The organism is Enterobacter hormaechei subsp. hoffmannii, from assembly GCF_001729745.1.
Classification (GTDB): domain Bacteria; phylum Pseudomonadota; class Gammaproteobacteria; order Enterobacterales; family Enterobacteriaceae; genus Enterobacter; species Enterobacter intestinihominis.
Map to the genome: position 1 here is coordinate 1490177 of NZ_CP017186.1, position 230686 is coordinate 1720862.

At 55.2% G+C, this 230686-nt stretch carries 210 protein-coding genes, 4 tRNA genes, 1 other RNA gene, 1 pseudogene and 1 riboswitch (2 of these 217 cut by a window edge); of the genes and pseudogenes, 127 read left to right on the forward strand and 89 right to left on the reverse strand.

The window, feature by feature from the left end; translation table 11 throughout:
• From gspI to BFV65_RS07040, 9 genes are all read left to right on the forward strand, one after another.
• A protein-coding gene (gene gspI, locus BFV65_RS07000) for a type II secretion system minor pseudopilin GspI (RefSeq protein ID WP_048966125.1) crosses the window boundary here: on the forward strand, positions 1 to 346 show its 3' portion. Its footprint begins 35 nt before the window's first position; 346 of the gene's 381 nt are visible here — the last part of the coding sequence; its start codon lies off the left edge, out of view; the stop codon is at positions 344 to 346.
• The gene (gene gspJ, locus BFV65_RS07005) at positions 343 to 996 is read left to right on the forward strand and encodes a type II secretion system minor pseudopilin GspJ (protein WP_063163402.1); all 654 of its coding nucleotides are present in this window, start codon (positions 343 to 345) and stop codon (positions 994 to 996) included. Before gspI ends, gspJ begins: the two co-directional genes overlap by 4 nt.
• Complete coding sequence (gene gspK / locus BFV65_RS07010) at positions 993 to 2003, forward strand: type II secretion system minor pseudopilin GspK (RefSeq protein WP_022647593.1); 1011 nt, start codon at positions 993 to 995, stop codon at positions 2001 to 2003. Before gspJ ends, gspK begins: the two co-directional genes overlap by 4 nt.
• A gap of 15 nt (positions 2004 to 2018) precedes the next feature.
• Complete coding sequence (gene gspL / locus BFV65_RS07015; protein WP_023299701.1) at positions 2019 to 3152, forward strand: type II secretion system protein GspL; 1134 nt, start codon at positions 2019 to 2021, stop codon at positions 3150 to 3152.
• On the forward strand, positions 3149 to 3634 hold the full coding sequence (gene gspM / locus BFV65_RS07020) for a type II secretion system protein M (RefSeq protein WP_022647595.1): 486 nt from the start codon (positions 3149 to 3151) through the stop codon (positions 3632 to 3634). The genes gspL and gspM overlap by 4 nt, the downstream gene beginning before the upstream one ends.
• Positions 3631 to 4428, forward strand: coding sequence for a prepilin peptidase (locus tag BFV65_RS07025; RefSeq protein ID WP_069596399.1), 798 nt, complete (start codon positions 3631 to 3633; stop codon positions 4426 to 4428). Before gspM ends, BFV65_RS07025 begins: the two co-directional genes overlap by 4 nt.
• Before the next feature lie 253 nt (positions 4429 to 4681).
• Positions 4682 to 7384: a glycosyl hydrolase family 18 protein gene (locus BFV65_RS07030; RefSeq protein WP_069596400.1), complete on the forward strand. Its 2703-nt coding sequence runs from the start codon at positions 4682 to 4684 to the stop codon at positions 7382 to 7384.
• 102 nt (positions 7385 to 7486) lie between these two features.
• Positions 7487 to 7927 (forward strand): type III secretion system invasion protein IagB, encoded by a 441-nt coding sequence (iagB, locus tag BFV65_RS07035; RefSeq protein ID WP_023299704.1) that lies wholly within the window; start codon positions 7487 to 7489, stop codon positions 7925 to 7927.
• A gap of 134 nt (positions 7928 to 8061) precedes the next feature.
• Positions 8062 to 9888, forward strand: coding sequence for a chitinase (locus BFV65_RS07040; RefSeq protein ID WP_022647599.1), 1827 nt, complete (start codon positions 8062 to 8064; stop codon positions 9886 to 9888).
• Between the two features lie 144 nt (positions 9889 to 10032).
• On the opposite strand, the gene BFV65_RS07045 is transcribed toward BFV65_RS07040, so the two are convergent.
• The 8 genes from BFV65_RS07045 to aqpZ form a co-directional block, all read right to left on the reverse strand.
• Entirely contained in the window at positions 10033 to 11046 is a 1014-nt protein-coding gene (locus BFV65_RS07045; protein WP_022647600.1) for a 3-beta-hydroxysteroid dehydrogenase, read from the reverse strand.
• Between the two features lie 92 nt (positions 11047 to 11138).
• Entirely contained in the window at positions 11139 to 12575 is a 1437-nt protein-coding gene (locus tag BFV65_RS07050; protein ID WP_045623357.1) for an SDR family oxidoreductase, read from the reverse strand.
• Between the two features lie 10 nt (positions 12576 to 12585).
• Positions 12586 to 13587 carry a low-specificity L-threonine aldolase gene (ltaE, locus tag BFV65_RS07055; RefSeq protein WP_023305791.1) on the reverse strand — a complete coding sequence of 334 codons (1002 nt, stop codon included), beginning with the start codon at positions 13585 to 13587 and terminating at the stop codon, positions 12586 to 12588.
• A 38-nt stretch (positions 13588 to 13625) separates the two neighbouring features.
• A complete protein-coding gene (gene poxB / locus BFV65_RS07060) occupies positions 13626 to 15344 on the reverse strand; it encodes a ubiquinone-dependent pyruvate dehydrogenase (protein ID WP_023305792.1) in 1719 nt (572 codons plus the stop codon).
• 238 nt (positions 15345 to 15582) lie between these two features.
• A complete protein-coding gene (hcr, locus tag BFV65_RS07065) occupies positions 15583 to 16551 on the reverse strand; it encodes an NADH oxidoreductase (protein ID WP_023299707.1) in 969 nt (322 codons plus the stop codon).
• Between the two features lie 10 nt (positions 16552 to 16561).
• On the reverse strand, positions 16562 to 18214 hold the full coding sequence (hcp, locus tag BFV65_RS07070) for a hydroxylamine reductase (protein WP_023299708.1): 1653 nt from the start codon (positions 18212 to 18214) through the stop codon (positions 16562 to 16564).
• Between the two features lie 144 nt (positions 18215 to 18358).
• Positions 18359 to 19258, reverse strand: a complete 900-nt coding sequence (locus tag BFV65_RS07075) for a LysO family transporter (RefSeq protein WP_022647606.1) — start codon at positions 19256 to 19258, stop codon at positions 18359 to 18361.
• 176 nt (positions 19259 to 19434) lie between these two features.
• Positions 19435 to 20130 (reverse strand): aquaporin Z, encoded by a 696-nt coding sequence (gene aqpZ, locus BFV65_RS07080; protein ID WP_026080729.1) that lies wholly within the window; start codon positions 20128 to 20130, stop codon positions 19435 to 19437.
• A gap of 291 nt (positions 20131 to 20421) precedes the next feature.
• On the opposite strand from aqpZ, the gene BFV65_RS07085 reads away from it, so the two are divergent.
• On the forward strand, positions 20422 to 22080 hold the full coding sequence (locus tag BFV65_RS07085; RefSeq protein WP_023299709.1) for an ATP-dependent endonuclease: 1659 nt from the start codon (positions 20422 to 20424) through the stop codon (positions 22078 to 22080).
• On the opposite strand, the gene BFV65_RS07090 is transcribed toward BFV65_RS07085, so the two are convergent.
• Entirely contained in the window at positions 22077 to 23033 is a 957-nt protein-coding gene (locus BFV65_RS07090) for a VirK/YbjX family protein (protein ID WP_045309091.1), read from the reverse strand. The genes BFV65_RS07085 and BFV65_RS07090 overlap by 4 nt on opposite strands.
• Positions 23034 to 23192: 159 nt before the next feature.
• Between BFV65_RS07090 and macA the strand changes: the two genes are divergently transcribed.
• Positions 23193 to 24308, forward strand: coding sequence for a macrolide transporter subunit MacA (macA, locus tag BFV65_RS07095; protein WP_022647609.1), 1116 nt, complete (start codon positions 23193 to 23195; stop codon positions 24306 to 24308).
• A complete protein-coding gene (gene macB, locus BFV65_RS07100; RefSeq protein ID WP_023305795.1) occupies positions 24305 to 26245 on the forward strand; it encodes a macrolide ABC transporter ATP-binding protein/permease MacB in 1941 nt (646 codons plus the stop codon). Before macA ends, macB begins: the two co-directional genes overlap by 4 nt.
• 70 nt (positions 26246 to 26315) lie before the next feature.
• On the opposite strand, the gene cspD is transcribed toward macB, so the two are convergent.
• The gene (gene cspD / locus BFV65_RS07105) at positions 26316 to 26537 is read right to left on the reverse strand and encodes a cold shock-like protein CspD (protein ID WP_006174390.1); all 222 of its coding nucleotides are present in this window, start codon (positions 26535 to 26537) and stop codon (positions 26316 to 26318) included.
• 267 nt (positions 26538 to 26804) lie between these two features.
• Between cspD and clpS the strand changes: the two genes are divergently transcribed.
• From clpS to BFV65_RS07120, 3 genes are all read left to right on the forward strand, one after another.
• Entirely contained in the window at positions 26805 to 27125 is a 321-nt protein-coding gene (gene clpS / locus BFV65_RS07110) for an ATP-dependent Clp protease adapter ClpS (RefSeq protein WP_006174393.1), read from the forward strand.
• A 27-nt stretch (positions 27126 to 27152) separates the two neighbouring features.
• The gene (gene clpA, locus BFV65_RS07115) at positions 27153 to 29432 is read left to right on the forward strand and encodes an ATP-dependent Clp protease ATP-binding subunit ClpA (RefSeq protein ID WP_022647611.1); all 2280 of its coding nucleotides are present in this window, start codon (positions 27153 to 27155) and stop codon (positions 29430 to 29432) included.
• 253 nt (positions 29433 to 29685) lie between these two features.
• The gene (locus tag BFV65_RS07120) at positions 29686 to 30135 is read left to right on the forward strand and encodes a hypothetical protein (RefSeq protein ID WP_045309092.1); all 450 of its coding nucleotides are present in this window, start codon (positions 29686 to 29688) and stop codon (positions 30133 to 30135) included.
• Positions 30136 to 30206: 71 nt separating this feature from the next.
• Here BFV65_RS07120 and infA read toward each other — a convergent pair whose 3' ends face one another.
• The 5 genes from infA to trxB all read right to left on the reverse strand — a co-directional run bounded on the left by infA (position 30207) and on the right by trxB (position 36030).
• Positions 30207 to 30425, reverse strand: coding sequence for a translation initiation factor IF-1 (infA, locus tag BFV65_RS07125; RefSeq protein WP_002211347.1), 219 nt, complete (start codon positions 30423 to 30425; stop codon positions 30207 to 30209).
• Between the two features lie 284 nt (positions 30426 to 30709).
• Positions 30710 to 31414 carry a leucyl/phenylalanyl-tRNA--protein transferase gene (gene aat, locus BFV65_RS07130; RefSeq protein ID WP_069596401.1) on the reverse strand — a complete coding sequence of 235 codons (705 nt, stop codon included), beginning with the start codon at positions 31412 to 31414 and terminating at the stop codon, positions 30710 to 30712.
• A 45-nt stretch (positions 31415 to 31459) separates the two neighbouring features.
• On the reverse strand, positions 31460 to 33181 hold the full coding sequence (gene cydC / locus BFV65_RS07135; protein WP_069596402.1) for a heme ABC transporter ATP-binding protein/permease CydC: 1722 nt from the start codon (positions 33179 to 33181) through the stop codon (positions 31460 to 31462).
• On the reverse strand, positions 33181 to 34947 hold the full coding sequence (cydD, locus tag BFV65_RS07140; protein WP_032624541.1) for a heme ABC transporter permease/ATP-binding protein CydD: 1767 nt from the start codon (positions 34945 to 34947) through the stop codon (positions 33181 to 33183). Before cydD ends, cydC begins: the two co-directional genes overlap by 1 nt.
• Before the next feature lie 114 nt (positions 34948 to 35061).
• Positions 35062 to 36030 carry a thioredoxin-disulfide reductase gene (trxB, locus tag BFV65_RS07145; RefSeq protein WP_022647616.1) on the reverse strand — a complete coding sequence of 323 codons (969 nt, stop codon included), beginning with the start codon at positions 36028 to 36030 and terminating at the stop codon, positions 35062 to 35064.
• Between the two features lie 543 nt (positions 36031 to 36573).
• Between trxB and lrp the strand changes: the two genes are divergently transcribed.
• From lrp to BFV65_RS07195, 10 genes are all read left to right on the forward strand, one after another.
• Positions 36574 to 37068: a leucine-responsive transcriptional regulator Lrp gene (lrp, locus tag BFV65_RS07150; RefSeq protein ID WP_000228469.1), complete on the forward strand. Its 495-nt coding sequence runs from the start codon at positions 36574 to 36576 to the stop codon at positions 37066 to 37068.
• Between the two features lie 135 nt (positions 37069 to 37203).
• Positions 37204 to 40869 carry a DNA translocase FtsK 4TM domain-containing protein gene (locus BFV65_RS07155; RefSeq protein ID WP_069596403.1) on the forward strand — a complete coding sequence of 1222 codons (3666 nt, stop codon included), beginning with the start codon at positions 37204 to 37206 and terminating at the stop codon, positions 40867 to 40869.
• Positions 40870 to 40996: 127 nt separating this feature from the next.
• Positions 40997 to 41611 carry an outer membrane lipoprotein periplasmic chaperone LolA gene (lolA, locus tag BFV65_RS07160; RefSeq protein ID WP_022647618.1) on the forward strand — a complete coding sequence of 205 codons (615 nt, stop codon included), beginning with the start codon at positions 40997 to 40999 and terminating at the stop codon, positions 41609 to 41611.
• Between the two features lie 9 nt (positions 41612 to 41620).
• Positions 41621 to 42964: a replication-associated recombination protein RarA gene (gene rarA / locus BFV65_RS07165; RefSeq protein ID WP_069596404.1), complete on the forward strand. Its 1344-nt coding sequence runs from the start codon at positions 41621 to 41623 to the stop codon at positions 42962 to 42964.
• A gap of 92 nt (positions 42965 to 43056) precedes the next feature.
• Positions 43057 to 44349: a serine--tRNA ligase gene (serS, locus tag BFV65_RS07170; RefSeq protein WP_003858266.1), complete on the forward strand. Its 1293-nt coding sequence runs from the start codon at positions 43057 to 43059 to the stop codon at positions 44347 to 44349.
• 211 nt (positions 44350 to 44560) lie between these two features.
• A complete protein-coding gene (gene dmsA / locus BFV65_RS07175) occupies positions 44561 to 47005 on the forward strand; it encodes a dimethylsulfoxide reductase subunit A (RefSeq protein ID WP_069596405.1) in 2445 nt (814 codons plus the stop codon).
• Between the two features lie 10 nt (positions 47006 to 47015).
• Complete coding sequence (locus tag BFV65_RS07180; protein WP_017384545.1) at positions 47016 to 47633, forward strand: DMSO/selenate family reductase complex B subunit; 618 nt, start codon at positions 47016 to 47018, stop codon at positions 47631 to 47633.
• Between the two features lies 1 nt (position 47634).
• Positions 47635 to 48498, forward strand: coding sequence for a dimethyl sulfoxide reductase anchor subunit family protein (locus tag BFV65_RS07185; protein ID WP_023299719.1), 864 nt, complete (start codon positions 47635 to 47637; stop codon positions 48496 to 48498).
• A 274-nt stretch (positions 48499 to 48772) separates the two neighbouring features.
• On the forward strand, positions 48773 to 49921 hold the full coding sequence (locus tag BFV65_RS07190) for an MFS transporter (protein WP_023299720.1): 1149 nt from the start codon (positions 48773 to 48775) through the stop codon (positions 49919 to 49921).
• A gap of 123 nt (positions 49922 to 50044) precedes the next feature.
• The gene (locus BFV65_RS07195; protein WP_069596406.1) at positions 50045 to 50566 is read left to right on the forward strand and encodes an anti-virulence regulator CigR family protein; all 522 of its coding nucleotides are present in this window, start codon (positions 50045 to 50047) and stop codon (positions 50564 to 50566) included.
• Between the two features lie 36 nt (positions 50567 to 50602).
• Here the strand turns inward: BFV65_RS07195 and pflA are convergent, their stop codons facing one another.
• The 4 genes from pflA to ycaO all read right to left on the reverse strand — a co-directional run bounded on the left by pflA (position 50603) and on the right by ycaO (position 56904).
• On the reverse strand, positions 50603 to 51343 hold the full coding sequence (gene pflA, locus BFV65_RS07200; RefSeq protein WP_003858250.1) for a pyruvate formate lyase 1-activating protein: 741 nt from the start codon (positions 51341 to 51343) through the stop codon (positions 50603 to 50605).
• 203 nt (positions 51344 to 51546) lie between these two features.
• Positions 51547 to 53829: a formate C-acetyltransferase gene (gene pflB / locus BFV65_RS07205; RefSeq protein WP_022647624.1), complete on the reverse strand. Its 2283-nt coding sequence runs from the start codon at positions 53827 to 53829 to the stop codon at positions 51547 to 51549.
• A 51-nt stretch (positions 53830 to 53880) separates the two neighbouring features.
• Entirely contained in the window at positions 53881 to 54738 is an 858-nt protein-coding gene (gene focA, locus BFV65_RS07210) for a formate transporter FocA (RefSeq protein ID WP_017384832.1), read from the reverse strand.
• Between the two features lie 405 nt (positions 54739 to 55143).
• A complete protein-coding gene (ycaO, locus tag BFV65_RS07215; RefSeq protein ID WP_069597089.1) occupies positions 55144 to 56904 on the reverse strand; it encodes a 30S ribosomal protein S12 methylthiotransferase accessory factor YcaO in 1761 nt (586 codons plus the stop codon).
• A gap of 127 nt (positions 56905 to 57031) precedes the next feature.
• Between ycaO and BFV65_RS07220 the strand changes: the two genes are divergently transcribed.
• The 13 genes from BFV65_RS07220 to BFV65_RS07280 all read left to right on the forward strand — a co-directional run bounded on the left by BFV65_RS07220 (position 57032) and on the right by BFV65_RS07280 (position 71943).
• Positions 57032 to 57724: a DUF421 domain-containing protein gene (locus BFV65_RS07220; RefSeq protein ID WP_023299721.1), complete on the forward strand. Its 693-nt coding sequence runs from the start codon at positions 57032 to 57034 to the stop codon at positions 57722 to 57724.
• A gap of 162 nt (positions 57725 to 57886) precedes the next feature.
• A complete protein-coding gene (serC, locus tag BFV65_RS07225) occupies positions 57887 to 58975 on the forward strand; it encodes a 3-phosphoserine/phosphohydroxythreonine transaminase (protein WP_022647627.1) in 1089 nt (362 codons plus the stop codon).
• Between the two features lie 68 nt (positions 58976 to 59043).
• Entirely contained in the window at positions 59044 to 60327 is a 1284-nt protein-coding gene (aroA, locus tag BFV65_RS07230; RefSeq protein WP_069596407.1) for a 3-phosphoshikimate 1-carboxyvinyltransferase, read from the forward strand.
• A gap of 185 nt (positions 60328 to 60512) precedes the next feature.
• Entirely contained in the window at positions 60513 to 61196 is a 684-nt protein-coding gene (gene cmk / locus BFV65_RS07235; protein ID WP_015570968.1) for a (d)CMP kinase, read from the forward strand.
• Between the two features lie 111 nt (positions 61197 to 61307).
• Positions 61308 to 62981 (forward strand): 30S ribosomal protein S1, encoded by a 1674-nt coding sequence (rpsA, locus tag BFV65_RS07240; RefSeq protein WP_003858235.1) that lies wholly within the window; start codon positions 61308 to 61310, stop codon positions 62979 to 62981.
• Between the two features lie 170 nt (positions 62982 to 63151).
• The gene (gene ihfB / locus BFV65_RS07245) at positions 63152 to 63439 is read left to right on the forward strand and encodes an integration host factor subunit beta (RefSeq protein WP_003858233.1); all 288 of its coding nucleotides are present in this window, start codon (positions 63152 to 63154) and stop codon (positions 63437 to 63439) included.
• Positions 63440 to 63651: 212 nt separating this feature from the next.
• Positions 63652 to 65916, forward strand: coding sequence for a ComEC family protein (locus BFV65_RS07250; protein ID WP_069596408.1), 2265 nt, complete (start codon positions 63652 to 63654; stop codon positions 65914 to 65916).
• A gap of 36 nt (positions 65917 to 65952) precedes the next feature.
• Complete coding sequence (msbA, locus tag BFV65_RS07255) at positions 65953 to 67701, forward strand: lipid A ABC transporter ATP-binding protein/permease MsbA (protein WP_069596409.1); 1749 nt, start codon at positions 65953 to 65955, stop codon at positions 67699 to 67701.
• Entirely contained in the window at positions 67698 to 68675 is a 978-nt protein-coding gene (gene lpxK / locus BFV65_RS07260) for a tetraacyldisaccharide 4'-kinase (protein WP_069596410.1), read from the forward strand. Before msbA ends, lpxK begins: the two co-directional genes overlap by 4 nt.
• Positions 68676 to 68718: 43 nt before the next feature.
• Entirely contained in the window at positions 68719 to 69948 is a 1230-nt protein-coding gene (locus BFV65_RS07265) for a winged helix-turn-helix domain-containing protein (protein ID WP_069596411.1), read from the forward strand.
• Between the two features lie 45 nt (positions 69949 to 69993).
• Positions 69994 to 70176 carry a protein YcaR gene (gene ycaR, locus BFV65_RS07270; RefSeq protein WP_003858220.1) on the forward strand — a complete coding sequence of 61 codons (183 nt, stop codon included), beginning with the start codon at positions 69994 to 69996 and terminating at the stop codon, positions 70174 to 70176.
• On the forward strand, positions 70173 to 70919 hold the full coding sequence (gene kdsB / locus BFV65_RS07275; protein ID WP_023299728.1) for a 3-deoxy-manno-octulosonate cytidylyltransferase: 747 nt from the start codon (positions 70173 to 70175) through the stop codon (positions 70917 to 70919). Before ycaR ends, kdsB begins: the two co-directional genes overlap by 4 nt.
• Positions 70920 to 71049: 130 nt before the next feature.
• The gene (locus tag BFV65_RS07280; protein ID WP_003858216.1) at positions 71050 to 71943 is read left to right on the forward strand and encodes a YcbJ family phosphotransferase; all 894 of its coding nucleotides are present in this window, start codon (positions 71050 to 71052) and stop codon (positions 71941 to 71943) included.
• Here BFV65_RS07280 and elyC read toward each other — a convergent pair.
• Positions 71920 to 72699 (reverse strand): envelope biogenesis factor ElyC, encoded by a 780-nt coding sequence (gene elyC / locus BFV65_RS07285; RefSeq protein WP_069596412.1) that lies wholly within the window; start codon positions 72697 to 72699, stop codon positions 71920 to 71922. The two genes, BFV65_RS07280 and elyC, sit on opposite strands and share 24 nt — an antisense overlap.
• A gap of 120 nt (positions 72700 to 72819) precedes the next feature.
• Here elyC and cmoM point away from each other — a divergent pair, with 120 nt between their 5' ends.
• From cmoM to BFV65_RS07320, 7 genes are all read left to right on the forward strand, one after another.
• Positions 72820 to 73599 carry a tRNA uridine 5-oxyacetic acid(34) methyltransferase CmoM gene (cmoM, locus tag BFV65_RS07290; RefSeq protein WP_006809373.1) on the forward strand — a complete coding sequence of 260 codons (780 nt, stop codon included), beginning with the start codon at positions 72820 to 72822 and terminating at the stop codon, positions 73597 to 73599.
• 3 nt (positions 73600 to 73602) lie between these two features.
• Positions 73603 to 74925 (forward strand): chromosome partition protein MukF, encoded by a 1323-nt coding sequence (gene mukF / locus BFV65_RS07295; RefSeq protein WP_022647635.1) that lies wholly within the window; start codon positions 73603 to 73605, stop codon positions 74923 to 74925.
• Complete coding sequence (gene mukE, locus BFV65_RS07300) at positions 74906 to 75610, forward strand: chromosome partition protein MukE (protein ID WP_003858208.1); 705 nt, start codon at positions 74906 to 74908, stop codon at positions 75608 to 75610. Before mukF ends, mukE begins: the two co-directional genes overlap by 20 nt.
• Entirely contained in the window at positions 75610 to 80058 is a 4449-nt protein-coding gene (gene mukB / locus BFV65_RS07305) for a chromosome partition protein MukB (RefSeq protein ID WP_063137585.1), read from the forward strand. Before mukE ends, mukB begins: the two co-directional genes overlap by 1 nt.
• A 179-nt stretch (positions 80059 to 80237) precedes the next feature.
• Positions 80238 to 82061 (forward strand): L,D-transpeptidase, encoded by a 1824-nt coding sequence (gene ldtD / locus BFV65_RS07310; protein WP_032624528.1) that lies wholly within the window; start codon positions 80238 to 80240, stop codon positions 82059 to 82061.
• Positions 82062 to 82236: 175 nt separating this feature from the next.
• Complete coding sequence (gene mepK / locus BFV65_RS07315) at positions 82237 to 82788, forward strand: peptidoglycan L,D-endopeptidase MepK (RefSeq protein ID WP_003858202.1); 552 nt, start codon at positions 82237 to 82239, stop codon at positions 82786 to 82788.
• 20 nt (positions 82789 to 82808) lie between these two features.
• Entirely contained in the window at positions 82809 to 83456 is a 648-nt protein-coding gene (locus BFV65_RS07320; protein ID WP_022647638.1) for an MBL fold metallo-hydrolase, read from the forward strand.
• Positions 83457 to 83508: 52 nt separating this feature from the next.
• On the opposite strand, the gene BFV65_RS07325 is transcribed toward BFV65_RS07320, so the two are convergent.
• The 4 genes from BFV65_RS07325 to pncB form a co-directional block, all read right to left on the reverse strand.
• Entirely contained in the window at positions 83509 to 84699 is a 1191-nt protein-coding gene (locus tag BFV65_RS07325; RefSeq protein ID WP_023299734.1) for an amino acid aminotransferase, read from the reverse strand.
• A 184-nt stretch (positions 84700 to 84883) separates the two neighbouring features.
• On the reverse strand, positions 84884 to 85942 hold the full coding sequence (ompF, locus tag BFV65_RS07330) for a porin OmpF (protein ID WP_023299735.1): 1059 nt from the start codon (positions 85940 to 85942) through the stop codon (positions 84884 to 84886).
• A 606-nt stretch (positions 85943 to 86548) separates the two neighbouring features.
• The gene (gene asnS / locus BFV65_RS07335) at positions 86549 to 87949 is read right to left on the reverse strand and encodes an asparagine--tRNA ligase (RefSeq protein WP_003858191.1); all 1401 of its coding nucleotides are present in this window, start codon (positions 87947 to 87949) and stop codon (positions 86549 to 86551) included.
• A 168-nt stretch (positions 87950 to 88117) separates the two neighbouring features.
• Complete coding sequence (pncB, locus tag BFV65_RS07340) at positions 88118 to 89320, reverse strand: nicotinate phosphoribosyltransferase (RefSeq protein WP_023299736.1); 1203 nt, start codon at positions 89318 to 89320, stop codon at positions 88118 to 88120.
• Between the two features lie 253 nt (positions 89321 to 89573).
• Between pncB and pepN the strand changes: the two genes are divergently transcribed.
• The gene (gene pepN / locus BFV65_RS07345; RefSeq protein WP_038415786.1) at positions 89574 to 92186 is read left to right on the forward strand and encodes an aminopeptidase N; all 2613 of its coding nucleotides are present in this window, start codon (positions 89574 to 89576) and stop codon (positions 92184 to 92186) included.
• An 89-nt stretch (positions 92187 to 92275) separates the two neighbouring features.
• Here the strand turns inward: pepN and ssuB are convergent, their stop codons facing one another.
• The 5 genes from ssuB to ssuE are packed head-to-tail and all read right to left on the reverse strand — an operon-like array spanning position 92276 to position 96516.
• Positions 92276 to 93046: an aliphatic sulfonates ABC transporter ATP-binding protein gene (ssuB, locus tag BFV65_RS07350; protein WP_069596413.1), complete on the reverse strand. Its 771-nt coding sequence runs from the start codon at positions 93044 to 93046 to the stop codon at positions 92276 to 92278.
• A complete protein-coding gene (gene ssuC / locus BFV65_RS07355) occupies positions 93043 to 93834 on the reverse strand; it encodes an aliphatic sulfonate ABC transporter permease SsuC (RefSeq protein WP_023299738.1) in 792 nt (263 codons plus the stop codon). Before ssuC ends, ssuB begins: the two co-directional genes overlap by 4 nt.
• Positions 93835 to 93843: 9 nt before the next feature.
• Positions 93844 to 94989, reverse strand: a complete 1146-nt coding sequence (gene ssuD / locus BFV65_RS07360) for an FMNH2-dependent alkanesulfonate monooxygenase (protein WP_069596414.1) — start codon at positions 94987 to 94989, stop codon at positions 93844 to 93846.
• Positions 94986 to 95948 (reverse strand): sulfonate ABC transporter substrate-binding protein, encoded by a 963-nt coding sequence (locus BFV65_RS07365; protein ID WP_022647646.1) that lies wholly within the window; start codon positions 95946 to 95948, stop codon positions 94986 to 94988. Before BFV65_RS07365 ends, ssuD begins: the two co-directional genes overlap by 4 nt.
• Positions 95941 to 96516, reverse strand: a complete 576-nt coding sequence (gene ssuE, locus BFV65_RS07370; protein WP_022647647.1) for an NADPH-dependent FMN reductase — start codon at positions 96514 to 96516, stop codon at positions 95941 to 95943. Before ssuE ends, BFV65_RS07365 begins: the two co-directional genes overlap by 8 nt.
• A gap of 249 nt (positions 96517 to 96765) precedes the next feature.
• On the opposite strand from ssuE, the gene pyrD reads away from it, so the two are divergent.
• Complete coding sequence (gene pyrD, locus BFV65_RS07375; RefSeq protein WP_015570907.1) at positions 96766 to 97776, forward strand: quinone-dependent dihydroorotate dehydrogenase; 1011 nt, start codon at positions 96766 to 96768, stop codon at positions 97774 to 97776.
• Between the two features lie 166 nt (positions 97777 to 97942).
• The gene (zapC, locus tag BFV65_RS07380) at positions 97943 to 98485 is read left to right on the forward strand and encodes a cell division protein ZapC (RefSeq protein ID WP_023299740.1); all 543 of its coding nucleotides are present in this window, start codon (positions 97943 to 97945) and stop codon (positions 98483 to 98485) included.
• Here the strand turns inward: zapC and BFV65_RS07385 are convergent.
• Positions 98482 to 99591, reverse strand: a complete 1110-nt coding sequence (locus BFV65_RS07385) for a YcbX family protein (RefSeq protein WP_069596415.1) — start codon at positions 99589 to 99591, stop codon at positions 98482 to 98484. The two genes, zapC and BFV65_RS07385, sit on opposite strands and share 4 nt — an antisense overlap.
• A gap of 98 nt (positions 99592 to 99689) precedes the next feature.
• On the opposite strand from BFV65_RS07385, the gene rlmKL reads away from it, so the two are divergent.
• From rlmKL to rmf, 6 genes are all read left to right on the forward strand, one after another.
• Positions 99690 to 101798 carry a bifunctional 23S rRNA (guanine(2069)-N(7))-methyltransferase RlmK/23S rRNA (guanine(2445)-N(2))-methyltransferase RlmL gene (rlmKL, locus tag BFV65_RS07390; RefSeq protein WP_069597090.1) on the forward strand — a complete coding sequence of 703 codons (2109 nt, stop codon included), beginning with the start codon at positions 99690 to 99692 and terminating at the stop codon, positions 101796 to 101798.
• 13 nt (positions 101799 to 101811) lie between these two features.
• Positions 101812 to 103719: an ABC transporter ATP-binding protein gene (locus BFV65_RS07395; RefSeq protein ID WP_022647651.1), complete on the forward strand. Its 1908-nt coding sequence runs from the start codon at positions 101812 to 101814 to the stop codon at positions 103717 to 103719.
• A gap of 13 nt (positions 103720 to 103732) precedes the next feature.
• Positions 103733 to 104986, forward strand: coding sequence for a membrane integrity-associated transporter subunit PqiA (gene pqiA, locus BFV65_RS07400; RefSeq protein WP_022647652.1), 1254 nt, complete (start codon positions 103733 to 103735; stop codon positions 104984 to 104986).
• Positions 104987 to 104990: 4 nt separating this feature from the next.
• Positions 104991 to 106631 (forward strand): intermembrane transport protein PqiB, encoded by a 1641-nt coding sequence (gene pqiB / locus BFV65_RS07405; protein ID WP_022647653.1) that lies wholly within the window; start codon positions 104991 to 104993, stop codon positions 106629 to 106631.
• Positions 106628 to 107194 (forward strand): membrane integrity-associated transporter subunit PqiC, encoded by a 567-nt coding sequence (pqiC, locus tag BFV65_RS07410; protein ID WP_022647654.1) that lies wholly within the window; start codon positions 106628 to 106630, stop codon positions 107192 to 107194. The genes pqiB and pqiC overlap by 4 nt, the downstream gene beginning before the upstream one ends.
• 254 nt (positions 107195 to 107448) lie before the next feature.
• Positions 107449 to 107616 carry a ribosome modulation factor gene (gene rmf / locus BFV65_RS07415; RefSeq protein WP_003858162.1) on the forward strand — a complete coding sequence of 56 codons (168 nt, stop codon included), beginning with the start codon at positions 107449 to 107451 and terminating at the stop codon, positions 107614 to 107616.
• Positions 107617 to 107687: 71 nt separating this feature from the next.
• Here rmf and fabA read toward each other — a convergent pair whose 3' ends face one another.
• Both fabA and BFV65_RS07425 read right to left on the reverse strand, forming a co-directional pair.
• Entirely contained in the window at positions 107688 to 108206 is a 519-nt protein-coding gene (fabA, locus tag BFV65_RS07420) for a bifunctional 3-hydroxydecanoyl-ACP dehydratase/trans-2-decenoyl-ACP isomerase (protein WP_000227926.1), read from the reverse strand.
• A 68-nt stretch (positions 108207 to 108274) separates the two neighbouring features.
• Entirely contained in the window at positions 108275 to 110035 is a 1761-nt protein-coding gene (locus tag BFV65_RS07425; RefSeq protein ID WP_069596416.1) for an AAA family ATPase, read from the reverse strand.
• Between the two features lie 186 nt (positions 110036 to 110221).
• Here BFV65_RS07425 and matP point away from each other — a divergent pair, with 186 nt between their 5' ends.
• Entirely contained in the window at positions 110222 to 110674 is a 453-nt protein-coding gene (gene matP / locus BFV65_RS07430) for a macrodomain Ter protein MatP (RefSeq protein ID WP_006809347.1), read from the forward strand.
• A 65-nt stretch (positions 110675 to 110739) separates the two neighbouring features.
• Here matP and ompA read toward each other — a convergent pair whose 3' ends face one another.
• Positions 110740 to 111792 (reverse strand): porin OmpA, encoded by a 1053-nt coding sequence (gene ompA, locus BFV65_RS07435; RefSeq protein WP_017694761.1) that lies wholly within the window; start codon positions 111790 to 111792, stop codon positions 110740 to 110742.
• 356 nt (positions 111793 to 112148) lie between these two features.
• On the reverse strand, positions 112149 to 112658 hold the full coding sequence (gene sulA / locus BFV65_RS07440; protein WP_032610196.1) for an SOS-induced cell division inhibitor SulA: 510 nt from the start codon (positions 112656 to 112658) through the stop codon (positions 112149 to 112151).
• Between the two features lie 217 nt (positions 112659 to 112875).
• On the opposite strand from sulA, the gene BFV65_RS07445 reads away from it, so the two are divergent.
• Entirely contained in the window at positions 112876 to 113502 is a 627-nt protein-coding gene (locus tag BFV65_RS07445; protein WP_023299743.1) for a TfoX/Sxy family DNA transformation protein, read from the forward strand.
• On the opposite strand, the gene yccS is transcribed toward BFV65_RS07445, so the two are convergent.
• Together yccS and BFV65_RS07455 are read right to left on the reverse strand one after the other, a co-directional pair.
• A complete protein-coding gene (gene yccS, locus BFV65_RS07450; RefSeq protein WP_069596417.1) occupies positions 113459 to 115621 on the reverse strand; it encodes a YccS family putative transporter in 2163 nt (720 codons plus the stop codon). The genes BFV65_RS07445 and yccS overlap by 44 nt on opposite strands.
• A gap of 18 nt (positions 115622 to 115639) precedes the next feature.
• Positions 115640 to 116086, reverse strand: a complete 447-nt coding sequence (locus tag BFV65_RS07455) for a YccF domain-containing protein (protein WP_022647660.1) — start codon at positions 116084 to 116086, stop codon at positions 115640 to 115642.
• 122 nt (positions 116087 to 116208) lie between these two features.
• On the opposite strand from BFV65_RS07455, the gene helD reads away from it, so the two are divergent.
• The gene (helD, locus tag BFV65_RS07460; protein WP_069596418.1) at positions 116209 to 118263 is read left to right on the forward strand and encodes a DNA helicase IV; all 2055 of its coding nucleotides are present in this window, start codon (positions 116209 to 116211) and stop codon (positions 118261 to 118263) included.
• A gap of 53 nt (positions 118264 to 118316) precedes the next feature.
• Here the strand turns inward: helD and mgsA are convergent, their stop codons facing one another.
• Both mgsA and csgI read right to left on the reverse strand, forming a co-directional pair.
• Complete coding sequence (gene mgsA / locus BFV65_RS07465; protein WP_003858146.1) at positions 118317 to 118775, reverse strand: methylglyoxal synthase; 459 nt, start codon at positions 118773 to 118775, stop codon at positions 118317 to 118319.
• An 80-nt stretch (positions 118776 to 118855) separates the two neighbouring features.
• A complete protein-coding gene (csgI, locus tag BFV65_RS07470; RefSeq protein ID WP_023305822.1) occupies positions 118856 to 119518 on the reverse strand; it encodes a curli synthesis inhibitor in 663 nt (220 codons plus the stop codon).
• A 171-nt stretch (positions 119519 to 119689) separates the two neighbouring features.
• Between csgI and BFV65_RS07475 the strand changes: the two genes are divergently transcribed.
• Positions 119690 to 120103, forward strand: coding sequence for a CoA-binding protein (locus BFV65_RS07475; RefSeq protein ID WP_006809337.1), 414 nt, complete (start codon positions 119690 to 119692; stop codon positions 120101 to 120103).
• A gap of 32 nt (positions 120104 to 120135) precedes the next feature.
• On the opposite strand, the gene hspQ is transcribed toward BFV65_RS07475, so the two are convergent.
• Entirely contained in the window at positions 120136 to 120453 is a 318-nt protein-coding gene (gene hspQ, locus BFV65_RS07480) for a heat shock protein HspQ (RefSeq protein WP_003858136.1), read from the reverse strand.
• 60 nt (positions 120454 to 120513) lie between these two features.
• A complete protein-coding gene (rlmI, locus tag BFV65_RS07485; protein ID WP_069596419.1) occupies positions 120514 to 121704 on the reverse strand; it encodes a 23S rRNA (cytosine(1962)-C(5))-methyltransferase RlmI in 1191 nt (396 codons plus the stop codon).
• 93 nt (positions 121705 to 121797) lie between these two features.
• Here rlmI and yccX point away from each other — a divergent pair, with 93 nt between their 5' ends.
• On the forward strand, positions 121798 to 122079 hold the full coding sequence (gene yccX, locus BFV65_RS07490) for an acylphosphatase (RefSeq protein ID WP_003858131.1): 282 nt from the start codon (positions 121798 to 121800) through the stop codon (positions 122077 to 122079).
• Here the strand turns inward: yccX and tusE are convergent.
• Both tusE and yccA read right to left on the reverse strand, forming a co-directional pair.
• Positions 122076 to 122405, reverse strand: coding sequence for a sulfurtransferase TusE (gene tusE / locus BFV65_RS07495; protein WP_003858129.1), 330 nt, complete (start codon positions 122403 to 122405; stop codon positions 122076 to 122078). The two genes, yccX and tusE, sit on opposite strands and share 4 nt — an antisense overlap.
• An 88-nt stretch (positions 122406 to 122493) precedes the next feature.
• Positions 122494 to 123153, reverse strand: a complete 660-nt coding sequence (yccA, locus tag BFV65_RS07500) for an FtsH protease modulator YccA (protein ID WP_003858127.1) — start codon at positions 123151 to 123153, stop codon at positions 122494 to 122496.
• Between the two features lie 270 nt (positions 123154 to 123423).
• On the opposite strand from yccA, the gene BFV65_RS07505 reads away from it, so the two are divergent.
• Both BFV65_RS07505 and BFV65_RS07510 read left to right on the forward strand, forming a co-directional pair.
• Positions 123424 to 125052: an ABC transporter substrate-binding protein gene (locus BFV65_RS07505; RefSeq protein ID WP_069596420.1), complete on the forward strand. Its 1629-nt coding sequence runs from the start codon at positions 123424 to 123426 to the stop codon at positions 125050 to 125052.
• A 144-nt stretch (positions 125053 to 125196) separates the two neighbouring features.
• Positions 125197 to 125284: transfer RNA gene (locus BFV65_RS07510), tRNA-Ser, on the forward strand.
• On the opposite strand, the gene BFV65_RS07515 is transcribed toward BFV65_RS07510, so the two are convergent.
• From BFV65_RS07515 to BFV65_RS07525, 3 genes are read right to left on the reverse strand one after another with little or no spacing between them, the layout of a single operon-like run.
• Positions 125271 to 126107 (reverse strand): ABC transporter ATP-binding protein, encoded by an 837-nt coding sequence (locus BFV65_RS07515; RefSeq protein ID WP_236724045.1) that lies wholly within the window; start codon positions 126105 to 126107, stop codon positions 125271 to 125273. The two genes, BFV65_RS07510 and BFV65_RS07515, sit on opposite strands and share 14 nt — an antisense overlap.
• A complete protein-coding gene (locus tag BFV65_RS07520; RefSeq protein WP_038415793.1) occupies positions 126104 to 127135 on the reverse strand; it encodes a FecCD family ABC transporter permease in 1032 nt (343 codons plus the stop codon). The genes BFV65_RS07515 and BFV65_RS07520 overlap by 4 nt, the downstream gene beginning before the upstream one ends.
• On the reverse strand, positions 127132 to 128139 hold the full coding sequence (locus tag BFV65_RS07525) for an ABC transporter substrate-binding protein (protein WP_069596421.1): 1008 nt from the start codon (positions 128137 to 128139) through the stop codon (positions 127132 to 127134). The genes BFV65_RS07520 and BFV65_RS07525 overlap by 4 nt, the downstream gene beginning before the upstream one ends.
• Before the next feature lie 173 nt (positions 128140 to 128312).
• Here BFV65_RS07525 and BFV65_RS07530 point away from each other — a divergent pair, with 173 nt between their 5' ends.
• Entirely contained in the window at positions 128313 to 129926 is a 1614-nt protein-coding gene (locus tag BFV65_RS07530) for a mechanosensitive ion channel family protein (RefSeq protein ID WP_069596422.1), read from the forward strand.
• 31 nt (positions 129927 to 129957) lie between these two features.
• Here the strand turns inward: BFV65_RS07530 and BFV65_RS07535 are convergent, their stop codons facing one another.
• The gene (locus BFV65_RS07535; RefSeq protein WP_023305829.1) at positions 129958 to 130485 is read right to left on the reverse strand and encodes a helix-turn-helix domain-containing protein; all 528 of its coding nucleotides are present in this window, start codon (positions 130483 to 130485) and stop codon (positions 129958 to 129960) included.
• A gap of 17 nt (positions 130486 to 130502) precedes the next feature.
• Positions 130503 to 131354, reverse strand: a complete 852-nt coding sequence (locus tag BFV65_RS07540; RefSeq protein ID WP_081330539.1) for a hypothetical protein — start codon at positions 131352 to 131354, stop codon at positions 130503 to 130505.
• A 277-nt stretch (positions 131355 to 131631) separates the two neighbouring features.
• On the opposite strand from BFV65_RS07540, the gene BFV65_RS07545 reads away from it, so the two are divergent.
• Positions 131632 to 131719, forward strand: a tRNA-Ser gene (locus BFV65_RS07545).
• Positions 131720 to 131761: 42 nt separating this feature from the next.
• Here BFV65_RS07545 and BFV65_RS07550 read toward each other — a convergent pair.
• Entirely contained in the window at positions 131762 to 132763 is a 1002-nt protein-coding gene (locus BFV65_RS07550; RefSeq protein ID WP_069596423.1) for a magnesium transporter, read from the reverse strand.
• A gap of 60 nt (positions 132764 to 132823) precedes the next feature.
• A riboswitch (M-box (ykoK) riboswitch) is annotated at positions 132824 to 132993 on the reverse strand.
• A 158-nt stretch (positions 132994 to 133151) separates the two neighbouring features.
• On the opposite strand from BFV65_RS07550, the gene BFV65_RS07555 reads away from it, so the two are divergent.
• Both BFV65_RS07555 and agp read left to right on the forward strand, forming a co-directional pair.
• Entirely contained in the window at positions 133152 to 133652 is a 501-nt protein-coding gene (locus BFV65_RS07555; protein ID WP_069596424.1) for a DedA family protein, read from the forward strand.
• A 105-nt stretch (positions 133653 to 133757) separates the two neighbouring features.
• A complete protein-coding gene (agp, locus tag BFV65_RS07560) occupies positions 133758 to 134999 on the forward strand; it encodes a bifunctional glucose-1-phosphatase/inositol phosphatase (protein WP_069596425.1) in 1242 nt (413 codons plus the stop codon).
• Between the two features lie 32 nt (positions 135000 to 135031).
• Here agp and BFV65_RS07565 read toward each other — a convergent pair whose 3' ends face one another.
• A complete protein-coding gene (locus BFV65_RS07565) occupies positions 135032 to 135259 on the reverse strand; it encodes a YccJ family protein (RefSeq protein WP_022647674.1) in 228 nt (75 codons plus the stop codon).
• An 18-nt stretch (positions 135260 to 135277) separates the two neighbouring features.
• Complete coding sequence (wrbA, locus tag BFV65_RS07570; RefSeq protein WP_022647675.1) at positions 135278 to 135874, reverse strand: NAD(P)H:quinone oxidoreductase; 597 nt, start codon at positions 135872 to 135874, stop codon at positions 135278 to 135280.
• 391 nt (positions 135875 to 136265) lie between these two features.
• On the opposite strand from wrbA, the gene BFV65_RS07575 reads away from it, so the two are divergent.
• Together BFV65_RS07575 and BFV65_RS07580 are read left to right on the forward strand one after the other, a co-directional pair.
• The gene (locus BFV65_RS07575) at positions 136266 to 136436 is read left to right on the forward strand and encodes a con-10 family general stress protein (RefSeq protein WP_001273664.1); all 171 of its coding nucleotides are present in this window, start codon (positions 136266 to 136268) and stop codon (positions 136434 to 136436) included.
• 116 nt (positions 136437 to 136552) lie between these two features.
• Positions 136553 to 137473: a DMT family transporter gene (locus tag BFV65_RS07580; RefSeq protein WP_023305833.1), complete on the forward strand. Its 921-nt coding sequence runs from the start codon at positions 136553 to 136555 to the stop codon at positions 137471 to 137473.
• A 102-nt stretch (positions 137474 to 137575) separates the two neighbouring features.
• On the opposite strand, the pseudogene rutG reads toward BFV65_RS07580, so the two are convergent.
• The 7 genes and pseudogenes from rutG to rutA form a co-directional block, all read right to left on the reverse strand.
• A pseudogene (gene rutG / locus BFV65_RS07585) lies at positions 137576 to 138891 on the reverse strand (pyrimidine utilization transport protein G).
• A 21-nt stretch (positions 138892 to 138912) separates the two neighbouring features.
• Complete coding sequence (rutF, locus tag BFV65_RS07590; protein WP_069596426.1) at positions 138913 to 139407, reverse strand: NADH-dependent FMN reductase RutF; 495 nt, start codon at positions 139405 to 139407, stop codon at positions 138913 to 138915.
• 9 nt (positions 139408 to 139416) lie between these two features.
• Entirely contained in the window at positions 139417 to 140007 is a 591-nt protein-coding gene (locus tag BFV65_RS07595; protein ID WP_022647679.1) for a malonic semialdehyde reductase, read from the reverse strand.
• Positions 140008 to 140016: 9 nt separating this feature from the next.
• The gene (gene rutD / locus BFV65_RS07600; protein ID WP_069596427.1) at positions 140017 to 140817 is read right to left on the reverse strand and encodes a pyrimidine utilization protein D; all 801 of its coding nucleotides are present in this window, start codon (positions 140815 to 140817) and stop codon (positions 140017 to 140019) included.
• Positions 140818 to 140824: 7 nt separating this feature from the next.
• Positions 140825 to 141211 (reverse strand): pyrimidine utilization protein C, encoded by a 387-nt coding sequence (gene rutC / locus BFV65_RS07605; protein WP_015570870.1) that lies wholly within the window; start codon positions 141209 to 141211, stop codon positions 140825 to 140827.
• An 11-nt stretch (positions 141212 to 141222) separates the two neighbouring features.
• Positions 141223 to 141912 (reverse strand): pyrimidine utilization protein B, encoded by a 690-nt coding sequence (gene rutB, locus BFV65_RS07610; RefSeq protein WP_069596428.1) that lies wholly within the window; start codon positions 141910 to 141912, stop codon positions 141223 to 141225.
• Positions 141912 to 143003 (reverse strand): pyrimidine utilization protein A, encoded by a 1092-nt coding sequence (rutA, locus tag BFV65_RS07615; protein WP_023305836.1) that lies wholly within the window; start codon positions 143001 to 143003, stop codon positions 141912 to 141914. Before rutA ends, rutB begins: the two co-directional genes overlap by 1 nt.
• Before the next feature lie 245 nt (positions 143004 to 143248).
• On the opposite strand from rutA, the gene rutR reads away from it, so the two are divergent.
• Positions 143249 to 143887 (forward strand): HTH-type transcriptional regulator RutR, encoded by a 639-nt coding sequence (gene rutR, locus BFV65_RS07620; RefSeq protein ID WP_069596429.1) that lies wholly within the window; start codon positions 143249 to 143251, stop codon positions 143885 to 143887.
• 491 nt (positions 143888 to 144378) lie between these two features.
• Here rutR and BFV65_RS07625 read toward each other — a convergent pair whose 3' ends face one another.
• Both BFV65_RS07625 and putA read right to left on the reverse strand, forming a co-directional pair.
• Positions 144379 to 144771: a lysozyme inhibitor LprI family protein gene (locus BFV65_RS07625; protein WP_069596430.1), complete on the reverse strand. Its 393-nt coding sequence runs from the start codon at positions 144769 to 144771 to the stop codon at positions 144379 to 144381.
• Between the two features lie 101 nt (positions 144772 to 144872).
• The gene (gene putA / locus BFV65_RS07630) at positions 144873 to 148835 is read right to left on the reverse strand and encodes a trifunctional transcriptional regulator/proline dehydrogenase/L-glutamate gamma-semialdehyde dehydrogenase (protein ID WP_069596431.1); all 3963 of its coding nucleotides are present in this window, start codon (positions 148833 to 148835) and stop codon (positions 144873 to 144875) included.
• A 422-nt stretch (positions 148836 to 149257) separates the two neighbouring features.
• On the opposite strand from putA, the gene putP reads away from it, so the two are divergent.
• Positions 149258 to 150766 (forward strand): sodium/proline symporter PutP, encoded by a 1509-nt coding sequence (gene putP, locus BFV65_RS07635; protein WP_022647686.1) that lies wholly within the window; start codon positions 149258 to 149260, stop codon positions 150764 to 150766.
• Positions 150767 to 150835: 69 nt separating this feature from the next.
• On the forward strand, positions 150836 to 151255 hold the full coding sequence (locus tag BFV65_RS07640) for a DUF3574 domain-containing protein (protein WP_045307917.1): 420 nt from the start codon (positions 150836 to 150838) through the stop codon (positions 151253 to 151255).
• Positions 151256 to 151325: 70 nt separating this feature from the next.
• Here BFV65_RS07640 and BFV65_RS07645 read toward each other — a convergent pair whose 3' ends face one another.
• Positions 151326 to 152510 (reverse strand): NupC/NupG family nucleoside CNT transporter, encoded by a 1185-nt coding sequence (locus tag BFV65_RS07645; RefSeq protein WP_045622592.1) that lies wholly within the window; start codon positions 152508 to 152510, stop codon positions 151326 to 151328.
• 251 nt (positions 152511 to 152761) lie between these two features.
• Between BFV65_RS07645 and efeU the strand changes: the two genes are divergently transcribed.
• The 5 genes from efeU (at position 152762) to BFV65_RS07670 (ending at position 159267) form a co-directional block, all read left to right on the forward strand.
• Entirely contained in the window at positions 152762 to 153595 is an 834-nt protein-coding gene (gene efeU, locus BFV65_RS07650) for an iron uptake transporter permease EfeU (protein ID WP_069596432.1), read from the forward strand.
• A 41-nt stretch (positions 153596 to 153636) separates the two neighbouring features.
• On the forward strand, positions 153637 to 154764 hold the full coding sequence (efeO, locus tag BFV65_RS07655) for an iron uptake system protein EfeO (RefSeq protein WP_063849346.1): 1128 nt from the start codon (positions 153637 to 153639) through the stop codon (positions 154762 to 154764).
• A 3-nt stretch (positions 154765 to 154767) separates the two neighbouring features.
• Positions 154768 to 156051 carry an iron uptake transporter deferrochelatase/peroxidase subunit gene (efeB, locus tag BFV65_RS07660; RefSeq protein ID WP_046618382.1) on the forward strand — a complete coding sequence of 428 codons (1284 nt, stop codon included), beginning with the start codon at positions 154768 to 154770 and terminating at the stop codon, positions 156049 to 156051.
• A gap of 499 nt (positions 156052 to 156550) precedes the next feature.
• Entirely contained in the window at positions 156551 to 157342 is a 792-nt protein-coding gene (gene phoH, locus BFV65_RS07665) for a phosphate starvation-inducible protein PhoH (protein ID WP_017384762.1), read from the forward strand.
• A gap of 419 nt (positions 157343 to 157761) precedes the next feature.
• Complete coding sequence (locus tag BFV65_RS07670) at positions 157762 to 159267, forward strand: alanine/glycine:cation symporter family protein (protein ID WP_022647693.1); 1506 nt, start codon at positions 157762 to 157764, stop codon at positions 159265 to 159267.
• A gap of 214 nt (positions 159268 to 159481) precedes the next feature.
• Here the strand turns inward: BFV65_RS07670 and BFV65_RS07675 are convergent.
• The 3 genes from BFV65_RS07675 to BFV65_RS07685 all read right to left on the reverse strand — a co-directional run bounded on the left by BFV65_RS07675 (position 159482) and on the right by BFV65_RS07685 (position 161265).
• Positions 159482 to 159569 (reverse strand) — tRNA-Ser (locus tag BFV65_RS07675).
• A 137-nt stretch (positions 159570 to 159706) separates the two neighbouring features.
• The gene (locus BFV65_RS07680) at positions 159707 to 160384 is read right to left on the reverse strand and encodes an isochorismatase family protein (protein WP_003858068.1); all 678 of its coding nucleotides are present in this window, start codon (positions 160382 to 160384) and stop codon (positions 159707 to 159709) included.
• 20 nt (positions 160385 to 160404) lie between these two features.
• Complete coding sequence (locus tag BFV65_RS07685) at positions 160405 to 161265, reverse strand: pirin family protein (protein WP_069596433.1); 861 nt, start codon at positions 161263 to 161265, stop codon at positions 160405 to 160407.
• A 109-nt stretch (positions 161266 to 161374) separates the two neighbouring features.
• On the opposite strand from BFV65_RS07685, the gene BFV65_RS07690 reads away from it, so the two are divergent.
• Positions 161375 to 162280 (forward strand): LysR family transcriptional regulator, encoded by a 906-nt coding sequence (locus BFV65_RS07690; RefSeq protein ID WP_063216019.1) that lies wholly within the window; start codon positions 161375 to 161377, stop codon positions 162278 to 162280.
• A gap of 109 nt (positions 162281 to 162389) precedes the next feature.
• Here the strand turns inward: BFV65_RS07690 and BFV65_RS07695 are convergent.
• A non-coding RNA gene (locus BFV65_RS07695) (RtT sRNA) lies at positions 162390 to 162526 on the reverse strand.
• A gap of 44 nt (positions 162527 to 162570) precedes the next feature.
• A tRNA-Ser gene (locus BFV65_RS07700) sits at positions 162571 to 162658 on the reverse strand.
• A gap of 229 nt (positions 162659 to 162887) precedes the next feature.
• On the opposite strand from BFV65_RS07700, the gene ghrA reads away from it, so the two are divergent.
• The 4 genes from ghrA (at position 162888) to BFV65_RS07720 (ending at position 165801) form a co-directional block, all read left to right on the forward strand.
• On the forward strand, positions 162888 to 163826 hold the full coding sequence (ghrA, locus tag BFV65_RS07705) for a glyoxylate/hydroxypyruvate reductase GhrA (protein WP_048966099.1): 939 nt from the start codon (positions 162888 to 162890) through the stop codon (positions 163824 to 163826).
• A gap of 84 nt (positions 163827 to 163910) precedes the next feature.
• Entirely contained in the window at positions 163911 to 164648 is a 738-nt protein-coding gene (locus tag BFV65_RS07710) for a phosphatase (protein WP_023305847.1), read from the forward strand.
• Between the two features lie 19 nt (positions 164649 to 164667).
• Positions 164668 to 165222 carry a TorD/DmsD family molecular chaperone gene (locus BFV65_RS07715; protein WP_022647698.1) on the forward strand — a complete coding sequence of 185 codons (555 nt, stop codon included), beginning with the start codon at positions 164668 to 164670 and terminating at the stop codon, positions 165220 to 165222.
• 96 nt (positions 165223 to 165318) lie between these two features.
• Positions 165319 to 165801 carry a DUF1097 domain-containing protein gene (locus tag BFV65_RS07720; protein WP_072202167.1) on the forward strand — a complete coding sequence of 161 codons (483 nt, stop codon included), beginning with the start codon at positions 165319 to 165321 and terminating at the stop codon, positions 165799 to 165801.
• A gap of 43 nt (positions 165802 to 165844) precedes the next feature.
• On the opposite strand, the gene csgG is transcribed toward BFV65_RS07720, so the two are convergent.
• From csgG to csgD, 4 genes are read right to left on the reverse strand one after another with little or no spacing between them, the layout of a single operon-like run.
• Positions 165845 to 166678, reverse strand: a complete 834-nt coding sequence (csgG, locus tag BFV65_RS07725) for a curli production assembly/transport protein CsgG (RefSeq protein ID WP_023299773.1) — start codon at positions 166676 to 166678, stop codon at positions 165845 to 165847.
• A gap of 26 nt (positions 166679 to 166704) precedes the next feature.
• A complete protein-coding gene (csgF, locus tag BFV65_RS07730; protein ID WP_003858054.1) occupies positions 166705 to 167121 on the reverse strand; it encodes a curli production assembly/transport protein CsgF in 417 nt (138 codons plus the stop codon).
• 26 nt (positions 167122 to 167147) lie between these two features.
• Positions 167148 to 167537 (reverse strand): curli production assembly/transport protein CsgE, encoded by a 390-nt coding sequence (gene csgE / locus BFV65_RS07735; protein ID WP_003858052.1) that lies wholly within the window; start codon positions 167535 to 167537, stop codon positions 167148 to 167150.
• A 4-nt stretch (positions 167538 to 167541) separates the two neighbouring features.
• On the reverse strand, positions 167542 to 168192 hold the full coding sequence (gene csgD / locus BFV65_RS07740; protein WP_006809293.1) for a biofilm master transcriptional regulator CsgD: 651 nt from the start codon (positions 168190 to 168192) through the stop codon (positions 167542 to 167544).
• 742 nt (positions 168193 to 168934) lie between these two features.
• Between csgD and csgB the strand changes: the two genes are divergently transcribed.
• The 5 genes from csgB (at position 168935) to ymdB (ending at position 171365) form a co-directional block, all read left to right on the forward strand.
• The gene (csgB, locus tag BFV65_RS07745; protein WP_023299774.1) at positions 168935 to 169390 is read left to right on the forward strand and encodes a curli minor subunit CsgB; all 456 of its coding nucleotides are present in this window, start codon (positions 168935 to 168937) and stop codon (positions 169388 to 169390) included.
• Between the two features lie 39 nt (positions 169391 to 169429).
• Positions 169430 to 169885 (forward strand): curli major subunit CsgA, encoded by a 456-nt coding sequence (gene csgA / locus BFV65_RS07750; RefSeq protein ID WP_003858043.1) that lies wholly within the window; start codon positions 169430 to 169432, stop codon positions 169883 to 169885.
• Between the two features lie 56 nt (positions 169886 to 169941).
• Positions 169942 to 170274: a curli assembly chaperone CsgC gene (gene csgC, locus BFV65_RS07755; protein WP_069596434.1), complete on the forward strand. Its 333-nt coding sequence runs from the start codon at positions 169942 to 169944 to the stop codon at positions 170272 to 170274.
• 153 nt (positions 170275 to 170427) lie between these two features.
• A complete protein-coding gene (locus BFV65_RS07760) occupies positions 170428 to 170748 on the forward strand; it encodes a YmdA family protein (RefSeq protein WP_069596435.1) in 321 nt (106 codons plus the stop codon).
• Positions 170749 to 170828: 80 nt separating this feature from the next.
• Entirely contained in the window at positions 170829 to 171365 is a 537-nt protein-coding gene (gene ymdB / locus BFV65_RS07765; protein WP_015570849.1) for an O-acetyl-ADP-ribose deacetylase, read from the forward strand.
• A 41-nt stretch (positions 171366 to 171406) separates the two neighbouring features.
• On the opposite strand, the gene mdoC is transcribed toward ymdB, so the two are convergent.
• On the reverse strand, positions 171407 to 172546 hold the full coding sequence (mdoC, locus tag BFV65_RS07770; RefSeq protein WP_022647705.1) for a glucans biosynthesis protein MdoC: 1140 nt from the start codon (positions 172544 to 172546) through the stop codon (positions 171407 to 171409).
• Positions 172547 to 172801: 255 nt separating this feature from the next.
• Here mdoC and mdoG point away from each other — a divergent pair, with 255 nt between their 5' ends.
• The 3 genes from mdoG (at position 172802) to BFV65_RS07785 (ending at position 177188) form a co-directional block, all read left to right on the forward strand.
• A complete protein-coding gene (gene mdoG / locus BFV65_RS07775; RefSeq protein WP_032622136.1) occupies positions 172802 to 174355 on the forward strand; it encodes a glucans biosynthesis protein MdoG in 1554 nt (517 codons plus the stop codon).
• A complete protein-coding gene (mdoH, locus tag BFV65_RS07780) occupies positions 174348 to 176876 on the forward strand; it encodes a glucans biosynthesis glucosyltransferase MdoH (protein ID WP_069596436.1) in 2529 nt (842 codons plus the stop codon). The genes mdoG and mdoH overlap by 8 nt, the downstream gene beginning before the upstream one ends.
• A gap of 84 nt (positions 176877 to 176960) precedes the next feature.
• Positions 176961 to 177188, forward strand: coding sequence for a YceK/YidQ family lipoprotein (locus BFV65_RS07785; protein ID WP_003858030.1), 228 nt, complete (start codon positions 176961 to 176963; stop codon positions 177186 to 177188).
• Between the two features lie 7 nt (positions 177189 to 177195).
• Here BFV65_RS07785 and BFV65_RS07790 read toward each other — a convergent pair whose 3' ends face one another.
• The 3 genes from BFV65_RS07790 to BFV65_RS07800 all read right to left on the reverse strand — a co-directional run bounded on the left by BFV65_RS07790 (position 177196) and on the right by BFV65_RS07800 (position 179953).
• A complete protein-coding gene (locus tag BFV65_RS07790) occupies positions 177196 to 177570 on the reverse strand; it encodes a MysB family protein (RefSeq protein ID WP_003858026.1) in 375 nt (124 codons plus the stop codon).
• A 79-nt stretch (positions 177571 to 177649) separates the two neighbouring features.
• Positions 177650 to 178885, reverse strand: a complete 1236-nt coding sequence (gene mdtG, locus BFV65_RS07795) for a multidrug efflux MFS transporter MdtG (RefSeq protein ID WP_022647708.1) — start codon at positions 178883 to 178885, stop codon at positions 177650 to 177652.
• 141 nt (positions 178886 to 179026) lie between these two features.
• Complete coding sequence (locus tag BFV65_RS07800) at positions 179027 to 179953, reverse strand: Kdo(2)-lipid IV(A) acyltransferase (protein WP_069596437.1); 927 nt, start codon at positions 179951 to 179953, stop codon at positions 179027 to 179029.
• A 218-nt stretch (positions 179954 to 180171) separates the two neighbouring features.
• On the opposite strand from BFV65_RS07800, the gene trhO reads away from it, so the two are divergent.
• On the forward strand, positions 180172 to 181221 hold the full coding sequence (gene trhO / locus BFV65_RS07805) for an oxygen-dependent tRNA uridine(34) hydroxylase TrhO (RefSeq protein ID WP_069596438.1): 1050 nt from the start codon (positions 180172 to 180174) through the stop codon (positions 181219 to 181221).
• A gap of 38 nt (positions 181222 to 181259) precedes the next feature.
• On the opposite strand, the gene BFV65_RS07810 is transcribed toward trhO, so the two are convergent.
• The 9 genes from BFV65_RS07810 to mdtH form a co-directional block, all read right to left on the reverse strand.
• Positions 181260 to 181838: a YceI family protein gene (locus tag BFV65_RS07810; RefSeq protein ID WP_022647711.1), complete on the reverse strand. Its 579-nt coding sequence runs from the start codon at positions 181836 to 181838 to the stop codon at positions 181260 to 181262.
• A gap of 1 nt (position 181839) precedes the next feature.
• Positions 181840 to 182406, reverse strand: a complete 567-nt coding sequence (locus BFV65_RS07815) for a cytochrome b (protein ID WP_069596439.1) — start codon at positions 182404 to 182406, stop codon at positions 181840 to 181842.
• 226 nt (positions 182407 to 182632) lie between these two features.
• Entirely contained in the window at positions 182633 to 182746 is a 114-nt protein-coding gene (locus BFV65_RS07820; RefSeq protein WP_069596440.1) for a YceO family protein, read from the reverse strand.
• A gap of 50 nt (positions 182747 to 182796) precedes the next feature.
• Positions 182797 to 183915 (reverse strand): N-methyl-L-tryptophan oxidase, encoded by a 1119-nt coding sequence (gene solA, locus BFV65_RS07825; protein WP_069596441.1) that lies wholly within the window; start codon positions 183913 to 183915, stop codon positions 182797 to 182799.
• Positions 183916 to 184029: 114 nt separating this feature from the next.
• Entirely contained in the window at positions 184030 to 184284 is a 255-nt protein-coding gene (bssS, locus tag BFV65_RS07830; protein WP_023299782.1) for a biofilm formation regulator BssS, read from the reverse strand.
• A 274-nt stretch (positions 184285 to 184558) separates the two neighbouring features.
• Positions 184559 to 184804, reverse strand: a complete 246-nt coding sequence (gene dinI, locus BFV65_RS07835; RefSeq protein WP_022647715.1) for a DNA damage-inducible protein I — start codon at positions 184802 to 184804, stop codon at positions 184559 to 184561.
• A gap of 75 nt (positions 184805 to 184879) precedes the next feature.
• Positions 184880 to 185926 (reverse strand): dihydroorotase, encoded by a 1047-nt coding sequence (pyrC, locus tag BFV65_RS07840; protein ID WP_063853809.1) that lies wholly within the window; start codon positions 185924 to 185926, stop codon positions 184880 to 184882.
• A 128-nt stretch (positions 185927 to 186054) separates the two neighbouring features.
• Positions 186055 to 186615 carry a lipoprotein gene (locus BFV65_RS07845; protein WP_022647717.1) on the reverse strand — a complete coding sequence of 187 codons (561 nt, stop codon included), beginning with the start codon at positions 186613 to 186615 and terminating at the stop codon, positions 186055 to 186057.
• Positions 186616 to 186735: 120 nt separating this feature from the next.
• Entirely contained in the window at positions 186736 to 187944 is a 1209-nt protein-coding gene (gene mdtH / locus BFV65_RS07850; RefSeq protein WP_022647718.1) for a multidrug efflux MFS transporter MdtH, read from the reverse strand.
• Positions 187945 to 188180: 236 nt separating this feature from the next.
• Between mdtH and rimJ the strand changes: the two genes are divergently transcribed.
• The 4 genes from rimJ (at position 188181) to murJ (ending at position 192016) form a co-directional block, all read left to right on the forward strand.
• Positions 188181 to 188765 carry a ribosomal protein S5-alanine N-acetyltransferase gene (rimJ, locus tag BFV65_RS07855; RefSeq protein ID WP_003858007.1) on the forward strand — a complete coding sequence of 195 codons (585 nt, stop codon included), beginning with the start codon at positions 188181 to 188183 and terminating at the stop codon, positions 188763 to 188765.
• Positions 188766 to 188774: 9 nt separating this feature from the next.
• On the forward strand, positions 188775 to 189425 hold the full coding sequence (locus BFV65_RS07860; protein WP_045307934.1) for a YceH family protein: 651 nt from the start codon (positions 188775 to 188777) through the stop codon (positions 189423 to 189425).
• Positions 189426 to 189427: 2 nt separating this feature from the next.
• The gene (locus BFV65_RS07865) at positions 189428 to 190351 is read left to right on the forward strand and encodes a Gfo/Idh/MocA family protein (RefSeq protein WP_069596442.1); all 924 of its coding nucleotides are present in this window, start codon (positions 189428 to 189430) and stop codon (positions 190349 to 190351) included.
• A 129-nt stretch (positions 190352 to 190480) separates the two neighbouring features.
• The gene (murJ, locus tag BFV65_RS07870; protein ID WP_017384735.1) at positions 190481 to 192016 is read left to right on the forward strand and encodes a murein biosynthesis integral membrane protein MurJ; all 1536 of its coding nucleotides are present in this window, start codon (positions 190481 to 190483) and stop codon (positions 192014 to 192016) included.
• Between the two features lie 58 nt (positions 192017 to 192074).
• Here murJ and flgN read toward each other — a convergent pair whose 3' ends face one another.
• The 3 genes from flgN to flgA form a co-directional block, all read right to left on the reverse strand.
• Complete coding sequence (flgN, locus tag BFV65_RS07875) at positions 192075 to 192500, reverse strand: flagella biosynthesis chaperone FlgN (RefSeq protein WP_022647721.1); 426 nt, start codon at positions 192498 to 192500, stop codon at positions 192075 to 192077.
• Between the two features lie 4 nt (positions 192501 to 192504).
• A complete protein-coding gene (flgM, locus tag BFV65_RS07880; protein ID WP_003858002.1) occupies positions 192505 to 192798 on the reverse strand; it encodes a flagellar biosynthesis anti-sigma factor FlgM in 294 nt (97 codons plus the stop codon).
• A 93-nt stretch (positions 192799 to 192891) separates the two neighbouring features.
• Positions 192892 to 193551, reverse strand: coding sequence for a flagellar basal body P-ring formation chaperone FlgA (gene flgA, locus BFV65_RS07885; protein WP_022647723.1), 660 nt, complete (start codon positions 193549 to 193551; stop codon positions 192892 to 192894).
• A gap of 157 nt (positions 193552 to 193708) precedes the next feature.
• Between flgA and flgB the strand changes: the two genes are divergently transcribed.
• The 11 genes from flgB to flgL all read left to right on the forward strand — a co-directional run bounded on the left by flgB (position 193709) and on the right by flgL (position 203566).
• Complete coding sequence (gene flgB / locus BFV65_RS07890; RefSeq protein ID WP_045622629.1) at positions 193709 to 194125, forward strand: flagellar basal body rod protein FlgB; 417 nt, start codon at positions 193709 to 193711, stop codon at positions 194123 to 194125.
• Between the two features lie 3 nt (positions 194126 to 194128).
• On the forward strand, positions 194129 to 194533 hold the full coding sequence (gene flgC / locus BFV65_RS07895; RefSeq protein ID WP_003857997.1) for a flagellar basal body rod protein FlgC: 405 nt from the start codon (positions 194129 to 194131) through the stop codon (positions 194531 to 194533).
• A gap of 11 nt (positions 194534 to 194544) precedes the next feature.
• Positions 194545 to 195255, forward strand: coding sequence for a flagellar hook assembly protein FlgD (gene flgD, locus BFV65_RS07900; protein WP_003857994.1), 711 nt, complete (start codon positions 194545 to 194547; stop codon positions 195253 to 195255).
• A gap of 26 nt (positions 195256 to 195281) precedes the next feature.
• Positions 195282 to 196490, forward strand: coding sequence for a flagellar hook protein FlgE (flgE, locus tag BFV65_RS07905; protein ID WP_069596443.1), 1209 nt, complete (start codon positions 195282 to 195284; stop codon positions 196488 to 196490).
• 20 nt (positions 196491 to 196510) lie between these two features.
• A complete protein-coding gene (locus tag BFV65_RS07910; RefSeq protein WP_022647727.1) occupies positions 196511 to 197266 on the forward strand; it encodes a flagellar basal body rod protein FlgF in 756 nt (251 codons plus the stop codon).
• 11 nt (positions 197267 to 197277) lie between these two features.
• Positions 197278 to 198060, forward strand: a complete 783-nt coding sequence (flgG, locus tag BFV65_RS07915) for a flagellar basal-body rod protein FlgG (RefSeq protein ID WP_000625853.1) — start codon at positions 197278 to 197280, stop codon at positions 198058 to 198060.
• Between the two features lie 57 nt (positions 198061 to 198117).
• On the forward strand, positions 198118 to 198816 hold the full coding sequence (gene flgH / locus BFV65_RS07920) for a flagellar basal body L-ring protein FlgH (RefSeq protein WP_023299788.1): 699 nt from the start codon (positions 198118 to 198120) through the stop codon (positions 198814 to 198816).
• Between the two features lie 12 nt (positions 198817 to 198828).
• Complete coding sequence (locus BFV65_RS07925) at positions 198829 to 199926, forward strand: flagellar basal body P-ring protein FlgI (RefSeq protein WP_022647728.1); 1098 nt, start codon at positions 198829 to 198831, stop codon at positions 199924 to 199926.
• Positions 199927 to 200880 carry a flagellar assembly peptidoglycan hydrolase FlgJ gene (flgJ, locus tag BFV65_RS07930; protein ID WP_063147631.1) on the forward strand — a complete coding sequence of 318 codons (954 nt, stop codon included), beginning with the start codon at positions 199927 to 199929 and terminating at the stop codon, positions 200878 to 200880. It begins immediately after the preceding gene.
• 75 nt (positions 200881 to 200955) lie between these two features.
• Positions 200956 to 202596: a flagellar hook-associated protein FlgK gene (gene flgK / locus BFV65_RS07935; RefSeq protein ID WP_069596444.1), complete on the forward strand. Its 1641-nt coding sequence runs from the start codon at positions 200956 to 200958 to the stop codon at positions 202594 to 202596.
• 16 nt (positions 202597 to 202612) lie between these two features.
• Entirely contained in the window at positions 202613 to 203566 is a 954-nt protein-coding gene (gene flgL / locus BFV65_RS07940; protein WP_032624480.1) for a flagellar hook-associated protein FlgL, read from the forward strand.
• Between the two features lie 75 nt (positions 203567 to 203641).
• Here flgL and BFV65_RS07945 read toward each other — a convergent pair whose 3' ends face one another.
• Entirely contained in the window at positions 203642 to 204853 is a 1212-nt protein-coding gene (locus BFV65_RS07945) for an MFS transporter (RefSeq protein ID WP_023299792.1), read from the reverse strand.
• 109 nt (positions 204854 to 204962) lie between these two features.
• Here BFV65_RS07945 and BFV65_RS07950 point away from each other — a divergent pair, with 109 nt between their 5' ends.
• Positions 204963 to 205901, forward strand: coding sequence for a LysR family transcriptional regulator (locus tag BFV65_RS07950; RefSeq protein WP_022647733.1), 939 nt, complete (start codon positions 204963 to 204965; stop codon positions 205899 to 205901).
• Between the two features lie 40 nt (positions 205902 to 205941).
• Here BFV65_RS07950 and rne read toward each other — a convergent pair whose 3' ends face one another.
• The gene (gene rne, locus BFV65_RS07955; RefSeq protein WP_063147630.1) at positions 205942 to 209049 is read right to left on the reverse strand and encodes a ribonuclease E; all 3108 of its coding nucleotides are present in this window, start codon (positions 209047 to 209049) and stop codon (positions 205942 to 205944) included.
• 570 nt (positions 209050 to 209619) lie between these two features.
• Here rne and rluC point away from each other — a divergent pair.
• Positions 209620 to 210567 carry a 23S rRNA pseudouridine(955/2504/2580) synthase RluC gene (gene rluC / locus BFV65_RS07960; protein ID WP_041907418.1) on the forward strand — a complete coding sequence of 316 codons (948 nt, stop codon included), beginning with the start codon at positions 209620 to 209622 and terminating at the stop codon, positions 210565 to 210567.
• 79 nt (positions 210568 to 210646) lie between these two features.
• Here the strand turns inward: rluC and BFV65_RS07965 are convergent, their stop codons facing one another.
• The gene (locus BFV65_RS07965; protein WP_032624478.1) at positions 210647 to 211231 is read right to left on the reverse strand and encodes a Maf family protein; all 585 of its coding nucleotides are present in this window, start codon (positions 211229 to 211231) and stop codon (positions 210647 to 210649) included.
• A gap of 140 nt (positions 211232 to 211371) precedes the next feature.
• Between BFV65_RS07965 and yceD the strand changes: the two genes are divergently transcribed.
• The 14 genes from yceD (at position 211372) to ptsG (ending at position 223699) form a co-directional block, all read left to right on the forward strand.
• Complete coding sequence (gene yceD, locus BFV65_RS07970; RefSeq protein ID WP_003857966.1) at positions 211372 to 211893, forward strand: 23S rRNA accumulation protein YceD; 522 nt, start codon at positions 211372 to 211374, stop codon at positions 211891 to 211893.
• Positions 211894 to 211909: 16 nt separating this feature from the next.
• The gene (gene rpmF / locus BFV65_RS07975; protein WP_003857964.1) at positions 211910 to 212083 is read left to right on the forward strand and encodes a 50S ribosomal protein L32; all 174 of its coding nucleotides are present in this window, start codon (positions 211910 to 211912) and stop codon (positions 212081 to 212083) included.
• Between the two features lie 81 nt (positions 212084 to 212164).
• Entirely contained in the window at positions 212165 to 213199 is a 1035-nt protein-coding gene (gene plsX / locus BFV65_RS07980; protein WP_201788121.1) for a phosphate acyltransferase PlsX, read from the forward strand.
• A 6-nt stretch (positions 213200 to 213205) separates the two neighbouring features.
• Positions 213206 to 214159, forward strand: coding sequence for a beta-ketoacyl-ACP synthase III (locus tag BFV65_RS07985; RefSeq protein WP_003857960.1), 954 nt, complete (start codon positions 213206 to 213208; stop codon positions 214157 to 214159).
• A 15-nt stretch (positions 214160 to 214174) separates the two neighbouring features.
• Positions 214175 to 215104 (forward strand): ACP S-malonyltransferase, encoded by a 930-nt coding sequence (gene fabD, locus BFV65_RS07990; protein ID WP_022647738.1) that lies wholly within the window; start codon positions 214175 to 214177, stop codon positions 215102 to 215104.
• A gap of 12 nt (positions 215105 to 215116) precedes the next feature.
• Complete coding sequence (fabG, locus tag BFV65_RS07995) at positions 215117 to 215851, forward strand: 3-oxoacyl-ACP reductase FabG (protein WP_022647739.1); 735 nt, start codon at positions 215117 to 215119, stop codon at positions 215849 to 215851.
• A 154-nt stretch (positions 215852 to 216005) separates the two neighbouring features.
• Positions 216006 to 216242 carry an acyl carrier protein gene (acpP, locus tag BFV65_RS08000; protein ID WP_003857954.1) on the forward strand — a complete coding sequence of 79 codons (237 nt, stop codon included), beginning with the start codon at positions 216006 to 216008 and terminating at the stop codon, positions 216240 to 216242.
• Between the two features lie 91 nt (positions 216243 to 216333).
• A complete protein-coding gene (fabF, locus tag BFV65_RS08005; RefSeq protein WP_022647740.1) occupies positions 216334 to 217575 on the forward strand; it encodes a beta-ketoacyl-ACP synthase II in 1242 nt (413 codons plus the stop codon).
• 120 nt (positions 217576 to 217695) lie between these two features.
• Positions 217696 to 218505, forward strand: a complete 810-nt coding sequence (gene pabC, locus BFV65_RS08010) for an aminodeoxychorismate lyase (protein ID WP_023299796.1) — start codon at positions 217696 to 217698, stop codon at positions 218503 to 218505.
• 2 nt (positions 218506 to 218507) lie between these two features.
• Positions 218508 to 219530 carry a cell division protein YceG gene (gene yceG, locus BFV65_RS08015; protein WP_069596445.1) on the forward strand — a complete coding sequence of 341 codons (1023 nt, stop codon included), beginning with the start codon at positions 218508 to 218510 and terminating at the stop codon, positions 219528 to 219530.
• Entirely contained in the window at positions 219520 to 220161 is a 642-nt protein-coding gene (gene tmk, locus BFV65_RS08020; RefSeq protein ID WP_022647743.1) for a dTMP kinase, read from the forward strand. The genes yceG and tmk overlap by 11 nt, the downstream gene beginning before the upstream one ends.
• Positions 220158 to 221162: a DNA polymerase III subunit delta' gene (gene holB / locus BFV65_RS08025; RefSeq protein ID WP_023299799.1), complete on the forward strand. Its 1005-nt coding sequence runs from the start codon at positions 220158 to 220160 to the stop codon at positions 221160 to 221162. Before tmk ends, holB begins: the two co-directional genes overlap by 4 nt.
• Before the next feature lie 10 nt (positions 221163 to 221172).
• Positions 221173 to 221967: a metal-dependent hydrolase gene (locus BFV65_RS08030; RefSeq protein WP_023299800.1), complete on the forward strand. Its 795-nt coding sequence runs from the start codon at positions 221173 to 221175 to the stop codon at positions 221965 to 221967.
• 298 nt (positions 221968 to 222265) lie between these two features.
• Complete coding sequence (gene ptsG / locus BFV65_RS08035; RefSeq protein WP_006809245.1) at positions 222266 to 223699, forward strand: PTS glucose transporter subunit IIBC; 1434 nt, start codon at positions 222266 to 222268, stop codon at positions 223697 to 223699.
• A gap of 139 nt (positions 223700 to 223838) precedes the next feature.
• Here the strand turns inward: ptsG and fhuE are convergent, their stop codons facing one another.
• Positions 223839 to 226028 (reverse strand): ferric-rhodotorulic acid/ferric-coprogen receptor FhuE, encoded by a 2190-nt coding sequence (gene fhuE / locus BFV65_RS08040; protein WP_032622149.1) that lies wholly within the window; start codon positions 226026 to 226028, stop codon positions 223839 to 223841.
• Between the two features lie 353 nt (positions 226029 to 226381).
• Between fhuE and hinT the strand changes: the two genes are divergently transcribed.
• From hinT to BFV65_RS08075, 7 genes are all read left to right on the forward strand, one after another.
• Positions 226382 to 226741 carry a purine nucleoside phosphoramidase gene (gene hinT / locus BFV65_RS08045; protein WP_006809243.1) on the forward strand — a complete coding sequence of 120 codons (360 nt, stop codon included), beginning with the start codon at positions 226382 to 226384 and terminating at the stop codon, positions 226739 to 226741.
• Between the two features lies 1 nt (position 226742).
• A complete protein-coding gene (locus tag BFV65_RS08050; RefSeq protein WP_022647747.1) occupies positions 226743 to 227117 on the forward strand; it encodes a YcfL family putative periplasmic lipoprotein in 375 nt (124 codons plus the stop codon).
• Between the two features lie 13 nt (positions 227118 to 227130).
• A complete protein-coding gene (lpoB, locus tag BFV65_RS08055; protein WP_085929697.1) occupies positions 227131 to 227775 on the forward strand; it encodes a penicillin-binding protein activator LpoB in 645 nt (214 codons plus the stop codon).
• Positions 227756 to 228580, forward strand: a complete 825-nt coding sequence (gene thiK, locus BFV65_RS08060) for a thiamine kinase (RefSeq protein WP_069596446.1) — start codon at positions 227756 to 227758, stop codon at positions 228578 to 228580. Before lpoB ends, thiK begins: the two co-directional genes overlap by 20 nt.
• 11 nt (positions 228581 to 228591) lie before the next feature.
• Positions 228592 to 229617, forward strand: a complete 1026-nt coding sequence (gene nagZ / locus BFV65_RS08065; RefSeq protein ID WP_022647749.1) for a beta-N-acetylhexosaminidase — start codon at positions 228592 to 228594, stop codon at positions 229615 to 229617.
• A gap of 31 nt (positions 229618 to 229648) precedes the next feature.
• The gene (gene ycfP / locus BFV65_RS08070) at positions 229649 to 230191 is read left to right on the forward strand and encodes an alpha/beta hydrolase YcfP (RefSeq protein WP_022647750.1); all 543 of its coding nucleotides are present in this window, start codon (positions 229649 to 229651) and stop codon (positions 230189 to 230191) included.
• Between the two features lie 236 nt (positions 230192 to 230427).
• Positions 230428 to 230686, forward strand: the 5' portion of a protein-coding gene (locus tag BFV65_RS08075) for an NAD(P)/FAD-dependent oxidoreductase (RefSeq protein WP_017693633.1). 1046 nt of this gene lie beyond the right edge of the window; only the first 259 of its 1305 coding nucleotides appear in the window; the start codon lies at positions 230428 to 230430; its stop codon lies off the right edge, out of view.

Genomic DNA, 230686 nt, shown 5'->3' on the forward strand with positions numbered 1-230686 from the left:
GCTGCTGGAGGTGATGGTCGCGCTGGTGATTTTCTCCACCTCCGCGCTGGCGCTAATGAACTCGGTCTCCCTGAACGTGCGTTTTACCCATGGTCTGGCCGATACCTTGCAGGCCAGTTGGGTGGCGGAAAATCAGCTGGCGGAAGCGCAACTCACCAAAACCGACTTCCCGGATGCTGAGCAGCAGGGGACGGAAATCATGGGCGGGCGCAGCTGGAACTGGCGTAAGCAGCGGGTGAAAACCGCCGACAACGGCTGGGCGAACTCCATTCGCGTCTATGCGGAAGGCGATGAGAGCCAGCCGGTTGTTTCCCTGCACATCATTCCGCCGGGAGAGAGCAAGTGAAGAAAACGCGACGCCAGCGCGGATTTACCCTGCTGGAGATCATGATTGCGCTGACTATTTTCGCGGTAATCAGCACCCTGGCCTGGCAAATTCTGGACGGCGCGATGCGTACCAGCTCGGCCACCGATGCCAGTGCCGCTAAGCTCAACCAGCTTCAGCGCGGCTGGAGTCTGATGGAGCGCGACTTTTTCCAGCTACAGGCGCGAGCGCCGCGTAATGAGCCAGAGCGGTTCCGTCAGGAGGGCGATGCCCTTGAACTGACCACCCTGAATGGCGTGAGCGGAACGGTCCAGCTGGAGCGCGTGCGCTGGCGGCTGGAAGAGGGGCGTTTGTACCGCGACGTCTGGCCGGTCATTGACGGCCCGGTGGACGTTAAGCCTGACGAAGTGCCGATTGTCAGCGGTGTTAAAGCATTGCAGTGGCGGTTTTATCGTCAGGGCTGGCTGACATCCTGGCACGACGCCGCCCATCTGCCGGACGGCGTGGAGGTTACGTTGACGATGGAAAACGGGGATACCTGGCGCTGGGTGTTCACCACGCCGGGGGATATGCCGGAGGTGGCCGCTGCCGCGGCCCCAGAGAAAGCCGCCGACGCGCCTGCGACGACTCCGGACGCAGCCCCTGCGCCTTCGCCGGAGACCAGACCATGAACCGAATCCGTCAACAAAAGGGCGTCGCCCTGCTGGTGGTGCTGATTTTGCTGGTGATGATGTCGGCGCTGGCCGCCAAAATCAGCCAGCAGTTCTGCCGTAATTTGCAGAAAACGCATTATCAGATAAGCCAGCAGCAGCTGCGCTGGGCGATGCAGGCCCAGGAAAAAGTGGTGAAGGACAGGTTACAGACCGATGCCAGCGGCGAGAGCAAGCCGCTGGCGCTGGACGGCGACTGGCATCAGCCGCTGGAGACGCAGGGAGAAGACTACACGGTCGTGAGCCAGGTGGAAGACGCTCAGGACTGCTTTAACGTCAATAACCTGTTGACCGCCGACGTCGCGCCCCAGGGGCAAAGCGCTCCCGCGGTGGCGGAAAAACCGCGTAAAGAGCGGATTGTTGAACAACTCCTGACGGAAAGCGGGCTCAGTCCGGGCACGGCGGAGGCGGTCTATTTCCAGCTGGTGGATTATCTCGATGGTGACAGCACCACGGCGAAAGAGGGTGCCGAAAGCGATGCGTGGGCTGGCGTCGTGCCCGCCCGGCAACCGGCAAACCAGATGATGCGCAGCATCGCGGAGATCAAACTGCTGCCAGCGTTCCCGGTTACGGCATATCCGAAGGTGAGCAAGCTTTTATGCGCGCTGCCGGACGCCGCCAGCAAGGTGGACGTTAACACCCTGCAACCGGAACAGGCCGTGGTGCTGGCGGCCATGTTTCCGGGAAAATTCACGCAGGATGACGCGGTTCGTCTGCTGGATACACGTCCGGAATCGGGCTGGGAAAATATGGACGCGTTCAGCAAAGCGCTGGAGCAGACCTTCCCGCAGTTAAAAGACGATCTCCCGCAGGTGGCAGATCAATTTTCTATAAACAGCCGGTACTTCCGCGTGAATTACAGCGGCAATACCGATGAATTAACGCTTCGCGTGGTCAGCCAGCTTCAGATGAATAACGAAGCCGGTGAGATCGTGACGTGGCAGCGTCGTTACCGAATGATTGAATAAGAAAAGTAGAACGTTATGAAACAGGTACTTTTTGTTCGCCCCGACAGCCGCGAGGGCGGGAAAATAATGTGCTGTGAGTCCGGCAGCGAGCGCGTCGAGGTGCTCGACAGCCTGGAGATGCTGGCCGAACACCCGCTGGCTACACGCGTTTGTCTCCTGCTGCCCGCCAGCGACATGATTTTCCGCCATTTCACGCTGCCGAAAAAGGTGGCTTCTCAGGCGATGGCCTTCTCGTGGATGGCGGAAGAGACGCTGATTGGCGACGTGGACAACCTTCACTGGACAGTGCTCTACAAAAAAGGCGCTGACGTCGACGCCGTTGCCATTGACGCCGACCGCCTGCGTGCGGCATTGACCCGCTGTCACGAGGCCGGATTAAACGTGATTCAGGCCCTGCCTGATGCCTGGCTGCTGCCCGTGGCGGCAGGGGGCAGCACGCTGGTCGCACAGGATAAAGGCTACTGGCTGCGTTTATCTCCCCACGTGGCGGGTGAAATGGAGGGAACCCTGCTGCCGCTGTTGATGCAGAAAGCCGGAGACGGGGAAGTGTGTTGCTACGGCGACGCGCCCGCGGACGTTCACGTTGACGTACAGCATGCCTGGCAGCACCCGCTGGTGCTGATCCAGCCGCAGTGGAAAACCTGTCGTGTGAATCTGCTTCACGGTGAATTCAGCCTTAAGGCCGGTCATGGCCAGGCCGCAAAAAGCATGAAAGCAGCGATGATAGCGGCGGGCCTGCTGTCCGTTGGTCTGCTGCTGGGGCCGCGCATTGCGATGGCCTGGATGCTGGTGCAGCAGGAAAATCGGGTTCAGCAGGAGATCGTTCAGGTTTATCAGCACCATTTCCCCAGCATGCGCCAGCAGACCAATATCAAATATCACTTTGGCCAAAGCCTGAAAAAACAGAGCAAGGGGTTCTTTCTTCAGCTTGAGGAGCTGGAGAAAGCCCGGCAGTCAGTCCCTGCGATGGAGATCGATCTGCTGGAATACGATGCGCAGCAAAACACCCTGACGCTGAGCGTTAGCGCGCAAAGCCAGCCCGCGTTGCAGGCGTTTGTGAACCAGACCAGTGAGAATTTTGATTTTACCTTACAACCTGTTTCAACAACCGAACCGTATACCGCCATGATCGCAGGGAAACATAAATGAAAGAGCGAATCGCGCAGCTGAAATCACGCTATCAGAATTACAGCGCCCGGGAAAAAATCATTTTAAAAATATGTGCCGTTGCCATTGTGGGGGCTGCGGTGTATTACACAGGAGTAATTCCCCTGGATAATATGATTCAAAATAGTAAATCGACGCTTAAAAGACAAAAAGAGACGCTCAACTGGATGCGCAGTGAAATTGATAAAAATCATCTTCAGGTCCAGTTAGTTAAAACGAATAATCCGCGTACGGTGGTCGAGAACAGCGCTCATGAAATTAATCTTTCACTGACGGATGTGCGCCAGGAGGGGCAAACTTTATCGTTCGTGGTGAATCGGGTAAATGTATATGAATTAAAAAGCTGGCTGCGTGAAATTAATCAGACCTCCGGCGTGACATTGCAAAAAATAAACCTCACGCCGGTTGACCACCTCAGCGATGTGAAAGCACAGGTGCAGCTTACCTGGTCAAAAAGCGCATGAATACCTTCACGCTGATGCGGGAGGCCTGTCCGCTCGGTTTCCCGATGATGAGTGCTATCCTGGGCGGGATTATGGGCAGTTTTCTCGGCGTTGTTGCCGAGCGCGTACCGGGAATGGTGATGGATGAGGAGGGGAGCGGCAATCTGCTCTTTCCTGCCTCGCACTGCCCGGTGTGTCAGCACACGCTTGCTGCATGGGAAAATATCCCGCTGCTCAGTTGGCTGTTATTACGGGGGCGCTGCTACCAGTGCGGCAGCGCGATCCCACTGCGACTCTTTTTGGTGGAACTGTTCTCCGCGCTGTTTTTTGGCATCACGGCCTGGTGCATGCCGGACGTTCAGGCGCTGTTCTCTTTGTGGTTACTGGCGGCTTTTTTACTGCCGCTGGCCATGATCGACTGGCAGCATCAGTTGTTGCCGGACTGCCTGACCCAGCCGCTGCTGTGGGCGGGGTTAGTGCTCCATGCTATTGACCACACATTGCCGCTACGTGATGCGCTGTTTGGCGCGGTGGCGGGCTATCTGTCGCTCTGGCTGCTCTACTGGGCTTTTCGTCTGATCGCCGGACGAGAAGGGCTGGGTTACGGGGATTTTAAGCTACTGGCGGCGCTGGGCGCCTGGTGCGGCTGGCAGGCATTACCCTCCATTGAACTGGCGGCAGCGTTAAGCGGTATTGTCGGTTATTTCGCCGTCAATAATTTAAATAAAAATAACCTCACTATTTCTTTTGGTCCTTACCTCGCCTTTTCTGGAATCGTGGTGTTTATTAGTCAGCAGTTTGCTTTCACATTTTAAATATACTGGTCAAGGTTTTTTATAAATCTTTTTGATGCTGGGAGAGAAGGACGACTCTTTACGCTCGGTGTATCGTAGGAGATATAAGCTACACGGGATTTGGCTTGTATCTTTTTATGGAGGAATACAGCGCAGCAACAATTTTTTGTTTACGGCACTCACGTTGGTTAAATACGCATTACGCGAAACGCATCCATGATCTCACGGAAGGCATGGGTTATTACGTTATAAATAAATTTATCAGGAAATAAAAATGAAATTTATGAAACCAAAATATCTGGCGCTCTTTATTGCGGCGGCCACCAGCTCCGCATTTGCAGCTGCGCCGGGTACGCCTTCTATTACATCGGGCAATGATAAATTTGCGCTGGTAGAAGTGGATCAGGCGGCACAGGATTACAACAACCTCATCAAAGTGCATAAAGAGGGTGTTGATGTAAAAGTAGAATGGAACGTCTGGAGCGGTGACGCCCCAACGTCTGCAAAAGTGCTGCTGGACGGCAAGACCGTCTGGACCGGCGCGGGCAGCGCGGCGGGTTCTGCGACCTTCAAAGTCAAAAAAGGGGGCCGCTATCAGGAACAGGTCGAACTGTGTAACGACAGCGGCTGTACCAAAAGCGCAAGCAAACTGATTATCGTGGCGGATACCGACGGAAGCCATTTGCTGCCGCTAAATACGCCGCTGCTGGAAAATAACAAAGCTTTCGCTCAGCATACCGATAAAGTCGTCGGTGCCTATTTCCCTGAGTGGGGCGTTTACGATCGAAACTTCTCTGCGGATAAGATCCCGGTCGCGAACATTAACCACCTGCTGTACGGCTTTATTCCAATTTGCGGCGGCGACGGTATTAACGACAGCGCCAAATCTTCAGGTGCACTGGAATCCCTGAAACGCGCCTGTGCTGGCCGTCAGGACTACACCGTGGCCATTCACGATCCATGGGCTGCATTGCAGAAACCGCAGAAAGGCGTAAGCAACTGGGACGATCCCTACAAAGGTAACTATGGGCAGCTGATGGCGATGAAAAAAGCCCATCCTGACCTGAAAATTCTGCCATCCATTGGTGGCTGGACCCTGTCCGATCCGTTCTATCAGATGGATAACAAAGTACTGCGTGACCGTTTCGTGGCGTCGGTAAAAGACTTCCTGACCACCTGGAAAGTGTTTGACGGCGTGGATATTGACTGGGAATTCCCGGGCGGCGGCGGTGAAAACGCCAAACTCGGCAATCCTCAGACCGATAAAGCCACCTACACCGCGCTGATGCACGACCTGCGTCAGATGCTGAATGAACTGTCTGCGGAAACCGGTCGTACCTACGAGCTGACTACTGCAATCGGTGCCGGTAAAGATAAGATCGAAGACGTGGACTATAACACCACGCAGCAGTACCTCGACCATATCTTCCTGATGAGCTACGACTTCTACGGTGCCTGGAGCAATACCGATCTGGGCCACCAGACCGCCCTGTACGGTGCTTCCTGGAAACCAGACACTAACTACACCACCGATAACGCGGTGAAAGCGATGCTGGAGCAGGGCGTTAAGCCAGGCAAGATCGTGGTAGGCGCAGGTATGTATGGCCGCGGCTGGACCGGCGTTCATGGTTATACCGGCGATAATCCATTTACCGGCACCGCAACCGGACCAATTAAAGGGACATGGGAAAACGGTATCGTTGACTATCGTCAAATCGTCAACCAGATGCTGGGCAAACCGGGCTGGGAATACAAATATGACGAAGCGGCTGAAGCGCCGTACGTGTTCAACAAGTCCACCGGTGAGCTGGTGACGTACGATAACGCCCGTTCCGTTATGGCGAAAGGCAAATACGTACTGAACAAAAACCTGGGCGGACTGTTCGCATGGTCTATCGAGTCTGATAACGGCGATATCCTGAACGCCATGAACGAAAGCCTGCTGGGCGGAAGTTCCATCCCGGATCTGCCTGTTGAGACTAACCATGCGCCAGTGGCTTCAGCTGCCGATCAAAATGTCACCGGTCCTGCAACCGTGACCCTGGATGGCTCTGCTTCCAGCGACCAGGACGACGATGCGCTGACCTATAAATGGACGCAGGTTTCAGGCCCTTCTGTGACCATCGCCAATAGCACCAAAGCAAAAGCCAGCTTTAGCGTTCCGGCTGTGACAAGCGACCAGAACCTGGTCTTCCGTTTGACCGTAACCGACGCTAAAGGGCTGAGCAATGCTGTTGACGTCCAGGTTGTGAATAAAGCGCCTAAAGCCAACCAGGCGCCGATAATCAATGCCATGGAAGCCGTTACCGTTCAGTCCGGTGAAGCAATTTCTCTGCACGCACAGGCATCCGATCCTGATGGTGACGCGCTGACCTACAGCTGGAGCGTACCGGCTGATATGAACGCGACCGGCACTGATTCGGCCAACGTTCGCATCACTGCGCCAGAAGTGCACAATACCTCTTCCTACACCCTGAGCGTTATTGTGACGGACGGTAAAACCAGCGTGCAGTCTGACGTGCAGGTGACGGTGGAGCCTAAGCCAGCTGACGAGGTAACGCCTCCTGCCGATGACGTCACACCACCGGCTGACGACGTAACCCCTCCAGCTGACGACGTAACCCCGCCAGCTGACGATACCACCGGCAGCTGCGACGCACCTGTCGATGCCAACGCCAGCAAATACGCTGCGTGGGACGCGAGCAAAATCTATAACAACGGCGATACCGTAAGCTTCGACCACCTCGTGTGGAAAGCGAAATACTGGACTCAGGGCAATCAGCCTGGCTTCGGTATGGACGCGTGGGAGCTGGTAAGCAACGTGAAGATGAACTGGCGTTCTGACCTGGTCTACAACGGCGGCGACACCACCACCTATGAAGGTAACGTTTACCGTGCGAAATGGTGGACCCGTGGTGATAACCCAGCAAATAGCGACGTATGGGTAAAAGAAGGCGCATCAACAGATTGCAAATAATCTAACCCATTAATTACTCCCCCCTTCTGAGGGGGAGTAATTAAAAATTCATTTTACAGGATGTTTCTAAGGAGAAATAACCAATAAAGTCAGCAGGTAAAAATGAAAAAGCTCATTTTGTTGTTATTAATAATAAGCCAGGGTGCTCTGGCAAACTGTTGGGATAAAGCGGCGCGTTATTATCATGTCGACCCTTATTTACTGTACGCGATAGCGAATGTGGAATCCGGTATGAATCCGTACGCGGTTGGGAAAAACCGCGATGGCACGCGGGATGTCGGGCTGATGCAAATCAACAGCTCGCATTTTACCGCGCTGGAAAGCAGAGGCATCGATGAGTATCGCTTAATGACCGAGCCGTGTACCTCCATCATGGTGGGTGCCTCCATTCTCTCCGGAATGATAAGAGTATATGGCTATAACTGGGAAGCGGTAGGCGCTTATAACGCCGGGTTGAAGAAAGAGAATTATCCGCAGCGGATGAAATATGCCCATAAGGTCTGGGCTAAATATCAGCAATTAAAATTAGCAGCACGCGATTAACGTTTTTTATTTTTGAAGAATTCCTGAAGGTGTTCTTCGAAAAGTGAAAACAGCTGAATGTGGTTTATGTATTAACGGAATAATACCTAAGCCGGGATATTAACATTTAATTTGAAACGAACAGGAAAACTGAAATGAACAAAAGGACGTTACTGAGTGTACTTGTTGCTGGTGCTTGCGTTGCACCTTTTATGGCGCAGGCCGCCTCTTTGCAGGCGACCACCGGCGAGCCGTACACCATGAAAGCCAGCGATCTGGCGAAGAAAGAGCATGAGCTCACTAACTTCCCGCTGATGGCCTCCGTTAAAGAGACTATTCAGACCCTGGACAACGCGCAGGTCGAACTGATTGAGCCAGGCCGCGCGGCGAACCCGGACAACGTCAAACGCGTTGAAGGGATTGTGAAAGCCAGCGACTGGGAATATCTCTTCCCGCTGCGTGCACAGGCTTATACCTACAGCAACTTCCTGAAAGCCGTGGGTAAATTCCCGGCGCTGTGTAAGACCTACAACGACGGTCGTGACAGCGACGCTATCTGCCGCAAAGAGCTGGCGACCATGTTTGCCCACTTTGCCCAGGAAACCGGCGGCCACGAAAGCTGGCGTCCGGAAGCCGAATGGCGTCAGGCGCTGGTCCACGTGCGTGAAATGGGCTGGAGCGAAGGGCAAAAGGGCGGCTATAACGGCGAATGTAACCCGGACGTCTGGCAGGGACAGACCTGGCCTTGCGGTAAAGACAAAGACGGCGATTTCCTGAGCTATTTCGGACGCGGTGCGAAACAGTTGTCCTACAACTACAACTACGGTCCATTCTCTGAAGCGATGTACGGCGACGTGCGTACCCTGCTCGATAAACCTGAGCTGGTGGCGGACACCTGGCTGAACCTGGCCAGTGCTATCTTCTTCTTCGCCTATCCACAGCCGCCAAAACCAAGCATGTTGCAGGTGATCGACGGTACATGGCAGCCGAACGATCACGATAAAGCCAACGGCCTGGTCCCGGGCTTCGGTGTAACAACCCAGATCATCAACGGCGGCGTTGAGTGCGGCGGCCCGACTGAAATTGCGCAGTCTCAGAACCGTATCAAGTATTACAAAGAATTTGCGAACTACCTGAAAGTACCTGTTCCGGCGAACGAAGTGTTGGGTTGCGCCAACATGAAGCAGTTTGACGAAGGTGGCGCAGGCGCCCTGAAGATTTACTGGGAACAGGACTGGGGATGGAGCGCGGATACCCCGGACGGCAAGACTTACTCTTGCCAGCTGGTGGGCTATCAGACACCGTTCAGCGCGTTCAAAGAGGGCGACTACAGCAAGTGCGTGCAGAAGTTCTATAACGTGAATATCGTGAATGACGACGGTTCCTCGGTGACGCCGGACGAAACCCCGGTCACGCCAACGCCAACACCTTCTGAAGATGTTACGCCGGCCCCAACGCCAGCGCCAGTTCCGGATGAAACTCCGGTTGAACCTGTCGCGGTGAACCACGCGCCGGTTGCGCAGATTGCGGGCCCAATCGGTGCCGTTGAAGCGGGCGCGCAGGTTTCTCTGAGCGCGGAAGGCTCTACCGACGCAGACGGCAACAAGCTGACCTACACCTGGCGTTCTCAGGATGGCCAGACCGTGACCGGCGAAGATAAAGCGGTGGTGACCTTTAAGGCGCCTGAGTCTGCAACGGCGCAGCAGTATGAAGTGAGCCTGACCGTCAGCGATGGCGAGCTGAGCAGCACCACGTCTTACCTGCTGAACGTGAAAGCGAAAGCGGCAACGCCATCCGGAGAAGATACGTCTTACCCGGCATGGAGCGCGAACAGCAAGTACAACGCCGGTGATATCGTGAACAACCACGGTAAACTGTTCCAGTGCAAACCGTTCCCGTACAGCGGCTGGTGTAACAGTGCGCCGACGTACTATGAGCCGGGTGCAGGCCTGGCATGGGCTGAAGCCTGGACGGCTCTGTAAAAGCAAACGGCAACCCTCGGGTTGCCGTTTTAATGTTTGCACCCTCTACCTGTGGGAGAGGGCCGGGGTGAGGGCATCAGTCCGCACTCTCTGTTTTTTGCCGGGTGGCGCTGCGCTTACCCGGCCTACATGAGGCTGGAACGCTTACCGGTGCAACTTCCCGTGATCCCGTAACCACGCCGCCGTACGCACTATCCCTTCATCGAGCGAGATAATCGGTTTATACCCCAGCTCGTTCTCCGCCCGAGAAATATCCAGCGTAAAATCGAAGTTGAGCTTCGACACACCGTAATGCGTCAGCGCAGGCTCTTTCGCCGATTTACTGCCAAAGCGCTCCATGCTGCGGGCAATCATGTCCAGCATCGGGTAGGGAACGGAACGGATCCGGCAGTCGATTTTTAACTCATCAATCAGCCTTTGCACAATGCTGCGCAGGGTACAGGGTTCGCCGTTGGTGATGTTATAGGCGCGGCCCGACACCAGCTTATCGCACTCCGGCTGGCTCGCCAGCCACATGGCGTGAACGGCATTTTCGTAATAGGTCATGTCTACCAGCGCATCGCCGCCGCGCGGTAACAGCACGCTGCCGTAATGGTGCATCATCTGGGCCAGTCGCGGGATAAAGACTTTGTCGTGCGGCCCAAACAGGCTCTGTGGTCGCAGCACGGTAAAGCGGGTGTGCGGATTTGACTGGGCCAGCAGGTCGATCACCTCTTCGCCAGCCGCTTTACTGCGGGCAAATTCACAGGCAAAGCGCGCAGGGCGGAAATCTTCCTGAATATCACGATGATGGTGATAATCAAAATAGAGCGACGGGGAAGAGATATGAATAAAGTTACGCACGCCCCAGGCGACGGCCCATTCGCCCAGACGGCGCGTGGCGCGCACGTTGGCGAGATCGAAGGCTTCCTGGGTACCCCACGGGGAGGTAAAACTGGAGCAGTGCCACAGCGTATCGATACCGGCGAGCATCACCTTGGCCTGAGAGGAGACCAGCTCCGTCAGGTCGGCATGGACAAACTCAGCGCCCATTTTTTGCAAGAGCTTGCCCATCGCCTCGTTGCGACCGGTGGCCCTCACGCTGATGCCTTTGTTGCGCAGAAATTCGACCGCATTTCGGCCTAAGCCGCTGGTCGCCCCGGTAACCAGTACCTTCATAACAATCCACTGTGTTGAAAAGAATTTCGTGCGCATTCTTTCGTGAATTACGATGTGTTGCAATGGGAAAGGTGAAAGAAAAAGGGTTTTATTTAATTACTTTCCCGCTTTTCTTCTGCCAGTTGCGCAATCCTTTTCGCCATTCCGCGGAAGATAAACAGGTGTGCCGGGATCATCAGCAGCCAGTAGAACAGCCCGGGCATTCCGTGCGGGTGCCACCACGCCCGAACGTCCAGCTCGCGGTGATCGCCTTTGTCTTTAAGGGTGAAGCAGAGCCGCCCCAGCCCCGGTGCCTTCATGCCAAACAGCAGCGCCAGCTGTTTTTCCGGCTCAACGATGATCACCTTCCAGCTGTCGACCGTATCGCCCACGTTCAGATACGGGGCGGCAGGACGGCCTTTTGCCAGCCGGTGACCCACCAGCAGATCCAGCGCGCCGCGCGTTTGCCAGAGGATATTGCCGAAGAAATAGCGCTCTTTGCCGCCGATCTGGTTCACAACGTCCCACAGCGCTGAGAGGCTGGCAGTGGTTTTTACCGTACAGCCCGCCTGTTTTGGGTAATAGCCGTACTCGGGCCGCCAGCGGGCAAACGCCTGCGCATCGTAGCCCCAGTCGCTGGAGTTCACCAGCTTCTCTTCTTCTTTCAGCGTATTGCGTACGGCATCGTCGAAGGGGATCAATTCCTGAGGGATCAAGGCACGCAGTTCACGATCGTCCGCCAGCAGATCGTGTTTCAGTCCCTGTATAAGCGCTTTGGCAGTCGTCGGCGGCACGGAGGTGATCACATTCAAAAACCACACCGAAATCCAGCGGGTCGGGAAGGGGACGGGCACCAGCCAGCGGCGGCGGCCACTCACCCGCATAAAATGTTCGAACTGCGCCTGATAGCTCAACACTTCCGGGCCAGCCGCCTCCAGCACACGATGCGCCGCCGCCGGATGATCCAGCAATGCCACCAGATAGTGGAGTAAATTCTCCAGCGCAATGGGCGTGGTGCGCGAGCGTACCCAGCGCGGCGGTGTCAGCACAGGCAGGTTGTAGACCATATCGCGCATCACTTCGAACGCGGCGGAACCCGCGCCGACGATGATCCCTGCCCGCAGTTCGGTGACGGGGATACGGGCGCTTCGCAATGTCTCTGCCGTCAGTTGCCGGGCGCGCAGATGGTCTGACTGCTCGTTCTCAGGCGCCTGAAGCGAGCTTAGAAAGATCACCTGCTTTACCGGCGTTTGCAGCAGCGTATCACGTACGTTCATCGCCACCTGACGCTCGTGGGCGATAAAATCGCCGCCTTCGCCCATGCTGTGAACAAGGTAGTAAAGCGTATCGACCCCTTCCAGCAGCGCAGGAAGCGCTTTCGGCCAGTTAAGGTCAACGTTGTGACACGTCACGCCAGGCAAATGTAGCTTTTGCAGGCGTTCCGTGTTGCGTGCCACTGCCAGCACCTGGTGCCCCTGCTGGCTTAACGCAGTGGTCAGATGCTGACCGATATACCCGCTGGCACCGAGCACCAGAATACGTTGCGGCACGGTATGCTCCTTAACGCTGTAAAAACGCCTGCCAGTGTTTCACCACCTCGGTCAACTGCTCGCGGTTAACGTCAAGATGCATCACCAGTCGCACGACCGGGGAGGCGTTGATCAGCACGCCTCGGGCTTTCATAAATTCGCCCAGCGCGGCAGCATGCTCATTGCCGACGCGGACAAACAGCATGTTGGTGTCATGACGCATGACATCAGCGCCGATTTCATGCAGTTGCGCTGCCATCCACGCCGCATTGTCGTGATCGTCTTTCAGGCGTGACACGTTATTTTTCAGGGCGTACAGTCCGGCAGCCGCCAGAATACCCGCCTGACGCATCCCGCCGCCGGTCATTTTGCGCCAGCGGTTGGCGCGTCTGATGTAGTCCGCGCTGCCAACCAGCAGGGAACCTACCGGCGTGCCCAGCCCTTTAGAGAGGCAAATGGTGAACGAGTCGCAATATTGGGTGATCTCTTTCAGCTCGCAGCCGTACTCCACCACGGCGTTGAAGATACGTGCGCCGTCAACGTGCAGGCCGAGCTTGCGCTCGCGGGTAAAATCCCATGCCGCTTTCAGGTATTCGCGCGGCAGAACTTTACCGTTATGGGTGTTTTCGAGGCTCAGCAGTTTAGTGCGGGCGAAGTGAATATCATCGGCTTTAATTTTTGCCGCGACTTTGTCCAGCGGCAGCGTACCGTCCGGCGCGGCATCGATCGGCTGCGGCTGAATGCTGCCAAGCACCGCCGCGCCGCCAGCTTCGTACAGGTAGTTATGCGCCCCCTGGCCGACGATATACTCTTCGCCGCGCTCGCAGTGGCTCAGCAGCGCCACCAGGTTAGCCTGCGTGCCGGTGGGCAGGAACAGGGCAGCCTCTTTACCGCTCAGCTCGGCCGCATAGCGCTGGAGTTCGTTGACCGTCGGGTCATCGCCGTAGACGTCGTCCCCGACCGGGGCGGCCATCATCTCTTCGAGCATGGCGCGGCCCGGACGGGTAACGGTATCACTACGTAAATCAATCATTTCACATCCCTTTCATTTAAGAGGTCTTGTGAAATGTTTTACCTGAGCCAGTTGGTTTTTGCCAGTTCGATCACTTCGTCACCGCGCCCGCTGATGATGGCGCGCAGCATGTAGAGGCTAAAACCTTTAGCCTGTTCCAGCTTGATTTGAGGCGGGATTGCCAGCTCTTCTTTGGCGACCACCACATCCACCAGCACCGGGCCGTCGATGGCGAAGGCACGTTGCAGGGCTTCGTCCACCTCTGAGGCTTTCTCCACCCGAATACCGGTGATACCGCAGGCTTCGGCGATGCGGGCGAAGTTGGTGTCGTGCAGCTCGGTGCCATCCGTGAGGTAGCCTCCGGCCTTCATCTCCATCGCCACAAAGCCCAGCACGCTGTTGTTAAAGACCACGATTTTCAGCGGAAGCTTCATCTGCGCCACCGACAGGAAATCCCCCATCAGCATACTGAACCCGCCGTCGCCGCACATCGCCACCACCTGCCGTTCCGGTGCCGTCGCTTTTGCGCCCAGCGCCTGCGGCATGGCGTTGGCCATTGAGCCATGGTTGAACGACCCAAGCAGGCGTCGTTTGCCGTTCATTTTCAGATAGCGCGCGGCCCAGACGGTGGGCGTACCCACGTCGCAGGTGAAGATGGCATCGTCGTCGGCGAAGTGGCTGATCTGCTGCGCCAGATACTGCGGGTGGATCGCTTTTTCGCTCGGTTTGGCGAGATCGTCCAGCCCCTTACGCGCATCGCGATAGTCGCTCAGGGCTTTATCGAGGAATTTGCGGTCCGTTTTTTCTTCCAGCAGCGGCAGGAGGGCGGCGAGGGTGGATTTAATATCGCCGATAAGCGCCATATCCACCTTGCTGTGCGCGCCGATGCTACCGGGATTAATGTCGATCTGGATAATTTTCGCATCCGTCGGGTAGAACGCGCGGTACGGGAACTGGGTGCCGAGCAGGATCAGCGTATCGGCGTTCATCATGGTATGGAAGCCGCTGGAAAAACCGATCAGCCCGGTCATGCCCACATCGTACGGGTTATCGTATTCAACGTGCTCTTTGCCGCGCAGGGCGTGCACAACTGGCGCCTTCAGCTTAGCGGCAAATTCCACCAGCTCTTTATGCGCGCCAGCACAGCCGCTGCCGCACATCAGGGCGATATTGCTGGAGTATCGCAGCAGTTGCGCCAGCTTTTTAAGTTCTTCATCCGCAGGGGTAATGGTTGGCTGTGGCGCAGAGTACCAGTGGGTGGTGGCGGTTTCAGGTGCGGCCTTCAGCGCCACGTCCCCCGGCAGCACAACCACCGAAACCCCGCGATTCAGGATCGCCTTACGCATGGCTATCGCCAGCACCTGTGGGATCTGCTCCGGCGACGAGACCAGCTCGCAGTAGTGGCTGCATTCACGGAACAGCTCCTGAGGATGCGTCTCCTGAAAATAGCCGCTGCCGATTTCGGATGACGGAATATGTGCGGCAATCGCCAGCACCGGAACATGGTTGCGGTGACAGTCGAAAAGACCGTTGATAAGGTGCAGGTTTCCCGGTCCGCAGGAACCTGCACAGACGGCGAGTTCGCCCGTGAGCTGCGCTTCGGCACCCGCGGCAAAGGCGGCGACCTCTTCATGGCGGGTGGGCATCCATTCAATGGTCTTCATCTTGTTAAGGCTGTCGCTGAGTCCGTTCAGCGAATCGCCGGTGACGCCCCAGATACGCTTTACGCCAGCCTGCTCCAGGGTTTTCGCTATGTATGCAGCCACGGTTTGTTTCATGGTGGTCCTTCTCCTTTATGTGATATCGCTTACAAGCTTAGAAGAAAGTCACTGTATTGGCTGCCTGGTATTCCATACGCACAGGCAGTAGGCACAACGTAAGCCGGGTAAACGCAGTGCCACCCGGCAAAAAGCCCGGTGGCGCTAACGCTTACCGGGCCTACGAAGAGCCAACATGTACAAAGTAGGCCGGGTAAACGCAGTGCCACCCGGCAACAAATGGGGGCACTGCGCCAGATTATGCCAGCACCAGGTCTCCCTGCGGATGGCATGAACACGCCAACACGTAACCCTCTGCAATTTCCGCATCGGTCAGCGTCATGGTGCTGGTGACGGTGTATTCACCGGAAACCACCTTCGTCTTACAGCAGCCGCACACACCCGCGCGACAGGCTGCCGCTACCGGCACGTTATTGCTTTCGAGCGCTTCAAGCAGCGTGGTGCCCACGCGACCAAAGAAGGTCTGCGCCGGTTGCAGCTTCGTGAACTTCATCCCGCTGGTCGCCGCTGCCGCTACAGGCGTGAAGAACTGCTCTTTAAAGAAGCGGGTCACGCCGAGCGCTTTCACTTCTTTCTCCACGATCTCCATGTACGGCGCCGGGCCGCAGGTCATCACGGTACGATCCGCAATGTCCGGCACGCTTTGCAACATTTCGCGGCTCAGACGCCCCGCGACAAAACCGTGCGTCGCGTTGTGCTCAGCCACCAGGGTCACCGGATAATTTCGCCATTCCTCGGCAAAAATCACATCTTCCGGGGAACGCACGCTAAAGATCACCTGCACGTCGGCCTGAGGACGGTATTTCGCCAGCCAGCGGCGCATCGACATAATCGGCGTTACGCCACAGCCTGCCGCCAGAAGCAGGAATTTGTCTTCCTTCTTGTCGTCACAGGTGAACTCGCCCTGCGCGTCAGACAGCCAGATGTAATCCCCGCGCTTCACGTCACGGGTCAGCCACCGGGAGCCTGCGCCGTCATCAATACGACGGACGGTGAGCGTTATGTATTCGCTCACGCCCGGCGTGGAGGAGATCGTGTAGGCGCGCAGGGTATCCGCCGAATTACGCACACTCACCAGCGCATACTGACCTGCGCGGTACGGGTAGTAGTCATGGCACAGCAGCGACAGTGTCCACACATCCGGCGTCTCCTGTTGGATGTGATGAACCTGCATCCGCCACGGACATTGTGAGGTTGGCATGGTCATGAGTTACTCCTTACGCGCTCAGCAGTTGCTTCATATCATCTTCAACGTTGGTCACGGAACGCAGACCAAATTTCTCGTTCAGGATGGCCAGCAGGTCCGGCGTCAGGAAGCCTGGCGCGGTCGGCCCGGTGACGATGTTGGTCACGCCGAGAGAGAGCAGGGTCAACAGAATAACGATCGCTTTCTGCTCGAACCAGGAGAGCACCAGCGACAGCGGCAGATCGTTCACGCCGCAGCCCAGTTTCTCTGCCAGCGTGACCGCCAGAATGATGGCTGAATATGCATCGTTACACTGACCAGCATCCACCAGGCGTGGCAGACCTTCGATGTTGCCGAAGTCCAGCTTGTTGAAACGGTACTTACCGCAGGCCAGGGTCAGGATCAGACAGTCTTCCGGAACGCGGGTGGCGAAATCGGTGAAATAGTTACGTTCCCCGCGCGCGCCGTCACAGCCGCCGATCAGGAAGATGTGACGTAGTTTTTCACGGCTGACGAGGTCAATCAGGGAATCCGCCGCACCCAGCAGGGTTTCACGGCCAAAACCGACGGTGATGAGGTGCGGAATTTCGCTGTACGGGAAGCCTGCCATCTGCTGCGCCTGTGCGATAACCGGACCGAAATCATCGCCTTCAAGGTGGCTCACGCCCGGCCAGCCGACGATGCTGCGGGTCCAGATACGGTCGTCATACGCGCCCACGGTAGGGTCGATGATGCAGTTAGAGGTCATGACGATTGGGCCAGGGAAGCGGGCGAACTCCACCTGCTGGTTCTGCCAGCCGCTGCCGTAGTTACCGATCAGATGCTTAAATTTACGCAGTTCCGGGTAGCCGTGCGCGGGCAACATTTCGCCGTGGGTATAGACGTTAACGCCGGTGCCTTCGGTCTGCTTCAGCAGGTTGTAGAGATCTTTCAGGTCGTGGCCGGAGATCAGGATGCATTTACCTTCGGTCGCTTTGACGTTGACCTGCGTCGGCGTTGGGTGGCCGTAGGTGCTGGTTTCACCGGCATCCAGAATGCTCATCACTTTGAAGTTCATCTGGCCGATTTCCATCGAGCATTCCAGCAGGGCGTTCATGTCGGAAGGCCAGGTGCCCAGCCATGCCATGATTTTGTGGTACTGGGCATAAATGTCGTTGTCGTACTGGCCGAGTACGTGCGCGTGCTCCATATACGCCGCAGCACCTTTCAGACCGTACAGGCACAGCAGGCGCAGGCCGAGGATGTTCTCGCCAATCGCCGCTTTGTCTTTATTGGGAGTAAATTCGGCGGCCTGACGCTGTAGCTCGCCCAGGTCGTCGCTCACCAGCTGTAGTTCCGCCATCGGGTTGTCCACGCGGGCGCTGGCGTCGGCATTCAGGCATTGCGCTTTCAGGGCTTCACGCAGGGCAATCGCTTCGCGGGCATAGCCCACAATGCGTGGCGAATCGAAGTTAACGTTAGTCAGCGTGGAGAAAAATGCGCGCGGCGCAAAGCTGTCGACATAGTGATCGACAAGGCCATATTCACGGGCCTTGAAGGCCCAGGCGGATAAGCCTTGCAGCGCCGCAATCAGCAGGTCCTGGAGATCGGACGTTTCTGCGGTTTTGCCGCACATACCCTGCGCGTAAGAGCAGCCGTTGCCTGCCGGGGTACGGATGGTTTGTTCACATTGCACACAAAACATAATCACACCTGTTAAAGTTATATTTCAGATACATGTTTAAGGTTATGCCTGTGCCACAACGGAGAAAAGTGCTTTCTTATACTAAGTGGAGGGTTATTGATTTAGCGCAATTTTGGCGGCAGGTTCACTACCGCCAAAGCAGTATCAGGCTGAGAAGAACGCCATCAGGATGGGGACCAGCAGGCTCAGAATAAAGCCGTGTACAATAGCGGCAGGAACCATCTCCAGACCTCCCGAGCGCTGTAACACCGGCAGGGTAAAGTCCATTGAGGTGGCCCCGCACAGGCCCAGCGCGGTAGAGCGGCTGCGGCGTACCAGGCCGGGGATCAGCATGATGGCTATCAGTTCGCGCGCCAGATCGTTAAAGAAGGCGGCGCTGCCGATCACCGGACCAAACGATTCGGTCAGCAGAATACCGGACAGCGAATACCAGCCAAAACCGGATGCCATCGCCAGGCTGGTTTTCAGCGGAAGATCGAGAATAAAGGCGTTAATCACTCCCCCCGCCATTGAGCTGGCCACAACGATAACGGCAACCATCATGCCCCGGCGGTTAAGGACAATCTGTTTCAGCGTCATGCCATTATTTCGCAACTGAATACCGATCAGGAAGAGCAGGAAAATCAGCGTATATTCGCTGGCTTCCGTAGCGTGCTGTAAAAAAGCCCATCCGGTTAGCCCCAGTAAAAAACCGAGCACCACCACGCCGCACAGCTTTAATGATTCCAGCGCCATCGCAATTCGGGAGGGAAGCTTTTCCTGATGGTGGTGATTTTTCCAGGGAATAGTGCGTTCCAGCCAGAACAGCGCGGCAATATTGCACAGCAGAATAACCACTACCGTAACCGCAGAATAATGCAGGATGGAAAGCAAGTTCGTCGCCAGATTATCCAGGAAGGCCAGGCTGATCCCCATAAAGAACAGAATGACGTAAACAATCCAGCTGAGAAAACGATTAATAAGCTTTAAGGCCGATTCATGACGCAGCGGAATAAGGTAGCCCACAATCAGGGGCAGAAGAATGATGAGGAGTCCTGAGAACATGAACAGCCGGTCCTTTTGAGTATCATTTAAGCGCCAGAGACACTACCCAATAAAGGCTGTGAGGTAAAGCTACAAAAAAAGCCGGGTGGCGGCTGCGCCTTACCCGGCCTACAAAGTGCACACTCACGTAGGTCGGGTAAGCTTTAGCGCCACCCGACATTACAGGCCGCACTTAATTAATCGCGTTTTTCCAGTAGGGTGCGATACAGCACGCCGCCCAGAATACCGCCAATAATTGGCATCACCCAGAACAGCCACAGCTGTTCAAGCGCCCAGCCGCCCTGGAAAATAGCCACCGCGGTGCTACGTGCCGGATTAACGGAGGTATTGGTCACCGGGATGGAGATCAGGTGGATAAGCGTCAGCGCCAGACCAATAGCAATGGGGGCAAAGCCCGCAGGCGCGTATTTGTCCGTTGCGCCGTGGATCACCAACAGGAAACCTGCGGTGAGCACAATTTCAATCACGATAGCAGACAGCATTGAGTAGCCGCCTGGAGAGTGTTCGCCGAAGCCGTTTGACGCAAATCCGCTGGCCGCGGCGTCAAACCCGGCTTTCCCGCTGGCAATGACGTACAACACCGCCGCGGCAATAATACCGCCAATAACCTGGGCAATAATATAGCCAATAATATCTTTCGCCGGGAAACGTCCGCCCGCCCATAAACCTAACGTGACGGCCGGGTTGAAATGACCGCCGGAAATATGCCCCACGGCGAATGCCATGGTTAATACGGTTAAACCGAATGCCAGCGCGACGCCGACAAATCCAATACCTAATTCCGGAAATGCGGCTGCGAGTACTGCGCTACCGCAGCCACCAAACACCAGCCAGAATGTACCAAAGCATTCTGCCGCTAATTTTCTGAACATAACCACCTCAATAATAAACGTCCGCGCCCATTCCTGCGCGCGGGTTATATCGCCATAAAGGGATGACGACTCAAAGAGCCAGTATTTTGAAACCATCAACATCCCTTCGCCACTCAAATAAATTCACTAAATTTGATTTAAGGCAATGTGATGTCAATCCTTGTTCAGAACGGAGGTAATTAGAGCATAGCCCAATATTTAAGGGGGCGTATATTCTGCTGTCGTGACCTACAGCCTGCCGCTATACTGCTGATAACTTGAAGGAAAAAGTGGCCGAAATGCGGGGGATGTATGCTACTCGAACGTGTGGAGATTGTCGGGTTTCGCGGGATTAACCGCCTGTCGCTGCAACTGGAACAGAACAACGTCCTGATAGGCGAAAACGCCTGGGGTAAATCCAGCCTGCTGGATGCCCTGACGCTGCTGCTTTCGCCCGAAGAGAACTTGTACCACTTTGTCCATGATGACTTCTGGTTTCCGCCGGGGGATGTCAATGGGCGCGAGAAACACCTGCATATCATTCTGACCTTCCGCGAATCCGAGCCCGGTCGCCATCGCGTGCGTCGTTTTCGCCCTATGTCGCCCTGCTGGGTGCCCTGTGAAGATGGGTTCCAGCGTATTTTCTATCGCCTTGAGGGCGAAATGGCGCAAAACGACGGGGTATTAACCCTGCGTGAATTTCTTGATGAGAAGGGGAATCCGATCCCGCTCGATAATATTGACGAGCTTGCCCGCCATCTTATCCGCCTCTCCCCCGTGTTGCGCTTACGAGACGCGCGCTTTATGCGGCGGATCCGTAACGGCACCGTACCGAATATGCCCGAGGTGGAAGTAACCGCCCGCGAGCTGGATTTCCTCGCCCGTGAACTGGTCTCGCGGCCGCAGAACCTCACCGACGGCCAGATCCGTCAGGGGCTGTCTGCCATGGTGCAACTGCTGGAGCACTACTTCTCTGAGCAGGGAACGGGGCAGGCGCGCCACCGCCTGATGCGCCGCCGCTCGCACGACGAGCAACGAAGCTGGCGCTATCTCGATATTATCAACCGCATGATCGACCGCCCCAGCGGGCGCACGCATCGGGTGATCCTGCTGGGATTATTCTCCACGCTGTTACAGGCGAAAGGGACGGTGCGCCTGGATCGGGACGCGCGCCCGTTGCTGCTGGTAGAAGATCCGGAAACGCGGCTGCACCCGATTATGCTTTCCGTGGCGTGGCATCTTCTTAATCTACTGCCGTTGCAGCGTGTCACCACCACGAATTCCGGCGAGCTGCTCTCCCTGACGCCGGTGGAGTATGTCTGCCGCCTGGTGCGTGAATCCTCGCGGGTCACCGCCTACCGGCTCGGGCCCGGCGGGTTAAATGCCGAAGATGGCCGACGCATTGCGTTTCATATCCGTTTTAACCGTGCCTCTTCCCTGTTTGCCCGCTGCTGGTTGCTGGTGGAAGGGGAAACCGAAACCTGGGTGATAAACGAGCTGGCTCGCCAGTGCGGACACCACTTTGATGCCGAAGGGATCAAAGTGATCGAATTTGCTCAGTCTGGCTTAAAGCCGCTGATCAAATTTGCGCGCCGGATGGGGATAGAGTGGCACGTGCTGGTGGATGGCGATGAGGCGGGTAAAAAATATGCGGCGACCGTGCGCAGCCTGCTCAATAACGATCGTGAAGAGGAGCGGGAACATCTGACCACGCTGCCCGCGATGGACATGGAGCACTTTATGTACCGCCAGGGATTTGACGACGTCTTTCACCGCGTGGCGATGATCCCGGTGGATGTGCCCATGAATATGCGTCGGGTGATCGCCAAAGCTATCCATCGGTCGTCAAAACCGGATTTGGCCATTGAAGTCGCGACGGAAGCGGGCAGGCGGGGCGTGGAGTCGGTGCCCACGCTGCTGCGTAAAATGTTCTCCCGCGTCCTCTGGCTGGCACGCGGGAGAGCCGATTAACGGGCAGTCGCCTGCGATACCTGTTGATGCAGGCTATCAAGCAGGATATAGCGGCGGCGGTACTCGGACCGTTTTTTACTCGCAATCTCTTCCATCGGTTTGCGTGGCATGGTCAGTGGCAGGGCAAAGTTGCCGTTCTCCTGCTGCTGTCCGCCAAGGGAGCGCCAGAAGCTGTCATAGTCAGCCAGCAATTTTCCCTCTTTTTTCTTGCGATAGCGCCAGCTGCGGTAGATGTGGGTGGCGTTACTCACCGCGAGGATCTGCTCGACGGGGAAGGCGCCTGCCAGCGTCATGACCGCTTCAACCAGCAGACGTTTTGGGAACAGTCCGTGACAGGCTTTGGTCGCCAGCTGAATGTGCTCGTGCGGGACATGCGCTTTCGCCCCCTGCATTCCGCCGATGAAGAGCGTTGACTTGCCCTGGTATTTGCACAGCGTAAAGGTCAGCTCGGCCAGCACCGTGTTCTGGTGGTCACAAAAAGTGAGGGTCGCTTCCCCTTCTTTGTCCAGAAACGCATCCGCGCTCAGGCGAACGCTAAACTGCTGCTCCTCTTTGCCCGTTAACGTCACCAGCGTGATGCCCTGGCTGGAAAGGTAGCCGTTCAGCAGTGACGCCGGAAGATGGCGGCTCATCATCTGATAGTGATTGTCCAATGCGTCCAGCGTAGTCTGACGGCCCATATTGACGGTCAGCCAAGGTCGGTGCAGGCGGCACGGCAGGCCGGGCTGCACGCGCAGGATCTGCATCAGACGGGGCTGTTTTGCAAGGTTTCCGAGCAGGCGCGCAGTGGTGAACGGCGTTGCCAGCGAGCGCAACATAAACTTACGTCGATAGGCCGGATTTTGCCACGCCAGCCCCGGCGTGAGGGAACCCGATGCCAGGCTTTTAAACAGTTGCCAGCCCGATTTAGGCTGGGACAGCGTTGAATAAGGTGTATCGACGATGGAAGACATGTTAGATCCTGCTTCTGGTGGAATTTCGCTATTTCAGCAGGCGCTTTATCAACATCGGGTAAACAATTCCCGACGATTACGGGGATCGGGGGTTTCGTTGAGGAGTGGTTTAGATAAAATCAACGGTGATGATAGCCAGAACAATTATTTGGAATATTTATGAACCTGAAGGGAAAACGCAGAAAGCTGTTTCTGCTGCTGGCGGTAGTGGTGTTAGCAGGCGGATTCTGGTTATGGAAGGTACTGAACGCGCCGGTACCACAGTATCAAACGCTGATTGTTCGTCCGGGCGAGCTGCAACAAAACGTGCTGGCGACGGGGAAGCTGGATGCCCTGCGTAAGGTTGACGTGGGCGCGCAGGTCAGCGGTCAGCTTAAAACCCTGTCGGTTGAGATTGGCGATAAGGTTAAAAAAGGCCAGTTGCTGGGCGTGATCGATCCTGAGCAGGCGCAAAACCAGATCCGCGAAGTGGAAGCGACGCTGATGGAGTTGCGCGCGCAGCGCGCTCAGGCTCAGGCGGAGCGTAATCTCGCTCAGGTCACCCTGTCGCGCCAGCAGGCGCTGGCGAAAACGCAGGCCATCTCGAAACAGGATTTGGACACAGCCGCCACGGAGCTGGCGGTGAAGCAGGCGCAGATTGGCACCATCGATGCGCAAATCAAGCGGAATCAGGCCTCGCTGGATACGGCGAAAACCAACCTCGATTACACGCAAATCGTTGCGCCAATGGCCGGGGAAGTGACGCAGATAACCACCCTGCAAGGCCAGACGGTCATCGCCGCGCAGCAGGCGCCGAACATCCTGACCCTGGCGGATATGAGCACCATGCTGGTGAAAGCCCAGGTATCTGAAGCGGACGTCATTCACCTTAAGCCGGGGCAGAAAGCCTGGTTTACGGTGCTGGGCGATCCGCAAACCCGCTATGAAGGGGTGCTGAAAGATATCCTGCCGACGCCGGAGAAGGTCAACGACGCCATCTTCTACTATGCGCGTTTTGAGGTGCCTAACCCGCAGGGCGTGCTGCGTCTGGACATGACCGCTCAGGTGCATATCCAGCTGACCGGCGTGAAAAACGTGCTGACGGTTCCGCTCTCCGCGCTGGGCGAATCCGCCGGGGACAATCGCTACAAGGTGAAAGTGCTGCGCAACGGTGAAACCCGCGAGCGGGAAGTGGTGATTGGCGCACGTAACGACACCGACGTGGTGGTGGTAAAAGGGCTGGAAGAGGGTGAGGAAGTGGTCACCAGCGAAAGCCTGCCTGGAGCCGCGCAATGACGGCGCTGCTTGAGCTGAATGACATTCGTCGCAGCTATCCGTCCGGCGACGGGCCGGTGGAGGTGCTGAAAGGCATCTCCCTGCGCGTTGAAGCCGGTGAAATGGTGGCGATTGTCGGGGCATCGGGCTCGGGTAAATCAACGCTGATGAACATTCTCGGCTGTCTGGATAAGCCTACCAGCGGCACCTATCGCGTGGCCGGGACGGATGTTTCCACCCTGGACGGCGACGCGCTGGCGAAGCTGCGTCGCGAGCATTTTGGCTTTATCTTCCAGCGTTACCATCTGCTTTCACACCTGAGCGCGGCGCAGAATGTGGAAGTGCCAGCGGTGTATGCGGGCGTCGAGCGCAAAAAACGCCTCGAACGCGCGAAGGCGCTGTTAACGCGTCTTGGGCTGGCGGAGCGTGTTGATTATCAGCCTTCGCAGCTTTCCGGCGGTCAGCAGCAACGCGTGAGTATTGCCCGCGCGCTGATGAACGGTGGGCAGGTGATCCTCGCCGATGAGCCAACCGGTGCGCTCGACAGCCATTCCGGTGAAGAGGTGATGGCGATCCTGCATCAGCTTCGCGATCAGGGGCATACGGTGATTATCGTCACCCACGATCCGCAGGTGGCAGCGCAGGCGGAACGCATTATCGAGATCCACGACGGCGAGCTGGTCAGCAACCCGCCGCCACGTCAGTCCAGAGCGGCGGCGGCGAAAGAGGCGCTGCCGGCCGCAACCGGCTGGGGCCAGTTTTCCAGCGGTTTCCGCGAGGCGCTGACCATGGCCTGGCTGGCGATGGCGGCCAACAAAATGCGCACTCTGCTGACCATGCTTGGCATCATTATTGGTATTGCCTCAGTGGTGTCGATTGTGGTGGTGGGCGATGCGGCGAAACAGCTGGTGCTGGCAGATATTCGCGCCATCGGGACTAACACCATCGACGTTTATCCCGGCAAAGATTTTGGCGACGACGAGCCGCAGTATCAGCAGGCGCTGAAGTATGACGATCTGGCGGCTATTCAGAAGCAGCCGTGGGTGAACTCCGCCACGCCTGCCGTCTCGCAAAACCTGCGTCTGCGCTACGGCAACATCGACGTGGCGGCCAGCGCTAACGGCGTCAGCGGAGATTACTTCAACGTCTACGGCATGACCTTCAGCGAAGGGGCGACCTTCAACGCTGAACAGCTGGCGGGCAGGGCGCAGGTGGTGGTGTTAGACGCTAACTCCCGCAGGCAGCTGTTCCCGAATAAGACCAATGTGGTGGGGGAAGTGATCCTCGTAGGCAACATGCCAGCGACGGTGATCGGCGTGGCGGAAGAGAAGCAGTCGATGTTCGGCAGCAGCAAAATCCTGCGCGTCTGGCTGCCGTACACCACCATTTCCGGGCGCATCATGGGGCAGTCCTGGCTTAACTCTATTACCGTTCGAGTGAAGGAGGGCTACGACAGCGGGCTGGCGGAACAGCAGCTGGAGCGGCTGTTAACCCTGCGCCACGGGAAAAAGGATTTCTTCACCTGGAATATGGATGGCCTCTTGAAAACGGCGGAAAAGACCACACGTACTCTTCAGCTGTTCCTGACGCTGGTGGCGGTGATTTCGCTGGTCGTCGGCGGGATAGGGGTGATGAACATTATGCTGGTGTCGGTGACCGAACGTACGCGGGAGATCGGCATCCGCATGGCGGTCGGAGCCAGAGCCAGCGACGTGCTGCAGCAATTTTTGATTGAAGCGGTGCTGGTGTGTCTGGTGGGCGGTGCGATGGGGATTGCGCTCTCGATGATGATCGCCTTTGCGCTCCAGCTCTTCTTACCGGGCTGGGAGATTGGCTTCTCGCCGATGGCGATCCTGACGGCGTTTTTATGTTCCACCTTCACCGGTATTCTGTTCGGCTGGCTACCGGCGCGAAACGCGGCGCGGCTGGATCCGGTGGATGCGCTGGCGCGCGAATAACCCGAAAATAAAAATGCCAGCCGATCGGGCTGGCATTTTGCCTGCAGGGTGTACACAATGAATCAGAGAGCTATGCAACCGCTTCTGCTTCAACGGGGACGATCAGACTGGCATGATTGCCTTTTGGCCCCTGGTGTACATCGAACCGGACGGACTGCCCGGCTTTGAGCGTCCTGTAACCATCCATCTGAATGGTGGAATAGTGAGCGAAGATATCCTCGCCGCCGCCTTCGGGGCAAATGAAGCCAAACCCCTTGGCGTTGTTGAACCACTTAACAGTACCCATTTCCATGCTTCGACATCCTTCGTAAATCTTATAAATTAAGATGGAATGAACCGGTGGTGGAGTGGGGGCTGTTCAAAACCTCGCCAACTCACGCTTGTACAATTTAGAGAAACGGAAGAAGCCGTCAAGCGTTTGGCGCTGGAGTTGGGACAATAATCAACCAAAATTTGAGGCAGTTAACGCTATTGCAACAGTTTGTGACAGACATCGCGGATGACAGTAATAGATGATTGTTATCTAACATCTGAGGTAGATTCAAAGTGGTTATGCATAATGGGTAAGACCAACGATTGGCTGGATTTTGACCAGCTGGCGGAAGATAAAGTGCGCGACGCGCTAAAACCGCCATCTATGTATAAAGTTATGTTAATGAACGATGATTACACGCCGATGGAATTTGTTATTGACGTGCTACAAAAGTTCTTTTCTTATGATGTTGAACGTGCAACGCAACTGATGCTTACCGTTCATTATCGTGGCAAAGCGATCTGCGGCATCTTTACTGCCGAAGTAGCGGAAACCAAAGTAGCGATGGTGAACGACTATGCAAGGGAGAACGAGCATCCGTTGCTGTGTACGCTGGAAAAGGCCTGATAAGGCATAAAATTGGGGGAGGTGCCTATGCTCAATCAAGAACTGGAACTCAGTTTAAACATGGCTTTCGCCAGAGCGCGTGAGCACCGACATGAGTTTATGACCGTCGAGCATTTGCTGCTCGCACTGCTTAGCAACCCATCTGCCCGCGAAGCGCTGGAAGCCTGCTCCGTGGATCTGGTGGCGCTACGTCAGGAACTCGAAGCCTTCATCGAACAAACCACACCGGTGCTGCCAGCCAGTGAAGAAGAGCGCGACACACAGCCGACGCTCAGCTTCCAGCGCGTGCTGCAGCGCGCGGTTTTCCACGTCCAGTCTTCCGGACGTAGCGAAGTGACGGGCGCCAATGTGCTGGTCGCCATCTTCAGTGAGCAGGAGTCCCAGGCGGCCTACCTGCTGCGTAAACACGAAGTCAGCCGGCTCGACGTGGTCAACTTCATCTCTCACGGAACGCGAAAAGACGAGCCTAACCAGGCATCGGATCCCAGCGGACAGATCAACAGCAATGAAGAGCAAGCAGGCGGGGAGGATCGTATGGAAAACTTCACCACCAACCTTAACCAGCTTGCTCGCGTTGGCGGTATCGACCCGCTGATTGGCCGCGACAAAGAGCTGGAGCGTGCCATACAGGTGCTGTGCCGTCGCCGCAAGAATAACCCGCTGCTGGTGGGGGAATCTGGCGTGGGTAAAACCGCGATTGCCGAAGGTCTGGCCTGGCGCATTGTGCAGGGCGACGTGCCGGAAGTGATTGCCGACTGCACCATCTACTCACTGGATATCGGCTCGCTGCTGGCGGGCACCAAATACCGCGGTGATTTTGAAAAACGTTTCAAAGCGCTGTTAAAACAGCTGGAGCAGGACACCAACAGCATCCTGTTTATCGATGAGATCCACACCATCATCGGCGCAGGCGCGGCTTCCGGTGGTCAGGTAGATGCCGCCAACCTGATCAAACCGCTGCTCTCCAGCGGCAAGATCCGCGTGATGGGCTCTACGACGTACCAGGAGTTCAGCAACATCTTTGAGAAGGATCGTGCGCTGGCGCGTCGTTTCCAGAAAATCGACGTAACCGAGCCGTCGGTTGACGAAACGGTGCAGATCATCAACGGCCTGAAAACCAAGTACGAAGCGCACCATGACGTGCGTTACACCGCGAAAGCGGTGCGTGCGGCGGTGGAGCTGGCGGTGAAATACATCAACGATCGTCATCTGCCGGATAAAGCGATCGACGTGATTGATGAAGCGGGTGCGCGTGCGCGCCTGATGCCAGCGAGCAAGCGTAAGAAAACCGTGAACGTAGCGGATATCGAGTCCGTGGTGGCCCGTATCGCACGTATCCCTGAGAAGAGCGTCTCTCAGAGCGACCGTGATACGCTGCGCACCCTCGGCAATCGCCTGAAAATGCTGGTCTTTGGTCAGGATAAAGCTATTGAGGCCTTAACCGAAGCGATCAAGATGGCCCGTGCTGGCCTGGGGCATGACCACAAGCCTGTCGGTTCCTTCCTGTTCGCCGGCCCGACCGGTGTGGGTAAAACCGAGGTAACGGTGCAGCTCTCCAAAGCGCTGGGCATTGAGCTGTTGCGCTTTGATATGTCCGAGTATATGGAGCGTCACACCGTCAGCCGTTTGATTGGTGCGCCTCCGGGCTACGTGGGCTTTGACCAGGGCGGCCTGCTCACCGACGCGGTGATCAAGCATCCGCACGCGGTCCTGCTGCTCGATGAAATCGAGAAAGCGCACCCGGACGTGTTCAACATCCTGTTGCAGGTGATGGACAACGGGACGCTGACCGATAACAACGGGCGCAAGGCCGATTTCCGCAACGTGGTGCTGGTGATGACCACCAATGCCGGGGTGCGTGAAACCGAGCGCAAATCCATCGGCCTGATCCACCAGGATAACAGCACCGATGCGATGGAGGAGATCAAGAAGATCTTCACGCCGGAGTTCCGTAACCGTCTGGACAACATTATCTGGTTCGATCACCTGTCTACCGAGGTGATCCATCAGGTGGTGGATAAGTTCATCGTCGAGCTGCAGGTTCAGCTGGATCAGAAAGGCGTGTCGCTGGAAGTGAGCCAGGAGGCCCGCAACTGGCTGGCCGAGAAAGGCTACGACCGTGCGATGGGTGCCCGTCCGATGGCGCGCGTGATTCAGGACAACCTGAAGAAACCGCTGGCGAACGAGCTGCTGTTTGGCTCGCTGGTGGACGGCGGCCAGGTGACCGTGGCGCTGGATCAGGCGAAGAACGAACTGACGTACGATTTCCAGAGTGCGGCGAAGCACAAGCCGGAAGCGGCTCACTGAGTTGAAAGGTAAAAGCAAAACGGCAACTTCGGTTGCCGTTTTTTTTGTTTGCTCCCTCTCCCAGTGGGAGAGGGCTGGGGTGAGGGCATCAGGCCGCAGAGGAATTTTGCGAGGCGCTTTCCAGTTTCTTTCGAAGTCAGTTGCTGGATAAATCTACAGTAATAAAATGGCGTCGCACCTGCAAAATCGGGTGCTGGGATTGGCGTCCTGAAAGTGTGTGCACAGACAATCTTGCGTGCATAAAGGATTACATATGACTAATATTAATAGCTTCGCCCAGCTCTACACCGAACTCTCCCTCAACCCCGATCTCCCAACCCTGGCCGAGCGCTGCAAGCTGCTCACCGAAATCCTTCTCGACTGCAAATCTCTCCCGCAAACGCAGCCCGTTTGCCGCTGTCTCGGAGCTTATCTGGAAGAGGTAAAATCCGGCCTCACAGAATCCATGCGTGATTTTCAGGTGGTGGAATTTGAGGACGAAGCGGAACAGCCGCGACAAAAAGAGTGGTTGCTGGAAGATACAGAAACGAAATGTGACTACTGCCGGGCGTTAAACCACGTGCTGCTGGTTTCGCATTTTGACCGCGATATGTTGCCGCACCTGACGGGACTGTTGCATGACATTACCCACGCGATAGCTGAAGATTTAATCGTACCCATGAACCCGTGCATGACAATACATCTGCCGACACAGCCACACTAAGGCCATAAATAAAAAAGGCCGGGATTGTCCCGACCTTTTAAATATTCATCTGCCATTACAGGCGAAAACAATTAGCGACTACGGAAGACAATGCGGCCTTTGCTCAGGTCGTACGGGGTCAGTTCAACAGTCACTTTGTCGCCCGTCAAAATGCGGATATAGTTTTTGCGCATTTTACCGGAGATGTGCGCAGTTACCACGTGACCGTTTTCCAGTTCTACGCGAAACATGGTATTAGGCAACGTATCAAGTACGGTACCCTGCATTTCAATATTGTCTTCTTTGGCCATCTAATCCTCTGGGGTATCACTACCAAGTTTTGAACCGGCAAGATAATGCCGAAATTCATCAATTAAGTAAAGAATTGCGCGTTTAAAACGCAGCAAAACAATTTCAGCGTATTGCCCAAGCGTCACGGTACAACCGAACGGAAAGCGCATTCGTAAAGGGGATACGACAGGATAAACGTCAGGACGTTATCTGAAGCGAGGGTCCCAAACGGCGGCGGGGCAACAGGCAGAAGCTACTCTGCGGCGTAATTATAACACCCTCATAAAAAATATGCGGAAAACATTTAGGCATTGGGCATAAAGAGCATTCTGGGAACCCAAAAATCGCGCGGAAGAGTCTCCTGTCGGCACTGTTCAAGGTGTTCGATATAGCGTCGGCGGGAAATTTCAACCGCGCCGAGCGAGGCGGTGTGCTCATTCAGCACCTGACAATCCATCAGTTGTCCGCCGCGTTGGGCAAATTCCTGGCTAAAAACCAGCAGCGCGGTTTTCGACGCATTCGTGGCGCGGGAGAACATCGACTCGCCGCAGAACAGCGTGCCCTGCGCCACCCCGTACATCCCCCCAACGAGGTTATCCTCTTTCCATACTTCGATGGAGTGCGCGTAGCCCAGCTCATGAAGCTGGTGGTAGGCGATAATGATGTCGCGGGTTATCCAGGTGCCTTCATGACGATCTTCAGCGCAGCCTTCGATAACCTGCCCGAAGGCATGATTGAGCGTGACGCGATAGGGCGAATTTGCGTGAAAACGTTTCATGCTGCGGCTCAGGTGAAACTGCCCGGGCCACAGCACGGCTCGCGGGTCCGGAGACCACCATAAAATCGGGTCGCCGGGAGAAAACCACGGGAAGATGCCGCGCTGGTAAGCCATTAAGAGACGCGCCGGGCTGAGATCGCCGCCCAAAGCCAGCAATCCGTTAGGTTCACGCAGCGCCCCCTCCGGAGAAGGGAACGCAATATTATGGCGAGAAAGCTGCACCAGGCGCATGACAACAGAACTCCAGTACGCGAGAGAGGACGCTACAAATATAGTCTACAGGCGCTGTTTAAACTGGTAGTAGCGACCCTGTTTTGCCAGCAGCTCTGCGTGATTACCTTGCTCAATTATGTGTCCGTTGTCCATCACAATTATTCGATCGAAATTCACCAGCCCGCGCAGGCGGTGAGTGACCATCAGCACGGTTTTGCCTTTCATCACCTTTGTCAGTAAATCAAGAATTTGACTCTCGGTTGTCGCATCCAGACCTTCTGTCGGTTCATCCAGCAACATCAGCGGCGCATCGTGCAGTAAGGCGCGCGCGATGGCCAGACGACGCAGTTCGCCGCCGGAAAGCTGTCGGCCCCCTTCACCCAGCCAGCTGTTCAACCCGTCGTCCTCAAGCAGCTTGTGCAGCCCAACCTGTTCCAGCATCGCCCGCAGCGTATCGTCAGAGGCGTCCGGTGCCGCCAGAAGAAGATTATCGCGCAGCGTAGCGCTGAACAGGTGCACACGCTGGGGCACGACGCTGACCGTTTTACGCAAGGCCGCTTCGCTAAAATCAGACAGCGGAAGGTCGTTAAACCGAATCTCGCCCTGCTGCGGGTCCCAGGCGCGCGTGAGGAGTTGCAGAAGCGTCGATTTGCCACATCCCGTACGGCCAAGGATCGCAATGCGCTGCCCGGCATCAACAGAAAGGCTGATATCTTCCAGCGCGTTTTGCGCCTGCTTGTCGTAGGCGAAGGTGACGTTGCTGAGCGTCAGCGCGACCTGCTCCGGCACGATGGTTTGACCCGCGCTGAACTTCACTTCCGGCTCCTGCTCTGCAATATCCGTAATGCGCAGCGCAGAGGCAATCACCTGGCCGAGATGCTGAAAGGCGCCGGTGACCGGGGCTAAGGCTTCGAAGGCTGCCAGGGCACAGAAAACAAACAGCGCAATCAGCGGGCCAGGCTGCGGGTTACCGCCCACGCCACCGGAGGCCATCCAGAGCATGGCGATAACGGCAAACCCACCGATTAACATCATCAGCGCCTGAGAAAACGCGGTCAGTTCAGACTGGCGACGCTGGGCTTCATGCCAGTTCAGTTCCGTATTTTCCATACGGGTGCGGTAGCGCTTGCTGGCACCAAAAATGGTGAGCTCGGCCTGACCCTGCAACCAGGAGGTGAGCTGCTGGCGGTATTCCCCGCGCAGACGCGTCAGGTTTTCCCCGGTGGTTTTACCTGCACGATAAAACAGGGGCGGCAGAATAATCAGCGTCATCAGCATGATGCCGCCGAGCGTCAGTGCGATGGGAACATCCAGGAAACTCAACCCCAGCGTGACCACGACAATCACCACAAACGCGCCCACCATGGGCGAGATGACGCGCAGATAGAGGTGATCCAGCGTATCCACATCCGCAACTACGCGGTTGAGTAATTCGCCCTGCCGAAAACGTGCCAGCCCGGCAGGGGAGAGGGGCAGCAATTTGCTGAACGTATAAATACGCAGGTGTTGCAGCACGCGGAAGGTCGCGTCGTGGCTGACCAGGCGTTCGAAGTAGCGCCCGGCAGTTCGCGTAATCGCCGTGCCGCGCACCCCGGCGGCAGGCAGCATGTAGTTAAAGCTGTATAGCCCGGCAAAGCCTGCGGCCGCAGACGCGGAGAGGAACCAGCCAGAAAGCGTAAGCAGGCCGATGCTGGCGAGCAGAGTGATAATCGCCAGTACGATCCCGAGCGTCAGCATCCATTTGTGGCGTTTATACAAAGCAAGATAGGGAAGCAGGGCGCGCATCAGATATCCTCCTGACGGTTCGCCAGCAGGGTCGCAAAGGGCCCCTGCGCGGCAACAAGCGCGGCGTAATCGCCTTGCTCAACAATGTGTCCGTTTTCCATCACCCAGATCTGATCCCAGTCGGCAATACCTTCCAGCTGGTGGGTCACCATCAGGGTAGTTTGCTGGCGTGAGGCTGCGTTAAGCGCATCCATCACGCGCTGCTCGCTGTGAGCGTCCAGGCTGGCGGCGGGTTCGTCCAGCAGCATTAACGAACAGGGGTTCAGCAGCGCACGGGCAACCGCGACGCGCTGTGCCTGGCCCACTGACAGCCCGGCAGACTGATCGCCAATGACGGTATCGACACCCTGCGCAAGCAGCGGCAAAAACTCGCTGACCCAGGCGCGGTCGAGGACAGATTGCAGCTCATCGTCACGTGCATCCGGCCTTGCCAGCAGCACATTCTCGCGCAGCGTCGGGGCAGGCAGCTGAGGGTTTTGACCCACCCAGCTTAGCTGTTTACGCCAGGCATCAGGATCGAGCTCGCGTAGCTCCGTTTTGTTGATACGCAGCGATCCGGTGTACGCCATAAAACCTGACAGCGCATTCAACAATGAGCTTTTACCTGAGCCGCTGGTACCCACCAGCACCACACGTTGCCCGGCAGGCAGGGTGAAGTTCAGCGGGCCGGCCAGCACTTTGCCTTCAGGCGACAGAACAGAAAAATCCTGTGCTTCAATGGTCACCGGATCGTTCGTATTCAGCGTCACCTCACCACGCTCCGGATGCGCCAGCGGCGTTTCCATAAAGGTTTTCAGGCTGTCGGCAGCACCCACCGCCTGCGCTTTGGCATGGTAAAAGGTGCCGAGATCGCGAAGCGGCTGGAAAAATTCCGGGGCCAGGATCAGCGCCAGGAACCCGGCGGAAAGCGTGACCGCCGTACCGTAGTGGCCAAAGTCCAGCGCGCCGAGGTAGGAGAAGCCAAAGTAAACCGCCACAAGCGCAATCGACAGGGAGGTAAAGAACTCGAGCACGCCGGAAGAAAGGAAGGCCATGCGCAACACTTCCATGGTGCGCTGACGAAAATCCTGCGACGCCAGGCGAATGTTTTCGGTTTCCGCTTCACCACGACCAAAGATCCGCAGGGTTTCCATTCCGCGCAGACGGTCCAGGAAATGACCGCTCAACCGACCCAGCGCAAGGAAGTTGCGACGGTTAGCATCTGCCGCACCCATGCCGACCATCGCCATAAACAGCGGGATGAGCGGGGCGGTCCCCATCAGGATCAGAGCCGCTACCCAGTTAACAGGGAAGATGGCGATAACAATCATCAGAGGCACAAACACTGCCAGCGCCATCTGTGGAAGATAACGCGCATAGTAATCGTGCATATCGTCGATTTGCTCCAGGATCAGCGTCGCCCAGCTACCGGCCGGTTTGCCCTGGATCCACGCAGGCCCGGCTTCCGAAAGCCGGTCGAGCACTTTGCGGCGGATCTCATAGCGGATGTGCTGGCCGGCATGGAACCCAACCCGTTCGCGCAGCCAGACCACCCACGCACGCAGGACGAAAACCAGCACCAGAACGATAAACGGCAGCAGCAGCGCTTCGCGCGGGATGCTCTCCATGATCATATGATTGAGAATGCGGGCCAGCAGCCATGCCTGGGCAACAATCAACAGACCGCTGATAAATCCCAGAACGCGGGAAATCATAAGCCAGCGGCGGGACAGAACGCTTTGCTGTTTCAGCCAGCGCGTTAACTCTTGTTGACGGGTTTTTTCCATTGCGTACTTTGCAGGTGACGTTATAAGAAATTAGACATCTGCATGTTACACGTGAGCAAAAATAAAGGCGACCAGTGGCCGCCTTTATTTACGTTTGTTACTGACTTGTAAAGATTATTTACCTTGTTCTGCCAGTCCGTCCAGATAGCGTTCTGCGTCCAGGGCGGCCATACAGCCGGTGCCCGCAGAGGTGATCGCCTGACGATAAATATGGTCCATCACGTCGCCAGCCGCGAAGACGCCTGGGATGCTGGTCTGCGTCGCATTGCCGTGAATGCCAGACTGCACTTTGATGTAGCCGTTCTCCAGCTCAAGTTGGCCTTCGAAAATGGCCGTGTTCGGGCTGTGACCGATTGCCACAAACAGGCCTGCCACCTCCAGCGTTTCGACGGTGTCGGTGTTCTGCGTATCACGAATTCGCAGACCTGCCACACCCATCTGATCGCCGGTCACTTCTTCCAGCGTACGGTTGGTATGCAGCACAATGTTGCCGCTCGCCACTTTATCCATCAGGCGTTTGATCAGGATCTTCTCGGCGCGGAAGGTGTCGCGACGGTGGATCAGGTGTACTTCTGAGGCGATGTTCGCCAGATACAACGCTTCTTCAACAGCGGTGTTGCCGCCGCCAATCACCGCAACTTTCTGGTTGCGATAGAAGAAACCGTCGCAGGTCGCGCAGGCTGATACGCCTCGCCCTTTGAATGCTTCTTCAGACGGCAGACCGAGATAACGGGCAGAGGCACCGGTAGCGATGATCAGCGCATCGCAGGTGTATTCACCGCTGTCGCCGGTCAGACGGAACGGACGGTTCTGCAAATCCACTTTATTAATGTGGTCGAACAGGATTTCGGTTTCGAATTTAGCAGCATGCTCGTGCATGCGCTCCATCAGCAGCGGCCCGGTCAGGTCGTTCGGGTCGCCCGGCCAGTTTTCCACTTCCGTGGTGGTGGTCAGCTGACCGCCTTTTTCCATCCCGGTAATCAGTACCGGTTGCAGGTTAGCGCGTGCAGCATAGACCGCTGCGGTATATCCCGCAGGTCCAGAACCAAGGATTAGCAGCTTACTGTGTTTGGTCGTGCCCATGAGATCCCCATTGTTGTTGGCAGGCAATGGGCTGGATTGTAGGGAATTTGTTGCCGTAAAAAAAGAGCACGACAGTTTTGCTTCCGATATATGCAATAGTCACGCCCTATGGATCAGACACGGTCATATCACGTCTGCTACTGAAAATCGCGCGTTTATAAGGCAATAAAATGATGATTAATACCCCCCCGTAATGAATATCCGGCATCTTGTACTAAAAATCGATGTTTTGCTTTGACAATCCCCTGCGCTTTTGCGAAAACATTCAAGGAAGAAAAAAAGACGCATGAACTGCATGCCGAATAGACATGCACGTAAATGCCATTTTTACCGGGTCAGTGAAATCTACGCATGGTGTGGACAGACGCCATACGTGATGTCTGTGACTGCTTTCGGGCAACGGTCTTCTTACCGCAGACCCCGAATCCACATCGCGTCTAATACATAACCAGGCGATGTGATGAATAATGGGTGCAGGCTCTGAACAGTGATGTGCACAGGGTCCAGGCAGGAGTAGGGAAGGAATACAGAGAGACAATAATAATGGTAGATAGCAAGAAGCGCCCTGGCAAAGATCTCGACCGTATCGATCGTAACATTCTTAATGAATTGCAAAAGGATGGGCGTATTTCCAACGTCGAGCTTTCAAAACGTGTGGGACTTTCCCCGACGCCGTGCCTTGAGCGTGTGCGTCGACTGGAAAGACAGGGTTTTATTCAGGGCTATACGGCTCTGCTAAACCCGCATTATCTGGATGCCTCACTTCTGGTATTTGTTGAGATTACTCTGAATCGTGGTGCGCCGGATGTGTTTGAGCAATTTAACGCCGCTGTACAAAAACTTGAAGAAATTCAAGAGTGTCATCTGGTTTCCGGAGATTTTGACTACCTGTTAAAAACCCGTGTGCCCGATATGTCCGCCTACCGTAAGCTGCTGGGTGAAACCCTGCTGCGTCTGCCAGGCGTGAACGACACCCGTACTTATGTGGTGATGGAAGAGGTCAAACAGAGCAATCGTCTGGTTATTAAGACGCGCTAACACGGAACAGGTGCAAAATCAGTGTAGTTTGATTACACTCCTGTTAATCCATACAGCAACAGTGCCGGGGATACCCGGCGCTGTTGTCCGTTTTAGCACACAGGCAGGACATGCCTGATACCTGGAGAGCCTTTCTTGAGCCAGGAATACACTGAAGACAAAGAAGTCACATTATCTAAGCTAAGCAGCGGACGTCGTCTCCTCGAGGCGTTACTGATTGTTATTGCCCTTTTTGCCGTCTGGCTGATGGCCGCCTTACTCAGTTTCAACCCCTCAGATCCCAGCTGGTCGCAAACCGCATGGCATGAGCCTATTCATAACTTAGGTGGCGTTCCCGGTGCCTGGCTTGCGGACACGCTCTTTTTCATTTTCGGAGTGATGGCTTATACCCTTCCCGTCATCATTATTGGCGGATGCTGGTTTGCCTGGCGTCATCGACAGAACGACGACTACATCGATTATTTTGCCGTTTCGCTGCGCCTGATTGGCGCCCTGGCGCTGATCCTCACCTCCTGTGGGCTGGCGGCGATCAACGCCGATGATATCTGGTACTTCGCCTCCGGCGGGGTGATCGGCAGCCTGTTGAGCTCCGCGCTGCAACCGATGCTTCATAGCAGCGGCGGCACGCTGGCGCTGCTCTGTATCTGGGCGGCGGGCCTGACGCTGTTTACCGGCTGGTCCTGGGTGAGCATTGCTGAGAAGATCGGCAGCTTTATTCTGACGCTGCTGACGTTCGCCAGCAACCGTACCCGTCGTGACGATACGTGGGTCGATGAAGACGAGTATGAAGATGAGTACGAAGAGGAAGACGAGGCGCCTGTACAGCGGCGTGAATCTCGCCGCGCGCGTATTCTGCGCGGTGCTCTGGCGCGCCGCCAGCGCGTCGCTGAAAAATTTGCTAACCCGTTAGGCCGTAAAACGGATGCCGCGCTGTTCTCCGGCAAACGTATGGATGAAGACGAGCAGATTGAGTATCGCGGTGCGGCCGTCGACCCTGATGACGTACTGTTCTCTGGCCATCGAGCCACGCCGGGAGAGTATGACGAATACGATCCGCTGCTGAATGGCCACTCCGTGACTGAACCAGTAGCCGCTGCTGCTGCCGCAACGACGGCTGCGCAGGCCCATGTTGCGCCTGTTGAAGCCGTGATGCCGTCCTCGCCTGTTCCGGCACCGGAGTCCGCGATCCAGCAACCGCAGGTAGACTGGCAGACTGCGCCAGGCGTCCATACGCCTGAACCGACCATTGCACCTGAGCCTGAAAGTTATATTCCTGTGCAGCAGGAACAGTGGCAGCAAACGTCTCAGCCGCCTGAGCCTGCCAGCGTGCCGCAACAACCGTATCAGGCTTATACGCCCGAACCCGCTGTACCTGAACAGCCATACGTTGCACCGGTGTCTGAACCCGAAGTGGTGGAGGAAGCGAAGCCATCCCGTCCGCCATTATACTATTTTGAAGAAGTGGAAGAGCGCCGCGCCCGTGAGCGCGAGCAGCTTGCCGCCTGGTATCAGCCCGTGCCCGAGCCGGTACAGGAGCCCATTGCAAAAGCGCCTTCGGTCAGCGTTCCACCTGTAGAACCTACGCCAGCCGTTGCGTCGGGTGCAGAAGCCGTGAAGCAGGCAACGGCAGCCGCTGCCGCGTCCGCTCCGCTATTCAGCCCGGCAGCCGACAGCGCCCCGCGTCCTCAGGTGAAAGAGGGCATTGGTCCACAGCTGCCGCGCCCTAACCGCGTGCGCGTACCGACTCGCCGGGAGCTGGCCTCTTATGGCATTAAACTGCCTTCCCAGCGTATGGCGGAAGAAAAAGCCCGTGAGTCCGACTACGAAGATGATGCCGACGAACTGCATCAGGATGAGCTGGCGCGTCAGTTTGCTGCCCAGCAGAATCAGCGTTACGGCGAAGAGTATCAGCATCACGTGCCTTCACAGCAGGACGACGATGATGCGGCCGAAGCGGAGCTGGCGCGCCAGTTTGCAGCAACGCAGCAGCAGCGTTATTCCGGTGAGCAACCTTCGGGGGCAAACCCGTTCTCGCTGTCGGATTTCGAATTCTCACCAATGAAAGATCTGGTGGATGATGGCCCAAGCGAACCGCTGTTCACGCCGAGCGTAATGCCGGAAGCGGAGCCGGTGCGTCAGCCGCCTGCACCACAGGCTTACGTGCAGCCGCAACAGCCGGCGCCGCAGGCGTATGCGCAGCCGCAGACACCTTCTCAACCGCCTCAGCCACAGTTCCAGCAGCCAGCACCACAGCCGCAGGAGAGCCTGATTCACCCACTGCTGATGCGTAACGGAGACAGCCGACCGCTGCAACGACCAAGTACGCCGCTGCCGTCGCTGGATCTGTTAACGCCACCGCCAGCGGAAGTCGAGCCGGTGGATACCTTTGCCCTTGAGCAGATGGCCCGTCTGGTGGAAGCGCGTCTGGCTGACTTCCGCATTAAAGCGGACGTGGTGAACTACTCACCGGGCCCGGTGATCACCCGTTTCGAACTGAACCTGGCACCGGGCGTAAAAGCGGCGCGTATTTCTAACCTCTCCCGCGACCTGGCGCGTTCTCTGTCCACCGTGGCGGTACGCGTGGTGGAAGTGATCCCAGGCAAGCCTTACGTTGGCCTTGAGCTGCCAAACAAGAAACGCCAGACCGTTTATCTGCGTGAAGTTCTGGATAACACCAAATTCCGCGACAACCCGTCTCCGCTGACCGTGGTGTTGGGTAAAGATATCGCCGGCGATCCGGTGGTTGCCGATCTCGCAAAGATGCCGCACCTGCTGGTTGCGGGTACAACAGGCTCGGGTAAATCGGTCGGTGTGAACGCCATGATCCTCAGTATGCTCTACAAAGCGCAGCCTGAAGACGTGCGTTTCATCATGATCGACCCAAAAATGCTCGAACTGTCCGTCTACGAAGGCATTCCGCATCTGTTAACGGAAGTGGTTACCGACATGAAGGACGCCGCCAACGCATTACGCTGGAGCGTCAATGAAATGGAGCGTCGCTACAAGCTGATGTCGGCGCTGGGCGTGCGTAACCTGGCCGGTTATAACGAGAAAATCGCCGAGGCGGCGCGTATGGGCCGTCCGATTCCGGACCCATACTGGAAGCCGGGTGACAGCATGGATGCCCAGCATCCGGTGCTGGAAAAACTGCCTTACATCGTGGTGCTGGTGGATGAATTTGCCGACCTGATGATGACCGTTGGCAAGAAAGTGGAAGAGCTGATTGCGCGTCTGGCACAGAAAGCGCGTGCGGCGGGCATCCACCTGGTACTGGCAACGCAGCGTCCGTCCGTGGATGTAATCACCGGTCTTATTAAGGCAAACATCCCGACCCGTATCGCGTTTACCGTGTCGAGTAAAATTGACTCCCGTACTATCCTTGACCAGGGCGGAGCAGAGTCGCTGCTGGGGATGGGTGATATGCTCTATTCCGGGCCGAACTCCACCTCGCCGGTGCGTGTTCACGGTGCGTTTGTTCGCGACCAGGAAGTGCACGCGGTTGTGCAAGACTGGAAAGCGCGCGGGCGACCGCAATATGTTGACGGCATCACCTCTGACAGCGAAAACGAAGGTGGCGGCGGTGGTTTTGACGGCGGCGAAGAGCTGGATCCGTTATTCGACCAGGCGGTTAATTTCGTCACCGAAAAACGCAAAGCGTCCATCTCCGGCGTGCAGCGCCAGTTCCGTATCGGTTACAACCGCGCGGCGCGTATCATTGAGCAGATGGAAGCCCAGGGCATCGTGAGCGAACAGGGGCACAACGGTAACCGTGAGGTGCTGGCGCCACCGCCTTTTGAGTAATCTTCAGCGATTGCAAAGAAGGGTAAATCAGCAAAAATTAAGCATATTCTTCTGTCGCCTGCCTTCGGGCAGGTACAGAATAGAAACGGAACCCCCATATCGGGAAGACGTATTTTAAGGAATAACAATGAAAAAAATCGCCATCGCCTGTGCATTACTCTCCAGTTTTGTTGCCAGCAGCGTCTGGGCTGATGCAGCCAGCGACCTTAAAAGCCGACTGGATAAAGTGAGCAGTTTCCACGCCAGCTTCACGCAAAAAGTGACTGACGGCAGCGGCAACGCGGTGCAGGAAGGCCAGGGAGATTTGTGGGTGAAACGCCCAAATCTGTTCAACTGGCACATGACCCAGCCGGATGAAAGCGTTCTGGTGTCTGACGGTAAAACCCTGTGGTTCTACAATCCGTTTGTTGAGCAGGCGACCGCCACCTGGCTAAAAGACGCGACCAGCAATACGCCGTTTATGCTCATTGCCCGTAACCAGTCCAGCGACTGGCAGCAGTACAACATCAAACAAAACGGTGATGAGTTCGTCCTTACGCCAAAAGGCAGCAACGGTAATCTGAAGCAGTTCACCATTAACGTGAGCAGCAACGGTACCATCAATCAGTTCGGCGCGGTTGAGCAGGACGATCAGCGCAGCAGCTATCAGTTGAAGTCTCAGCAAAACGGCGCCATTGATGCATCGAAATTCACCTTTACCCCGCCGCAGGGCGTAACGGTGGACGACCAACGCAATAAGTAAGAGGCATGAGTGAGCAACCTGTCGCTCGATTTTTCAGATAATGCGTTTCAACCTCTGGCCGCCCGTATGCGGCCAGAAAATTTAGCGCAGTACATCGGTCAGCAACATCTGCTGGCTGCGGGGAAACCCTTGCCGCGCGCTATTGAGGCGGGGCATCTGCACTCCATGATCCTCTGGGGGCCACCCGGCACCGGAAAAACCACGCTCGCTGAAGTGATCGCCCGCTATGCCAACGCGGACGTTGAGCGCATCTCGGCGGTCACGTCGGGGGTGAAAGAGATCCGCGAGGCGATCGAGCGGGCGCGACAAAACCGCAATGCCGGACGTCGCACCATTCTGTTTGTCGACGAAGTTCACCGCTTCAACAAGAGCCAGCAGGACGCCTTTCTGCCGCACATTGAAGACGGTACGATTTTCTTTATCGGCGCCACCACGGAAAACCCGTCGTTTGAACTGAACTCTGCGCTGCTCTCCCGGGCGCGCGTGTATCTGCTTAAATCGCTGACCACGGAAGATATCGAAAAAGTTCTGACGCAGGCGATGGAGGACAACGCGCGTGGTTACGGCGGACAGGATATCGTTCTGCCGGACGAGACGCGTCTTGCTATCGCCGAACTGGTTAACGGTGATGCCCGTCGTGCGTTGAACACGCTCGAAATGATGGCCGATATGGCCGAAGTGGACGATGCGGGCAAGCGCGTATTAAAGCCTGAACTGCTCACCGAAATTGCCGGTGAGCGCAGCGCGCGCTTCGATAATAAAGGCGATCGTTTTTACGACCTCATCTCTGCATTACACAAGTCCGTGCGCGGCAGCGCTCCGGATGCGGCGCTCTACTGGTATGCGCGTATCATCACCGCCGGTGGCGATCCGTTATATGTCGCGCGTCGCTGCCTGGCGATTGCGTCAGAAGATGTCGGTAATGCCGATCCACGCGCCATGCAGGTCGCTGTTTCCGCCTGGGACTGCTTTACCCGCGTCGGGCCTGCGGAGGGCGAGCGTGCCATTGCGCAGGCAATTGTCTATCTGGCTTGCGCACCGAAAAGTAACGCGGTGTATACCGCCTTCAAAGCGGCGATGTCGGATGCACGTGAACGTCCGGACTACGATGTGCCGGTTCATCTGCGCAATGCGCCAACCAAATTGATGAAAGAGATGGGTTACGGGCAGGAGTATCGCTACGCCCATGACGAACCCAACGCCTACGCCGCCGGCGAGGAGTATTTCCCGCAGGAGATGGCACAAACCCGCTATTATCACCCCACAAACAGAGGTCTTGAGGGTAAGATTGGCGAAAAGCTCGCCTGGCTTGCCGGACAGGATCAAAATAGCCCTATAAAACGCTACCGTTAGTTCAATCGTTGCGGTAATGTTGGCAATATATCTCTGTGGCCGCAGGCTGTGGTCACTTTTTCCTCTTTTAATTCGATAAGCACAGGATAAGCATGCTCGATCCCAATCTGCTGCGTAATGAGCCAGACGCAGTCGCTGAAAAACTGGCACGCCGGGGCTTTAAGCTGGATGTAGATAAGCTGCGCGCTCTTGAAGAGCGTCGTAAAGTTTTGCAGGTACAAACAGAAAATCTGCAGGCAGAGCGTAATTCTCGATCGAAATCCATTGGCCAGGCGAAAGCGCGCGGGGAAGATATTGAGCCATTACGCCTGGAAGTGAACAAACTGGGTGAAGAGCTGGATCAGGCGAAAGCTGAACTGGACGTTCTTCAGGCTGAAATTCGTGATATCGCTCTGGCGATTCCGAACATTCCTGACGACAGCGTCCCTGTCGGCAAAGACGAAAACGACAACGTTGAAGTGAAACGCTGGGGTACGCCTCGCGAGTTTGACTTCGAGGTGCGCGATCACGTGACGCTGGGCGAAATGCACGCGGGCCTGGACTTTGCGGCTGCGGTTAAGCTGACCGGTTCTCGCTTCGTGGTAATGAAAGGTCAGATTGCTCACCTGCACCGCGCGCTGGCGCAATTTATGCTGGATCTGCACACCGAGCAGCATGGCTACAGCGAAACCTACGTTCCGTATCTGGTTAACCACGATACGCTGTACGGTACAGGCCAGCTGCCGAAATTTGCCGGCGATCTGTTCCATACCCGTCCGCTGGACGAAGAAGCTGACAGCAGCAACTACGCGCTGATCCCAACCGCGGAAGTGCCGCTGACCAACCTCGTGCGTGATGAGATCATCGACGAAGACGATCTGCCAATCAAACTGACTGCGCACTCTCCATGTTTCCGTTCTGAAGCCGGTTCTTACGGTCGTGATACGCGCGGTCTGATCCGTATGCACCAGTTCGATAAAGTTGAGATGGTGCAGATCGTTCGTCCGGAAGAGTCTATGGACGCGCTGGAAGAGATGACAGGTCACGCAGAGAAAGTGCTGGAGCTGCTGGGGCTGCCATACCGCCGTATGGCGCTGTGCACCGGTGACATGGGCTTCGGCGCCTGCAAAACCTTCGACCTCGAAGTCTGGGTGCCTGCGCAAAACACCTACCGTGAAATCTCCTCTTGCTCTAACGTCTGGGATTTCCAGGCGCGTCGTATGCAGGCGCGTTGCCGCAGCAAGTCCGACAAGAAGACCCGTCTGGTTCATACCCTGAACGGTTCTGGTCTGGCGGTTGGCCGTACGCTGGTTGCCGTGCTGGAGAACTACCAGCAGGCAGATGGTCGTATTGAGATCCCTGAGGTGCTGCGTCCTTACATGAAAGGCCAGCAGTTCATCGGCTAATATTTTGCTGCAAAACAAAAAAGCGCCTCAGGGCGCTTTTTTTATATCTTTGATTTGATACGACGCAATATTCCCTCCCTCTAAAGTAGTAATACTCCTCCGAACGAAAGTTAGCATAAAACACCTGTAACGAAGCAATTCGTTATATATAAAACTACATAGCGGTATGCGCCGCCTCTCTTTTCTTTGTGAGCAACCAAAGTGAGTCTTTATGAAAATCAAAGCGCCTGAAGCGTTAATGGCTGCCGAGGTCACTCGCCGTGGGTTGATGAAAACCACGGCAATAGGTGGTCTGGCGGTTGCCAGCAGCGCCTTTACGCTTCCTTTTACCCGTCTGGCGTCGGCGGCGGAGGCTCTGTCTCCCGCTTCAGCCCCGGAAAAAGTGGTGTGGAGTGCCTGTACCGTTAACTGTGGTAGCCGTTGTCCCCTGCGTATGCATGTTGTGGACGGTGAAATCAAATACGTTGAAACCGACAATACCGGCGATGATAACTACGAATGGTTACACCAGGTTCGTGCCTGTCTGCGTGGCCGCTCAATGCGCCGTCGCGTTTATAACCCGGATCGTCTGAAATATCCGATGAAGCGTGTCGGTAAGCGTGGGGAAGGGAAGTTCGAGCGCATTAGCTGGGACGAAGCCTACGATATTATCGCGACCAACATGCAGCGCCTGATTAAAGAGTACGGCAACGAATCCATCTACCTGAACTATGGCACCGGGACGCTGGGCGGCACCATGACCCGCTCCTGGCCGCCGGGTAAAACGCTGGTAGCGCGCCTGATGAACTGCTGCGGCGGCTATCTCAACCATTATGGCGACTACTCTTCCGCACAGATTGCCGCGGGCCTGAACTACACCTATGGCGGCTGGGCAGACGGTAACAGCCCGTCGGATATAGAAAACAGCAAGCTGGTGGTATTGTTCGGCAACAACCCGGGCGAAACGCGTATGAGCGGCGGTGGGGTAACCTATTATCTTGAGCAGGCGCGCGCCAAATCCAACGCACGTATGATCATCGTCGATCCGCGCTACACCGATACCGGCGCGGGGCGAGAAGACGAGTGGATCCCTATCCGCCCTGGTACCGATGCGGCGCTGGTCAATGCGCTGGCGTATGTGATGATCACTGAAAACCTCGTCGATCAGCCGTTCCTTGATAAATACTGCGTCGGCTATGACGAGAAGACGCTGCCAGCCAGCGCACCGGCTAACGGGCATTACAAAGCGTATATACTTGGTCAGGGCAGCGACGGGGTAGCGAAAACCCCTGAGTGGGCATCCACCATCACCGGCATTCCAGTCGAACGTATTGTTCAGCTGGCCCGTGAAATTGGTTCAGCAAAGCCAGCCTATATCAGCCAGGGCTGGGGACCGCAGCGTCACGCGAACGGCGAAATTGCCACCCGCGCTATTTCTATGCTCTCGATTCTGACTGGCAACGTCGGCATTCACGGCGGTAATAGCGGGGCGCGTGAAGGCTCGTATGAAGTACCGTTTGAACGTATGCCAACGCTGGATAACCCGGTTCAGACCAGCATCTCCATGTTTATGTGGACGGACGCGATCGAGCGCGGCCCGGAAATGACCGCGCTACGCGACGGTGTTCGGGGCAAAGATAAGCTGGATGTGCCGATCAAAATGATCTGGAACTATGCCGGTAACTGCCTGATCAACCAGCACTCAGAGATCAACCGCACCCACGAAATTTTGCAGGACGACAAGAAGTGCGAAATGATTGTGGTGATCGACTGCCACATGACCTCATCGGCGAAGTATGCCGATATTCTGCTCCCAGACTGCACCGCGTCTGAGCAGATGGATTTCGCGCTGGACGCCTCCTGCGGCAACATGTCCTATGTGATCTTCACAGACCAGGCCATCAAACCGCGCTTCGAGTGCAAAACTATCTATGAGATGACGTCCGAGCTGGCGAAACGTCTTGGCGTTGAGCAGCAGTTCACAGAGGGGCGTACTCAGGAAGGGTGGATGCGCCATCTGCACGAGCTCTCACGGAAAGCCATTCCAGACCTGCCGGACTTCGATACCTTCCGCAAGCAGGGCATGTACAAGCAGCGCGATCCGGAAGGGCATCACGTGGCGTATAAAGCCTTCCGCGACGATCCGCAGGCCAATCCGCTGACCACGCCGTCGGGCAAAATCGAGATCTACTCCGAAGAGCTGGCAAAAATTGCCGCAACGTGGGAATTGCCGGAAGGGGACGTTATCGATCCGCTGCCGATCTATACGCCTGGCTTCGAAAACTACAACGATCCGCTGACGGAGAAATTCCCACTTCAGTTAACCGGTTTCCACTACAAAGCGCGTGTTCACTCCACCTACGGCAACGTTGACGTTCTGAAAGCGGCCTGCCGACAGGAGATGTGGATCAACCCGATGGATGCGAAAGCGCGCGGCATCAGTAATGGCGATCGCGTACGTATCTTCAACGGACGTGGCGAAGTGCATATCGAAGCTAAAGTGACTCCGCGCATGATGCCTGGCGTTGTCGCGCTGGGGGAAGGGGCCTGGTATAACCCGGATGCGAACCGTATCGATCAGGCGGGCTGCATCAACGTTCTCACTACGCAGCGTCCATCGCCGCTGGCGAAGGGCAACCCATCCCACACAAACCTCGTTCAGGTTGAAAAGGCGTAAGGAGTAACCGATGACAACCCAGTATGGATTTTTTATTGATTCCAGCCGCTGCACCGGGTGTAAAACCTGCGAGCTGGCCTGCAAGGATTATAAAGACCTGACCCCGGACGTCAGCTTCCGTCGTATTTATGAATACGCGGGCGGCGACTGGCAGGAGGATAACGGCGTCTGGCATCAGAACGTCTTCGCCTATTACCTGTCGATTGCCTGCAACCACTGCGAAGATCCGGCCTGCACTAAGGTCTGCCCGAGCGGGGCAATGCACAAGCGCGACGACGGTTTTGTGGTGGTGGACGAGGATGTCTGCATTGGCTGTCGCTACTGCCACATGGCCTGCCCGTACGGTGCGCCGCAGTATAACGCGGCTAAAGGCCACATGACCAAGTGCGACGGCTGCCACAGCCGCGTGGCGGACGGCAAAAAGCCCATCTGCGTCGAGTCCTGCCCGCTGCGCGCGCTGGACTTTGGCCCGATTGAAGAGCTGCGTAAAAAACACGGTCAGCTTGCTGCGGTCGCGCCGCTGCCGTCTGCGCACTTCACGAAGCCGAGTATTGTGATTAAACCTAACGCCAACAGCCGTCCGACGGGTGATACCACCGGCTACCTGGCAAACCCGAAGGAGGTGTGAGATGGGAAGTGGATGGCATGAATGGCCGCTTATGATCTTCACGGTCTTTGGGCAGTGCGTGGCAGGCGGGTTTATCGTCCTTGCGCTGGCGCTGTTAAAAGGGAACCTCAATGCTGAACAGCAGCAGCGTTTAGTGTTGAGCATGTTTGGCCTGTGGGTGTTGATGGGGATTGGGTTTATCGCCTCTACGCTGCACTTGGGCTCACCGATGCGCGCGTTTAACTCCCTGAACCGCGTAGGTGCCTCTTCGCTGAGTAACGAGATTGCCAGCGGCGCAATCTTCTTTGCAGTTGGCGGGCTGGGGTGGTTACTGGCAGCGCTGAAAAAGCTGCCGTCAGGGTTACGTGCGTTGTGGCTCATCGTCACCATGGTACTGGGCGTTGTCTTCGTCTGGATGATGGTCCGGGTGTACAACACCATTGATACCGTTCCGACCTGGTACAGCGTCTGGACGCCGATGAGCTTCTTCCTGACCATGTTTATTGGCGGGCCGCTGCTGGGTTATCTGCTTCTGCGTGTAGCTGGCATTAATGGTTGGGCGATGCGCCTGCTGCCCGCGGTCTCGCTGCTGGCACTGGTCATCAGTACCGTTGTAGCGCTTATGCAGGGAGCGGAGCTGGCGACGATTCACAGCTCTATCCAACAGGCTTCGGCGCTGGTACCGGATTACGGTTCTCTGATGGCCTGGCGTGTGGTGCTGCTGACGGCGGCGCTGGTGTGCTGGATTGCCCCTCAGCTTAAAGGTTACGCGCCTGCGCTACCGTTGCTGTCACTGGCCTTTGTGCTGGTGCTGGCAGGGGAGTTAATTGGTCGCGGCGTATTTTACGGTCTGCATATGACGGTCGGTATGGCTGTCGCCAGCTAATTTTAGATTTTGTCATAAAAAGCCGGGACATAGTGCCCGGCTTTTCTTTTTTCATTCATGAAATTTTTCGACTGATGTTTCGCTGTTAAAATTCCCGGAAATAAATAAAAACAAATAGATAATTAATATTGGTAGCAGGCTTTGCATTAGCAGGATGAGTTTTTTAAATCGACAAGGCGCATATCGTGCGTGACGCCTGAATCGGTGGATTGACTTTGTTTTTGCCAGTGGCATGATGCGCACGAAATCTGAACTTCCTCACGGTTTTTAATCCATGACCACCTATACCCGCCCGGTGCTTTTGTTGCTCTGTGGCCTGCTTTTGCTGACCCTGGCGATCGCGGTGTTGAACACACTCGTCCCGCTATGGCTCGCCCATGAAAACTTACCAACCTGGCAGGTGGGTATGGTCAGCTCGTCCTTTTTTACGGGCAATCTGCTGGGCACCTTATTAACGGGCAGCCTTATTAAGCGCTTTGGTTTTAACCGCAGTTATTATCTGGCGTCACTGATCTTTGCCGTCGGATGCGCCGGTTTAGGACTGATGGTCGGCTTCTGGAGCTGGATGGTCTGGCGCTTTATTGCGGGCGTTGGCTGCGCCATGATCTGGGTGGTGGTTGAAAGTGCGCTGATGTGCAGCGGCACGTCCCGTAATCGCGGGCGTCTGCTGGCGGCTTATATGATGGTTTACTACGTCGGTACCGTTCTGGGACAACTGATGGTCAGCAAATTCCCAACCGACCTGATGAGCGTTCTGCCATGGGTAACAGGGATGGTGCTGGCCGCAATTCTGCCGCTGCTCTTTACCCGTATCGTGAACCAGAGCAGTGAGCATCAGGAGGCCACCCACGTCTGGCCGATGCTGAGACTGCGCCATGCGCGCCTGGGGATTAACGGCTGTATTATTTCCGGGATTGTGCTGGGCTCGCTCTATGGCCTGATGCCGCTCTATCTTAACCATCAGGGTGTCAGTGATTCCGGGATCGGTTTCTGGATGGCGGTGATGGTCAGCGCGGGGATTGTCGGCCAGTGGCCGATTGGCCGCCTGGCGGACCGCTTTGGTCGTCTGCTGGTGCTGCGCGTCCAGGTTTTCGTGGTCATCATGGGCTGTCTCGCTATGCTCAGCAACGCCGCGATGGCGCCTGCGCTGTTCATTCTGGGGGCTGCGGGTTTTACGCTCTATCCGGTCGCGATGGCCTGGGCCTGTGAGAAAGTTGAGCATCACCAGCTGGTGGCGATGAACCAGGCATTGTTGCTGAGTTACACCATCGGCAGTTTACTGGGGCCGACTTTTACCGCTATGCTCATGCAAAATTACTCTGATAATCTGCTGTTTATCATGATCGCCAGCGTATCGTTTATTTATCTGTTAATGCTGCTGCGCAAAGCGGGCGAGCACCCAACGCCAGTGGCACATGCCTGATTAAATAAAAGCCTGTCGATGACAGGCTTTTTTGTCCCTGTCACATATAAGACTTTTACTTATTGTGAGTTTTTACTGCCTGGCGATAATTCAAATGAGTTCTACCACTAAAAGGCAGCAATCATGTCTACTCGTCGTTTTTCCACTACCGCACTTGCCGTAGTGTTGGCTTTAACGTTTGCAACGGCTCCGGCCATGGCTAATCCTGGAAACGGGAATGGCGGTGGCCACGGAAACGGTGGCGGACAAGGTAATAGCGGCAATCATGGTAACGGGAACGCTGGTAACCATGGTAATAAGCACAATACCGGCCAGGATAATCCAGGGAAATCGGATAAGAGCTTTAAAAACAGCAACGATGTTGGTCATGATGTTGACGTCCGCGTGAGCTTCGATCATGCCCGCCATCTGGCACTGAATTACGGCTTAACGGGCTACGACTCTCTGCCTCCGGGTATTGCGAAAAACCTGGCGCGCGGTAAGCCACTGCCTCCGGGCATTTCGAAGAAAACCGTGCCAGCCGATATGCTGGGTCAGCTTCCTTCTTATCCGGGCTATGAATGGCGCGTGGTGGGTGACGACCTGGTCTTAATTGCGCTGAGTACCGCGATTGTGACTTCCGTGATTAACGGCGTCTTTAAATAGAATATAAAAAGGCCCGGTTTTCACCGGGCCTTTTCGTTAATACATGACCTTGTGGCCATACTGCTCAAGAATACCTTTGACGCGCTCCATCGTCTCTTTTTTCGGCGGCTTCACGCCATCGAGCTTGTACTCTTCACCCATTGCCACCCATTTGTGTTTACCCAGCTCGTGATAGGGCAGGAGTTCAATTTTCTCCACGTTACCCATATCCCGGGTAAATTCGCCCAGACGATGTGCAGAATCATCATCATCTGACCAGCCCGGTACTACCACGTAGCGGATCCAGGTCTTGACGCCTTTGTTGGCAATGTATTTGGCAAATTCCAGCGTACGGTGGTTTGAGACGCCAACCAGATTCTGGTGGATCTCATCGTTCATCTGCTTGAGATCGAGCATCACCAGATCGGTCACTTCAAGCAGTTCATCAATAACCGGATCGTAACGGCGCACAAAGCCGTTGGTGTCGAGGCAGGTATGAATACCTTCTTTATGGCAGGCGCGGAACCAGTCGCGCACAAATTCAGCCTGAAGAATAGCTTCACCGCCGGATGCCGTCACGCCACCACCGGACGCGTTCATGAAGTGGCGATAGGTCACCACCTCTTTCATCAGATCCTCAACGGTGACTTCTTTACCGCCATGGGTGTCCCAGGTGTCACGGTTATGGCAGTACAGGCAGCGCATCAGGCAGCCCTGGAAGAAAGTGATAAAGCGGATCCCCGGGCCATCGACGGTGCCACAGGATTCAAAGGAGTGAATGCGACCAATAATTGACATTGCGGTGATATCTCCGAATTTGGCCCATCCGGGGGCCTATGTAGATGCACAGCTCAAAGGCTATGTCGAGTCTGTTTTGGCTGTTATCCATTAAGTATAGATAGCGGACAAAAGAGACTGATGAAGCGAGGGTGTTAAAAAGGCCCCACTTGCGTGGAGCCTTTATTGTACGCTTTTTAACGCGTGATTTCAGTCAATTCCACTTACATGGACTGAGTGAAAGTACGGGTGATAACGTCCTGCTGCTGTTCTTTCGTCAGGGAGTTAAAACGTACTGCGTAGCCTGATACACGAATGGTCAGCTGAGGATATTTCTCAGGATGTTCCATCGCGTCGAGCAGCATTTCACGGTTCATCACGTTCACGTTCAGGTGCTGACCACCTTCAATGGACGCTTCGTGGTGGAAGTAACCATCCATCAGACCCGCGAGGTTAGTTTTACGCACTTCGTCATCTTTACCCAGCGCGTTTGGCACGATAGAGAAGGTGTAAGAGATACCATCTTTTGCGTATGCAAACGGCAGTTTAGCAACGGAGGTCAGAGAGGCAACCGCACCTTTCTGGTCACGACCGTGCATTGGGTTAGCACCTGGGCCGAATGGCGCGCCAGCACGACGACCGTCTGGGGTGTTACCGGTTTTCTTACCATACACAACGTTAGAGGTGATGGTCAGAACAGACTGAGTCGGGATAGCGTTACGATAGGTAGTGAGTTTCTGAATTTTCTTCATGAAACGTTCTACCAGGTCAACCGCCATGTCATCAACGCGAGCGTCGTTGTTACCAAACTGCGGATATTCGCCTTCGATTTCGAAGTCGATAGCCAGACCATCTTCGTCACGAATTGGTTTAACTTTCGCATATTTGATTGCAGACAGGGAGTCAGCCGCAACGGACAGACCTGCGATACCACACGCCATGGTGCGAACGACGTCACGGTCGTGCAGCGCCATCAGAGAGGCTTCGTAGCTGTACTTGTCGTGCATGTAGTGGATGACGTTCAGCGCAGTGACATACTGCTTAGCCAGCCAGTCCATGAAGTGATCCATGCGCTCCATCACTTCGTCGAAGTTCAGAAGGTCGCCTTTGATCGGTTCAGACTTAGGACCAACCTGCATTTTCAGTTTTTCGTCAACGCCGCCGTTGATTGCGTACAGCATGGTTTTCGCCAGGTTTGCACGCGCACCGAAGAACTGCATTTGCTTACCAACAACCATTGGGCTTACGCAGCACGCGATAGCGTAGTCGTCGTTGTTGAAGTCCGGACGCATCAGGTCATCGTTCTCGTATTGCAGAGAAGAGGTGTCGATGGACACTTTAGCGGCGAATTTCTTGAAGTTCAGCGGCAGTTTTTCAGACCACAGAACGGTGATGTTCGGCTCCGGAGAAGGACCCATGGTGTACAGGGTGTTCAGGAAGCGGAAGCTGTTTTTGGTTACCAGAGTACGGCCATCTACGCCCATACCGCCGATAGATTCGGTTGCCCAGATTGGGTCACCAGAGAACAGCTCATCATATTCTGGAGTACGCAGGAAACGAACCATACGCAGTTTCATGACCAGGTGGTCAATCATTTCCTGAGCGTCTTGCTCGGTGATTTTGCCTGCTTTGATATCGCGTTCGATATACGCATCCAGGAAGGTGGATACGCGGCCGAAGGACATTGCTGCACCGTTCTGAGACTTAACCGCGGCCAGGTAGCCGAAGTAGGTCCACTGAATAGCTTCCTGAGCGTTGGTTGCAGGACCAGAGATATCACAGCCGTATTTAGCCGCCATCTCTTTGATCTGACCCAGCGCACGGTGCTGTTCAGCAATCTCTTCACGCAGACGGATAGTCGCTTCCAGGTTTACGCCGTTTTCCAGGTCAGACTGGAGAGAGACGAACTGCGCGTATTTGTCTTTCATCAGGAAGTCGATACCGTACAGCGCAACGCGACGGTAGTCACCGATGATACGGCCACGGCCATAGGCATCTGGCAGACCGGTCAGAACGCCAGATTTACGGCAGTTCAGAATGTCTTTGGTGTAAACATCGAATACACCCTGGTTATGGGTTTTACGGTATTCGGTGAAGATTTTTTTCAGCATTGGGTCCAGCTCGCGGTTATACGCTTTGCAGGAACCTTCAACCATTTTAATGCCACCGAACGGGATGATTGCGCGTTTCAGTGGTGCTTCAGTCTGGAGACCAACGATTTTCTCAAGGGCTTTGTTGATGTAGCCAGCATCGTGAGAAGTGATGGTAGAAGCAACGGAGGTGTCAAAATCAACTGGCGCGTGAGTGCGGTTTTCCAGTTTAACGCCTTCCATTACGCTGTCCCACAGCTTGGTGGTTGCATCAGTCGCACCAGCCAGGAAGGATTCGTCACCTTCATACGGGGTATAGTTTTTCTGAATGAAGTCACGGACGTTGACTTCATTCTGCCAGTCACCTTTCGTAAAACCTTCCCAGGCTGTGGCTAACTTTTCATTAAGCTCGGACATGTAACACCTACCTTCTTAAGTGGATTTTTTATTTACTGCCTGAGACAACCATTAATGATGATCGCCGCCACGCAGGTAAATGACCCAGTATGTCAACCCAACTAACAGACCCCCACCGATAATGTTCCCGATAGTGACGGGGATCAGGTTATCAGTAATGAAATTCATAATAGTCAGGTGTGAAAAACTTTCCGGGGTTGAACCAACAGCAGTCCAGAACTCCGGGCTTGCAAAGTTGCGGATAACAATCCCCATCGGGATCATGAACATATTCGCAATACTGTGCTCAAAGCCGCTGGCAACAAACATCGCAACCGGCAGAACCATAATCATGGCTTTATCCATCAGGCTACGACCAGAGTAGCTCATCCAGACCGCCAGGCAGACCATCAGGTTTGCAAGGATGCCGAGAGCAACGGCTTCGATAAATGTATGGTGCATTTTGTGGTCGGCGGTTTGCAGGACGTTAAGCCCCCAGCCGCCGTTGGCGGTCATGTACTCGCCAGAAAGCCACATCAACAGAACAAAGAGCAGACAGCCAATCAGGTTGCCAACGTAGACGTTGAGCCAGTTGCGCCCCAGTTGACCCCAGGTAATTCTTCCGCTGGCTTTTGCCACAACAATCAGCACCGTTGAGGTGAAGAGGTCGGCGCCGCAGATGACGCAGAGGATCAGGCCCAGTGAGAAGCAAATACCACCAATCAGTTTCGCTATGCCGAAAGGCATCCCGGCAGTGCCGGTGGTGGCTGTGATATAGAAGACGAAAGCGATGGAGATGAACACCCCAGCCGTAATGGCCAGAAAGAACGTCGTCATCGGATGTTTCGTTGCTTTGTAGACACCCGCTTCTTCGGCAACTTTCGCCATCGCAGCGGGGAGTAATAGATCAAAAGGGTTGTCAGCTTTCACACTAACTCTCTCTTTATTAAGTCGGCGACGAGATACTAACAAAGCATTATAGAAGAGAAATTGATATAGATCATATCTCGCCTGGCTTATAGGCCCGCAGTGTGTATGGTTTTACAGCAAAAGCGGAGTAAGTATTTGATTATCCTTATAAAAATAAATTTTAAAAGTTATGAAAAGAGTTGAATTTTTTCCTTCAGCCTCCCGTGGAACAGTTAATTAAAATGGAGTATTTATTAGAATTAGTAACAGTAAAGCCCAGGTAAGCGTTTTTATATTTACCCGTGGTTAACTTAATTATTACAATTAAACGTCATTGCGGAAAAATAAAAAAAAGGGGCAATGAAATTGCCCCGTAATATAGCTCAGGCGATTGAATACGCCTACAGCCATTAATGTTATATGCGCTTATTTTGACCAGTAAGCGGCTTTAGCCTTCTGCAATTTTTCATACGCATTCAGCAGCGACTGATGCGCCGGGAAGGCTTTCAGATCGCTGTCAACCGCTTGCAGGCCATAGAACGGTTCTTCACCGCTCAGCGCCGCGCTGGCAGCTTCAACGGCATCTGCACCGTACATGCGGACGAAGGCGTTCAGATACAGCAATGGCTCGCGGTCGTCTTCCTGAGAAAGCAAGAGCAGCGTTTGCAGGCAACGGTAATAGTTAGTGCGCTCGGCGGAGAAGACGGACTGGTTAAACTCCATCGTCCACTCGGTCCAGGCCAAAGCCTGATCCAGATCGCCGCCCGCCAGCGCCAGCATCGCTTTTAGCTCGCCGATGCGCAGCGTGTACCAGCCGTTATCTTTTCCGGTTGCTAGACCCAGCAGTTCGCGTACGCGGGTGAAATCATCGTGTCCTTCTTCGTCCAGTTGGGCGATCAGGTTCAGATAATCTTCTTTATCCCACTCGCTGCCCGGCAGGGCCAGCAGGGTTTCACGCAGATGCGCGCCCATGCTGTTGTTCGCCAGCCACAGATCTTCTGCCGGATAGATGTCCGACATACCCGGCACAATAATACGGCACGCATAAACGCCGAGGTGTTCATAGTCGGCAATATAGACTTCCTGATCTTCCGCGTTGAAGATCGCCATCAGGGTGGCGAACTCTTCTTCCGTCGTACCGGCAAAGCTCCAGTCCACGAACGGATAGTCCGCGTCCTGTTTGAACATATCCCAGGAGATCAAACCGCTGGAGTCGATGAAGTGCGTTTCGAGGTTGGTGTGCTCGGCGACTTCTTCGTCATCAAAGGTTGGCGGGGTGAAGACGTCGAGATCTTTCAGGCTACGACCTTGCAGCAGTTCGGTCACGGTACGCTCCAGCGCCACGCCGAAGTCCGGGTGCGCGCCGAAAGAGGCGAAGCAGGTGCCATTTGCCGGGTTAAACAGTACCACGCAGATAACCGGATATTTGCCGCCCAGAGAGCCGTCATAAGCAAAGATTGGGAAACCTTCCGCTTCCAGTTTGGCGATGGATTCCACCACGCCCGGGTAGCGCGCCAGCACGTCAGCCGGGATCTCCGGCAGGCTGATGGATTCAGCAATAATACGGTTTTTGATGTGACGCTCGAAAACTTCAGACAACCCCTGTACACGCGCTTCGTTACGGGTGTTACCGGCAGACATACCGTTAGACACATACAGATTGCCAACGATGTTCATTGGAATGTAAACGGTCTGCTCGTCAGACTGACGGGTGAACGGCAGGGCGCAGATACCACGATCCTCATTGCCGGATTGCAGGTCGATCAGCATGCTGGCGGTCAGTTCGTTTTCCGGATCGTAGAACGCGCGCAGGCGGGCATCAAGAATGCCTTCCGGCAGTTCGTCGTCTTCGGGTAGCGGGAACCATTTTTCGTTCGGGTAGTGAACGAACGGGCCGTTGGCAATCGTTTCACCCAGCCAGAAGTCGGCGAAGAAATAGTTGGTGGACAGACGCTCAAAATACTCACCCAGCGCAGAGGCCAGTGCCGCTTTTTTGGTCGCGCCTTTGCCGTTGGTGAAGCACAGCGCACAGTCTTTGTCGCGAATATGCACGGACCAGACGTGAGGCACCGGATTCAGCCAGGAGGCTTCTTCGATATTAAAGCCCAGGTCGGTCAGTTTCTGCTGGAAGCGAGCGATGGAATCTTCCAGAGCGGCGTCTTTGCCGGGGATAAACGTTTGAGTCATGGCGTTCACTTTTATCGTACGTAAAGCGCGCAATGATACGGGTTTTGCGTGACGGGTGCTATCTCCGGCGAAAATAAATGGCTGGGCTATGCTTATAAGCAGTAACCTACTGTTAAGGCATAAAAAAATGAAAGCATTTGATCTCCAGCGGATGGCGTTTGATAAAGTCCCACCTGAGTTTTTAGGCGAAGTGGCGTTGCGTAGCCTGTACACCTTTGTACTCGTCTTCCTGTTTCTGAAAATCACCGGACGTCGCGGCGTGCGGCAGATGTCACTGTTTGAAGTGCTGATTATCCTGACGCTGGGTTCGGCGGCAGGGGACGTAGCCTTTTATGACGATGTGCCGATGGTGCCGGTTTTTATCGTCTTCGTGACGCTTGCGCTGCTGTACCGGCTGGTCATGTGGCTGATGTCGAAAAGTGAAAAACTGGAAGATCTGTTCGAAGGAAAACCGGTGGTGATTGTCGAAGATGGTCAACTGGCCTGGGAGAATGTGCAAAGCGCCAATATGACGGAGTTTGAGTTCTTTATGGAGCTACGTATAAGCAGCGTTGAACAACTGGGGCAGGTGCGTCTGGCGATTATGGAAACGAACGGTCAAATCAGCGTCTATTACTATCCTGACGATGAGGTCAAGCCGGGCCTGTGCATACTGCCGGATATGCTTATCGAGCGATACAAAACCGTCCCTGATGCGGGCCAGTATGCTTGCATAAAATGCAGCCATGTGGTGGTCATGCAGGCGGGCGATCATCAATTATGCCCTCGCTGTACAAATCCAGAATGGACGAAGGTTAGCCGGGCTAAACGCATTACCTGACAGCGATTTTGTCGGTTTTGCGACAACGGTACGGCAGATTGTTTTGTGTGACGAGGGGCACATTTCTTCGGCCATAAGTTTTAGACATTGCGGCGCGTGTCACTGAATGATAAAACCGATATCCACAGTTATAACTTATGGCTTTTAGCGTGGTGAGGGGAAATGGCTCAAGTCTTTAATTTCAGTTCAGGTCCGGCAATGTTACCGGCAGACGTGCTCAAACAGGCTCAACAGGAGCTGTGTGACTGGAACGGTCTGGGTACGTCGGTGATGGAAGTTAGCCACCGGGGTAAAGCGTTTATTCAGGTGGCGGAAGAGGCAGAAAAGGATTTTCGCGATCTGCTGAACATTCCCTCGAACTACAAAGTATTGTTCTGTCACGGCGGTGGACGCGGTCAGTTTGCGGGTATTCCGCTCAATCTACTGGGCGACAAATCCACCGCTGATTACGTTGATGCCGGCTACTGGGCGGCCAGTGCGGTAAAAGAAGCGCACAAATATTGCACGCCGAACGTTATCGATGCCAAAGTGACCGTTGACGGTATGCGCGCCGTGAAGCCGATGAGTGAGTGGCAGCTTTCTGACAACGCCGCGTATCTTCATTACTGCCCGAACGAAACCATCGACGGTATCGCTATTCACGAAGAGCCAGACTTTGGCGAAAATGTCATTGTGACGGCGGACTTCTCCTCCACCATTCTGTCCACGCCGCTGGACGTCAGCCGCTACGGCGTCATCTACGCGGGTGCCCAGAAAAACATCGGTCCTGCGGGTCTGACTATCGTTATCGTGCGTGAAGACCTGCTGGGGAAAGCCCATAAGTCTTGCCCGTCAATTCTGGATTACACCGTCCTGAACGACAACGATTCCATGTTCAACACTCCACCAACGTTCGCCTGGTATCTCTCCGGCCTGGTCTTCAAATGGCTGAAGCAAAAAGGCGGCGTGGCGCAGATGGACAAGATCAATCAGCAAAAAGCTGAACTGCTGTACGGCGTGATCGACAAGAGCGATTTCTACCGTAACGATGTCGCCAAAACTAACCGTTCGCGCATGAACGTGCCGTTCCAACTGGCGGACAACAACCTGGATAACGTGTTCCTGGAAGAGTCCTTCGCGGCGGGTCTGCATGCGCTGAAAGGTCACCGTGTGGTAGGCGGTATGCGTGCCTCTATCTATAACGCGATGCCGCTGGAAGGCGTTAAAGCCCTGACTGATTTCATGATCGACTTCGAACGTCGTCACGGTTAATTGGCTGTTTTTCACCCCCGCAGCGTTCCTGCGGGGTTTTTATTATGTTGAGTTGAGAGTTAAGTTTCATGGAATCCCTGACGTTACAACCTATCGCGCGGGTAGATGGCACCATTAATCTGCCTGGTTCAAAAAGTGTCTCGAACCGCGCTCTGCTGCTGGCAGCTCTGGCAAACGGCACCACCGTCCTTTCCAACCTGCTGGACAGCGATGACGTGCGCCATATGCTCAATGCACTGAAAGCGTTGGGCGTTCAGTACGCGCTGTCAGACGATCGTACCCGTTGTGAAGTCACCGGTAACGGCGGCGCATTACATTCCGCTGAAGCGCTGGAGCTTTTCCTGGGTAACGCCGGTACGGCGATGCGTCCTCTGGCCGCTGCGCTGTGTCTTGGGAGCAACGATATTGTGCTGACCGGCGAGCCGCGCATGAAAGAGCGTCCGATCGGCCACCTGGTCGATGCCCTGCGTCAGGGCGGCGCGCAGATTGATTATCTTGAGCAAGAAAATTACCCGCCACTGCGTCTGCGCGGTGGTTTCACTGGCGGTAATGTTGAGGTTGACGGTAGCGTCTCCAGCCAGTTCCTGACGGCACTGCTGATGACCGCACCACTGGCTCCAAATAATACCGTGATTAGCATTAAAGGCGATCTGGTCTCTAAGCCGTACATTGATATCACGCTGCACCTGATGAAAACCTTCGGCGTTGAGGTGGAAAACCAGTCTTATCAGCGCTTCGTGGTGCGCGGGGCACAGCAGTACCAGTCTCCGGGCAACTACCTGGTTGAAGGGGATGCGTCATCCGCCTCCTATTTCCTTGCCGCAGGCGCGATTAAAGGCGGTACGGTAAAAGTGACGGGCATTGGCCGCAACAGCGTGCAGGGCGATATCCGTTTTGCTGACGTGCTGGAAAAAATGGGCGCGGTGGTGACCTGGGGCGATGACTTCATCTCCTGCACCCACGGTGAGCTGAACGCCATCGACATGGACATGAACCATATTCCTGACGCGGCAATGACCATCGCCACCGCTGCGCTGTTTGCGAAAGGCACCACCACGCTGCGCAACATCTATAACTGGCGCGTAAAAGAGACTGACCGCCTGTTCGCAATGGCAACCGAGCTGCGTAAAGTGGGGGCGGTGGTAGAAGAGGGCGAAGACTACATTCGCGTCACGCCGCCGGCAAAACTGCAATTTGCAGAAATTGGCACCTACAACGATCACCGCATGGCGATGTGTTTCTCGCTGGTGGCGCTGTCAGATACGCCAGTCACCATCCTTGACCCGAAGTGCACGGCGAAAACCTTCCCGGACTACTTCGAACAGCTGGCGCGCATTAGCACCCTGGCCTGACGATCGTATGCCGCATCTCCTGATGCGGCATTTCCTTACGCTTTCTGACAGTCATCCTCTTTCATTTCTTCTACACTCTGCTTCAATCATTCCGTAATTTGCACGCAAAGGTAACAGTTGCGCACGTTGGCGCGTATAATGCGCGGCGTTCATGTAAACGGTATGCCTTAATTAAGGAGAAAAAGATGACGGCAATTGCCCCGGTAATCACCATTGATGGGCCAAGTGGCGCAGGGAAAGGTACTCTGTGCAAAGCGATGGCGGAAGCATTGCAATGGCATCTTTTAGATTCGGGAGCAATCTATCGCGTGCTGGCGCTGGCTGCGCTGCATCATCATGTAGATGTTGCGTCTGAAGAAGCGCTGGTACCGCTGGCTGCACATCTGGATGTGCGCTTTGTCTCTACTGATGGCAACCTTGAAGTGATCCTGGAAGGGGAAGATGTCAGCGGTGAAATCCGTACGCAGGAAGTGGCCAATGCGGCCTCTCAGGTGGCGGCTTTCCCACGCGTTCGTGAAGCGCTGTTACGTCGCCAGCGCGGTTTCCGCGAAGCGCCGGGGCTGATCGCCGACGGCCGCGACATGGGAACCGTGGTATTCCCTGATGCGCCAGTGAAAATTTTCCTTGACGCTTCTTCGGAAGAACGTGCTCAACGCCGCATGCTTCAGTTGCAGGAAAAGGGGTTTAGTGTTAACTTTGATCGCCTTTTATCCGAGATAAAAGAGCGCGATGACCGCGATCGTAACCGCGCCGTCGCACCACTTGTTCCCGCGCAAGACGCATTAGTGCTGGATTCAACCAGTTTAACTATTGAGCAAGTGATTGAAAAAGCGCTACAATATGCGCGCCAAAAACTGGCACTCGCGTAATCGCGACCGATTTAGCAGTACCCCCGCTGCAATGGATTGACGGCGGGTATGTGAAACAACCCCATCCGGCACGGAGCCAGGTGGACGTTAATATTAACCTGAAGATTAAACATGACTGAATCTTTTGCTCAACTGTTTGAAGAATCCTTAAAAGAAATCGAAACCCGTCCGGGTTCCATCGTTCGCGGTGTTGTTGTTGCTATCGACAAAGACGTAGTACTGGTTGACGCCGGTCTGAAATCTGAGTCCGCCATCCCGGCTGAGCAGTTCAAAAACGCCCAGGGCGAGCTGGAAATCCAGGTAGGTGACGAAGTTGACGTTGCTCTGGACGCAGTAGAAGACGGCTTCGGCGAAACCCTGCTGTCTCGTGAGAAAGCTAAACGTCACGAAGCATGGATCACGCTGGAAAAAGCTTACGAAGAAGCTGAAACTGTGGTCGGTGTTATCAACGGCAAAGTTAAAGGTGGCTTCACTGTTGAGCTGAATGGTATTCGTGCGTTCCTGCCAGGTTCTCTGGTAGACGTTCGTCCAGTCCGTGACACCCTGCACCTCGAAGGCAAAGAGCTTGAGTTCAAAGTAATCAAGCTGGACCAGAAGCGTAACAACGTTGTTGTTTCCCGTCGTGCCGTTATCGAATCCGAAAACAGCGCAGAACGCGATCAGCTGCTGGAAAACCTGCAGGAAGGCATGGAAGTCAAAGGTATCGTTAAGAACCTCACTGACTACGGCGCATTCGTTGACCTGGGCGGCGTTGATGGCCTGCTGCACATCACCGACATGGCGTGGAAACGCGTTAAGCACCCAAGCGAAATCGTGAACGTGGGCGACGAAATCACTGTTAAAGTGCTGAAGTTCGACCGCGAGCGTACTCGTGTATCCCTCGGCCTGAAACAGCTGGGCGAAGATCCATGGGTAGCTATCGCTAAGCGTTACCCAGAAGGTACTAAACTGACTGGTCGCGTTACCAACCTGACCGACTACGGCTGCTTCGTTGAAATCGAAGAAGGCGTTGAAGGCCTGGTCCACGTTTCCGAAATGGACTGGACCAACAAAAACATCCACCCATCCAAAGTTGTTAACGTTGGTGATGTAGTGGAAGTGATGGTTCTGGATATCGACGAAGAACGTCGTCGTATCTCCCTGGGCCTGAAGCAGTGCAAAAACAACCCATGGCAGCAGTTCGCGGAAACCCACAACAAGGGCGACCGTGTTGAAGGTAAAATCAAGTCTATCACTGACTTCGGTATCTTCATCGGCCTGGACGGCGGCATCGATGGCCTGGTTCACCTGTCTGACATCTCCTGGAACGTTGCAGGCGAAGAAGCAGTTCGTGAATACAAAAAAGGCGACGAAATCGCAGCAGTTGTTCTGCAGGTTGACGCAGAACGTGAACGTATCTCCCTGGGCGTTAAACAGCTCGCAGAAGATCCGTTCAACAACTGGGTTGCACTGAACAAGAAAGGCGCAATCGTAAACGGTAAAGTGACTGCTGTTGACGCTAAAGGCGCAACCGTAGAACTGGCTGACGGCGTTGAAGGTTACCTGCGCGCTTCCGAAGCTTCACGTGACCGCGTTGAAGATGCAACTCTGGTTCTGAGCGTTGGTGACGACGTTGAAGCTAAGTTCACCGGTGTTGACCGTAAGAACCGTGCAATCAGCCTGTCTGTTCGTGCTAAAGACGAAGCTGATGAGAAAGATGCAATCGCAACTGTGAACAAACAGGAAGATGCAAACTTCTCTAACAACGCAATGGCTGAAGCTTTCAAAGCAGCTAAAGGCGAGTAAGTTCAGGTTCGCACCATCATTTGAGCTGTAACGCATTTACAGCGCGAAGGATGGAGAGCAGACTTGACAGATTGCAGGATTCGTCCTGTAATCAATAACAAAGGGCGGCTACGGCCGCCCTTGTTTAATAAGCTGTTCAGCTAATGGGTTTGAAAGGAACCGGAGGAATCATGACCAAGTCAGAATTGATTGAAAGACTTGCCAGTCAGCAACCGCATATCCCTGCCAAGGCTGTGGAAGATGCCGTTAAAGAGATGCTGGAGCATATGGCTACCACTCTTGCCCAGGGCGAGCGCATTGAAATCCGCGGTTTCGGTAGTTTTTCCCTGCACTATCGTGCACCACGTACCGGGCGTAACCCGAAGACTGGCGATAAAGTGGAGCTGGAAGGAAAGTATGTTCCGCACTTTAAGCCGGGTAAAGAACTGCGCGATCGCGCCAATATTTACGGTAACTGAGTTTAATCATCAGGGTTAAACTGAGTTTAAAGAAAGCACCTTAGGGTGCTTTTTTTGTATCCCGCCCCTGCATTTCTGAATACGCGCCGCATTCTCATTTTCTCCTTGCTGTAAACGCTTAAAAACGTTGCAGCGCCCGCTGTAAATCACGCCTTTTCTGTCTGACGACGCATCACTCCCGCCGCATAATCGCCTGAAACATGGAGGTGAAGATGGGGATCCACGTTATCAGTATGTGCGCCATTCTGGCCATAATCCCGCTCTATTGGTTACCCGTTTTGCCAGACTTGCATATTGTCTGGTTGCTGATTGCCGCAGGAATTGCGTTATCCGTACAGCAGAGAAAATGGCTCAGGTTTTCAGGCCTCGCATTGCTTTTTATGTGCTGGGGGATCCTGGCCGCTCAGGAAAGCGTGTGGCCGATGAACCATTTAACGAGAGCACCGCAGCAGGCCGAGGTGGTCATTACCGCAACTGACGGCGCAACGATGCATCAGGGAAGGATTATCAGCCTCAATGGAGAACGCGTGTGGGCTGCTATGGGCGTGTCACTCTACGGCAACTACCTGCCTCAAAATGTCTGCGTGGGTCAACGCTGGGCGATGACCCTGCGGCTCAGGGCGGTACACGGAGAACTCAACGATGGCGGCTATGATTCGCAGAAAAACGCCTTTGCCCGACACCAGACGCTGAGCGGACGGTTTACCCATGCGGAGATTATCGACGCACGCTGTAGCCTGCGTTCGCAATACCTGACATCACTACAGAATACGCTTTCAGCATATCAGTGGGGGCCCGTGATCCTGGGGCTGGGGATGGGGGAGCGGCTGTCGGTCTCGCGGGAGATAAAAAACCTGATGCGTGAGACCGGAACGATGCATCTGATGGCAATCTCGGGATTGCATATTGCGCTGGCCGCTTCTGCTGTCTGGCTACTGGCTCGGGGCATCCAATTTTTCCTGCCGGGCCGCTGGATTATCTGGCAAGTGCCCTTACTGGCAGGTCTGCTTTTTGCCGCGTTTTACGCATGGCTAACGGGATTGCAGCCGCCCGCGCTGCGTACGGTTATGGCGCTTGTGGTACTGGCTGCATTAAAAATGAGTGGTCGCCAGTGGTCGCCCTGGCAGGTATGGCTTACCTGCGTGGCGGCGATCCTGTTTTTCGATCCGCTGGCGGTACTGTCACAAAGCCTGGCGTTATCCGCGTTTGCGGTCGCCGCGCTTATTTTTTGGTATCAGTGGTTGCCTCTCCCGCACTGGCAACGTGGCCGGTGCCTGCGGCCGCTGGTTACGCTGTTGTATTTGCAGGTTGGAATGCTGCTGCTTCTGTTGCCGCTTCAGGTACTGATTTTCCATGGTTTCAGTCTCTCCTCGCTGGTGGCGAATCTGTTTGCTGTTCCTCTGGTAACGTTTATCTCAGTTCCACTGATCCTGCTCGGCATGTTTCTGCATCTGTTTCCGGTGGCGACGCTGGAAAGTATCGTCTGGCTGGCAGCCGATAAATCTCTGGCAGGACTTTTCTGGCTATTGATGCGTTTACCGAATGGCTGGCAGGACGTGGATGAACGCTGGCAATACCTGACGTTACTGCCGTGGCTGCTGATCATTGGCTGGCGATTCAGGGCCTTCAGCGCAGTACCCGCAGTCTGTCTGGCAGGCAGCGTGGTGATGGCATTTCCCCTCTGGCACAGGATTAAAACTGACAGCTGGTCCCTGCATATGCTGGATGTAGGGCAAGGGCTGGCGATGGTCATTGAGCGTCACGGGAAGGCCATTCTGTATGACACCGGGCTGGCATGGCCCGGTGGGGACAGCGCGCAGCAGCTGATTATCCCCTGGCTACGCTGGCATCATCTGAGGCCGGAAGGGGTGATCCTGAGCCATGAACATCTCGACCACGCGGGGGGACTGGCATCGCTAAAAGCTGCCTGGCCTGCAATGTGGATCAGAAGCCCCTTAGCCTGGACCGGACATCTTCCGTGCTTTCGTGGACAGCGATGGCAGTGGCATGGGTTAACGTTCTCCGTGCACTGGCCACCCGAAAACACCTCGGCGAAAGGTAACAACCGCTCCTGCGTGGTAAAAATCGATGACGGCGAACAGAGCGTTTTACTGACCGGAGATATTGAAGCGCAGGCAGAACTGGCAATGTTGAGCCACCGCTGGCGTCAACTTGCGGCTACACTGATTCAGGTGCCGCATCATGGGAGTAACACGTCATCTTCAACACCGCTGCTACAGCGCGTGGAGGGGCAGGTTTCGCTGGCCTCGATGGCCCGCTATAACGCGTGGCGTTTCCCTTCCATCAAAGTAGTCAGGCGCTATCGAACTGAGGGATATCTCTGGCTTGATACCCCGCAGTCCGGACAGATAACTGTGACGTTTTCGCACCAAAGTCGGCAAATTCGCCGCTTACGTGAACACTATTTACCGCGTTGGTATCATCAGTGGTTTGGCGCGCCCGTAGATAACGGGTAGAATATGCGGCTATTTCAACAAATGCTGGTTTTTTGAATGCATAACGACAAAGATCTCTCCACGTGGCAAACGTTCCGCCGGCTCTGGCCGATGATTGCACCTTTCAAAGCAGGCTTGATCGTGGCGGGCGTAGCGTTAATCCTCAACGCAGCCAGCGATACGTTTATGTTATCGCTTCTCAAACCGTTACTGGATGACGGTTTTGGTAAAACGGATCGTTCAGTGCTGCTATGGATGCCGCTGGTGGTTATTGGGCTGATGATCTTACGCGGAATCTCCAGCTATGTATCCAGCTACTGCATCTCCTGGGTATCCGGTAAAGTGGTGATGACCATGCGCCGTCGGTTATTCAGCCATATGATGGGGATGCCAGTCTCATTCTTTGACAAACAGTCAACCGGTACCCTGCTGTCGCGTATTACCTACGATTCAGAGCAGGTGGCGTCGTCCTCTTCCAGCGCACTGATTACCGTTGTGCGTGAAGGCGCATCCATCATCGGTCTTTTTGCGATGATGTTCTATTACAGCTGGCAACTGTCGCTGATCCTTATTGTGCTGGCGCCGATTGTCTCCATCGCGATCCGCGTGGTATCAAAGCGTTTTCGCAACATCAGTAAAAATATGCAGAATACGATGGGGCAGGTGACTACCAGCGCCGAGCAGATGCTGAAAGGCCATAAGGAAGTGTTGATCTTCGGCGGTCAGGAAGTCGAAACCAAACGCTTTGACAAGGTCAGCAACAAAATGCGCCTGCAAGGGATGAAAATGGTATCGGCCTCGTCGATTTCCGATCCGATCATTCAGCTGATTGCCTCTTTGGCCCTGGCCTTCGTCCTGTATGCAGCAAGCTTCCCGAGCGTCATGGAAACCCTGACTGCGGGTACCATTACCGTGGTGTTCTCATCCATGATTGCGCTGATGCGTCCGCTGAAATCGCTGACTAACGTCAACGCCCAGTTCCAGCGCGGGATGGCAGCCTGTCAGACGCTGTTCAGCATCCTCGATTCCGAACAAGAAAAAGATGAAGGTACACGCGTGATAGAGCGCGCTAAAGGTGACCTGGAATTCCGCAACGTGACCTTTACCTATCCAGGCCGTGAAGTGCCGGCGCTGCGTGATATCAGCCTGTCCATCCCGGCGGGTAAGACCGTTGCACTGGTCGGTCGTTCCGGTTCGGGCAAGTCGACTATTGCCAGCCTGATTACCCGTTTCTACGATATCGACCAGGGCGAAATCCTGCTTGATAGTCACGACCTGCGGGAATATACCCTACAGTCGTTGCGTAACCAGGTCGCGCTGGTTTCGCAGAACGTGCATCTGTTCAACGATACGGTGGCGAACAACATTGCGTATGCCCGTACCGAAGAGTACAGCCGTGAAGAGATCGAGAATGCGGCGCGTATGGCCTATGCGATGGACTTCATTAACAAAATGGATAACGGTCTGGATACGATCATTGGCGAAAACGGGGTGCTGCTCTCCGGTGGTCAGCGTCAACGTATCGCGATTGCCCGAGCGCTGCTGCGCAACAGCCCGATTCTGATCCTCGATGAAGCAACGTCCGCACTGGATACGGAATCTGAACGCGCTATCCAGTCGGCTCTGGATGAATTACAGAAAAACCGTACCTCGCTGGTTATCGCGCACCGTCTGTCGACCATCGAACAGGCTGACGAAATCGTGGTGGTGGAAGACGGCGTTATCGTTGAACGCGGCAGCCATGCGGACCTGCTGGAACAACGTGGTGTATACGCGCAGCTTCATAAAATGCAGTTCGGTCAATGATTGCACGCATCTGGTCGGGTGAATCCCCTCTGTGGGTGCTGCTTCTCCCGCTCTCCTGGCTGTATGGCCTGGTGAGCGGTGCTATTCGTCTGCTTTATCGCCTCGGGATCAAGCGCGCCTGGCGCGCACCGGTACCGGTCGTGGTGGTCGGCAACCTGACGGCGGGTGGAAACGGCAAAACGCCGGTGGTGATCTGGCTGGTAGAACAGCTTCAGAAGCGCGGTATCCGCCCGGGAGTTGTCTCACGCGGTTACGGTGGTAAAGCGGCGCAGTATCCACTGGTGCTGAGCCCAGCTACGACAACCGCTGAAGCCGGTGATGAGCCGGTACTGATTTACCAACGTACTGGCGCGCCGGTTGCGGTATCGCCGGTGCGCAGTGATGCCGTAAAGGCACTGCTTGCAGAGCATGACGTACAAATCATAATTACCGATGATGGTTTGCAGCATTACGCGCTGGCGCGTGACAAAGAGATCGTGGTTATTGACGGCGTGCGGCGTTTTGGCAACGGCTGGTGGCTTCCAGCCGGTCCAATGCGTGAGCGTGCGTCGCGCCTGAAGAGCGTCGATGCCGTGATTGTAAACGGTGGTGAAGCCAGAGCGGGTGAGATCCCGATGCATCTTCGTCCCGGAAAGGCAGTGAATATGCTGACCGGCGAGCGTAAAGACGTCGCGTTACTGGATCATCTGATAGCGATGGCCGGGATTGGTCATCCACCGCGTTTCTTCGCGACGCTGGAGCAGTGCGGCGCGCGGCTGGAGAAACGGGTACCGCTGGCCGATCACCAGGCGCTGGTTGCCGAAGAGATTGAGAGGCTGGCCGCACCGGGCCAGACGCTGATCATGACGGAAAAAGACGCGGTAAAATGCCGGGCCTTTGCGAAAGAAAACTGGTGGTATCTGCCGGTTGATGCTGAACTCAGCGGCGAACAGCCGGAATATTTGCTCAAGGAACTGCTCGCGTTAGTGCAGTAACTTCTACGCGGTTCCGGTGGCGCTTTGACTGACAGGAAAACGCATGTCTCTACCGCAACTCTCACTTGCAGCCGCACGAAACCTGCATCTTGCCGCCCAGGGGCTTCTGAAAAAGTCCCGCCGCCGCGCACAGCCAGCGGATATCCTCTCTACCGTGCAACGCATGTCGTTGCTGCAAATCGACACCATTAACATCGTGGCGCGTAGCCCGTATCTGGTCCTGTTTAGCCGCCTGGGAAACTATCCTCCGCAGTGGCTGGATAATGCGCTAAGTCAGGGCGAACTGATGGAATACTGGGCGCATGAAGCCTGTTTTCTCCCGCGCAGCGATTTTGCACTGGTGCGTCACCGCATGCTCGCCCCGGACAAAATGGGCTGGAAATACCGCCAGGAATGGATGGCGGAACACGCGGATGAAATAGAACAACTGATTGCCCATATTGAGGAAAACGGTCCGGTACGCTCCGCGGATTTTGAACACCCGCGAAAAGGCGCAAGCGGATGGTGGGAGTGGAAACCGCACAAACGCCATCTTGAAGGGCTGTTTACGTCGGGCAAAGTGATGGTGGTCGAGCGCCGCAACTTTCAGCGCGTCTATGACCTCACGCACCGCGTTATGCCTCACTGGGACGATACGCGTGACCTGCTGTCTCAGGACGCAGCCGAAGCCATCATGCTCGGGAACAGCGCCCGCAGCCTGGGCATATTCCGCCCACAGTGGCTGGCGGATTATTATCGCCTGCGTCAGCCGCAGCTAAAACCGCTGCTGGAAACGTGGCAGCGTGAACAGCGCGTGATGCCGGTCTCGGTTGAGTCGTTAGGTGAAATGTGGCTGCATGCGGATTTGTTCCCTCTGCTGGCGCAGGCGCAAGAGGGCAAACTCCAGGCGACCCACAGTGCCGTGCTCTCGCCATTCGACCCCGTAGTCTGGGACAGAAAGCGAGCCGAACAGCTGTTTGATTTCAGCTACCGTCTGGAATGCTACACCCCGGCGCAAAAGCGTCAGTACGGTTATTTTGTTTTGCCGTTGCTTCATAAAGGGCAGCTTGTCGGGCGCATGGACGCTAAAATGCACCGTAAAACCGGCACGCTTGAAATTATCGCTCTCTGGCTGGAAGAGGGCATAAAAGTCACGGCTGGCCTGGAAAAAGGGCTAACGTCTGCGCTCAGTGAATTTGCGCGCTGGCAGGGGGCGTATGAAATTGTACTCGGTCGCGTGCCTGCGGGGCTGTTTACGACCTGTCGAGGTGGCTGGGAAACAGGCACTCCCTGAAAAAAGAATGTGGTAAGCTTTAGCAATTACCCATACGGAGGAACTATGGATCACCGTTTACTTGAAATTATTGCCTGCCCGGTGTGCAACGGCAAACTGTATTACAGCCAGGATAAACAAGAGCTGATTTGCAAACTGGACAGCCTGGCGTTCCCGCTGCGTGACGGTATTCCGGTCCTGCTGGAAAATGAAGCCCGTTCTCTGGTGGCAGAAGAGATCAAACCATGAGTTTTGTTGTCATTATCCCTGCGCGTTATGCTTCAACGCGCCTGCCAGGTAAACCGCTGGTGGATATCAACGGTAAACCGATGATTGTGCATGTCCTTGAACGGGCACGCGAATCGGGCGCCGGACGCGTCATCGTCGCCACCGATCACCCGGATGTCGCGCGAGCGGTTGAGGCCGCGGGTGGGGAAGTGTGCATGACCCGTGCCGACCACCAGTCAGGCACCGAGCGCCTGGCGGAAGTCGTCGAAAAATGCGGTTTCAGTGACGAGACGGTGATTGTGAACGTGCAGGGCGATGAGCCGATGATCCCGGCGGCTATTATCCGTCAGGTGGCCGACAACCTGGCCCAGCGTAAGGTTGGCATGGCGACCCTCGCGGTGCCGATTCACCACGCTGAAGAGGCGTTCAATCCGAATGCGGTGAAAGTGGTCATGGACGCAGAGGGCTACGCGCTCTATTTCTCCCGCGCCACCATTCCGTGGGATCGCGATCGTTTCGCGCAATCGAAAGAGACGATCGGCGAAACCTTCCTGCGCCACATCGGTATTTACGGCTACCGCGCCGGCTTTATTCGTCGTTATGTCGCCTGGGCACCAAGCCCGCTTGAGCATATCGAAATGCTCGAACAGCTTCGCGTGCTGTGGTACGGCGAGAAAATTCACGTTGCGGTTGCCCAGGAAGTCCCTGGCACCGGCGTGGATACGCCTGAAGATCTCGATCGCGTACGCGTCGAATTGCGTTAATTCGCTGCCATCCCCTCGTTCTGGGGGGATGTTCTCTTCCTTTTCTTTTTCATTATTGATCTCGACCGGGTGACATCCGGGGTTCGCGCGCTCATTATAAAAGCAGTAGTCTTAATGGGGGTAATCTCATATGGAACAGCTGCGTGCTGAACTCAGCCATCTCCTTGGCGAAAAGCTAAGCCGGGTGGAATGCGTGAATGAAAAGGCCGATACCGCACTCTGGTCGTTGTACGACAGTCAGGGAAACCCCATGCCGCTGATGGCCAGAAGTTTTACCTCGCCGGGTGTCGCCAGACAGCTGGCCTGGAAAATGTCGATGCTGGCGCGGGAAGGGACTGTCCGTATGCCGACGGTCTACGGCGTGATGACCCATGAGGAGCATCCCGGCCCGGATGTTCTGCTTATTGAACGTTTACGCGGGGTTTCTGTTGAAGCTCCGACGCGTACACCGGAGCGCTGGGAACAGCTGAAAGATCAGATTGTCGAGGCTCTGCTTGCCTGGCATCGGCAGGACAGCCGGGGTCTTGTTGGCGCGGTAGACAGCACCCAGGAAAACCTGTGGCCGCTATGGTATCGCCAGCGTGTCGAAGTGCTCTGGGGCACGCTGAACCAGTTCAACAACACCGGTTTAACGATGCAGGACAAACGTATTCTGTTCCGCACCCGGGAATGTCTGCCGACGCTGTTTGAGGGTTTTAACGACAACTGCGTGCTGGTTCACGGCAACTTCACGCTGCGCAGTATGCTTAAAGACTCGCGCAGCGATCAGCTTCTGGCGATGGTCGGGCCGGGGATCATGCTCTGGGCGCCGCGCGAGTACGAACTGTTCAGGCTGAGCGAGGGCGGGGCGGCGGAAGATTTGCTCTGGCACTATCTTCAGCGCGCCCCCGTTGCGGAGGCCTTTCTCTGGCGACGCTGGCTCTATCTTCTCTGGGATGAGGTGGCGCAACTGGTCAACACCGGGCGCTTTAATCGGGCCAGTTTCGATCTGGCCGCAAAATCACTCCTGCCCTGGCTTGCCTGACGAACCCTTAAGCCACTGCCACAGGCGGCCAAGCGTCTCGTAACCGACGCGGTCGCTGTGCATCAGCCATACCGGGGACGGGATTATCCGTTCCCACGGGTTGAGCGGGGCGTCAATGGCCAGCTGGTTTGCCGGAGCAGGAAGCGGATGCAGGCCCTGATTCTCAAAGAAAATCATTGCGCGCGGCAGGTGTGAAGCAGAGGTCACCAGCAGGAACGGCACATCACCGATGGCTTGTTTCACCGCAGCAGCTTCTTCTTCGGTATCTTTTGGGCTATCCAGCGTGATGATGGCGGAACGTGGTACGCCAAGCGATTCAGCCACTCTTGCCCCTGCTTCAGCGGTACTTACCGGGTTGGTTTTTGCCGCAGCGCCCGTGAAGATCATCTTCGATCCCGGATTGGCCAGCCACAGGCGGATCCCCTCGTTCAGGCGCGGCAGGCTGTTGTTGATCAGGTTTGAGCTGGGGGCCCAGTTCGGATCCCAGGTATACCCGCCGCCCAGCACCACGATATAGCCCACCTTCTGTTTTCCCTGCCATGTAGGGTAGGTGTTTTCAATCGGGCGTAACAAACTGTCAGCGACCGGTTGCAGGCTGAGTAACAGCAGCGCCAGCCAGCCCACGGTGACGAGGGATTTACCGCTTTTCTGAAAGCGGCTAAACCATATCAATGCCAGCCCCAGCGCGATGAGAAGCAACAGCAGGGGAAGGGGAAGCATCATGCCTCCAATATATTTTTTTAGGGTAAAAAGCATCCTTTTTGGTTCCTTTTTTAACCATACAGCAGGCGATTGCCCGTGATATTACACCAGAGTGGTTCATTCTCCGCGCGGGTGTGACAAAATAGCGGTTTTGCAGTGAGTGGAACCCTCCCAATGCGGGATCGCAATTTTGATGACATCGCGGAAAAGTTTTCGCGCAACATTTATGGCACCACCAAAGGTCAGCTTCGTCAGACGATCCTCTGGCAGGATCTGGATAAGCTGCTGGCTGAATTTGGTGACCGACCGTTGCGCGTACTGGATGCCGGCGGTGGGGAAGGGCAGACTGCAATTCTGATGGCGCAGCGGGGACATCACGTCACGCTTTGCGATCTTTCTGCCGAGATGGTTGCGCGCGCCGGGCGAGCGGCAGAAGAGAAAGGTGTGAGCGACAACATGCATTTTATACATTGCGCCGCTCAGGACATTCCGCAGCATTTGGAAACGCAGGTTGATCTGATATTGTTTCATGCTGTGCTCGAATGGGTCGCCGAACCACAAGCGATGTTAAAAACGCTGTGGTCGATGTTGCGCCCGGGCGGTGCGTTATCGCTGATGTTTTACAATGCCAACGGCCTGCTAATGCGAAACGTGCTGGTCGGCAACTTTGGCTATGTACAGCAGGGCATGTATAAAAAGAAACGACGCACGCTTTCACCGGATTTCCCCCGTGAACCGCAGCAGGTCTATGGCTGGCTGGAGGAGATCGGTTGGGAAATTACCGGCAAAACTGGCGTGAGGGTGTTTCATGATTATCTGCGTGATAAACAAAAACAGGATGACTGTTTAGACGCCTTAACAGAAATAGAGACGCGGTACTGCCGCCAGGAGCCTTATCTGAGCCTTGGCCGCTATATCCACGTCACCGCGCGCAAGCCGCAGATGCAAGGATAATCTATGAGTGAATTTTCCCAGACAGTCCCCGAACTGGTTGCCTGGGCCAGGAAAAACGATTTCTCCATCTCGCTGCCGGTAGACAGACTCTCATTCCTGCTGGCGGTTGCGACGCTAAACGGCGAACGCCTGGATGGCGAAATGAGTGAAGGCGAACTGGTGGATGCGTTCCGCCACGTCAGTGATGCGTTTGAGCAAACCAGCGAAACCATTAGCGTGCGTGCCAACAACGCAATCAATGATATGGTGCGTCAACGTCTGCTGAACCGCTTTACCAGCGAGCAGGCGGAAGGAAACGCCATCTATCGTCTTACGCCACTGGGCATTGGCATTACCGACTATTACATCCGCCAGCGCGAATTTTCCACGCTGCGTCTCTCCATGCAGCTCTCCATTGTTGCAGGCGAGCTGAAGCGTGCCGCCGACGCGGCTGATGAAAACGGTGACGAATTCCACTGGCATCGCAACGTTTACGCGCCGCTAAAATACTCGGTCGCCGAGATTTTCGACAGTATCGATCTGACTCAACGTCTGATGGACGAACAGCAGCAGCAGGTCAAAGACGATATCGCTCAACTGCTGAATAAAGACTGGCGTGCGGCCATCTCCAGCTGTGAACTTTTGCTGTCAGAAACGTCCGGTACGCTACGTGAGTTGCAGGATACGCTGGAGGCGGCTGGGGATAAGCTGCAGGCCAACCTGCTGCGCATCCAGGACGCGACAATGGCGCACGACGATCTGCATTTTATCGACCGTCTGGTGTTTGATTTGCAGAGTAAGCTTGACCGCATTATCAGCTGGGGCCAGCAGTCGATCGACCTGTGGATCGGTTACGACCGCCACGTGCATAAATTTATCCGTACCGCCATCGATATGGATAAGAACCGCGTCTTTGCTCAGCGTCTGCGCCAGTCGGTACAGACCTACTTTGATGCGCCGTGGGCGCTGACCTACGCCAATGCCGATCGTCTTCTGGATATGCGCGACGAAGAGATGGCGCTGCGTGATGAAGAGGTTACCGGGGAACTGCCGCCGGATCTGGAATACGAAGAATTCAACGAAATTCGCGAGCAGCTTGCGGCGATGATCGAAGAACAGCTCGCTGTCTATAAAGCCAGACAAGCACCGCTGGATCTTGGCCTCGTGGTACGCGACTATCTGGCGCAGTATCCGCGCGCGCGCCACTTCGATGTTGCCCGCATTGTTGTAGACCAGGCGGTGCGCCTGGGCATCGCACAAGCCGATTTCACCGGACTGCCGCCGAAGTGGCAGCCGATTAACGATTACGGAGCCAAGGTACAGGCGCATGTCATTGACAAATATTGAACAAGTGATGCCAGTTAAGCTGGCACAGGCGCTGGCGAATCCGTTGTTTCCGGCGCTGGACAGCCAGCTGCGTGCCGGTCGTCACATTGGCCTTGACGAGCTGGATAATCACGCCTTTTTGATGGACTTTCAGGAGTATCTGGAAGAGTTTTACGCTCGCTATAACGTTGAGCTGATCCGCGCGCCGGAAGGGTTTTTCTACCTGCGTCCGCGCTCTACTACGCTTATTCCGCGCTCGGTGCTTTCCGAACTGGATATGATGGTCGGCAAAATTCTCTGCTACCTCTACCTCAGCCCGGAACGTCTGGCGAATGAAGGGATCTTCACCCAGCAGGAGCTTTACGATGAGCTGCTGTCGCTGGCGGATGAAAGCAAGCTGCTCAAGCTGGTAAATAACCGCTCGACGGGGTCCGATCTGGACCGTCAGAAATTACAGGAAAAAGTTCGCTCTTCCCTGAACCGTCTGCGCCGTCTGGGAATGGTCTGGTTCATGGGTCACGACAGCAGCAAGTTCCGCATTACCGAATCGGTCTTCCGCTTTGGTGCCGACGTGCGTGCGGGTGACGATGCGCGTGAAGCACAGCTGCGCATGATCCGTGACGGTGAAGCGATGCCGGTGGAAAACCATTTGCAGCTCAATGACGAGCACGAAGAGAATCAGCCGGATAGCGGGGAGGAAGAGTAATGATTGAACGCGGTAAATTTCGCTCACTAACGCTGATTAACTGGAACGGCTTCTTTGCCCGAACCTTCGATCTGGATGAGCTGGTGACAACGCTCTCCGGCGGTAACGGGGCAGGTAAATCCACCACCATGGCGGCCTTCGTGACGGCGCTGATCCCTGACCTGACCCTGCTGCACTTCCGTAACACCACTGAAGCGGGTGCAACGAGCGGCTCCCGAGATAAAGGGCTGCACGGTAAGCTGAAAGCGGGCGTCTGTTATTCGGTGCTGGACGTGATCAACTCCCGTCATCAGCGCGTGGTTGTAGGCGTGCGCCTGCAGCAGGTTGCCGGCCGCGACCGTAAAGTAGATATCAAACCGTTTGCGATCCAGGGGCTGCCAACCTCCGTGCAGCCGACCGCGCTGCTGACGGAAACCCTGAATGAACGACAGGCGCGCGTTCTGACGCTCCAGGAGCTGAAAGACAAGCTGGAAGCCATCGAAGGCGTGCAGTTTAAGCAGTTTAACTCCATTACCGACTACCACTCTCTGATGTTCGATCTCGGCGTGGTGGCCCGTCGTCTGCGCAGCGCGTCAGATCGTAGTAAATACTACCGTCTAATTGAAGCTTCCCTGTATGGCGGTATTTCAAGCGCCATTACCCGCTCCCTGCGCGACTACCTGCTGCCGGAAAACAGCGGCGTGCGTAAGGCCTTCCAGGATATGGAAGCCGCGCTGCGTGAAAACCGCATGACGCTGGAAGCGATTCGCGTTACGCAATCTGACCGCGATCTGTTTAAGCACCTGATCAGCGAAGCCACCAACTACGTGGCGGCAGACTATATGCGTCACGCCAACGAGCGCCGTATTCATCTCGATCAGGCGCTGGAATACCGCCGCGAGCTGTTTAACTCCCGCAAACAGCTGGTCGCCGAGCAGTATAAGCATGTCGAAATGGCGCGCGAACTGGGCGAGCACAACGGTGCCGAAGGGGATCTGGAAGCCGATTACCAGGCGGCCAGCGATCATCTGAACCTGGTGCAAACCGCGCTGCGTCAGCAGGAAAAAATCGAGCGCTATGAAGCCGATCTCGATGAGCTGCAAATTCGTCTTGAAGAGCAAAATGAAGTGGTGGCAGAAGCCGCCGATTTGCAGGAAGAGAACGAAGCCCGCGCGGAAGCCGCCGAGCTGGAAGTGGATGAGCTGAAAAGCCAGCTCGCAGACTACCAGCAGGCGCTGGACGTGCAGCAGACCCGCGCGATCCAATACAACCAGGCGCTGCAGGCATTGCAGCGTGCCAAAGAGCTGTGCCACCTGCCGGACCTGACCCCTGAAAGCGCTGACGAATGGCTGGATACCTTCCAGGCCAAAGAGCAGGAAGCCACTGAGAAACTGCTTTCTCTCGATCAGAAAATGAGCGTGGCGCAAACGGCACACAGCCAGTTTGAGCAGGCGTACCAGCTGGTGGTGGCGATCAACGGTCCGCTGGCGCGTAACGAAGCGTGGGACGTTGCCCGTGAGTTGCTGCGCGACGGCGTCAATCAGCGCCATCTGGCCGAGCAGGTGCAGCCGCTGCGCATGCGCCTGAACGAGCTGGAACAGCGTCTGCGTGAACAGCAGGAAGCTGAGCGTCTGCTGGCGGAATTCTGCAAACGTCAGGGTAAAAATTACGATTTCGACGAGCTTGAGGCTCTGCATCAGGAGCTGGAAGCGCGTATTGCGGCCCTGTCCGATACCGTATCGAACGCCAGCGAACAGCGCATGACGCTGCGTCAGGAGCTGGAACAGCTTCAGTCCCGTTCGAAGACGCTCTTACAGCGTGCGCCGATCTGGCTGGCCGCACAAAGCAGCCTGAACCAGCTCAGCGAGCAGTGTGGTCAGGAGTTTGCCTCCAGCCAGGACGTCACCGAATACATGCAACAGCTGCTGGAGCGCGAACGCGAAGCGATTGTTGAGCGTGACGAAGTGGGCGCGCGCAAGCGTGACGTCGATGAAGAAATCGAGCGTTTAAGCCAGCCTGGCGGCTCAGAAGATCCGCGCCTGAATGCGTTAGCCGAGCGTTTCGGCGGCGTGCTGCTGTCTGAAATTTACGACGACGTCGGCCTGGACGATGCGCCGTACTTTTCCGCGCTGTACGGTCCGTCCCGTAACGCGATTGTAGTGCCGGATCTGTCGCTGATTTCTGACCAGCTTGCAGGGCTGGAAGACTGCCCGGAAGATCTCTACCTCATCGAAGGGGATCCGCAGTCGTTTGATGACAGCGTATTCAGCGTCGACGAGCTGGAAAAAGCGGTGGTGGTGAAAATCGCCGATCGCCAGTGGCGCTATTCGCGCTTCCCGGAACTGCCGCTGTTTGGCCGCGCCGCGCGTGAAAACCGTATTGAAAGCCTGCACGCCGAGCGTGAAACGCTTTCAGAGCGTTTTGCGACCCTGTCGTTTGACGTGCAGAAAACCCAGCGTCTGCATCAGGCGTTCAGCCGCTTTATCGGCAGCCATCTGGGCGTTGCCTTCCAGCCCGATCCGGAAGCCGAAATTCGTAAGCTCAACACCCGCCGCGGTGAGCTGGAGCGTGCGCTTGCCAGCCATGAAAATGACAACCAGCAAAGCCGCGTGCAGTTTGAGCAGGCGAAAGAAGGCGTTGCGGCCCTTAACCGCATCCTGCCGCGCCTGAACCTGCTGGCGGACGATACGCTCGCCGACCGCGTGGATGAGATTCAGGAACGTCTGGACGAAGCGCAGGAAGCGGCGCGCTTTGTGCAGCAACACGGCAATCAGCTGGCAAAACTGGAGCCGATGGTTTCCGTTCTCCAGAGCGACCCGGAACAGTTTGAGCAGTTAAAAGAAGATTACGCCTGGTCACAGCAGGTGCAGCGCGAAGCGCGTCAGCAGGCGTTTGCCCTCACGGAAGTGGTGCAACGTCGCGCACACTTCGGCTACTCCGATTCAGCAGAAATGCTGAGCGGGAACAGCGATCTGAATGAAAAGCTGCGCCAGCGTCTTGAGCAGGCCGAAGCGGAACGAACGCGCGCCCGTGAAGCGATGCGTACTCACGCTGCACAGCTGAGCCAGTACAGCCAGGTCATGGCGTCGCTGAAAAGCTCCTTCGACACCAAGAAAGAGCTGTTAAATGACCTGCATAAAGAGTTGCAGGACATTGGCGTGCGCGCCGACAGCGGCGCAGAAGAGCGGGCGCGTATTCGCCGTGATGAGCTGCATGCTCAGCTCAGCAACAACCGTGCGCGTCGTAATCAGCTCGAAAAAGCGCTGACCTTCTGTGAAGCGGAGATGGACAACCTGACGCGTCGTCTGCGCAAGCTGGAGCGCGACTATTTTGAGATGCGTGAACAGGTTGTGACCGCGAAGGCGGGCTGGTGCGCGGTGATGCGCATGGTGAAGGACAACAACGTGGAGCGTCGTCTGCACCGTCGCGAGCTGGCGTACCTGTCAGCCGATGAACTGCGCTCTATGTCGGATAAGGCGCTGGGTGCGCTGCGTCTGGCCGTGGCGGACAATGAACACCTGCGCGACGTGCTGCGCATGTCCGAAGATCCGAAGCGTCCTGAGCGCAAAATTCAGTTCTTCGTGGCGGTTTATCAGCACTTACGCGAGCGTATTCGTCAGGACATCATCCGTACCGACGATCCGGTTGAAGCGATCGAACAGATGGAGATCGAGCTGGGCCGTCTGACGGAGGAGCTGACCTCCCGCGAGCAGAAGCTGGCAATCAGCTCCCGCAGCGTGGCGAATATTATTCGTAAAACCATTCAGCGCGAGCAGAACCGTATCCGTCAGCTGAACCAGGGCCTGCAAAGCGTGTCGTTTGGCCAGGTCAACAGCGTGCGGCTGAACGTGAACGTGCGTGAGGCGCACTCCACGCTGCTTGACGTGTTGTCTGAACAGCATGAGCAGCATCAGGATCTGTTCAACAGTAACCGCCTGACCTTCTCCGAAGCGCTGGCGAAGCTGTATCAGCGTCTGAATCCGCAGATTGACATGGGCCAGCGTACGCCGCAAACCATCGGCGAGGAGTTGCTGGACTACCGCAACTATCTGGAAATGGAAGTTGAGGTTAACCGTGGCTCAGACGGCTGGCTGCGCGCGGAATCCGGTGCGCTCTCTACCGGTGAAGCCATCGGTACCGGTATGTCGATTCTGGTGATGGTGGTGCAGAGCTGGGAAGATGAAGCGCGTCGTCTGCGTGGCAAGGACATCTCTCCATGCCGTCTGCTGTTCCTCGATGAAGCCGCGCGTCTCGACGCCCGCTCCATCGCCACGCTGTTTGAGCTTTGCGAGCGACTCGATATGCAGCTCATCATCGCGGCGCCGGAAAACATCAGTCCGGAAAAAGGGACAACCTATAAGCTGGTGCGTAAAGTGTTCCAGAACAGTGAACATGTACACGTCGTAGGTTTGCGTGGCTTCGCCCCGCAGCCACCGGAGTCATTACCGGGCACGGCTGACGCCTCTTAACCCGGGGTATGATAAAAGGCGGCGCTCAGGCGTCGCTTTTTTTATTCACTTAACTTGTGTTCAGGGCTGCGTTATCTTTAAACTTCTTTACATAAGGTAAGGCAGCAGCGTGTATGCCTTTCTATACTGAAGGAAAGCTCCAGAATACTGGGCATGTCGTGAAAAACAGGGGGCAAGGGATGTTGCTTAAGAAAGATCGTGGTCGTCAGCTGTCTGCGCTGAGTTTGTGCCTGACAGTGATGTTTGCTCCACTGTTTACCGCTCAGGCCGATGAGCCTGAAATTGTACCGACTGACAGCTCCGCGACGATGGGCGCGCAGCCGACGTCGCTGTCACAACCGCTGGATCAGTCTCCGGCGACGGCCATCATGGCCGGCATTAAACCGCTGCCGGAAGGCATCGATACTGAATCATTACGCCAGCAGCTTATGACCGGGCTGCCCTCGGGCTATACTCCCGCTTATATTAACCAGCTCACGCTGCTTTACGCTGCGCGCGATATGAAACCGATGTGGGAAAATCGCGAGGCGGTACGTGCCTTCCAGCAGCAGCTGGCTGAAGTGGCGATTGCAGGTTTTCAGCCACAGTTCACGACCTGGGTTGAACTCCTGACCGACCCTGCCGTTACCGGACAGGCGCGTGACGTGGTGCTGTCTGATGCCATGATGGGCTACTTGCAGTTTGTGGCGGGGATTTCGGTGAACGGCAACCGCTGGTTATACAGCAGTAAACCGTACAAGCTGGCGACGCCCGCGCTGTCCGTCATTAATCAGTGGCAACTGTCGCTGGACAACGGTGAACTGCCGCGCTTTATCGCAAGCCTTGCGCCCGCCCACCCGCAGTATGCCACGATGCATCAGTCGCTTCTTGAGCTGGTCGCGGATTCCCGCCCGTGGCCTCAGTTGCGTGGAACAGCAACGCTGCGTCCGGGACAATGGAGCAGCGATGTGCCTGCGATTCGCGAAATTATGAAACGGTCTGGCATGCTTGACAGCGGCCCTAAAATTGCGCTGCCCGGCGACGATACGCAAAACGCAGTCGTCAGCCCGTCGGCGCCGGTAAAAGAGAAAACCGCCGTTGCGCTGAGCAATAAGCCCGCCGCTTACGATCGCGAGCTGGTCGCGGCAGTGAAGCAGTTCCAGGCCGCGCAGGGGCTGGGCGCCGACGGCGTGATTGGTCCCTCGACTCGCGACTGGCTGAACGTCTCTCCGGCCCAGCGGGCAGGGGTGCTGGCGTTGAATATCCAGCGCTTGCGCTTGCTGCCGGGCACGTTATCCACCGGCATTATGGTCAACATTCCGGCGTACTCTCTGGTCTACTATCAGGACGGTAGCGAAGTGCTGGCGTCCCGCGTGATTGTGGGTCGACCTGACCGCAAAACGCCGATGATGAGCAGCGCGCTGAATAACGTGGTGGTTAACCCGCCGTGGAACGTGCCGCCGACGCTGGCGCGCAAAGATATCCTGCCTAAGGTCTGGAATGACCCGGGATATCTGGAGCGACATAACTATACGGTGATGCGTGGCTGGAACAGCAAAGAAGCGATTGACCCCTGGATGGTCGACTGGTCAACGATTACGCCTTCGAACCTGCCGTTCCGTTTCCAGCAGGCACCGGGTGCGCATAACTCGCTCGGACGTTACAAATTCAATATGCCAAGTTCGGACGCAATCTATCTGCATGATACCCCGAACCATAATCTGTTCCAGAAAGACGCACGCGCGCTCAGTTCTGGCTGCGTTCGCGTGAATAAGGCCTCGGAGCTGGCGAATATGCTGTTGCAGGATGCAGGCTGGAACGATACGCGGATATCAGATGCCCTGAAGCAGGGGGATACGCGTTACGTCAATATCCGCCACAATATTCCGGTCAATCTTTACTATCTGACGGCGTTTGTGGGCGCGGACGGACGTACCCAGTATCGTACAGATATTTACAATTATGATCTGACAGCGCGATCCGGCGCACAAATCTTGCCAAAAGCGGAACAATTAATCAGGTAAATGAAGTAGTTCGGTAAAAATGATTGTCGTAAGTTATGGTGAATATGAGGCGATCTGGCTGAAAGCCGCGTATTCACTGGGATTGGGCGCCTTGACGTAGCAGGCTTTGCCAGTTATGGTGCCCTTCGTGCGCTAAGCATATTGACAATTTCTTTTACCTGTAGACCTGATTATCATGGACAAATTTGACGCTAATCGCCGCAAATTGCTGGCGTTAGGTGGCGTTGCGCTGGGCGCAGCAGCCATCCTTCCGACGCCAGCATTTGCCACCCTCTCGACACCTCGTCCGCGTATTTTAACGCTCAACAATCTGCATACTGGTGAGACGCTTAAAGCGGAATTTTTCGATGGCAGAGGCTATATTCAGGATGAATTAGCACGACTCAACCATTTTTTCCGTGATTTCCGCGCGAACAAAATCAAAGCCATCGACCCTGGATTATTCGATCAGCTTTACCGCTTGCAGGGACTGCTGGGAACCAAAAGGCCGGTGCAACTCATTTCTGGCTATCGCTCTCTGGATACCAACAATGAACTGCGCGCCCACAGCCGTGGGGTAGCGAAAAAAAGCTATCACACCAAAGGGCAGGCGATGGATTTCCATATTGAAGGCGTTTCGTTAGCCAATATTCGCAAAGCGGCGTTATCTATGCGCGCAGGTGGTGTAGGATACTACCCACGTAGCAACTTTGTGCATATTGATACCGGGCCGGTTCGGCACTGGTAATAACGAAACACAGGAGCAGTATGAACTATCGTATTATTCCGGTTACCGCGTTCTCACAGAACTGTTCATTGATCTGGTGTGAACAAACTAAACTGGCCGCGCTTGTTGATCCCGGTGGCGACGCTGAGACAATCAAGCAGGAAGTCGCTGCAAGCGGTGTAACGCTGATGCAGATTTTACTGACCCATGGCCATCTTGACCATGTGGGTGCAGCGGCTGAACTGGCTGAACACTACGGTGTGCCGATTATCGGCCCGGAAAAAGAAGATGAGTTCTGGCTTCAGGGGCTGCCTGCCCAAAGCCGCATGTTTGGTCTGGATGACTGTCAGCCACTGACACCGGACCGCTGGCTGAACGAAGGCGATCGCGTTAACGTAGGGAATGTAACTTTACAGGTGTTGCATTGCCCCGGGCATACGCCTGGCCATATTGTCTTCTTTGATGACGCGTCGCGTCTGCTGATTTCCGGTGACGTGATTTTCAAAGGGGGCGTAGGACGCAGCGATTTCCCACGCGGCGATCACGGTCAGTTGATTCAGTCGATTAAGCAGAAGTTATTACCGTTAGGTGATGATGTGACGTTTATCCCTGGACACGGACCAATGTCAACGCTGGGCGATGAGCGGTTGCATAACCCGTTCCTTCAGGATGAAATGCCTGTCTGGTAAACCCTTTCAATAAAAAAGCCTGCGCGATGCAGGCTTTTTTTATGGGTGCAGGTTACAGCACCGCGACAATGGCTTCGCACAGTGGCGCCATGTTGTCAGGCGTCATACCTGCAACGTTCACGCGGCCAGAGGCAACGGCATAGACGCCAAACTCTTCACGCAGGCGCAGCACCTGCTCTTTGGTCAGGCCGCTGAAGGAGAACATGCCGTTCTGCTTGATGATGAAGCTGAAGTCACGGTCGGCGCCTTTCTCAGCCAGCGTGTTCACAAACAGCAGACGCATGCGTTGAATGCGCTGACGCATATCGTTCAGCTCTTGTTCCCAGATTGCGCGCAGCGCATCGTTGCTCAGGATCGTCGCAACTACAGACGCACCGTGTGCCGGTGGGTTGGAGTAGTTAGCGCGGATCACGGACTTCATCTGGCTGAATGCGCGATCGACAGTTTGATCGTCAGCGGCCACCAGCGTACAGGCGCCGACACGCTCGTTATACAGACCAAAGTTCTTGGAATAGGAGCTTGCGACAATCAGCTCCTGATGGACGGCGGCGAATGCGCGCAGACCTTCAGCATCTTCTTCCAGACCACGGGCAAAGCCCTGGTAAGCGAAGTCGAACAGCGGCAGCCAGCCTTTTTCAACGGACAGCTTAGCCAGCTGTTCCCACTGTTCAAGCGTAGGATCGATACCAGTTGGGTTATGGCAGCAGCCATGGAACAGCACCACATCGCCCGCCTGGGCTTCGCTCAGGCTGGCCAGCAAACCATCGAAGTCCAGCGCGTGGTTTGCCGCGTCATAGTAGGCGTATTCACGGACTTCCAGACCCGCAGAATTAAACACGCTCTTGTGGTTCGGCCAGCTTGGATTGCTTACCCAGACACGCTTCACAGAGGTGTTTTTCGCCAGGAAATCTGCCGCCACGCGCAGTGCGCCGGTACCGCCTGGGGTCTGCGCCGTGCGGGCGCGTTTTTCGCTCACAATGGTGCTGCCTTTGCCGAACAGCAGCTCCTGGGTGCAGCGACCAAATTCAGGGATACCATCAATACCGAGGTAGTTTTTGGTGGTTTCGTTTTCCAGCAGATACTGCTCAGCTTTTTTGACGCTGGTCAGTACCGGAGTTTTGCCGGTTTCATCTTTATATACACCAATACCCAGGTTGATTTTGCCAGGGCGGTCGTCGGCACGAAACAGATCGGCCAGGCCCAGAATTGGGTCGGCAGGAGCGGCAGTAATGTTCTCAAACATGACGAAGTTCCATTGTGATTACAGAAGTGAAATCCGCTATCAGGTTAACGGTAGATTTACAAAATGCCAACCGTTTGCGACGAAAAGCGTGCGGCTTTTCAAAAGTCGCTATTATTTTCTCTCGGGAATAAAAAAACAGGGCCGAAGCCCTGTTCATTAAGCATATAGCAACGAGGTGTGCTGATTAGAACTGGTAAACCAGACCCAGAGCCACGATGTCGTCGTTGTTGATGCCCAGCTTGTTGTCGTCTTTCAGCTGGTTGATCTGATAGTCAACATAGGTAGACATGTTTTTGTTGAAGTAGTAGGTCGCACCGATATCAACGTAGTTGATGTAGTCTTCGTCACCGATACCTTCTACGTCTTTCGCTTTAGATTTGTAGTAAGCGATGGATGGACGCAGGCCGAAATCGAACTGGTACTGAGCGACAACAGAGAAGTCCTGAGACTTGTTAGCGAAACCACGGCTGCCCAGGCGCGCTGCGTTACGCATTTCGCCATAAATGGCTGCCAGGTAGATGTTGTTCGCGTCGTATTTCAGGCCGGTTGCCCACTGTTCAGCTTTGTCGCCTTTACCCCATTCCAGCGTCTGCTGGTTGTTGGTACGGTCAGCGGCGCCATAAGCACCGACAATGCCGAAGCCTTCGTAGTCATAGCTCAGAGAGGTCGCCCAGCCGTCGCCGTTGGAACGTACCGCGTCATCACGTTCATTTTTGCCCAGGTACTGAACACCAAAGTTCAGACCGTCAACCAGGCCGAAGAAGTTGCTGTTACGGTAAGTCGCCAGACCACCCGTACGGCCTGCGAAGAAGTTATCGCTCGCGCCGGTGTCGCCGCCGAACTCAGGCAGCATATCGGTGATGCCGATTGCGTCATAGACCAGACCGTAGTTACGACCGTAGTCGAAGGAGCCTGCGTCACCAAATTTCAGACCTGCGAATGCCAGACGGGTTTTGTTGCCGTTCTGCGCATCGCCGCCTTCAGAGTTGTTACCCTGGAAGTTGTATTCCCACTGACCGTAGCCAGTCAGCTGATCGTTGATCTGAGTTTCACCTTTGAAGCCCAGACGCGCGTAAGTGTTGTCGCCATCGTTGCCCGCGTAATCAGAGAAGTAATGCAGGCCAACTGCTTTCCCGTAAAGATCTAATTTGTTGCCGTCTTTGTTATAGATTTCAGCAGCGTTTGCTGCACCGGCTACCAGCAGGGCAGGGACTACCACTGCCAGGATATTGCGCTTCATCATTATTTATTACCCTCATTGGTTTTTTTATGACACTCGCCACTGCCGTCAATAAATTCTGTCAATAAATATTTCCGGAACTATTGATGAGAGTTAGGTGTCTTTATGTGTCTGACAGGCATCTTTCCATTCATAGAACCGTTTCGCTACACTGAAAGTGCTACAATCTTCAAGATTCAGTTACCAAAAGAAAATATGTGTAACTAAATATGTATTTTTGGGAACTTTGTGAAGCACCTCAAACTTCAGCGCGTTCTGGTGAATTAAACCTCCGCTTTATTCTTATATATATGATTTCCTTATGTTTAATTTAGCTAAAGGCCTTTCGTATAAACAGAAGTTAAACGGCTCATTTTTTCTTATAATCGACAAAAGCCATCCAGATGGCTGTGAAAGTGGTTGTTTTTTGTGCTATTACGTAAGGATTGTATTAAGCGCAATAAGAATAGGGTTATTTTTTTGTCTAAGGATATTTCGTGGAAACAAAACGTAACAGGTAGAGGGAATTGCGGGGTTGTGGTTTATAGACGCTTACTTTTGACTGACGAAAACTGACATTGCAGGATAAAATAATGGCCAGCATTTGCTGGCCATTAATGATTTGGTCGGTTAGAAACTTGCGTTACGCGGTGTACGTGGGAACGGAATCACATCACGTACGTTCTGAACACCTGTTACGTAAGCAATCAGACGTTCGAAGCCCAGGCCAAAGCCAGAGTGCGGAACGGTGCCGTAACGACGGAGATCGCGATACCAGCTGTAGTCCGCCGGGTTCAGGCCCATCTCCTGCATACGCGCGTCCAGCACATCCAGGCGCTCTTCACGCTGGGAGCCACCGATGATCTCACCGATGCCCGGCGCCAGAACATCCATCGCGGCAACGGTTTTACCATCTTCGTTAAGGCGCATATAGAACGCCTTAATGTCTTTCGGATAGTTTTTCACCACAACCGGTGCTTTGAAGTGCTTCTCTGCCAGATAACGTTCATGCTCGGAGGAGAGATCCACGCCCCAGTAAACCGGGTTTTCGAATTTCTCGCCGCATTTTTCCAGGATAGCGACCGCGTCGGTGTAATCCACCTGCGCGAAGTCTGCGGAGACGAAGCGCTCAAGACGGGCGATGGCGTCGTTATCGACACGCTCAGCGAAGAATTTCATGTCGTCTGCGCGCTCTTCGAGAACCGCTTTGAACACGTATTTCAGCATCGCTTCTGCCAGGCCTGCCACGTCATTCAGATCGGCAAAGGCGACTTCCGGCTCCAGCATCCAGAATTCCGCCAGGTGACGGCTGGTGTTAGAGTTTTCCGCACGGAAGGTTGGGCCGAAGGTGTAGATCTTAGACAGCGCACAGGCGTAGGTTTCGCCGTTGAGCTGGCCGGAAACCGTCAGGAAGGCTTCTTTACCAAAGAAGTCTTTGTCGTAATCGACTTTTCCTTCCGGCGTACGTGGCAGGTTTTCCATATCCAGCGTTGAAACGCGGAACATTTCACCTGCGCCTTCGGTATCGGATGCCGTGATCAGCGGAGTAGACACCCAGAAGTAACCCTGCTCGTCAAAGAATCGATGCAGCGCCTGCGCCAGCGTATGACGCACGCGCGCCACTGCACCAATCAGGTTGGTGCGCGGACGCAGGTGCGCAACTTCACGCAGATATTCGATGCTGTGACGCTTTGCAGCCATCGGATAGGTGTCCGGATCTTCAACCCAGCCGGTCACTTCCACCGAGGTCGCCTGAATTTCGTAGCTCTGACCCTGGCCCGGAGAGGCCACCACAACACCGGTGACGATCACGGAACAGCCGGTTGTCAGGTGCAGAACGTCATCATTGTAATTGGGCAGAGAATTATTAATGACGGCCTGTACAGGATCAAAGCAGGAACCGTCATAGACGGCGAGGAAGGAGATGCCAGCTTTAGAATCTCGGCGAGTACGCACCCATCCGCGCACGGTGACCTCCTGGTCAACGGCGACACGGCCCTGGAGTACGTCGGCTACAGGCACAACGCTCATAATATTCTCTCTGTTAATAGTCGGAAAAAATAAACACTTGTCCGCCCTGATAGGGGGGATATCTATGTTACCTGCCATCCGCTATCAGACAAGTAAATTTCACCGTCTTAAGAGAAGAAATAAGAAATTAATAAGAGAAGGGGAGCCATGAAGGCTCCCCCGAAGCCGTTAACTGGCTTTTTTAACCTGAGGCAGATCGAAGGCTTTACGTAATGCGCGGACAAACGCTTTGTCATGGCAGATGGTTTTGCCCGGGCTGTCGGAGAGCTTCGCGACCGGCTTACCGTTACATTCCACTAGCTTTATGACGATGTTCAGCGGTTTCACCTGGGGGATATCACAGGTTAAGCGCGTACCAATCCCGAAACTCAGGTTCACCCGCGATGAGAAGTGGCGATAAAGGTCGACGGCTTTCGCCAGGTCAAGGTTATCGGAGAAGACCAGCACCTTACTCATGGGATCGATACCCAGTTTTTCGTAATGGGCGATGGCTTTCTCACCCCATTCAACCGGGTCCCCGGAATCATGGCGCAAACCCTGGTAGCGTTCGGCAAACTCAGGGCCAAAGTCGCGCAGGAACGCGTCCATGGTAATGCAGTCGGTAAGGGCAATACCCAGCCGATCCGGGTATTCCTCAAGCCACGCGGCGAGGGCGGCGCGCTGGCTGTTGGCAAGGTCAGGGCTGATCTGCTGGTGCGCCTGGAACCATTCGTGCGCCTGGGTACCCATCGGCGTTAAATCAAGGCGACGCGCCAGATCGTAGTTACTGGTGCCAACGAACCACGGCTCCTGTTGCAGACGTCTGACAATGGCTTCCTGAACCTCGCGAGAGAAGCGGCGGCGCGTGCCAAAGTCCATCAGACGGAAGCGGGACATATCCAGCCCTTCTGTCAGTCTGGAAAACTCAACGAGTTTATTCTCCAGAGCGGCAACCGCCTGCGTTACACCGGTTTCAGGGGAGCGATAACGGTGGGCCAGCTCGCTGATCACGGCCAGAAGCGGCACTTCCCACATGATCACTTCGCGCCACGGGCCGGTCAGACGAATGTCCAGCTTGCCGTTATCATTGGTGACGGTGACCTGTTCCGGCTTATAGCGGAACTCACGCAGCCAGTTCAGATAGTCCGCTTTAAAGAAAGGCAGGCCTGAAAGCCACTGATATTCGTCATCGGTGAGCGCCAGATGCTGCATGGCATCGACCTGTTCACGAATGGAATCTGCGTAGATACCCAGCAAGTCGTCACCCCGGCAGCGAAATTCCGCCGCAACATGAACATCATGATAGTGGTGAAACACGGCTTGCTGCATATGCAGCTTGTACGCGTCGGTATCCAGCAACGTATGCAGAACCGGAGAAGCGAATTGAGTCATAGGTGCGCTGTAGCATCCTCTCACGGGAGCGTTTAGTACAATAAACAACTCCGGAGTATACCCTGTTTAGTGATTTATTGAACCCCGATCACAACATAAGCACACTTTATGGTCGAGCGCATTTCGTGCCCCGTGTTATAAAAATGTAGCAAAAACGGCGTTGTGCCTGAAAAGATGAACATTCTGCATAGCGCGTTTTACACAACCGGAATATATTGAATCGTTACTCGACAAACGATGCATAAGGTTTTCTATGACACAACAGCCACAAGCTAAATACCGCCACGACTACCGTGCGCCGGATTACCTGATAAGCGATATCGATCTGACCTTCGACCTGGATGCCACAAAAACCGTCGTGACGGCGGTAAGCCAGGTGACGCGCCAGAGCGCGACAGCCGTGCCGCTGCGTCTGGATGGTGAAGACCTGACGCTGGTTTCCCTGCATATTAATGATGAAGCCTGGTCAGACTATAAAGAAGAAGGCAACCAGCTGGTCATCGACAACCTGCCGGAACGCTTTACCCTGCGCATCGTGAATGAAATCAGCCCTGCCGCCAATACCGCGCTGGAAGGGCTTTACCAGTCAGGCGTAGCCCTGTGCACCCAATGTGAAGCCGAAGGGTTCCGCCACATTACCTGGTATCTGGATCGCCCGGACGTCCTGGCGCGCTTTACCACCAAAATTATTGCCGACAAAACGCTGTACCCGTACCTGCTTTCCAACGGCAACCGGATTGGTGAAGGGGAACTGGAGAATGGCCGTCACTGGGTACAGTGGCAGGATCCGTTCCCTAAACCCTGCTACCTGTTTGCGCTGGTGGCGGGCGATTTCGATGTTCTGCGCGACACCTTTAAAACGCGCTCTGGCCGTGAAGTCGCGCTGGAGCTGTTCGTGGACCGTGGCAACCTTGACCGCGCCCCGTGGGCAATGACCTCCCTCATCAACTCCATGAAGTGGGATGAAACGCGCTTTGGCCTCGAATATGACCTCGACATCTATATGATCGTTGCTGTCGATTTCTTCAATATGGGCGCGATGGAGAATAAAGGTCTTAACATCTTCAACTCCAAATACGTGCTGGCGCGTACCGATACCGCAACGGATAAAGATTACCTCGATATCGAACGCGTTATCGGCCACGAATATTTCCATAACTGGACCGGGAACCGCGTCACCTGCCGCGACTGGTTCCAGCTGAGCCTGAAAGAGGGCTTAACCGTCTTCCGCGATCAGGAGTTCAGCTCCGATCTGGGATCCCGGGCGGTAAACCGCATCAACAACGTGCGCACCATGCGTGGTCTGCAATTTGCAGAAGATGCCAGCCCAATGGCCCATCCGATCCGCCCGGATAAAGTCATTGAGATGAATAACTTCTACACCCTGACGGTGTACGAAAAAGGCGCTGAAATTATCCGCATGATCCACACCCTGCTGGGCGAAGCGAATTTCCAGAAAGGGATGCAGCTTTACTTCGAGCGTCATGACGGCAGTGCGGCCACCTGCGACGATTTCGTCCAGGCGATGGAAGACGCCTCTAACGTGGATCTGTCTCATTTCCGCCGCTGGTACAGCCAGGCCGGTACGCCGATTGTGACGGTCAAAGACGACTACAACCCGGAAACTGAGCAGTACACGCTGACCATCAGCCAGCGCACACCGCCAACGGCGGAGCAGGAAGAGAAACATCCGCTGCACATTCCGTTCAGCGTTGAGCTGTACGACAACGAAGGCAACGTGATCCCGCTACAGAAGGGCGGTCACCCGGTGCATAACGTGCTGAATGTGACCCAGGCAGAGCAGACCTTTATCTTCGATAACGTCTATTTCCAGCCTGTTCCTGCCCTGCTGTGCGAGTTCTCCGCGCCGGTGAAACTCGAATACAAGTGGAGCGATCAGCAGCTGACGTTCCTGATGCGTCACGCGCGCAACGATTTCTCGCGCTGGGATGCGGCACAAAGCCTGCTGGCAACGTACATCAAGCTGAACGTGAACCGTTACCAGCAGGGCCAGCCGCTGACGCTGCCGGTTCATGTGGCAGACGCCTTCCGTGCCATCCTGCTGGATGAGAATATTGACCCGGCGCTGGCGGCTGAAATTTTGACGCTGCCGTCTGCGACTGAAATCGCCGAGCTGTTTGACATCATTGACCCCATTGCGATCGTCGCCGTGCGTGAAGCGCTGACCCGCACGCTGGCGACCGAACTGGCAGATGAATTCCTCGCAATTTACAACGCCAACAAGCTGGACGCGTATCGGGTGGAACATGCGGATATCGGTAAACGTTCCCTGCGCAATACCTGCCTGCGCTATCTGGCGTTTGGTGAGGCAGAGCTGGCGAACACGCTGGTGAGCAAGCAGTACCACGAAGCCGATAACATGACGGATGCGCTGGCTGCGCTGGCCGCAAGCGTTGCCGCCGAGCTGCCGTGCCGCGATGCGCTGATGCAGGAGTACGACGACAAGTGGCATCAGGATGGTCTGGTGATGGACAAGTGGTTCATTCTTCAGGCCACCAGCCCGGCAGCCGATGCGCTCAGCAACGTACGCAGCCTGCTGAAGCACCGTTCGTTCACCATGAGCAACCCGAACCGCGTCCGCTCGCTGATTGGCGCGTTTGCCAGCAGCAACCCGGCCGCGTTCCACGCCGAAGACGGCAGCGGATATCAGTTCATGGTTGAAATGCTGACCGAGCTGAACAGCCGTAACCCGCAGGTGGCGTCTCGTCTGATTGAGCCGCTGATCCGCCTGAAACGCTACGATGCGCAGCGTCAGGCGAAAATGCGTGCCGCACTTGAGCAGCTGAAAGGGCTGGAAAATTTGTCTGGCGATCTGTACGAGAAGATTACAAAGGCGCTGGCCTGATGTAAAAAAGCCCGGTGGCGCTTCGCTTACCGGGCCTACGATTTGCCCTTGCGCCGTGCTCCCTGTTGAAGAGGGCCGGGGTGAGGGCATCAGGCATTAGCCTTTATCCGCTGAATCTCCGCTTCTCCACGTTTCATCACTCTATCCAGCACTTTCGCCTCCAGCTCCGCCAGTCTGGCCGATCCCACCCGGCGAGGACGTGGAATATCCACCGTCAGATCCAGACCAATTTTACCCTCTTCTATTAACAGCACCCTGTCTGCCATTGCCACAGCTTCGCTTACGTCATGCGTCACCAGCAGAACCGTAAAGCCGTGCGTCTGCCAGAGGGTTTCAATCAGGTCCTGCATCTCGATCCGCGTCAGGGCATCAAGCGCGCCGAGCGGTTCATCAAGCAGCAGCAGGCCGGGACGATGAATCAGCGCGCGTGCCAGGGCCACGCGCTGCTTTTGTCCACCCGACAGGGCCGCAGGCCACTCTCCCGCGCGATTCTCCAGCCCGACGGCGGCGAGTGCCTGCCGGGCATCCTCCCGCCAGCTACCCTTCAGGCCCAGCCCGACGTTATCCATCACCGTTTTCCACGGCAGCAGACGCGCGTCCTGAAACATCATGCGCGTATCATCCTGAATCGTGGACAGCGGCGTGGTGCCTGCCAGAATGTCACCACTGTTTGGCGCCTCCAGCCCGGCTAAAAGACGCAGCAGGGTACTCTTGCCGCCACCGCTGCGGCCAACAACGGCCACAAACTGTCCGGCAGGAATATGCAGATCCAGTGCATTCAGAATGGTGTTATCACCGTAGCGTTTGGTCACGCCGTTCAGCAGTAACGGTGTTCCCTGGTTCAGTCGTGCAGTATTCATGCTTTCGCCTCCTGAGCGGTGTAGGCCGGGTTCCAGCGCAGCCAGCTACGTTCCAGCCACTGGGCGCTGACGTCCGCAAGTTTGCCGAGCAGGGCATAAAGGATAATGGCAACCACCACCACGTCCGTTTGCAGGAACTCGCGGGCGTTCATCGCCAGATAACCAATGCCGGAGTTGGCCGAAATGGTTTCCGCCACGATCAGGGTTAGCCACATCAGGCCGAGCGCAAAACGCACCCCAACCATAATGGAGGGCAGGGCGCCCGGCAGGATCACATGGGTAAACAGGGCAAAACCTGACAGGCCATAGCTGCGGGCCATCTCAACCAGACCGCGATCGATATTGCGGATCCCATGCCAGGTATTGATATAAATCGGGAATAATGTTCCCAGCGCCACGAGGAAAATTTTGGCGCTCTCATCAATGCCGAACCACAGGATAACCAGCGGAATAAGCGCCAGATGCGGCACGTTACGCAGCATTTGAACGGAAGTATCCAGCAGCCGCTCACCCCAGCGGGACAGGCCGCTGATCAGCCCCAGCGTCAGGCCGATGCTCCCGCCAATCGAAAAGCCGATTACCGCGCGCCAGGAGCTGATGGCAAGATGTTGCCACAGCTCACCGCTGGCGCTTAGCGACCAGAACGCTTCCACAACGCCCTCCGGAGAGGGCAAAATACGGCTCGACAGCCAGCCAGTTGAAGACGCCAGTTGCCAGACGAGGACAATGCCGACGGGCAGAAACCACGGTGCGGCGCGCAGCAGCCATTTTTGTGCGGTTGAAGACATGGTGGCTCCTTAACTTTGTGCGACTTTTCTCGGGATAAACGCATTCGCCACGGCTTCGCCCTGCAACTGAAGCTGACGTCGCTGCGGAATCTCCGGGATAGCGACATCCAGGTGCGGGAAGAGCAGTTCACCCACCTTGTAGGCCTCCTCCAGATGCGGGTAGCCAGACAGGATAAAGCTGTCGATCCCCAGCGCCGCGTATTCATTAATGCGTGCCGCTACGGTTGGACCGTCGCCGACCAGCGCCGTACCGGCGCCGCCGCGCACCAGACCCACCCCGGCCCACAGGTTCGGGCTGATCTCAAGATTTTCACGCTTGCCGTTGTGCAGGGAGGCCATTCGGTGTTGGCCCACGGAGTCGGTTTTGGCAAACGCCGCCTGTGCTTTGGCGATAGTGTCGTCGTCCAGATGAGCGATCAGACGGTCGGCGGCTTGCCAGGCCTCGTCGTTGGTTTCGCGTACGATCACGTGCAGGCGAATGCCGAAGCGCACCGTACGGCCATGTTCTGCGGCTTTGGCGCGTACCTGAGCAACTTTCTCTTTAACCAGCTCCGGTGGCTCGCCCCAGGTCAGATAGAGATCGACCTGCTCAGCCGCCAGCTCCTGCGCCACGTCCGACGATCCGCCGAAATAAAGGGGAGGGCGCGGCTGCTGTACCGGCGGGAAGTAGAGTTGCGCATCGCGAACGTGGATATGTTTTCCTTCGAAGGTGACGGTTTCCCCTTCCAGCAGACGTCGCCAGACGCGGGTGAACTCTGCGGAGGCTTCATAGCGCTCGGTATGATCGAGAAAAACGCCATCGCCCGCCAGCTCCTGCGGATCGCTGCCCGTCACCAGATTGAACAGCGCGCGGCCGTTGGAGAGCCTGTCCAGCGTTGCCGCCTGGCGTGCCGCGACGGTGGGCGACACCACGCTCGGGCGCAAGGCTACCAGGAATTTCAGGCGCTGGGTGACGGGGATCATCGACGCGGCAACCAGCCACGCATCCTCACATGAACGGCCCGTCGGGATCAGCACCCCGGTAAAACCGATGCGGTCTGCCGCCTGGGCGATCTGCTGTAGATAGCCGTGATCGACCGGGCGGGCGCCTTCTTCTGTGCCAAGATAGTGTCCATCACCGTGGGTGGGTAAAAACCAGAAAAGATTCAGACTCATGATTTTTTTCCTTCAATGCCAGCGGGTTGCCAGATGCGTTCGCGAATATTCACCTGCTTTGGAACCAGGCGGTTTTGATAAAAGAGGTCTGCCGTTTGCTGCTGGAGGGCGGCAACGTGGGCGTCAACCGGCGCTATGGTGGTGGGAGGACGGTGGTCAAGATAGGTGGCGATCACCGGTTCAGGCAGGCCCATGGTTTTTGCCAGTAGCGTGATGCTCTGCTGACGCTGGCTTTGGGTCAGCGCATCGGCCTGAGAGAAGGTATCCAGCACCTGCTGAATAAATGCGCCATTTTTTTCAGCGTAAGGACGTGCCGCCAGGTAGAACGAACCGGTTTGTTTCAGGGTGGTACCGTCTTTCAGCACCCGCACACCGCCCTGCAACAGTGCGGCGGAGTAGTACGGATCCCAGATAGCCCAGGCATCAACATTTTTTTGCTGAAACGCCGCGCGCGCATCGGCAGGCGTCAGGTAAACGGGCTGGATATCGGTGAATTTAAGGCCGGCCTCCTGCAACGCGCGCAGCAGCAGGTTGTGCGAGCTGGAACCTTTCTGGAAAGCAACCTTATGACCTTTGAGATCGGCGACGCTTTTGATCTCGCTGTTTTCCGGCACCAAAATAACCTCTGCCTTCGGCTTGGCGGGTTCAACGCCAACGTAAACCAGATCCGCCCCGGCCGCCTGGGCAAAGATCGGCGGGATATCGCCGGTGCTGCCTAAATCAATACTCCCGACGTTCAGCGCCTCCAGCATCTGCGGTCCGGCAGGGAACTCGACCCATGAGAATTTGGTCTGCGGGAAACGTTTCTCCAGCAGCGCATGGCTTTTCGCCAGCACCATGCTGACGCTGCCTTTCTGATAACCGATACGCAGGCTCTCCGGCGTTTTCTCCGCCGCCTGAGCCAGCGATGCCACTGCCAGCAGACCTGCCAGCCCGATACGGGTAACTGTTTTAAACATGCGCCACTCCTTGTGATTGATGAAATGCCGCCGCGTGGCGATCCCGACGATTAAGGGCGTGCCAGAAGGTTTCAAGCGCGCTGTCGAGGCGGGTTTGCAGATTCGGCGTGAAATGCGGTTTATGCTGGTAGTCGATTACCTGTGAGTCGTCAGCGAAGACGCCATGCAGGATCTCCTGCGCTTTCAGCGCGTTCAGAACCGGCTTGAGGGCATAATCCACCGCCAGTAAATGGGCTACCGTACCGCCTGTGGCCAGCGGCAGGACGACCTTACCGTCCAGCGCGCGTTCGGGCAGCAGATCGAGCAGCGTTTTCAGTGCACCGGAAAAAGAGGCTTTATAAATTGGTGTCGCGACGACCAACCCGTCAGCACGCTTAAGTTGTTCGATCAGGGTTTTCAGCGCCGGGCTGTCGAAACGGGCGTAGAGCAAATCTTCAGGCGCGAAATTGTGCAAATTCCAGTGACACACTTCGACATCCAGAGCATTAAGCTTTTCGCGAGCGTATTCCAGCAGTGCGCTGGATCGAGAGGGGAAGCGGGGGCTTCCGGCCAGGGTAATGACGCGCATGGTTGCTCCTTATAACTAATTGTTTGCTTTTATCTAACATTCATAACAATTTTCAGGAGTGTGACATTGCGTGGTTATTCCACTAAATGATTTATCCTCAGGATGAATGCAGAAAAAAGCATAAGAAGCGAACCGATAAGTAAACGATTGCGTTTTACATGGCTTTTTTTGCCACAGGTCAATTCCCTTTCCGGGCGGGATCGCACATAATCCCCTCCCGGTTTGCACACCGGGAATCCAGGAGAGTTCATGTACTACCCCTTCGTTCGTAAAGCCCTTTTCCAGCTCGATCCTGAGCGCGCTCATGAATTTACATTTCAGCAGTTACGTCGTATTACAGGAACGCCTCTGGCCGCGCTGGTGCGTCAAAACGTGCCGGAAAAACCTGTCCAATGCATGGGCCTGACGTTTAAAAATCCACTGGGCCTTGCAGCCGGTCTGGACAAAAATGGCGAATGCATTGATGCACTCGGTGCGATGGGCTTTGGCTCGATCGAAATCGGGACGGTGACGCCGCGTCCGCAGCCGGGAAATGACAAGCCACGTCTGTTCCGCCTGGTTGAAGCCGAGGGGCTGATCAACCGCATGGGCTTTAATAACCTTGGCGTCGATCATCTGGTTGAGAACGTTAAGAAAGCCCATTTTGATGGTGTGCTGGGTATTAATATTGGCAAAAATAAAGACACGCCCGTCGAGCAGGGTAAAGATGACTATCTGATTTGTATGGAAAAAGTCTATGCCTATGCCGGTTATATCGCGGTGAATATATCCTCGCCTAACACCCCAGGGCTGCGTTCATTACAATATGGCGAAGCGCTTGACGATCTTCTTAGCGCCATTAAAAATAAACAAACGGCGCTACAGGCGATCCACCATAAATATGTTCCGGTCGCGGTTAAGATCGCCCCGGATCTTTCGGCAGAAGAATTGATCCAGGTTGCCGACAGTTTAGTTCGCCATAATATTGATGGTGTGATTGCGACCAATACAACGCTCGATCGCTCCCTCGTCCAGGGAATGAAAAACTGTGACGAAGCGGGTGGATTAAGTGGCCGTCCGGTACAATTAAAAAGCACCGAAATTATTCGCGCACTCTCCGCGGAATTAAAAGGCCAGCTGCCGATTATTGGCGTGGGTGGCATTGACTCCGTCATCGCTGCACGTGAGAAGATGGCGGCAGGGGCTTCACTGGTGCAAATTTATTCCGGCTTTATTTTTAAAGGGCCGCCATTGATTAAAGAAATTGTCACGCATATCTAATCTTTTCTCTTAATCAGACAACCAGGGCTTTATTTCCAGCCCTGGTTGTTTTATATTCCGTCATTGTTGCTTATTTAGACATTATAGTCTTTTATTACTAGTGTTATAAGCGAAGCGGCAAACAGGACATTTTTAGTACAGGACGTTTTGGGGACGGGAGAGAAACATGCGAATTAAACCTGACGATAACTGGCGCTGGTATTTTTGTGACGAGCATGACCGTATGATGCTCGACTTAGCCAATGGCATGTTGTTTCGCTCTCGTTTTGCGCGCCGAATGTTAACGCCAGACGCGTTTGCTCCCTCAGGCTTTTGCGTTGACGACGCTGCACTCTATTTCTCTTTTGAAGAAAAATGCCGCGACTTCAATCTCTCCAAAGAACAGCGCGCTGAACTGGTACTAAATGCGCTGGTGGCGATCCGTTTCCTGAAACCACAAATGCCGAAAAGCTGGCATTTCCTCGCGCACGGTATGAGCTGGACCCCGGCTATCGGCGATGCGGCCAGCGTCAATCTGAGCGATACCGAAGAAGAGGTGAATTTGCTGGTGGTTGAACCCGGTGAAAACGCTGCGCTCTGTTTGCTGGCCCAACCCGGCGTGACCATTGCCGGGCGAGTCATGCAGTTAGGTGATGCCATCAAAGTGATGAATGACAGGCTGAAGCCTCAGCTGCGCGTCGATTCCTTCAGCCTCGAACAGGCGGTTTAAGCTTCCAGCTGTACGGATGTTTTCGGTACACAGCTACAGCACAGGATCGTGCCGTCACTGCCAATCGCAGATTTCTTCAGGGCACTCACTTCACCATCGACCAGTTTAATGCGACAGCATCCGCAAATCCCCGCGCGACAGGAATAAGGTACGCGGATACCCGCCTGCTCCAGCTGTTCCAGTAGCACCTGCTGATTGTTACCACGAATAACTTTGCCTTCCCAGTGAATATCCACCGCGGAAGCGACGTTGGTGACAACGTCAACCATTTCTTCTTCCTGGCCTGCGCCGTACACTCTTGCAGGCCCGCGGGTAAGAATTTCGACCTCGTCGCCCACGCGGATTACGCCGCTGGAGCGGGGGATCAGGTTCTGGCCGAAGTCGACATCACCGTTATCCTGCGCGGTACGAAATGATTGCAAGGTTTTCAGCGGTTCGCCGGAAGGGTGTTTTTGGCCTTTCTCCGGGCTGACGGTGGTAAAAATACAGCGGCTGCACGGCTTCACGACATCAAAGATAACGCTGCCGATGCGGATCACTTTCCAGGTATCTTCATCCCAGGCATCCGCTCCGGTCACCACCAGATTCGGGCGAAACTGTTCCATCTGCACGCTGGCTTTGCAACGGGTTTGTAAATCACGCAGCGAGGCCTCGCTGGTCAGCAGGAAGGGAAAACCATCCGCAAAGGAGAGGGGAACCGCGTCGTGGCGTTTCACGCGACGAGTCAGCGCAGGCCCAACCCAGCGCAGCTGAACGTCACGTGAGAAAAAGCCGCTCAGCCACTGGTTAATGTTATCCGGCGCGATACGCGCGGTAAAATGATTGCCCCACACTTCCGTTGGCGCATCAACCGGCGCAAAATCAGCAAAGCGGATCACGACGCTTGAACCGTCTGGCGCGGTCAAATGCAATCCGTCATGAAGCGGGGAAGGCGTAAAGCGAACCATCTGCGGGAACTGACGTGCGGTGATGAACGTACCGTCAGGCTCGGTGATCATAAAAATACGATCGAAGGCGAATCCGCTCATATCGGCCAGCGCGTGCGTCACGCCGATAACGCGCATGGATTTCACCGGATGAATAAAAAGCCTGGATAACGTCGCCACTGCACACTCCCGCTAAATAAAATAAGCCTTCAACTTTATGACATACACGCCATATTAGCTATAATGCGCGACAATTTTCTATGAGTAAAAGTGACGATATGAATTCTCTGTTTGCCAGTACGGCCCGTGGGCTGGAAGAGCTGTTAAAAACTGAACTGGAAACCCTGGGCGCGAAAGAGTGCCAGGTGGTTCAGGGTGGTGTCCATTTTGAGGGCGACACGCGGCTTATTTACCAGAGCCTGATGTGGAGCCGTCTGGCGTCGCGCATCATGCTGCCGATGAAAGAGTGCAAGGTCTACAGCGATCTTGATCTCTACACCGGTGTACAGATGATCGACTGGACAGAGATCTTCACCCCGGACGCCACCTTTGCGGTGCATTTCAACGGCGTCAACGATGAGATCCGCAACAGCCAGTACGGTGCCCTGCGCGTCAAAGACGCCATTGTGGACTGCTTCACGCGTCGTAATAGAGAACGTCCGAACGTTGATCGTGAAAACCCGGATCTGCGTATCAACGTCTGGCTGAACGGCGACACTGCCAGTATTTCCCTGGATCTGAGCGGCGCAGGCCTGCATCTGCGCGGCTATCGCGATCGCACCGGCATGGCCCCAATCAAAGAGACACTGGCCGCCGCTATCGTGATGCGCTCCGGCTGGCAGCCGGGTACGCCGCTGCTCGATCCAATGTGCGGTTCCGGTACGCTGCTGATTGAAGCCGCGATGCTGGCCACCGACCGCGCGCCAGGGCTGCATCGTGGACAGTGGGGCTTCAAAGGCTGGGCGCAGCACGATGAAGCCCTCTGGAAAGAGGTCAAAGACGACGCGCAGACCCGTGCCCGTAAAGGGCTGGCGGAGTACACCTCTCACTTTTACGGTTCGGACAACGACCCACGGGTGATTGAACGCGCGCGCAGCAACGCCCGTCGTGCCGGTATCGGTGAGTTGATGACCTTCGACGTCAAAGATGTGGCGAACCTGACCAATCCGCTGCCAAAAGGCCCGTACGGTACGGTGATCAGCAACCCGCCGTATGGTGAGCGTCTTGGCAGCGAGCCAGCGCTGATTGCGCTACACAGCCTGCTGGGCCGCAACATGAAAGCGCATTTCGGCGGCTGGAACCTCTCCCTGTTTAGCGCCTCGCCGGAGCTGCTGAGCTGCCTGCAATTACGTGCCGATCGCCAGTTCAAGGCGAAAAACGGCCCGCTGGACTGCGTGCAGAAAAACTACCATCTGGCAGAGATAGCAGCGGACAGCAAACCGTCTGGCGTGGCGGAAGATTATGCCAACCGTCTGCGCAAAAACCTGAAGAAATTTGAGAAGTGGGCGAAGCAGGAAGGCATCGAATGTTATCGCCTTTACGACGCTGACCTGCCGGAATACAACGTGGCGGTTGACCGCTATGCAGACTGGGTGGTGGTTCAGGAATACGCCCCGCCGAAAACCATTGATGCGCAAAAAGCGCGTCAGCGTATGCTGGATGTGATTGCGGCCACCATCGCCGTACTCGGCATTTCGCCAAACAAGCTGGTGCTGAAAACCCGTGAGCGTCAGAAAGGCAAAAACCAGTATCAGAAGATGGGCGAGAAGGGCGACTTCATCGAAGTGGGCGAATATAACGCGCGCCTGTGGGTTAACCTGACCGATTACCTTGATACCGGTCTGTTCCTCGATCACCGCATCGCCCGCCGCATGCTGGGACAGATGAGTAAGGGCAAAGACTTCCTGAACCTGTTCTCCTATACCGGCAGCGCCAGCGTTCATGCAGGGCTTGGCGGGGCGCGTAGCACCACCACGGTCGATATGTCCCGTACTTATCTGGAGTGGGCAGAGCGCAACCTGCGTCTTAACGGCTTAACCGGTCGTCAGCATCGCCTGTTACAGGCCGACGTGCTGGGCTGGCTGCGCGATACCGATGAGCAGTTTGACCTTATCTTTATCGATCCGCCGACCTTCTCTAACTCCAAGCGTATGGAGGATAGCTTTGACGTTCAACGCGATCACCTGCGCCTGATGACCGACCTGAAGCGTCTGCTGCGTAAAGGCGGCACCATTATGTTCTCGAATAACAAGCGCGGATTCCGCATGGATCACGACGGCCTGGCCGAACTGGGACTTAAAGCACAAGAAATCAGCCAAAAAACGCTGTCTCAGGACTTTGCCCGTAACCGTCAAATCCACAACTGCTGGCTGATCTCCGCGGTCTGAAAGGAAAAAATAAATGTCTTTAATTAGTATGCACGGCGCGTGGCTCTCTTTCAGCGACTCACCGCTTCTCGATAATGCAGAGCTGCATATCGAAGATAACGAGCGCGTCTGTCTGGTCGGCCGTAACGGCGCAGGTAAATCGACGCTGATGAAAATCCTCAACCGTGAGCAGGGGCTGGACGACGGCCGTATTGTTTACGAGCAGGATCTGGTCGTCTCTCGTCTGCAACAGGATCCGCCGCGTAACGTTACCGGCAGCGTGTACGATTTTGTTGCCGAAGGAATTTCAGAGCAGGCGGAATACCTCAAGCGCTACCACGAGATTTCGCATCTGGTCATGACCGACCCGAGCGACAAAAATCTCAACGAGCTGGCAAAAGTGCAGGAGATGCTTGATCACCACGGCCTGTGGCAGCTGGAAAACCGCATTAACGAAGTGCTGGCTCAGCTTGGCCTGGAAGCGGATATGGAGCTGTCGGCGCTCTCCGGCGGCTGGCTGCGTAAAGCAGCGCTGGGCCGTGCCCTGGTGAGCGGGCCCAGGGTACTGCTGCTGGACGAACCAACGAACCACCTGGATATCGAAGCGATTGACTGGCTGGAAGGGTTCCTGAAAACTTTCAATGGCACCATTATCTTCATCTCCCACGACCGTTCGTTCATCCGCAACATGGCCACGCGCATAGTCGACCTCGACCGCGGCAAGCTGGTGACCTATCCGGGCGATTACGATACCTATCTACTGGAGAAAGAAGAGAACCTGCGCGTCGAAGAGCTGCAAAACGCCGAGTTCGACCGCAAGCTGGCACAGGAAGAGGTCTGGATCCGTCAGGGCATCAAAGCCCGTCGTACCCGTAACGAAGGCCGCGTTCGCGCCCTGAAGGCGATGCGCCGCGAACGTAGCGAACGCCGTGAAGTCATGGGGAGCGCCAAAATGCAGGTTGAAGAGGCGTCCCGCTCGGGCAAGATTGTCTTCGAAATGGAGAACGTGAATTATTCGGTTGACGGCAAAGTGCTGGTAAACGATTTCTCCGCTCAGGTTCAGCGCGGCGACAAAATTGCGCTTATTGGTCCAAACGGCTGCGGTAAAACCACGCTGCTGAAACTGATGCTGGGCCAGTTGCAGGCAGACAGCGGTCGTATTCACTGTGGTACCAAGCTGGAAGTAGCGTACTTTGACCAGCATCGCGCAGAGCTGGATCCGGACCGTACGGTGATGGACAACCTCGCTGAGGGCAAACAGGAGGTAATGGTTAACGGCAAGCCGCGTCACGTGCTGGGCTACCTTCAGGACTTCCTGTTCCACCCAAAACGCGCCCTGACGCCTGTGCGCGCGCTGTCCGGCGGTGAGCGTAACCGTCTTTTACTGGCGCGCCTGTTCCTGAAACCCAGTAACTTACTGATTCTCGATGAACCGACGAACGATCTGGATGTCGAAACGCTGGAACTGCTGGAAGAGTTGATTGATGGCTATCAGGGAACCGTGATGCTGGTCAGCCACGATCGTCAATTTGTCGATAACACCGTGACCGAGTGCTGGATCTTCGAAGGCGAAGGACGTATCGGTCAATATGTGGGCGGCTATCATGACGCGCGTGGACAGCAATCGCAGTCGCTGGCGCAAAAACAGGCGAAGACCAAAAATGTCGCTGAACCTGTTGTTGTGAAAGCAGAAACTGTCAAAAAGTCTCCTGCTAAAATGAGCTATAACTTGCAGCGCGAGCTGGAAGGACTGCCGCAGCGTCTGGAAGAGCTGGAAGCGGCACTGGAAGCACTGCAAATTCAGGTCGCTGATGCGTCATTCTTTACGCAGCCTCACGACTATACTCAGAAAGTATTGGCTGAACTCTCCCAGGCCGAGCAGGCGCTGGAAGAGGCATTTGAGCGCTGGGAGTACCTTGAGTCTCTGAAAAACGGCGCATAAACAGGGATAATCTATGTGTGACCAGCACCATGCCGATCGGCATATTTTATGCTCGCAATGCGATATGCTCGTGGCGTTGCCAGAGCTTGGTCACGGACATAAGGCTGCCTGCCCGCGCTGCGGAGCTACGCTGACGACCGAGTGGGACGCGCCAAGGCAGCGTCCTACGGCTTACGCGCTGGCAGCCCTGTTCATGTTACTGCTCTCCAATCTCTTCCCTTTCATCTCTATGAAAGTGGGCGGGATGGTAAGCCAGGTGGAGTTACTGGAAATTCCAGGCGTGATGTTCTCGGAAGATTACGCCAGCCTTGGCACCTTCTTTCTTCTGTTCGTGCAGATAGTCCCGGCTTTTTGCCTGGTCGTCATTCTGCTACTGGTCAATCGCGTCAGGATGCCCACCGCCCTTAAAATCAAACTCGCGCGGATCCTGTTCCAGCTGAAAAGCTGGGGGATGGCGGAAATTTTTCTGGCGGGTATCCTGGTCAGCTTCGTGAAGCTGATGGCCTACGGCGATGTGGGGATTGGCAGTAGCTTTATTCCGTGGTGTCTGTATTGCGTGCTGCAACTGCGCGCTTTCCAGTGCGTGGACCGACGCTGGACCTGGGACGATATTGCCCCGGCACCGACGCTCTCGCAGACGGTAAAGGTGGGTGTACCGGGTATCCGTCAGGGGCTGCGCTCCTGCTCCTGCTGCACCGCCGTGCTGCCCGCGGATGTCGAGGTGTGTCCCCGCTGTGAAACAAAAGGTCACGTCCGACGCAAAAATAGCCTGCAATGGACCATGGCGCTGCTGGTGACCTCTGTCATGCTTTATCTGCCCGCCAATATTTTGCCGATCATGATCACCGATCTGCTCGGCGACAGAATGCCCTCGACCATCCTTGCCGGGGTGATTTTGCTGTGGAGCGAAGGGTCATACCCTGTTGCAGGCGTCATATTTCTCGCCAGCATTATGGTTCCGACCTTAAAGATGATTGCCATTGCCTGGCTTTGCTGGGATGCAAAAGGGCACGGTAAGCGTGACAGTGAGCGCATGCATCTGATTTATGAGGTCGTGGAATTTGTTGGCCGTTGGTCGATGATTGACGTGTTCGTGATTGCGGTTCTCTCAGCGCTGGTGCGTATGGGTGGGCTGATGAGTATTTATCCCGCTATGGGAGCGCTGATGTTTGCTTTGGTCGTCATTATGACCATGTTTGCGGCCATGACCTTCGACCCTCGTTTATCGTGGGATCGTGAGCCCGATTCAAGCCATGAGGAAGAGTAAGAGCATGGAAAATAAGAGTGGAGAGGCTAAAGTGCAGAAGGTCAGAAACTGGTCGCCGGTGTGGATTTTCCCCATCGTGACCGCGCTGATCGGTGCATGGATCCTGTTTTATCATTACAGCCATCAGGGACCGGAAGTCACGCTAATTACCACCAATGCAGAGGGAATTGAGGGCGGAAAAACCACCATCAAGAGCCGCAGCGTGGATGTGGGTGTCGTGGAAAGCGCGACCCTGACGGATGATTTAACCCATGTTGAAATTAAGGCCCGCCTGAATGCTGGCATGGAAAAACTGCTCCATGAAGATTCCGTTTTTTGGGTGGTGAAACCGCAGGTCGGAAGAGAAGGGATCAGCGGCTTAGGGACGCTATTGTCAGGGGCTTACATTGAACTCCAGCCCGGCAATAAAGGCGCCCAGCCAGCAAACTATCAGTTGCTGGATTCACCGCCGCTTGCGCCACCGGATGCAAAAGGGATCCGCGTCATTCTGGACAGCAAAAAAGCGGGCCAGCTCTCGCCGGGCGATCCGGTGCTGTTCCGTGGGTATCGTGTCGGTTCGGTTGAAACGAGCACCTTCGATCCGCAAAAACGGACCATCAGCTATCAGCTATTTATCAATGCGCCTAATGACCGACTGGTGACCAGTAACGTTCGTTTCTGGAAAGACAGTGGGATCGCTGTGGATCTCACCTCTGCGGGGATGCGCGTTGAGATGGGTTCACTCACCACGCTGTTTGGTGGGGGCGTCAGTTTTGACGTGCCGGAAGGTATAGATCTGGGACAACCGGTGGCGGAAAAAACCGCCTTCAGACTGTTTGACGATCAAAAAAGCATTCAGGATGCGCTCTATACCGATCACATCGATTATCTGATGTTCTTTAAGGACTCTGTACGCGGCTTGCAGCCAGGAGCGCCAGTTGAGTTCCGCGGTATCCGTCTGGGTACAGTGGGGCAAGTGCCTTACTTTGTTCCGGGACTCAAGCAAATGCTTGATGATGATTATCGTATTCCGGTGCTGATACGCATTGAGCCTGAGCGTTTAATTAACCAGATTGGTGAGGATCAGGATATTGGGGAGCATATCAGCGACCTGATGAATCGCGGTCTGCGTGGCTCGCTGAAAACCGGCAACCTGGTGACAGGGGCGTTGTATGTCGATATGGACTTCTATCCAAAAGCGCCACCTATGACGGGAGTCCGTGAATTTGGCGGCTACAAAATCATTCCTACGGTCAGCAGTGGCCTGGCGCAGATCCAACAGCGTCTGATGGAAACGCTGGATAAGATCAACAATCTGCCGCTGAATCCAATGCTTGAGGCTGCGACGGGATCACTGCATCAGAGCCAGGCGACGATGCAACGTCTGCAAACTACCCTGGATAATATCAACAAGATCACGGCCAACCAGTCCATGCAGCAACTGCCGCAGGATATGCAGAAAACGTTGCGTGAACTGAATCGCAGTATGCAGGGCTTCCAGCCGGGCTCAGCGGCCTACAACAAGATGGTGGCGGATATGCAACGTCTTGATCAGGTTTTACGCGAGCTACAGCCCGTTCTGAAAACGCTCAATGAAAAGAGCAACGCGCTGGTGTTTGAAGCGAAAGATAAAAAGGATCCTGAGCCTAAGAGGGCGAAACAATGAAAAAATGGCTAATCATCGCAGGCGCACTGGTATTAACGGCCTGTAGCTCTGGAAGCGATAACAAAAGCTACTACCAGCTGCCGTTAAGCGCGCAGTCGGGGGCGCAGAGCAGCGCCTCGCAGGGCAGCCGTCTGCTTTGGGTTGAGCAGGTTGCCGTGCCAGATTACCTGGCGGGCAACGGGGTGGTCTACCAGACCAGCGATGTGCAGTATGTAATCGCCAACAATAACCTGTGGGCCAGCCCGCTGGATCAGCAGCTACGCAATACGCTGGTGGCGAATCTGAGCAGCCAGCTCCCCGGTTGGGTCGTTGCCTCGCAGCCTCTGGGAAGCGATCAGGACACTCTGAATGTTAACGTGACGGGATTCCATGGCCGCTATGATGGTGCCGTTGTTATCAGCGGGGAGTGGCTGCTGAATCACCAGGGTCAGCTGATTAAGCGTCCTTTCCATCTTGAACTCAAGCAGCAGAAAGATGGCTATGACGAAATGGTGAAAGTACTTGCGCAGGGATGGGCACAGGAGTCGGCTACTATAGCAAGAGAGATTTCCCGCCTGCCATAAGTAAAATTCATCGACGAAAGCCGCACTCAGCTTCTTGCTGATTGCGGCTTTTTTTTCGTTTTACGTTCAGGTTGTTACTTGTCCCGCATCACACTTTTTGTACAAACGATCTTCCATGTAGCTCACAAATATGACACCCGTATGAATTTTGAACGTTGACGCTGACGCAGATTCGGGGTATTCGTTAACTGTGCTTGCACATATTGCAACCACTGTTTTCTTTCCACCAGACAAAAGAATGAGGGAAACGAGGCATGAAGAGACAGAAACGAGATCGCCTGGAAAGGGCTCATCAACGTGGTTATCAGGCTGGCATCGCCGGACGTTCTAAAGAAATGTGTCCCTATCAGGCCCTGAATCAAAGGTCCCAATGGCTAGGGGGCTGGCGAGAAGCCATCGGAGACAGGGCAGTACTTGCTTGATACCGTCTCTTTAAAAAGAAACCTCCGCAATGCGGAGGTTTCGCCTTTCTGGAAGGGGCTAAAAGCCGTTATCAGAAAGCGGAGGTATCCTGGAACAGACCCACTTTCAGGTCGTTCGCGGTATAGATCAGACGACCATCAACCAACACTTCACCGTCCGCCAGGCCCATAATCAGACGGCGGTTAACGATGCGTTTGAAATGGATACGGTAGGTGACTTTCTTCGCGGTAGGCAGAACCTGACCGGTGAATTTCACTTCGCCTACGCCCAGCGCACGGCCTTTGCCTTCACCGCCAAGCCAGCCCAGATAGAAGCCAACCAGCTGCCACATGGCATCGAGGCCCAGGCAGCCAGGCATTACCGGATCGCCAATAAAGTGGCAACCGAAGAACCACAGGTCCGGGTTGATATCGAGTTCTGCTTCTACGTAACCCTTATCAAAGTTGCCGCCGGTTTCGGTCATTTTCACGACACGGTCCATCATCAGCATATTTGGGGCTGGTAACTGCGGGCCTTTCGCGCCAAACAGTTCACCGCGACCAGAGGCAAGAAGGTCTTCTTTAGTATAGGATTCGCGTTTATCTACCATGTTCTCAGTAAGCCTTATTTTAGTGAAGGACGCAGGATAGCTAACACGTGTACGCTGAACAAGTCCGATCAGTTCGCACTAAACCAACTTAACCAGCGTAACGGCCACGGATAACGATGACGAGCATCCTGCTGTGTCGCCTGAGCTATACGTTCCTGAATGGTCTGCATCAGGGTTGTCTGGCCTTCGCCGTCCCAGACCAGGTTTGTCAGTAAGGGTAGTGCATCCTCAACCCCTTCGATGGCCCAGACGGTGAATTGTTCCTGCTCTACCGCATCCAGAATCGCCTGGCTCAGGCTCAAATGGCGAGCGTTAGGTGCCGGAATAATCACGCCCTGTTTGCCGTTTAAACCGCGCTGCTGGCAGATTGCGAAGAAGCCTTCGATTTTCTCATTCAGTCCGCCCACCGGTTGGGCACGGCCAAACTGATCCACGGACCCGGTAATCGCAATATTCTGGTTAATCGGCACGTCTGCAAGCGCGCTGATCACGGCGCACAGCTCTGCCATTGAGGCGCTGTCGCCGTCGACTTCACTGTAGGACTGCTCAAAGGTCAACGAGGCAGAGAAGGGGATCTGCTGCTCGAGCTGAAGTTCAGACATCAGGAATGCCTGCATGATCATCATGCCTTTGGCATGAATGTTTCCGCCCAGTTCGGCCTTGCGTTCGATATCGGTAAATTCGCCGTCACCAATGTGTACGACACAGCTGATACGGGAAGGCTCACCAAAGGCGCGTGGGTGCCCGGGGAACTCGATGACGGACAAGGCATTGATTTGCCCGATACGTTCGCCTTCGGTCTCCACCAGAATCTGTTCAAGCAGAATTTCATCCTGCATACGGTCAGCAAGATAGCCTTCGCGCCATTCACGCTGGGCCAGCATCTGGCACAGTTGCTCACCGTTGAACGTACCGTTGCCGCTGATAACGCCCACTTCACGCAGTTGTTTGCCGATCCAGAGCGGACAGAGCGGCAGGGTTTCCTGATCGCCGGTGTAGCGTACGGCCTCGCGGATTAAGCCCGGCCACGCATCCTCGGCAGGTGAGGGCAGCGCGAAACGTTCCGCCACGGCCATAACCCACTGACACCACTGCGCCATGTCATCGGCATCTGCAATCTGAATATTGTCTTCAAATTCGCTGTAAACCGCCTGCTCCGCGAGTTCTGGCTCCATTTCCTGGAAGTCAGCCAGGGATTCACGGTCACCCGTCAGCACGACGGTCAGCGACAGCGGCATAGACGGAATGGAAACAGGCAGAGGACGTGACTCGTCGAAGCCTACCCAGTCAAAACGTTGCTGCGTCACCACCGTTTTCAGGCGCATCCACAGCAGCGGCTGCGCAAGCAGTGTGCGAAGGGAGATGAGCAATACGCCGCCATTCGCGCGGTGTACCAGCCCGGGTTGCAGTGAAACATCGCCATTGAACTGACGAAGGCAGCCGAACAACTGTTCTGCTTCCACCCAGTTGGCGGTGATCACCTCGCCTTTTGCAGCGAACAATCCATCTGCCTGCGTGGCAGGTTCGAATGTCACGTCGCGACCGGCAATATGATACTGACCACCAAAAACGGCATTCGTTTTTGGCTGCAACTGGCGCATGGCATCACCGAGAAGCGTCAGATACTCGGCTTCTTCCGGGGCTTTGAGCAGCATGAAAGGAGATGTAGCCCATGGGGATGACATCTGCTCCAGCGCGTAATGCAAACGCGGTTGTGTCTCGCTAAGTATGAATTTGTGTTCTTTTGTGAGGTCTGGCTGTGCAAACAGCTCCTGATAGCTCTCGGTATCCGGAACCAGGTCACGCCATGCAAGTTTCGTAATGGTCAAAGTTGATGTTTTTTAGTCAGAAGTAAAACCGTGGAGTATACCGTAAGCGGCGCACTCTGCCCAATCAGGATTCGGGTTTTCGTCATGCGGATCGCCTGCGACGTTTCACAGGATATGATTTCTTTTCAGCAGATTGCCAAAAAACTGATATTCTGAACAGAGTTACACGGTAACACTGAGATCGCAATGAAATATCAACAACTGGAAAACCTCGAAAGCGGCTGGAAATGGAAGTACCTGGTCAAAAAGCACCGTGAAGGGGAGCTGATCACCTGCTACATCGAAGCCAGCGCGGCACAAGAAGCTGTGGATATGTTGCTGACCCTCGAAAACGAACCGGTACAGGTCAACGGCTGGATCGAGAAACACATTAATCCGGCCTTGTTAAACCGGATGAAGCAAACTATCCGAGCTCGTCGTAAACGGCATTTCAATGCCGAGCATCAGCACACCCGTAAGAAATCCATCGACCTGGAATTCATGGTCTGGCAGCGTCTGGCCGGGCTTGCGCAACGGCGCGGGAAAACCCTGTCGGAAACGGTGGTGCAGCTGATTGAAGATGCCGAGCACAAAGAGAAGTATGCCAGCCAGATGTCGACGTTGAAAAACGATCTTCAGGCACTGTTAGGTAAAAAATAAGCTTTTTAATTTTCTTCAGATAATAAAAAACCCCGCATGGCGGGGTTTTTTTATAAGACGATAACTTATGCCGCAGGCTGAGTTACAACGTCTTTGATACCTTTAACTTCGATCTCTACGCGACGATCTGGTGCCAGGCAGTCGATCAGTGCAGCGCGTGGTTTCACGTTGTCACAGGTAGAACCGGTAACTGGGTTAGATTCGCCCATACCACGTGGGGAGATCTTGTTAGCTGGGATACCTTTAGATACCAGGTAATCAACTACAGACTGAGCACGTTTCTCAGACAGACCCTGGTTGTAAGCGTCAGAACCGATACGGTCGGTGAAGCCCAGAACCACTACAGAACCGTCTTTAGGATCCAGGTTGCTCAGCTGGGTGTACAGCTGATCCAGTGCCTGCTGACCTTCTGGTTTCAGGGTAGCTTTGTTGAAGTTGAACAGAACGTCAGACTTCAGAGTGAAGTGCTTGGTCTGTACTTCTGGCGCTGGAGCCGGAGCTGGCGCTACGACTGGCGCATCTTCCTGCTGACCGAAACGGTAAGAAACACCAACGCTCAGCATGCCGTTGTCTGGACGAACACCAACGGTAGCACCGTCACCGATGTTGTTAACCCACTGGTATTCCAGACGGGTAGCGATGTCACGGGTCATTGCCCACTCAACGCCACCAGCGAATACTGGGGAAACACCAGTGTCGTGGTCGTCACCAGCGATGCTGTTGCTGGAGTCTGCACGCCATACCATGCCGCCCAGACGGGTGTACACGTCCAGATCGTCAGTTACTGGGTAACCCAGTTTAGCGGTCAGCTGTACGCCTTGAGCTTTGAAAGCGCCATTTACGTTGTCGCCTTTGTAAGGCATACGACCTAACCAGTCGTAACCCATTTCAAAGCCAACATACGGGTTAACCTGATAGCCACCGAACGCACCTGCACCCAGCTGGCTCTCGTGAGTAGGGCCATCGTTGTTCAGGCTGCTGTTGTACCAACCGGTGTCATGGAACTGAGACCAGCCCAGTTTACCACCTGCATACCAGGTATTATCTTTCGGAGCGGCCTGCGCTACGGTAGCGAAGCCAGCCAGTGCCACTGCAATCGCGATAGCTGTCTTTTTCATTTTTTGCGCCTCGTTATCATCCAAAATTTGCCATGAATATCTCCATCGGAGGAATCACGGTTAAATCCTTCACCGGGGGGCGTGGTCAAATATAAACCTACCGATATCTTCGGCTTAGGCCGAGCACCCCTGGCGATGTAAAGTCTACAACGTAGCTGAAAACTTACAAGTGTGAAGTCCGTCAGGCATATGAAAAAAAAAGTTCCGTATACCTAATATTTAACAATTTTTGAACGAATTTTGTGCAGTAAAATTAACGAGAACCGCGTCAGACAAGCCTTGCCGCAGTTTTGGCGCGTTGAACTTTTTTTGCATACTGCGGTCGAAAAAAATTCCAGGAAAACTCTTAAAATGACTCAATGGTACACATTTGAGTGAATTTTTAGCCCGGGATGTTGTCCTCTGCGATAGGAATCTCCACGAACTGGCCGCATGATGAAACCCATCGCGTTACCTTCTTCAGCCGCTTCAGTCAGACGCAAATGTTCCTCTTGCGACAGATCCTCAGGCAACCACCCAATCACGACGCTATAGTTCCCGGTACGTAATGCCCGGACCATCGACTCGACCGTATCGCAAGGGGAGAGTTGATTAATCTGCATCACCTTCGCTAACGGCAGCCCAGCCGACTGAACCCATTCGCGACTTAATTTTTGCTGTGGCGTCAGCCAGAGCTGCCAGCGAGACTGTTGCCCGAGCTGCTGCAAAAGCGGCAGGAGTAAGAGTTGTGTCAACAGCGGCTGGTCTTCACGGTAAACCACTTCACTGATAAGCCCTGTCGATTCACGCCCGATAGAATTCTGCGCAGCATTGCCAGCGGCAGAAGTAGAAGGTGTTAAGTGATTTGCATAGCCTGAAGTGTACATATTCATTCCAGCCCTGTAGTTACTGTATGGATATACAGTAACCCCTGTATGCATAAAGATCAACCTCATTTTCGGAAAGCGACTCGCAAATTTCATCCATTCCTGGTGAACCTGAAAAAATCATCTTGCCCAACGGCAATAAGTTGCCTATTTTCCTGCTAACGGATCCGTTAGTAAGAAATATCGTGGTTACTGTATGATTTTTAATGGAATTATCATGAAAAAGATATCTTATGATCGGATTTATCAATCTCAAGAATACCTCTCTCCGCTGGGCGAAATTCATCATCGCGCCCTGTTTGGCGGTTATACCCTGGCCGTGGATGAAGCGGTGTTCGCGATGGTGTCTGACGGTGAGCTTTACCTTCGCGCCTGTGAGCAAAGTGCAAAATACTGTGTAAAAAACGCGTCCTCTTTTCTGACCCTGATGAAACGAGGACGTCCTGTGCTGCTTAATTACTACCGTGTGGATGAAGGTCTGTGGCAAAACAGGGAAAAACTGCTTCAGCTCTCCTCGTTTGCGCTCGATGCCGCCAGGAAAGAGCGCTACCAGCGCCATCAGCGTAACCGGCTTAAAGATCTGCCGAACCTGACCTTTCAGATTGAGGTCCTGCTTATGGAGGCGGGCATTACCAATGAAGAGACGCTACGACAGTTGGGGGCGAAGACGAGCTGGCTGAAAATGCGCTCTAAGAATAAAGCGCTGAGTATCCGGGTATTGTTCGCGCTTGAAGGCGCGATTGAAGGGTTACATGAAGCGGCACTCCCGGCGGATATTCGCCGGGAGCTTACGGAGTGGTTTAATGCGCTGCCTGAGTCGCAGGGCCATCATTCCGCCAGGTAGCGATCTGCTGTCGCAGCCGACAAATTTCCGGCAGCAAAGCGATAAGCAGGCCAATTTGCTGAAGGACCAGCGGAGCTTTGTTGTCGGTGCCTGGATCAAGGTGTGCGATACGTTGCACCAGTTCATCCAGTGCCTGGTGAACCCGTGGCTCATCCGCAGGTTGATGATGAAGCGCATCATCAACGTAGCAAACGGCATCGTCCAGCAGTGCCAGGATGCCCGGATTCTTCAGTTTCTCTCGGTGGGCGCCAAGGGTAGAGATATAGCTGGTGAACGTGTGGTTCAGACACAGCAGGCGGAAGGCTGTCTCCCGGATTTCTGCCGTGGCGCGCGGCTCAGTTGACATATTCGAGACAACGGAAGCCAGCTCTGCGTCAGTGTTATGCGCATCGCGACGGGCAATCCGATAGGCCAGACGGTTATCGCGACCTTGATGGTACTGCTCAAGAATAGCGTCCAGATAGCGGCAGTTGGCGTTCATTGCTCTGTCGGACACGCGCGGTAAATTTCGGAAACGCCAGTCCGGCCAGATAAAGCTCACCGCCGCCCAGGCGATGGCGCAGCCGATAAGCGTGTCGATCACACGGGGGAGGGCCACTTCAAAGCCTTCACCCAGCAGATTGAAGCAGAGCAGAACCAGCAGCGTGATGAACATCGTGGCGTGGGCATACTGCACATTGCGGAAGGCGAAGAACAGTACCCCGGTAATCACAATCAGGATCAGTTGCCCTTCTACTGAAGGCACAAAATAGAGCACCGGCAGCCCGATGGCGACCCCGACTAACGTCCCGACAATACGCAGCGCGAGTCGATGGCGGGTAGCGTTATAGTTCGGCTGGCAGACGAACAGGCTGGTCAGCAGGATCCAGTATCCGTGATGCAACCCTGTTATCTGGATAAACGCATAGCCCACGCACAGCACCAGCGACATCCTCACCGCATGGCGAAAGAGTGCGGAATCCGGCGTAAAATGCCGGCTCAGGCGCAGCCATATATCGCTGAAACCGTTGAGACTGTCGTCGGCAAGCTGGTTGTCAGCGTCATTGCCCGGCATCGCCATCGCCTGTTCAGACTCAATGGTGGCGAGCTGAGCATCGATGGCTCTCAGGTTGTTGAGCAGGAATCCCAGGGCTTTGAACTGTTCCGGCGAAGTTCCACTGGCCTGAACGCGATCGAGCGCCGCATCCAGGTGGCTGAATGCGCGTTCAAAGCGAGGATCGTGCTGATAGGGCGTGCGCAGCAGTATTGAGCGCGCAAGTTGCTGGCAGGCCTGAGACTGCATCGACAGCAGACGCTGGAAACGGAACATCACGTCGCTGTAGCGGAATTTCTCGCGCAGGTCAGCGTATTGCACATGCGAGGAGCTGGCGCGCTCGTGAATATCCTGGGCAACAAAGTAGTAGTGCAGGGTGCGCCGGGTACCGCGCTGACCGCGATCGCCGCGCAGACGGGTGAGCAGAGACGCTTTGGTCTGATTCAGCGTGGCGACCAGTTGGCCATTTGCCAGCGCCAGATCGTACAGGGGCGCCTGGCTGTCCTCTTCGATATCCGGATCAAACAGCCGGGATTTCAGCTCCAGATAGTGGGCCAGCTGTTCGTAACTGCGGGCAATGTTGTCCTGTAAGGCACGAACCGGAAAAATAAGATGCCCGGTTAAGGTCAGCAGGTTATACCAGATAGCGCCCAATAGCAGCAGGACCGGTTGCTGATACCACTGATCGTAAAGAGAGACGCCCAGCATGGTGTAAATGGCAATCAGCAGGGCGCCAAACGCGATAGTGGCGTAGCGTTGCCCGAGGCCGCCGAGCAAAATGAAGCCGCTGGTGGACACCGTCAGCCCTAAGGCAAACAGCCAGGGCCACGGGAAAAGCAGCTCAACGGAGGCGGAAGCAATAAAGAAGCAGACCAGCGTGATGACCAGATTACGCAAACGACCGGCCAGGCGGTCGTCGAGATCTGCCAGCGCGCCGGCCACCACCCCAAGCGTGAGGGGGATGGTGAGTTTCACATCATTCAGCCACCACGGCAGAGCGACGGTGCCGCAGAGGGCGATAAATATCCTGACGTTATACAGCCAGTTACTGTTCCATGTATAGCGACGAAGCAGGGGGCTTAGCATGAGAGCGGCCAGTCCTTATTACTGAAAACGACGACGGGCATTGGCTTCACGCGCGGCTTGCGCCACTTCGACCGGAACCACTCGGCGTCCTACCGGCCACAGGGCGATGGTGGCAATTTTGAAATTAGCGAGGCCAACCGGAATGCCAATAATCGTAATGCACTGGGCGATACCGGCGAAGATATGCATCAGACACAGCCACCAGCCAAAGAAGATTAGCCATAAAATATTCAGCAGCGTGCCGCCGGTATTCATCAGGGCATTTTTTCTTTCCGGCTCCAGTTCATCCACGTGCACGGCTTCATTTCCATAAGGAACGAGGGACAGTTTGGTGATTTCCCAGCAGGAGCGCGTCAGCGGAAGGGTGAAGATAAGCACGATGCTCACCAGGGTGGCAAAAAGCCAGGAAAGGGTGGTGGCAAAACCGCCAAGGACAAAATTCAACACATTCAGAACGGTACGCATAAACCCTCATTTCCTTCGATATGATTAACGCCCGGTGATTGTAACGTTTTTTTGGGCTGGAGCACCTTAAAACTGGCAGTTAAACTGTCTGACAAATTATGACCTCGTGGATCCGGCAGGATATGGAACTGAAAGCAACTTCAATGGGCAAACGCCTGGCGCAGCACCCTTACGACAAGGTTGTGCTTCTTAATGCGGGAGTGAAAGTCTCCGGTGAACGCCACGAATACCTTATTCCGTTTAATCAGCTACTGGCCATTCACTGTAAACGAGGGCTGGTATGGGGGGAGCTGGAGTTCGTTCTGCCGGCAGAGAAAGTGGTGCGACTCCACGGGACCGAGTGGGCGGAAACCCAACGCTTCCACCATCATCTGAACATGCGCTGGCACCAGTGGAGCCAGGAGATGAGCGTGATTGCCGCACAGGTGCTGCATCAGGTGCTGGACGATATCGCGCTAAGCAATACGCAGCAGAAGTGGCTGACGCGCCAGCAAACCGCCGGGCTTCAGCAAAAAATCACCCAGGCGCTGACGGCATTGCCTTTACCGGTGGCGCGGCTTGAGGAATTTGATAACTGTCGCGATGCGTGGCGGAAGTGTCAGGCCTGGCTTAGCGATATCGAGAAAAGCCGTCTGGCGCATAACCAGGCCTGGACTGAGGTGATGCTTACGCAATATGCCGATTTCTTCAGTACGGTGGAATCATCGCCTCTCAATCCTGCCCAGGCGCGCGCAGTGGTGAATGGCGAGCACTCTTTACTGGTGCTGGCAGGCGCAGGGAGCGGCAAAACGTCGGTGCTGGTGGCGCGCGCGGGCTGGCTTCTGACAACGGGCGAGGCAGTTGCCGACCAGATTTTGCTGCTGGCTTTTGGTCGCAAGGCGGCGCAGGAGATGGATGAGCGCATTCAGGCGCGTTTGCATACTCAGGATATCTCGGCGCGCACGTTCCACTCCCTCGCTTTACACATTATTCAACAGGGCAGCAAAAAAGTCCCTGTTGTCAGCAAGCTGGAGAATGATGCTCAGGCTCGCCAGGCGCTGTTTATCAAGGCATGGCGTCAGCAGTGCAGTGAAAAAAAGGCGCAGGCGAAAGGTTGGCGTCAGTGGCTTGAAGAGGAACTCAACTGGGAGGTGCCGGAGGGCAGCTTCTGGCAGGATGAAAAGCTGGCGCGCCGGCTGGGCTCTCGTCTCGACCGGTGGGTAAGCCTGATGCGCATGCACGGCGGCTCTCAGGCGGAGATGATAGAAAGCGCACCGGAAGCGATCCGCGCCGTGTTTTCTAAGCGGGTTAAACTGATGGCGCCGATGCTGAAAGCGTGGAAAACCGCGCTGAAAGACGAAAACGCGGTCGATTTTTCCGGGCTAATCCATCAGGCCATTATCATTCTGGAGAAAGGGCGCTTCGTCAGTCCGTGGAAACACATTCTGGTGGATGAGTTTCAGGATATTTCGCCGCAGCGCGCTGCGCTGCTTTCGGCGCTGCGGGCGCAGAATAAACATACGTCGCTGTTTGCCGTGGGCGATGACTGGCAGGCTATCTACCGCTTCAGCGGGGCGCAACTTTCCCTCACGACGGCCTTCCATCACTATTTTGGGGAAGGCGATCGCAGCGATCTGGACACCACCTACCGCTTCAACTCGCGGATTGGTGAAATTGCCAACCGTTTTATTCAGCAGAACCCGCATCAGCTGTCGAAGCCGCTTAACAGCCTGACGTCGGGGGATAAAAAGGCCGTCACGCTGCTGGCGGACGATCAGCTGGAACCGCTGCTGGATAAACTGAGCGGCTATGCGAAACCGGATGAACGGATTCTGGTCCTGGCGCGTTATCACCACCTCAAGCCGACGGCGCTGGAAAAAGCGGCAACGCGCTGGCCAAAACTACAGCTCGATTTTATGACCATTCACGCCAGTAAAGGGCAGCAGGCCGACTACGTAATTGTGGTGGGGCTGAAAGAGGGGAGCGACGGTTTCCCGGCACCGGCGCGGGAATCCGTGATGGAAGAGGCGCTATTGCCTGTTCCGGAAGATTTCCCGGATGCAGAGGAGCGGCGCTTACTGTACGTGGCGATAACCCGCGCGCGCCATCGCGTGTGGCTCTTGTTCAACAAAGAGGAGCCGTCGGTGTTTGTCGATATTTTGAAAAGTATTGACGTGCCGGTGGCGAGAAAGCCGTAACGCGCCGGGCAAGTTCTGTAGGCCCGGTAAGCGCTGCGCCACCGGGCAAAAAACTACTTCAGTCTCTCCGCAAGATAACGCTGATAATCCGGGATCAAAATCTCCACCGGATCGTTAAACTGCGGCGATTCAATGATGAAATCTGCCGTTGAAAGATTGGTGGCTACCGGAATGTTCCATACCGTCGCCAGACGCAGCAGCGCCTTAACGTCCGGATCATGCGGAACCGCGTTCAGCGGATCCCAGAAGAATATCAGAACGTCAATTTTACCTTCCGAAATCTGAGCGCCGACCTGCTGGTCACCCCCCATCGGGCCGCTCAGCATGGCATTCACTTCCAGACCGGTTTCGCGGTGGATCAGGTTGCCGGTTGTTCCCGTGGCAGAAAGGGCATGATGCTGTAAAAGAGGCTGATGGCGACGAACCCAGTTAAGCAGCATTTGTTTACAGTGATCGTGCGCAACCAGAGCAATGTGCTTGCGCGCCGGAAGTGTGCGTGTTGTCAGTTCCATAATCTTATCCGTGAGGTTACCTCGCTACACGATGACGGGAACTGACTGATGCTGCAAGAGAAAGGACGAAAAAATGTGGCTTACGACGAAGGTTGTCGTTTCGCCCATTGCAGAAAACGGGCGCGCGTGTCCGGATCGGCATTCTGGAACCAGAATTTGAGGCGTTGCTCAGTAAGAGTCTGCGACTGAGGAGGGAGTACATCCAGCTCCGATACGCCCGAAAGCAGGGTACTGTCATCCGCCATCATGGTGGCGAACTGGGGCAGGGAGGCGCGCCTGCTGGCTCTGTTATAGATCTCCGTGTCCGCTTCGTAATCTGTTCCTTTTGGCCTTTTTGTCAGCGCCAGGATATCCAGCTTTACCGGGATGGGCATAGAATCCCCGTCCACCAGCTCAATGCGCGGTGAGGCATCAAATGCCAGTGACTCTTTTTCTGTTTCAAGGTGCGGGAGACGAAAATTGACCTGGCTGATGCGTTGGGTATTAAAGCTGACCACCAGCGGAGGCGAAATGTACACCTGCTGTTCGTTGTCGGCGAGGCGAATCGTCTTTTCAACCCGAAAAACCACCTGATGCGGGCCATTATCAAGCTCGATGCTGTCTGCGCCCCGCAGCAGGGAGCTGGAGACTTTTTTTCCGTCCAGCACCAGCAGGTCAATGTCGGTTGAGAGTCTGAGGGTGGTTGCGAAAACACAAACCGGCATGATTAACGCAACCACAGCCCAGGCAATGCCGGTTTTCATAGCAGACTCCTTTAGACAAACTACCCGGTAAGAATGTATCAAAATTTTTCGATAAACACGTTTACTAACATATAGACATATTTCGCCGTTTTGCCCTCATACTTCTGTATGGGATGCGTGGTTGAGATGTCTGCTTTGACGTACACTTTGAAAAAAACCAGGAGGAACAGCATGAAAGAGAACGACATTGTCGAGATTCTGACGTCCACGCGCACTATCGCGCTGGTCGGCGCGAGCGATAAACCGGATCGCCCAAGCTATCGGGTCATGAAATACCTTCTGGACCAGGGATATCACGTGATCCCGGTCTCGCCGAAGGTGGCGGGCAAAACGCTGCTGGGTCAGCAGGGCTATGCGACGCTCGCGGACGTGCCGGAAAAGGTGGATATGGTGGACGTTTTTCGTAATTCAGAGGCAGCCTGGGGCGTGGCGCAGGAGGCGATTGCCATCGGCGCGAAAACGCTGTGGATGCAGCTGGGCGTGATTAATGAGCAGGCGGCCGTGCTGGCGCGTGATGCCGGGCTGAAGGTGGTGATGGATCGCTGTCCGGCAATCGATATTCCCCGTCTGGGGCTGGCAAAATAAAAAAAGCCCGTTTTACGGGCTTTTTTACACCTTTAGTTACGCAGTCTTGGCGCCTGTAACTGTTTGCGGATGGTCTGAGCAAGCTCGTCCATAGTGGGTTGTTCCGGATGCTCATCCTGTAGTTCACCACTCAGCTGCGCTTCGGCAAGATAGGTATGGACAGGCTGACCATCGTCGCCCTCCATAACCACATGATACCAGGGCGCGGCGCGAAGCTCTGCGTCAACGGCCAGATCGTCTGCTGACGGTTCATCAAGGGAATACTCCGGGTCGATATCCACGACCACACCCAAATATCCAAGCAAGGTGTGGCGGACCTGCTGGCCGATACCGAATTTGCTGGCAATCATAGTCACCTCCCGGGAAACATTACATACACACTATGTGCGGGCAATATTTCTCTTTTCAAGTTACATGACGCGACAGGCAAACCCTTTCAGATACAGCCCTTCCGGGTAGGTAGCGATCACCGGGTGATCGGCGGCCTGACGGAACTGCTCTATAAATTGTACATCACGACCCGCATCTATTGCGGCATCGGCGATGATTTTTTGGAATAAATCTGTCGTCATCAGGCCAGAGCAGGAGAACGTCAGCAGAACGCCACCCGGGTTCAGCAGCTGGATCGCCAGCATGTTGATGTCTTTATAGCCACGGCAGGCGCCCATCAGCTGGCTTTTATTTTCTACAAACTTCGGCGGGTCCATCACGATGACGTCAAATTTCTCGCCCTGGTCGCGGTATTTACGCAGCAGTTTGAACACGTCGTCGCGCACAAACCCCGCTTTGCTCAGATCCAGCTTGTTCAGCTCAACGTTCTGTTTCGCCACATCCAGCGCTTCCTGTGAGGTGTCGACGCTCACAACCTGGGCACAGCCGCCCATCAGGGCAGAGACCGCAAAGCCACCGGTATAGGAGAAGCAGTTCAGCACGCGCTTATCGGCAACGTACTGGCGCGTTGCCAGACGGCTGTCACGCTGGTCGAGATAATAACCGGTCTTATGGCCGCCCTGGATGTCCACCAGCAGCTTCATGCCGTGCTCCTCGATAGGCAGCAGGGCAGGCGGCAGTTCGCCGGTGACCGGGCCCTGCGTCAGCTCCATGCCCTCTTTTTTACGTACCGCCACGTCGCTGCGGTCGTAAATGGCACATTCCGGGAACAGGGTTTGCAGGGCGCTAATCAGCGCGGCACGCTGGTATTCCGCCCCGGCGCTCAGCAGCTGCAACACCAGGAAATTGCCGAAGCGGTCAATGGTCACGCCCGGCAGCCCGTCGGATTCACCGGCAATCAGACGATAGCTGTCCAGCCCGTCACGCTTTGCCAGCCACTCGCGCCACTGCTGCGCCTGTTGCAGACGACGGACAAAGAAGTCGATATCGATGGCTTCTTCTTTATCGAACGTCCAGACGCGCGCGCGGATCTGAGATGCAGGCGAGTATGCGCCGCGTGCTAACCATTTCCCCTGATGGTCAACAATATCGATGGTTTCACCGAGGCTGGCTTTACCTTCCATGCGGGCAACCGCGCCGGAAAAGACCCAGGGATGGCGGCGCAGTAATGACTTCTCGCGCCCTTTGGCTAACACTAAACGTACACTCATAATTTGCTATTCTGTCGATTCCAATGAAATGGCCGCCATTTTCCCGACTTCAGCGAGGAAATGCAACGCGCCAGTCGGATAAGGAGAAGGATGATGTCAAATGTATGCACCATTGCCTGGGTCCATGGCCTTGTACAGGGCGTCGGATTCCGCTACAGCACCCAGCGCGAAGCCCTTCAGCTCGGACTGACGGGGTATGCGCGTAACATGGATGATGGCAGCGTGGAGGTTGTGGCCTGCGGTGAGGCGGATCGGGTAGAGAAGCTGGTGGCGTGGCTGAAAGCGGGCGGACCGCGCAGCGCGCGGGTTGATAAGGTGCTAACGGAACCGCATCAACCCGGCCGGGAATACGCTGACTTCAGTATTCGCTATTAAATGCATTTTACCGGCTTTGGCAGGCCGGCAATTTTTGTCGCCTGTTTAGCCGGGCCTTTCGGAAACAGGCGATACAGATAACGGCTGTTGCCTTTCTCTTCGCCAAATTTATTCGCCATGGCTTTGACCAGCATGCGGATAGCCGGAGAGGTGTTGAATTCGAGGTAGAATTCGCGCACAAAGCGCACCACTTCCCAGTGTTCCGGGGAGAGGGTAATTCCTTCGTTTTCCGCAATTTTCTCCGCCAGCGCTTCGCTCCATTGGCTGCTCTCTTTCAGATAACCGTCGTTATCGGTTTCGATCTCTTTGCCTTCAAAACTCAACATATTCATTCACGCGTTAGTCAAAAACCGCCTCAGTCTACCAAAAAAACAAAGCCCCGCATAAGCGGGGCTTTGTTCACAGCACGGTGAGTTAATCGCGGCTGGCGAAGCCCAGGATACTCAGCAGGCTGACAAAAATATTGTACAGCGACACATACAGGCTCACGGTGGCGCGGATATAGTTCGTCTCACCGCCGTGAATGATGTTGCTGGTTTCATACAGGATTGCGCCGGATGAAATCAGGATAAACACCGCGCTGATTGCCAGATGCAGAGCAGGCAATTGCAGGAAGATGTTCGCCAGCATACCGACCAGCACAATCACGATACCCGCCATCAGCATACCGCCGAGGAAGGACATGTCCTTACGGGTGGTCAGCACGTAGGCCGAGCAGCAGAAGAACACCAGCGCGGTACCGCCCAGCGCCATACCAATCACGTCGCCCATTCCGGCAGACAGATAGGCGTTCAGGATTGGCCCCAAAATGTAGCCCAGGAAGCCGGTGAAGGCGAAAGCGGAGAGAATACCCACCGGTTTATCCGCGGTTTTATAGGTCAGGAACATCAGACCATACATACCCACCAGCGTCAGGATCAGGCCCGGAGAAGGCAGCATCAGTACGGTGCTGGCCGTCGCGGTGATCGCCGAAAACGCCAGCGTCAGGCTGAGCATGAAATAGGTATTGCGCAGCACCTTATGGGTGCTGAGTAGCGATGTGCGGTCGCGTGAAGAAGTAATTATACGATCCATGAGTCACTCTCTTATGACAGATGTAATTAGCGCAAAGAATAGGAAACGGCGCGGCAGACGCAAAGTGGTTTTACCCATCTTTACTCAGCCCCTTAGGGATTATGCTGGTTTTTTATTCTGGTAAAGCCTTTGTACTCAGAATGAAGTGCGGTATGCAAGGTGTATTCAGATCAACCTCTTATAGGTCACTGAAAAATATTGCGTTATTTCCCTAAGGCCGCTAAGAGTTATTTCCGGATCGTCATAAAAACAGACAATAAGGCGAAGGAAATGAAACCACAAACACGCATGCACTTTACGCTCTCTTTGTTAACCGCAGGGGTCCTGTGCGCCAGCACGGCAACCTGGGCGGCTAACGTGCCGGCAGGAATCCAGCTGGCAGATAAGCAGGAACTGGTCAGGAACAACGGCAGTGAACCCGCCTCGCTCGACCCGCATAAAGTCGAAAGCGATGTCGAATTCAATATTATCAGCGATTTATTCGACGGGCTGGTCAGCGTCTCTCCGGCAGGTGAAATCCAGCCGCGCCTGGCGGAGAAATGGGAAAATAAAGATAACACCGTCTGGACTTTCCATCTGCGCCCGGGCATAACCTGGAGCGATGGCACCCCCATCACCGCGGAAGATATTGTCTGGAGCTGGCAGCGACTGGTCGACCCGAAAACCGTCTCTCCGTATGCCAGCTATCCCGGCAGTATGCGTATCGTCAACGGCACTGATATCGCAGAAGGCAAAAAAGCACCCGAGTCGCTGGGCGTGAAAGCCATCAATGACACCACGCTGGAAGTGACGCTCACCCAGCCAAATGCTGCTTTCCTGGCGATGCTGGCTCACCCGTCTCTGGTGCCGATAGATAAAGTCCTGGTAGGTCGTTTCGGTGATAAATGGACCAAACCGGAGCACTTCGTCAGCAGCGGGGCCTATAAACTGTCACAGTGGGTGGTGAACGAACGCATTGTGGCGGTGCGAAACCCGAAATACTGGGATAACGCACATACCGTCATCAACAAGGTGACCTATCTGCCCATTTCCTCTGAAGCCGCTGATGTCAACCGCTACAAAGCGGGGGAAATCGACATCGCCTACACGGTGCCGATCAACCAGTTTGCTCAGCTGAAGAAAACGCTGGGGAGCGAGCTGGACGTATCGCCGCAGCTTGCCACCTATTATTACGAATTCAACACCACCAGGCCGCCGTTCAGCGACGCCCGCGTGCGTAAGGCGCTGAATCTGGCGCTGGATAAAGATATTATCGCCGGGAAAGTTTTAGGGCAGGGGCAACGCCCGGCATGGCTCATCAGCCAGCCGGATATTGGCGGCGTCAAGTTACAGAACCCTGATTACGCCAGCTGGCCGATGGATAAACGCATTGCCGAGGCGAAAAAACTGCTGGCCGAAGCCGGATTTAACGACAGCCATCCGCTCAGCTTTAATCTCCTCTATAACACCTCGGAATCGCACCAGCGTATTGCGATTGCCGCCAGCTCGATGTGGAAGAAGAACCTCGGCGTAGAGGCGAAGCTGCAAAACCAGGAGTGGAAAACCATGCTTGATACCATGCACACCCATAACTTTGACGCGGTGCGCTACGCCTGGATTGCTGATTACGATGACGCCGCAACCTTCCTGAATAACTTCCGTACCGGTGACAGCCAAAACACCACTCAGTACAGCAATCCGGAATACGATCTGGCTCTGGTGAATGCGGCGAAGGCGAAAACGGCGGAGGAGCGCGGTAAGTTCTACCAGCAGGCAGAAGATCTGCTGGGGCGCGATGTGCCGGCGATCCCTGTCTATCACTACGTGCGCACGCACCTGGTGAAACCGTGGGTAGGGGGCTTCACGCCGGATAAGCTTGGCTACTACTACACCAAAGATATGTACATCAAAAAGCACTAACGATCCGCGGTGGATATTATGCTGGTAAAACGGCCAATCTGTTGTCTATTCAACCGATTAAACGCATTTTGGCTATTTTTGAAGCGAACGAATGCGCGCACCCTTTACAGCGCGCGGTGAGGTGTTTATAGTTCGCCTCACTTAGGAAGCGTGGCCGAGCGGTTGAAGGCACCGGTCTTGAAAACCGGCGACCCGAAAGGGTTCTAGAGTTCGAATCTCTACGCTTCCGCCAAATTCGAAACCCCTGCGATAGCAATATCGCAGGGGTTTTTGCTTTTGTTCTGGCTCTCCGCCATGTTACCCATGTTATAGCTTATCGTGATCCCGGCGTCGGCCTTACAGACCTGAGCTTTTACGCACCAGGTATCCGCGATGTTCGAGGGCGTCAGCACCGCTTCGGGCGCACCCGTGGCTGCGATCTGCCCGGCCTTCATGAGGATCAGACGCTGACAATAATTGGCCGCAAGATTGAGATCGTGCAGTGCAACCACCACCGTAAGCGGCAGCTGTGAAACGAGCCGCATCAGCTCCAGCTGGTGCTGAATGTCCAGGTGGTTTGTCGGTTCATCGAGCAACAGCACCTGCGGCTGCTGGGCCAGCGCGCGGGCTATCTGACTTCGCTGTCGTTCTCCGCCTGACAAAGAGTGCCATCGCCGCTGGCGTAAGCTGCATAACTGCATCAGGCCAATCGCCTGTTCAACCGCAGCCTCATCGTCGCGCGTGGTTCTCTGGAATGTTTTCCGGTAGGGCGTACGCCCCAGCCTGACCATATCCTCAACGGTCAGTTCCCCGTCGACCTCAGCATGTTGCGGGACAAACGCCATGTGCTGCGCCCGTATTTTCAGCGGCATCAAGCCAAGCGTTGTGCCATTAAGCGCAACACGTTCGCTGTGTCGTGGAAACAGCCCGGCGAGGCAGCGCAGCAGCGTCGACTTGCCTGAGCCGTTTGGCCCTAACAGGCCGACAATCTGCCCGGATGGCAGGTCGAGATCGATATCCTTAAGCACCGTCTGCGCCTGTCGGGTTACGGTTAACCCGGCCACTGTTATATTCATGGATGCTCCTTTCGGTTTTGATAAAGCAACGCCACAAAGACGGGGGCGCCCACCAGCGCAGTCACCACCCCGATGGGCAGAACCTGGTGCACGATCAGCGTGCGTGAGACGATATCGGCAAGGATCATAAAGTGGGCGCCGATGAGAAACGTCAGCGGGATCGAGCGGCGATGGCCCGGCCCGCATAGCATGCGCGTCACATGGGGAATGACCAGCCCGACAAACCCCACTGCGCCTGTGGCGCTCACCAACGTGGCGGTGACAACGGCACAGGTCAGCAATAAGACAATACGCACGGCGGTAACCGGGATCCCCAGCGTGGTGGAGACCTCATCCCCGAAGGTGAAGGTGTCCAGCGCCCGGGAAAAGAGCAATACCACCAGTAAACCCGCAAGCGTAACGGCCAGCGCCAGCAGCGCGTCAGGCCAGCGCACGCCGCTCAGACTCCCCATCAGCCAGAACATGACGCTACGGGACTGCTCGGCATTGGCGGACGTGCTGACGACGTACGCGGTCATGGCGTTGAAGAGCTGGGTGCCCGCAATACCGGCCAGCAAAATGCGCGACGGGCTTTCACTCATCCCGTTTGTAATCACCATGATGAGCGCAAAGGCGGCGCAGGAGCCGACAAACGCACCGCTGCTCACGCCAATCACGCTTCCCCCCATGCCGAGAAGCATCACGCAGACGGCCCCCAGCGAGGCGCCCGCGGAAATCCCCAGCAGATAAGGCTCAGCCAGAGGGTTACGCAGGATCGACTGTAACACCAGCCCGCACAGCGCCAGGCCACCGCCGCTGCACGCGGCCATCACTGCCCGGCTCATGCGATATTGCCAGACGATACCCTCCTCCGTTTGTGGCAACGCATAAGAGGTCAAACCCAGTCCGTTGAGGATCGCTTTCCCGGTACTGGCATACGACACCGGCATATCACCGATACTGGCGGCAAAAACCAGCATTAGCGGCAGCGCCATGACGCCTGCTGCCAGTAAACCTTGCTGGCGGCGGTCAAAAGCGAAATGACTCATTGTTCATCCCGGAAAGAAGCCAGCCGATCGCTGATAAGCTCAACCGCATCGACGTTACGTAATGAAGGGTTTAACGACATTGCCGGCACCACAATAATGTGGTTGTTCCTGACCGCAGGCATGTTCTTCGTCACCGGGTCATTACGCAAGAATGCTTTTTTTACCTCAACGTCATCGGCAGGGTAAAGCCTGCGGGACATCCCGGCGATAACAATCACGTCCGGCTGCGACTGGGCAATATGTTCCCAGGTTACAGCCGGCCATTCGTCATGAGAGTCAATAATGTTCTTCAACCCCAGAGTTCGGCTGATCCAGCCAGGCGCGCCGTAATTCCCCGCCACCCAGGGATCGCCATTCAGACGGCTACTTGAGAACCAGAATACGACGCGAAGCGGTTTCGCTGAGACGCGCGCCTGGGCCTTTTTGATACGTTCCGTCAGCGTATGATTAAGCTGCTCACCTCGCGCGGAAACATCAAATATCGTCGCCAGATCTGTCACTTCCCGTGTGATTTCGGCCAGCGAAAACGGCGCGCTGCGTGCTCCGTCTGCGTTTGACTTTTCCGTCACCGCTTTATCCGTGCAGTCGGCAGGAGAGATCCACGTATTAATCCCCAGCGAGGCAAACTGCTCACGGGTGCCCACTTCTCCCTGCGGACCAATGTGCCAGTGATACTGCGCGAGAACGAGCTCAGGTTTCTGTCCCACCACGGCTTCAAAGGAGGGGGAATTATCTGCAAGCCGGGGGATATTTTTCCCGGCATCTGCCAGCGGATCCGGGAGCTTGCCGAACCAGACCGACGTTGCGGCGATCTTTTTCTCCAGCCCCAGTGCGAGCAGTAATTCTGTTTCATGCTGTCCCACGGTCACGACGCGCTGAGGAGCCTGCGCAAAGGTCTGCTTTACGCCGCAATTTTCAAACGTGAGGGGCCATGAGGTTGCTGAGAAAGCGGCAGGCACCGTGGAGAGCAATAAAGCCAGAAATAACCCTTTTTTAAGTAACATAGAACACAATCCCAAATTGTTATGTTATAACATAATACATATATTGTGATTGAGAGCAACACGCTCACCGTCGCTTGTTGCAGAAACGAAAGGCTGGACTATTCTCAACATACCCACCTGGCATTCGCGGGTTGCCTGAAAAACAACAAGATTTCTGATTTGGGGTAGTGAGGATGAAAAAGATCCTGCTCGCGTTTGCGTTCTGTTTTGCCTCCCTGAGCGCCTTCTCATCGTATGCCGCTGAGCCCCGCCAGGCGCCTTCTGAGCAGGAGCGCGCCCGGACGGTCTATATCTTTCATCAGCCGATCGTCATGCTTCAGGCGAAATTTGGCCTGACCACGCCGGAGGAGCGCGTTTTACGCATCCGCAACACCCTGCGCAATTTTACCGAGGCGGACGTGCGTGAGCCGCTCACTATCGTCCCCGTGACCCGCTATAACCAGCAGGGGCGGCTGATCGTGATGAACGGTAAGCCCGTGATGCTGCTGACGGAAGGGGATTTGGACGAAGGGGACGATCTCACCCTCGATCAGGCGGCGCAGCGCGTGCTGGCGCGCATGGAAGCGCAGAGAATGGCGCTGCGCGACCAATACGATACCGGCTGGCTGGCGCTGTCGACGGTAAAAGCTGCCGCTGGCCTGCTGGCGCTTTTGCTGCTCTGCTATGGCGCCTGGCGATCCTGGCGCTGGTTTCGACGCGTCTACCGTCTGCGTATTGTGGAGAATCGCAGCCGGGTGCCGCAAAGCTGGCGGCGGTACATTGGCGCAATTGAGATTCGGCTTTACGCCTTGCTGATGTTCCTGCTGGGTTTAATCGGCTTTTACGTCTGGCTGAGCTGGGCATTCAGTCTGTTTCCGTGGACGCGGGTGTGGGGCACGTCGCTGGGAGACTGGTCGCTTCGCGTGGTGCAGCAAATTGCCCTGGCGATTGTCTCGGCTTTGCCGGGGCTGACGATTGTTCTGATCATTTTCCTCATTACCGCTTTTATTCTGAAGCTTCTGAGGATGGTGCTGAATCAGGTGGAGGCTGGTCGTCTGCAACTTCCCAGCGTACATCCGGAAACCGTGGGGGCAACCCGTAAGCTCATTTCCGTCGCCGTCTGGCTATTTGCTCTCTCCGCTGCCTGGCCGTTTCTCCCCGGCGCAAACTCACTGGCGTTTAAAGGTATTAGCGTCTTCTTCGGCCTGATGTTAACGCTGGGTTCGGCAGGGGTGATGAACCATGCCATGAGCGGTCTGGTCCTGATTTACTCCCGCGCACTGCGTAAAGGCGATGTCATTCGGGTGGCGGATAACGAAGGTAAGGTCAGTGAAATAGGCATGCTGGCGACCAAAATTATTACCCGGGAAAATTATGTCGTTACCGTGCCCAATGCGGTGGTGGTGAGCGGTAAGATCACCAACCTTAGCGCGCTACAGCCCGATGGCAGCCTCAATCTGACGGTCAGCGTCACTATCGGTTATGACACCCCATGGCGTCAGGTGCATGCCATGCTGGAGCTGGCCGCGAAACGGGCAAAAGGGATTGATCTTTCCGAGCCGCCGCTGGTGCGCCAGTTAGGGTTAATGGACTGGTATATCGCCTACGAGTTGCAGGTTCGTCTGCTGCCCGACCAGTCCCTCGCGGTTGCCCGCAATGAACTGCATAGCCAGATACAGGATGTGTTTAACGAATTTAACGTGCAGATCATGTCTCCGAATTTTGTTATGCAGCCAGAGGGCAGCGTAATGGTTGCCAAAGAGAACTGGTATACCGCGCCCGCCAAACCCCCTCAGGGCGAAACCTGAGGCCCCGGTTTTCCCAAGGTAAGCCAAAAGATCACAGTTTCTGATCGACAATCGCCGATTTTATACGGGTCATCGCCAGAATGTTTTTTGAACGCATATTCAATTTCTCGAGGATCCTCACGCGGTAGGTGCTGGTCGTTTTTTGTGACAGTTGCAGCTTTTTCGCGATTTCATGATTTTCCATATGGAAAAGCTTTAGCACGTCATATTCGCGTCGGGTAAAGGAGTGTGTCCTGAGCGCCCGATAAAAACGCATCAGCTGCTGAAAAGGGTGAGCAGTAAAATGCATCGACGAATAGATAATATTATCAATTCTCACCGCGCTGTTGGCTTCTATCTCATGCATCAGGACAATGTAATCACGCTTGACTTTTTTGACCTGCTGAATGGTTTTATTGCGTAACTTATCCTGTTCAATCGCAATGATAAAATCCAGCTCGGGATCGACCTCATAAAGATGGTGAATATCCTCCTCATCGCGAATCAAATGGGTAGATGTCAGTGAGCTTGAGACACCGTGGCAAAGGTAATAGTTATCGCTGATAAAAATAAAATTCATAATTAATGGGCAGGGTATTAGATAAAATTCATTAAAAATCTGAGAGGCTTAATCTGTAGTATTTTCTGCCAGACAGCGGCGAGGTCGACGACCCCGGCCATCGACAGCAGAACCAGAATAATCAGCAGCGTAGATAGCGTTATCGCAAACATAAAACGCGTAATTTTTTTCTGCATTTTTTGCTGATGCGTTACCCGCTGGTCCTCTTTTTCATACTCGACCATGGTGGTAATAGCCTGGCCCTGCACGTAGTACACCTTACCCTCTTCGCTGAGATCGCCCGTGATCACGAGCGACTCAAGTAAGAGCGCGATTTTTCTGCTAAACGACTCATTTTTGATATGTTTATACCAAAGTGTGCCGTAAAGCATGGCGATCACTTCCCGCTGGGTGAAACCAAACGAAACGCGCGAAGGGCGCTGGTTGACGTAGTCGGTCACCAGCAGCCTGAGCAAGTTGTAACGGTCCCGGCTGATGGTTTCTGAATCAGATTTCAGGCCAGAAATACAGCGCCCTTTTAGACGAGCAAGGGCCGTTTTTAAGGTGATGATTTTCGTATAATGGTCAAAGGCAAACGGGATAATGCCTTTGTAAGCCTGAAACCCATTGCGCTTATAGTGAATGATTTCAGCCTGCATTTCGCTGATATCTTCCACGTTCATACTGACATCTTCGCTTTTATGCATCGGGCAGAGCACAACGTTGCTGCTTTCGTGCTTCTTCAAAATATAACGCGTATTGTCGACATCTTTTAAGTACACCAGAAAATAGTCATGCGGGTTGTTTTTTTGCGCACCGTTCTGGATCAGCCACGGCAGAAATTTACGCCAGAGAATAAGTCTGTAGTTATCGGTATCGAATAATTTCATGGAAAATCTCTTATCGCAGTGACCTGCGTGAATAGGGTCTTACAAGGGCATATTGAGGTGGCAATGTTGCACGGATAAGCTGCGGTGTATGAAAAAGAGTCTAGATCACAAACTTTCATTCTAATAAGTTTATGTGATGTAAAAATAAATGTTTACATTTTAGCCAGCCGATGACGAAGAAGTGATCGGAGCGGAAGGGAATGACGCAAGAAGCTCAACGTAATGCAATTTCCTGCTTTACATCATGCTCAGAGATGTTTATAGTGCGCCTCACTTTGGAAGCGTGGCCGAGCGGTTGAAGGCACCGGTCTTGAAAACCGGCGACCCGAAAGGGTTCTAGAGTTCGAATCTCTACGCTTCCGCCAAATTCGAAAACCCTGCGATAGCAATATCGCAGGATTTTTTCGTTATTCCAGCCCAAGCGTATACTGTGCGATTTTGAAGTAGATAATGAGCCCGGTACCGTCGATCAGCGTGGCGATAAACGGCGCGGAAACGACCGCCGGGTCGATTTTGCAGCGTTTCAATACCATCGGGATCACCGATGAGACAATGGCGCTCCACAGCGTAATGCAGACAAGCGTCAGGCTGACGATAAGCGTGATTTCCATCCCAATGCCCATCATCCAGGCACGAACGCAGCCCGCCAGGCCTAGCGTGGCGGCAATCATTAACGAGGTGCTCATCTCTTTGCGCAGCACGCGACCCACGTCGCGAAGGTGGACTTCACCCAGCGCCATGGCGCGCACCAGCGTCGAGGTAATCTGCGTCCCGCTGTTTCCGCCGGTGCCAATCAGCAGCGGAATAAAGAACGCCAGCGCAATGGCGGATTCCAGCGCCTCTTCAAAATGCTGGATCACCGAGCTGGTATACGCTTCCGCGACAAACAGCAGCAGCAGCCAGACGGAGCGTTTCTTCCACAGGCTAAAGGCGCTGGTTTCCAGATAGGGCTTCTCCAGCGGCAGCGTTGCCCCCTGAAGCTGGGCATCTTCAGTAACGTCATCTTCCAGCAGATGGGCGATTTCACGCTCGGTAAGGCAGCCCACCAGCTTGCCGTGGGTCACCACCGGTACGACATCCGCACCTGCGTGCGCCAGCAACCCGGCGACATCCGCCCGCTCATCTTCCGGTTTAAGCTGGATAAAATCCGATATCATCAGCCCCTTAACGGGCTGTACGGTATCCGTGGCCTGCAATAATTTACGTACGGCAATCAAACCCGCGAGGCGACCGTTGTCTTCGATAAAAATATGTGACGGAATATCATCATCTTTTAATTTTTCAAAGAACTGCTCGCGTGCCAGAGCCACGCATAATGAAATATCAATAACGATAAAATCGGTATTCATATATTGCGCGATGGCGCTGTCGTTAAAAGCCAGATTTTGGTTGTGAATAGCGTAAGGCATTGTAACTTCCCTTTGAATAATAAAATCTCTCAGGGGCGAGCAAGACAGGGCATGTCGGAAAGGAGATCCCCACGTCCTGGGTTCAGCACTGTACACCGTATCCCGTAAGGGAAGTTATACTGGCAAAGCCTTGATTCGACAGTGCCTGTTTTACCCTGTGCCGGTTCTCTCGAACCCACCAGAGCGATAACGTGTATTTGTACAGGAGCCTCGCCATAACGAGATCGTTGTAAAACGTGAGGGATAATACGCTTATTTAAAATGGCTGCTGAGGAATTTAAATAATGTTTAAGTATGGTTTAAATGAATATTATTGAATGAATGTTGACGTTTTATTTAACTATTTTCACTTCTAATGGGGAATTCTGATGTTACCGGGGAGAGTAAAATGGCATGGCTGGACACGCTGCTGGATCATTTTGCGCATTATCCAACGCATCTCTTCGCGTTGCTCGTTGTTATGGCACTGAGTAAATCAACGGTACTGATCTCTTCCGTGCTCCCGCCCGCATCGATCATGCTGCTGGCGGGGATTGCCGTCAGCCAGTCGAGTATGCATCCGGCGCTGACGTGGCTGGCGGTGGTGATGGGCGCTACGGCAGGATCGGTGCTGAATTACCATATCGGCCAGCTGATGGGGCATACCCGGCGAGTGTCACGCTTCACGGCAAAACATGCCGGGAAGTTTTTGCGGGTACAGCACCAGCTGCATAAAAATGGCCTGCTGGCGTTGTTCACCTCGCGTTTCCTGGCGGTACTGCGCTATATCGTGCCGCTGGCGGCGGGCATGCTCAGGCTGAGCGCGATAAAGGTTTACGCCATCAGCCTGCTTTCAGCCTGCGCATGGGCGGCGCTGTATGTCGGCATCGTCACCGGCATCAGCCTCTGAATCAGCGAGTCACGTATTCATCAGTTTGAGAAATGCTTCCCGAAAAACCTGTCACGAATCTGTCACACTCAAAGCGACATTAAAAAAACGTGTGAGGAATTAGGGATGAGAAAAGCACTACTCGCAGTTGCCGTGGCAGGTACCCTTGCCGTGACCTTTGGCGCACAGGCGCAGGACACACCGGACGGCTATCAGCTGGAACAGGTACTCATCATGAGCCGCCACAACCTGCGTGCGCCGCTCGCCAATAACGGCAGCGTGCTGGAGCAGTCCACGCCGAAGCAGTGGCCGGAGTGGGACGTCCCGGGTGGACAGCTCACCACCAAAGGGGGGGTACTGGAAGTGTATATGGGTCACTATATACGCGAGTGGCTGGCAGAGCAGGGGATGGTGAAGACGGGTGAATGCCCGCAAGCGGATACCGTCTATGCCTACGCCAACAGCCTCCAGCGCACCGTGGCGACCGCGCAGTTCTTTATCACCGGCGCGTTCCCGGGGTGCGATGTGCCTGTGCATCATCAGGAAAAAATGGGCACCATGGACCCCACCTTCAATCCGGTCATTACCGATAATTCCCCTGAGTTTCGTGAGAAAGCGCTGAAAGCGATGGAGACAGAACGGCAGAAAATGCAGCTGGATGAAAGCTACAAACTGCTGGAGCTGCTGACAAACTATAGCGACTCGCCGTCCTGCAAGGAGAAAAAAGTCTGTTCCCTGACGGAGGCGAAAGATACGTTCAGCGCCGATTATGAAAAAGAGCCGGGCGTCTCCGGGCCGCTGAAAGTGGGTAACTCGCTGGTGGATGCGTTCACCCTACAGTATTACGAAGGATTCCCGGCAGACCAGGTGGCATGGGGGGAAATCAAAACCGATCAGCAGTGGCGCGTGCTGTCGAAGCTGAAAAACGGCTACCAGGACTCGCTGTTTACCTCGACGGACGTGGCGCAGAACGTGGCTAAACCGTTGGTGAAGTACATTGATAAAGCGCTGGTGACCGAACAGGCCAAAGCGCCAAAAATTACCCTGCTGGTGGGGCACGACTCCAACATTGCCTCGCTGCTGACCGCGCTGGATTTCAGGCCGTATCAGCTGCACGACCAGCAGGAACGAACCCCGATTGGCGGTAAAATTGTCTTCCAGCGCTGGCATGACAAAAACACTAACCAGGAGCTGATGAAAATTGAGTATGTCTACCAGAGTTCTGAGCAGTTGCGTAATGCCAGCGTGCTGTCGCTGCAATCTCCTGCGCAGCGCGTGGCGCTGGAGCTGAAGGGCTGTCCGGTAGATGGCAACGGCTTCTGTCCGATCGATAAATTCAATGCGGTGATGAACAACGCGGCGAAATAGAAGAAAACCCCCCGCGCGGGCGGGGGGAACATTCAGACGTTTTTACGTTCGATGGTTTGCTCGCCCCAGAACAGCGAGTCTTTGTCGGTTTTTTCGAAAGCGCGAACCAGCACTTCATCGTTGCCTTCTTCCCAAATCTGCTCAGCCAGCTTTTCGTCATACCTGGCGACTTCAAAGATGGCTTCTGCAATCTCCGGAGAGGTATTGCGTAAACTTGCCCATTCGCCCACGTGGTGAGCTTTGGATTCTTGAGTTGGCATACTTGTCCTCCTGTTGGGTTAGCCGTTCAGTTTTTTGGCAAGACCCGCGACGTATTCACCCTGATAGCGGGCGATCGAAAGTTCTTCATTGCTTGGCTGACGTGAACCATCCCCACCGGCAATGGTTGTCGCGCCATACGGTGTCCCGCCACGGACCTGGGAAACATCAAACAGTTCCTGCGCGCCGTAGCCAATCGGCACAATCACCATCCCATGATGTGCAAGGGTAGTCCAGGTTGAGGTGATCGTCTGCTCCTGGCCGCCGCCTGTGCCGGTAGAGCTGAACACGCTGGCCAGCTTGCCGTATAACGCGCCGGAGGCCCAGAGCCCGCCCGTCTGGTCGAGGAAGGTGCGCATCTGGCCGGACATATTGCCGAAGCGGGTCGGGGTGCCGAAGATAATGGCATCATAGTCCGCGAGCTCCTGCGGGGTGGCGACCTGGGCGTTTTGTGTTTTTCCCCCGGCTTTGGCGAAGGCTTCCGCCTGCATGGTTTCCGGTACGCGTTTAACCACAACCTCAACGCCGTCTACTCTGTTTGCGCCTTCTGCAACTGCGTGAGCCATGGTTTCAATGTGTCCATACATGGAATAATAGAGCACCAGAACTTTTGCCATTTTGCATCACTCCTCGTTGGTTTTTCTTACAGCGGATCGCTGCGTTACTTTAAAGATATGACATCACGGCCAGACTGCAAAAATGAACGGCATTTATTTGATATATAACAATATCTTTTCGTTATGTGCTTTGTAGCAAAATGAAACAACTTTAGCAGCGCTGATTTTTCAAAATATAAGAATGGCTTATGGATGACCTCCTCAATATTTCATACGAAAGGCTGAGATCATGTTGCAGAATATTACCTCTCGCTTGCCGGATAGCCGCATTACACTAAGCTTAGATTCACGCGGCACAGATAAAGGCACTGTCCTTGAGCCGCGAGGTGAAAGAATCCTCTTTTACTGAATGCAATATGATGTCTAATGTTTCACACTCTGGAGGTTAGAGATGGCAAACCATCGTGGTGGTTCAGGTAATTTCGCTGAAGACCGTGAAAGAGCATCAGAAGCAGGCCGTAAAGGTGGCCAGTCTAGCGGGGGCAATTTTAAAAACGACCCTCAGCGCGCATCAGAGGCTGGCAAAAAAGGGGGTAAAAATAGCCACGGCAGCAACAAGTAGTACGCCGGGTTAACTCTCTGCCGCCGGGTTTCCCGGCGGTTTTTTTATGTCTGCTACATTGAACTGTAATCAAAGGCATCGCACACTACAGGATTGATTCTTCGTGCTGGTGTCCCATGTCCGTTTCCCGTTTTACTTTCTCCATTAAGCCTCAGGAAGCCATCCTGATTTTGATCACCATGTTCTGGGGCGGAACCTTTCTTGCCGTTCAGTACGCGGTCACGATGAGCGATCCGTTTTTCTTTGTAGGGCTGCGTTTTGCAACCGCGGCGGTTGCCGTGGCGCTTATTTCGCTGAAAACCCTGCGCGGGTTGACCCTGAGAGAGCTTAAAGCGGGTGTCGCTATTGGCGTGGCGATTGCCATGGGCTATAGCCTGCAAACGTGGGGGCTCCAGTCTATCTCCAGCAGTAAATCCGCCTTCATCACCGCCATGTACGTACCGCTGGTGCCGCTGTTGCAGTGGCTGTGCCTGGGCAGAATACCGGGCCTGATGTCGTGCATTGGTATCGTGCTGGCGTTCATCGGCCTCATTTTATTAGCCGGGCCGGGAAATAATCTGCTGGCGCTGGGGCCGGGAGAGATCATCACGCTGGTGGGGGCCGTTGCCATTGCGGCAGAAATTATTTTGATTAGCGCCTGGGCAGGAAAAGTGGACGTCAAGCGGGTGACGGTCGTGCAGCTTGCCACCGCGTCGCTGGTGGCGTTCGCGACGATGGTGCCGGCAGGGGAGTCCGTCCCGCCGATGTCTACCGGGCTTATCGTCGTGGCGCTGGGGCTGGGCGTTTTTAGCGCCATTATTCAGGTCACCATGAACTGGGCGCAGCGCAGCGTATCTCCGACACGGGCGACGGTCATCTATACCGGTGAACCGGTGTGGGCGGGTATTTTCGGGCGACTCGCCGGGGAGCGTCTGCCGCTGCTGGCGCTGGTGGGCGCGGCATTTATTGTCGCCGGGGTGCTGGTGAGCGAGTTAAAGTTAAAAAAACGACGTAAGTCGATTGCCGGGTTGGGCACTGAACAAGGGGCAGATAGCTAACAACGCGCACGCTGTCCGTTTTGCCCGGCGGCGCTTCGCTTGCACGGGCCTACAATTGGCATGTAGGCCGGGTAAGCGTAGCGTCAACCGGCTATTTCAGGTTCAGGGGGTGATGGCTTCCGCTTGCGCTTCATCCCCTTTGCGGCGGCTAAGCAGGGCGTTGAGCAGGATCGCGCCGAAGGTCGCCGTGCCAATCCCGCCCACCGTAAACCCGCCCAGCGTCAGGGCGAAGTCGCCTGCGCCCAGCACCAGCGTGACCGCCACCATGATCAGGTTACCGTTCTGGCTCAGATCAACATGATTCTGCACCCAGATGCGTGCCCCCGCGACGGCAATCAGACCAAATACAACAATCGAGGCGCCGCCAATCACGGGTGCCGGGATGGTGTGGATCAATGCGCCGAATTTTGGGGAAAAGCCGAGCAGCATCGCCATCACCGCCGCCGCCACGAAGACCAGCGTCGAGTAGACTTTGGTCACTGCCATCACGCCGATGTTTTCCGCGTAGGTCGTCACGCCGCTGCCGCCGACCGAGCCGGAGAGCATGGTCGCCAGACCGTCTCCCACAAACGCCCGCCCCATATACGGGTCCATATTGCGCCCGGTCATTCCCGCTACGGCTTTCAGGTGGCCCAGGTTTTCAGCCACCAGAATCACCGCGACAGGCGCGATGAGCATCATCGCCTGAGCGTTAAAGGTGGGTGAGGTCACCTGCGGCATGCCGAACCAGGCGGCCTGGTGAATCAGTGTGAAATCAACTGGCTTGCCGAGACCAAACACGTTCGCCAGCAGCGCGTAGATCAGACAGGCCGCAATCAGCCCGACCAGGATCAGCAGCCGCTGGATCATCCCGCGCGTAAAGACCGCCACCACGCCGATGCACAGCACCGTAATCACCGCCATCCAGCTTTCAAACGGTGAGCCGGAAACGCTCTTCACCGCAATCGGCGCGAGGTTCAGGCCTATCGCCATCACCACCGCCCCGGTGACGACGGGGGGCATCATCCGCTCGATCCAGCGCGTGCCGACTTTCATCACCACCAGACCGGTCAGGGTGTAGACCAGCCCACAGGCGATAATGCCGCCGAGGGCCACGCTCAGGTTGGGGTTAATGCCCTACCGTTAAACCCGGTCGCTGCAATAACGACTCCCACAAAGGCGGCGCTGGAGCCCAGATAGCTGGGCACGCGCCCGCCGGTGACAAAAAAGAACAGCAGGGTACCCATACCCGACATCAAAATGGCGAGGTTAGGATCCAGCCCCATCAGCATGGGCATTAGCACCGTCGCACCAAACATCGCGACCGCATGCTGCACGCCCATCACCATTGTCTGCCCGAGCGGGAGCCTTTCATCCGGCGCGACCACGCCTGCTTCTGTGGAGGTCGATTTCAACTGCCAGTGGGGAAGTCCGAACATGTTCTGTCTCCTGAATGCGGATTAACAGGCGGGTCGCATAAGTGCGTGATAGCCGCGGTCGAACCACACCAGCCCTTGCGGCGCCGGGTGGCGGATAATCGATACAATGTCGCAAAACAGAATGTCGTGGGTGCCGACGCTAACCACCTGGCTGATGCGGCAGTCGAACGAGGCCAGGGCATTTTCCAGACGTGGACAGCCCGTGTCGCCTGTCTGCCAGCGGGCAGCGGCAAAGCGTTCCGCCATCGGCGTTTTACCGCCAAACAGGTTGGATAATGGCTCCTGTCCGGCACTCAGCGTGTTAACGCACAGGGTGCGGTTCTCGCTGAAAATCGGCCAGACGGACGCGCCACGGTTGAGGCAAACCAGCAGAGTGGGCGGGGAATCGGTCACGCTGCATACCGCGCTGGCGGTAAAGCCCGCCATTCCCGCAGGGCCGTCGGTGGTGATGATATTGACCGCCGCACCGACGCAGGCCATGGCATCACGGAAGGTTTGTTGATCGGGTGTCGTCATGATGGCTCCTTACGCCAGCCCGCAGGCGTCTTCGAAGGTCAGACGCGGTAAGCGCCCATAGACTTTGCTCATATCGCCATAACCGATGTTAATCAGCAGATTGCTTTTAAGCAGCGTGCCCGTGAAAAAGGCCGCGTCCACTTTTTCCCGGTCAAAGCCGGACATCGGCCCGGTGTCGAGCCCGAGCGCGCGGCAGGCGAAAATCAGGTACGCGGCCTGCATCGAGCTGTTGCGAAAGGCGGTCTCTTCCGCCAGTGCGGGGCTGGAGGTAAACCAGCTTCTGGCATCGCCGTGCGGGAACAGTACAGGCAGGCGCTCATAAAACTCGCTGTCCCAGGCGACAATTGCCGTGACCGGGGCGGTGAGCGTTTTCTCAAGGTTGCCGCTGGAGAGCGCCGGGCGCAGCTTCTCTTTTCCTTCCGGGCTTCGCACAAAGACAATGCGCGCCGGGGAGCAGTTGGCGGACGTCGGCCCCCATTTCATCAGGTCATAAATCTCGCGCAGCGTCTCGTCACTGACCGGTATATCCAGCCAGCCGTTATGGGTACGTGCGCCGGTAAACAGCGTTTCCAGCGCGGCGGGCGTGATGGCTTCGCTCATTCAGGCTCCTTACAAAGCGGGTTCAGGGCTGTGCAGCAGGCTGGCAAGCCCGTTCAGCAGCAGCGTGTTAAAGATGTCCGGCGCGGTCACGTTGCAGGCATGCCCGCCCTGGCGCATGACCGTTTTGCGGGCGTGCGCCAGGGCGGCGTGCAGTTCCGCGGAGCAGACGGACGGCACCAGCAGATCGTCGGTGGAACAGATAATCTGCACGGGGCAGCGAACGCGTGCAGCGTGGCGGCTGAAATCGGCCTGTTTCAGCGCATGCAGCCTGCGCAGCAGATTGGCTTTGCCCTGGAAATGGGCCAGCGCCAGCGCTTCCTCGGCCTCCAGCCGCGGAGCGCGGGCGGCCATCCAGTCTGCCGGGTAAAGAAACAGCGGCTGTGCCTCTACCCACGCCTGAGCCCCGCCCGCATGCAGCAGACGTTCGCGAACGTCAAAACAGCGTCGGGTATGGGCATTGAGGGTCAGCCAGCCGTTGACACAAACCAGCGCGGTGAGGGCGTCAGGCTTATCAATAGCCAGCCGCAGGCCGACCAGCGCCCCCAGTGCGTGGCCGACCACGCAGTAACGGGCGATCCCGGCCCCGGCTAACGCCAGCGCGAGCTCGTCGGCCATGTGTGCGAGGGTGTAGTCTTCCGGCAGGGTATCCGGGTTATTCCCCGTGCCCCGCTGGTCGTAGCACACCACCTGATACTCCTGCCCCAGCACGGCGAGCTGAGGCAGCCAGTAGCTCCCGCTGCCGCCGAGCCCGGCAATCAGCACCACCACGGGCGCGCCCGCAAAGGGGGGCGGGGAAATGGACAGTTTCATGGCGGCCTCACTTCGCGATGTGCGCAACGGTGGCAATTTCAACCAGCGCTTCAGGCTTTACCAGCCCGCACTGGATGCAAAATCGCGCCGGTTTATCGCCGGGGAAAAACTCCGCGTAGATCTCGTTAATCGCGGCGTAGTTTTTCCAGTCGGTGATAAAGATGCTGTTGAAGGTCACGTCCTCCATCGTGCCACCCGCCGTTTCGATCACGGTTTTGATCGTCTCCAGCACGTGGCGGGTTTGCGCCTTTGGGTCATCGATAAACACCACGTTGTTGTCTTTATCAAACGGCAGCGTGCCTGAGACATACACCACGCCGTCGGCGAGGGTACCGGGGACAAACGGGGCTATCGGGGTGCTGGTGCCCGGCGGAATAATCACGGATTTCGGCATAGCGGTTCTCCTCAGGCGATGCGGGCGAGCGGGGGATCCAGCGCGTCGCAGAAATCATTGACGTTACTGACCCAGCCAAAAAAAGTTTCGATATTGAACAGGGCGGCTTTCTGGGCAAAATCCGGCCCGGCCTGATGGGTAGCGTCTTCCAGCACCACGCCAAAATACTCGAGGAAGAAGCCGTCGCGCAGGGTGGACTCCACGCAGACGTTGGTGGCAATGCCCGTAAAGACCAGATGACGAATGCCCCGGCTGCGCAGCAGGCTGTCGAGCGGGGTATTGAAAAAGCCGCTGTAGCGCGGTTTCGGCAGTACGATATCGCCAGCTTCCGGTACCAGCTCATCCACCAGCTGATAATCCCAGCCGCCTTTCGTCAGCAGCGTGCCCTGGAGTTCAGGCCGTTGGCGCATGGTTTTCAGGGCGTTGGATTTGTGAAAGTTGGGTGAGCCGGGACCGCCAGCTTCGACGTACTGGTCGTCCCAGCCATTCTGGAACCAGACGATCAGCATGCCCGCAGCACGCGCGGCGCTCACGGCGGTTTTGATATTCTCAATCACCGGCTGCGTGGCCGAGACGTCGAACCCGGCCAGATCCAGATACCCGCCTTTACTGGCATAGGCGTTTTGCATATCCACCACGATCAGCGCGCTCTGCTGCGCGTCAAAGGTGATGGCCTCCGGGCGAGCGTTGAGGGTCGTCATTACGCCACCTCCTTCGTCACGGCAGGGATGTGGGCGCGGCACTGCATCAGCGGCTGAATACGCTCGCCGAAGGTTTCCACGCCGGTGAGAAAATCATCGAAGGTCAGCAGCACGCCTTCGGCGCCGGGCACGGCAGCCACTTCGTCGAGCATTCTGGCGACGCTGGCATACGAGCCAACCAGGGTGCCCATGTTGATATTGACGGCAGACGTCGGGTCGGCCATCTGGCGAACGTTGGTGTCCGCGCCGGAGCGGGTATCCTTCTGGCTCTGCTCGGTCAGCCAGCTCAGGGCTTCCTCGTCGGCGCCGTCCTTGTATCGTTCCCATTTGGCGCGCGCGGCGTCGTCGGTTTCGTCGGCAATCACCATAAACAGCACGTAGGAGCCCACGTCGCGCCCGATTTTGTCGGCGGCCGCTTTCATGCGTGCCGCGGTGGGCGCGAAGGCGGCAGGGGTGTTAACGCCTTTGCCGAAGCAGAAGTTGAAGTCGGCGTATTTGGCGGAGAATTCCATCCCCGCGTCGCTCTGCCCGGCGCAAATCACCTTCATCGGCACCGACGGCTGGGGGCTGACGCGGCAGTCGTTCATGGTGAAGAAGTCGCCTTTGAAATCGCTTTTGCCGGTGCCCCACAGATCGCGCAGCACCTGCACGTATTCAGTCAGGTAGTCGTAGCGACGGGAGAAGTAATCGTCCCCCGGCCAGATCCCCATCTGCTCGTACTCCGGCTTTTGCCAGCCGGTGACCAGGTTGACGCCAAAGCGCCCGCCGGAGATGGAGTCGATGGTGGAGGCCATCCGCGCCACGATTGCCGGGGGAAGGGTAAGGGTAGCGGCGGTGGCGTAAATCTGGATGCGCGAGGTTACCGCCGCCAGGCCCGCCATCAGGGTAAAGGACTCCAGGTTGTGGTCCCAGAATTCGGTCTTACCGCCGAAGCCGCGCAGCTTGATCATCGAGAGCGCAAAGTCGAAGTGGTAGTGCTCCGCTTTCTGCACGATGGCTTTATTCAGCTCAAAGGTCGGCATGTATTGCGGGGCCGTGGTCGAGATAAGCCAGCCGTTGTTGCCGATCGGTACAAATACGCCAATTTTCATCACGAACCTCTCTTCATTACGTCGCAGGTGTCACGACGTTTTTGCAAAGGGAGTGCCAGTTTTGAAAAATACTTTGTTATTAGGGTGTTAACTGGCGGTTGTTAAATTTAACAGCGAAAATGTGGACTAAGTGGTCAAAATCATTGCACAGAAAACAGGCACTCATGCGCGCTGAGGGTGCAGAAGGTCGTGGCGAGACGGGGGTTTTGCTATGCTGAGCGCAGGACAGAAAATGGAGAGCGAAAATGACACAAGGCGCAGTGAAAACACCCGGTAAACGTTCGCAGGCGGTGAGCGCCAAGAAACAGGCGATCCTCAGCGCCGCGCTGGAGACATTTTCGCAGTTTGGTATTCACGGTACACGCCTTGAGCAGGTGGCGGAGCAGGCCGGGGTGTCCAAGACCAATCTGCTCTACTACTACCCGTCGAAAGAGGCGCTATATGTGGCGGTGATGCAGCAGATCCTGGATATCTGGCTTGCGCCGCTTAAAGCATTTCGCGAAGAGCTGGCCCCGCTGGTGGCGATAGAGGAGTACATACGCCTGAAGCTGGAGGTATCGCGCGATTACCCGCAGGCCTCGCGGCTGTTCTGTCTGGAGATGCTGCAGGGCGCGCCGCTGTTGCAGGCGGAGCTCACCGGAGATTTAAAACAGCTGGTGGACGATAAATCGGCGATTATTGCCGGATGGGTCGCCAGCGGAAAACTGGCGCCCGTCGATCCGCAGCATCTGATTTTCATGATTTGGGCCTCAACCCAGCACTACGCTGACTTCGCGGTCCAGGTCGAGGCGGTAACCGGTAAAACGCTCCAGGACGAGGCGTTTTTCCAGAGCACCCTGGAAAACGTGCAGCGGATGATTATCGAAGGGATCCGTGTGCGCTAATTTCCCTCACCCTAACCCTCTCCCGCGGGGCTGAGGGATCCCCAGTAATTTTTTTATGCAGAAGCAATAAAGTTGCTTTCTAAATGACTGAGGGCTGTCAGCGATGCCCTGGTCCGGCTGTAAATCGCTGAGGCGTTTGCCTTCCGGCCGGGGCGAGGCGCAGGGATGCGCCGAGAGGGCGGCTTTACAGGGACGTTGCCTCCGCCCGTACCCGATAAGCCGGAAGGAATAAGCCGAGGGCACCGCGAAGCGGCGATTTACCGCCGGGAGCCCGGGTCGCCAGGGTGGTGGCGACTGAGCCACCCTGGCACGTTCACCGGTCATGTCGTTACAGAGTGGCAAGGAACATAAAGTGAACGGAATGACCACCACCGCCGTATGTTCCCCTCACCCTAACCCTCTCCCCGGAGGGGCGAGGGGATTGCTCAGTGCTCGCATTAATTTGTGGGGAACCCTCAGCCCTGTGGGAGAGGGAATAGTTCAGTGCCGCGTCAGCCCGGCGGGAGGGGACAGCTTAAGTCGCCCTCTTCACACTGCATCAGCGTGGCCAGAAACGCTTCGCGCTCCACGGTTTTTTCCGCCAGACACTGGTTCACAATCATTGGCTGAACGCTCCCGCCTTCCGTACCCGAACCGATAAACGCACAGTCCGCGTCGCGCAGGCTGATCCACGCCTGCTGCGCCTTTTTCAGCAGATCGCGCTGAGGCGCAGCCGCACGTTTGATGGCGGCCTGATAGGTCTCGTTGAGCTTTTTATCGGCGGCCTGGTACTGCTGCGCGCTACAGGTGTTCAGTTCAAGCTGGGTGGTCGCTTTGTCGCACTCGTCGGCAAGCGCACTGGCGCTGAGCAGCAGTGCTGCACCTGCGAGAAATACTCTTTTCATCATTCCCTCCGTGTAAAAAAGCCGGATGCGCTGCGCTTATCCGGCCTACGGTGATTTTGTAGCCCCGGTAAGCGTAGCGTCACCGGGGAAAGTTTACACGATTAACCGATTGTCATCAGGCTGGCGTTACCGCCTGCCGCCGCGGTGTTGACGCTGAGCGAGCGCTCCACGTACAGACGCTCCAGCAGCAGGTTGGTTTCCCCGCGCGCAAAGCCCTGCACGGAAACGATGGCACCGCTGCGGGCCGCAACCTGCTCACACAGTTCGCGCAGCTGGTCGGAATCACCATGGTAGATCACCGCATCAAACGGCTGCGTCAGCAGCGCATCGACCTTCGCAAAGCGAATGCGGGCCGAGACCGCTTTTGGCAACTGTTTGGCGAGATCGCGATGCAGCGCATCTTCCGGCCACAGCACTTCACAACCGGTTGCCATTGCGGCAGCCAGCTGCACCAGCGCGTCCTGCTCGTTATCGGCCACGCACAGTACGCGCTCGCGCGGCATCAGCGTCCAGGTGTTGCGCTCACCGGTTGGACCCGGCAGCAGGCGCTGGGTACCGGCCTGCGCCAGCTCGCCGTACTGCTGCGCAATTGCACGCAGTTCAGGGCGGTTTTCTGCCCACTTAATCAGCGCCTCCAGCGGCTGGGTCAGCACGGTTTTCACCTGCGTATCCACCGGATAGTGTGCGTCCTGACGCGCCAGGGTCACGCCCAGGGCGTTCTCCGGACGGTTAGCCAGCAGACGGTACAGGTAGAGCGGGCCACCCGCTTTCGGACCGGTGCCGGAGAGGCCTTCACCGCCGAACGGCTGCACGCCCACGACTGCGCCGACCATATTACGGTTGACGTACAGGTTGCCGACTTTAGCATTGCCGGTCACCTGGGCAATGGTTTCGTCGATACGGGTATGCACGCCGAGCGTCAGGCCGTAACCCGAGGCGTTGATCTGATCGATCAGCTCGTTGAGGTTGTTACGGTTGTAGCGCACAACGTGCAGTACCGGGCCGAAGACCTCTTTTTTCAGCTCGTCGAAGCTTGCCAGCTCAATCAGCGTTGGCGGCACGAAGGTGCCGGTCTGCCACTCGCGGGCATCTTCACTGTTCTCACGCACCGCCTGGAACACCGGACGGCCTTTGGCACGCATGGTCTGAATGTGGTTTTCGATGTTGGCTTTGGCTTCCGCGTCGATCACCGGCCCGATATCGGTGGTGAGACGGCCCGGGTTGCCCATGCGGCATTCCGCCATCGCACCGCGCAGCATCTTCAGCGTGTGGTCAGCCACGTCATCCTGTAAGCACAGCACGCGCAGGGCGGAACAGCGTTGACCCGCGCTGTCGAAGGCAGAGGCCAGCACGTCAACGACGACCTGCTCAGTGAGCGCGGAGGAGTCCACGATCATGGCGTTCATGCCGCCGGTTTCAGCGATCAGCGGCGTTGGACGGCCCTGCGCATCCAGACGGGTGGCGATGTTGCGTTGCAGCAGGGAGGCTACTTCGGTCGAACCGGTAAACATCACGCCGCGCACGCGGTTATCGGAGGTCAGTTTGGCACCCACCGTTTCACCGCGCCCCGGCAACAGCTGCACCACGCCCGCCGGTACGCCCGCTTCCAGCAGAATGTTGATGCCCTGAGCGGCAATCAGCGGAGTCTGCTCTGCCGGTTTTGCCAGCACGCTGTTGCCTGCGGCAAGGGCCGCGGCAATCTGGCCGGTGAAGATTGCCAGCGGGAAGTTCCACGGGCTGATACAGACCACCGGGCCGAGCGGACGGTGCGTTTCGTTGTCGAAATCATCGCGCACCTGACCGGCGTAGTAGTGCAGGAAGTCGACCGCCTCGCGCACTTCGGCGATGGCGTTGCTGAAGGTTTTACCCGCTTCACGCACCAGAATGCCGATAAGCTGCTGCATCTGATCTTCCATCAGCACCGCCGCGCGTTCCAGAATGGCGGCACGCTCCTGCGGCGGGGTGGCAAACCAGATTGGCGCGTTGTTCACCGCGCTCTCCAAAGCCTGATCCACTTCCGCTTCTGTGGCTTCGCGCACGTAGCCGACGATATCCTTCGGCTCTGCCGGGTTGATCACCGGCTGCATTTCACCGTCTTCAACGGACTGCTCAAGGATCGGTTTGGTCTGCCACTTCTGCAATGCGCTGTTAAGCAGGGCAGAAGAGAGCGACGCCAGACGGTGTTCGTTGGCGAGATCCAGACCCGCCGAGTTGACGCGACCTGCACCATACAGCTCGCGCGGCAGGGCAATCTTCGGATGCGGCAGACCAATCTGGCCTTCCTGCGCCGCCATCTTCTCTACGGCCTGTACCGGATCGGCCACCAGTTCGTCCAGCGGCAGGGTGGTATCGGCGATGCGGTTAACGAAGGAGGTGTTCGCCCCGTTCTCCAGTAAACGACGCACCAGGTAGGCCAGCAGGGTTTCGTGAGTACCTACCGGGGCATAAATACGGCACGGACGGTTCAGCTTGCCGTCGGCCACTTTACCGGTCACCTGTTCGTACAGCGGTTCACCCATGCCATGCAGACACTGGAACTCGTACTGGCCCGGATAGTAGTTCTGACCCGCCAGGCTGTAGATCGCCGCCAGGGTGTGGGCGTTGTGGGTGGCGAACTGCGGATAAATCAGGTTCGGCACGCCGAGCAGTTTTTTCGCGCAGGCGAGGTAAGAGACGTCGGTGTAGACCTTGCGGGTATAGACCGGATAGCCTTCCAGTCCTTCCATCTGGGCGCGTTTGATTTCGCTGTCCCAGTAGGCACCCTTCACCAGACGGATCATCAGGCGGCGACGGCTGCGGCTGGCCAGGTCAATCAGGTAGTCAATGACGAACGGGCAGCGTTTCTGGTAGGCCTGGATAACGAAACCAATCCCGTTCCAGCCCGCCAGCTCCGGCTCGAAGCACAGTTTTTCCAGCAGATCGAGGGAGATCTCCAGACGATCCGCCTCTTCGGCGTCGATGTTGATGCCGATGTCATACTGGCGCGCCAGCAGGGTCAGGGACTTCAGGCGCGGGTAGAGTTCTTCCATCACCCGGTCGTACTGCGCGCGGCTGTAGCGCGGGTGCAGAGCGGAAAGCTTGATAGAGATGCCTGGCCCTTCATAAATACCGCGACCGTTGGACGCTTTACCGATGGCGTGGATCGCCTGCTGGTAAGAGACCATGTAGGCCTGCGCGTCGGCGGCGGTCAGCGCCGCTTCGCCCAGCATGTCGTAGGAGTAGCGGAAGCCTTTGTCTTCCAGCTTGCGGGCGTTCGCCAGCGCTTCGGCAATGGTTTCCCCGGTGACGAACTGCTCGCCCATCAGGCGCATCGCCATGTCCACACCCTTGCGGATCAGTGGCTCGCCGCTCTTGCCGATAATACGGTTCAGGGAACGCGACAGGTTGGCTTCGTTATGGGTGGAGACCAGCTTGCCGGTAAACAGCAGGCCCCAGGTGGCGGCGTTCACGAACAGGGACGGACTGCGGCCAATGTGGGAGTGCCAGTTGCCGTTGCTGATTTTGTCGCGGATCAGGGCATCGCGGGTGGCTTTATCTGGGATACGCAGCAGCGCTTCCGCCAGACACATCAGCGCCACGCCTTCCTGCGAGGAGAGGGAGAACTCCTGCAACAGACCCTGCACCATACCGGCGCGTCCGCTGGCGGTTTTCTGATTACGCAGCTTGTCGGCGAGCTGATACGCCAGGCTGTGCGCCTGAGCGGCAACGGCTTCCGGCAGGCGCGCCTGCTCCAGCAGCATCGGCACGGCGTCGGTTTCGGCACGGCGATAGGCGCCGGTAATGGCGGCGCGGCTGACGGACTGCGGCAGGATCTGCTCGGCAAATTCCAGGAACGGCTGGTGGTTCTCATCAGCGGCCGTCGCGGCCTCTTCGCCTTCGTTCGCAGCGCCCGCCAGCAGGGCAGGCAGCTCCGGCAGACCTTCTTCACTCTCCAGTCTTTCCAGATAGTTAAAAATCGCCTGCTTGATTAACCAGTGCGGCGTGCGGTCGATACGGGTCGCAGCGGTTTTAATCCGTTCGCGGGTAGCGTCATCCAGCTTAACCCCCATGGTGGTCATCCCCATGCCAAAACTCCTGTTGTTCTGTAATAGCGTTCTGTTGATAGCGTGAAATATCCACCATGTTGCAACTTTGTGCAACCGTGTTAAATGTGACCTGGTCTGCAAGCTGGAAAATGAATGGATTGTTAACGATTAGTTAGCTGTGAAAAAGAACGCGCGGCGGTTTCTGAGCCCAGTTTTTATGCGGTGCTTAACACTTTTTAAAGGTGCAACCCGTAAAAGCGTGAGCGAGTGCAACCTATAGGAAAGACGTATAAAACCAGGGATGAAATTCATGTAAATGCAGTGTTAAATCGTTTGTCAGTGGGATGCGTATACGGCAGGATAGCGCGCCCAACGGAAACACATACACACATCACTACGTTCCGGTGATGACATAACAAGGCAGCCCGGACGGCTGTCGCTCGACATTTTGGAGAATTTGAATGGCTATTAGCACACCGATGCTGGTGACATTTCTCGTTTATATTTTTGGCATGATCCTGATAGGGTTTTTGGCATGGCGTTCCACTAAAAACTTTGACGACTACATCCTCGGCGGGCGCAGCTTGGGCCCGATGGTCACCGCACTCTCAGCGGGCGCATCCGACATGAGCGGCTGGCTGCTGATGGGGCTGCCGGGCGCGATTTTCATCTCCGGTATCTCCGAAAGCTGGATCGCCATCGGCCTGACCGTTGGCGCTTGGATTAACTGGAAGCTGGTAGCAGGCCGTCTGCGTGTGCATACCGAAGCCAACAACAACGCCCTGACGCTGCCGGATTACTTCACCGGACGCTTTGAAGATAACAGCCGCATATTGCGTATTATCTCTGCGGTGGTGATCCTGCTGTTCTTCACCATCTACTGTGCCTCCGGCATTGTGGCGGGCGCGCGTCTGTTCGAAAGCACCTTCGGCATGAGCTATGAAACGGCGCTGTGGGCCGGTGCGGCCGCGACCATCCTCTATACCTTCGTGGGCGGATTCCTGGCGGTAAGCTGGACCGATACCGTGCAGGCGAGTCTGATGATTTTCGCCCTGATCCTGACCCCGATAATTGTGATTTTTACCGTCGGCGGCTTTGGCGAATCGCTGGAAGTGATCAAGCAGAAGAGCATCGAAAACGTCGATATGCTGAAAGGGCTGAACTTCGTGGCCATCGTCTCCCTGATGGGATGGGGCCTGGGCTACTTCGGTCAGCCGCACATTCTGGCGCGCTTTATGGCGGCGGATTCTCACCACACCATCGTTCACGCGCGTCGCATCAGCATGACGTGGATGATCCTGTGTCTGGCGGGGGCGTGCGCGGTCGGTTTCTTCGGTATCGCCTACTTCAACAACAACCCGGCGCAGGCGGGCGCGGTGAACCAGAACGCCGAGCGCGTGTTCATCGAGCTGGCGCAGATCCTGTTCAACCCGTGGATTGCCGGTATCCTGCTCTCCGCGATCCTGGCGGCAGTCATGTCCACCCTGAGCTGTCAGCTGCTGGTGTGCTCCAGTGCCATCACCGAAGACCTCTACAAAGCGTTCCTGCGTAAGGGCGCGAGCCAGAAAGAGTTAGTGTGGGTAGGGCGTTTTATGGTGCTGCTGGTGGCGCTGGTGGCGATTGCGCTGGCGGCTAACCCGGAAAACCGCGTGCTGGGGCTGGTGAGCTACGCGTGGGCGGGCTTTGGCGCCGCATTTGGTCCGGTGGTGCTATTCTCCGTTCTGTGGTCACGCATGACCCGCAACGGCGCGCTGGCGGGGATGATCATCGGTGCGGTTACCGTTATCGTCTGGAAACAGTTCGCGTGGCTGGGCCTGTACGAAATTATCCCGGGCTTCATCTTCGGCAGCCTCGGTATTGTGGTGTTTAGCCTGCTGGGTAAAGCGCCGTCTGCATCTATGCAGAAGCGCTTTGCGGAAGCGGATGCGCATTACCACTCAGCGCCGCCGTCTAAGCTCCAGGCTGAGTAATTTCCCCCTCACCCTAACCCTCTCCCCAAAGGGGAGAGGGGACAGACCGTTCACCCGTTCGAGATGAGAATGATGATTAAAACAGGGTTGATGATGGCAGCATTACTGCTGCTGGCGGGGTGTAACGCTCCCACGCAGCATGCGGCGGTGGAGACCTGCAAAGCGGATAACCAGATGCAGCAGACTACGCTCTATTTTGGCTTGAATCGCCCGGCAGGGGCGCAGATTACCGGCAGCGAGTGGCAGCAGTTTGTCGACCAGGACGTGACGCCGCGTTTTCGCGATGGCTTAACGGTGGTTGATGCCCGCGGGCAGTGGCTGGGGAACGACGGAAAAGTGGCGCGTGAACCCAGCAAAGCGTTAATGCTCATCCATGGTAAAGACGCGCAGAGCGAGAAGAACATCGAAGCGTTGCGCGGGATCTATAAGTCTCGTTTCGCGCAGGAATCGGTAATGCGGGTCGACCAGCCGGTGTGCGTGCAGTTTTAATGAGAACGGCGGGAATTCCCGCCGCTGTTGTTTTGTAGGCCGGGTAAGCGAAGCGCCACCCGGCATTGCATCAGAGCACCAACCCCGCAAAGCTCGCCGACAGCAGGCTCACCAGCGTCGCACCGTATACCAGGCGCAGACCAAACCGCGACACCACGTTACCCTGTTGCTCGTTCAGGCCTTTTATTGCCCCCGCTACAATGCCAATCGAGGCGAAGTTAGCGAACGACACCAGGAACACGGACAAAATACCCAGACCGCGCGGGGACATTTGATGGGCTATTTTTTGCAGCTCAATCATCGCCACAAATTCATTCGCCACCAGTTTTGTTGCCATAATACTCCCCGCGTTTAAGGCATCGCTCAGCGGAATACCAATAAGCCACGCCAGCGGATAAAACACGTAACCCAGAATCTGCTGGAAGCTCAGGCCAAATACGCTGGAGAAGAGGGCATTAACGGCGCTAATAAGGGCGATAAAGCCAATCAGCATCGCCAGAATAATCATCGCCACCTTAAAACCGGCCAGAATATATTCGCCCAGCATTTCAAAGAAGCTCTGGGATTCATGCAGCTTTTCCAGTTTGATATCGGGTTCGGCTTCCGGGCGGGCCGGGTTAATGACCGAAAGGATAATAAAGGTGCTGAACATGTTCAGGATCAGTGCCGCGACGACAAATCTGGCGTCGAGCATGGTCATATAGGCACCGACAATCGACAGCGAAACCGTCGACATCGCCGTTGCAGCCATCGTAAACAGGCGGCGTGAGGAGAGATCGCCCAACACGCCCTTGTAGGCAATGAAGTTTTCAGACTGACCGAGTATCAGTGAGCTCACCGCGTTAAAGGATTCCAGCTTGCCCATGCCGTTCAGTTTTGACAGCAGCGTCCCGATAACCCGAATAAAGATCGGCAGAATACGCCAGTGCTGCAGAATACCAATCAGCGCCGAGATAAAAATAATGGGGCAGAGCACGCCAAGGAAAATGAACGCCAGCCCTTTTTCACCCATCCCGCCAAAGACAAAATTCGTCCCTTCGGCAGCGAATTTAAGCAGTGATTCAAAGAAACCGGAGACATGTTTAATAATGAACAGGCCGCTTTCTGCATGCAGAAAAAAGAATGCCAGCGCGATTTCAATCACGATCAGCTGTAAAACGAAACGAATGCGAATTTTTCGGCGGTCGAAACTCACCAGCCAGGCAAGCGCAAGAATAATCACCAGCGCCAGCAGGAAATGGACAATTTTAAACATGGTTTATTTTCAGTTGGTTTTCGAGGCGGACATTTAGCCACAGCCCCGGTTAACCGTAAATGGGCATTTTCGTTATACCTTATAAACGCAACGGTTACTCAGGCAATTATTATTCCGCAATGCGTTTACATCTGGTCATCAAAACTCCACATATTTCGCTTGTTTTTCTTGTAGCCGTAATGATAATCACTATCACAAGAATTTACCTTTCTTTGCATCAGTTGACCGCGATAAACATTTAAGGTGTCTGCATGTTTGTTCCTTTTCTCATTATGTTACGTGAAGGCCTTGAAGCGGCCCTGATTGTTAGCCTTATCGCCAGTTATCTGAAGCGCACCCAGCGTGGACGCTGGATCGGCGTGATGTGGGTTGGCGTCTTCCTGGCCGCGGCGCTCTGCCTGGGGCTGGGTATTCTTATCAACGAAACCACCGGTGAATTTCCTCAGAAAGAGCAAGAGCTTTTTGAAGGCATTGTTGCCGTAATAGCGGTGGTGATCCTCACCTGGATGGTGTTCTGGATGCGCAAGGTCTCCCGTAACGTGAAGGTACAGCTGGAGCAGGCGGTGGATAACGCCCTGCAAAAAGGCAACCACCACGGCTGGGCGCTGATCATGATGGTTTTTTTCGCCGTGGCGCGTGAAGGCCTGGAGTCAGTGTTCTTCCTGCTCGCGGCTTTTCAGCAGGACGTGGGCATCTGGCCGCCGCTGGGCGCGATGCTTGGGCTGGCCACGGCGGTTGTGCTTGGCTTCCTGCTCTACTGGGGCGGCATTCGTCTTAACCTGGGCGCGTTCTTCAAGTGGACCAGCCTGTTTATTTTGCTGGTGGCCGCGGGGCTGGCGGCAGGGGCGATCCGCGCCTTCCATGAAGCGGGCCTGTGGAACCACTTCCAGAACGTGGCGTTTGATCTTAGTAACGTTCTCTCCACCCACTCACTGACCGGCACGCTCCTTGAAGGTATCTTCGGCTATCAGGAAACGCCGAGTGTCAGCGAGGTGGCGATGTACTTTATCTATCTTATTCCGGCGCTGGTGCTGTTCTTCATGCCATCGCGCCCCAGCGCTCAGCCGTCGCGTACTGCGCCGTGAAGCGCTTTGTTTAGTTACAACATACTTTAAAGGGAAGAGACATGGCTATTCAATTCCGTCGTAGCGCGTTACAGGTTGGTGTGGCAGCGCTGTTCGCGTCTGCCTTCGCCGCTCAGGCAGCAGATATTCCGCAGGTAAAAGTCACCGTCAACGATAAACAGTGCGAGCCGATGACCATCACGGTTAACAGCGGTAAAACCCAGTTTATTATTCAGAACCACAGCCAGAAGGCGCTGGAGTGGGAGATCCTGAAAGGCGTGATGGTGGTAGAAGAGCGTGAAAATATCGCGCCTGGCTTCAGCCAGAAAATGACCGCTAATCTTCAGCCGGGGGAATATGACATGACCTGCGGCCTGCTGACTAACCCGAAAGGTAAGCTGATCGTCAAAGGCGCAGCGACGGCGGACGCGGCCAAAGGCACCGCGCTGCTGAGCCTCGGCGACGCCATTACCGCCTATAAAGCCTACGTCACCAAAGAGACGGCTGACCTGGTGGTAGGCACCAAAGCCTTTACCGACGCGGTGAAAGCGGGCGATATCGAAAAAGCGAAATCCCTGTATGCGCCTACACGTCAGCACTACGAGCGCATCGAGCCGATTGCCGAGCTGTTCTCTGACCTCGATGGCAGCATTGACGCCCGCGAAGATGACTACGAGCAGAAGGCCGCCGATCCGAAATTCACCGGCTTCCACCGCCTGGAAAAAGCCCTGTTTGGCGATAGCTCCACCAAAGGGATGGAGAAATACGCCGATCAGCTCAACAGCGACGTGCTGGAGCTGCAAAAACGCATCAGCGAGCTGGCCTTCCCGCCGTCGAAAGTGGTGGGTGGTGCTGCGGGTCTGATTGAAGAAGTGGCCGCGAGCAAAATCAGCGGCGAAGAAGATCGCTACAGCCACACCGACCTGTGGGACTTCCAGGCAAACGTCGACGGCGCACAGAAAATTGTCGATCTGCTGCGGTCCCAGCTGCAAAAAGAGAACGGCGAACTGCTGGCGAAAGTGGATGCCAACTTTAAGAAAGTTGACGCCATCCTGGCGAAATACCGTACCAAAGACGGGTTCGAAACCTACGACAAGCTGACCGATGCTGACCGTAACGCGCTGAAAGGCCCGATTACGACGCTGGCGGAAGATCTCTCCCTGCTGCGTGGCGTTCTGGGTCTGGACTAAGCGATGAACAAGCATGATGAGTACGACGTGGCGGAACCTTCCCGACGTCGGTTGTTAAAAGGGGTAGGGGCGCTGGGCGGCGCGTTTGCCCTGGCGGGCGGCTGTCCGGTGGCGCATGCGGCAAAACCGCAAAGTGCCCCCGGCACGCTCTCCCCGGATGCGCGTATGGAAACGCAGCCATTTTATGGTGAGCACCAGGCAGGAATCCTGACGCCGCAGCAGGCCTCGATGATGCTGGTGGCTTTCGATTCGCTGGCGAGTGATAAGGCTGACCTTGAGCGTCTGTTCAGGCTGTTGACCACGCGCATTGCCTTCCTTACGGCGGGCGGTCCGGCACCGGAAACACCGAATCCGCGCCTGCCGCCGATGGATTCCGGGATCCTCGGGGCGTTTATCGCTCCCGATAATCTGACCATCACCGTGTCGGTGGGGGAATCGCTGTTTGATGATCGCTACGGTCTGGCGAAGCAGAAGCCGAAAGCGCTGCAAAAAATGACGCGATTCCCGAATGACTCTCTCGACGCGGCGTTGTGCCACGGCGATCTGCTGTTGCAGATCTGCGCCAATACCCAGGATACGGTGATCCACGCCCTGCGCGATATCATCAAGCACACCCCGGATCTGCTCAGCGTGCGCTGGAAGCGGGAAGGTTTTATCTCTGACCACGCCGCGCGCAGTAAAGGGAAAGAGACGCCGGTCAACCTGCTGGGCTTCAAAGACGGTACCGCCAACCCGGACAGCAGCAATACCGTGTTGATGAAAAACGTGGTCTGGGTGACGGCGGATCAGGGCGAACCGGCCTGGGCGGTGGGTGGCAGCTATCAGGCGGTGCGTATCATTCAGTTCCACGTGGAGTTCTGGGACCGCACGCCGCTGAAAGAGCAGCAGACGATCTTCGGCCGCGATAAGCAAACCGGCGCACCGCTCGGCATGAAGGACGAGCACGATGAACCCGACTACGCCCGCGATCCGAACGGAGATGTCATCGCGCTGGACAGCCATATTCGTCTCGCCAATCCTCGCACCAAAGAGACCCAGTCCAGCCTGATGATGCGCAGGGGCTACAGCTACTCGTTGGGGGTGACCAATTCCGGTCAGCTTGATATGGGACTGCTGTTTGTCTGCTATCAGCACGATCTGGAGAAAGGGTTCCTCACCGTGCAGAAGCGGCTCAACGGCGAAGCGCTGGAGGAGTACATCAAGCCCATCGGCGGCGGCTATTTCTTTGCCCTGCCCGGCGCGCGTGACGCGAAGACCTGGCTCGCTCAGGGTCTGATAGAAGCCTGATAATCGTCCCTGCGACAGTTCGCGGGGACATTATTTTTCCATATGACTATCTTGTTGTTATATTTCTGTAATATTCATATATGAGACTGATTCCGCTGCAGGAGCAGTCTTAAAGGTTGCATCTAGGTAAAATAAATGTTGCATTTATGATAATTCCTGATGTACTTAAGATAAGACAGCGGTAGTTCCCGGCAGTGATATTGACTCACTATGGAGATCGCGAATGGTTGCGTCCTGTACTGGACAAGGTAAACACATCAACCGCAGCACCCGGCGCGGAGGCTCAGACTCCGGCAGCGATTTCCTCACCACAAAATTCTCCCCTCCACCTCTAAATACGATTTCTACCGACGTGCATAACGGTGCGCGTAGCCGTTCTGTATCGTCATCCGGTAATGCAAGCAATGGCTTACAAGGAAGCCAACCCTCTGATGTTCGTGCGCATAATCGTGCCGATGCTGGCGCGTGTGATGAATACCAACAACTCAAGGTGCTATCCATGGGAAGACAGAAAGCAGTGATCAAAGCTCGTCGCGAAGCAAAACGTGTGCTGAGACGGGATTCACGTAGCCATAAACAGCGTGAAGAAGAATCGGTCACCTCGCTTGTGCAGATGAGCGGCGTAGAATCCATTGGCATGGCGCGGGACAGCCGCGATGCATCGCCAATAGTGGCGCGGAATGAAGCTCAGGCGCACTACCTGAATGCTATCGAGAGTAAACAGCTCATCTTTGCAACCGGGGAAGCCGGATGCGGGAAAACCTGGATCAGTGCCGCCAAAGCGGCGGAGGCGCTGATTCATAAGGACGTGGAAAGGATCATCGTTACCCGTCCGGTACTGCAAGCGGATGAAGATCTGGGCTTCCTGCCTGGCGATATTTCTGAGAAGTTTGCCCCGTACTTCAGGCCCGTCTATGACGTGCTGGTGAAGCGGTTGGGCGCTTCCTTTATGCAGTACTGCCTGCGACCAGAGATTGGCAAGGTGGAAATCGCGCCGTTCGCCTATATGCGCGGACGTACATTTGAAAATGCGGTCGTTATTCTTGACGAGGCTCAGAACGTGACCGCTGCGCAAATGAAGATGTTTTTAACGCGCCTCGGGGAGAACGTGACGGTTATCGTCAACGGCGATATTACCCAGTGTGACCTGCCGTCGGGCGTGAAGTCTGGCCTGAGCGATGCCATGTCACGTTTTGAGGAAGATGAGATGATAGGGGTGGTCCGCTTCACAAAAGAGGACTGCGTCCGCTCAGCGCTGTGTCAACGAACGCTGGAAGTGTACTCCGACTAAGATCATTTCACATTTTAAGTCATTTCTTCCCGGCGTCATGCCGGGAAGCTTCTTTTATTCCCTCTGCTCGCATGGCTTTTTTTAAATCATATTTATTTCCTATAGCATTCAACGGCATTTACGCACCGTTTTGCGGTAATAATAATATTACTGTTAATTTGCTGCGAACGCTTTTTATACAGTTAGAAAAAATGTGATATGTATTTACAATACCCACAAAATACCTGTGAATATAATGATCGCGCTAATTGTTAGGTGAAAATTAAACGTGAATGTTGTCACAGAACATGACTAAGCAGTAAAAATTAAGTTGGTGTCTTTTGGGTAATTATCTATGTTTCGTACTTGTTCAAATTAAATTCTAAGAAGAAACACACCAGGGGATCGTTTCCTCTGGAACATCACGCTGAGGGTCATACATGAACGAACTGGTTAGTGCAATTAACGGTGTTATCTGGAGCCCTGCGTTAATATTTTTATGTCTGGGGGTCGGTCTCTATTTCTCACTGCGTAGTCGTTTTCTACAATTACGTCATATAAAACATATGATTACCCTGATGTTTCAGGGCGGGGCTACCGATGCCGGCGTATCATCGTTTCAGGCGTTGACGATGACGCTGGCGGGTCGCGTAGGGACAGGGAATATCGCCGGTGTGGCGACCGCCATTACCTTTGGTGGCCCCGGTGCGCTTTTCTGGATGTGGGTAGTGGCATTTTTAGGCGCCAGCTCTGCTTTTGTTGAATCCACGTTAGGTCAGGTTTATAAAGAAAAAATTAACGGCGAATATCGTGGGGGACCTGCCTTTTATATTGAAAAAGGGTTGGGGGTGAAGTGGTACGCATGGTTATTTGCTATTGTGACCATTTTCTCCTGCGGTTTATTACTTCCGGGCGTACAGGCAAACTCAATTGCCGCCAGCCTGGATATTGCCTTCGGTCTTAACCCAAACGTTACGGCGGCAATACTGGCTGTACTGTTAAGCTTCATTATTTTCGGTGGTGTAAAAAGGATCGCCAGCTTTAGCAGTATGGTCGTTCCGTTTATGGCGCTCGGCTATATTATTGTTGCCTGCGTTATTATCGCGATCAATATTGAAAAACTGCCTGCTGTTATCCTGCTGATCTGGAAAAGTGCTTTTGGCCTTGAAGCGGGATTTGGCGCTATTCTGGGCCAGGCTATCATGTGGGGCGTTAAACGCGGTGTCTATTCCAACGAGGCGGCGCAGGGCACCGGGCCACATGCCTCCTCGGCAGCAGCCGTAAGTCATCCGGTGAAACAAGGGCTGGTTCAGGCGTTCTCCGTATATATCGACACGCTGTTTGTCTGCTCCGCGACCGGGTTTATGCTGTTGATCACCGGGCTTTATAATGTTCAGGGCGTCGACGGAGCAGCCCTTTATACCGGTATTGCAGGCGTGGCGGCCGGTCCTGGCTATGTGCAGACAGCGATGGAAAGTATGATGCCGGGCTTTGGTAATTACTTTGTCGCCATCGCGCTATTCTTCTTTGCCTTCACCACCATCATTGCCTATTACTATATCGCTGAAACCAATATCGCCTACATCAACCGTAAAATTCACCGTCCGTGGCTGACATTCCTGCTTAAATTATGTCTGATGGCTTCCACGGTATATGGCACAATCCGCACCGCGGATCTGGCATGGGGATTAGGGGATATCGGGGTAGGGCTGATGGCCTGGCTCAACATTATTGCCATTGTCCTCTTGCATAAAAAAGCCTTTGCCAGCCTGAAGGATTATGAAACCCAGAATGCGCAGGGAATTGATCCACAGTTTGATCCGGTTCGGCTTGGGATTAAAAATGCGGATTACTGGCTGGGGGAGCGCAGAGATGAAGAGGGGGGATTGCCGGGGCAGGTTTCTTCTCCTGAAGGAAAGCAGCCGGCGGGGAAGTTGAATAACTGAGGAATAGTTTAAAACGGGCCCGTGCTTATGCGCGGGCTTTTTTTATGGGTGAGGCGGTATCACCCGCACCGGCGGGGATTGACTCGCTTCGCTCTCAGTCTGTCCAACTGGCTGCGCCAGTTGTCGAACCCCGGTCGTGGGTTCTCATCCCCCCGCAGACGTGCAACATGCGAAAAAAAAAGCCCGCATTTTCATGCGAGCTCTTCTTAAAATATGGCGGTGAGGGGGGGATTCGAACCCCCGATACGTTGCCGTATACACACTTTCCAGGCGTGCTCCTTCAGCCACTCGGACACCTCACCATATTGTTTTGCTGCCTGACCGCTTGGGGGGCAACGGGGCGCTACTATAGGGAGTTGCGCGAAAGCGGTCAAGCAGATTTTCTGCATTCGTGCCTGTTCGGTTAAGCCTTAATCAGCTTATGGCGCACCGCGCAGGATCAACGCTGCGAATCGAGCACTTCGCTGTTTTTCACGACGTCCTGCGCTTTGCTGTAACTTTCGATCAGCAGCTGGTAGGCAGGGAAGATGTGTGTGTACACCTCTGCCCATTCTCCCGCATCTTCACGGTTCCACGTGCGCTGGATCTCTGAGGCCACTGCCGCTGTGTCCATCGGTACCACGCCTGCCTGCACCACGCGCGCCAGGGTGATCTCTTGCGCCATTTTGCTGTAGGTGCCGGAGGCATCAATCACCGCAAACACTTTATATCCGTCCGCCACCGCGCTGATGGACGGGAAGGCCATGCAAACGCTGGTAATCGTCCCCGCGATAATCAGCGTTTTGCGTCCGGTGGCTTTCACCGCCGCCACGAACTCCGGATTATCCCAGGCGTTGATCTCACCCTTGCGTGCCACATACTGTGCGTGCGGCGCATTGGCGTGGATCTCCGGGATAAGCGGGCCGTTCGGTCCCTGTGGAACCGACGCCGTGGTGATCACCGGGATCTTCGCCAGCGAGGCGATCTTTGCCAGCGCTGCTGCACGAGCGCGCAGCTCAGGCATTGGCATGTCTCCAACAGTCTGGAACAATCCGCTCTGGTGATCGATAAGCAGCATAACGGCATCATTGACGTCAATAACGGGACGTGCACCGTTGAAGTTTGCAGGGGTAGACATAATGCGCTCCTTTATTACGTTTAGATTTGGCCAAAGCGGCCGGAGTTGAAATCGCGAATAGCTTCGGCGATTTCGGTTTTACTGTTCATCACAAACGGGCCATAGCCCACGATGGGTTCATTCAGTGGCTCCCCGGCCATCAGCAACACTTTGGCATCGCTGCTGGCTTCGAGATGCAGCTTGTCGCCGCTCTGACTCAGCACGACCAGCTGCGCCTCACCCGCAGGCGTGGTGCCGTTCACTGTCACGCTGCCCTCAACAACAACCAGCGCCGTGCTCCAGCCTTCGGGCTGATTGAGCGTCAGGTGGCTGCCCTGGTGCAGCGCGAGATCCCATACGTTAAGCGGTGAGAAGGTATGCGCCGGGCCGGTTACCTCTCCAAAGCGGCCAGCAATCACGCGCATTGTTCCGCTGTTATCCGGCAGGGTGACCACCGGGATATCCTCCTGAGTGATGCTCTGGTAGCCAGGCGTCGCCATTTTGTCTTTAGCGGGCAGGTTGACCCACAGCTGCATCATTTTCAGTTCACCGCCTTTCTGCGAGAACGCGCTGGAGTGGAACTCCTCGTGCAAAATGCCTGCGCCTGCCGTCATCCACTGCACATCGCCTGGACCAATAACGCCGCCTCTGCCGGTGGAATCACGGTGCTCAACTTCGCCTGAGTAGACGATGGTCACCGTTTCAAAACCGCGATGAGGATGCTCGCCCACGCCGCGTTTTGCGCCATCCGCCGGGAAGGTATGTGGTCCGGCGTAGTCAAGCAGCAGGAACGGGCTCAGCGGTTCGCCGTGCGTCTGGTAAGAAAACATCGAACGAACCGGAAAACCATCACCGACCCAGTGCGGACGAGGTGCGGTATACATGCCTGTTACGTTTTTCATGATTAACTCCTGATGTCCTGTTGATGTAATTAGCTTATATTCATGGTTAATATCCCGGTAGATAGCAAAAATGACATTCACTGTTCCTTAAATAGAACAATGGGGGCGTATGCAGGATCTCAATGATTTCGTATGGTTTGTGAAGGTGGTGGAGCATGGCGGCTTTGCGGCGGCGGGGCGGGCGCTCGATCAGCCAAAGTCGAAACTGAGCCGTCGGATTGCGCAGCTGGAAGAACGCCTGGGTGTTCGGTTGATACAACGTACCACGCGGCAGTTTGCGGTGACTGAAGTGGGGCAGACGTTCTTTCAGCACTGTAAAGCCATGCTGGTGGAGGCTGAAGCTGCGGAGGAGGCGGTGGCTGCTTTACAGGCTGAGCCGCGCGGTATGGTCAGGATCACTTGCCCCGTAACCCTACTGCACGTTCACGTGGGGCCCATGCTGGCGAGGTTTATGGCGCGCTATCCGGGAATTAACCTCCAGCTTGAAGCCACCAACCGCCGGGTCGATCTGGTGGGGGAGGGGGTGGATGTGGCGATCCGCGTTCGTCCGCGCCCGTTTGATGACAGCGATTTGGTATTAAGGGTGCTGGCGGACAGGGGTCACTGTCTGGTTGCCGGGCCGACACTGATTGAACGGATGGGCAACCCGGCGATGCCTTCTGAGCTCAGCGAATGGCCGGGTTTAAGTATGGGCGCTGGTAAACACCTGCATAAGTGGGAGCTGAGCGGGCCGGAGGGGGCGAAAGCAGACATTCACTTCACGCCGCGCCTGGTGACTACCGATATGCTGGCGCTGCGGGAGGCAGCGATGGCGGGCGTGGGCGTGGTACAGTTGCCCATTTTGATGGTGAAGGATCAGCTGGCTTCAGGTGAGCTTGTTCGGGTGCTGAACGCGTGGGAGCCAAGACGGGAAGTGATTCACGCAGTATATCCTTCCCGGCGCGGCCTGCTGCCATCGGTCAGGACGCTGGTGGATTTTCTCACCGAAGAGTATGCAAAGATGGTTGAGGACTAGCTTTTCGTAGGTCGGGTAAGCGTAGCGCCACCCGACATAAAGAGCGCAGGGAGCGAATAGAATATAAAAGAAAAAAGCCCGCATTTTCATGCGAGCTCTTCTTCAAATATGGCGGTGAGGGGGGGATTGACTCGCTTCGCTCGCCCTTCGGGCAGCCTGTTCGCTACGCTCTCAGTCTGTCCAACTGGCTGCGCCAGTTGTCGAACCCCGGTCGGGGGTTCTCATCCCCCCCTTGCAGAGAATATAAAAGAAAAAAGCCCGTACTTTCGTACGAGCTCTCGTCTTGAATATGGCGGTGAGGGGGGGATTCGAACCCCCGATACGTTGCCGTATACACACTTTCCAGGCGTGCTCCTTCAGCCACTCGGACACCTCACCATATTGTCATCCCGTTGTTGTCGGGACGGGCGCTAATGTAAGGAAAAGCCGTACTGCCGTCAACCCACTTTTTCAGTAATTTAGCGTGTTTAGACAAACTTCAGGCAACCTGATTTCGAAATGTGCGAAAAGCGCCTCTTTTATCAGCAACGCGGTTTAGCGATAAATTTGTTATGCTGACAAGCCAGTTGAAAATGAAAATAAAACAGCGCACTAAAAGGCAATGACTATGGATATTATCTTCTATCACCCCACTTTTGATACGGCTTACTGGATTAAGGCGCTCACGGCGGCACTGCCTGGCGCACGCGTTCGCGAATGGAAACAGGGCGATAATGAACATGCCGACTACGCGCTGGTCTGGCATCCCCCGGTCGAAATGCTACAGGGACGCCGTTTGAAGGCGGTGTTTGCTCTTGGTGCGGGGGTGGATTCCATTCTCAGTAAGCTGAAGGCTCACCCTGAAATGCTGCCGGAAGATATTCCCCTGTTTCGTCTGGAAGATACCGGTATGGGGGAGCAGATGCAGGAATACGCCGTAAGCCAGGTGCTGCACTGGTTCCGCCGCTTCGACGATTATCAGGCGTTTAAACAGCAATCCCACTGGGAACCGCTCCCGGATTATCAGCGTGAAGATTTCACCATCGGCATCCTCGGAGCGGGTGTGCTGGGTTCGAAAGTCGCCGAAGCGCTCGCCCCGTGGGGCTTCCCACTGCGCTGCTGGAGCCGGAGCCGTAAGGATTATCCGGGCGTCGAGAGCTTTGCCGGAACGGACGAACTCCCGGCGTTCCTGAAAGGGACACGCGTTCTCATTAACCTGCTGCCGAATACGGCGGAAACGGTCGGCATTATCAATGGCACGCTCCTCAACCAGTTGGCAGAAGATAGCTACTTAATGAACCTGGCGCGCGGGGTACACGTTGTGGAAGACGATCTGCTGAAAGCGCTGGATAGCGGTAAACTGAAAGGCGCAATGCTGGATGTGTATAGCCGCGAACCGCTGCCGACAGACAGCCCGCTTTGGGCACATCCACGCGTGGCGATGACGCCCCATATTGCGGCCGTGACGCGACCGGCGGAGGCCGTGGCGTATATCTCGCATACCATCAGCGAAATAGAGAAGGGCAATGCGGTGACCGGACAGGTCGACAGACAGCGAGGCTACTGAGAGAAACCCGGCGTTCGCCGGGTTTTTGCTAATATTCGCCGCTGATAACTGCTATCCTTTGGAAAAACCGCAGAGGAGAGAAAGATGTATCCCGTTGACCTGCATATGCACACCGTCGCCAGTACTCACGCTTACAGTAACCTCCATGATTATATCGCTCAGGCGAAGCTGAAAGGCATCAAGCTGTTTGCGATAACCGATCACGGTCCGGATATGGCGGATGCGCCGCACTACTGGCATTTTGTGAATATGCGTATCTGGCCACGTCTGGTTGACGGTATCGGGATACTGCGCGGCATCGAAGCGAACATCAAAAATACCGACGGTGAAATTGACTGCACCGGCCCGATGCTGACCTCGTTAGATCTGATCCTCGCCGGCTTCCACGAGCCGGTCTTTGCGCCCCAGGATAAAGAGACCAACACAGCGGCGATGATTGCCACCATTGCCAGCGGCAATGTGCACATTATCAGCCACCCGGGAAATCCGAAATACCCGATCGATATTCAGGCCGTGGCACAGGCCGCAGCGAAGCACCGCGTGGCGCTGGAGATCAACAACTCCTCGTTCGTGCATTCGCGTAAGGGCAGTGAGGCCAACTGCCGCGACGTTGCGGCGGCCGTGCGTGACGCGGGCGGAATGGTGGCGCTGGGCTCTGATTCACACACGGCCTTCACGCTGGGTGATTTCAGCGAGTGCATGAAAATATTGCGGGACGTGAATTTCCCGGAAGAACAGATCCTGAACGTCACGCCGCGTCGTATGCTCGACTTCCTTGAGTCGCGCGGCATGGCGCCGATTGATGAATTTGCCGATCTTTAATTAATAACGGAATAAAAACATGAATGAGTTTTCCATCCTTTGCCGCGTGCTGGGCACCTTATATTACCGCCAGCCGCAGGATCCGCTGCTGGTTCCGCTGTTTACCCTGATTCGTGAAGGTAAACTGGCGCAGAGCTGGCCGCTGGAACAGGATGAGTTGCTGGAACGCTTGCAAAAAAGTTGCGATATGCAGCAGATTTCAACGGATTACAACGCGCTGTTCGTGGGGGAAGAGTGTCGCGTGTCGCCGTATCGTTCTGCCTGGCAGGAAGGTGCGACCGAAGCGGAAGTTCGGGCGTTTCTTTCAGAACGCGGCATGCCGCTGACGGATATGCCTGCCGATCATATCGGTACCCTGTTGCTGGCGGCCTCATGGATTGAAGATAAAGCAGGTGATGATGAGAATGAGGCGATTGAAACCCTGTTCGAAACGTATCTGCTGCCGTGGGTCGGAACCTTCCTGGGTAAAGTTGAAGCCCACGCCACCTCTCCGTTCTGGAGAACGCTGGCTCCGCTGACGCGTGACGCTATCGCTGCCATGTGGGATGAGCTGGAAGAAGAGAGTGAAGAGTGATTTAAATCACAAAAATTCTGCAACGATACATTTCAACTTGCACGTAACGTGCTTCTGATCTCATTTCTAGGGTGCGCATCTGCTAAGATGCGCACCATGAACATATTACTTTGTATTGCAATCACGACTGGCATCCTCTCCGGCCTCTGGGGTTGGGTGGCGGTATCTCTCGGTTTGTTGAGCTGGGCCGGTTTTCTTGGCTGCACGGCCTATTTCGCCTGTCCGCAGGGTGGTTTTAAAGGGCTCTTTATTTCAGGCAGCACGTTACTGAGTGGCGTGGTCTGGGCGCTGATCATTATGAAGGGCAGCGCGCTGGCGCCGCATGTGGAAATCCTGGGGTACGTCATGACCGGTATTGTGGCTTTCCTGATGTGCGTTCAGGCAAAACATCTGCTGTTGTCCTTTGTGCCCGGCACGTTCATGGGTGCCTGCGCGACCTTTGCAGGCCAGGGGGACTGGAAGCTGGTGGTCCCTTCGCTCATGCTGGGATTACTGTTTGGCTACGCTATGAAGAACAGCGGTCTCTGGCTTGCAGCCCGACGCGAGAAGAGCCAGAACGTTCCTGTGGTAAGTAAATAAAAAAAAGGCGAGACGAAAATCTCGCCTTTTTATACGCCGCCAATCATGACTCCGGCGGAACCGACATCTCACGGTATTTCACCAGCACCGCATTACTCACGTCACTTTTATTCTGAAGATCCCACAAGCCGCGATCGATGCCGTCATTAATCAGGAAAATCACCCCGGTTTCGATGGCCGACATCAGACACAGCATGACCGGCTCGTTAGAGGTATAGCCAATTTCAGCCTCCAGCAAACGCTGGTAGTCGATAAAGCGGAATACCCCCGCCTGCACTTCATATGAGAGAATCGTTTTGCTGGTGGTCACGGAGGATAAAATTTCACCCGTGCTCACGTTAACCACGCGCAGGTTGACGGCAATCTGATCCAGCTGATACTGCGTGTCGGCCCCGATACCAAAGTAACGGGCACCCGCGCCGCCCGATTTCACGTTACTTTCGTAGCCGATAATCGAGCCTTCCACCATGATATTGGCTGCGGTGAGAGACTGTAGCGGCATGCGGTTATTGACGCCAACGGTACCATTCTCCTGTGCAGCACGAATGATTTTTCGTTCGTTAAGCAGGTTTTGCAGCCCCTGGCGTTCCAGCGGGATAAACCAGCGCGAATCTTTCAGGGCGGTAACCAGCATCGCGGTGGCGCTCTGCGGTACGGCCGTGGAGAAGTTACTGGCCGGATACGGTTTGAACTGGCCCGTCTCATCCTGAATGTTATAGACCGAGACGAATATCTTCCCGGTAGGGCCCGGCAGATGCGTCAGATCCCGATAGCTCTGGGCACGGGGCATTAGGGTGGGTTTAGCGGCTTCTTTTGGCGGGGCAGTTAAACAACCGCTTAATAAGCACACTGCAACTAAAATAAAAAAGCGCTGCATGATAATTGTCCTTATTTCGGGGTTGTTTAGAAATCAGTTGAACTGGTCTGCAAACCGGAAACCTGGATTGTCGACGTCTTACCGGTTTTTCGGTCTGTCACATTTAACTGAAGCTGCCCGTCTTTATTGGCAATATCGACGATAAAGTCATTAGTGACCATCCGGCCGGGTTTTCCGGTATTAATGTTGGTTAATAAGCCACCTAATATTTGCGACTGGATGGCCTGAGTAAAATTATCCAGAGCTGACGGGGTCTCGATACCGAAATCATCGTCATAGCTGGGGTCTTTATAGGAATTTTGAGCCTGCGCCTGGTTAAGCATAAAGGCTCCGTTATTCGGGTTGCCGCCAAAATTAGGGTTGCGGAACTGGAATGTCATATTTCCGGCCCAACTCAACGGCGCAATGAGCATTAACGAAATCACTGTGTGTGCGAGACGCATTACAGCCTCCGAAATAGGTGTCGTTGCTAGAACTCATCTTTTGCTAAATCGCCTGTGCTCAAAAGGGCTTTATCTAACTGTAGGCGGTTAATAGCTTCTTCTGTTTGTGCCAGTGCGAAAGCGACGTTCTGATCGAAGTCTCTTTTCGTTGGGAATAAAAAAGTCTGGTAAATAACGTCCTGATTAGCGGTTATTGTGATCCAGCTTCCCCACCGCGCACTGGGCCGTTCGTTGATGGTTAAATTACCCGGATAATCGCTTTCCCACTTATCGCTGAAGGCACGATAAAAATCGTGTCCGACAGAGGTGACAGTGTGGTCGGTCAACAGTCCAGGAACTTCCACCTCAACAGCCTGAAGGTTTCCGGCAGCAAGCATAATGCCTGCGGCGGCAATCCAACTTAGGGTGCGTTTCATGCTATTAACGCCTGAGGTTATCGTTTGCCCACGACACCGCCTGCGTGCGATTTTTAACAGCTATCTTTTTGAAAAGATTATAAAGATGCGTCTTAACCGTATTTTCGCTGATAAATAACGAACGGGCGATTTCAATATTTGAAGCACCAATACGCAGTTTGTTCAGGATCTCTTTCTCACGGTGCGTCAGAAGGGCCGATTCCGAACTGTTATAGCGATAATTTCCGGAGTGGGTAATGAGGTAGCTGGCCAGTTTTTGCGAGAAATAACACTCCCCCCGCAATATGCCCTGCAAACCCTCCACGACACGGTTTTCTTCTTCTGTAACGTAAAACACGCCGTTAATATGCGGCCAGCTCTCAATTTCGCGGAAAGGATACTCATCAGGCGTATTCAATAACAACACGCGGATATTATTGTTTTTCCTGCTTAAATTATCTTGCCAGTAATGGATCAGTTTTTTATCCGCTTCCATCATATCGAGAAGAATGATGCTGCCAGGAGCGATATCATCAAAAGAACGTTGAATGTTATGAAGTTTCCCGTTAAGTGACAGGCATTGTTTTAAATGCTGCAATAACGCTGTCGCTTGTAAGGAAGGTTTTGTGATCAACAATAATGTATGACCGGGTAAGCTATGGACTTCATTAAACATGATGAAACCCCACGTTATTTATGACACCCGGCAGCTGCCCTCGTATTATTGAAAAGGGCACCAGAAGTACTGCAGGTGTGGCACTGCTGTGTGTAGTTAAAAAACCTTCCTCCAAAGGAGGCGGTAAAATTAAAAACAAATAACGTACTGCTGTTTTCAATCTAGCTATTGCAAACTTTAAAGCAAGTGTTAATCGTGTAACAGAATGTAAAATTCGATATTTATTTGTGTATTTTGCAGGGTTAATAGATTTTAAGATAAGGGGAAAGTTGTACAGGTGTATAAACGTGCACAGATTTTAAAAACCATACGGTATATTATAATGAGTTGTATTATCTGGTTTTTTATTATTGTAAGCCAGCCGGTAAAAAGTATGAGCTCTGCTAAAAACATAAGACTTCCCTAAGCCGGAATTTTTTCTTAAGAAAACTTGCTTCGTGTCACGCGCGTGACAAAGGGCATTGTCGTTTTTGTCTGAAGAAGCCGGTACAGGTTGGACAGCCTGTCTCGCTGTTGTACAAGCGCAGGAAGACATTTTTGGTTTCTGCTTTAGGCGAGTATCCCGTCGTTTCAGGCGAGATTTACGACTTTGAGGTGAAGGGGAATATAAAAATAAGGCGCACGGGTGAGATATTAAACATGTTTCGGCAGACATACTCTTTTCCGTAACGCGGCGTTAACAAAACGAATCGCGTTAACGGAGTAAGGAATACCTTTTTTATAGCCAGGTCCAGGTGACAGCATGAAAAACAAAACGTTGTTTATGATGTTTACATTACTGGGTGCGCCTGGGTTTGTAATCGCAGGTGATTCAGATTTAGCCAGTTCTGAATATAATTTTGCGATAAATGAATTAAGTAAAGCTTCATACAATCAGGCAGCCATTATTGGTCAACAGGGTTCAGGAAATAATGCTGATGTACGCCAGGGCGGTTCTAAATTGCTGTCCGTTATTTCCCAGGAGGGCGGGAATAACCGCGCGAATGTTGATCAGTCAGGGACGTATAACCTTGCTTATATCGATCAGACCGGCAACGGCAACGATGCGAGTATTAAGCAGGGCGCTTTTGGCAACACCGCCATGATTATCCAGAAAGGCTCGGGTAACAGGGCGAATATAACGCAGTATGGTACGCAGAAAACAGCAGTTGTAGTACAGAGACAGTCGCAGATGGCTATTCGCGTTATTCAACGCTAGCGATGTGTGACGCCTTAATCAATCCGATGGGGGTTTACCATGAAACTTTTCAAAGTGGCAGTTATTGCAGCAATCGTAGTTTCTGGCAGTGCTTTCGCAGGTGCGGTACCACAATTTGGCGGCGGTCACGGTGGTGGCTGGGGTGGCGGCAATAACGGCCCTGACTCAACCCTGAGCATTTACCAGTACGGCGGCGGTAACTCCGCGCTTGCTTTGCAGACGGACGCCCGAGATTCTGAATTGACCATTACCCAGCATGGTGGCGGTAACGGCGCAGATGTTGGCCAGGGCTCTGATGACAGTTCTATCGATCTGCTGCAAAAAGGCTTTGGTAACAGCGCCACCATCGACCAGTGGAATAGCAAAGATTCTGTTATCAACGTGAAACAGTTCGGCGGCGGCAACGGCGCGGCGGTAGACCAGACAGCGTCCGGCTCAACGGTGACTGTGCACCAGGTTGGCTTCGGCAACAACGCGACCGCACACCAGTACTGATTCATTTCTGTACCAAAAAACAGGGCATGCGCCCTGTTTTTTTTCGGGAGGATCTCATGAGCACCTTCATTCTCCTTGCCGCGCTTGCCAGCCAGATAACGTTCAGCACCTCACAGCAGGCAAATGTGACAACCATTATTCCTCAGGTCACGCTGGCAGACGCCTGCGAATGTCAGGTTGAGGTGTTATCTGTCCGACAGGGGCAGGGGGGACAAATTACATCGCGGCAGAAAAATACTCTTTTTATACCCGCTAATCAGCCGATTGATTTAACGCGAATCAGTTTAAATATTCGCTCAGGGGATGCGGTAAAAATAATCGTCACCGTTTCCGATGGAAAATCGCTTCATTTATCACAGCAGTGGAACGCACCGGCAAGTACGCTTTAATCATTCATAAAATCAATGATTTAATAAAGTGGCGGCGCTGCACAGGTAAGCTATGCTGATATCAAGAACCCAGCAAACGGGTTGCTTAAATTGATACGTCATAACGGAGCGTTTTTACCCCTCAAGGACGAATTTCATTGAGGAGTACAAATAATGTTCAAATCCGCAGCGTGTATTATTCCTGGTCTGGGACTGATCCTGTCCTCTTTTTTTTCTCCGGCTTATTCAGCAACTATAGAGAATGGTGGGGTGATTCATTTTCGTGGCGCGGTGGTCGCTGACCCGTGCGAAGTCACGCCCCAGCATCGGCAGTTTGCGATTTCCTGCCCGGAAAATAACCGTATGAAAACGCATACCATCAGTTATGACGAGGCGCTCCGGGGCCATCATCCTCACTCAGCGCTGGCCGCTGTCACCATGAAATACCTGAATGAAAAGAAAACGCTTGCGGTCGTTCAGGTGGATTACCGTTAACCGCCGTTTTTTTCGCGACAGTTTTTCTCCTTCTCCCTCTGCGATACACTGATGAAAAAGGCGGGTTGCAGAGGGTGTTTATGAGACCGCAAATCGACGTTATTCATGGCGATATCACGACGGTGCACGTTGACGTGATCGTCAACGCAGCCAATTCCTCCCTGATGGGTGGGGGCGGGGTAGACGGTGCCATTCACCGGGCCGCGGGCCCTCAGCTCCTTGAAGCATGCAAAACCGTGCGCCAGCAGCAGGGAGAGTGCCCGCCGGGGCATGCTGTTATTACGCTTGCGGGCGATCTCCCGGCCAAAGCGGTGATCCATACCGTTGGACCCGTCTGGCACGGTGGCGACCGCCATGAGGCTGAGATTCTGGAGCAGGCTTATCGTAACTGCCTGCGGCTTGCGGCAGATAACGGCTATAAGACCATGGCATTCCCCGCCATTAGCACCGGGGTGTACGGTTATCCAAAGGAAGCGGCAGCTACGATCGCCGTGAATACCGTTTATCACTACCTTTCCCTCAAACCCATGCCGGAAAAAGTCATTTTTGTCTGTTTCGATGAGCACACCGCCGACTTGTATCAACGGATTTTGACCGCGCGCAGCCAGGCATTTTGATGTCTGAAAAGCAAAAACGGCGCTCTGGAGGCGCCGTTTTTTTATCCCGCTTTAACCTGAGGTTTGCCTGAGAACAGGAAACGCAAAAGCGGGATCCGCAGGTGGATTTCATACAACACGATGGCAATGCCAACCACAAAGACCAGACCGGTGAAGAAGCCCAGCGCATTCGATTTGATATGCGGCGTAATGTACGCCCCGAAAAACAGCGTCAGCGGATGGTGGACCAGGTAGATAAACAGTGAAGCATTAACGAAATAGGTGACGCGACTTGATTTAAAATTCAGCAGACGATGGCCAAGGGCAAACACCACATTAACCATCCACAGGCCCATCAGCATCGTTATCACGCTCTCTGTCTCATACATCCACGCGTCCCCGCTGCCAAAGCGCTGATTGAGAAGATAGGCGGCAAAGGCCAGCGCAGCACCCACCGCACACCAGGGGGAGGGGGTGGTAAACAGCGCTTTAAGCCGGGGATGAATAAATGCCAGCGCCCCAATCAGGAAGAAGGGAATGTAGAACAGGGTCTGCATCACCACGAAATTAAACAGCCCATCGCTCAGAATGGGAGGGTAGACAATGAGCAGGGTACGCCTGACGGCGGCATACGCGACCCCCAGCGCAAGAAACAGCAGCGACAGCTTGCCCAGGGTGATGTTGGCGAAGAAGGTCGAGGTTGCGGCGCTCGCGCGCTGGCGCAGTTGACTGAAGATCAGCAAACTCACCGTGGTTAGCACCACCAGTACCAGCAGGAACCAGAGGTGGGAAATCAGCTCCCAGACCAGGGTGTTGTATTTCTCATAGAACGAGAGATTAGGCCAGTTTTCCGCCTTGCCTTTAACATGCTGCAACATGATGAACTGCGGCAGCGTCAGCAGCGGAATGGCCGTCAACATTGGTATGCCCACGCGCTCCACGCGCACTTTCCACCACCGCTTGAGGGGATAGCGCAAGAAGAGCATGTAAGAGAAATAGCCTGAAATGACGAAAAACACCTGCATGCGGAAGGCATGGATAAAATCATTGAACAGCGTCAGCCACCAGGAGGGCATCTGGCTGTTCACATGCCAGGTGTGGCTGGAATAGATCAGTGAAATATGAAAAGGGATCCCCAATAGCATGAGCCATGCGCGGATCGAGTCGAGGAAATATTCACGTTGTACAGGGGTTGTGCTCATATAACTTTGCGCATTCTCAGACTTTTCGCCTTATCCCTAAGGCTCATAATGGTTACATTCGGAGCCAACCCTACACCAAGACCGACACCCTGTCTCCAGGATAAGCACGCAAAGTGTAAAGCGGGTTCTTTCATTTGCTTAATCCATGAGCCAGCGAGCTGAACAAAGCAGTGATAATGTTGTCGGATTGCCTGAGTTTCCATTAAAATGGATCGGATCGATATAAGCACACAAAGGGGGAAGTGCTTACTTATTATGAAACATAAACCACAAATGATGAAAATGCGTTGGTTGGGTGTAGCAGTGCTGTTGTCACTGTATACCTCATCTGCACTGGCCTTTAACATCGATGATGTCGCAAAACAGGCTAAATCGATGGCGGGCAAGAGCTACGAAGCGCCAAAAAGTAACCTGCCCTCCGTTTTCCGCGACATGAAATACGCGGACTATCAGCAGATCCAGTTCAATCACGATAAAGCGTACTGGAACAATATTAAAACCCCGTTCAAGCTTGAATTTTACCACCAGGGTATGTACTTCGACACGCCGGTTGCCATCAATGAAGTGACGGCGACCGCGGTACGTAAAATCAAGTACAGCCCGGATTATTTCAATTTTGGCGATGTGCAACACGATAAAGACACGGTGAAAGACCTCGGCTTCGCAGGCTTCAAGGTGCTTTACCCGATTAACAGCAAAGATAAAAACGACGAAATCGTCAGCATGCTTGGTGCCAGCTACTTCCGCGTGATTGGCGCGGGGCAGGTGTACGGGCTTTCTGCGCGCGGTCTGGCAATTGATACCGCGCTGCCATCAGGTGAAGAATTTCCACGTTTTCGCGAGTTCTGGATCGAACGTCCAAAACCAACCGACAAACGTCTGACAATTTATGCGCTGCTGGACTCCCCTCGTGCGACAGGCGCTTATCGCTTCGTGATCATGCCAGGGCGTGACACGGTGGTTGACGTGCAGTCTAAAGTTTACCTGCGCGATAAAGTGGGCAAACTGGGCGTCGCGCCGCTGACCAGCATGTTCCTGTTCGGGCCGAATCAGCCGTCTCCGGCGACTAACTTCCGCCCTCAACTGCATGATTCTAATGGCCTTTCCATTCATGCTGGTAACGGCGAGTGGATCTGGCGTCCGCTGAACAACCCGAAACACCTCGCCGTCAGCAGCTTTGCGATGGAAAACCCGCAGGGCTTTGGTCTGCTGCAACGTGGCCGTCAGTTCTCCCGCTTTGAAGATCTGGACGACCGCTACGATCTGCGCCCAAGTGCCTGGGTTACACCGAAAGGCGACTGGGGTAAAGGCAAGGTTGAGCTGGTTGAAATTCCAACCAATGATGAAACCAACGATAACATCGTGGCGTACTGGACACCGGATCAGCTGCCTGAAGCCGGTAAAGAGATGAACTTCAAGTATGCGATCACCTTCAGCCGTGACGAAGACAAACTGCACGCACCGGATAACGCGTATGTGATGCAGACGCGTCGTTCTACGGGGGACGTGAAGCAGTCCAACCTGATTCGTCAGCCGGATGGCACGCTGGCATTTATCGTGGACTTCACCGGGCAGGATATGAAAAAACTGGCGCCGGATACTGCCGTGACGGCACAGGCCAGCATTGGCGATAACGGTGAAATCGTTGAGAACGCCGTGCGTTACAATCCGGTCACCAAAGGGTGGCGTTTGACCCTGCGCGTGAAGGTGAAAGATCCGAAACAGACCACTGAAATGCGCGCCGCGCTGGTCAGTAACGATAAGCCGCTGAGTGAAACCTGGAGCTATCAGCTACCTGCCAATGAATAATACATCTGAATATATTGATGCCATGCCGCTAACGGACATTGAAAAAGCGGCACTCCCTGCGAGCGACATCCGCGCGGTTCACACCGCGCTGGATGGTGAACATCGTCACTTTTCCCGTGATGATGATACGCCGCTGGGGTCAGTGAAGGCACGTCTGGAGCAGGCATGGCCAGACTCGCTGGCAGAAGGGCAGTTAATCAAGGATGACGAAGGGCGTGACCAGCTACAGGCGATGCCGAAGGCCACGCGTTCCTCTATGTTCCCCGATCCGTGGCGCACCAACCCGGTGGGTCGCTTCTGGGATCGCCTGCGTGGGCGTGACGTGACGCCGCGCTATCTGTCACGTCTGACCGAAGAACAGCAGGCGTCCGAGCAGAAATGGCGTACCGTGGGAACGATTCGTCGTTACATTCTGCTGCTGCTGACGCTGGCACAGACGGTTGTCGCCACCTGGTACATGAAAACTATTCTGCCGTACCAGGGCTGGGCATTGATTAACCCTGCTGACATGATTGGCCAGGATATCTGGGTCTCCTTCATGCAGCTGCTGCCGTATATTTTACAGAGCGGCATCCTTCTGCTGTTTGCCGTGCTGTTCTGTTGGGTCTCCGCCGGGTTCTGGACGGCGCTGATGGGCTTCCTGCAACTGCTGATGGGGCGTGACAAATACAGCATTTCCGCGTCGACGGTCGGGGATGAACCCCTCAATCCTGAGCACCGTACCGCGCTGATCATGCCTATCTGTAACGAAGATGTTGACCGCGTATTCGCCGGGCTGCGTGCCACCTGGGAGTCCGTAAAGGCGACCGGTAACGCGGCGCATTTCGACGTCTACATCCTGAGCGACAGCTACAACCCGGATATCTGCGTGGCAGAGCAAAAAGCCTGGATGGAGCTGATTGCTGAAGTGCAGGGCGAAGGGCAGATCTTCTACCGTCGTCGTCGTCGTCGTGTTAAGCGTAAGAGCGGGAACATCGATGACTTCTGTCGTCGCTGGGGTAACCAGTACAGCTACATGGTGGTACTGGATGCGGACTCCGTGATGAGCGGCGACTGCCTGAGCGGGCTGGTCCGTCTGATGGAAGCCAATCCGAACGCGGGTATTATTCAGTCCTCGCCAAAAGCGTCCGGTATGGACACGCTGTATGCGCGCTGCCAGCAGTTTGCGACCCGCGTCTACGGGCCGCTGTTTACTGCCGGTCTGCACTTCTGGCAGCTGGGTGAATCTCACTACTGGGGCCACAACGCCATTATCCGCGTGAAGCCATTCATTGAGCACTGCGCCCTGGCGCCGCTGCCGGGTGAAGGATCGTTTGCCGGGTCCATTCTGTCGCATGACTTTGTGGAAGCCGCGCTGATGCGTCGCGCAGGGTGGGGCGTCTGGATTGCCTACGATCTGCCGGGCTCGTATGAAGAGCTGCCGCCGAACCTGCTGGATGAGCTCAAGCGCGACCGCCGCTGGTGTCACGGTAACCTGATGAACTTCCGCCTGTTTCTGGTGAAGGGGATGCACCCTGTTCACCGTGCGGTGTTCCTGACGGGCGTCATGTCCTATCTGTCTGCGCCGCTGTGGTTTATGTTCCTGGCACTCTCGACCGCGTTGCAGGTTGTGCATGCCCTGACGGAGCCGCAGTACTTCCTGCAACCGCGCCAGCTGTTCCCGGTGTGGCCGCAGTGGCGTCCGGAGCTGGCGATTGCGCTGTTCGCGTCGACCATGGTGCTGCTGTTCCTGCCTAAGCTGCTCAGTATCATTCTGATCTGGTGTAAAGGTTCGAAGGAGTACGGTGGTTTCTGCCGTGTAACCCTTTCACTGTTGCTGGAAGTGCTGTTCTCGGTCCTGCTGGCACCGGTGCGTATGCTGTTCCACACGGTATTCGTGGTGAGCGCGTTCCTGGGATGGGAAGTGGTGTGGAATTCACCGCAGCGTGACGATGACTCTACGCCATGGAGTGAAGCCTTTATGCGCCACGGCTCTCAGCTGCTGCTGGGCCTGGTGTGGGCCGTTGGTATGGCCTGGCTGGATCTGCGTTTCCTGTTCTGGCTGGCGCCAATCGTCTTCTCGCTGATCCTGTCGCCATTTGTGTCGGTGATCTCCAGCCGTTCTACGGTGGGCCTGCGTACCAAACGCTGGAAGCTGTTCCTGATCCCGGAAGAGTATTCTCCGCCGCAGGTGCTGGTGGATACCGATACCTATCTGGAGCAGAACCGCAAACGCACGCTGGATGATGGCTTTATGCACGCCGTGTTTAACCCGTCATTCAACGCGCTGGCAACCGCGATGGCGACTGCGCGTCACCGCGCCAGCCAGGTGCTGGAGATCGCCCGCGATCGCCACGTTGAGCAGGCGCTGAATGAGACGCCAGAAAAGCTTAACCGCGACCGTCGTCTGGTGCTGTTGAGCGATCCGGTGACGATGGCACGGCTTCACTACCGCGTGTGGACTTCTCCGGAGAGATACTCTTCGTGGGTGAACTACTACAAGGACGTGAAGCTGAATCCGCTGGCCCTGAAGGCGAAGTAAGTTGTTAAGTAGGGCGGGTAAGCGAAGCGCCACCCGCCAAATAAAATACCGGCTGTGAGGCCGGTATTTTTTTAGAGGTCAGAAATGAAAGTAATCATCGTCGTCATGATGGCATGCCTGCTCAGCGGCTGCGGCAGCATCATCAGCCGCACCATTCCCGGACAGGGCCACGGGAATCAGTACTACCCCGGCGTACAGTGGGATGTCCGCGATTCCGCATGGCGCTATCTCACCGTGCTCGATCTGCCGTTTTCGCTGATTTTCGACACGCTACTGCTGCCCATCGATGCCAGCCACGGCCCTTACGAGTAACGAGAGCTTATCGCTCATCCCATTCATCCGCTGCGGCCTGACCCTCTTCGGTATCCAGCGGCGGTTCGAGCTGAAACTCACCTTCATCCCATTCATGCAGCGTATTTTCTTCCAGCCACTCCTGACGTAACTCAATTTCGTCATAGTCGCCGTCGAATACCGCCTGCGCACCTTCACCACTCAGTATCGGCAGACATTCTCCGTCTTCACCTTCATCAGCAAAGAATTCGGCCTGCCACATAATATCGCCGTCCTGAAGGACGTATTTTTGGATATTGAGTTGTTGCACGTCAGCATCTTCTTCCTCAATGCCGGGATTATCGGCGAGGAATTCTTCGCGAGCGGCATCGATAGCTTCTTCCAGCGTGGCGTACATGGTCATTGGTGTCTCCCTGTTTTTCGTGAAGGTATTCAGGGAAAGAATAGCTGATTATATGATTTTGCAAGTATGAATGCGTAAATTAGCCGTCACGATGTTGTGTTATGCGCGCCGGGCGTAGCGCCCGGGATAAGCTGAGCCAGGAATAAACAGCGTTGAACAGCACGACGCCTGCCGTCACGATAAAGACCGCCCGGAAACCGAAACTGGCCGAAACCCCCGCGCCGACCAGCGGCCCGGTGACGTTACCCAGATCGCGAAACGACTGGTTGTAGCTGAAAATACGCCCGGCAATCTGGTTGGTGGAGTTATAAACCAGCAGCGTCTGCACCGCAGGAAGCAACGCGCCGTCCGCTGCGCCCAGCAGAAAGCGCAACACGCCGAGCTGCCAGGGAGACTGCACCATCGACATGGGGATCAGCAGCAGAACGGAGAGGATCAGGGCGCAGATCAGAATTTTCTCCGGGCCGATGCGATCGCCCAGCTTGCCGAGCCGCGGCGCGCTCAGCAACGCGGCCACGCCGGGAACAGAGGCGATCAGGCCGCTAATAAAAGCAATGTTGCTGACGTTTCCCGCCAGATCGCGGACATAGAGCGTCAGAATAGGCGCGATTGAACCGGTGGCCACCTGAATAATCATGGTGGTCACAAACAGGCTCAGCACCAGCTTTGGGTTTTTCAGCGAGGCCAGCACATCCCGGGCGTGCAGCATCTCTTTTTTGGCTACCGGCGTGAAATTCTCGCGGATGCAGATAAGCGTCACGAGGAAGCAGAGGAACAGCACGCTGGCGGTAATGAAGAATACCGGCCGCAGTCCGTAGTGGTCGGCCAGCAGCCCGCCCGCCAGCGGACCCAGCAGTGCGCCGCTTACGCCGCCAGTGGAGAGCGTACCCAATGCCCAGCCGCTTTTATGGCGTGGGATTTGGGTTGCGATCAGGGCGTTGGCATTGGGGATAAATCCCCCGAGCAGACCCAGAAGCGCGCGTAATATCAGAAACTGCCAGACATTTTGCGCCACCCCCATCAACAGCATTATGATCGCCATGCCGAGCGCGGAGCGCAGCAGCATAATTTTGCGGCCTTTGCGATCCGCAAGCCCACCCCAGAAAGGCGACGCAATGGCGGAGAACAGGAACGTAATGCTGAACACCAGGCCGGACCACATATTCAGTGCGCTATGGCCGGTGACGCCGAGCTGTTCAACGTAGAGGGGCAGGAAGGGCATTACCAGGCTAAAGGCGGCGCCAGTAAGAAAACAACCCAGCCATGCAACCGTCAGGTTGCGTTTCCAGTTTATGGGAGCATCTGTGGAGGACATAACTATCCGCATAATGAGGTGCAGGGCACCGTGACCAGTGAGGTAATAAGCCTGCTAATTATGCGCCTGGGGTATGATTGCCGCAATGACGGGGAGTTTTTAAAGCTAAAACAGCTTGCGGCCCGGAAGACCGCATGCAGATTAATAACGAGAAGGGACGCCCTGAGGCCGGGTTTTGAAGCGGCGATGCAGCCACATGTACTGCTCGGGAGCGAGCATAATGCATTTCTCCACAATGCCGTTCATCCAACGCGCGGTAGTTTCCGCGTCGTCGAGCGGCGGAGCGAGTTCCGGCTCCAGCATGATGAGCTGATAGCCTGAACCGTCCGGCTTACGGCGCGGCACAAACGGCACGATAGCGGCTTTGGACATCCGCGCCAGCATCCAGGTCCCGGTGGTCGTCGCGGCCTCTTCCACCGCAAAGAACGGGACAAACACGCTGGATTGCGGGCCGTAGTCATGATCCGGGGCATACCAGACCACTTCACCTGATTTGAGGGCGCGGATCATCCCTTTAAGGTCTTTGCGGTCGATCATGCTTTTATTCGAGCGCATGCGTCCGTTGGTCTGGATCAAATCGATCACCGGATTATCGTTGGGACGATAAACGCCAATACCCGGCGCCTGCATGCCGAACATGCGTGCGCCAATTTCGAGTGTCAGGAAATGAACGCCAATCAGCAGGACGCCAGTCTGGTTGGCCTGGAGATGATGCACCGGATCCATGCCGGTTCCGGCCACTTCCGTCCAGCGCGCCATGCGCTTATCAGACCAGAACCAGGCCATACCGGTCTCCATCAGTCCCATGCCGACAGATTCGAAGTTTTTAACCACCATGTCGTGACGCTCAGATTCGCTCATCTGAGGAAAGCAAAGCTCAAGATTTCGATACGCGATCCTGGCGCGACGCTTCATAAATTGTTGAGCAATGCGGCCCAGTCCTTTACCCATGCGGAAAATTACGGGATAAGGCAGCTGTACAATTAGCCACAACAAGCCAATGCCTGACCATGTTAACCAATAGCGTGGGTGTAAAAGCGCGGCAGTAAATTTCGGTAACTGGGTCATGTCTGTCCTGTGTTCTAACGTCCTGAAGGGCTATTGTCTCATTTTTTGAGGCATAGCCAAAATGTCTGTCATCGAAACATGAAAGAATATGCAAGTGTTAAGTCTGATTAATCAGGTTGACTGAAATGTAGCGTAAATTGTGTGGATGTAAATTGTCTTTGTTTGCTATATCATGCCGACCGATTTTTATTTCTCAACGATTGCAGGACTTGTACACCATGCCAGTGTTACACAACCGCGTTTCGAATGAGATGTTGAAAGCGCGTATGTTGGCCGAAACCGAACCGCGCACAACGATCTCTTTCTATAAATATTTTACCATCAACGATCCACAGGCGACCCGCGATGCGCTTTACCAGGCTTTCACCGCCCTGAACGTGTTTGGTCGCGTCTATCTGGCGCGTGAGGGTATTAACGCGCAGATCAGCGTGCCGGAAAGCAAAGTCAGCGCCTTCCGCGATCTCCTTTATGGTTTTGATCCGGCGCTTAACGGCTTACGCCTGAACATTGCGCTGGATGATGACGGCAAATCGTTCTGGGTGCTGCGCATGAAGGTGCGTGAGCGTATTGTGGCGGATGGCATCGACGATCCGAGCTTCAATGCCGCGAATGTGGGGGAGTACCTCAAGGCCGCTGAAGTGAACGCGATGCTCGACGATCCGGATGCAGTGTTCATCGATATGCGTAACCACTACGAATATGAAGTGGGCCACTTCGAGAATGCGATGGAAATTCCTGCCGACACTTTCCGTGAACAGCTGCCGAAAGCGGTTGAGATGATGCAGAAGCATAAAGACAAAAAGATCGTTATGTATTGCACCGGGGGGATCCGCTGCGAAAAAGCCAGTGCCTGGATGAAACACAACGGTTTTAATAAAGTCTGGCATATTGAGGGTGGGATCATTGAATATGCCCGCCGCGCCCGCGAGCAGGGGTTACCGGTGCGTTTTATCGGTAAAAACTTTGTGTTTGATGAGCGTATGGGCGAGCGAATTTCAGAGGACGTAATCGCTCACTGCCACCAGTGCGGTACGCCGTGCGACACGCATACCAACTGCAAAAACGACGGTTGTCATCTTCTGTTTATTCAGTGTCCTGCATGTGCCGAGAAGTTTAATGGCTGCTGTAGCGAGCTGTGCAGTGAAGAGAGTATCCTGCCTGAAGAAGAGCAACGTCGTCGCCGTGCCGGGCGCGAGAACGGGAATAAGATCTTTAATAAATCCCGGGGCCGACTGAATACCAAACTGGGTATTCCGGACCCGGAGTAAAACATTGCCCGGCGGCGCAAAAGCCTGCCGGGCCTGTTTTATGACTTCTGCTGAACGCCTTCCACCGAAATAATCAGCTCTACATCCTGCGATGCCGGTCCTAAATCTGTGGTGATATTAAAATCTTTCAGATGAATTTTGCCGGCGGCTTCAAAGCCAGCACGTTTTCCGCCCCACGGATCGTCGCCCTGGCCGATTAATTTCGCATCCAGTGTTACCGGTTTTGTTACGCCGTTCAGCGTAAGATTACCGGTAATAGCGAGCTTATCACCGTCTTTCTTCACTTCTGTCGACGCGAAAGTAGCTTGCGGGAATTTGCCTACGTTCAGGAATTCAGCGCTGCGCAGATGTTTATCACGCTCGGCGTGATTAGTGTCGACGCTGTTAGTATTAATGGTGACGTTTACTTTATCGGCAGCAGGGTTTTTCTCGTCGAAACTAAATGTGCCATCGAAATCATTGAACGTACCATATAACCAGCTGTAACCCAGATGCTGAATACGGAAATTGACGAAGGCATGCTGGCCTTCTTTATCAATTTTATAGTCGGCGGCAATGGCCGAACCGGTGGTAAATAACAGCGAACCTAATGCGATACCCAACAGGCGTTTTTTCATTTTATGCTCCAGAGTCAACTGACGAACGGCCAAGCATGCGCTTCAGCGTATCGTCTTTATCAATAAAGTGGTGTTTCAGGGCCGCAAGGCCATGCAGAACAGACAGGATCACCACGCTCCATGCCAGCCACAGATGAACCACACCTGCGGTGTCAACCTGTGAACCGGCGTCAGCCAGCGTGGCAGGGACGTCAAAGAGCCCAAACACGCTGATCGGTTTGCCGTCTGCGGTCGAAATGAGATAACCGCTGATCAGAATGGCGAACAGCAGGGCATAGAGTGCGATATGTGCGCCAACAGCGCTTATGCGGGTAAGACGGCCATGGCTTTTGGGGGCTGGAGGGGGCGGAGAGAGATGTCGCCAGATCACGCGAAAAACCAGACCCATCATCAACAGAACCCCAATGCTTTTGTGCAATTCGGGGGCCTGATGATACCAACCGTCATAATAGCTTAATGTCACCATCCAGAGGCCGAGACCAAACATGGCATAGACAGCAAGTGCAAATAGCCAGTGTAAACACATGGATATTATTCCGTAGCGGCTGGAGGAGTTACGCCATTGCATATGAATTTCCGTTCTCAAATGACTGAGCAATAAAAATGGCCGGATTAATTAAATAATGCAACTGAAAAAAAGGAATAATGTTATTTAGTTATTTTATTTCAGCGAATTTGAATATGTTTCCGCAATGTATTTCAATCGCTTCGTTCAATAAATTTGAGATGACTTTTTATAAAAACTATAAGTTAAATAAGTTTAAAGGAGTGTCAATAAACGTCAGTGATGGTTTTCAGAAGAATACAATAAAGATGACGTCAACAATCGCCAGCAGCGACCAAAGGACAATGTAGAGCATGAAATGCTCGCGGATGTTACTGATAAGGTAATTCACCAGTCTGCGCATCATGATCCTCTCGCAAATCAGGCTCCGGTTATTCGGAGCCTGTAGCGGTATTATCGGCTAAAGCGCGAGAGCGCGAAGGGTTTGAGATCAAACGAAGGCGCAATCCCCTGAGCAAACTGGGCGGCGATTTCACCTAACACAGAGGCAAATTTAAACCCGTGACCGCTGAGCCCGGTTACGATCAGGGTGTTGTCGTGCCCAGGCAAGGTGTCGATGATGAAGTCTTCATCTGGCGTATTGTCGTAGGTGCACGCTGCGCCATAAAGCAACCCGCCTACGCCCGGCAGAATATTACGCAGGAACGTGAAGGCTTCGGAACCATCCTGCGGATAGGCTCCGTACGGCTTGCGTTCTTCCGCAGAGGAAATTACCTGTCCGCCGTTATGTTTGCCAATCTTGAGCGCGTCTTTTTCCGAGGGGAAACCGTAGTACTGGTCGCCATTAGGTAACTCGCCCGTGAACGCCGGGAATTTGTTCTGGCTGCTGTAACGCCCGTCAGACTGGAACCAGGAGAAGACTTTGCGTACCGGCTGGATGGGCAGATCCGGCAGCAGTTTCGTCACCCACGTTCCCGCACTGACCAGCAGGCGTGCGGCGGTATATTCACCTTCAGACGTGGTGACGGTTGAACCCCCGGCATGGTGGGTGATGCCCGTGACCGGACAGTTAAACAACTGTGCGCAGCCCGCTTTGGCGGCGAGATCAATCCAGGTCTTAATGGCCGTTTCGCTGTGCAGTACCCCGGAATTGGCTTCAAACAATCCAATGTAGTCTTCAGGGACAGAAATTTCCGGCCAGCGCGCCATTATGTCGTTCGCATCCAGACGCTCAACGTCCAGACGGTAGGCTTTCGCGCTCTCCTCGACATTCGCCAGAAACGTGGAGTTGGCGGGCCCCAGATTAATAACCCCGGTGCGCTCAAAAATGCGTTCTTCGGTGACTGCGGCCAGCTCATCCCACAGCGTCTGAGCCCGAAGCACCAGCGGTACATAGCGTTCACCTTCACCGTAAGCGTGACGGATCAAACGGGTATCGCCGTGATGGCTTCCTTCAGAATGGGGGGGAAGGTGGGCGTCAATCATCAGCACATTCAGACCCGCCTGCGTAGCGTAATAACCGGCTGCAGATCCAACGGAGCCGCTTCCGATAATGATCAAATCGTATTTCATAGGCTTCTCTTTACTAACGCTTTGTTAGCAGAGTAATTAACTATGTGGGCTTATACAAGAGCGAAATAAATAAGGCACCGCGAGGGTGCCTGTTGAGTGAAAAGGGGCATAAGGTCAATGCCGTTTATACTCATTTTCCTGGTAGTCGCCAGATTCTATTTTTGCGATGCCTGCTTCCAAAATAGAAATAAACTGACGGGCGACGTCTGTTGTAAGCCACAGCGTCTGTCCAACTTCCGCTTCGTCACGGTTTAGCTGATTCGGGGTCTGGTAGTGCAAACGCAGCATCAGCGCATCGTAGCTGTCTACGGTGCTGATATCCCAGCCAACGAGTGGATGGGTCTGGATGACTTCATTATTCTTTTCCATTATAACCCCCTTAATGCGTGTTAGAAGACAACGACTTTGAGGTTCAATGCATGTTTTTCTGAAAGCTTTTTCAGTATATCAATTAATAAGGGTTCCGCAGGAAAAAATAAACGGGTAGCAACACATTTTTCTGCTTTTTAGGATTGTTCGAACAATAAAACGTCATCTTGTTCACGATTTTCTAAGAAGATACTGAAATATTTTGAACTTCCAGGAGACGAAACGAAAAAAAGCCGGGGCGACCCGGCAAAAAAACACAATGAGGGAGCAAATTTTAATCAGTGATAAACCAGTCGTCGGCGCTTTCCCATGTTTCCTGCAAAATTTCGCTGATGCGGTCTTTGTCTTCTTTCGCGCCGCCAATGACGGAAAGATGGTTTGCTGTCGCATAACGTACCGTTATGGCGCCATCGTTTTCAGGAAAAGTGCTGTTAATACGTCGGGATAGCTCACCCGCCAGAGCGTCGAGTGCGCCAGCAGGCAGGACGGTGGTTTTGGCAATGGTGACTTCAATACGCATAAATGCCCCCTGTGTAATATACTGTTTATTTATACAGTTATATTGGCGGTTTGACAACAGGGGGATGACAATTTTTTAGCTTTTTACCGTCCAGCTTACGGTTTCACCGGCCAGGAAGGGGATCAGCGTATCGTCGGTGAGCTCAATCGACGCTTCAACCTGGCTTTCTTTGCGCTCCAGCTCAATGAACGTGTCATTAACCGGCAGACCGTAGAAACGCGGGCCGTTAAGGGAGCAGAAGGCTTCGAAATGGCCTAACGCGTTCATCTCGTCAAAGACGGTTGCGTAACTTGCCAGGGCGGTCGGGGCGTTAAAGCAGCCTGCACAACCGCAGCTAGCCTCTTTTCGGTGACGGGCATGCGGGGCGGAATCCGTGCCGAGGAACGCGCGCGGGAAGCCGCTGGCGACCAGTTCACGTAGCGCCTGCTGGTGGATATTGCGCTTGAGGATCGGCAGACAATACAGATGTGGGCGAACGCCACCCACCAGCATGTGGTTACGGTTAAACATCAGGTGCTGCGGGGTGATGGTGGCGGCAATCAATTCGTTTCCATCCCGGACATACTCTGCGGCATCTTTGGTCGTAATGTGTTCAAACACTACCTTCAGCCCAGGAAGACGCTGGCGCAGCGGCTCCATGACCGTTTCGATAAAACGCGCTTCGCGATCGAAAATATCAATGTCAGCGTGGGTCACTTCCCCGTGCACCAGCAGTGGCATTCCCAGTTTTTGCATACGCTCCAGAACGGGCATGATGGCGTCAATGCTCGTCACCCCATGGCTGGAGTTGGTGGTGGCGTTTGCCGGGTAGAGCTTCGCGGCGGTGAACACACCTTCGTTAAATCCGCGCTCAACCTCATTGGGATCCAGCGAGTCCGTCAGGTAGCAGGTCATCAACGGAGTAAAATCGTGCCCGGCCGGAACGGCGTCAAGGATACGCTGGCGATAGGCGATCGCGGCCTCGACGGTGGTGACTGGCGGAACCAGGTTAGGCATAACAATCGCACGGCCATAAATTTCGCTGGTATACGGCACGACGGTTTTCAGCATGTCGCCATCACGAAGATGGATATGCCAGTCGTCTGGGCGGCGGATTTTGAGAACCTGGGATTGTACAGTCATGGAAGCTCCGGCTTGAAAGGGATCAGTCATAAGATGGCTGTTTTTGCCGGACACAAATCATAAGCGGAAACGTTTTCGTTTGCACACTATTCCGTTAAAAAAAACGGGCGCCTGAGCGCCCGGAGTATTTAGTCGGTGAAAGGAATGATGATTTCACCCGGTTTCACCTCTATCCCTTTGGCATATTTTTTCGCCAGAGATTCGCCCTTACTCTTGTCTTCGCTCAGAACGTAGGCGGGCTGCTGGTTGAAATAGTTCTGTAACGACTGGTTGAGATAAGGCATCAGCGTTTGCAGCACCGGTTTCATTTTATCCGGCGTGATGACCGCATCGACGATTTCCATCTCTTGCAGGAAAATTGCCCCTTTCTCTTTATTGAAGACCGGCAGCGCCTTGAGCTTCAGCTTGATATCCGCTTTCTGATTGCCGAAGAGCGAGGTCATGTCCAGGCTGGCATCGCCGGACAGGGTGACTTTGTTAGGCTCCTCGCGCCCAATCTGGCTGGCGAGATTCGTCAGGACGATATGTGCATCCGCAAGGCCGGGCACGCCGATATCTTTTGAAAAGTTATTATGTTTTTCCAGCGCCTGATTAATTTCCTGCTCACTGACGGTGTACTGCGTAAGCTGGTTACATCCCACCAGCAGCCCACTGACAATTAACGCAGCGGCAATAACGATCTTTTTCATGGTGTTCCTCAACATAAAATCGGCGCATCTGTCCTGATACGCCAGTATGTCAGGGTGATCCTGGAGAAACCAGCAGAAAAAACTGATAGTGAAGGGAGGTAAATATCCTCCCCCAGAAGGTCAGGCGCCAGGCTCCAGCATCCCGCGGGTGCTGCGTTTATCACTGAACTGCCACCAGAGGGCAATCAGCGTCATAAAGCCGACCATACCGAGCATGACCCACGGCAGCTCCGGCTGATGGAGCGCTTTTCCGGCATCAAACAGCCAGCCGCCACCGGTGTAACCCAGCGCGCCACCAAGCGCCAGTCCGAGACGGCTGAAGCCCATGTAGCTGCCACGGGCCCGGGCGTCGGCAAGTGACGCGCTCAGGGTTTCACGGGCCGGCTCGGCAATGATTGAGCCAATATAGAAGGTGCAAATCAGCATAAACAGCTGCTGGAGTGAGCTCACCAGGCCGATGGGCATCATGCTCAGCGTCATCAGCAACAGCCCGGCCATCAGACGGTGCTCAAGCCGGAAACGGCGCTCGCTCCACCGGGCAATCGGATAGAGCAGAGTCAGAGAAAGGCAGGCCTCAATGGCATACATCCATTTTACCGCCGCCGGCGTGCCGGCAATATCGTTAACCATAATCGGCAGCATCAGCATGACCTGCACGGCGAGCATGTAGTAGCCGGTCAACGTTAAAACATAGGTGACGAAGCGTTTATCGCTCAGCACGCGGTCAAGCCCTTCCCGCACCGGCGCTTTTACCGTCGACAGCTTCCATGCAGGCAGAAACAGACCGTTAAACAGCGCGCAGAGAATAAACAGCACCGCGCCGGTGGCGCAGACCAGGCGGAAATCGTATTGCAGCAGCCAGCTTCCCAGCAGGGCGCCCACTACCGCGCCAGCGCTGTCCTGCATCATCAAAATTGAGAAGAAACGACCCCGGTGTTGCGGACGGATAAGCTTAACCACCAGCGCGGTACGCGGTGGGTCGAAAAGGGTGCCGCCAATCCCGGAAAGGAAACAGGAGAACCACAGCAGCCAGGGGTCATGAGCGATTGCCATCGTGGCGAATCCCGCCGCACGTAATAGCATGCCGGTGACGATCATCGGTTTCGCACCAAAGCGGTCGGCTATTGCCCCGCCAAACACGCCAAGACCCTGTTGTACAAACTGGCGTAAGCCCAGCGCGATCCCGACCATTAGCGCCGCCCAGCCCATTTGATCGACAAAACGAATCGATATAAGTGGAAAAACGACAAAAAAGCCGAGCACGACCAGCATGTTATCGACGAGCAGGAAATATTTACCCAGGCTCCTGGCCTGTGATACGCGGGACATTTTCCCTCCAGGGAAAATAAAAGGTGAGCACGCTAATATTCTGCGGTGTCGCCGCGCTTTTTCACATACCTGCTGGCGACAATATTTTTTTATCAAAAAGGTGCTTTGATAGAGAGTTCTCATCGAAAAATGTGAAAAGCGATAAAAATGGTATGTCACTGTTTTCACAGAAGGCACAGGCGCAGGTATAGTAAAGCTAACAGGCAGAGCAGAAGCGACGGGAAGGAGTGGTATCGATGTTTGGCTATCGCAGTAATGTGCCAAAAGTGCGTCTGACGACGGACAGGCTGGTCGTTCGTCTGGTGCATGAGCGTGATGCCTGGCGTCTGGCGGATTATTACGCCGAGAATCGCCAGTTTTTAAAACCCTGGGAACCCGTTCGGGACGAGAGCCATTGCTACCCCTCTGGCTGGCAGGCGCGCCTCAGTATGATTGCGGAATTTCACAAACAGGGAAGTGCGTTTTATTTCGCGCTTCTCGATCCGGAAGAGAAAGAGATCGTTGGCATTGCCAATTTTTCAAACGTAGTACGCGGGTCGTTTCACGCCTGCTATCTCGGGTATTCCATCGGCCAGAAATGGCAGGGGCAGGGGCTCATGTTTGAGGCGCTGACGGCGGCGATTCGCTACATGCAGCGCACGCAACATATCCATCGCATTATGGCGAACTACATGCCGCACAATAAGCGCAGCGGCGATCTGCTGGCCCGCCTGGGGTTTGAGAAAGAGGGCTATGCCAAAGATTATCTGCTGATTGACGGCGAGTGGCGGGACCATGTCCTCACCGCGCTCACCACGCAGGAGTGGACCGCGGGTCGTTAAGGAGAAAAGATGAAATATCAGTTAAATGGCGCCGAAGCGCGCGTGATTGGCTGCCTGCTGGAAAAGCAGGTTACGACGCCGGAACAGTATCCTCTTTCCGTGAATGCCGTCACGATGGCCTGCAACCAAAAGACGAACCGTGAGCCGGTGATGAACCTTGGCGAGTACGAGGTGCAGGATATCCTTGATGAGCTGGTGAAGCGCCACTACCTGCGCACCGTCAGCGGCTTCGGTAATCGCGTCACTAAATATGAACAGCGCTTTTGTAATTCCGAATTTGGCGATTTAAAACTCAGCGCCGCAGAAGTGGCGGTTATCACCACGCTGCTGCTGCGCGGGGCGCAGACGCCGGGTGAACTGCGCACACGCGCCTCCCGCATGCATGAGTTTCAGGATATGCAGGACGTTGAACAGACGCTGGAGGGATTAGCCTCACGCGAGGACGGTCCTTACGTGGTGCGTCTGGCCCGCGAGCCGGGCAAGCGTGAAAGCCGCTACATGCACCTGTTTAGCGGCGACGTGGAGTCCTCTACGCTTGCCGTCGAATCCGACACGCCAGCATCAAACGACAGCCTGACTGCGCGCGTGGCAGCCCTGGAAGACGAGGTTGCCGGGCTGAAGCAGCGTCTGGATGCTTTACTCGCACACCTGGGAGATTAACCGTGACTACATTACGCATTGGAGTGGTGGGGCTGGGCGGGATTGCGCAAAAAGCCTGGCTGCCCGTTTTAGGCGCCGCGTCAGACTGGACGCTGCAAGGGGCGTGGTCGCCCACTCGCGAGAAAGCAGAGCGCATCTGCAAAACCTGGCGCATCCCTTATGCTGGCTCACTCCAGGATTTAGCCCGTGAATGTGATGCGGTATTTGTGCATACCTCAACCGCGACGCACTTCCAGGTGGTGAGCGAGTTGCTGAACGCAGGCGTTCACGTCTGCGTTGATAAGCCTCTGGCGGAAAATGTGCAGGATGCTGAACGACTGATTGAGCTGGCCGCGCGTAAAAAGCTGACGCTGATGGTCGGCTTCAACCGCCGTTTTGCGCCGCTCTATCAGAAGCTTAAAGCGCAGTCCGGCTCGTTTGCCTCTCTGCGTATGGATAAGCACCGTACCGACAGCGTGGGGCCGAACGATCTGCGGTTCACGCTGCTGGATGATTATCTCCACGTCGTGGATACGGCCCTGTGGCTGAGTAACGGAAAAGCCCAGCTGCAAAGCGGCACGCTGCTGACCAACGAGCAGGGTGAAATGGTTTACGCCGAACATCATTTTGCCGTTGAGCATTTACAGGTGACGACCAGCATGCATCGTCGGGCGGGCAGCCAGCGCGAGTCCGTGCAGGCTGTTACGGATGGCGCGCTGTATGACGTCACCGATATGCGAGAGTGGCGGGAAGAGAAGGGCAATGGCGTGCTCGCGTTACCCGTTCCCGGCTGGCAGAGCGCCCTGGAGCAGCGTGGCTTTGTGGGCTGCGCGCGTCACTTCATTACCTGCGTGCAGAATCAGACGGTTCCTGAAACGTCCGGGGAGCAGGCCATTCTGGCGCAGCGCATCGTGGAACGACTCTGGCGCGAAGCGATGTCGGAATAACTCGCTGTAACATCTGCCGATAGTAATTCGTTAAAATCCGGTTAGACTAAGCGCCGCTTGTTGGCTTTGCCGGGTGGCGCTTTCGCTTATCCGTCCTGGAAATCCGTAGGGTTGTGGAACTTCACGTTAATGAACTTATTAAAATCGCTGGCGGCCGTCAGCTCGATGACCATGTTTTCCCGCGTGCTTGGCTTTGCTCGCGATGCCATTGTAGCAAGGGTTTTTGGCGCAGGGATGGCGACTGACGCCTTTTTCGTTGCGTTCAAGCTGCCGAACCTGCTGCGCCGTATTTTTGCCGAAGGGGCTTTCTCACAGGCATTTGTCCCGATCCTCGCGGAATATAAAAGCAAGCAGGGCGAAGATGCCACCCGCGTTTTTGTGGCGTACGTTTCCGGTTTACTGACGCTGGCGCTGGCGATCGTGACCGTACTGGGGATGCTGGCAGCGCCCTGGGTAATCATGGTAACGGCGCCGGGCTTTGCCGACACGGCGGATAAATTTGCCCTGACGACGCAACTGCTGCGGATAACCTTCCCCTATATTCTGCTGATTTCGCTGGCGTCGCTGGTGGGTGCCATCCTGAATACCTGGAACCGCTTCTCCGTGCCGGCCTTTGCCCCCACGTTCCTTAACGTCAGCATGATTGGCTTTGCGCTGTTCGCCGCGCCGCATTTTAACCCACCGGTGCTGGCGCTGGCCTGGGCCGTGACCGTCGGCGGGGTGTTACAGCTTGCTTACCAGCTCCCGCACCTGAAAAAGATCGGCATGCTGGTTCTGCCGCGCATTAATTTCAAAGATGCGGGCGCAATGCGCGTTATCAAACAGATGGGACCGGCAATACTCGGCGTGTCCGTCAGCCAGATCTCGCTCATCATCAATACTATCTTCGCCTCTTTCCTGGTGTCGGGCTCGGTGTCCTGGATGTACTACGCCGATCGTCTGATGGAGTTTCCATCCGGGGTGCTGGGCGTGGCGCTGGGGACTATTCTGCTGCCGTCGCTGTCGAAAAGTTTCGCCAGCGGCAACCACGATGAATACTGCCGCCTGATGGACTGGGGTCTGCGTCTCTGTTTTCTGCTGGCGCTGCCAAGCGCGGTGGCGCTGGGGATCCTGGCGAAACCGCTGACGGTGTCGTTGTTCCAGTATGGAAAATTCACCGCCTTTGATGCCGCCATGACCCAGCGTGCGCTCGTAGCCTACTCGGTGGGGCTGATGGGGCTGATTGTCGTGAAGGTGCTTGCGCCCGGCTTCTATTCACGTCAGGACATCAAAACGCCGGTTAAGATTGCCATTGTGACGCTGATCATGACGCAGCTGATGAACCTGGCGTTTATTGGTCCGCTGAAACACGCGGGTCTGTCACTGTCGATTGGTCTGGCGGCCTGTCTCAACGCCGGGCTGCTGTACTGGCAGCTGCGTAAGCAGGATATCTTCACCCCGCAGCCGGGCTGGGCAAGCTTCCTGCTGCGTCTGGCGATCGCGGTAGTAGTGATGGCGGCCGCGCTGGTTGGCATGTTGTATGTCATGCCTGAATGGGCGCAGGGCACCATGCCTTACCGCCTGATGCGTCTGATGGCCGTGGTGGTGGTCGGGGTGGTGGCGTACTTTGCCACGCTGGCGGTGCTTGGCTTCAAGGTGAAAGAGTTTACCCGCCGCACGGTATAAACGCCAAAAGGGGAGTCACCAGAAGGTGCTCCCCGCTTCATGACATGCCGCTAGTGCGTCAAATCGAAATCTTTTTCCCGCCCGTGATACGTGCCGTGGCCGTTTGACCATCCGCACCGTACAGCCCCGGCTCTTTATAGGGCTTTAACACCTCAAGCGCCTGCTGATTACGGATAATCTGACCTTCCAGCAGCCAGCCGTTATGCTGGTTGAGATCGCGAAGATGCTGGGTTTTTTCTGTAATGGTCTGCCAGCGTTCGTTGATCTCATCATTGGCGCTGCGTTTCGTGTCTTGCTCAGCGCGTCGCTGTTTTTCCAGATAATCCAGGGTCGCCAGCAGCGAGCTTTTATCTTCAGTAATGCGTTGCAACGCGCTGCCGTTGATTTGACCAGAAGAGAGGTGGTGCTGTTCTGCGTCCATCACCGTTTTCAGGTCGTTCAGGACCACCGTCATCTGATCCAGTATTTCTGACAGTCGACTCATACGGTTAGTTACTCTGGAGGAAACTCTGTGCGTCCTGAATCAGCGCATCAGCGATTTTGCTGGTATCCATTTTCAGTTCGCCGTTACGGATAGCCGTTTTCAGCGCTTCAACTCGTTCCATGTTGATATCGCTGCTGCCTGGCTGCATCAGCTTCGACTGCGCATCGCTCAGCGTGACGCTGGTGCTGTTAGCCGTCGAGGTTTTTTCCAGACGCGTTTTTTGCGGGGCAGCCTCATTCGTTTCGCGAGGTTGTACAGTGCTAACCGGCTTCAGGGCTGATGTACGATCAATGCTCATAGTGTTGTCCTCATCGAGGGTTCGCGGCGTTTGCGCCTGACATCATCATTTGTTGAATATTTATCGGCAGTCGCCGCGAAATCTTTAAAAAGATTACAGGTTAATCAGAATATTCCCATCAGGACCGACCGTGCCGCTGACCACCTGGCCTGAGGACATTCTGACCCGGGCATTTTGCGCCACTGCGGCATTATTCAGCGCTTTTCCTTCACTGTTGATACTAAAGCCTTCGCCATTGGCGACCACCATCACCTGTTGTCCCGCCTTCACCCGCCACGCCTGGCGCAGCATAGAGAGCTGTATCGCCTGTCCAGGGGCGACATCGCGCAGGCTGACCGCCTCCTGAGCCTGGTTAATATCCAGCATCGTCCGCGGTGGAAGCTGATCCAGACGGCCTCGCTTCAGCGTTACGCTGTCTGGTTGCAGCAGGCTGCCCCGGGGAATGGGAACGGCGGCGACAACATAATTGCCTGTCGCCTGAACCGCAACCTGTAAATAACGTTTTTCGTTGGCGCAACGCGCCAGCACATTCACGTTGCCCCATAATCGGGTGCTGCCGGTCACGCTAAATGACGGGGCTTCGCAGGAAGGGTAAAGGTTAGGCGGGGTGCGTACGGTCACGCGTACGTCATCGCTGAAACCGGCCAGCTTCTGCGCAAAGAATGCATTGAGCTGGTTCTCTAACCCCTCAGCCTGCACAAGAGGGCTCAAAAGCAGCAGGGTCGCCGCAAGGCCACGTTTAAAAGTCCGCATCGCACGTTCCACCATGTCCAGAATTAAGCAAATTCTACCCGCAGTGGTTTTCCATCAACGCAACAAATAGCGACGCATTTTGCGCTTATTCCGTCGATAGGGGAGACGGGGTGAGATTTAAGCTGTGAACTGAAATTTTCTCATCAGCGGAGGAGACATGCTCGATAAACTCGACGCCGCGTTACGTTTTCAGCAGGAAGCGCTCAACTTACGCGCCCAGCGGCAGGAAATTTTAGCCGCCAATATCGCCAACGCGGACACCCCCGGGTATCAGGCGCGCGATATTGATTTTTCCAGTGAACTCAAAAAAGTGATGGAGCGTGGACGTGCCGAAGGGACGGGTGTCTCACTTGCCCTGACATCCTCACGGCATATTCCCGCTCAGGCGATGACCGCGCCAACAACTGACTTACTTTATCGTGTCCCCGATCAGCCCTCGCTTGACGGCAATACCGTCGACATGGACCGGGAGCGCACACAGTTTGCCGATAACAGCCTGCAATACCAGACAGGCCTGACGCTACTCGGCGGGCAAATCAAAGGCATGATGACCGTCCTGCAGGGGGGCAATTAGTAAATGGCCTTGCTGAATATTTTTGATATCGCCGGTTCGGCATTAACGGCGCAGTCCAAACGACTGAACGTGGCAGCCAGTAACCTGGCCAACGCCGACAGCGTGACCGGACCTGACGGACAACCGTATCGCGCTAAACAGGTCGTCTTCCAGGTTGATGCTGCACCGGGTGCGGCAACGGGCGGCGTGAAAGTGGCGGACGTGGTTGAGAGCCAGGCGCCCGACAAGCTGGTTTACGAGCCAGGCAACCCGCTCGCGGATGCCAGCGGCTACGTGAAAATGCCGAACGTGGATGTGGTCGGGGAGATGGTGAACTCCATGTCCGCGTCACGCAGCTACCAGGCAAACGTCGAAGTGCTTAATACCGTGAAGAGCATGATGCTCAAAACACTCACTCTCGGCCAGTAAAGGAGACACGCATGTCCATCGCCGTAAACGTGAATGACCCGACAAATACCGGCGTCAACAGCACCAGTAGTGCAACCGGTTCCAGCTCTCTCACCGGGAGCAATGCCTCCGATTTACAGAGCAGCTTTCTGACCCTGCTGGTGGCACAGCTGAAAAATCAGGACCCGACCAATCCGATGCAGAATAACGAACTGACCACGCAGCTTGCGCAGATCAGTACCGTCAGCGGCATTGAGAAACTGAACACCACGCTCGGCTCGGTCTCCGGTCAAATCGATAACAGCCAGTCCTTGCAGGCCGCCAACCTGATCGGTCACGGGGTGATGATCCCGGGGACCACGATTCTGGCGGGCACCAGCACCACCGATGGCACGTCCACCACCACCACGACGCCGTTTGGCGTTGAGTTGCAGCAGCCAGCCGACAAAGTCACCGCCACCATCAAAGACGCCAGCGGCAACGTGGTGCGCACGATTGAGATTGGCGAGCTTAAAGCGGGCGTTCATACCTTTACCTGGGATGGCAGCCTGACCGACGGCACTAAAGCGCCTAACGGCTCGTATCAGGTTGCGATTAGCGCCAGCAACGGCACCACGCAGCTGGTGGCTCAGCCGCTACAGTTTGCCCTGGTTCAGGGCGTCATCAAAGGTAGCGATGGCAACAAACTGGATTTGGGTACCTCCGGTACCACCACACTCGACGAAGTTCGGCAGATTATCTAAGCCTTCATACTTATCAGGAGTAAGTCATGGCCTTTTCTCAAGCGGTCAGCGGCCTGAATGCTGCGGCCACCAACCTGGACGTCATTGGCAACAACATCGCCAACTCCGCGACCTATGGTTTTAAATCCGGTTCTGCGTCTTTTGCAGATATGTTTGCAGGCTCTAAAGTGGGCCTGGGCGTGAAGGTTGCGGGTATCACCCAGGACTTCACCGACGGGACGACCACCAACACCGGTCGTGGTCTGGATGTCGCCATCAGCCAGAACGGTTTCTTCCGTATGGTGGATGCCAACGGTTCCGTGTTCTACAGCCGCAACGGCCAGTTTAAGCTGGATGAAAACCGTAACCTGGTGAACATGCAGGGGCTACAGTTAACCGGTTATCCGGTTGCCGGCACGCCGCCGACGGTGCAAACCGGTGCGAATCCGCAGGCGATCACCATCCCAACGACGCTGATGGCGGCGAAGTCCACCACCACGGCCTCTCAGCAGATCAACCTGAACTCCACCGATACCGCGCCAACCGTCGCATTCGACCCGACCAACCCTGACTCTTACAACAAGAAAGGCACCGTGACGGTGTTTGACAGCCAGGGTAATGCGCACAACATGAACCTGTTCTATGTCAAAGACGCTACTCCAGCTAACTCCTGGAAGGTGTATTCGCAGGACGGCAGCGTAGCGGGAGATGCAGCGAAACTGGCAACCACATTGGTCTTTAATGAGAGCGGTGTGTTGACCGGCGGTGGGGAAGTCGATATCGAGACCGGGGAGATCACTGGTGCAACGGCGGCAACCTTCAAAATGAGTTTCGCGAACTCCATGCAACAGAACACCGGTGCGAACAACATCGTGGCGACGAGCCAGAACGGTTATAAGCCGGGCGATCTGGTGAGCTACCAGATCAACGATGACGGCACCGTTGTCGGTAACTACTCCAACGAACAGACCCAAGTGCTGGGCCAGATCGTGCTGGCTAACTTTGCCAACAACGAAGGCCTGAAATCCGAAGGGGATAACGTCTGGTCTGCCACGCAGTCTTCCGGGGTTGCCCTGCTGGGAACCGCGGGTTCCGGTAACTTCGGCACGCTGACTAACGGTGCGCTGGAAGCCTCCAACGTCGATCTGAGTAAAGAGCTGGTGAACATGATCGTCGCGCAACGTAATTACCAGTCCAACGCGCAGACCATCAAAACCCAGGATCAGATCCTCAACACGCTGGTTAACCTGCGTTAAGCAGCTGACGGGAAAGCGCAATGGATCACGCAATATATACAGCGATGGGCGCAGCAAGCCAGACGCTCAATCAGCAGGCTGTTACCGCCAGCAACCTGGCGAACGCCTCCACGCCTGGTTTTCGTGCACAGCTCAACGCACTGCGTGCGGTGCCGGTAGAAGGGCTGTCATTGCCCACGCGTACGCTGGTCACCGCCTCCACGCCGGGCGCCGACATGACGCCAGGCCAGATGGATTACACCGCGCGTCCGCTGGACGTTGCCCTTCAGCAGGACGGCTGGCTGGCGGTGCAAACGGCTGACGGCGCAGAAGGGTATACCCGCAACGGTAACATTCAGGTGAGCGCCACCGGACAGTTGACGATTCAGGGGCATCCGGTGATGGGCGAAGCCGGTCCGCTGACGGTGCCGGAAGGGTCAGAGCTGACCATTGCGGCAGACGGGACGATCTCGGCGTTGAATCCGGGCGACCCGGCCAACACCGTTGCGCCTGTCGGTCGTCTGAAGCTGGTGAAAGCGGAAGGCAATGAAGTGCAGCGTGGTGATGACGGGATGTTCCGTCTGACTCAGGCGGCGCAGGCCACGCGTGGCGCCACGTTACAGGCCGACCCGACCATCCGCGTGATGTCCGGCGTGCTGGAAGGCAGTAACGTCAAACCGGTCGAAGCCATGACCGACATGATCGCCAGCGCCCGCCGCTTCGAAATGCAGATGAAAATCATCAGCAGCGTCGATGAAAACGCAGGCAAGGCTAACCAACTTCTGGCTATGAGTTAACAGGACTCCCTATGATCAGTTCTTTATGGATCGCGAAAACCGGTCTGGACGCACAGCAAACCAATATGGATGTAATTGCCAACAACCTGGCAAACGTCAGCACCAATGGTTTCAAGCGCCAGCGTGCGGTTTTCGAAGATTTGCTTTATCAAACGATTCGTCAGCCAGGGGCGCAGTCTTCTGAGCAAACCACGCTGCCGTCCGGTCTGCAAATTGGTACCGGCGTACGCCCGGTCGCCACCGAGCGTCTGCACAGCCAGGGCAACTTGTCCCAGACCAACAACAGCAAAGACGTTGCCATCAAAGGTCAGGGTTTCTTCCAGGTGCAACTGCCTGACGGGACCTCCGCCTATACCCGCGATGGTTCGTTCCAGGTGGATCAGAATGGTCAGCTGGTGACGGCGGGCGGCTTCCAGGTTCAGCCTGCGATCACCATCCCGGCGAACGCGCTGAGCATCACCATTGGCCGTGACGGTATCGTCAGCGTCACTCAGCAAGGTCAGGCCGCGCCGGTTCAGGTTGGTCAGCTCAACCTGACGACCTTCATGAACGATACCGGACTGGAAAGCATCGGTGAGAACCTCTACACCGAAACGCAGTCTTCCGGCACGCCAAATGAAAGTACCCCCGGCCTGAACGGTGCGGGGCTGCTGTACCAGGGGTATGTGGAAACCTCGAACGTTAACGTGGCGGAAGAGCTGGTGAATATGATCCAGGTCCAGCGCGCCTATGAAATTAACAGTAAAGCAGTGTCGACGACCGACCAGATGCTGCAAAAACTGACGCAACTCTAAGGTGTAGCCCGGTGCGGTAAACGTCGCACCGGCTCCCTGTTTTCGAAGATGAAGGCAATGCAAAAAAACGCGGCGTTTCGTTATCCGATCCTGACTGTTCTGGCTGTCACCCTCAGCGGGTGTGCCTGGATCCCGTCTAAACCATTGGTACAGGGTGCGACTACCGCCCAACCCGTTCCCGGCCCCTCGCCGGTGGTGAACGGCTCTATTTTCCAGACCGCGCAGCCGATTAACTACGGTTATCAGCCGCTGTTTGAAGACCGTCGTCCGCGTAACGTCGGCGATACGCTGACCATTGTGTTGCAGGAAAACGTCAGCGCGAGCAAGAGCTCGTCGGCGAACGCCAGCCGCGACGGCAAAACCAATTTTGGCTTCGACACCGTACCGCGCTATCTGCAAGGGCTTTTCGGCAACGCCCGTGCGGATGTGGAAGCCTCCGGCGGCAACACCTTTAACGGTAAAGGTGGCGCGAACGCCAGCAATACCTTCAGCGGAACGCTGACGGTAACGGTTGACCAGGTTCTGGTGAACGGCAACCTGCACGTGGTGGGCGAAAAACAGATCGCCATTAACCAGGGTACGGAATTCATTCGCTTCTCCGGTGTGGTTAACCCTCGCACCATCAGCGGCACCAACACCGTACCGTCCACACAGGTGGCGGATGCGCGCATTGAGTACGTCGGCAACGGCTACATCAACGAAGCGCAAAATATGGGCTGGCTGCAACGCTTCTTCCTTAACTTATCGCCGATGTAAGCGAGGTGACCTATGTATAAATTTCTCTTCGCCGTGGCGCTGTCGCTGGTCGCTACCGTTGCGCAGGCCGATCGCATTCGCGATCTCACCAGCGTGCAGGGCGTGCGCGAAAACTCCCTGATTGGCTACGGCCTGGTGGTGGGGCTGGATGGGACGGGTGACCAGACGACCCAGACGCCGTTCACCACCCAGAGCCTTAACAACATGCTCTCTCAGCTCGGTATTACCGTACCGGCGGGGACCAACATGCAGCTGAAAAACGTGGCGGCGGTGATGGTGACCGCGTCTTATCCGGCCTTTGCGCGTCAGGGGCAAACCATCGACGTGGTTGTCTCGTCGATGGGTAACGCCAAAAGCCTGCGCGGCGGTACGTTGTTGATGACGCCGCTGAAAGGCGTCGACAGCCAGGTGTATGCTCTGGCGCAGGGCAACATTCTGGTTGGCGGGGCAGGTGCGTCGGCGGGCGGCAGCAGCGTGCAGGTGAACCAGCTGAACGGGGGACGTATTACCAACGGCGCGATCATCGAACGTGAGCTGCCGACCCAGTTCGGCACCGGCAACACCATTAACCTGCAACTGAATAACGAAGACTTCACGATGGCGCAGCAGATTGCTGACACCATCAACCGCAGCCGGGGTTACGGCAGCGCCACCGCGCTGGATGCCCGCACCGTGCAGATCCGCACGTCAACCGGTAGCAGCAACCAGGTGCGGATGCTGGCCGATATCCAGAATATGGAAGTGAACGTGTCGGTGCAGGATGCAAAAGTCATTATCAACTCCCGTACCGGATCGGTGGTGATGAACCGCGAAGTGACGCTGGACAGCTGCGCCGTGGCGCAGGGCAATCTCTCCGTCACGGTTAACCGCTCGGCCAACGTCAGCCAGCCGGATACCCCGTTTGGTGGCGGTCAGACGGTAGTGACCCCGCAAACGCAGATTGATTTACGACAGAGCGGCGGATCGTTGCAGAGCGTGCGCTCCAGCGCCAACCTGAACAGCGTGGTGCGTGCCCTGAACGCGCTGGGTGCAACGCCAATGGATCTGATGTCCATTCTGCAATCCATGCAAAGTGCAGGCTGCCTGCGCGCCAAACTGGAAATCATCTAAATGCTGACCGATAGCAAACTGTTGACCAGTGCCGCCTGGGATGCCCAGTCGCTCAACGAGCTGAAAACCAAAGCGGGCAAGGATCCGGCGGCGAATATCCGCCCGGTTGCCCGTCAGGTGGAAGGCATGTTCGTGCAGATGATGTTGAAAAGCATGCGTGAAACCCTGCCGAAAGATGGCATGTTCAGCAGCGATTCCACACGGCTTTACACCAGCATGTACGATCAGCAGATTGCCCAGCAAATGACCGCCGGAAAGGGGCTCGGCCTGGCGGACATGATTGTGAAACAGACCGCAGCCGCTCAGGGGCTGCCACCTGAAGAGGCTCCGCCGCAGGTGCCGCTGAAGTTTGATCTGGAAAAGGTGACCAGTTATCAAAATCAGGCGCTGACCCAGATGGTGCGTAAGGCGATGCCAAAGCCGGCAGAAACGCGTGACGAGCCGCTCTCCGGCGACAGCAAAGACTTCCTGGCGCAGCTCTCCCTGCCGGCACGTCTTGCCAGTGAAGAAAGCGGCGTGCCACACCATCTGATTCTGGCGCAGGCGGCGCTGGAGTCGGGCTGGGGGCAACGTCAGATCCGCAGGGAGAACGGCGAGCCGAGCTTCAACATCTTTGGCGTGAAGGCCACCTCCAGCTGGAAGGGGCCGACCACGGAAATTACCACCACCGAATATGAGAACGGTGCGGCAGTGAAGGTGAAAGCCAAATTCCGCGTCTACAGCTCGTATCTGGAAGCGTTGTCGGATTATGTCGGGCTGTTGAGCCGGAATCCGCGCTACACCGCCGTGACCCAGGCCACCACGCCAGAGCAGGGCGCTCAGGCATTGCAGAATGCCGGCTACGCGACCGATCCAAACTATGCACGCAAGCTGACCAGCATGATCCAACAGCTGAAATCCATGTCTGAGAAGGTCAGCAAAGCGTATAGCACAGATCTCGAAAATCTGTTCTGAAAGTTCTCAAGTCCCGGTGGAGGTTGCCGATAACCTTCATCAGGACTCGTGTCTGAACGTATAAAAGGAACCCCCATGTCCAGTTTGATTAACAGCGCCATGAGTGGCCTCAGTGCTGCGCAGTCGGCACTCAATACCGTCAGTAATAATATTTCAAGCTACAACGTGGCAGGTTATACCCGCCAGACTACCATTCTGGGCGCATCAAACAGCACCCTGACCGGCGGCGGCTGGGTGGGTAACGGGGTCTATGTCTCCGGCGTTCAGCGTGAATATGATGCGTTTATTACCAACCAGCTGCGCGCGGCGCAGAACCAGAGCAGCGGCCTGACCACGCGCTACCAGCAGATGTCGAAAATTGACGACGTGCTGTCGGATACCACGAACTCGCTTTCTGCCAACCTCCAGGATTTCTTTAAAAGCCTGCAAACGCTGGTGAGTAACGCAGAAGATCCGGCTGCACGCCAGACGGTACTCGGGAAGGCAGATGGTCTGGTAAACCAGTTCAAAACTAACGATCAATATCTCCGCGATCAGGATGCGCAGGTCAATACGGCGATTTCTACCAGCGTCGATCAGATCAATAACTACGCGAAGCAGATTGCTAACCTTAACGATCAGATTTCCCGGCTGACTGGCGTAGGGGCGGGCGCATCCCCGAACGAACTGCTCGATCAGCGCGATCAGCTGGTGAGCGAACTGAACAAAATTGTCGGTGTGGACGTGACCGTACAGGACAGCGGCACCTACAACATCTCTATCGCCAACGGCTACACCCTGGTACAGGGCAGCAACGCCAGCCAGCTGGCTGCGGTGAAATCCAGCGCGGACCCTGCACGTACAACGATTGCGTATGTGGATGCCGCAGCGGGCAACGTGGAGATCTCGGAAAAACAGATCACCACGGGGTCGCTTGGGGGGCTGTTAACGTTCCGTTCTCAGGATCTGGATCAGGCGCGAAATACGCTTAACCAGATGGCGCTGGCGTTTGCGGATGCCATGAATACCCAGCACCAGGCGGGCTTTGATGCCAACGGGGATAAAGGCGGCAAGCTGTTTGATTTTGGCTCCCCGGCAGTGCTGAGTAACGGTAAGAACACCGGAAGCGCGTCCGTGACGGCAACGATGACGGACAGTACCAAGGTCCAGGCGACAAACTACAAAGTTGAGTATAACGGTACTGACTGGACCATCACCCGTCTGTCAGACAACACCAGCTTCACGGCTATGCCGGATACCAGCGGTAATTTTTCGTTTGATGGCCTCAACGTCAACATTAGCGGCTCGGCCAATAATAAAGACAGCTTTATCGTGAAGCCGGTGAATGACGTTATCGTGAATATGGACGTTGCGATCAGCGACGAATCCAAACTGGCGATGGCCTCCGCGCAAGGAAGCGGCGAAAGCGACAATACCAATGGCCAAAAGCTGCTGGATTTGCAGAGCGCCAAGCTGGTGGGGGGGAACAAAACCTTTAACGATGCTTATGCCGCGCTGGTCAGTACGGTGGGCAGCACCACGGCGTCGCTGAAAACCAGCAGCGAAACCAAAGTTAACGTTGTTACGCAGCTGACCAAACAACAGCAGTCAATCTCCGGGGTTAACCTGGACGAAGAGTATGGCAACCTGCAACGCTATCAGCAGTACTATCTGGCGAATGCGCAGGTGCTGCAAACGGCGAGCACGCTGTTTGATGCATTGATCAATATCCGCTAAGGCTGAGGCATAAAAAATGCGTATTAGTACTCAAATGATGTATGAGCAAAGCATGCGTGGCGTGACGAACTCCCAAAGTCTCTGGCTCAGCTACGGCGAGCAGATGTCTACGGGGAAGCGTATCAACCGTCCGTCTGACGATCCGATTGCCGCTTCGCAGGCCGTTGTGCTCTCTCAGGCCCAAACGCAAAATAGCCAGTATGCGCTGGCGCGCTCCTTCGCTACGACGAAAGTCTCGCTGGAAGAAAACGTGTTATCGCAAGTGACAACCGCTATCCAGGCTGCTCAGGAAAAGATTGTCAATGCGGGCAACGGTACGTTAAGTGACGATGACCGCGCTTCGCTGGCAACGAACCTGCAAGGTATTCGCGATCAGCTCATGAACCTGGCTAACAGCACGGACGGTAACGGTCGCTATATTTTTTCCGGTTACAAAACCGAAGCGGCGGCTTTCGACCAGGCTACGGGTGATTATAAGGGCGGCGGAACGCCAATCAGCCAGCAGGTTGACTCTGCGCGCACGATGCAAATCAGCCATACGGGCACTGAAGTTTTCGATAGCTTCACCAGCAATGCGAAGCCAGAGCCAGATGGTAGTACGCCGGAAACGAATTTGTTCAAGATCCTCGACTCCGCAATTGAAGCGCTGAATAAGCCGATTGGCGATGACGAAACGAAGGCTGAAGCATTTACGGCGGCTATTGATAAAGCCAACCGTGGCCTGAGCAACTCCCTCAACAACGTGCTGACCGTGCGCGCCGATCTCGGCATCAAGCTGGACGAGCTGGGCAAGCTGGACGCTCTGGGTGAAGACCGCGCGCTGGGGCAGACCCAGCAGATGAGTAACCTGGTTGACGTAGACTGGAACTCGGTGATTTCGTCCTACACCATGCAGCAGGCGGCGTTGCAGGCCTCGTATAAAGCCTTTAGCGATATGCAGGGTATGTCTTTGTTCCAGATGAACAGATAAGACTCTGACCTGTTTGACATGTCTTGAAACTGGGCATGTTTTGACTGCCCAACCCGTCCGGGTTGGGCATTTTTTTTACACACTTTCTGCCTGAGCGGACACCACCCGGGCGCTTTCAATCACTCTGATAGCCAGCGCAATGGCACCACACAGGGTTGCCAGTGCTACCACGCCCGTCCAGCCTGCCAGCGTATAGATATTGCTGCCTAATGCCGAACCCAGCGCCATTCCGATGAAAATGACGGTAAACAGCAGGGCGTTAAGGCGCCCACGGGCCTGCGGCTCAAGGCTGTAGACCAGGTTCTGGTGCGCCACGAGGCTGGACTGCAAACCGAGATCGAAACCGACCGCGGAGAGGGCAATCAGGAGCAACTGGCCGTGTACACCCAGGGCTGGTATCAGGAACATCAGAGCAAACGAGAGGGTCACCAGCGCGGCACCCAGTTGGGTCACTTTACCGGCGCCCAGCTTATCGGCCAGACCGCCTGCCAGCGGTGCGGCCAGCGCGCCTGCGGCTCCGGCAATACCAAACCCACCCGCCACGGCGCTGCCAAGGTGATACCGTTCCAGCAGCATGACCGCCAGCGTCGACCAGAACGCACTAAAAGCAATCGACAGAAAACCCTGAGCCAGCGCAGCCCGACGCAGCGCCGGGTAGCGACGCCAGAGGTGTTCCATGGAGCGCAGCAGCGCCGGGTAGCTCAGCGTGGAATGAACGGCGAAGCGGGGAAGCACGGCCCACATCACCACGCCGATAAAGGCAATGCTTGCGGCGGCCAGCTGATACATCACTCGCCAGCCAAAGGCTTCACCCACCACGCCGCTCACGGTTCTGGAGAGCAAAATCCCCAGCAGCAGGCCGGTCATCACCGTGCCGACTGTTTTTCCCTGTTTGCCTTCCGGCGCGAGGATCGCTGCGGCCGGGACAATATCCTGCGCCATGGTGGCGGCCATGCCAATCAGCAGGCTGGTGAGCAGTAGGGAGTGCAGTTGTCCGGTCAGGCTACAACTCAGCAGGAACAGCGCCAGAGCTGCACTTTTTATCAGGATCAACGTTCTGCGGTCATAACGATCGCCGAGCGGGAGCAGAAACAGGATGCCTAAGGCATAACCCGCCTGGGTGAGCGTCGGGACCATGCCCATGCCTTCGATGCTCAGGTGCAGGTCTGAGCCCATCAGCGGCAGCAGAGGCTGGGCATAATAGATGGATGCCACGCTGAAGCCCGCACCGAGCGCCAGCATTAAGATTACCCAGCGGCTTACGGCCCGGGTGGTGGTTGTGTTCATAAGATGTTCCTCATTCGTCGTGTGCGGCTATTTTTTATCAGTACGCCTTGCGACGGTAGCGGGCGCGGTGGTAAAACGCTTATACGTGTAGTGTATAGGTGTAAATGATATGAAACGGACTGAGCGTATAGATCGTGTAGAACTGATGCGAACCTTTGTTCGCATTGTGGAGGCGGGGTCCCTTTCTGCGGCGGCACGTCAGCTGGCAACAACCCAGGCCACGGTGAGCCGACGGTTGCAGTCACTTGAAACCATGCTGGGCGTGCGCCTGATGCTGCGCACAACCCATACCACACGGCTTACCGATGACGGTGAACGTTGCTATCAGCATGCCCGACGGGTAATTGACAGCTGGCTGGCGCTGGAAGACGAGGTGGGGCAGACGGAAGATGAACCGGTCGGGGTGCTGAGGGTGCGCGCCCCTCACGCGTTTGGCCAGGATCAGCTACTAAAACCGTTAACCCAATTTTTGCAGCGCTATCCCCAGCTTTCTGTTGAGTGGATGCTTAACGATCGCTCGGTTGATTTCCTCGGCGACAACCTTGACTGTGCTATTCGGGTGGGCGTGGAAGTCGATCCGGCAACCGTGTCTGTGCTACTGGCTGAAGTGCCGCGCTCGGTGGTAGCGTCACCGGCACTCCTGGCCCGTTTTCCCGCGGTTAACACGCCGGACGATCTGCAACATCTCCCCTGGATTGCAATCAGCTCTTTTTATCAACGCCATGTGGAACTCTTCCACGAGGCAACACCCACCCCGGCGAGAGTTACCATTACGCCACGCCTGAGTACCGACAGCCTGTATGTAGCGCGCAATACGGCACTCACCGGGCTAGGCGTGGCGGTGGTATCCAGCTGGACGGTACAGGATGATATTCGGGAAGGGCGACTGGTGCATTTACTGCCAGAGTGGCAGCCAGCAGCGCTACCGGTACATCTGGTTTATCCCTGGTCACGCTATTATCCGGCGCGCTTGCGGCGTTTTCTGGAGCTGATGCGGCAGATAATGCCGGAGGTCACCGGGATGAGAAAGCCCCTGCAACAGCCATAAAAAAGCCGACCCGAAGGTCGGCTTTCAGTCTTAGCGTGCGTTATTCAACAGGCTGAGGACGAGTAGCTGGGGCAGTAGCCATGTGCGTCGCACTGTGACCACCGGCAGCACCTTTACCTTCGAAGTTGAATTTCGGACGAACCCAGTCACTATGGCGTGGTGCTTCAGGCACGTACTCAGGTGCCGGGGCACGAGTCATTGGCGCGGTAGCAATGTGAGCAGGCGCTACAGCTTCAACGATCTCAACCGGCTCAGATTTCACTTCAGGCGCTTTGACCTCTTCGACAACAGGTTCAACCTGAATCTCGACGTCCTGAACAACCTCTTCCGTCTCCGTTTCGACGGCAACGTCTGCGGGCTCTTCTGCTGCGGATACAGGCTTAGCGTCTTCCGCGACTTCTTCAGCCACCACGGTATCTTCTTCGGCAATGATCTGCGGTGCGGCATCAACCGGCGCAGCAATCACTTCAGGATGGGTCGTTTCCACTTCCACAGCCTGCGGCGGCGCTGTTTCAACAACCTGCGGTTCGACCACGGTTGCCGCTTCAGTCACGACGTCTTCCACCGCGACGACTGGTGCAATCACCTCTTCGGTCACAGCCTGTTCTTCAACAGCCTGCTCCGGACGTGCAACCGGATAACGGATCCAGACTTTACCGGATGCCATCTCAGGTGACGCGCACGCCACGGTCATTGGCATTGGAGACTGGGTCGGGTAACGCTCGTCACGATAACGACGGCGACGCTGACCGCTCACGCGCAGATGGCGTGGAGAACGGCGGGAGCGACGCGGCATACCTGCGTTATCACGATTTTCGCTGCTTTCGTCCTGCTCAACCTGATTTTCCACTACGGCTGGCAGGTCAACTTTCGCAACCTGAGTACCCGTTGTGCTTTCAGCCGCTTCAACCGCGATAACGTCGTTTTCTTCGGCCTGAACAACACCCATACGTACTTTCTGGGTCAGCTGGCGCTGCTTACGACGCGGCATAACCTGAGTACGCTCTTCCTGCTCAGTGTCCTGCTGTTCTGCAGGCGCTTCGCGATTCAGGTTTTTGACTTCCTGCTGAGCCTGGCGTTTGTCATCGTTACGACGACGGTTACGCTCGCGGCGAGGCTGCTGCTCGTCACGCTGTTTGCTCTTCTCGGACTCATCGCCCGCCTGCTGGCGAATCTCACGATCTTCAACGTTCTGCTGTTGCTTCTCGCGACGGTTGCGACGGTTGTCCTCGCGCTGTTCACGACCTTCGTTGTTATCGGAACGATTATCACGGCGCTCATTACGATCGCCACGGTCGTTGCGGTCGCGACGGTTGTTCTGACGCTTACGACGGTCCTGCTGACGCTCTGGTTTCGCTTCTTTTGGCGCTTCTTTCGGCTCCTCAGGCTGAACTTCTTCGGCGGCAAACATTTTTTTCAGCGCACCGATGATGCGGCTCAGGAGACCAGGCTGCTCAGGCTGCGCTTTTGGCGCGGCAGGAGCCACTTTCTGCACAGCAGGTTTTTCCGCTGGTTTTTCCAGCGTCGCTTCTGGCGGTGCTTCCGGCATGATGAAGGTCGCTAAAGCTGGCTGCTCAGGCAGTTTACGCTCGGCAGGCTCTTCATCAGACGGCAGCGCCATTTCTTCTTCATGCAGCTTCGGCAGCAGGTAGCTGAGGGTGCTTGTCTCTTCGCCTTTGCGCACGCGCAGCACGTGATAGTGCGGGGTTTGCATCTCGTCGTTTGGCACGATGATGCAGCGAACGCCGCCCTGACGCGCTTCGATTGCGCTCACCGCTGCACGTTTTTCGTTCAGCAGGTAGGAGGCAATCGGCACTGGAACAATAGCGTGAACCTCTTTGGTGTTCTCTTTCAGCGCTTCTTCTTCAATCAGACGCAGAATAGAGAGGGAGAGAGATTCATTGTCACGAACGGTACCTGTACCGGAACAGCGCGGGCAGACGTGATGGCTGGACTCACCCAGAGACGGGCTGAGGCGCTGACGGGACATCTCCAGCAGGCCAAAGCGAGAAATATGGCTGATCTGGATACGCGCGCGATCCTGGCGCACCGCTTCACGCAGACGGTTTTCAACCGCACGCTGGTGGCGAACCGGGGTCATGTCGATGAAGTCGATAACGATCAGACCACCCAGGTCGCGCAGGCGGAGCTGGCGGGCGATTTCATCAGCGGCTTCAAGGTTGGTGTTGAAGGCGGTCTCTTCGATGTCGCCGCCGCGGGTTGCACGCGCGGAGTTGATGTCGATGGCGGTCAACGCTTCGGTGGTATCGATAACGATAGAACCGCCGGACGGCAGACGCACTTCACGCTGGAAGGCAGACTCGATCTGGGATTCAATCTGATAATGGCTGAACAGCGGGATTTCACCGGTGTACAGCTTAATTTTGCTGGTGAAATCCGGGCGACCCAGCGCGGCGATGTGCTGGCGAGCCAGCTCAAGCACTTTCGGGTTATCAATCAGAATTTCACCGATGTCCTGACGCAGATAATCACGGAAGGCACGCACGATGACGTTGCTTTCCTGGTGGATCAGGAACGGCGCAGCACGGCTTTCTGCCGCTTTCTTGATGGCTTCCCAGTGTTTCAGGCGGAAGCTCAGGTCCCACTGCAACGCTTCGGCAGATTTGCCAACGCCTGCGGTGCGCACGATAAGACCCATGCCGTCTGGCAGTTCAAGACTTGCCAGTGCTTCTTTCAGCTCGGTACGGTCATCGCCTTCGATACGGCGAGAGATGCCACCCGCACGCGGGTTGTTTGGCATCAATACCAGATAGCTTCCTGCCAGACTGATAAAGGTGGTCAGCGCGGCGCCTTTGTTGCCACGCTCTTCTTTATCGATCTGGACGATAACTTCCTGACCTTCACGCAGAACATCTTTGATGTTCGGACGGCCATGGGAGTTGTAGTTTGCAGGAAAATATTCGCGGGCGATTTCTTTGAGAGGAAGGAAACCGTGACGCTCAGCACCGTAATCGACAAATGCAGCTTCAAGGCTTGGTTCAATACGGGTGATTTTGCCTTTGTAAATGTTCGCTTTTTTCTGTTCGTGTCCAGGACTTTCGATATCCAGATCGTACAGGCGCTGCCCATCCACAAGGGCGACACGCAACTCTTCTTGCTGAGTTGCGTTGATTAACATTCTTTTCATCGTAACTTACTCGTTATTCTTACATTGACGACAAAGCTGCGGGCAAGGTGACGCTTTCCGGGGTATGAACCGATGGCCTCGTGTCTATTCACGTCGCCAACCTCACGGTTGTCGCTCGCTTAAGAGGCGCAGAGTGTCGGTTGCCTGTATTTCATAGGGAAACACAGCGCAATTATCAGGGGAATTGCCTGGGAAAACTCTCCAGAGAACAATCCTTATACCGGGAAGTACTGCAACCCGCAGCCCGCTAACTGCCTGAAAGATCAATACGTCTTACGCCATTGCTGCGTGGATGATCGGTCAGACAAAATTGGTCATTCCGTCGACATCCTTACAAAACCCGGATTTAACGCGGAAAACGGATTCATTATTCCACTGCTCGCCGGGTTATAGCAAGATGACTTTTACCAATTATCACCCGGTTACTCACAGTTTCTTCACTTCAACGGGGTGATTGGTTTAATAACCACCAAATCGATTGCGCGAAAGGGGAGTGGTCCGGATAAAAGTAAATATAAGCATAGAAAAATGAGTGGCGCTAATGTCAGACGCTATTTAGAATCGCCAACCATGAAAACAGAGACTCCAGCCGTAAAAATGGTTGCCATCGCCGACGACGAGGCGGGGCAACGTATCGATAATTTTTTGCGCACCCAATTGAAGGGTGTGCCAAAAAGTATGATTTATCGCATCTTGCGTAAGGGTGAGGTGCGGGTGAACAAAAAACGTGTGAAGCCCGAGTACAAGCTCGAGGCGGGCGATGAAGTCCGCATTCCACCGGTACGTGTTGCAGAGCGTGAAGAAGAGGTCGTTTCTCCGAAGCTGCAAAAAGTCGCGGCTTTGAGCGACGTTATCCTTTATGAGGACGACCACATTCTGGTGCTGAATAAACCGTCCGGAACGGCGGTACACGGGGGGAGCGGTCTGAGCTTCGGCGTGATCGAAGGTTTACGTGCGCTGCGCCCGGAAGCGCGTTTCCTCGAACTTGTTCACCGTCTTGACCGTGATACCTCAGGCGTGCTGCTGGTGGCGAAAAAACGTTCTGCACTGCGTTCCCTGCATGAACAGCTGCGCGAAAAAGGGATGCAGAAAGATTATCTGGCGCTGGTGCGCGGCCAGTGGCAGTCCCACGTGAAAGTGGTGCAGGCGCCGCTGCTGAAAAATATTCTGCAAAGCGGTGAGCGCATTGTTCGTGTTAATCAGGAAGGGAAACCGTCTGAGACGCGATTTAAAGTAGAAGAGCGCTACGAATTCGCCACGCTGGTGCGCTGTAGTCCGGTGACGGGGCGTACTCACCAGATTCGCGTCCATACCCAGTTTGCAGGCCATCCGATTGCGTTCGACGATCGCTATGGCGATCGCGAGTTTGACAAGCAGTTGGCGGGTACGGGGCTGTCGCGTCTGTTCCTGCATGCGGCAGCGCTGAAGTTTACCCATCCTAATACCGGTGAAGTTATCCGTATTGAAGCGCCGCTGGATGATCAGTTGAAACGCTGCCTGAAAGTTCTGCGCGGCTGATTATGTGCCGGGTGGCGCTGCGCTTACCCGGCCTACGAAACCCGTAGGCCCATACAAGCGAAGCGCTGCTGGGCAAAAATCACATCGTCAGCGGATTACACTCTTCTCGCCTTAACATCTGGCAGAGCGCAATCAGCGGCAACCCCACCAGCGTGTTGGGATCCCGCCCGTCCAGCTTGTCGAACAGTGCAATTCCCAGTCCTTCACTTTTGAAACTCCCTGCGCAGTTCAGAGGACGTTCCCGACGCACGTAATCCATAATCTCCTCCTCGCTGAGATGACGGAAGTGCACATCAAATGGCTCGCACTCGGTTTGCAGATGACCGGAGGCCGAATTATAAAGCGCCAGGCCGGTATAAAAGGTCACGATACTGCCTCGCGCACGCAAAAGCTGCTGGCAGGCGTTTTCTTCCGTATGCGGTTTACCGGTGATTTCGCCGCCCAGCACACAAACCTGATCGGAGCCTATAATCAGATGAGCGGGGTAACGTACGGCCAGCGACTGTGCTTTCTCTTTCGCGAGACGGGTCACCAGATGACGCGGTGACTCGCCCGGCTGTGGCGTTTCATCCACCTCCGGCGCGGCGCATTCAAACGGGATCCCGAGCTTTTCCAGCAGCATTCGGCGATAAGGTGAAGTGGAAGCAAGGACGAGATTTGGCATATTTTTATCACCAGATATAGCGTATCGATGCCAGCCATTTTAAACTACAGGCCGCAATGTGTGCGAATAATTGGCAAAAGGCAGCTCTGGTTGCCTTTTTCTTTGACTCTATGACGTTACAAAGTTAATATGCGCGCCCTATGCAAAAGGTAAAATTACCCCTGACTCTTGATCCGGTTCGTACGGCTCAAAAACGCCTCGATTACGAAGGAATCTATTCTTCCGATCAGGCTGAGCGTATTGCCGAATCTGTAGTCAGTGTGGACAGTGATGTAGAGTGCTCCATGTCGTTCGCTATCGACAACCAGCGCCTCGCCGTTTTAACCGGTGATGCAAAGGTGACGGTAACGCTCGAATGTCAGCGCTGCGGGAAACCGTTTGTACAGCATGTTCACACAACGTATTGTTTCAGTCCGGTTCGTTCTGACGAACAGGCTGAAGCACTCCCGGAAGCGTATGAACCGATTGAGGTTAACGAATTCGGTGAAATCGATCTTCTGGCGCTGGTTGAAGATGAAGTCATCCTCTCCCTGCCAGTCGTTCCGGTGCATGATTCTGAACACTGTGAAGTGTCCGAGGCGGACATGGTCTTTGGGGAACTGCCTGATGAAGCGCAAAAACCAAATCCATTTGCCGTATTAGCCAGCTTAAAGCGTAAGTAATTGAGGAGTAAGGTCCATGGCCGTACAACAGAATAAACCAACCCGTTCCAAACGTGGCATGCGTCGTTCCCATGACGCGCTGACCGCAGTTACCAGCCTGTCTGTAGACAAGACTTCTGGTGAGAAACACCTGCGTCACCACATCACCGCTGACGGTTTCTACCGCGGCCGCAAGGTTATCACTAAGTAATCACGCGTCAGCGTGATTAGGCTTAGTGAGGAACTTCCCCGTGAAAACGGGGAGTTTACCGAACCAGGCTGCGACGATACCTTGACACGTCTAACCCTGGCGTTAGATGTCATGGGGGGAGATTTTGGCCCTACCGTGACAGTGCCTGCAGCATTGCAGGCACTGAATTCTAATTCGCAACTCACACTTCTTTTAGTCGGTAATCCCGACACAATCACGCCATTACTTGCAAAAGCTGACTTTGAACAACGTTCGCGTCTGCAGATTATTCCTGCGCAGTCAGTTATTGCCAGTGATGCCCGGCCATCGCAGGCTATTCGTAATAGCCGCGGCAGCTCTATGCGCATGGCGCTGGAGCTGGTGAAAGAAGGGCGAGCGCAGGCTTGCGTCAGCGCGGGAAATACTGGCGCGCTGATGGGACTGTCGAAATTATTGCTCAAGCCGATTGAGGGCATTGAGCGTCCGGCGCTGGTGACGGTGTTACCGCATCAGCAGAAGGGCAAAACGGTGGTGCTCGATCTGGGCGCTAACGTAGATTGTGATAGTACAATGCTGGCTCAGTTTGCCGTGATGGGGTCGGTGCTGGCAGAAGACGTGGTCGGGATTACCCATCCCCGCGTTGCGTTATTGAATATTGGTGAAGAAGAGACCAAAGGCCTGGACAGTATCCGCGACGCTGCGGAATTACTCAAACAGGTTCCCTCCATCAACTATATTGGTTATCTCGAAGCCAATGAGTTGCTGACGGGCAAAACGGATGTATTAGTGTGTGATGGCTTCACCGGAAACGTGACGTTGAAGACCATGGAAGGGGTCGTACGAATGTTCCTTTCTCTGCTGAAATCGCAGGGAGAAGGTAAAAAAAGGTCCTGGTGGCTGATTTTATTAAAGCGTTGGTTACAAAAAAGCCTGACGCGGCGATTCAGTCACCTCAACCCCGACCAGTATAATGGCGCCTGTCTGTTAGGATTGCGCGGCATCGTGATTAAGAGTCATGGCGCCGCCAATCAGCGAGCATTTACCGTCGCGATTGAACAGGCAGTGCAGGCGGTGCAGCGACAAGTCCCTCAGAGGATTGCCGCTCGCCTGGGATCTGTATTAGCTAAAAGTGACTGAGCGTACATGTATACGAAGATTTTAGGTACCGGCAGCTACCTGCCAAAACAAGTGCGTACCAACGCCGATCTTGAAAAAATGGTAGATACGTCTGACGAGTGGATTGTCACGCGCACAGGTATCCGTGAACGTCGTATCGCCGCGCCAGACGAAACTGTGTCCACCATGGGCTACGAAGCCGCTCAGCGAGCGCTTGAGATGGCTGGCATTGATAAAGAACAGATCGGGCTTATTGTGGTGGCGACAACATCTGCCACGCATGCCTTCCCAAGCGCAGCGTGCCAGGTGCAGAACATGCTCGGCATCAAAGGCTGCCCGGCATTTGATGTTGCAGCGGCGTGCGCGGGTTTCACCTATGCGCTGAGCATCGCCGATCAGTATGTTAAATCGGGTGCCGTAAAATATGCGCTGGTGATCGGTGCTGATGTGCTGGCGCGTACCTGCGATCCAACCGATCGCGGCACAATCATTATTTTTGGCGATGGCGCGGGCGCGGTGCTGCTGGGGCAGTCCGAAGAACCAGGCATCATCTCCACGCACCTGCACGCTGACGGTCGCTACGGCGAGCTTTTAACGCTGCCTAACGCCGATCGCGTTAATCCGGACAGTTCGATTTACCTGACAATGGCGGGTAATGAAGTGTTCAAGGTGGCCGTGACCGAACTCGCTCACATTGTTGATGAGACACTGGAAGCGAACAATCTGGATCGCGCCGCACTCGACTGGCTGGTACCGCATCAGGCTAACCTGCGTATTATCAGCGCGACGGCGAAGAAGTTGGGCATGTCTATGGATAACGTTGTGGTGACGCTTGATCGCCACGGCAACACCTCTGCGGCATCGGTACCGTGCGCATTTGACGAAGCGGTACGCGATGGACGAATTAAACGGGGCCAACTGGTCTTGCTTGAAGCCTTTGGTGGTGGGTTCACCTGGGGTTCCGCGCTGGTTCGTTTCTAGGATAAGGATTAAAAAATGACGCAATTTGCTTTTGTGTTCCCGGGACAGGGCTCACAAACTGTTGGGATGTTGTCTGAAATGGCAGCAAACTATCCGGTTATTGAAGAGACTTTCCGTGAAGCTTCTGACGCGCTGGGTTATGATCTGTGGGCGCTGACCCAGCAGGGCCCAGCTGAAGAGCTGAACAAAACCTGGCAGACTCAACCGGCACTGCTGGCAGCCTCCGTCGCATTGTGGCGCGTATGGCAGCAGCAGGGCGGCAAAACGCCGGCGCTGATGGCGGGTCATAGCCTGGGTGAATACTCTGCGCTGGTCTGCGCAGGGGTGATTGCCTTCGCTGACGCGGTCCGTCTGGTTGAATTGCGTGGTAAGTTTATGCAGGAAGCGGTGCCAGAAGGCACGGGCGGCATGTCTGCCATCATCGGTCTGGATGATGCTTCTATTGCTAAAGCCTGTGAAGAATCTGCTGAAGGTCAGGTCGTTTCTCCGGTAAACTTTAACTCGCCAGGCCAGGTAGTTATCGCGGGTCATAAAGAAGCGGTTGAGCGTGCAGGCGCTGCCTGTAAAGCTGCGGGTGCAAAACGTGCACTGCCGCTGCCGGTGAGCGTGCCGTCTCACTGTGCGCTGATGAAGCCCGCTGCCGATAAACTGGCGGTTGAGCTGGAAAAAATGACCTTTAACGCACCGACGATTTCCGTTGTGAATAACGTCGATGTGAAGTGCGAAACCGCGCCGGAGGCTATCCGTAACGCGCTGGTTCGCCAGCTCTACAGCCCAGTTCAGTGGACCAAAACCGTTGAATTTATGGCGTCTCAGGGCGTTGAACATCTGTATGAAGTCGGTCCAGGTAAGGTACTTACCGGTCTGACAAAACGTATTGTAGACACCCTGACTGCCTCGGCTATTAACGAGCCGGAAGCAATGAAAGCGGCACTCTCGCAATAAAAGAGGAATACCATGAGTTTTGAAGGAAAAATTGCCCTGGTGACCGGCGCAAGCCGCGGTATTGGGCGTGCTATTGCTGAAACACTGGTTGCGCGCGGCGCGACGGTGATCGGGACTGCGACCAGCGAGAATGGCGCACAGGCCATCAGCGAGTATCTGGGTGCGAACGGCAAAGGTCTGGTACTGAATGTGACTGAACCAGCATCTATCGAATCTGTTCTGGAAAATATTCGCGCAGAGTTTGGCGAAGTGGATATTCTGGTCAATAATGCCGGGATCACTCGCGACAACCTGTTGATGCGAATGAAAGATGATGAGTGGAACGATATTATCGAAACCAACCTGTCATCGGTATTCCGTCTGTCAAAAGCGGTAATGCGCGCTATGATGAAAAAGCGTCATGGACGTATTATCACTGTAGGTTCTGTGGTTGGTACCATGGGAAATGCTGGTCAGGCTAACTACGCTGCGGCGAAAGCAGGTCTGATCGGTTTCAGTAAGTCGCTGGCGCGCGAAGTCGCGTCCCGCGGAATTACTGTAAACGTTGTTGCTCCGGGCTTTATTGAAACGGACATGACGCGTGCGCTGACCGATGATCAGCGTGCGGGTACGCTGGCGGCAGTTCCAGCGGGTCGTCTTGGCGACCCTAAAGAAATCGCCAGCGCGGTTGCATTTTTAGCCTCTGACGAAGCGGGTTACATCACTGGTGAAACCCTCCACGTCAACGGCGGGATGTACATGGTTTAATCACGATCGAAAATATTTGCGTTATTTGGGCAAATGGCCTCAAAATAACGTAAAATCGTGGTAAGACCTGCCGGGATTTAGTTGCAAATTTTTCAACATTTTATACACTACGAAAACCATCGCGAAAGCGAGTTTTGATAGGAAATTTAAGAGTATGAGCACTATCGAAGAACGCGTTAAGAAAATTATCGGCGAACAGCTGGGCGTTAAGCAGGAAGAAGTTGTGAACTCCGCTTCCTTTGTTGAAGACCTGGGCGCAGATTCTCTTGACACCGTTGAGCTGGTAATGGCTCTGGAAGAAGAGTTTGATACTGAGATTCCGGACGAAGAAGCTGAGAAAATCACCACCGTTCAGGCTGCCATTGATTACATCAACGGTCACCAGGCGTAAGTGAACATCTCCAGGCGGTCATTCGACCGCCTGAGTTTTATCTTTTGTAGTCCCACGAATCTCTTTTTTTATCCCTCCCTGGAGGACAAACGTGTCTAAGCGTCGTGTAGTTGTGACCGGACTTGGCATGTTGTCTCCTGTCGGCAATACCGTAGAGTCCACCTGGAAAGCTCTCCTTGCCGGTCAGAGCGGCATCAGCCTAATCGACCATTTCGATACTAGCGCCTATGCAACGAAATTTGCTGGCTTAGTAAAGGATTTTAACTGTGAAGAGATCATCTCGCGCAAAGAACAGCGCAAGATGGATGCCTTCATTCAATATGGAATTGTCGCTGGCGTTCAGGCCATGCAGGATTCTGGCCTTGAGATTACGGAAGAGAACGCTACCCGTATCGGCGCTGCTATCGGCTCCGGGATTGGCGGTCTTGGCCTGATCGAGGAAAACCATACATCTCTGGTGAATGGCGGCCCGCGTAAAATCAGCCCGTTCTTCGTTCCGTCTACGATTGTAAACATGGTGGCAGGTCACCTGACCATTATGTTCGGCCTGCGTGGCCCAAGCATCTCAATCGCGACAGCCTGTACGTCTGGCGTGCATAACATCGGCCAGGCCGCGCGTATCATCGCGTACGGCGATGCAGATGCTATGGTTGCGGGCGGTGCTGAAAAAGCCAGTACCCCGCTGGGCGTCGGTGGCTTCGGTGCAGCGCGTGCGCTCTCTACCCGAAACGATAATCCTCAGGCGGCGAGCCGTCCGTGGGATAAAGACCGTGATGGTTTCGTGCTGGGTGACGGTGCAGGCATGATCGTACTGGAAGAGTACGAACACGCGAAAAAACGTGGCGCGAAAATTTATGCTGAAGTTGTTGGCTTTGGCATGAGCAGCGATGCTTACCACATGACGTCTCCTCCAGAGAACGGCGCAGGTGCTGCGCTGGCGATGGAAAACGCCATCCGTGATGCGGGCATTACGCCGGCACAGATTGGCTACGTTAACGCGCACGGGACATCTACCCCTGCGGGCGATAAAGCAGAAGCGCAGGCGGTTAAGTCTATCTTCGGCGAATCTGCCAGCCGTGTACTGGTGAGCTCCACGAAATCCATGACCGGTCACCTCCTGGGTGCGGCGGGTGCAGTAGAATCAATCTACTCTATTCTCGCGCTGCGCGATCAGGCTGTACCGCCAACCATCAACCTGGATAATCCAGATGAAGGTTGCGATCTGGACTTCGTTCCCCACGAAGCGCGCCAGGTTAGCGGTATGGAGTACACCCTGTGTAACTCCTTCGGCTTCGGTGGGACTAACGGTTCTCTGATCTTCAAAAAGGTCTGAGTCTGGTTAGTCGCTGACAATAATAAAGGTCCGCTTGCCGGGCCTTTTTTATTAGGTGATATCCCCTTGTCCGGCTAACCACATCCTGCCAGACTGAGCCTCCATGCATAAGGAGCCACTATGTTTTTAATTAATGGCCTTGAGCAAGAAATGCTGCCGGCAAGCGACAGGGCGACCCAGTTTGGCGATGGCTGTTTCACGACCGCGCGTATTCTCGACGGTGGCGTGTGCCTGCTCGGGGCCCATATCCTTCGTTTACAAAAAGCCTGCGAAGCATTACTGATCCCCTTTTCGCAGTGGGACATTCTTGAAAGTGAAATGCGTCGGCTGGCGTCAGAGAAAGCAAGCGGCGTCCTGAAAGTCATTATCAGCCGCGGCAGCGGTGGTCGGGGCTATAGCGGTTCTGCCTGCCAGCATCCTGCGCGGATCCTTTCCGTTTCAGATTATCCTTCCCATTACGCGCACTGGCGTGAAGAGGGCGTAGTCCTGGCGCTTAGCCCGGTACGTCTGGGGCGAAACCCGATGCTCGCTGGCATAAAACATCTAAACCGTCTTGAACAGGTGCTTATTCGTACTCATCTTGAGCAGACGGAGGCCGGGGAGGCGCTGGTTCTTGACAGCGAAGGGTACATTACGGAATGCTGTGCGGCTAATTTACTCTGGCGGAAGGGCAGTGACGTATTCACGCCTTCGCTGGAGCAGGCCGGAGTCAACGGCATTATGCGGCAATTTTGTTTGCAACAGCTGGCACGCGCAGGCTTTCGCGTTGTCGAAGTTAACGCTAAGGAAGAGGCGCTGCTGGCTGCCGAAGAAGTTGTTATCTGCAATGCGCTGATGCCTGTTGTCCCCGTTCGCGCTTATGACCGCAAGTGCTGGTCATCCCGCGAGCTGTTCCAGTTTCTGGCCCCGTTATGTGAGCAAACCAGGTAGTCATGAAGAAAATGTTACGCTTTGTCCTCCTTCTTATCGTTGCGTTCGGAATCGCTGGCGGAGCGGGAGTGTGGAAAGTCCGTCAGCTGGCTGAAAGTCAGATCCTGATTAAAGACGAGACGATTTTTACCCTGAAAGCGGGGACCGGGCGGCAGGCGCTTGGTCAGCAGCTGTATGACGACAAAATTATCAATCGCCCACGCGTATTCCAGTGGCTGCTGCGTATTGAGCCGGACCTGTCCCACTTCAAGGCCGGTACCTATCGTTTCACCCCTGGCATGACCGTGCGCGAGATGCTGAAACTGCTGGAGAGTGGTAAAGAAGCCCAGTTTCCATTGCGTTTTGTGGAAGGTATGCGTCTGAGCGATTATCTCAGGCAACTGCGTGACGCGCCGTACATCAAGCATACGCTGAAAGATGACCGCTACCAGACCGTGGCAGACGCCTTAAAATTCGAACATCCCGAGTGGGTGGAAGGCTGGTTCTGGCCCGATACGTGGATGTATACGGCAGGCACGACGGATGTGGCAATTCTGAAGCGCGCGCACAACAAAATGGTCGCGGCGGTAGACGCTGCGTGGAAAGGGCGATCAGAGGGGCTGCCTTATAAAGATCAAAACCAGTTCATGACGATGGCCTCGATCATCGAGAAAGAGACGGCCGTTGCTGCCGAACGTGACCAGGTTGCCTCGGTGTTTATTAACCGTCTGCGCATCGGCATGCGTTTGCAAACCGATCCTACCGTCATCTACGGGATGGGCGAAAACTACAACGGCAGGATTTCCAGAAAAGATCTGGAAACGCCAACGGCGTATAATACCTACGTGATTAGCGGCCTGCCGCCTGGACCGATTGCGACGCCGAGTGAAGCATCATTGAAGGCCGCCGCGCACCCGGCCAAAACGCCGTATCTCTATTTTGTGGCTGACGGAAAAGGGGGGCATACGTTCAATACCAACCTGGCCAGTCACAATCGCTCCGTTCAGGACTATCTGAAGGCACTTAAGGAAAAAAATGCGCAGTAAATACATTGTCATTGAGGGACTCGAAGGGGCGGGCAAAACCACCGCCCGTAACGTGGTGGTGGATACGCTGAAATCGCTTGGCGTCGCCGACATGGTCTTCACCCGCGAGCCGGGCGGTACGCAGCTGGCGGAAAAACTGCGCAGCCTGGTTCTGGATATCAAATCCGTTGGCGATGAAGTTATTACCGACAAAGCGGAAGTGCTGATGTTCTATGCGGCGCGCGTTCAGCTGGTGGAGACGGTGATCAAACCCGCTCTGGCAGAAGGCAAATGGGTGATTGGCGATCGCCACGATCTCTCAACCCAGGCGTATCAGGGCGGTGGCCGGGGTATCGATCAGGCCATGCTGGCTACGCTTCGCGACGCGGTTCTGGGCGATTTCCGTCCTGACCTGACGCTGTATCTGGACGTGACCCCTGAGGTGGGCCTGAAGCGCGCCCGTGCCCGCGGCGAACTGGACCGCATCGAACAGGAGTCTTTTGATTTCTTTAACCGCACCCGTGCGCGTTATCTTGAACTGGCCGGGCAGGACAAGACCATTCGTACCATCGATGCGACGCAATCCCTTGAAGACGTTACATGTGATATTCAGCAGACCGTTACGCAGTGGCTACAGGAGCAGCAGGCATGAAATGGTATCCATGGTTGCGCCCACACTTTGAACAGCTGATCGGCAGCTATCAGGTTGGTCGGGGGCATCATGCGTTACTGATCCAGGCGCTGCCGGGAATGGGTGATGATGCGTTGATTTACGCCATCACCCGCTTTCTGATGTGCCAACAGCCGGAAGGACATAAAAGCTGCGGTAAATGCCGGGGTTGCCAGCTCATGCAGGCGGGCACGCATCCTGACTATTACACCCTCGAACCTGAGAAGGGCAAAAATACGCTCGGTATCGACGCGGTGCGTGAGGTCAGTGAGAAACTGTACGAATATGCGCGTCTGGGGGGGGCGAAAGTGGTGTGGCTGAAAGATGCCGCGCTGCTCACGGAAGCCGCAGCCAACGCGCTGTTAAAAACCCTGGAAGAGCCGCCAGAAAACACCTGGTTTTTCCTCTCCTGCCGCGAGCCGGAACGCTTGCTGGCGACGCTGCGCAGTCGCTGCCGTCTTCACCACCTTGCTGTCCCTCAGGAATCCTGGGCACTCGCCTGGCTTGAGCGGGAAGTGACGGTGTCACAAGACGCGGCGCTCTCAGCGTTGCGCCTGTGCAGCGGTGCGCCTGCGGCTGCGCTGGCCTTATTACAGCCCGAAGTGTGGTCCCAGCGTGAAACGCTGTGTCGTGCGGTTGAATCAGCCCTCGACATCCATGACTGGCTGAGCGTGCTGCCAGCGCTGAACAGCGATCAGGCTCCGGAACGGCTGCACTGGCTGGCCGCGCTGCTGCTGGATGCGCTCAAAATTCAGCAGGGGGCTACGCTTCTGACTAACCCTGACGTGTGGGCGCTGGTCACCACGCTGGCGAATCGCCTGTCAGGGCAGTCGCTGCACGCTATCCTTCATGATATCTGCCAGAGTCGTGAACAACTTTTGACGGTAACCGGTCTCAATCGCGAGCTTTTACTGACCGACCAGTTACTGCGTATTGAACACTACCTGCAACCGGGCGTCATACCGCCGGTTTCCCACCTCTGAGAGAGACATTATGTTTTTAGTCGACTCACACTGCCATCTCGATGGCCTGGATTATCAATCCCTGCATAAAAATGTAGACGACGTGCTGGCGAAAGCCGCCGCGCGCGATGTGAAATTTTGCCTGGCCGTGGCGACCACGTTGCCGGGTTACCGCTCCATGCGTGAATTGGTAGGCGAGCGCGATAATGTCGTCTTCTCCTGCGGCGTGCATCCGCTGAATCAGGATGAAGCGTACGACGTTGAGGATTTACGCCGTCTTGCCGCAGAAGAGGGCGTAGTGGCGATGGGCGAGACCGGCCTGGACTATTTCTACACTCCGGAAACGAAACCTCGCCAGCAGGAATCCTTCCGTAACCATATCCGCATTGGCCGGGAACTGAATAAGCCGGTTATCGTTCACACCCGAGATGCGCGCGCCGACACGCTGGGTATCCTGCGGGAAGAAAAGGTGACGGATTGCGGTGGCGTACTACACTGTTTCACAGAAGACAGAGAAACGGCGGGTAAGCTGCTTGATTTGGGCTTTTATATCTCGTTCTCGGGGATTGTCACGTTCCGTAATGCTGAGCAACTGCGTGATGCGGCGCGCTATGTTCCGCTGGATCGTATTCTGGTGGAAACCGATTCCCCGTACCTGGCGCCGGTGCCTCATCGTGGCAAAGAGAACCAGCCAGCGATGACCCGGGATGTCGCTGAGTATATGGCCGTTCTGAAAGGTGTCAGTATTGAAGAACTGGCTCGCGTGACAACGGAAAACTTCGCCAGCCTGTTCCATATTGACCCCGCCCGCCTGCAATCTGTCTGATACACCTGTTATTTTTAGGCTCGTAATTAATAAGTAAAGCGAGTAAAGTTCACCGCCTCATTCGGGGCGGTGATGGCGTTTTTAGACACATCCAGACATGCTTTATGTAAATATCTGCAAGTTTTTTGGCCGTCTTGAACTGAAACGTGATAGCCGTCAAACAAACTCAGAGGGAATTATTTTACTCTGTGTAATAAATAAAGGGCGCTTAGATGTCCTGTCCACGGCGCGGTACTCCCCCCGGGCCAATGCGTGAAAACGTAAAAAAAAGCACAAATACTCAGGAGCACTCTCAATTATGTTTAAGAATGCATTTGCTAACCTGCAAAAGGTCGGTAAATCGCTGATGCTGCCAGTATCCGTACTGCCTATCGCAGGTATCCTGCTGGGTGTCGGTTCTGCAAACTTCAGCTGGCTGCCAGCCGTAGTTTCCCACGTGATGGCCGAAGCAGGCGGTTCTGTTTTTGCTAACATGCCGCTGATCTTCGCTATCGGTGTTGCTCTGGGCTTCACCAATAACGACGGTGTTTCCGCTCTGGCGTCCGTTGTTGCTTACGGCATCATGGTGAAAACCATGGCTGTGGTTGCGCCGCTGGTACTGCATTTACCTGCTGAAGAGATTGCCGCTAAGCACCTGGCGGACACCGGTGTTCTCGGTGGTATCATCTCCGGTGCGATTGCAGCGTATATGTTTAACCGCTTCTATCGCATCAAGCTGCCTGAGTATCTGGGCTTCTTCGCGGGTAAACGTTTTGTGCCGATCATTTCTGGTCTGGCCGCGATTTTCACCGGTGTGGTCCTGTCCTTCATCTGGCCACCAATCGGTACGGCAATCCAGACCTTCTCTCAGTGGGCAGCTTACCAGAACCCGGTTGTGGCGTTCGGTATCTACGGCTTCATTGAGCGCTGCCTGGTACCATTTGGTCTGCACCACATCTGGAACGTTCCATTCCAGATGCAGATTGGTGAATACACCAACGCAGCAGGTCAGGTGTTCCACGGCGACATCCCACGCTACATGGCGGGCGACCCAACGGCAGGTAAACTGTCTGGTGGCTTCCTGTTCAAAATGTACGGTCTGCCGGCCGCTGCAATTGCTATCTGGCACTCTGCTAAACCAGAGAACCGTGCAAAAGTGGGCGGTATCATGATCTCCGCAGCGCTGACCTCGTTCCTGACCGGTATCACCGAGCCGATCGAGTTCTCCTTCATGTTCGTTGCGCCGATCCTGTACATCATCCACGCGGTACTGGCAGGTCTGGCATTCCCAATCTGTATCCTGCTGGGTATGCGTGACGGTACGTCCTTCTCTCACGGCCTGATCGACTTCATCGTTCTGTCCGGTAACAGCAGCAAGCTGTGGCTGTTCCCTATCGTGGGTGCGGGCTACGCAGTGGTGTACTACACCGTCTTCCGCGTGCTGATCAAAGCACTGGACCTGAAAACGCCGGGTCGTGAAGATGCAACGGAAGACAGCAAAGCCGGTGTGACCAGCGAAATGGCACCTGCTCTGGTTGCTGCTTTCGGCGGTAAAGAGAACATCACTAACCTGGACGCGTGTATCACTCGTCTGCGTGTGAGCGTTGCCGACGTTGCGAAAGTCGACCAGCCGGGTCTGAAAAAACTGGGCGCAGCAGGCGTCGTTGTTGCAGGTTCTGGTGTTCAGGCAATCTTCGGAACGAAATCCGATAACCTGAAAACCGAAATGGATGAGTACATCCGCAACAACTAAGCTGTGATCTGGGGAGACTAAGGCAGCCGATTGGCTGCCTTTTTTATTATTGCGGTTTGTGGTGCCGGGTGGCGGCTGCGCCTAACCCGGCCTACGTGATGGGTAGGCCCGGTAAGCGCAGCGCCACCGGGCTTAATACTCAGAAATCGTAGCTCGCGCTCACCGAAACGTTCAGTGGCGCGCCATACACTACATACGATCCGACGTAGTCGTAATACTCTTTGTCGAACAGGTTGTTGACGTTAGCCTGAACAGCAAAGTCTTTGGTGACCTGATAGCGACTGAACAGGTTCACCAGCCCATAGCTGCCTTGCTCCGCGCGGGAACGTCCTGCCGGACCGCCTTCCACGTCCGTCCACACTTTGTTCTGCCAGTTTACGCCACCGCCCACGGTCAGTTCCGGCAGCATTGGCAGTTGATAACGGGTGAACAGCTTCATGGTTGTGCGCGGCTGATCGGAGCTGACGGCGTTGCCATTCTTATCTTCTGCAATGTAACGCGTCGCGCCAAAGGTCAGCTGCCAGTTATCGGTCAGTGCACCGTTGAGCTCAAACTCGACCCCTTTGCTGACCACCCCGTCCAGCGATTCATAAATCGACTCACCGCTCGGCATGTAGGTATACGTGTTGCTGGCCACGTTATCCTGCTCAATGCGGAAAATCGCCAACGAGGTGGTGAGGCGGGTATTAAACCAGTCTGCCTTCACCCCGGCTTCGTAGCTTTTACCCGTGGTAGGGTCGAGATAACGTCCACTGGCATTGCGCTTATCCTGCGGCTGGAAGATAGAGGTATAGCTGACGTAGGTCGACCAGTCCTCATTGATGTCATACACCAGGCCGGCATACGGCGTGACATCATCTTTGGTGCTTTCCAGACGTGTATTCGGCGAACCAGCGGGGTTATAGCGAATGTTGTATTGGGTGTAACGCGCCCCCAGGATCAGATGCAACGGATCGGCGAGTGAGAAACGCGCAGAGGAATAGGCTGAAGACTGGCGAATATCATCCTTGCTGTAGAGTTTCCACGGCGTCCACTGCGGATCGGCAATGTTCCCGTTCCAGTTCTTAAAGTTGCCGACATCAACCATGCCGTATACTGCATCCGGCATGGTGTTGTCGTAATGGTTACGCTGACGGCTAAAGCTGCCGCCGAACATCATCTCGTGCTGACGGCCAAAGAGATCGAAGCCGCCGCGCAGGAAGGCATCGACCGCATCCTGTTTGCGTTCCCCGCGGTTCCAGCCGCCGTAACCCACCAGGCCAGCGCCGGTCTCTTTATCCGGATAACCGGACATATACATCAGCTTAGAGTCAAAGTTGGTTTCAGCATGCATGCCGTTGATGTGCGCTTCCCAGCCATTATCGAAACGCTGGGTCAGGTTAGCGAAGATGCGGGTGCTGTCTTTATCTGAATAGGCCCAGTCAGGCGCGACGGTCTGGCTGCGATTGTAGTTGGTCTTACTTCCGTCGCTGTACCAGGTCGGCAGCCCGCCCCAGGTTGGGTCGGCGGTATGGCTTTCCTGATACTCATACCCTACAGAGAGGGTCGTGCTGTCGGTAACATCTGCATCCATCACGCCGTAGAGGAATTTCTTCCGGTAGTGGTAGTTATCCACGAAGCTGTCGTTGTCCTGATAACCCGTGATCAGACGACCCCGTACCTTACCTGATTCCACCAGCGGCGCCTGGAGATCCAGCACGTAACGCTGCTTGTCCCAGCTGCCGTAGCTGGCGGAAACGTTGCCTTTAAATTCCTGGCTGTCCGCATGCTTGCGCACCATATTAACGTACGCCGCCGGGTTGCCCGTCCCGGACATCAGGCCTGTGGCGCCGCGGACCACTTCAATGCGGTCATAAATTGCGGTATCGGCGGCGGTATCACCAAAGTTCCACACTTCACTGATGGACGTTGGAAGGTCGTCATAGGCGTAGTTGCTGACGAAAAATCCGCGTGAGTAAAATACGGTACGATCGCTGTCCTGCACCTGCGCCGTGATGCCCGTGGTGTTCGTCAGCACCTGGCCGATGGATTGCAGATTCTGGTCAGCCATACGTTGTTGGCTGATAACGCTGACGGACTGTGGGATGTCGCGGGGAACCAGCAACAGTTTGGTGCCGGTGGTGGTGGTTTTTACGCTGTAATCCTGATCCTGGCTGGCAGAAAGATCCTGTGTGTTATCAAAACCCCCATCAACGACGACGGTATCTTCGGCTGTTGAAGCAGCGAAAGCGGTGGTTGGCGTCAATGCCATAGCAATGCAGGCGGCCAGCAACGAAGGTGTTGCGGCAGGCTGACGTTGCCCATCCCTGGTGTGATTAATGAAAGACATCATCAAACCCTTAGTGAATGGTGAAGGTAGTGCGCGACAGTCCCGCTAGCACGGGCTGACGTCGTTTTCTATGTTAAAAATGCGCATGAAAATGCAAATGCGAAATATACGCATTGTGATTAACGCTGTAAACAGATGTTTCGGGATGAACTGAAATCAGGTTTCAGAAAAGAAATGTCCTAAAGCGATGCCTCTTCAGCCAGATGGGCGATAATCAGGAAAGAAATCACGGGAGAAGGTTGAAAGGACAGGAGAAACTCGCTCATACTCTTGTGTTGTGTCACACAGTAAAACAGACAATGTGTGTTAACAACGGACGCACGACGCCAGATTAAACTTAAAAGGAAAAGGTCATGGCTGAAGAAACGATTTTCAGTAAAATTATCCGCCGCGAAATTCCGTCGGATATTGTCTATCAGGATGAACTGGTCACGGCTTTCCGCGACATTTCTCCCCAGGCGCCGACGCACATCCTTATTATTCCCAATATTCTGATTCCGACCGTCAATGACGTTAAAACCGAGCATGAAGTTGCGCTGGGCCGTATGCTTACGGTGGCCGCGAAAATTGCTGAGCAGGAAGGGATTGCTGAAGATGGATACCGTTTGATCATGAACTGTAATCGCCATGGCGGCCAGGAAGTCTATCATATTCATATGCATCTTCTGGGTGGACGTCCACTGGGACCGATGCTGGCACATAAAGGTCTTTAATATGTTAACTGGGCGTATTGCAGCGCTGATCGTGACGCTGGTTATGGTTGGGTGCAGCGCGCGTCCCGCCATCCCGGTCAGTGAAGAACAGACGCTGGTGATGGAGTCCTCAGTGCTTGCTGCGGGCATCACGGCGGAAAATCCTTCGTTGACCATAAGCGAAATTCAGTCTTCTGCCTCCTCTACGCTCTATAACGAAAGGCAAGAGCCAGTGACGGTGCATTATCGCTTCTACTGGTATGACGTGAGAGGTCTTGAGATGCACCCGCTTGAGGCGCCGCGTAGCGTGACGGTCCCGGCAAGATCGTCGGTCACGCTCTACGGCAGCGCCAGCTATCTGGGTGCACATAAGGTGAGACTTTATCTTTATTTGTAAGGAGTGAACCTTGATTAAAACAATGAGCCGTTATGCGCTCCTGAGTGCGTTCGCACTCTTTCTGGCAGGCTGTGTGACGCGAACGGAAGAACCTGCACCGGTGGATCAGGCGAAGCCGGGAACGGAACAGCCGACCACACCGGCGCAACCTGTTCCAACCGTGCCGTCTGTACCGACTATTCCGGCGCAGCCTGGCCCGATCGAACATCCGGACGATACCGCGCAGCCTGCGCCGCGAGTGCGGCACTATGACTGGAACGGCGCGATGCAGCCGATGGTGGGCAAAATGTTGCAGGCACAGGGCGTTACGCCTGGCAGTGTGCTGCTGGTGGACAGCGTGAACAACCGTACAAACGGTTCCCTGAATGCGGGAGAAGCGACGGAAACCCTGCGCAACGCGCTGGCAAACAACGGTAAATTTACGCTGGTCTCAGCCCAGCAGCTCGCGGTCGCCAAGCAACAGCTTGGTCTGTCGCCTCAGGACAGCCTGGGTTCGCGCAGTAAAGCGATTGGTATCGCCCGCAACGTTGGTGCGCAGTATGTCCTTTATTCTAACGCGACAGGCAACGTGAACACGCCGTCGTTGCAGATGCAGTTAATGCTGGTTCAAACCGGCGAAATTATCTGGTCAGGTAAAGGTGCCGTTACGCAACAATAAGCGCACGCGTCATGATGTCCTGACGCGTTATTTCTCCCAGTACCGTGTTATCGCGCCGCAAGCCCCCGTCGGGCTTGGTGGCGCGAGTTGCATTATTGAGCGTGGCGACCATCGGCTGGTTTTACGTCAGCATTACGATGCCGCCGCGCCTGCCGCCCATTTTCGTCGCCAGTTCCGCGCCCTGAAGCGCCTTCCCGCCGACCTTGCCCCGAAACCTCATCTCTTTATCAGGGACTGGATGGCGGTGGCGTTTATTGCGGGTGAGATCAAAAGCGAGCTTCCCGATACGCCCACGCTGGCAGCCATGCTGTATCATCTGCATCGACAGCCGCGTCTGGGCTGGCGGGTGACGTTACTTCCATTACTGGATAGCTATTGGCAGCAGGCTGCGCCTGGACGACGCACGCCCTTCTGGCTGGCGCAGCTTAAGCGGCTGCGTAAAGCGGGAGAGCCGAAGGCGTTACGTCTGGCGCCGCTGCATATGGATGTCCATGCGGGGAATATCGTTCATACCACGGCGGGCGAGAAACTTATCGACTGGGAATATGCCGGGGATGGTGACGTGGCGCTTGAACTCGCTGCGGTCTGGATGCCTGATGAGGCTTCGCGCGTGCAGCTGATAACCGCCTATGCCCGAAACGCCAACATAAATGTACTCACCCTTGCGCGGCAGGTCGCGCGCTGGCGTCCGTGGGTGCTGATGCTGATGGCGGGATGGTTTGAAATGCGCCTTCAGCAGACAGATGACGAACAATTTATTGCGCTGGCAAATGATGCCTGGCGTCAGTTACAAACGAAAGGATAAGAGAGGTTGGTGTGGGTCCAGTAATGTTGGATGTTGAAGGGTTTGAGCTTGATGCGGAAGAGCGCGAAATTCTGGCGCACCCGCTGGTAGGGGGGCTGATTCTTTTCACCCGCAATTATCACGATCCGGCGCAGTTGCGCGAGCTGGTTCGCCAGATCCGCGCGGCGTCACGCAATCGCCTGGTGGTGGCCGTCGACCAGGAAGGTGGACGCGTGCAGCGTTTCCGCGAAGGGTTTACCCGTTTACCCGCCGCACAATCTTTTGCTGCGCTGCTGGGTGCTGAAGAGGGCGGTCAACTGGCGCAGGACGCAGGCTGGCTGATGGCGAGCGAGATGATCGCCATGGATATCGATATCAGCTTCGCCCCGGTGCTGGACGTAGGACACATTAGTGCGGCAATAGGTGAGCGTTCGTATCATGACGATCCACGTATCGCGCTGGCAATGGCGACGCGCTTCATTGACGGTATGCACGATGCGGGCATGAAAACCACCGGCAAGCATTTCCCGGGCCACGGGGCGGTGACGGCGGATTCCCATAAAGAAACCCCGCGCGATCCGCGCCCGGAAGCAGACATTCGCGCTAAAGATATGTCTGTTTTCCGCTCGCTGATTACCGATAACAAGCTGGACGCTATTATGCCTGCGCACGTCATCTACAGTGACGTTGATCCGCGTCCGGCCAGCGGCTCTCCGCACTGGCTTAAAACCGTGCTGCGTCAGGAGTTGGGCTTCAATGGCGTTATTTTCTCTGACGATTTATCCATGGAAGGGGCGGCGATCATGGGAAGCTATGCCGAACGTGGGCAGGCTTCGCTGGATGCGGGTTGCGATATGATCCTCGTCTGCAATAATCGTAAAGGGGCGGTGAGCGTGCTGGATAACCTGTCGCCGATCAATGCTGAACGTGTTACACAATTGTATCATAAAGGTTCATTTAGTCGTCAGGAGCTGATGGACTCGGCGCGCTGGAAAACGGTAAACGCCCGGCTTGAAGCCCTGAACGAGCGCTGGCAGGCACATAAAGCAGCCCTTTAATTCATCCCGGAAGGCGTAGCGTGGTGAGACGATGATCATTTATTTACACGGTTTTGACTCAAACAGTCCTGGTAATCATGAGAAAGTGCTGCAATTGCAGTTTATCGATCCGGATGTCCGGCTGATCAGTTACAGCACGCGTCATCCGAAACATGACATGCAGCATCTGCTTAAAGAAGTGGACAAAATGTTGCAGCTCAATATCGACGATCGTCCGCTGATCTGCGGCGTGGGGTTGGGGGGATACTGGGCAGAGCGCATCGGTTTTTTATGCGATATCCGTCAGGTCATTTTTAATCCTAACCTGTTTCCAAACGAAAACATGGAAGGCAAGATTGACCGTCCGGAAGAGTACGCCGATATCGCAACAAAATGCGTGAGCAATTTCCGCGAAAAGAACCGCGACCGGTGTCTGGCGATCCTCTCCCGCAACGATGAAGCGCTGGACAGCTCCCGCGCTGCCGAACTTCTGCATCATTACTACGAAATTGTCTGGGATGAAGAGCAGACCCACAAGTTCAAAAATATTTCCCCGCACTTGCAGCGTATTAAGGCCTTTAAGACGCTGGGCTGAACTCCCTGAACATGACAAAGGCCCGGTACGTGAAAGCGTGCCGGGCCTCTTTTTTGTCAGAGTTGTCTACTTTTAAACCATCAAAACTTGATACATATCAATTTTGGTATGACCAATGCGCCTGACGTGCTATTCTCAATGAATCTGAATGGTTTCAGCGCAGTAACCTGTTGTTAATTAAGGGTTATTTATATAACTTTTAATTAACAATTGGTTAATAATTTGAGGGGGTCACGTTGACTACGCCATTGAAAAAGATAGTGATTGTCGGCGGTGGTGCTGGCGGACTGGAGCTGGCGACGCAGCTGGGTAAGAAACTGGGTCGCGGTAAGAAAGCCAAAATCACGCTGGTGGATCGTAACCACAGCCATCTGTGGAAGCCGTTACTGCACGAAGTGGCGACCGGGTCGCTGGATGAGGGCGTGGATGCGCTCAGCTATCTGGCACATGCGCGTAACCACCACTTCCAGTTCCAGCTGGGTTCGGTGGTGGACA

Bases quoted from the DNA above. Each gene is read 5' to 3' on its own strand.
- gspK (WP_022647593.1), top strand. From the start codon at position 993: ATGAACCGAATCCGTCAACAAAAGGGCGTCGCCCTGCTGGTGGTGCTG.
- gspL (WP_023299701.1), top strand. From the start codon at position 2,019: ATGAAACAGGTACTTTTTGTTCGCCCCGACAGCCGCGAGGGCGGGAAA.
- gspM (WP_022647595.1), top strand. From the start codon at position 3,149: ATGAAAGAGCGAATCGCGCAGCTGAAATCACGCTATCAGAATTACAGC.
- BFV65_RS07025 (WP_069596399.1), top strand. From the start codon at position 3,631: ATGAATACCTTCACGCTGATGCGGGAGGCCTGTCCGCTCGGTTTCCCG.
- BFV65_RS07030 (WP_069596400.1), top strand. From the start codon at position 4,682: ATGAAATTTATGAAACCAAAATATCTGGCGCTCTTTATTGCGGCGGCC.
- iagB (WP_023299704.1), top strand. From the start codon at position 7,487: ATGAAAAAGCTCATTTTGTTGTTATTAATAATAAGCCAGGGTGCTCTG.
- BFV65_RS07040 (WP_022647599.1), top strand. From the start codon at position 8,062: ATGAACAAAAGGACGTTACTGAGTGTACTTGTTGCTGGTGCTTGCGTT.
- BFV65_RS07045 (WP_022647600.1), bottom strand. From the start codon at position 11,046: ATGAAGGTACTGGTTACCGGGGCGACCAGCGGCTTAGGCCGAAATGCG.
- ltaE (WP_023305791.1), bottom strand. From the start codon at position 13,587: ATGATTGATTTACGTAGTGATACCGTTACCCGTCCGGGCCGCGCCATG.
- poxB (WP_023305792.1), bottom strand. From the start codon at position 15,344: ATGAAACAAACCGTGGCTGCATACATAGCGAAAACCCTGGAGCAGGCT.
- hcr (WP_023299707.1), bottom strand. From the start codon at position 16,551: ATGACCATGCCAACCTCACAATGTCCGTGGCGGATGCAGGTTCATCAC.
- hcp (WP_023299708.1), bottom strand. From the start codon at position 18,214: ATGTTTTGTGTGCAATGTGAACAAACCATCCGTACCCCGGCAGGCAAC.
- BFV65_RS07075 (WP_022647606.1), bottom strand. From the start codon at position 19,258: ATGTTCTCAGGACTCCTCATCATTCTTCTGCCCCTGATTGTGGGCTAC.
- aqpZ (WP_026080729.1), bottom strand. From the start codon at position 20,130: ATGTTCAGAAAATTAGCGGCAGAATGCTTTGGTACATTCTGGCTGGTG.
- BFV65_RS07085 (WP_023299709.1), top strand. From the start codon at position 20,422: ATGCTACTCGAACGTGTGGAGATTGTCGGGTTTCGCGGGATTAACCGC.
- BFV65_RS07090 (WP_045309091.1), bottom strand. From the start codon at position 23,033: ATGTCTTCCATCGTCGATACACCTTATTCAACGCTGTCCCAGCCTAAA.
- macA (WP_022647609.1), top strand. From the start codon at position 23,193: ATGAACCTGAAGGGAAAACGCAGAAAGCTGTTTCTGCTGCTGGCGGTA.
- macB (WP_023305795.1), top strand. From the start codon at position 24,305: ATGACGGCGCTGCTTGAGCTGAATGACATTCGTCGCAGCTATCCGTCC.
- cspD (WP_006174390.1), bottom strand. From the start codon at position 26,537: ATGGAAATGGGTACTGTTAAGTGGTTCAACAACGCCAAGGGGTTTGGC.
- clpS (WP_006174393.1), top strand. From the start codon at position 26,805: ATGGGTAAGACCAACGATTGGCTGGATTTTGACCAGCTGGCGGAAGAT.
- clpA (WP_022647611.1), top strand. From the start codon at position 27,153: ATGCTCAATCAAGAACTGGAACTCAGTTTAAACATGGCTTTCGCCAGA.
- BFV65_RS07120 (WP_045309092.1), top strand. From the start codon at position 29,686: ATGACTAATATTAATAGCTTCGCCCAGCTCTACACCGAACTCTCCCTC.
- infA (WP_002211347.1), bottom strand. From the start codon at position 30,425: ATGGCCAAAGAAGACAATATTGAAATGCAGGGTACCGTACTTGATACG.
- aat (WP_069596401.1), bottom strand. From the start codon at position 31,414: ATGCGCCTGGTGCAGCTTTCTCGCCATAATATTGCGTTCCCTTCTCCG.
- cydC (WP_069596402.1), bottom strand. From the start codon at position 33,181: ATGCGCGCCCTGCTTCCCTATCTTGCTTTGTATAAACGCCACAAATGG.
- cydD (WP_032624541.1), bottom strand. From the start codon at position 34,947: ATGGAAAAAACCCGTCAACAAGAGTTAACGCGCTGGCTGAAACAGCAA.
- trxB (WP_022647616.1), bottom strand. From the start codon at position 36,030: ATGGGCACGACCAAACACAGTAAGCTGCTAATCCTTGGTTCTGGACCT.
- lrp (WP_000228469.1), top strand. From the start codon at position 36,574: ATGGTAGATAGCAAGAAGCGCCCTGGCAAAGATCTCGACCGTATCGAT.
- lolA (WP_022647618.1), top strand. From the start codon at position 40,997: ATGAAAAAAATCGCCATCGCCTGTGCATTACTCTCCAGTTTTGTTGCC.
- serS (WP_003858266.1), top strand. From the start codon at position 43,057: ATGCTCGATCCCAATCTGCTGCGTAATGAGCCAGACGCAGTCGCTGAA.
- dmsA (WP_069596405.1), top strand. From the start codon at position 44,561: ATGAAAATCAAAGCGCCTGAAGCGTTAATGGCTGCCGAGGTCACTCGC.
- BFV65_RS07180 (WP_017384545.1), top strand. From the start codon at position 47,016: ATGACAACCCAGTATGGATTTTTTATTGATTCCAGCCGCTGCACCGGG.
- BFV65_RS07185 (WP_023299719.1), top strand. From the start codon at position 47,635: ATGGGAAGTGGATGGCATGAATGGCCGCTTATGATCTTCACGGTCTTT.
- BFV65_RS07190 (WP_023299720.1), top strand. From the start codon at position 48,773: ATGACCACCTATACCCGCCCGGTGCTTTTGTTGCTCTGTGGCCTGCTT.
- BFV65_RS07195 (WP_069596406.1), top strand. From the start codon at position 50,045: ATGTCTACTCGTCGTTTTTCCACTACCGCACTTGCCGTAGTGTTGGCT.
- pflA (WP_003858250.1), bottom strand. From the start codon at position 51,343: ATGTCAATTATTGGTCGCATTCACTCCTTTGAATCCTGTGGCACCGTC.
- pflB (WP_022647624.1), bottom strand. From the start codon at position 53,829: ATGTCCGAGCTTAATGAAAAGTTAGCCACAGCCTGGGAAGGTTTTACG.
- ycaO (WP_069597089.1), bottom strand. From the start codon at position 56,904: ATGACTCAAACGTTTATCCCCGGCAAAGACGCCGCTCTGGAAGATTCC.
- BFV65_RS07220 (WP_023299721.1), top strand. From the start codon at position 57,032: ATGAAAGCATTTGATCTCCAGCGGATGGCGTTTGATAAAGTCCCACCT.
- serC (WP_022647627.1), top strand. From the start codon at position 57,887: ATGGCTCAAGTCTTTAATTTCAGTTCAGGTCCGGCAATGTTACCGGCA.
- aroA (WP_069596407.1), top strand. From the start codon at position 59,044: ATGGAATCCCTGACGTTACAACCTATCGCGCGGGTAGATGGCACCATT.
- cmk (WP_015570968.1), top strand. From the start codon at position 60,513: ATGACGGCAATTGCCCCGGTAATCACCATTGATGGGCCAAGTGGCGCA.
- rpsA (WP_003858235.1), top strand. From the start codon at position 61,308: ATGACTGAATCTTTTGCTCAACTGTTTGAAGAATCCTTAAAAGAAATC.
- ihfB (WP_003858233.1), top strand. From the start codon at position 63,152: ATGACCAAGTCAGAATTGATTGAAAGACTTGCCAGTCAGCAACCGCAT.
- BFV65_RS07250 (WP_069596408.1), top strand. From the start codon at position 63,652: ATGGGGATCCACGTTATCAGTATGTGCGCCATTCTGGCCATAATCCCG.
- msbA (WP_069596409.1), top strand. From the start codon at position 65,953: ATGCATAACGACAAAGATCTCTCCACGTGGCAAACGTTCCGCCGGCTC.
- lpxK (WP_069596410.1), top strand. From the start codon at position 67,698: ATGATTGCACGCATCTGGTCGGGTGAATCCCCTCTGTGGGTGCTGCTT.
- BFV65_RS07265 (WP_069596411.1), top strand. From the start codon at position 68,719: ATGTCTCTACCGCAACTCTCACTTGCAGCCGCACGAAACCTGCATCTT.
- ycaR (WP_003858220.1), top strand. From the start codon at position 69,994: ATGGATCACCGTTTACTTGAAATTATTGCCTGCCCGGTGTGCAACGGC.
- kdsB (WP_023299728.1), top strand. From the start codon at position 70,173: ATGAGTTTTGTTGTCATTATCCCTGCGCGTTATGCTTCAACGCGCCTG.
- BFV65_RS07280 (WP_003858216.1), top strand. From the start codon at position 71,050: ATGGAACAGCTGCGTGCTGAACTCAGCCATCTCCTTGGCGAAAAGCTA.
- elyC (WP_069596412.1), bottom strand. From the start codon at position 72,699: ATGCTTTTTACCCTAAAAAAATATATTGGAGGCATGATGCTTCCCCTT.
- cmoM (WP_006809373.1), top strand. From the start codon at position 72,820: ATGCGGGATCGCAATTTTGATGACATCGCGGAAAAGTTTTCGCGCAAC.
- mukF (WP_022647635.1), top strand. From the start codon at position 73,603: ATGAGTGAATTTTCCCAGACAGTCCCCGAACTGGTTGCCTGGGCCAGG.
- mukE (WP_003858208.1), top strand. From the start codon at position 74,906: ATGTCATTGACAAATATTGAACAAGTGATGCCAGTTAAGCTGGCACAG.
- mukB (WP_063137585.1), top strand. From the start codon at position 75,610: ATGATTGAACGCGGTAAATTTCGCTCACTAACGCTGATTAACTGGAAC.
- ldtD (WP_032624528.1), top strand. From the start codon at position 80,238: ATGTTGCTTAAGAAAGATCGTGGTCGTCAGCTGTCTGCGCTGAGTTTG.
- mepK (WP_003858202.1), top strand. From the start codon at position 82,237: ATGGACAAATTTGACGCTAATCGCCGCAAATTGCTGGCGTTAGGTGGC.
- BFV65_RS07320 (WP_022647638.1), top strand. From the start codon at position 82,809: ATGAACTATCGTATTATTCCGGTTACCGCGTTCTCACAGAACTGTTCA.
- BFV65_RS07325 (WP_023299734.1), bottom strand. From the start codon at position 84,699: ATGTTTGAGAACATTACTGCCGCTCCTGCCGACCCAATTCTGGGCCTG.
- ompF (WP_023299735.1), bottom strand. From the start codon at position 85,942: ATGATGAAGCGCAATATCCTGGCAGTGGTAGTCCCTGCCCTGCTGGTA.
- asnS (WP_003858191.1), bottom strand. From the start codon at position 87,949: ATGAGCGTTGTGCCTGTAGCCGACGTACTCCAGGGCCGTGTCGCCGTT.
- pncB (WP_023299736.1), bottom strand. From the start codon at position 89,320: ATGACTCAATTCGCTTCTCCGGTTCTGCATACGTTGCTGGATACCGAC.
- pepN (WP_038415786.1), top strand. From the start codon at position 89,574: ATGACACAACAGCCACAAGCTAAATACCGCCACGACTACCGTGCGCCG.
- ssuB (WP_069596413.1), bottom strand. From the start codon at position 93,046: ATGAATACTGCACGACTGAACCAGGGAACACCGTTACTGCTGAACGGC.
- ssuC (WP_023299738.1), bottom strand. From the start codon at position 93,834: ATGTCTTCAACCGCACAAAAATGGCTGCTGCGCGCCGCACCGTGGTTT.
- ssuD (WP_069596414.1), bottom strand. From the start codon at position 94,989: ATGAGTCTGAATCTTTTCTGGTTTTTACCCACCCACGGTGATGGACAC.
- BFV65_RS07365 (WP_022647646.1), bottom strand. From the start codon at position 95,948: ATGTTTAAAACAGTTACCCGTATCGGGCTGGCAGGTCTGCTGGCAGTG.
- ssuE (WP_022647647.1), bottom strand. From the start codon at position 96,516: ATGCGCGTCATTACCCTGGCCGGAAGCCCCCGCTTCCCCTCTCGATCC.
- pyrD (WP_015570907.1), top strand. From the start codon at position 96,766: ATGTACTACCCCTTCGTTCGTAAAGCCCTTTTCCAGCTCGATCCTGAG.
- zapC (WP_023299740.1), top strand. From the start codon at position 97,943: ATGCGAATTAAACCTGACGATAACTGGCGCTGGTATTTTTGTGACGAG.
- rlmKL (WP_069597090.1), top strand. From the start codon at position 99,690: ATGAATTCTCTGTTTGCCAGTACGGCCCGTGGGCTGGAAGAGCTGTTA.
- BFV65_RS07395 (WP_022647651.1), top strand. From the start codon at position 101,812: ATGTCTTTAATTAGTATGCACGGCGCGTGGCTCTCTTTCAGCGACTCA.
- pqiA (WP_022647652.1), top strand. From the start codon at position 103,733: ATGTGTGACCAGCACCATGCCGATCGGCATATTTTATGCTCGCAATGC.
- pqiB (WP_022647653.1), top strand. From the start codon at position 104,991: ATGGAAAATAAGAGTGGAGAGGCTAAAGTGCAGAAGGTCAGAAACTGG.
- pqiC (WP_022647654.1), top strand. From the start codon at position 106,628: ATGAAAAAATGGCTAATCATCGCAGGCGCACTGGTATTAACGGCCTGT.
- rmf (WP_003858162.1), top strand. From the start codon at position 107,449: ATGAAGAGACAGAAACGAGATCGCCTGGAAAGGGCTCATCAACGTGGT.
- fabA (WP_000227926.1), bottom strand. From the start codon at position 108,206: ATGGTAGATAAACGCGAATCCTATACTAAAGAAGACCTTCTTGCCTCT.
- matP (WP_006809347.1), top strand. From the start codon at position 110,222: ATGAAATATCAACAACTGGAAAACCTCGAAAGCGGCTGGAAATGGAAG.
- ompA (WP_017694761.1), bottom strand. From the start codon at position 111,792: ATGAAAAAGACAGCTATCGCGATTGCAGTGGCACTGGCTGGCTTCGCT.
- sulA (WP_032610196.1), bottom strand. From the start codon at position 112,658: ATGTACACTTCAGGCTATGCAAATCACTTAACACCTTCTACTTCTGCC.
- BFV65_RS07445 (WP_023299743.1), top strand. From the start codon at position 112,876: ATGAAAAAGATATCTTATGATCGGATTTATCAATCTCAAGAATACCTC.
- yccS (WP_069596417.1), bottom strand. From the start codon at position 115,621: ATGCTAAGCCCCCTGCTTCGTCGCTATACATGGAACAGTAACTGGCTG.
- BFV65_RS07455 (WP_022647660.1), bottom strand. From the start codon at position 116,086: ATGCGTACCGTTCTGAATGTGTTGAATTTTGTCCTTGGCGGTTTTGCC.
- helD (WP_069596418.1), top strand. From the start codon at position 116,209: ATGGAACTGAAAGCAACTTCAATGGGCAAACGCCTGGCGCAGCACCCT.
- mgsA (WP_003858146.1), bottom strand. From the start codon at position 118,775: ATGGAACTGACAACACGCACACTTCCGGCGCGCAAGCACATTGCTCTG.
- csgI (WP_023305822.1), bottom strand. From the start codon at position 119,518: ATGAAAACCGGCATTGCCTGGGCTGTGGTTGCGTTAATCATGCCGGTT.
- BFV65_RS07475 (WP_006809337.1), top strand. From the start codon at position 119,690: ATGAAAGAGAACGACATTGTCGAGATTCTGACGTCCACGCGCACTATC.
- hspQ (WP_003858136.1), bottom strand. From the start codon at position 120,453: ATGATTGCCAGCAAATTCGGTATCGGCCAGCAGGTCCGCCACACCTTG.
- rlmI (WP_069596419.1), bottom strand. From the start codon at position 121,704: ATGAGTGTACGTTTAGTGTTAGCCAAAGGGCGCGAGAAGTCATTACTG.
- yccX (WP_003858131.1), top strand. From the start codon at position 121,798: ATGTCAAATGTATGCACCATTGCCTGGGTCCATGGCCTTGTACAGGGC.
- tusE (WP_003858129.1), bottom strand. From the start codon at position 122,405: ATGTTGAGTTTTGAAGGCAAAGAGATCGAAACCGATAACGACGGTTAT.
- yccA (WP_003858127.1), bottom strand. From the start codon at position 123,153: ATGGATCGTATAATTACTTCTTCACGCGACCGCACATCGCTACTCAGC.
- BFV65_RS07505 (WP_069596420.1), top strand. From the start codon at position 123,424: ATGAAACCACAAACACGCATGCACTTTACGCTCTCTTTGTTAACCGCA.
- BFV65_RS07515 (WP_236724045.1), bottom strand. From the start codon at position 126,107: ATGAATATAACAGTGGCCGGGTTAACCGTAACCCGACAGGCGCAGACG.
- BFV65_RS07520 (WP_038415793.1), bottom strand. From the start codon at position 127,135: ATGAGTCATTTCGCTTTTGACCGCCGCCAGCAAGGTTTACTGGCAGCA.
- BFV65_RS07525 (WP_069596421.1), bottom strand. From the start codon at position 128,139: ATGTTACTTAAAAAAGGGTTATTTCTGGCTTTATTGCTCTCCACGGTG.
- BFV65_RS07530 (WP_069596422.1), top strand. From the start codon at position 128,313: ATGAAAAAGATCCTGCTCGCGTTTGCGTTCTGTTTTGCCTCCCTGAGC.
- BFV65_RS07535 (WP_023305829.1), bottom strand. From the start codon at position 130,485: ATGAATTTTATTTTTATCAGCGATAACTATTACCTTTGCCACGGTGTC.
- BFV65_RS07540 (WP_081330539.1), bottom strand. From the start codon at position 131,354: ATGAAATTATTCGATACCGATAACTACAGACTTATTCTCTGGCGTAAA.
- BFV65_RS07550 (WP_069596423.1), bottom strand. From the start codon at position 132,763: ATGCCTTACGCTATTCACAACCAAAATCTGGCTTTTAACGACAGCGCC.
- BFV65_RS07555 (WP_069596424.1), top strand. From the start codon at position 133,152: ATGGCATGGCTGGACACGCTGCTGGATCATTTTGCGCATTATCCAACG.
- agp (WP_069596425.1), top strand. From the start codon at position 133,758: ATGAGAAAAGCACTACTCGCAGTTGCCGTGGCAGGTACCCTTGCCGTG.
- BFV65_RS07565 (WP_022647674.1), bottom strand. From the start codon at position 135,259: ATGCCAACTCAAGAATCCAAAGCTCACCACGTGGGCGAATGGGCAAGT.
- wrbA (WP_022647675.1), bottom strand. From the start codon at position 135,874: ATGGCAAAAGTTCTGGTGCTCTATTATTCCATGTATGGACACATTGAA.
- BFV65_RS07575 (WP_001273664.1), top strand. From the start codon at position 136,266: ATGGCAAACCATCGTGGTGGTTCAGGTAATTTCGCTGAAGACCGTGAA.
- BFV65_RS07580 (WP_023305833.1), top strand. From the start codon at position 136,553: ATGTCCGTTTCCCGTTTTACTTTCTCCATTAAGCCTCAGGAAGCCATC.
- rutF (WP_069596426.1), bottom strand. From the start codon at position 139,407: ATGACGACACCCGATCAACAAACCTTCCGTGATGCCATGGCCTGCGTC.
- BFV65_RS07595 (WP_022647679.1), bottom strand. From the start codon at position 140,007: ATGAGCGAAGCCATCACGCCCGCCGCGCTGGAAACGCTGTTTACCGGC.
- rutD (WP_069596427.1), bottom strand. From the start codon at position 140,817: ATGAAACTGTCCATTTCCCCGCCCCCCTTTGCGGGCGCGCCCGTGGTG.
- rutC (WP_015570870.1), bottom strand. From the start codon at position 141,211: ATGCCGAAATCCGTGATTATTCCGCCGGGCACCAGCACCCCGATAGCC.
- rutB (WP_069596428.1), bottom strand. From the start codon at position 141,912: ATGACGACCCTCAACGCTCGCCCGGAGGCCATCACCTTTGACGCGCAG.
- rutA (WP_023305836.1), bottom strand. From the start codon at position 143,003: ATGAAAATTGGCGTATTTGTACCGATCGGCAACAACGGCTGGCTTATC.
- rutR (WP_069596429.1), top strand. From the start codon at position 143,249: ATGACACAAGGCGCAGTGAAAACACCCGGTAAACGTTCGCAGGCGGTG.
- BFV65_RS07625 (WP_069596430.1), bottom strand. From the start codon at position 144,771: ATGAAAAGAGTATTTCTCGCAGGTGCAGCACTGCTGCTCAGCGCCAGT.
- putA (WP_069596431.1), bottom strand. From the start codon at position 148,835: ATGGGGATGACCACCATGGGGGTTAAGCTGGATGACGCTACCCGCGAA.
- putP (WP_022647686.1), top strand. From the start codon at position 149,258: ATGGCTATTAGCACACCGATGCTGGTGACATTTCTCGTTTATATTTTT.
- BFV65_RS07640 (WP_045307917.1), top strand. From the start codon at position 150,836: ATGATGATTAAAACAGGGTTGATGATGGCAGCATTACTGCTGCTGGCG.
- BFV65_RS07645 (WP_045622592.1), bottom strand. From the start codon at position 152,510: ATGTTTAAAATTGTCCATTTCCTGCTGGCGCTGGTGATTATTCTTGCG.
- efeU (WP_069596432.1), top strand. From the start codon at position 152,762: ATGTTTGTTCCTTTTCTCATTATGTTACGTGAAGGCCTTGAAGCGGCC.
- efeO (WP_063849346.1), top strand. From the start codon at position 153,637: ATGGCTATTCAATTCCGTCGTAGCGCGTTACAGGTTGGTGTGGCAGCG.
- efeB (WP_046618382.1), top strand. From the start codon at position 154,768: ATGAACAAGCATGATGAGTACGACGTGGCGGAACCTTCCCGACGTCGG.
- phoH (WP_017384762.1), top strand. From the start codon at position 156,551: ATGGGAAGACAGAAAGCAGTGATCAAAGCTCGTCGCGAAGCAAAACGT.
- BFV65_RS07670 (WP_022647693.1), top strand. From the start codon at position 157,762: ATGAACGAACTGGTTAGTGCAATTAACGGTGTTATCTGGAGCCCTGCG.
- BFV65_RS07680 (WP_003858068.1), bottom strand. From the start codon at position 160,384: ATGTCTACCCCTGCAAACTTCAACGGTGCACGTCCCGTTATTGACGTC.
- BFV65_RS07685 (WP_069596433.1), bottom strand. From the start codon at position 161,265: ATGAAAAACGTAACAGGCATGTATACCGCACCTCGTCCGCACTGGGTC.
- BFV65_RS07690 (WP_063216019.1), top strand. From the start codon at position 161,375: ATGCAGGATCTCAATGATTTCGTATGGTTTGTGAAGGTGGTGGAGCAT.
- ghrA (WP_048966099.1), top strand. From the start codon at position 162,888: ATGGATATTATCTTCTATCACCCCACTTTTGATACGGCTTACTGGATT.
- BFV65_RS07710 (WP_023305847.1), top strand. From the start codon at position 163,911: ATGTATCCCGTTGACCTGCATATGCACACCGTCGCCAGTACTCACGCT.
- BFV65_RS07715 (WP_022647698.1), top strand. From the start codon at position 164,668: ATGAATGAGTTTTCCATCCTTTGCCGCGTGCTGGGCACCTTATATTAC.
- BFV65_RS07720 (WP_072202167.1), top strand. From the start codon at position 165,319: ATGAACATATTACTTTGTATTGCAATCACGACTGGCATCCTCTCCGGC.
- csgG (WP_023299773.1), bottom strand. From the start codon at position 166,678: ATGCAGCGCTTTTTTATTTTAGTTGCAGTGTGCTTATTAAGCGGTTGT.
- csgF (WP_003858054.1), bottom strand. From the start codon at position 167,121: ATGCGTCTCGCACACACAGTGATTTCGTTAATGCTCATTGCGCCGTTG.
- csgE (WP_003858052.1), bottom strand. From the start codon at position 167,537: ATGAAACGCACCCTAAGTTGGATTGCCGCCGCAGGCATTATGCTTGCT.
- csgD (WP_006809293.1), bottom strand. From the start codon at position 168,192: ATGTTTAATGAAGTCCATAGCTTACCCGGTCATACATTATTGTTGATC.
- csgB (WP_023299774.1), top strand. From the start codon at position 168,935: ATGAAAAACAAAACGTTGTTTATGATGTTTACATTACTGGGTGCGCCT.
- csgA (WP_003858043.1), top strand. From the start codon at position 169,430: ATGAAACTTTTCAAAGTGGCAGTTATTGCAGCAATCGTAGTTTCTGGC.
- csgC (WP_069596434.1), top strand. From the start codon at position 169,942: ATGAGCACCTTCATTCTCCTTGCCGCGCTTGCCAGCCAGATAACGTTC.
- BFV65_RS07760 (WP_069596435.1), top strand. From the start codon at position 170,428: ATGTTCAAATCCGCAGCGTGTATTATTCCTGGTCTGGGACTGATCCTG.
- ymdB (WP_015570849.1), top strand. From the start codon at position 170,829: ATGAGACCGCAAATCGACGTTATTCATGGCGATATCACGACGGTGCAC.
- mdoC (WP_022647705.1), bottom strand. From the start codon at position 172,546: ATGAGCACAACCCCTGTACAACGTGAATATTTCCTCGACTCGATCCGC.
- mdoG (WP_032622136.1), top strand. From the start codon at position 172,802: ATGAAACATAAACCACAAATGATGAAAATGCGTTGGTTGGGTGTAGCA.
- mdoH (WP_069596436.1), top strand. From the start codon at position 174,348: ATGAATAATACATCTGAATATATTGATGCCATGCCGCTAACGGACATT.
- BFV65_RS07785 (WP_003858030.1), top strand. From the start codon at position 176,961: ATGAAAGTAATCATCGTCGTCATGATGGCATGCCTGCTCAGCGGCTGC.
- BFV65_RS07790 (WP_003858026.1), bottom strand. From the start codon at position 177,570: ATGACCATGTACGCCACGCTGGAAGAAGCTATCGATGCCGCTCGCGAA.
- mdtG (WP_022647708.1), bottom strand. From the start codon at position 178,885: ATGTCCTCCACAGATGCTCCCATAAACTGGAAACGCAACCTGACGGTT.
- BFV65_RS07800 (WP_069596437.1), bottom strand. From the start codon at position 179,953: ATGACCCAGTTACCGAAATTTACTGCCGCGCTTTTACACCCACGCTAT.
- trhO (WP_069596438.1), top strand. From the start codon at position 180,172: ATGCCAGTGTTACACAACCGCGTTTCGAATGAGATGTTGAAAGCGCGT.
- BFV65_RS07810 (WP_022647711.1), bottom strand. From the start codon at position 181,838: ATGAAAAAACGCCTGTTGGGTATCGCATTAGGTTCGCTGTTATTTACC.
- BFV65_RS07815 (WP_069596439.1), bottom strand. From the start codon at position 182,406: ATGCAATGGCGTAACTCCTCCAGCCGCTACGGAATAATATCCATGTGT.
- BFV65_RS07820 (WP_069596440.1), bottom strand. From the start codon at position 182,746: ATGCGCAGACTGGTGAATTACCTTATCAGTAACATCCGCGAGCATTTC.
- solA (WP_069596441.1), bottom strand. From the start codon at position 183,915: ATGAAATACGATTTGATCATTATCGGAAGCGGCTCCGTTGGATCTGCA.
- bssS (WP_023299782.1), bottom strand. From the start codon at position 184,284: ATGGAAAAGAATAATGAAGTCATCCAGACCCATCCACTCGTTGGCTGG.
- dinI (WP_022647715.1), bottom strand. From the start codon at position 184,804: ATGCGTATTGAAGTCACCATTGCCAAAACCACCGTCCTGCCTGCTGGC.
- pyrC (WP_063853809.1), bottom strand. From the start codon at position 185,926: ATGACTGTACAATCCCAGGTTCTCAAAATCCGCCGCCCAGACGACTGG.
- BFV65_RS07845 (WP_022647717.1), bottom strand. From the start codon at position 186,615: ATGAAAAAGATCGTTATTGCCGCTGCGTTAATTGTCAGTGGGCTGCTG.
- mdtH (WP_022647718.1), bottom strand. From the start codon at position 187,944: ATGTCCCGCGTATCACAGGCCAGGAGCCTGGGTAAATATTTCCTGCTC.
- rimJ (WP_003858007.1), top strand. From the start codon at position 188,181: ATGTTTGGCTATCGCAGTAATGTGCCAAAAGTGCGTCTGACGACGGAC.
- BFV65_RS07860 (WP_045307934.1), top strand. From the start codon at position 188,775: ATGAAATATCAGTTAAATGGCGCCGAAGCGCGCGTGATTGGCTGCCTG.
- murJ (WP_017384735.1), top strand. From the start codon at position 190,481: ATGAACTTATTAAAATCGCTGGCGGCCGTCAGCTCGATGACCATGTTT.
- flgN (WP_022647721.1), bottom strand. From the start codon at position 192,500: ATGAGTCGACTGTCAGAAATACTGGATCAGATGACGGTGGTCCTGAAC.
- flgM (WP_003858002.1), bottom strand. From the start codon at position 192,798: ATGAGCATTGATCGTACATCAGCCCTGAAGCCGGTTAGCACTGTACAA.
- flgA (WP_022647723.1), bottom strand. From the start codon at position 193,551: ATGCGGACTTTTAAACGTGGCCTTGCGGCGACCCTGCTGCTTTTGAGC.
- flgB (WP_045622629.1), top strand. From the start codon at position 193,709: ATGCTCGATAAACTCGACGCCGCGTTACGTTTTCAGCAGGAAGCGCTC.
- flgC (WP_003857997.1), top strand. From the start codon at position 194,129: ATGGCCTTGCTGAATATTTTTGATATCGCCGGTTCGGCATTAACGGCG.
- flgD (WP_003857994.1), top strand. From the start codon at position 194,545: ATGTCCATCGCCGTAAACGTGAATGACCCGACAAATACCGGCGTCAAC.
- flgE (WP_069596443.1), top strand. From the start codon at position 195,282: ATGGCCTTTTCTCAAGCGGTCAGCGGCCTGAATGCTGCGGCCACCAAC.
- BFV65_RS07910 (WP_022647727.1), top strand. From the start codon at position 196,511: ATGGATCACGCAATATATACAGCGATGGGCGCAGCAAGCCAGACGCTC.
- flgG (WP_000625853.1), top strand. From the start codon at position 197,278: ATGATCAGTTCTTTATGGATCGCGAAAACCGGTCTGGACGCACAGCAA.
- flgH (WP_023299788.1), top strand. From the start codon at position 198,118: ATGCAAAAAAACGCGGCGTTTCGTTATCCGATCCTGACTGTTCTGGCT.
- BFV65_RS07925 (WP_022647728.1), top strand. From the start codon at position 198,829: ATGTATAAATTTCTCTTCGCCGTGGCGCTGTCGCTGGTCGCTACCGTT.
- flgJ (WP_063147631.1), top strand. From the start codon at position 199,927: ATGCTGACCGATAGCAAACTGTTGACCAGTGCCGCCTGGGATGCCCAG.
- flgK (WP_069596444.1), top strand. From the start codon at position 200,956: ATGTCCAGTTTGATTAACAGCGCCATGAGTGGCCTCAGTGCTGCGCAG.
- flgL (WP_032624480.1), top strand. From the start codon at position 202,613: ATGCGTATTAGTACTCAAATGATGTATGAGCAAAGCATGCGTGGCGTG.
- BFV65_RS07945 (WP_023299792.1), bottom strand. From the start codon at position 204,853: ATGAACACAACCACCACCCGGGCCGTAAGCCGCTGGGTAATCTTAATG.
- BFV65_RS07950 (WP_022647733.1), top strand. From the start codon at position 204,963: ATGAAACGGACTGAGCGTATAGATCGTGTAGAACTGATGCGAACCTTT.
- rne (WP_063147630.1), bottom strand. From the start codon at position 209,049: ATGAAAAGAATGTTAATCAACGCAACTCAGCAAGAAGAGTTGCGTGTC.
- rluC (WP_041907418.1), top strand. From the start codon at position 209,620: ATGAAAACAGAGACTCCAGCCGTAAAAATGGTTGCCATCGCCGACGAC.
- BFV65_RS07965 (WP_032624478.1), bottom strand. From the start codon at position 211,231: ATGCCAAATCTCGTCCTTGCTTCCACTTCACCTTATCGCCGAATGCTG.
- yceD (WP_003857966.1), top strand. From the start codon at position 211,372: ATGCAAAAGGTAAAATTACCCCTGACTCTTGATCCGGTTCGTACGGCT.
- rpmF (WP_003857964.1), top strand. From the start codon at position 211,910: ATGGCCGTACAACAGAATAAACCAACCCGTTCCAAACGTGGCATGCGT.
- BFV65_RS07985 (WP_003857960.1), top strand. From the start codon at position 213,206: ATGTATACGAAGATTTTAGGTACCGGCAGCTACCTGCCAAAACAAGTG.
- fabD (WP_022647738.1), top strand. From the start codon at position 214,175: ATGACGCAATTTGCTTTTGTGTTCCCGGGACAGGGCTCACAAACTGTT.
- fabG (WP_022647739.1), top strand. From the start codon at position 215,117: ATGAGTTTTGAAGGAAAAATTGCCCTGGTGACCGGCGCAAGCCGCGGT.
- acpP (WP_003857954.1), top strand. From the start codon at position 216,006: ATGAGCACTATCGAAGAACGCGTTAAGAAAATTATCGGCGAACAGCTG.
- pabC (WP_023299796.1), top strand. From the start codon at position 217,696: ATGTTTTTAATTAATGGCCTTGAGCAAGAAATGCTGCCGGCAAGCGAC.
- yceG (WP_069596445.1), top strand. From the start codon at position 218,508: ATGAAGAAAATGTTACGCTTTGTCCTCCTTCTTATCGTTGCGTTCGGA.
- tmk (WP_022647743.1), top strand. From the start codon at position 219,520: ATGCGCAGTAAATACATTGTCATTGAGGGACTCGAAGGGGCGGGCAAA.
- holB (WP_023299799.1), top strand. From the start codon at position 220,158: ATGAAATGGTATCCATGGTTGCGCCCACACTTTGAACAGCTGATCGGC.
- BFV65_RS08030 (WP_023299800.1), top strand. From the start codon at position 221,173: ATGTTTTTAGTCGACTCACACTGCCATCTCGATGGCCTGGATTATCAA.
- ptsG (WP_006809245.1), top strand. From the start codon at position 222,266: ATGTTTAAGAATGCATTTGCTAACCTGCAAAAGGTCGGTAAATCGCTG.
- fhuE (WP_032622149.1), bottom strand. From the start codon at position 226,028: ATGTCTTTCATTAATCACACCAGGGATGGGCAACGTCAGCCTGCCGCA.
- hinT (WP_006809243.1), top strand. From the start codon at position 226,382: ATGGCTGAAGAAACGATTTTCAGTAAAATTATCCGCCGCGAAATTCCG.
- BFV65_RS08050 (WP_022647747.1), top strand. From the start codon at position 226,743: ATGTTAACTGGGCGTATTGCAGCGCTGATCGTGACGCTGGTTATGGTT.
- ycfP (WP_022647750.1), top strand. From the start codon at position 229,649: ATGATCATTTATTTACACGGTTTTGACTCAAACAGTCCTGGTAATCAT.